The organism is Agromyces sp. Y182 (assembly GCF_059445385.1).
Map to the genome: position 1 here is coordinate 1,871,588 of NZ_JCAIUF010000001.1, position 224,483 is coordinate 2,096,070.

Consider the following 224,483-nt stretch of genomic DNA (forward strand, 5'->3'; position numbering starts at 1 on the left):
GCGCTCGCGGCATCCTTCAGCTGACGGCCTTCCGGACGAGTTCGGTGACCTTCTTCTCGACGGCCGGAGTCCAATTGCGGACCGCGAAGGCGGCGCCCCAGATATCACCGTCGTCGAGGTTGGCAGTGTCTTGGAACCCGATGGTCGCGTAGCGCGTCTTGAACTTCTTGGCCGCCTGGATGAAGACGACGATCTTGCCGTCCGCGTCCGCGAAACCGGGCATGCCGTAATAGGTCTTGGGTACGAGGTCTGGCGCGACCTCGGAGACGACGCGGTAGAGCCCTTCGGCGAGCACCTTGTCTTCAGGTTCCATTTCGGCGATGGCCTCCCGGACCGCCTTCTCGCCGGCCGCGCGGTTCTTGCCGGCCTTCTCCTGCTCGCGGAGTTCCTTCGCGCGCTGCTTGACCGCGTCGCGTTCGTCTTTGCTCAGTCCTCCGGACTCGTCGGTCTTGGCCATCGTGGTCTTCTCCTTCGGGGAATCTCGTCGGTGACGCCGCGCGGACCGCCGCATCGATCTCAGGTTAGGCGGCGAGGCTCGTCACGCGCTTCTCCGTTCCTGCCCGATTCATCACTCCCAGTCATCCCATTCACCGAAGTCCTGGTACGCCGACGGACCGACGTACCCGATGCCGACCCCGGGGTTCCACAACGCCGCGGTCAGGGCGGAGGCGGTGAGGGCGTCGATCATCATGGAGTCCATCCACGCGCGCATCCAGTGCTCTGATGCACCGGCACCGAGGATCCGTGCCAGTCGGCCCGGTTCGCGGGCCTCCACTCGCGCCGCAGATCGCGCCAAGCTCGCCGGCCGGGCATCTGCCGGTCGATCGTCCGCTGCCGCCTCCGCGGTGAACCGCTCGAACAGCAGGTCGAGCTGCGTCGGGGTGAGTCGCTCGAACGCCTCGACGTGTGCGCGTTCGATCGCGGCGGTCGGTGCGGTACGGAGCATCCGCTCGTAGCGCTCGACGGCCTGGCGGTCCTCGCGCGAAGCCGAAGCCGAAGCCGGAACCGGCACCGGCGCCGGCGACTCGGCCGCCGGCTCGGTCTCAGGGTCGAGTTCCACCTTGCGGCCGAGGATCCGGTCGATGAGGCTCATCGTTCACTCCTCTCTGTCGAAGCGCCGGTCGGCGCATCGCCGGTCGGCGCGATGCGGTACCCGGCCTCGGCGAGGGCCAGAGTCATGTGTTCCGCGTACCACTGCGGCCATTGCTCGTCGTACACGCCGCCGAGATCTTGCTCCTCGTGCACGCCGTGTGCCGTCGCGGCTCGCGTGAGCAGGTCGAGCAACAGCTCCGTCGTGGGATCGATTCCGGTCTTCATTTCTCTCTCCTCCGCTGTCTTCAGCGCCCGGGCAGGCGTTCGACGATCTGCTGGAGCACCCACTCGTTGCCGTCGGGGTCGGCGAACGAGGCGAACGATGCGTAGCTGTCGTAGAGCGGGTGGGGCCCGCTGACCCGATTCGCCGTCCCGGCCCAGTGGAAGACGGTGTCGCGGTCGTGCCACACCTCCGTGATGTCGAGCCCGCGGTCGGCGAGGGCGGCGCGCGCCTCCGCGACATCCGTCACGATCAGGTGGAGTCCGCGGGTGGAGCCGGGAGCCGCATCCGTCAGGCCGGTGCCGAAGATCACCGAGGCGGATGATCCGGGCGGGGTGACTTGCACGACGCGCAGCCCCCGCTCGGTCGAGGCGTCGGCGTCGATTCGGAAGCCCAGCCCCTCGTAGAAGGTCTTCGCTCGGTCCACATCGGAGACGGGGATCACGACGATCTCCAACTTCAGTTCGAGTGCCCGGCCGTCCTGGCTCCGTGGTTCCTGGCTTCGTGATTCGTCGCCCGTGTTCGTGTTCGTGTTCATGTCGTTCCTCCGTGATCGGTGATCGGGCACCTGTTCGGCGCCGTGTGATCATGTTCATCCGGGAGTCCCGGGCTTCACGCCCGGGTGATGCACGGGTCGGGCCCCCGGGTGCATGAACCGGGGACACCCGGGGGTGGTTCGCGGCTCGTGTAACCTCCGGACTGGAGGCTCACGTGACCAGGATCAGAGATTCGGACCTCCGCGGGAGGCAGCGCGAAAGCGGCGTGCTCGACCGCCTTCTGCGTGACGTGCGCGATGGCAGGAGTCAGGTGCTCGTGCTCCGGGGCGAGGCCGGCGTGGGCAAGACCGCGTTGCTCGAGTACATGGTCGCCCGCGCGTCCGGCATGCAGGTGATCCGGGCTTCGGGAGTCGAACTCGAGTCGGAGATCGCGTACTCGGGCCTGCAGCAGCTCTGCGCTCCGTTGATGAAGGGCATCGACACGCTGCCCGATCCGCAGCGCGATGCGCTCGCCACCGCATTCGGCCTGAGCGCCGGCCCGCCGCCGCAAGTGCTGATCGTCGGCCTCGCGGTGCTCGGGCTGATGTCGGAGGCGGCCTCGCACCATCCGGTGGTCTGCATCGTCGACGATCTGCAATGGGTGGATCGCATGACCGAGGTCGTGCTCGGGTTCGTCGCGCGGCGGCTCGACGCCGATTCTGTCGCACTCGTCTTCGGGGTGAGGACTCCAGACGAGGAGCGGCCCGTCGTCGATCAGCCACTCCTCGTGGACCTGCCGGAGCTCCGCATCGGCGGACTCCACGACGCCGACGCTCGGGCGCTGCTCGATTCCGTGCTGAGCGGCCCCACCGAACCGCAGGTGCGCGACCGCATCATCGCCGAGGCGCGCGGGAACCCGCTCGCCCTCATCGAACTGCCGCGCGAACTCAGCGCCGCCGAACTCGTCTTCGGGTTCGGCGGCGGGAGTACGGTGTCGCTCACGAACCGGCTCGAGCATGGATTCGCTCGGCGGATCGCCGAATTGCCGCCGGAGGCCAGGCAAGTGCTGTTGACCGCCGCCGTCGAGCCGGTCGGCGATGTGACCCTGCTCTGGGCCGCCCTCGACCGTCTGGCGATCGCACCGGCATCCGCGGAACCGGCGGTGGCCGCAGGGCTCATCGAGCTCGGCACGCGCGTTCGGTTCCGGCATCCGCTCGTGCGCTCGGCGGCGTGGCGCTCGGCGCGGCCCGACGACGTGCGAGCTGTGCACCGGGCTCTCGCCGAGGTGATCGACCCTGACGTCGACGGAGATCGCCGCGCCTGGCACCGCGCGCACGCGACGGCCGTGCCCGACGAGGATGTCGCGGCAGAGCTCGAACGCTCGGCGATGCGCGCGCTCGCGCGCGGCGGGCGGTCGGCCGCTGCTGCGTTCCTCGAACGCGCCGCCGAGCTCACCCCCGAGCCGGCGCTGCGGGGCGCTCGATTGCTCGCTGCAGCGCAGGCGCGACTGGATGCCGGTGCGCCCACGCTCGTTCCAGGGATGCTCGCCACCGCTGAACTGTCGCCGCTCGACGCGGGCCAGCGGGCCGACGCCGCACGGATGCGTGCGCAGGCCGCGTTCGAGATCGACCCCGGGCGCGAGGCCTGCTCGTTGCTGCTCGCCGCGGCCGTGAGGCTCGAAGAACTCGATCCCGAGGCGGCTCGTCGCACGTACCTGACCGCGGTGGGTGCCGCGGCCCACGCCGGACGTCTCGGCGGCGACGCCCTTCCGCGTGCTGCCGAAGCCGCGCGCGCGGTCGTTTCCGGCGACCGGCCGACGGACCTGCTGCTCGAAGGACTCGTGACGTGGGCGCTCGACGGGCCGGCGGATGCCGCGCCGAAGCTGCGTCGCGCGATCGACGTGCTCGCCGCCGAGCAGGAACCTGCACTGCTCTGGCTCGCCGCTCCGGCTGCGCATGAGGTGTGGGATGACGCCGCGTGGTTCGAGCTGTCGGATCGGGCGTTGTCGTTCGCGCGGGCAAGCGGTGCGCTCTCACTGTTGCCGACCGCGCTGGCCTTCTCCGCGGGAACCCTCTCGTTCGCGGGGAGGTTCGCCGAGGCGGAGGACGCCCTCGCCGAGGCCGCCGTGATCGAACGTGCACGTGGCCTCGCGCCGCGCCCGTCGGGATCGCTTGCGCTCGCCGCGTACCGCGGGCGCGAAACGGAGGCGCTCGAGCTCATCGACGCTGTCATGGCCGCTGCCGAGGTGCGGGGCGAGGGCCGTCTCGTCGGCAGCGCTCTATACGCGCGGGCGGTGCTCTGCAACGGGTTGGGGCACTACGCCGCGGCGTTCGAGGCGGCCCGCGAGGCCGTCGAGTATCCCGACCTCGGAGTGCTGAACTGGTCGCTCACCGAACTCGTCGAGGCCGCGGTTCATGCGGGCGAGCTCGAAGAGGCACGTGCAGCGCGAGATCGGCTCGCCGAGCGCACCGCAGTCGCGACGACCGACTGGGCCCGAGGTGCGCAGGCGCTCGCGGACGCGCTCGTCGGCACAGGGGAATCAGGAACGATCGACGCCCACTATCGCGAGGCGATCGAGCGGTTCTCTCGCACGGGACTCGCGGTGCAGCTCGCTCGCACACGGCTGCTCTACGGCGAATGGTTGCGGCGGTCGAACCAGCGCGCCGACGGGCGCACCCAATTGCGCCTCGCACACGAGGCGTTCACGACGATGGGGGCCGACGGGTTCGCCGGGCGCGCGGCCCGAGATCTCGTCGCCACCGGCGAGACGGTACGAAGGCATGCGGATGCCGCGGGGCCCGAGCTCACCGCGCAGGAGGCCCAGATTGCACGTCTGGCCGGGGCGGGCCAGACCAATCCCGAGATCGGATCGGTGCTCTACATCAGCCCGCGCACCGTCGAGTGGCATCTGAGCAAGGTGTTCACGAAACTCGGCGTCGGTTCCCGCCGCGAACTCGCGGCCGCGCTGCCGCCGAGGGAGACGCGCCCGGTCGCAGCGGTGCGCGACTAGAGTCCGAGACATGTCGAAGTTCACGGAGAAGATGAAGTCGCTCTTCCGTCGCCCTCGGCCGGTGACGAAGGAAGACGCCGCCGAGATCGCGGACTGGGTGAACGAAGGCGGCGCCATCGACCCTGATGGGCCGCCACCGATCATCGAAGGCGGCCCGAAGAAGGGCTGACCCCTCGAGCCTGGGTCGGCACGACGACGTTCGCCGAGCCCGCACATCGGCTTATGATGAGTGCGCGATATCAGAATGAGAAGTTCTATTATCGAACACCCACAGCGCAGTGAGGAGAAGCCGTGCAGTTCCACCACTACGGCTACGTGTCCGGTGACCCACGGGTGCAGCCCGCCGCCGGCGTCGGCATCGATCGCCCCGAGGAGCTTCCCGACGAGGTAGATGTGCTCATCGTCGGCTCGGGCCCGGCCGGTATCGTCGCCGCGGCGCAGCTCGCCCAGTTCCCCGACGTCGTGACACGCATCGTCGAACGCCGTCCCGGCCGTCTCGCGATCGGCCAGGCCGACGGCATCCAGGCGCGCAGCGTCGAGACCTTCCAGGCGTTCGGCTTCGCCGAACGCATCATCGCCGAGGCGTACCGCATCACCGAGATGGCGTTCTGGAAGCCCGACCCCGAGCACCCCCGGAACATCCACCGCGCCGCGGTCACCCCCGACGACCCGACCGGCATCAGCGAGTTCCCGCACCTCATCGTCAACCAGGCGCGCGTGCTCGACTACTTCGCCGAGTACGCGCACAACTCCCCTGGGCGCATCACGCCGGACTACGGGTGGGAGTTCGTCGGACTCGACTTCGCGCAGCCGAGCGCGCACGGAACCCTCCCCGACCACCCGGTGACGGTCACCCTCGAGCGGGTCTCGGGTGTCGGAAGCGGTGCCGGCGACGCGTCGCACGCCGCCCCGCTGGAGGGCACACGCACGGGCGAGCGCCGCACCTTGCGCACCAAGTACGTCGTCGGCGCTGACGGCGCACGCAGCCACGTGCGCGAATCGATCGGCGCCAAGCACATCGGCGCGCAGTCGTTCCACGCCTGGGGCGTGATGGACACGCTCGCCGTGACCGATTTCCCCGACATCCGCACGAAGTGCTCGATCCAGTCCGAAGTGGGGAACATTCTGCTCATCCCGCGTGAGGGCGGTCAGTTGTTCCGCATGTACGTCGATCTCGGAGAGGTCTCCGAAGGCGCCCGCGGCGCGGTGCGCCAGACGACGCTCGACGAGATCATCGCGAAGGCGAACGACATCCTGCACCCCTACCGGCTCGACGTGCGGAACGTGCCGTGGCACTCGGTCTACGAAGTCGGCCACCGCGTGACCGACCGCTTCGACGACGTGCCCCTCGACGAGCAGGGCACCCGCGCGCCGCGCGTGTTCATCACCGGCGACGCCTGCCACACGCACAGTGCGAAGGCGGGCCAGGGCATGAACGTCTCGATTCAAGACGGCTGGAACATCGGCTGGAAGCTCGGCCATGTGCTCGACGGCCGTGCCCACCCGGCGCTGCTCGAGACCTACCACGCCGAACGCCACGTCGTCGCGAAGAACCTGATCGAGTTCGATCGCGAGTGGTCGAAGCTGATGGCGACGAAGCCCGAGGACCTCGGCGACCCGGCAGAGCTCGAGGAGTTCTACGTGCGCACCTTCGAGTTCCCCGCGGGATTCATGACGCAGTACGAGGCCTCGATGATCGTCGGCGAGGCCGGCCACCAGGGCCTCGCAACCGGGTTCCCGATCGGCAAGCGCTTCAAGTCGGCGCCGGTCGAGCGGGTCTGCGACGGCAACCCCGTGCAGCTCGGGCATCATCACCGCGCCGACGGGCGCTGGCGCATCTATGCGTTCGCGGATGCCGCGGCGCCGGCCCTGCGCGGCACGGCACTCGCCGACTGGGCGAACTGGCTGGCCGAGGCATCCGACTCACCTGTTCGGGCGTTCACGCCCGGCGGCGCTGACATCGACAGCGTCTTCGATGTGAAGGTCGTCTACCAGCAGCCTCATACGGACGTCGATCTCGGGCGGGTGCCGCAGATCTTCCTGCCGCGTAGCGGCCCGTTCGAGTTGATCGACTACGAGAAGGTCTACGCCACCGACCCGCAGCACGACATCTTCGAGTTGCGCGGCATCGACCGGGGCGGTGCGGTCGTGGTCGTGAGGCCTGACCAGTACGTGGCGAACGTGCTGCCGCTGACCGCCGTCGACGAGTTGGCCGAGTTCTTCCGAGGCATCCTGCTCGCGCGCTGACGCGCCGGTCAGGCGCCGTACGCTCGGGCGACGGCCTCTGCGGCGAGCTGCAGGCGGCGAGCGATCTCGGCCTCAGGTTGCGAGAACGAGACGTGGATCACCGCGATCGATGCCGGCGGCTGGCCCGGCAACGCAAGCGGCACGGCGACCGACCTGAGCGACGGCACGACCTCGTCATGACTCAGCGCGTACCCGCGAACGCGGCTGGTGGCGATCTCCTCTCGAAGCCCGTCGGGCACGTCCGACGGCCACGCACTGTCGGGCAGGCCGAGCAGGATCGCCTTGCCGGGGCCGCCGCGGGTGACCGGATGCCGGTGGCCGGGCCGGTACGACACCACTGCAACGGACTGGCGGGGTGAGGCGCTCACTAGTGTCACCGCCTCCTCGGCGTCGACGAGCACCGCGAGCAGGCACGTCATGCCGAGCTCGTTGGCGACGGCGTTGAGCTCGGGCAGTGCGAGGTGCTGAAGGTCGCGGGCCACGCCCGAGGCGAGTGCCGCGAGTCCGGTGCCGAGGGCGAGTCGGCCGGCGGCGTCGCGCGTGACGAGCCCGTGATCCTCGAGGGTGCGCAGCAGCCGGTAGGCGACCGAGCGGTGCACGCCGAGTTCGCCGGCGAGCTCGTCGATCGTGAGGTTCCGGTCGGCGGCGGCGAGAATCTCGAGCACGCGGATGCCGCGGCTCAGGGTCTGCGAACCGGCTTGCGTTCCGGCGTCGGCTGCCATGTGGGAACGTCCCCTCGGTCGTGCGCGTCTGTCTCGTGCTCGTCCGATACTAGGACGGTTCGACCGGTAATCGAACGAATGTTCCGGCGGCGGCTACGCCGCATACTCGGGTTGTCAGGTCAGTCGAGCTTCGTCGTACGCGGTGTCGGTTATGCACGTTCCGCGTGTCCGTTACTGCGCTCGGGTCGAGGATCGTCCCCTGCTTGCCGCCACGTGCCGAGGCTCGTGATCGAGGCGTCGATGATGTCGTCGTGGACGGCTCTGTGCTCGATGGTGCTGCGGTAGTAGATCGGGCCTATGGCCTGAGCGGCTGCGGACAGCGGGTCCGAGGCGAGGATGATCTCGCCGCGGGTTTGTGCGTCCGTGAGAGCGGCGGCGAGGCGTTCGGCGAGCGTGTGTGCGAATCGGCTACGCCGGGCATCCATGCCGTCGTCCCAAAGAGCGGTGCTGGCGAGCGTGGTGGTGACGACGCGTACGTCGTCCTGTTCCAGCTGGCGGGCGATCGCGATGAGCTCGAGGCGAAGCCACTCCCGAGTGGGGGTCGCAGGAGTGTCGAAGAAGGGCATGGGAACGGTCGCCATGGCCTCCGCGAGCATCTCGACGCTGCGCGGCCAATGTCGGTAGACGGTCGCGCGTCCCATTCCGGTTTGCTCGGCGACCTGAGCGTGGGTCACCGCGGTCGGCCCCTTCGCCATTAGCAGTTCACGTGCTGCGTTCAGGATCGCCTCCTTGCTCCGCAGGAATCTGGGGTCCGCCTCAGTGCTCATGGCTCAAGTCTACGAGACAACTTGACTTATAGGTCAGGCTCAGCAATGCTCACCGTTATGAAACAGAATGTATCGCAGAGTTTGAAGGTAGCGGTCCTCGGAGCTACCGGCGCTACTGGACGGCACGTCGTCGCCACGGGACTCGAGCACGGTCACGAGGTGGTCGCGCTCGTTCGGAGAGCAGACTCGTTCGAGCCAGCTGCCGGATTGACGGAGGTGGTGTGGGCTGACCTGTCCGATCGCGGCCCACTGACTCAGGGACTCGTTGGCGTGGACGTGGTGATCAGCACCCTCGGTGGAGCCGATACCGGGCCGACCACGGTGTGCACGGACGCCATCAGCACGACGCGGCCGGCGATGAGCGAGGCGGGAGTGTCGCGTCTGATCGTAGTGAGCGCTCACGGGGTGCTCGAAACTCACGACCGGTCGCTGTATTCGATGGCGGTATGGGCAGGGGTGAGCGAGAAGATGAAAGACAAGGAATCGATGGAATCGCTCATCACGTCGTCCGAGCTGGAGTGGACGATCGTTCGTCCGCCGATGCTGAAGGACACCCCCGCGACAGGCAAGTACCGGGTGGGCGAGGAGCTTCCGATCCATCTTTGGCACACCATCGGCCGCGCCGACCTCGCGGCGTTCCTGGTTCGAGAAGCCGAAGAACCTCAGTTCGTCCGGGGATACCCGAGGATCCACCGATGAGCGGCCGGTACTCGTTCGAGGGGAAGGTCGCAGTGGTTACCGGTGCTACCGGCGGCATGGGGCAGGTCATCGCTCTGGAGCTAGCTCGAAAAGGCGCGCACGTGATTGCCATCGCCAGGGACCCACGTCGAGCAGACGCCCTCGATGCGCAGATTGCCGGGCAAGCAGGCCCTGGTCGTCTCGAGGTACTCGCTGGCAACTTGTCGCAGCGGGACGGAATCATCCACACCAGCCAAGCGATCCTCGCTCGGCACGAAGCATTACACGTCCTGGTCAACAACGCCGGTGCCCACTTCAGCGACCACCGCGTCTCCCCAGACGGAATCGAGATGCACATCGCTATCGACTATCTGGCTGCTTACGGATTGACCGCACTTCTTCACAACGCGCTGCGCCGGGGGCGGGCGCGCGTGGTCAACCTCGCTTCCGACACCCTCCGAGACACCCGACAAGTAAAACTGGTCGGCAGGCCTCGTCCAGCGACTCTGAACACTGGGGACCTCGACGACCTTACCCATCTCAACCCCGCAACGGGATTCATCCCCTTCCACGCATATGCGCGGGCGAAGCTACTGACAGTGATGGCCGGTTACCACCTCGCACGCACCCTCACTACAGACGGAATAACAGTGAACGCGGTGCACCCCGGGATCGTCGCAACCGAGATCATCGACGACCTCGTTCCCAAGGCCTTACGCCCATTCGGTGGTCTCATCCGGCGGTCGATGCTCACTCCAGAACAAGGCGCCGCAGCAACCCTTCGTCTGGCTACCGACCCCGCGCTCGACAATGTGACCGGCCGATACTTCGTCCGCGACACCGACACCCCCACGCCTTCTGTTTCATACGACACCGCCGCGCAAGCTCAACTGCGAAACACCACCGACCGCTTCCTCAACGCTGGACAACCTGCAACGGGTGTCTCGTAACCTCGGTGTCTCAAAACCCATGGGATTTACGCTGAGCGTTTTGCGTACGGCGATATCGGCGCCGGTCAAAGAACAGCACGGAGCACGGAGCACGGAGCGAACCGCGTCGGCGCCTCAGAAGCGGCGTTCCGTGAGGTGCACCTGCACCGTCGCGCCGGCCTCTTTGCCGATGGCGCGTCGCACGGCCGCGGTCACCGCCAGCTTGTGGCTGCCGTCGCCGAGTGCCATGAATGATCCGTCGAATGGGGCGCCGTCGACGGTGCCCGACACCTTCACGAGCCCATGGGTTCCGAAGAACTCGGCCGATGCCGGCCAGATCACGTAGGTCCAGCCGCCCTTGGCGGGGCTCCGCTCGAGCACGGCCTCGAAGGCGACGTCGAGTGGTCCGACGGCCGCGGGTGTGGGCGCTGCGCTGGTCATGGTGTTCATCATTCCTCCTCGATGCGGTGGGTACCAGTGGGTCGAGACCGGTGACGCGAATTCGACACGAATGACCGATCGCTTCCGCCCGACGGAACAACCGGCGAAGTTCGAGCGGGAAATCACCCCGGAATCATGGAGCGGATGCCTCGCGGCCACGTACGCTGAACGACACGTGCAGCAGCGCCGCGGGCACGGCGATCGACCCCTTCCCACGGCACCGCTGCACTCCCGTGTCAGAAGGAGGGTTCGTGCGAGTCGGTATCCCGAAAGAGCGGCGTGAGGGCGAGCGCAGGGTCTCGGCCACCCCCGAGACGGTGCGGCAACTCGCCGGGCTCGGGCTGACCCTCACCATCGAGCGCGGTGCCGGCGAGGCATCCGATCACGGCGATTCGCAGTATGCCGATGCGGGAGCCGAGCTCGTCGACCGGCTCGACCTCGGCGCGATCGACGTGCTGTTGCACGTGCGACCGCTCACCGTCGAAACCGTCGCCGCCCTCCGCAGCGGCACGATCACGGTGGGGCTGGGGTCACCGGCGAGCGAGCTCGACACGGTTCGGGCGTTGCGCGACGCGCGGGTGAAGTCCTTCGCCCTCGAGCTCGTGCCGCGCATCTCGCGGGCGCAGTCGATGGACGCGCTGACGAGCCAAGCGCTCGTGGCCGGGTACCGCTGCGTGCTCGAGGCCGCCATGCGCCTGCCCCGGTTCTTCCCGCTCTTTATGACGGCGGCCGGCACGATTCCGCCGGCGAAGGTCGTCGTGCTCGGCGCCGGCGTCGCCGGCCTGCAGGCGATCGGCACGGCGAAGCGGCTCGGCGCGCGGGTCTCGGCGAACGACGTGCGCGCGGCATCGGCCGACGAGGTCGCCTCGATGGGCGGCACGTTCATCAACCTCGATCTCGACACCGCCGCCGACGCGGCCGGCGGGTACGCGAAGGAGCTCGGCGAAGACCGGGCGGCGACGCAGCGGCGTCTGCTCGCCCCCCACATCGCCGAGGCCGACGTGCTCATCACGACCGCGGCGATTCCCGGGCGCCCCGCGCCGCTGCTCGTCACGACCGAGATGGTCGCGGCCATGCGGCCCGGTTCGGTGGTCGTCGACCTCGCGGCCGAGTCAGGCGGCAACGTCGAGGGTTCGGTTGCGGGCACGGATGTCGCGGTGCCGACCGCGAGCGGCGAAGGCACGGTCACGCTCGTCGGCATGAAGGATGCCGCATCGAGCATGCCGGCCGATGCGTCGCGGCTCTACGCGAAGAATGTCGCCAACCTCGTCGAGCTCATGACGCACGACGGCCGGGTGGAGCCCGACTTCGACGACGAGGTGGTCGCGGGAGCGTGCCTGACGTTCGCCGGCGAGGTGCGGCATGCGCCGACGGCCGAGTTGCTCTCGGGCGATCCCGTTGGTCGAGGAGGCGCGCCAGCGCCGTATCGAGACCCTGGTTCGGGTTCGGGTCTCGATACGCGGCCTCCTTCGTCGGGCGCTACTCGACCAACGGAGGAGCCTTCGTCGGGCGCTACTCGACCAACGGAAGCACCCGACCAGGAAGGACACCGCTGATGGACGGCATCGCCCTCCTCACGATCACCGTGCTCTCGGTGTTCGTGGGCTTCGAGGTGGTCTCGAAGGTCTCGAGCACCCTGCACACCCCGCTGATGTCGGGCGCGAACGCGATCCACGGCATCATCCTCGTCGGCGCGATCATCGTCGCCGGCCAGGCATCCGACGGCTGGACCCTCGCGCTCGCGCTCGTCGCCGTCGTGCTCGCCACCGCGAACCTCGTGGGCGGCTTCGTCGTCACCGACCGCATGCTCGAGATGTTCCGCGGCCGCAAGGGGGCGGGTCGATGAGCCTCCTCTCCCCCATCTGGACGGCGCTGCTCTACCTGGTCGCCGCGGTCTGCTTCATCCTCGCCCTCAAGGGCCTCAGCTCGCCGAAGACCGCCCGGCGCGGCAACCTCATCGGCGCCGCTGGTGCTCTCGTCGCCGTCGTCACGGTCTTCCTCTCGATGAAGCTCGACAACATCCCGTGGATCCTCGCGGCGATCGCGATCGGCTCGGCGATCGCCGCACCGATCGCCCGCCGGGTGCAGATGACGCAGATGCCCCAACTCGTCGCCCTCTTCAACGGAGTCGGCGGCGGCGCCGCGGCGCTCGTGGCACTGCTCGAACTGCCGCACACGGATGACCCGTGGGTGCGCCTCGCGATCGTCTTCACGATGCTCGTGGGTGCTGTCTCATTCGCCGGATCGCTCGTGACGTTTGCGAAGCTGCAGGAACTCATGACGACCAGGCCTATCGTCTTTCCCGGGCTGCCGATCATCATGAGCGCCTCGGTGCTCGTGGCCATCGCGGCATCCGTCGCCGTCATCATCACCGGCGCCGGCTGGCTCGCCGTGGTCCTGCTCGCCTTCGGCCTGCTCACCGGTGTGCTGCTCGTGCTGCCGGTGGGCGGCGCCGACGTGCCGATCGTCATCTCGTTGCTGAACGCGTTCACGGGCCTCGCGGTCGCAGCGTCGGGCTTCGTGCTCGGCAACGTGCTGCTCATCATCGCGGGCACGCTCGTCGGCGCCTCGGGCACGATCCTCACCCGGGCGATGGCCTCGGCGATGGGCCGCAGCGTCACGGGCATCATGTTCGGCGCGTTCAAGGGCGGGTCGACGGCCGGCTCGACCGTGGCATCCGATCGCCCGGTGCGCTCGTCGAGCGCGGAAGACGTCGCCGTGCTGCTCGCCTACGCGCAGAAGGTCATCATCGTGCCCGGCTACGGGCTCGCGGTCGCGCAGGGCCAGCACACGGTCGCCGAGCTGCAGACCGAGCTCGAGTCGCGGGGCATCGAGGTCGTCTTCGCGGTCCATCCGGTTGCCGGGCGCATGCCGGGGCACATGAACGTGCTGCTCGCCGAGGCGAACGTGCCCTACGAGTCGCTGAAGGAGATGAGCGAGGTCAACCCTGAATTCAAGACAGCGGATGTCGCGCTCGTCGTGGGCGCGAACGACGTCGTGAATCCGGCGGCGAAGACGTCACCGGGGTCGCCGATCTTCGGCATGCCGATCCTCGAGGTCGAGGAGGCGCGGCAGGTCGTGTTCCTGAAGCGCTCGATGCGGCCCGGGTTCGCCGGTATCGAGAACGAGCTGCTCTTCGAGCCGCAGACGACGCTGCTGTTCGGCGACGCGAAGGACTCGCTCGGCAAGGTGCTCGCGGCGGTGAAGGCGCTGTAGTGGAACGTTGGTCGAGTAGCGACGAAGGAGCGTATCGAGACCGGTACGGGGCCTCGATACGCGTCCTCCTTCGTCGGTCGCTACTCGACCAGCGTTGCCCCGGCGTCGGGGTCTCGATACTCGACCGGCGTTGCCCCGGCGTCGGGGTCTCGAAACTCGACCGGCGTTGCCCCGGGTTCGTTGGTCGAGTAGCGACGAAGGAGCGTATCGAGACCGGGTGCGGCTTCGACAGGCGCTACTCGACCGGCGCGGGCCGGCGAATGTGCGCGTCGGCCCAGTGCTGGTTGAACATGACCCCGAGGATGTTGCCGAACGGGTCGACCACGGATGCCGTGACGAATCCGGGTCCGTGCTCGGTCGGTTCCTGGTACGAGGTTCCGCCGAGGCCCAGCAGCCGCTCGTAGGCGCCCTGCAGGTCGTCGACGTGCCAGTGGATGACCTCGCCGGCGGGGCCTTCGGGCACGGGCGGGCGGTACCGGGCGTCGATGAGGCCGAGTTCGTCTTCGTCGTCGCCGACGCGGAACTCGATGTAGCCGGGAACCCGGTAGTAGGGATCGATGCCGAGCACTTCTGCGTACCAGGCGGCGGCCGCCTCGAGGTCGGCGGCGTAGTAGCTGACAGTGGCGAATCCCCTGAGCATGAGCGGTTCCTTTCGAGTGATGCATCCGTGCGGTGCAGCGGATGTTCGAGGTGATGAGTACAGTCTCGAGCGCAGAAGTGCTCATCTCTTGACTACTTTTTCGACGAGAATGGAAACATGCGCGCAGATCGCCTCGTGGCCGTCCTCCTCACCCTGCAGGCGCGGGGTCGGGTGACCGCCGCGCAGCTCGCCGAAGAGCTCGAGGTCTCGGTCGCCACCGCTCGACGCGACCTCGAGGCGCTCTCCACCGCGGGCATCCCGGTGTACCCGCAGGCCGGCCGCGGCGGCGGATGGCAGCTGCTCGGCGGTGCCCGTACCGACCTCAGCGGCCTGTCGGCGGGCGAGGCACGTGCGCTCTTCCTGCTGGTCGGGCCCGCGGCATCCGTCGACCCCGAAGCGAAGGCGGCCCTGCGCAAGCTCGTGCGCGCCCTGCCCGAGACGTTTCGCACGCACGCGCGGTCCGCCGCCGAGGCCGTCGTCATCGACTCGGGCGAATGGGGTCGGCCGCCCTCCGAACGCCCCGCCCTGCTTCCGGTGCTCGAAGCGGCGATCGTCGATCGGGTGCAACTGAACATCCGCTACGCCGCGTGGAATCGGGAGCCCGCCGACCGCACTGTCGACCCGTGGGGGCTCGTGCAGAAGCAGGACCACTGGTACCTGCTCGGCGGGGTCGACGGCGCTGAGCGCACCTATCGCGTCGACCGAATGCTCGAGGCGGTGCGCACCGAAGTACCGGCCGGCCGGCCCGAGGGCCTCGACCTCGCCGAGATCTGGGAGCGCGTCACCGCCGCGGTCGACCGGCAGCGCGCGAGCGCCGCCGCGACGATCGTGGTCGACTCCGGCATCGTGCCGCTGCTGCAGACGCAGTTCGGGCAGCGCGCCGTCGAGGAGTCGCAACTCGACCCCGGGCGGTCCCGGGTGCGGGTGACCGCACCCACTGCCGCGCTCCTCGCCCGCGGCCTCGCCGGCTGGGCCGAATTCCTTGAAGTCGTGGAGCCCGAGTCGCTGCGGCGCGAGCTGCACCGGCTCGGCGCCGCGCTCGTCAGCAGGAACCCGCCTCCCGCGTAGGATGGATCGGTACCCCAACAGATGTGAAAGAGGTCTCGTGCCCATCGCCGCCGCTCCCGAGCGCACTCGGTACTGGGTCGTCCCGGTCGTCCGCGGCATCCTCGCGCTGGTGCCCGCTGCCGTCATCACGTTCTCGCAGAACCACTCCCCCGAGTTCGGTCTGCTCGTCTTCGGCGCCTGGGCGATCGCGTCGGGGCTCATCGTGGGCGCCCTGTCGCTGCGGCTCACGATCGAGCGCGACATCCGCTCGCTCTTCGTGATCGCCGCCGTGGTCACCGTCGCCGCCGGCCTGCTCGCCCTGACCGTGCCGGGCGGCCTGCCGTTCCTGCTCTACCTCGTGAGCGTCTGGGCCGCGGTCACCGGCTTCGTCGAGCTGTTCGCCGGCCTGCGGGCACGCGGCCGCACGCTCGCCGCTCGCGACTGGATCGCCGCCGGCGCCTTCACCGCGATCCTCGCGATCGTCTTCCTCGTGTTCCCGCTCGACGCCGTCACCGCGGTCGGCCTGCTCGGCGGCTACTTCGTCATCCTCGGCGTGTACCTGCTGATCGGCGGGTTCTCGCTGAAATGGGCGACCAGCCCAGCGGATGTCGCGCCTGACGTGCCCGGAACGGAGCAGCCCTCGTGACCCAGAACCCCGATGAGTACAAGCCGAGTCGGCGCGACGTGCTGCGCCCCATGGAGTACGTGGGCGGGGCGGCGATCGCCGCGATCTTCACCGGTCTCGTCGTGCTCATCACCGCCCGTGAGCTGATCTTGGCGCTCATCGTCGCCGGCATCGCGTTCATCGTGGTGCTCGTGGTGCTCGCGCTGCTCTCGATGGCGATCAAGCCCAACGCCGAAGAGGCCGCCGAGATCGACGGCGAGGAGCCGCCGGCCGCGCCGCCCGGGCCCGACGCGCCCTCCGCACCCGGCCACTGAGTCCCGCCCGCCAGCCCGCTCGCCGGCCGGTCGAGCGCGCCGCGACTGTGCAGCGTGTCGTCGAGATCGTCGTGCAACTCGGCGATGACGGGCGCAGTCTCAGAGCCGGTCGACGAGTTCCGACGCGATGCCCGTATACGTCGCCGGCGTCAGCGCGAGCAACCGCTGCTTCGCGGCATCGCCGATCTCGAGACCGTTCACGAACTCCGCGAGTTCGGCGGCGCCGACCCGCTTGCCGCGGGTGAGCTCTTTCAGCAGCGCGTACGGGTCGGCGATCGTCGAACGACCGGCGACGACCTCGGCGCGGATCACGGTCTGGATCGCCTCACCGAGCACCTCCCAGTTGGAGTCGAGGTCGGCGGCGAGCATCGCGAGGTCGAGGTCGATCTCGCCGAGCCCACGCTGGATGTTGTCGAGCGCGAGCATCGAGTGGCCGAAGCCGACGCCGATGTTGCGCTGGGCGCTCGAGTCGGTGAGATCGCGCTGCATGCGCGAGGTCACGAGAGTTGCGGCGAGCGAATCCAGCAGGGCGGAGGAGAGTTCGAGGTTCGCCTCGGCGTTCTCGAAGCGGATCGGGTTGACCTTGTGCGGCATCGTCGACGAGCCGGTCGCGCCGGGGGCGGGGATCTGCCGGAAGACGCCGAGCGAGATGTAGGTCCAGATGTCGGTCGCGAGGTTGTGCAGCACGCGGTTCGCGTGCGAGATCTTGCCATAGAGCTCGGCCTGCCAGTCGTGCGACTCGATCTGGGTGGTGAGCGGGTTCCAGGTGAGGCCGAGCGACTCGACGAACTCGCGCGAGACCTCGGGCCACGAGACATCCGGAGCCGCGACGACGTGCGCCGAGAACGTGCCGGTCGCACCCGAGAACTTGCCGAGGTACTCGGTCGCCTCGATCTGCCGCTCGATGCGGCGCAGGCGGTAGGCGAAGACGGCGATCTCCTTGCCCATCGTCGACGGTGTCGCCGGCTGGCCGTGCGTGCGCGAGAGCATCGACGCGTCGCGGTGCTCGCGGGCGAGCGCCTCGAGAGTCTCGATCACGGCGCGGTACTTCGGCAGCCACACCTCGCGCACGGCGTCGCGCACGGTGATCGCATAGGAGAGGTTGTTGATGTCTTCACTCGTGCACGCGAAGTGCGTGAGCTCCGAGATCGCATCGAGCCCGAGGTCGCTGAGTCGGCGTCGCACGTAGTACTCCACGGCCTTGACGTCATGCCGGGTCGTGGCCTCGAGGCCCGCGAGCTCGTCGATGTCGGGCTGGCCGAAGTCGGTGACAACCGAGCGCAGCTGCAGTCGCTGTGCGTCGGTGAGCGGCGAGGAGCCGAAGAATCGTCGGTCGGTCTGGGCGATCAGCCACTCGACCTCGACGAGCACGCGCGCCCGGTTGAGGCCGGCCTCTGAGAGGTGTTCGCCGAGCTCGCCGACCGCCGAGCGGTACCGGCCGTCGAGGGGGCTGAGCGGCTGGGGAGGCAGCGAAGTCATCGAATTCCTTGTCTGAGTGCGGGTGCGAGTTGCCGGAAGAGGGCCGACGTCGACCGTTCAATCATCTCAAGTACTCGATCGAACATCACCGCGTCGGAGTAGTAGGGGTCGGGCACGTCATGCAGCGCCGTCGCCTCGGGCTCGAACTCGAGCAGCAGCCGCACCTTGTCCTGGTCCAAGGAGGTCTGCGCCCAGTTGCGGAGGATGCGCGACTGGCCGCGATCGAACGCGACGACGAGATCGAGCCGCGGGAAGTCCGCCGCGTCGAACTGACGGGCTCGGTGATGCGCGCCGTCGTAGCCCGCACGAGCGAGCGCGTCGATCGTGCGCTGGTCGGCGGGCTCGCCGACGTGCCAGTCTCCGGTGGCGGCCGACTCGATCGCGAGCCGGCCGGCGAGTCCGGCATGCTCGGCGTGCGCGCGCAACACGACCTCTGCCATCGGTGAACGGCAGATGTTGCCCGTGCACACGAAGGAAACTCGGAAGGGCTGCGCGGCGTCCCCCACGGGATCCGCTCGCGTCATGGGTTCCATTGTGGTCGAGATCGGGCCGATGCACACCAGCCAATTCGACAGCGATACGCTGGGCGGTCGAGCGATGCGCGCAGACAGAGGGGCGACGACGATGGCGGATGCCCCGGAGCCCGACATCCTCGTCGACGACACGCTCGCCGCGACGCTCGTGGCGGCGCAGCATCCCGACCTCTCAGGCCCCATCGTGCGCATCGCCAACGGCTGGGACAACGTGATGTTCCGTCTCGGCGATCGGTACGTCGTGCGACTGCCGCGCCGCGAGGTGGCGGCCGGGCTCGTGCTGCACGAGCAACGCTGGCTGCCCGAGATCGCCCGCCGAGTCACCGTGCCGGTGTCCGCCCCGGTGCGGGTCGGACGGCCCGCGCCCGAGCTCGGGTTCGATTTCTCATGGAGCATCCTGCCCTGGTTCGACGGCGCCAGCGCCGCCGACGTCGCGCCGGCGGAGCGCTCGGCGACGGCGCCGGGGCTCGCGGCATTCGTCGCCGAGCTCGGCGTGCCCGCGCCGACCGATGCCCCGGTGAACGAGTATCGCGGCGTGCCCCTCGCCGGTCGCGACGCGGCGATCCGCGACCGGTTCGAGCGAGGGCTCGGAGGGCCCGGAGGGCTCCGGGGCGGCGAGGAGCTGCGCGCAGTATGGGAACGCGCGCTCGCCGCGCCCGAATGGCCTGGTCCACCCGTGTGGCTGCACGGCGACCTGCACCCGGCGAACCTCGTGCTCGGGGCATCCGGCGATCTCGAAGCCGTCGTCGACTTCGGCGACGTGTGCGCCGGCGACCCCGCCACCGACCTCGCGACGGCGTGGCTCACGTTCGACGCCCCAGCGCGGGCGGTCTTCCGTGCCGAGGTCGACCGGCGTCGCGAGACGGATGCCGCGATGTGGGATCGTGCCCGAGGGTGGGCACTCGTGCTCGGCAGTGCGATCGTCGACACGATCGGTACCGGGGGTCGCCTCGGCCGCGTCGGCGTGCACACGCTCGAGCAGGTGCTGCTCGAAGGCTGACGCGCGACCGGTCCTCCACAGTCGTGCCGAGCCGTCGGCCGTACACAGGAGGGCGGTCTCGGCCGCCGAGGAACTTCTGCCCCGCAAGACTCCTTCCATGCTCGATTCCGATCCATACCCGCTTGCTGTGATGGGCAGCGCGCTCACCGCAGAGCGCATCGAAGATGCCAGGGCTCACTTGCGAATGCTCCGATCGCTGTTGGCCGAGGTGAACGAGTCCGTCCGTCGACTCGTGCCACCGTCGACCGGGGCCTGGCGATCTGCGGCGGCCGGCGGCTACGCCGATCGCCTCGAGTATTTGCGCGGGTGGGTCTTCGGTGCTCAAGAGGCTCTCGTCGTCGCCGAAGCGGGGCTCACCGACCGCATCCATCGCATGGAGGCGCAGCTCGAGGTGCAGCGCGCCTCGATTGGCGCACCGAGCACGCCGGTGACGAACACGGAGCCGTCGTGGACGACTCGCTGACCATCAGCGGCGGCGGTTCGACGGCCGTCGCCACCGATGAACTCTTCGCCGACGCTTCTCGCCTCGGGGGCGCCGAGGCGACGCTTGAAGACTGGTACGAGCGAGCCCGAGTGATCAGTATCGGACTCGGTGGGCTGGACCTCGGCGAACCTTCGGCGGGCGGCGATCCGAGCTCGCCAGCTGGGGGAACCGCACTGGCGAAGCACCGGCTGCGGGAGTCACGAGAGATCGCAGGCGACCTGAGGGAGTCACTCGTCGAGAGCGCCGAACGGTACGGCTCGACCGAACGCATGGTCGACGCCATGTGGCGCCTCGGCGGCGCACACGTGGCCTGGTTCGCGGGCGTCGCCGCGTACGCGATCGTTCCGGGTCTCGCCATCGCCGCCGGAGCAGAGTTCGGAGCGCGTGCACTGGGCTGGCGTACTCCGCTCCACGATTGGCTCGACGACCAGAAACAGGTCTTCTCCGACCCGTTGTTCGTGCGCGCCGTGCGCACCGCCTTCGACTCGGCAGACGAGTTCGTCGGCGGGTTCCTGCCGCTGCCGCCCGGGTTGTCCCTGCTCGGCGGCTCCGCGATCGGCGCACCCGAGAACGCCTCGGTGATACTCGGCGTTACGGGACTCGTCGGCCTCGGCACCGGGAGTCGAGTGCTCGTCGACCGGGCGGTTCGGGTGATGCGACCGCTCGCCGACGGCCGCGCCGACCAGAGCGTCGCGCCGCGCGACGCACGCAGCGCCGCCCATCCCCCCGAGGGCCCGGTGACCGCGCCGGGCGGCATCGGCGACTTGGTCGAACGTGTTCCCGCGACCGACTCAGGCGCGCAGATCCGTGTGGAGCGCTACGGCGAGGTCGATGACCCTCGGTGGGTCGTCTACATCGGCGGAACGGTCGACCTGACCATCACCGCGGGCGTCGAGACCCACGACATGACCAGCAACCTCCACGGCATCGCCGATGACACGCCCCTCGACGTGCTGCGGCCCACCGGCGCGGACTCGGGCGCGGCCGAACGCGCGGTGCGCCTCGCGCTCGAGGAGGCCGGGGCCAAACCCGGCGATCCGCTGTTGCCGGTCGGCTACTCGGGGGGCGGCGTCGTCGTCGCCGCGCTCGCCGGCGACCCCGAGCTGAACGTGGTCGCGGCGGTGACCGTCGGCAGCCCGGTCGCCTCGGCCGAGTTGCGTGACGGGGTGCCTCTGCTCTCGATCGAGCACGAAGAAGACCTCGTGCCGGCGACCGGCGGCTGGGGGCATCCGTCACCTGAGCGTCTCACCGTCTCCCGGAGCGTGTTCGAGGCCGGTGTCGAGTACGAAGACTCGGTGCCGGCGCACGATCCCTCGCGCTACCGGCGAACCGCCGAGCTCATCGACGCATCAGAAGAGGAGCGACTCGTGGCGTTCCGCGAACAGGTCGCCGACTTCACCGGCGGTCGTGGCGGCGAGATGACCCGATGGATCGGGATACGCGTCAGCTCTGCGCCGTCGGACGCACCACGAGACCGATGAGCCAGCTGATGAGCCCCAGCACGAGCGCGCCGAGCACGCCCCACCAGAAGCCCTCGACCGCGAGGCCGAAGCCCATGAGGCCGCTGATCCAGTCGACGAGCAGCAGCAGCAGCCCGTTGACGATGAACGAGATGAGGCCGAGCGTCAACACATAGAGGGGGAACGCGACGATTCTGATGAAGTTGCCGATGATCGCGTTCACCAGCCCGAAGATGAGCGCAACGAGGAGGTAGGTGAGCACGGTGGCGAGGGTGGTGTCTTCGTAGGGCACCACCTTGACGCCCGCGACGATGAGCGTCGTGAGCCAGAGGGCGAACGCGATGACGATGACCTTGACGATGAACCGCATGGGTCCACTCTGTCAGACGGGCCCCGGACGGGCGAAGGGGTACGGTGGAATTCGTGACCGCACCGGAGCCCACGGGGGCGCGCGTTCGCTTGCGCCCCGAGATCGCCGCCCTTCCCCCTTACCGTCAGGGGCGCCCGGCGCCGGCCGACGGGTTCAAGCTCTCGAGCAACGAGAACCCGTTCGATCCGCTGCCGTCGGTCGTCGACGTCGTCGCGACGTCGGCGCAGCAGATCAACCGGTATCCGGATGCCACGGCACTGGCCCTTCGGGAGCAGCTCGCCGAACGATTCGGCGTCACCGCCGACGAGGTGCTCGTCGGTGCAGGGTCCGTCGCGCTCCTCGCACAGTTCATCCTCGCGGCCGCGGCTCCCGGCGACGAAGTCGTCTACTCGTGGCGTTCGTTCGAGGCCTACCCCGGACTCGTCACCGTCGCCGGTGCCACGAGCGTGACCGTGCCCAATCGCGCCGACCACGGTCACGACCTCGACGCCATGGCCGAAGCGATCACCGAGCGCACCCGGGTCGTCATCATCTGCTCCCCCAACAACCCCACGGGCGTCATCGTGACCGCGACCGAGTTCGAGGCGTTCATGGCGAAGGTGCCGGCCGACCGGCTCGTGCTGCTCGACGAGGCCTACATCGAGTTCGTGCAGGCCCGCGCATCCGTCGACGGCCGTACCCTCATCGGCCGCTACCCCAACCTCGTCGTGCTGCGCACCTTCTCCAAGGCCTACGGGCTCGCCGGCCTCCGCGTCGGCTATGCCGTCGGGCCGGTGGAGCTGCTCGACGCGGCTCGTGCGACCGCGATCCCCCTCGGGGTCACGGCTGCCGCGGCATCCGCTGCCCTCGCCTCGCTCGAACCCGAAGCCGAGACCGAACTGCGGGGGCGCGTCGCCGCGATCGCCGAGCGGCGCAGCCGTGTGCGCACGGCGCTCGTGCAGCAGGGCTGGCCGGTGCCGCAGGCGCAGGGCAACTTCATCTGGCTCCCGACCGGTGATGCGACTGCAGCCGTCGCCGACCGTCTCTTCGAGGCCGGGCTCGTGGCGCGCGCGTTCGCAGCCGAGGGCATCCGAGTGTCGATCGGTGAAGAGGAGTCTGTCGATATCCTCCTCACGATTTGCGGCGAGCTTGTACCTGCTTCACAAGAAGGGCTTCCCGGGTAGCGGGTAGCGTGGAACGGTGGCAGCCCGCGAAAGAGAGTTCACCGCGCCGACGGTCCAGCTCCTGACCCCCGAAGGCGTACTCCGCCCCACCCCCGAAGCCGAGGCGTACCTGCCGCTCGTCGAGGCGTTGAGCGACGCCCAGCTCGAGCGCTTCTACCGCGATATGGCGGTCTCCCGCCGCATCGACGTCGCGGGTGCGAACCTGCAGCGGCAGGGCCAGCTCGCACTCTGGGCCCCGAGTCACGGGCAGGAGGCCGCGCAGGTCGGATCCGCGCATGCAGCGCGCCCGCAAGACCACCTCTTCCCGTCGTACCGCGAGCACATCGTCGGCATCATCCGCGGGCTCGACCCTGTGAGCATCCTCGCCCTCTTCCGCGGCGCGACCCTCGGCGGCTGGAACCCCGAGGAGAACGGCAACTTCCACCTCTACACGCTCGTGCTCGCCTCCCAGACGCTGCACGCGACCGGGTACGCGATGGGCCTCCAGTTCGACGGCGCCACAGCGACGGGCGACTCCGAGACGGATGCCGCGGTGCTCGTGTACTACGGCGACGGCGCCAGCTCGCAGGGCGACGCGAGCGAGGCACTGGTCTTCGCCTCGAGCTACCAGACGCCGCAGGTCTTCTTCATCCAGAACAATCAGTGGGCGATCTCGGTGCCGGTCTCGCGGCAATCGCGCAGCCCCCTGTCGCTGCGCGGTGGCGGGTTCGGCATGCCGGGCGTTCGCGTCGACGGCAACGACGTGCTCGCGAGCTACGCCGTGACCCGGCAGTCCCTCGAAGAGGCGCGCGCGGGCGTCGGCCCGAGTCTCATCGAAGCCCTGACATATCGCATGGGCGCGCACACCACCGCAGACGACCCTTCGAAGTACCGCAGTGACGACGAGGTGGCGTACTGGGAGGCGCGAGACCCGATCACGAGGTATCGCGCGTGGCTCGAGGGTCGCGGGGCATCCGCTGCCTTCTTCGACGACGTCGATGCCGAGGCCAATGACATCGCGACCGACTTGCGCCGCCGTGCGCTCGAGCTGCAGGCGCCGACCCGCGAGGTGATCTTCGAGCACGTCTACAGCGAGCCGCACCCGCTCATGGCCGAGCAGGCCGAATGGCTCGAGCGGTTCGAGACGTCGTTCGACACATCGTCAGACGGGAGCGCAGCATGAGCGCCCGCATCGAAGAGGAGACCCCCGTGACGGATGCCGCGACCGACGCTGCGCGGGCGACCGGGGCCGAGTCGACCGGGTCGACGGGCGAGACCGGGTCGACGGGCGGCGCCGGATCGCCCGACGGCGTGCGCGGCGTGCAGACCCTCTCGATGGCGAAGGCCATCACCGCCGGTCTCCGCGAGTCGATGCGCGCCGACGACAAGGTGCTGCTCATGGGCGAAGACATCGGGCCGCTCGGCGGCGTCTTCCGTGTGACCGAAGGGCTCTCCGCCGAGTTCGGCGACAAGCGCGTGCTCGACACCCCGCTCGCCGAATCCGCCATCGTCGGCACGGCGATCGGACTCGCGATGCGCGGCTACCGGCCGGTCATCGAGATTCAGTTCGACGGCTTCATCTTCCCCGCGTTCGACCAGATCACGACGCAGCTCGCGCGCCAGACCGTGCGGCACGGCGGCACCGTCTCGATGCCGATCGTGATCCGTGTGCCATACGGCGGGCACATCGGCTCGATCGAGCACCACCAAGAGAGCCCCGAGGCGTACTTCGCGCACACCCCGGGCCTGCGAGTGGTGAGCCCGTCGAACCCGCATGACGCGTACTGGATGATCCAGGAGGCCATCGAGTCCGACGATCCCGTGCTGTTCTTCGAGCCGAAGGCCCGTTACTGGCCGAAGGGTCCCGTCGACCTCGACCACGCCGGCCTGCCGCTGCACGCGAGCCGCGTGATGCGGCCCGGCACCGACGTCACCGTCGTCGGCCACGGCGCGATGGTGGCGACGCTGCTGCAGGCCGCCGACATCGCAGCCGCAGAGGGCCGCAGCCTCGAGGTCGTCGACCTGCGTTCCCTCTCCCCCATCGACTACGGCCCCCTGCTCGACTCGGTGCACCGCACCGGGCGGCTGGTCGTCGCCCAAGAGGCGTACGGCAACGTGTCGGTGGGTTCCGAGATCGCCGCGACCGTCGCCGAGCGGGCGTTCTACTCGCTCGAGGCGCCGGTGCTGCGTGTCTCGGGCTTCGACACGCCCTTCCCGCCCGCGGCGGTCGAGACCGAGTACCTGCCAAGCCCTGACCGCGTGCTCGAAGCCGTCGACCGCGCCCTGGCGTACTGATTCGGCACGCGCGGCGGCGTACTCACATGACGACGACGGCATAGATCGACTGCGAGGGTAAAGAGCATGAGCGAGATCCGATTCCCCCTCCCCGATGTCGGCGAGGGCCTCACCGAGGCCGAGATCGTGCAGTGGCGAGTCGCGCCCGGTGATCACATCGTGCTCGACCAGGTCTTCGTCGAGATCGAAACCGCGAAATCACTCGTCGAACTGCCGAGCGCCTTCGAGGGCGTCGTCTCCGAATTGCTCGTCGAAGAGGGCAACACTGTCGACGTCGGCACGCCGATCCTGGTCATCCAGACGGATGCCGCTGGGCAAGCGTCGGGCGGCGAATCCGGCCCTGCTGTGGGCGGTGTCGGCGATGCCGCCGTCGATTCGACTCCACCGGCCGTCGGCGCCGCCACGGCGGCCGCACCTGCCGCGGTCGCGCCGAACGCGTTCGCATCTGCCGCGGGAACGTCGCAGCAGTCACCCGCTGCCGAGGCCCAGGCCGAGGGCAGCGGTGCGGTGCTCGTGGGGCACGGCAGCTCGGGTCCGCTCGAGACCCGCCGTCGACGTCACCCCAACCCCGACGGTGCGCACGGGCACCTCGCCCCGCCGCTGCCCGCTCCCCCGGCCGCGCCCGCCGCGGCACGGCCCGCGGTCGCGGGAGACATGCCAGGCGCGACATCCGCTGCCGCTGCCGGTGCGCCTGCAGCGCAGGCGTCGCGCCAGGCTTCACGGGTCCCGGTGATCGCCAAGCCGCCGATTCGCAAGCTCGCGAAAGACCTCGGCGTCGATCTGTCACGGGTTGCGCCGACCGGTTCGATCGGTGACATCACTCGCGACGACGTCATTCGCGAAGCGAGCCAAGCGAGCGTGTTCCGAAACATCCAGACGCCCGAATGGCCCACCGGACGCGAAGAGCGCATCCCGGTCAAGGGCGTACGCAAGGCGATCGCCAACGCGATGGTGCAGAGCGCGTTCCAAGCGCCGCACGTCAGCCTCTTCGTCGACGTCGACGCCAGCCGCACGATGGAGTACCTCAAGCGGCTGAAGGCGTCACCCGACTACGCGGGCGTCAAGATCTCACCGCTGCTCATCATGGCGAAGGCCCTGATCTGGGCGGTGCGACGCAACCCCACCGTGAACGCGCAATGGACCGACTCCGAGATCGTCGTCAAGCACTACGTGAATCTCGGCATCGCAGCGGCGACCCCCCGCGGACTCATCGTGCCGAACGTCAAAGATGCCCAGGCGATGACGATGGTGGAGCTCGCCACCGCGCTCGAGCAACTCACGCTCACCGCCCGCGAGGGCAAGACGCAGCCCGCCGAGATGCAGGGCGGCACGATCACGATCACGAACATCGGAGTGTTCGGCATGGACACCGGCACGCCCATCTTGAATCCGGGCGAGGTCGGGATCGTCGCGCTCGGCACCATCAAGCAGAAGCCATGGGTCGTCGACGGCGAGGTGCGACCGCGCTTCGTCACGACCATCGGTGCGTCGTTCGATCATCGCGTGGTCGACGGCGACGTGGCGTCGCGGTTCCTCGCCGATGTCGCGTCGATCATCGAAGAGCCGGCGCTGCTGCTCGAGTAGCCTCATGAGCTCGCCTTCCGAGCCGTAGCATCCGATCGTGAACTCGATCTCGCGAAACATGCGATACCCGATGTGAGCACAGACCGTGACATCATCGCCCGCTCGCTCAACGGGGAGCGGATCGGGTATCGAGCGCCACCCCACGGCGCTTCCAGGCGGTCTAGCGAGCTGATCGAGGTGGTAGGAGGCTCACGCAGTCGCTTCGAAGCGGGGTGAGAATGGATTCCGCGAGGTCCTCCAGTTGGTCCAGCTGCCGGTTCTCGAGAAGCTCGAACACTCGTGTACGGACTTCCGCGACGTAACCGGGCTCCACCTCCTCCACAAGGCGCGCCCCCGCCCGCGTCAGCCTCGCGAGGGTTTTTCGCGCGTCCGTCGGTTCGGTGCTGCGGGTGAGGAGGTTTCGTTTCTCCAACCGGCCGACGATCCGCGACAGGTGCGACGGTGTCACGCTGGCGGTGGCAGCCAGGCGGCTCATGTGAACTTCGCGGTCCTCGCTGAGTGACAAACAGCGCAGTACCCCGAACTCCGCGTGGCTGAGATCCGCAGACCGCTCGAGGTAGGTATCCAGTTCCGCGGGCAGCCACATCATGACGCCCACCAGCAGCGACCAAGTTCGGTCCTCCTGCGGAGAGAGGTGATCTGTTGCAGACATGATCACACGTTACCGATACTTACCGCGGAAAGGAATTCGTGTAGGGTTACTTTCCGCAGCAAGCATTTGCTGCGTCGTGCCCACCGGAAAGTAGAACTCCTATGCGCGCTGCCCGTTTCCACTCGTACGGAGCCCCTGACGTTCTCGTCGTCGAGGACGCGCCGGAACCTCATGCCAGTGAGGGTTCGGTTCGGATCAAGGTGCACGCCACGAGCGTGAATCCGATCGACGTTCTCCTGCGCGCCGGCCATTTTGAGCCGTTCCTACCCCTGCCCCTGCCCGCCATCCCTGGCCGGGACGCTGTCGGTGTCGTCGACGAAATCGGTCAGGGTGTGACGGGCACACAGGTGGGTGACGTCGTGTTCGGCTTGGGCGGGGTCAGCGACACCACGGCCGAGTTTGCGGTCCTGACTGCATGGAGCACCGTCCCTGACGGCTGGTCGACGGCGCAGGCCGCCGCAGCAGGGCTCGCGTCCGCCGCAGCCGCGGGTGCTCTCGACGCCCTGGGTGACCTGAACGGTAAGACATTTCTCATCGACGGCGCTTCGGGTGCTGTCGGCAGCGCAGCCGCAGCGTTCGCCCTCGCCGCCGGCGCCACCGTCATTGGCACAGGGCGCGAGAGCAACCATCCGTACCTGGAGTCGCTCGGTGTTCTCCCGACGACGTACGGCCCGGGGCTGGCCGAACGCGTGGCGACCCTCGCGCCCGGCGGCGTGGACGCAGCTCTGCATTCGACCCCGTCCGACTCGCTGTCAGAACTGCTGAGCATCGTCGGGGACACCTCACAGGTCGTCACCGTCATCGACGACCAGGGGGCCGCGAGACTCGGCGTCAGGAAAATCGACGCCCGCAACGAATCAGCCTTCCTGCGGTACGCAGCCGCGCTCGGGCGGGACGGGCGCTACACGCCCCGTGTCGACCACGAGTTCTGCTTGGCCGACATCGTCGAGGCGCACACCCTGGCAGCCGAGAGCGGCAGGGGCAAGGTCGTGATCACTCAGCCCTGACCGGCCTGGATATGTCTGTCCGACCCGACGCGGCCGCTGCCGACAAACGGAAACTGCCGCAGCAGCCGCGTCGTAGCAGCCGCGTCGCCGCTGCCCCTCGCTCGTGTTCGAGACAACCGGGAACTCATCCCGGTCGCTGGCAGCGGGCCGAAGCGGTCGCCGCCCGCACCTCCGGCTCAATCCTTCTCGAATGGTGCGTTCACCCGTTGAGGCGGCCGTCGTTACAGGCGCAATTCGTACGTGATGGCGTCAGGCGTGCGTGACGCCTGAGTGAATCCGGCGCGCTCGAGCGCGTGCCGCGCCGGCAGGTTGGCGACCTCGGCCTCGGCTTGAAGTGCGGCGACACCCGCGCTGCGCGCCAAGTCGACTACGGCCGTGACCGTGTGCAGCGCAAGGCCCTGGCCGCGAACGGCCGGCACGAGACCGAATGCGAACTCGACGGCGCCGTCGGTGCCCGGCGGGCCGAAGAGGTTCACTCCCCCGATGGCCGCACCGTCGTCGCCGCGGCGCACGAGGTAGGGCCCGAACGGGGCGGGGTCGCCGTTCTCCTGCACTGCGCGAAGGTACTCGGCGAGGAGCTCGGGTTCGTCGGTGAAGGCGTACGCGCCTTCCCATCCGTCATGAGGGTCGACCTCGCCGGAGAGCACGCGCTCGGCATCTGCGACGGTGAACGGATGCAACGTGAGGGGGGTCGTCGTCGTATCCACGTGCTTCACTCTCCCATGTCGGTGCGACACTCGCCAGACCTCTCCACAGGATGACGGCGGGAATGATTCACCCGTCGACCGATGTTCACCGAGTATGCGCGGGGCCGTTCTCTGATGGTTTTGACAATCATTATCAATAAGCTTATTGTGAAGACATGACCGCCCGATCCAACGCCGTTCGACGCCGCCAGCTCGCCTCGTTCGCAGGCGGGGCGGCCCTTGCGGCGGCGACGCTCGTGCTCGCGGGATGTGCGGCCCCCGCGGCATCCGATGACGGCCCCGCCGGCCCGACGATCGTCGCGACGACGACCCAGGTCGGCGACTTCACCCGCGAGCTCGTCGGCGACACCGCCGCGGTCACCGGACTCCTCTCCTCTGGCCAGAGTGCACACAGCTTCGACCCCTCGGCAGCTCAGCTGCTCGCCCTCTCCGAGGCTGACGCACTCGTCGTGAACGGCGGCGGGCTCGAAAGCTGGCTCGACGACGCGGTGCAGGCGTCGGGCTTCGACGGTGCGCTCATCGACGCCAGCATCGGCGTCGAGCTCTACGGCACCGACGATCACGAGCGCCACGAAGCCGAGGCGGCCGACGAGGCCGACGAGGCCGGTGCCTCCCACGAGGCCGAAGACGCGCACGAGGGTCACGACCACGGCGCCGGCAACCCCCACATCTGGACCGACCCCGAGCTCGCCGAACAGATGGTCGAGAACATCGCGCACGGGCTCCTCGAGGTGCCGGGCGTCGATACGGCGACGATCGAGGCGAACGAGTCCGCATACCTCGAGCGGCTCGAGGCGCTCGATGCGTGGATCGAGGAGAACATCGCGGCGGTGCCGGCGAGCGAGCGGCTGCTGGTCACCAACCATGACGCATTCACCTACTTCGTCGATGCCTACGACATCACATTCGTCGGCAGCATCATCCCGAGCTTCGACGACAACGCGGAGCCGAGCGCGGCAGAGATCGACGCGCTCGTCGAGCAGATCGGAGCGACGGGCGTGAAAGCGGTCTTCTCCGAGGCATCCATCTCGCCCAAGGCCGCCCAGACGATCGCGGCCGAAGCGGGCGTGACCGTCTACTCGGGCCCCGACGCCCTGTACGGTGACTCGCTCGGCGTCGCCGGCAGCGACGGTGAGACCTACCTCGGCAGCCAGATACACAATGCACGGCTGATTCTCGAGTCGTGGGGAGTCGTGCCTTCCGCGGTCCCTGCGGCACTGCAAGGATGACTTCATGAGCGACTCCCCCGTGCTGCGCCTGCACGCCGCCGCCTTCACGCATCCGGGCGGCGCCGGCGTCAGCGGTCTTGAGCTCGCGATCATGCCCGGCGAAGCCGTCGCGCTGATCGGACCCAACGGGGCAGGCAAGTCGACCTTGCTCAATGGCATCCTCGGCCTCGTGCCGCGTACCGCTGGCACGATCGAGTTCGGTGAGACCGACCGCGGTACCGCGGCGCGCACCTCGCATTCCGAGAATGGAATGGTCTCGTTCCTCCCGCAGTCGGCGGAGCTCGACAGCGACTTCCCGATCAGCCTCGAGCAGGTCGTCATGCAGGGCCGCTACCGCGGACTCGGGCTGTTCCGGTGGCCGGGGCGCGCGGATCGCGCGGCGGTGCGGCGGTCGCTCGAGGCGGTGGGGCTCGAAGGGCTCGGCAAGCGGCCGTTCGGCGAACTGTCGGGCGGTCAGCGACAGCGGGGCCTCCTCGCCCGCGCACTCGCCTCGGATCCGGCGCTGCTGCTGCTCGATGAGCCATTCAACGGGCTCGACCAGGCGAATCGCGATGCCCTCGTCGACACGATCCGCACGCTGAAGACCCGCGGAGTCGCAGTGATCGTCTCGACCCACGACCTCGAACTGGCGCGTCTCGTGTGCGACACAGTGGTGCTCGTCAACGGCACGCAACTCGCGAGCGGCCCGGTCGACGAGGTGCTCACACTCGGCAACGTGCAGGAGTGCTTCGAGGGGCTCGAGGTCGAGCTCGACGAGCACACCCTCGTCGTGCCGGGCCACGAGGGGCACTGAATGCCCCGCGAGACATATACGGTGTCGAACGCAGTGAATGGCGACGGATGTCGCTGACCGATGCGCTCTTCGGGGCATTCGCCATCCCGTTCATGGCCCGCGCTCTGCTCGTCATGCTCGTGCTCGCCATCGTCGCGGGCGTCGTCGGCGTGCTCGTCAACCTGCGAAGGCTCGAGTTCATCAGTGATGGACTGACGCACGCGGTCTTCCCCGGACTCGCCATCGGACTCGCGGTCGGGGGAACGTCGGGGCTTCTGCCGGGTGCGGCGATCGCAGCACTCGGCGGCGCGCTCGCGCTCACCTGGCTCGATCGAGCGGGCATCACCTCCGACGCAGCGATCGCCATCGTGCTGACCGCGACCTTCAGCGTGGGCGTCATCGTGGTGTCGCGAAGCGACGACTACGCCGGCGAGCTCGAGGCGCTGCTCTTCGGGCGAGTGCTGACCATCCCCCCTGCCGAAGTGGCACCGCTCATCGTCGTGAGCCTCGTCGCGCTCGGCATGGTGGTGTTGACGATGAAGCAGCAGCTCTTCCGGGCGTTCGACCCGAAGGGGAGCCGTGCAGCGGGCAACTCGGCGCTCGTGCTCGATCTCGTGCTGAACTCGGCGATCGCACTCGTCGTCGTGGCGGCGGCGAGCACGATCGGCACGTTGCTCGTGCTGGCCCTGCTGATCGTGCCGGGTGCGGTCGCGCGGCTCGTGACGACACGGTTGTGGTGGTTGTTTCCCGTGGCGGTCGTCTTCGCGGCCGTCGCGGCGTGGCTCGGGCTGGCCGTCGGGTTCGCTGCGTCGGTCGGCGCGGGCGTCGACCTGCCGGCTGGCAGCACCGTGGTCGCGGTGTTCGTGGTCGGGTACGCGTTGGTGCTGCTCGTGAGCTCGGTGATCAGGCGTGGCCGAGCCGGTTCGCGGGTGGGTCTCGATACGCGGCCTCCTGCGTCGGGCGCTGCTCGACCGGCGGGTGCGGCGGGGTCGGGCGCTGCTCGACCGGCGGGTGCGGCGGGGGAGTCGCGCTGATGGGGTACTTCGAGCGGGCGCTCCTCGCAGCGATCGTGATCGGCGCCGGCGCCGGATTCGTCGGCGCCCTCGTCGTGGTGCGCCGGCGCACCTTCTTCGCGCAGGCGCTCACCCACGGCACGTACCCGGGCGCGGTCGCCGCGGCGGCGCTCGGGGTGAGCGTGCCGGCGGGCGCCGCCGTGGCATCCGTCGTTCTCGTCGCCGTGATGGCGGGCATCGCACGCGTGAGGCGGCAGGGCGCACAGGTCGCCGCAGGAATCGTGCTGACCGGTGGTTTCGCAGCCGGCGCCCTCCTCCAAAGCGTGATTCCCGGGCTGCCGGTGCGGGCCGAGTCGCTGCTCGTGGGCTCGATCCTGACGGTGAGCGACGGAGATATTCTGCTCGCGGCATCCGTTGCGGTGATCGCGGTCGTCTGCGTCGTGCTGTTCGGCAAAGAGATCGCGTTCTCGACGTTCGACCCGAACGGGTTCCGTGCCGCCGGATACCGAGAATGGCCGGTGGAACTGCTCGTGCTCGGCCTCACGGCGGCCTCGGTCGTGAGCTCGCTGCCGGCGGTTGGCGCGATTCTCGCGATCGCCCTGATCGCCGCACCTGCGGCGGCCGCTCGAGTGGTCGTGCGCTCGTTCCGCGGCATCCTCGTCGTCGCACCCGTCATCGGCGCAGCGGCGGGGGTGCTGGGAGTGATCGCCTCACGGGCGTTCGCGATTGCGGCCGGCCCAGCGATCGCGCTCACCGCCACCGCCTTCTTCCTGCTCGCACTGGGAATCTCCAAGCTGCGAGGACTACCGTTGAATCGAGTCGCCATACCGGTGGAGACCGCAGAGGACGCCCGCATCGCATGAAGCGCAACACCTGGCAACGAGAGGCCGTTCGCGAAGCCCTCGACGACACCGAGGGGTTCATCAGCGCGCAGGCGCTGCACTCGACGCTGCACGCCGGCGGCTCGCCCATCGGCCTGGCCACCGTGTACCGCGCGCTCGGCGATCTCGCCACCTCGGGTGAGGCCGATTCGCTGCAGTCGCCCGACGGCGAAGCGCTCTACCGAGCGTGCAGCACGACGGGCCACCATCACCACCTGATCTGCCGCAACTGCGGTCTCACGGTCGAGATCGCCGCTGATGAGGTCGAGACGTGGGCGAAGGCCGTTGCCGCCGAGCATGGATTCACGGGTGCGGCGCACGTCGTCGATGTGTTCGGGTTGTGCGCCAACTGCACGAAGCTGCAGGCCGTGGGGGCGTAGGGGCTGCCGTTCGGCTCGATTTGCAACGATAAAGCCCAGGTCAACCCGATATTCATACGATTCGATTTGGGTTGTGCGGAATACGTCGATACGGTGGACGAGGTCCTGCAAGACCCAATCGCCTAGTCCGCGCACGATTATGCCGAATTGGCATGGTGGAGCGTACGGTTCGGCGGCGGAGCACCGGCCCCGATGACCGAGTGCGACGAAGGTGTGATTCGCCCGCGACCACAGCACCGCGTCGCGAGCTCGAGTTCGGCCTTCCGACTCGCCGTCAACCCGGCCGTGACCCAAGAGTCAGCATCGCCCGAATGCTGATCGCGCACGTACGTCGTGTGCGGCATTCGGCGTGCGCTCCGGGAGCCCGTTCATGACCGATACGTCTGCACTCGCCGACACCACCGCACTCGAGGTGCACCGCCTCACCAAGTTCTTCGGCCGAAAGCCGCGCGAGGCGTTGGAGCGCCTGCGCGCCGGCGCGAGCCGCACCGAGCTCGCCCCGCTCGGCACCGCGGCCGTGATCGACGCCGAATTCACCGTGCAACGCGGTGAGATCTTCGTTGTGATGGGCCTCTCCGGCTCGGGCAAGTCGACCCTCATCCGCACGCTGAACGGACTGCTCGAACCGACCGGCGGGTCCGTCACGGTGATGGGGGAGACCATCACCGGAATGACGCCGAAGCGATTGCGGGAGGTTCGCCGCCGCCACGTGTCGATGGTCTTCCAGCACTTCGCGCTGCTGCCGCACCGCAACGTTCTGGAGAACGCGGCCTACGGCCTCGAGATCCAGGGGGTTCCGGCCGCCGAGCGGCGCGAGCGCGCCGAGCACATCCTCGAACGCGTCGGGCTCGGCGGATGGGGCGACAAGATGCCGGCCGAACTCTCGGGCGGCATGCAGCAGCGAGTCGGTCTCGCCCGCGCGCTGGCATCCGACACCGACATCCTCCTCATGGACGAAGCGTTCTCGGCCCTCGATCCGCTCATCCGCAAGGAGATGCAGGAGCAGCTCGTCGAACTGCAGCAGGAGCTCGGCAAGACGATCATCTTCATCACCCACGACCTCAACGAGGCGATGTTCCTCGGCGACCGCATCGCCATGATGCGCGACGGCCGGATCGTGCAGATCGGCACCGCCGAGGAGATCCTCACGGACCCCGCTGACGACTACGTCGCCCAGTTCGTGCAAGACGTCGACCGCTCCCGCGTGCTCACCGCTGGCAACGTGATGGAGGCGCCGCGCGCGGTCGTCACGGCATCCGCCGGCTCCCGGGCCGCCCTCCGATCGATGCGCGATCTGCAGACCTCCATGGTGTTCGTGGTCGGCAGCGGCCGGCGCCTCCTCGGCGTCGTGCACGACCGCGACGTGCTGCGGCTCGTGCAGCGCGGTGAGCGGTCACTCGAAGCCGCCATCAGCGACGACCACCCGGTGGTCAGCGCAGACGAGCACCTCTCCGAGCTCTTCGAGAGCGCCGTCGAGAGTCAGCTGCCGCTCGCGGTCGTCGACGAGCAGGGCCGTCTGCTCGGCGCCGTGCCCAGGGTGACCCTGCTCGCGGCGCTCGGCAACGTCTCGACGAACACCGCCGAGATGTCGATCATCGAGACGCCCGCCACCATCCCGGTCGACGTGATCACGGCGACGCTGCACCGCACAGCCCGGCCCGATACCGCCCTCGCCGACGCTGCCGACGAGTCCGCGGTCGCCGCGGCCGCGGCGGAGGCCGCCGACATCCGTGCCGAAGCGTCGACCCGCGATGCCGACGCGATGCGAGCCGATGTCGACGTGATGCGAGCGGATGCCGACGTGATGCGAGCGGATACCGCGGGGGAGAGGAGCCCGGCATGATCGACTTCCGTCTTCCGCTCGGCGAGTGGGCCGCTGCCTTCATCCACTTCATCACCGACGTGCTCGGCGGATTCTTCACCGTCGTGCGAGGGATCTTCGCCGGCTTCTACGATGTCATCGACTTCGTGCTGCAGGCACCGCCGTTCTGGATCGTCATCATCGTGCTCGCCGGCGTCGCTTGGCTCGCCAAGGGGTGGAAACTCGCTGTCGGCACCGTCGTCGGCCTGCTCGTGATCGTCGGCGTCGACCAGTGGGACAACGCCATGTCGACGCTCGCCCTCGTGCTCGTCGCCTCGCTCATCGCGGTCGTGGTATCCGTTCCGCTCGGCATCCTCGCCGCGCGCTCCGACGTCGCGTCGAAGATCATCCGCCCGATCCTCGACTTCATGCAGACGATGCCAGCGATGGTCTACCTGATCCCCGCCCTCATCCTCTTCCGCGTCGGGGTCGTGCCCGGCATCGTCGCGACCATCATCTTCGCGATGGCCCCGGGTGTGAGACTCACCGAGCTCGGCATCCGGGGTGTCGACAAGGAGGTCGTGGAGGCGGGCCAGGCATTCGGCTCATCGCCGTGGCGCATCCTCCGCCAGATCCAGCTGCCGCTCGCGATGCCGAGCATCATGGCCGGGGTCAACCAGGTCATCATGCTCTCGCTCTCGATGGTCGTCATCGCCGGCATGGTCGGCGCGGGCGGCCTCGGCGGCATGGTCGTGCAGTCCCTCACGCGCATCGACGTCGGGCTCGGCTTCGAGGCGGGCCTGTCGGTCGTGATCCTCGCGATCATCCTCGACCGGGTGACCGGCGCGCTCGGCACCAAGCGCAACCCGAACCGGCGCAGACAGTCGCAGGTGACGGATGTCGCTGAGCCGGCCGATGCCGAGCAGACCGATCTGGCGCAGGAGCGTGTGCCTGCGGCATCCGCGGCCCGCGCTCGCATTCCCGTCGCCTGACGTCCGCGCCTCACCCTCGCAGCAATTCAGGAGCGGAGGTGTGTCGCGGCCGGATTCCCACCGGAATCCGGGCGACACGCCGGCGCGAACCTGAATTGCGGACATCCCGAACCACATCCCGAAGTACATCCCGAAGTACATCCCGAAGTACATCCCCGAAGCTCGGGCGCGCGACATCCGCTCGCCCAAGAGGCCGCTCAGGCGGCCATCCCCAACACCCGTGCCACAGCACACGGGAGGAAAGGAACACATGAAGAAGCGCATGCTCACCGGAGCACTTGCACTCGGAGCGGTCGCCGCTCTCGCACTCAGCGGCTGCGCCGCCGACGCCGGAGCCGAGGCCCTCGAGAACGGTGACCAGAAGGACATCACGATCGCCGTATTCAACGGCTGGGATGAAGGAGTCGCGGCAAGCGAGCTCTGGAAGGCCGTGCTCACCGAGCAGGGCTACGACGTCACCCTCGAGTACGCCGACCCGGCCCCTGTCTACACCGGTCTCACGACCGACGACTACGACGTGACGCTCGACACCTGGCTGCCGATCACGCACGCCGACTACATCGAGCAGTACGGTGACGACCTCGTCGACCTCGGCTCGTGGAACGACGACGCCAAGCTCACCATCGCGGTGAACGAGGACGCCCCGATCGACTCGCTCGAGGAGCTCGCCGCGAACGCCGACCTCTTCGGCAACCAGCTCGTCGGCATCGAGCCGGGCTCGGGGCTGAACCGGGTCACGACCGACGAGGTCATCCCGACGTACGGGCTCGACAAGATGGAGTACGTGACGAGCTCGACGCCTGCGATGCTCGCCGAACTGACCGCGGCCACCGAGAACGGCGAGAACGTCGCCGTGACCCTCTGGCGCCCGCACTGGGCCTACGACGCGTTCCCGCTGAAGGACCTCGAGGACCCCGAGGGCACGCTCGGCGACGCCGAGGGCATCCACTCCTTCGGCGGCAAGAGCTTCGCGGCGAACTACCCCACGGCCGCGGGCTGGCTGAAGAACTTCGCGATGGACTCCGAGCTGCTCTTCTCGCTCGAGAACGCGATGTTCAACAGCGGCGCCGACTCCGACGACTACGCACCGGTCGTCGAGCAGTGGATCGCCGACAACCAGGAGTACGTCGACTCGCTCACCGAGTAGTCAGGCAATCGAGCGGCATCCCGCTCGGCAATCACGACAGGCGGCGGCTTCCACACGGGGCCGCCGCCTGTGCCATACCTCCCGCCGAACAGCGGCGGGCGGATCGACCCCGGACACGCCGGGGATCCCGCACGGCTGCGGGAGGAAGGAACACATGAAGTCCCGCACCATCGTCGGAGGAATCGCTCTCGGCGCGGCATCCATGCTCACCCTCACCGGCTGCGCAGCAGGCGAGGCCGAGACCGTCGAGAACGGAGACCGCGCCGACGTCACGATCGCCGTGTTCAACGGCTGGGACGAGGGCATCGCCGCGAGCGAACTCTGGAAGGCCGTGCTCACCGAGCAGGGCTACGAGGTCGAACTCGCCTACGCCGACCCCGCGCCCGTCTACGCGGGCATCGCGACCGGCGACTACGATCTGAACCTCGACTCGTGGCTGCCGGTCACCCACGAGGACTACGTCGAACAGTACGGCGACGACCTCGTCGACCTCGGCTCGTGGAACGACGGCGGGCGCAACATGATCGCTGTGAACGAGGATGCCCCGATCGACTCCCTCGACGAGCTGGCCGAGAACGCCGATCTGTTCGACAACCGCATCGTGGGCATCGAGCCCGGTGCAGGGCTCACCCGCCTCACGAAGGACGAGGTCATTCCCGCCTACGGGCTCGACGAGATGGACCTCATCGAGTCGTCGAGTCCGGCGATGTTCGCCGAACTCTCGGCGGCGACGGCGGCGGGGGAGAACATCGCGGTGACGCTGTGGAGTCCCCACTGGGCGTGGGAGGCGTTCCCGATCAAGGTGCTCGAGGACCCGCTCGGCGCATACGGCGCCGCCGAGGAGATCCACATCCAGGCGCGGTCCGACATCGAGGAGGAACTCCCGACGCTCGCCGGTTGGCTGCGCGGCTTCGAGATGGACTCCGATCTGCTGCACTCGCTCGAGAACGCGATGTTCAACGGTGACGATGCCGGTGCGGGCGACGGCGACTTCAACGCGGTCGTAGCCGAGTGGATCGCCGACAACCGGGAGTACGTCGACTCGCTCACGAAGTAGCGCGAGGCGAACAGGGCGGGTGACGGATGCCGCGGCATCCGTCACCCGCCTTCGTCATGCCGAGGGGTATCGGCCGCGAACGCGCTGGCGTAATGTTCGGCGAGATGGTGATCCGGCCCGGGGGGCCCGGCACTTCAGGTCGACTGCCCTCCGGCGGGCACGCGTGCGGCGTGGGCCCGGGCCCCGGGCTGACGGGAAGGACCGACCATGGCCCACGATCCGAGCGTGCTCGCTCCGACATTCGCGAGGACGGCAGTGCGATCCGTCGCCCCCAGGCTGACGATGCCCGATGGCGAGATGGACCCCACGACGGCCTATCAGATCGTGCACGACGAGACGATGCTCGATGGCAACGCACGCCTCAACCTCGCGACGTTCGTGGCGACCTGGATGGGCGACGAAGCCGACCGCTTGTACGCCGAGTCGTACGACAAGAACATGGTCGACAAAGACGAGTACCCGCGCACCGCCGCGATCGAGGAGAACTGCTGGCGCATGCTCGCGTCGCTCTGGAACGTGCCCGACGTCGCCGACTCGATCGGCACCTCGACGATCGGCTCCTCCGAGGCGTGCATGCTCGGCGGTCTCGCCTTCAAGCGTCGCTGGCAGATCGCCCGGCGTGCAGCCGGCAAGTCGACCGAGAAGCCCAACCTCGTGATGAGTTCGGCCGTGCAGGTCTGCTGGGAGAAGTTCTGCAACTACTTCGAGGTCGAGATGCGCCTCGTGCCCATCTCGGAAGAACACCCCACCCTCGACGGGGCCCAGATCGAGCAGTACGTCGACGAGAACACGATCGGCGTGGTCGCGATCATGGGCGTGACGTACACGGGCATGTACGAGCCGGTCAAGGAGATCGCCGAGGCCCTCGACGCCCTGCAGGAGAAGACGGGTCTCGATGTGCCGATCCATGTCGACGGGGCATCCGGCGCCATGATCGCTCCGTTCCTGCAGCCCGAGATCGAGTGGGACTTCCGCTTCGAGCGGGTGCACTCGATCAGCACTTCGGGGCACAAGTACGGGCTCGTCTACCCTGGCGTCGGCTGGGTCGTGTGGCGCACGCTCGATGCGCTGCCCGAAGAGCTCATCTTCCGGGTGAGCTACCTCGGCGGCGACATGCCGACCCTCGCCCTCAACTTCTCGCGGCCGGGCGCGCAGGTGCTGCTGCAGTACTACCAGTTCCTCCGCCTCGGGCACGAGGGATACACCGCCGTCCAGCAGGAATGCCAGGACGTCGCGAAGTACCTCGCGAAGGGCATCGCCGCGATCGGCGCGTTCGACCTGTGGAACGACGGGTCGGACATCCCAGTGTTCGCGTGGCGACTGAAGCCGGGCCACACCGACAAGTGGAACCTGTACCACCTCTCGGATCGCCTGCGGATGAAGGGCTGGCTCGTGCCCGCCTACCCGATGCCCGACAACATGAACGACCTCACGGTGCAGCGCATCGTCGTGCGCAACGGCCTCAGCCGCGACCTCGGCGACGAGCTGCTCGAGGACATCCGAGTCGAGACGGCGTGGCTCGACGCGCTCTCCTCGCCGATGCCGACCGAGGGGCAGAAGCCCGGGTTCCACCACTGAGCGCGCAACGCTTCTGAGCGGAACGAGACGCATGCGAGCGGATGCCTCGGCGGCGATCCCGCCCGCCGATCGCAAGGGTCGGCGGCGCCTCCGCCTGCGCCGAGAGGCGTGGGGGTTCGTGATCGGATCGCTGTGCTTCTTCGTGGGCGCGGTGCCGTTCTACGCGGAGTGGGCGGGCCCCATCGGCGTCGGGGTGACCTTTCTCGTCGGCTCGATCTTCTTCACGCTGGCGGCGTTCATCCAGCTGAGCCTCAGCGGCCGCCGCCCGCCGAGGAAGGGAACGAACGCGGCCGATCGCTGGGACTGGTGGGCGGCGGCGATCCAGTTCGTCGGCACGCTCCTCTTCAACATCAGCACGGCGGCCGCGCTCGCCGCGGCTATCGCCGACCCCACCCGGCTTGGCGCGGGCTGGCGACCTGACGCGTGGGGCTCGGCGGCGTTCCTCGTCTCGAGCGCGTTCGCCGTGGTCGCGACGAAGGACCGCGGACAGCTCTGGGACCGGGATGCCCGTTCATGGCACGGCACCTGGCTGAGCCTGCTCGGCTCGATCGCGTTCGGCGCCTCGGCGATCGGCGCGTACGTCGTGCCGCAGACCGATTCGCTCGTGAGCGCGTTCTGGGCGAACCTCGGTACGCTCGTCGGGGCGTTGTGCTTCCTCGTGGCGGCGCTGCTCTCGCGGCGCTCGATCGGCGTGGCCGGGCCCGCCGGGCCCGCCGAGCGGTGACGAGCGCCGCGGCATCCGCTCGGTTCGGCCGCCCCCGCCTTTCTGGTAAGCTGGCTCGTTGGCTGGGCACTTCCACTGCCCATGCCGCGACAATCCCCATCGACGACACGCGAGAAATCGCGGGCATTCGCGTGGGGAAGGTCAGCAGACAAGAGACCTTGGGAGGGGCATCCGCCCCTCGGTATTGGAGGAAACCAATGGCAGCAGTGTGCCAGGTGACCGGAGCCATTCCCGGCTTCGGACACAACATCTCGCACTCGCACCGTCGGACGAAGCGCCGCTTCGACCCGAACGTGCAGAAGAAGACCTATTTCGTGCCGTCGCTGCGGCGCAAGATCACCATCAACGTGTCCGCCAAGGGCATCAAGGTGATCGACGCTCGTGGCATTGAGGCAGTGGTCAAGGACATGCAGGCACGTGGGGTGAAGCTCTAATGGCGAAAGCACAAGACATCCGCCCGATCATCAAGCTTCGGTCGACCGCCGGCACCGGGTACACCTACGTGACCCGCAAGAACCGCCGCAACAACCCCGACCGTCTCGTGCTCAAGAAGTACGACCCCGTAGTGCGCAAGCACGTCGACTTCCGAGAGGAGCGCTAAGACATGGCGAAGAAGAGCAAGATCGCGCGCAACGAACAGCGCAAGGTGATCGTCGAGCGGTACGCCGCGAAGCGCCTCGAACTGAAGAAGGCGCTCGTCGACCCCAACGGCACCGACGAGAGCCGCGAGGCCGCTCGTCAGGGCCTGCAGAAGCTGCCCCGCAACGCATCGCCGATCCGCGTGCGTTCGCGTGACGCGATCGACGGCCGCCCCCGTGGCGTGCTCACGAAGTTCGGCGTCTCGCGCGTCCGCTTCCGTGACATGGCGCACCGCGGCGAGCTGCCCGGCATCACGAAGTCGTCCTGGTAACTCGACGACAGTAGGAGCAGCCGAGCACATCGACTCGCGCCCTGGCGCGAGCCGGTCAGCACCAGGCTTCACACGAACGGGACGTCCTTCGGGGCGTCCCGTTCGTCGTCTCCGGAGGAGACCGTTCGTCGCTGCATCACCGTCACGAACGCACGCCGAGAGCGAACGTCGCGCGACACGCCGAACCGAGTTGCCCAAAAGTACCGGAAATCCGCGGGATTCCGGGGGTCTCTGCTACATTCGAAGCGGCCTGATCGGCCATGGGGGCGGTTGAACGATCGTTCCCGAGAACTCACAAATGCTGTACCGAACAGCGAAGGTCCGAGGAGGACATTCAATGGCTGACAAGTCGCTCAACAAGACCGAGCTCGTCGCGAAGGTCGCAGCGTCGACCGGACAGAGCCAGGCCACCGTCGACGCCGTTCTCGGCGGTCTCTTCGAGGCGCTCGCCGAGTCCGTGGGCTCCGGCACCAAGGTCTCGATTCCCGGGTGGCTCGCCGTCGAGCGCACGCACCGTGCTGCACGTACGGGCCGCAACCCGCAGACGGGTGCCGAACTCCAGATTCCGGCCGGCTACTCGGTCAAGGTTTCGGCTGGTTCGAAGCTCAAGGCTGCTGCGAAGTAACTGCGACTTCCGGATGGGGCGTGCGGCGTGAGCCGCGCGCCCCATCGTTCGTTTCGGGCGCTCAGGCGCCGCCGTCTAGGCTGGTTCGGTGCCCCGCTCCGTTCGAGTGCTCGGTCCTGCCGCGCTCATCGCCGTCGCCCTCGCCGCGACGTTCGCCGGCCTCGCCTTCGGCGGGGGAGCGGCCGAGCAGCTGATCCAGGATCCCGGACCGATCGCCCGCTACGGCGTGCCGGTGGCCAAGCTGTTCGTGAATCTCGGCGCTGCGGGCATGATCGGTGCGCTCGTGCTCGCCGTGTGGGCACTCAGCCCGAAGCGACGCGAGTTCGATCTCGCGCTCGATGTGGCTGCGGCATCCGCTGCCGTCATGACCGTCGCGAGTGCCGCGACCGGCTTCTTCACCTTCCTGCTCGTGACGGCAGTGCCGTTCGACCTGAGTGATTCCTTCGGGCAGAAGCTCGGACAGTTCGTCACCACCATCCCGCTCGGGCAGGCGTTGCTCACCACGACGCTCGTCGCGGCGGCCGTCACCGTGCTGTGCTTCGCGGTGCGCAACCAGACCGCCCTCGTGTTCGTCACGGTGCTCGCGGTCACGTCGCTCGTGCCGCTCGCGCAGCAGGGGCACGCCGCCGGGGCGGCCGGGCATGCGGCGGCGATCACCGCGCTCGGCCTGCACCTCGTGTTCGCGTGCGTGTGGCTCGGCGGGCTCGTCACGATCGTGCTGCTGAAGGGCGAGCTCGGCGCGAAGCGGCTGCCCGTCGTGCTGGCCCGCTACTCGACGGTCGCGCTCATCTGCTTCATCGTGGTGGCGCTGTCGGGGTACGCGAGCGCGGCGCTGCGCATCGGCGAATGGGATCAGCTGCTCACGCCCTATGGCATGCTCGTCGTCGCGAAGGTCGTCGCGCTCATCGCGTTGGGACTGTTCGGTGCGGCCCAGCGGCGGTTCCTGATCGGGCGGATGTCGCGGGGTGCGGCATCCGTTGGTCGAGTAGCGAGCGCCAGCGAGCGTATCGAGACCGGTGATGCTGCGGCGGGTCTCGATACGCGTCCTCCTGCGTCGGGCGCTACTCGACCGGCGAAGGGTGCGGCGGGTCTCGATACGCGTCCTCCTGCGTCGGGCGCTACTCGACCGGCGAAGGGTGCGGTGGGTCTCGATGCGTCGGGCGCTACTCGACCGGCGAGCGGTGGGCGTGCATTCTGGTGGCTCGTCGTCGCCGAGCTCGCATTCATGGGGCTCGCGTCGGGTGTCGCAGCCGCGCTTGCGCGCACGGCGCCCCCGGTGCCCGAGAAGGTCACCGCCGGTGTCGCCGACTCTCCCGCTCAGTTCCTGACGGGCGAGCCGCTGCCGCCGTGGCCCGAGTGGACGCGGTTCTTCACCGAGTGGAACCCCGACCTCATCTGGCTGCTCGCCTGCGGCTTCGGCATCTTCTTCTACCTCGCGGGCGTGCGTCGCCTCCACAAGCGCGGCGACCGTTGGCCCGTCTATCGCACGGTGCTCTGGGTCGCGGGCCTGCTGCTGCTCGCCTACATCACCAACGGCGGCGTGAACGTCTACGAGCAGTACCTGTTCTCGGCGCACATGCTCGCGCACATGGTGCTCACGATGGCGGTGCCGGTGCTGCTCGTGCCGGGCGCCCCGGTGACACTCGCGGCGCGCGCCATCCGTGCCCGCAAAGACGGCAGTCGCGGCGGCCGCGAGTGGATCCTGCTCGCCGTGCACTCGAAGTTCGCCGGCATCATCGCCAACCCGATCGTGGCCGCGGTGCTCTTCGCCGGGTCGCTGTGGGTCTTCTACTACTCGCCGCTCTTCCGTTGGACCATGCTCGACCACATCGGGCACGAGTGGATGATCGTCCACTTCCTCATCACGGGCTACCTGTTCGTACAGTCGCTCATCGGCATCGATCCGGTGCCGTACCGCCTGCCGTATCCGTTCCGGCTGGTGCTGCTGCTCGGCACCATGGCGTTCCACGCGTTCTTCGGGCTCACGATCATGTCGAGCACGGGCCTGCTGCTCGCCGATTGGTACGGCGCGATGGGCTGGGGCACCGACGCGCTCATCGATCAGCAGCTCGGCGGCGGCATCGCCTGGTCGATCGGCGAGATCCCGACCGTGGCGCTCGCGATCACCGTCGCCGTGCAGTGGGCGCGCAGCGACGAGAAGGAGTCGAAACGCCGCGACCGGCACGCCGACCGTACGGGCGACGCCGAGCTCGAGGCGTACAACGCGCAGCTCGCGGCGATCGCCGAGCGCGACGGCCGCAGTTAGGCGGCGAGGCGGGCGGAGGCTACTTCAGCTGGATCGCGATGGTGTCGTCGGGCTGGATCGTCGCCGAGAGGGCGATCGTGTACGGGCGATCCTCTTCGAGCGTGAAGTGGTGGCCGTCGAAGAGCGACTGCACGTCGACCGAGATGTGCGCGACACCCTCGGTCGGCGGCATGTCGAACGATGACTCGCCGGGGGTGAGGGTGACCTGCGGCACGCTCACGATGCTCCACGCCGGCTCTCCGACGACGCGGTCGTCGATCTCGATGCCGAACGGGCACTCCGCCGGCTGCAGCACGGTCTGCGTGGCGCACTTCGCGAGGAAGTCGTCGACCCTGACCTGCACCCGCTCGACGAACGCAGCGGTCGGCTGCGCGTCGACCGTCACGGGCACACGCGCCGACGCATCCGCCTGCACCGACACCGGCACGGCTTCGAGCAGCACCGAGCTGTACGAGAACTCGTACACCGCCGGTGCGATCGCGAGGTACGGCGTGACCTGCGTGAACGCGGCGAGCTCGTCGCCGGATTTCGTCGCGCGAGAGTCGAGGGTGAGCGACCCCACGGTGAAGAGCGGGTTGTGCGCGGCGGTCACGTCGATCACGGCGAGCGGGCTGACCGCGAATTCCCAGCGGGTCAGCACGCCGTAGAGCGGTGCGATGGGTCGCACGTCGAAGGATGCCTCGACGATCGCGGTCTCGAGTCGGTAGGTGGCCGTCACCGTGTGCATGCCGTCGGCGTGCGCCACGTCGCTGACGATGCTGATGTCTTCGGGGCCGGACTCGACGACGCCGGTGCGGAGCATCGCCGTCGACACGTTCGCCGGCAGCCCGAGGGCTTCGAGCTCTTCGGCATCGAGCGCGACACCCGGGGTCGTCGAGGCGGTCGCGATGTCGTCGTTCGCGATGGCCGTGAGGTAGCGCTCGATGAAGTTCTGGGCACCGTAGACCGTCTGGTTGAGGGCACCGAGCGCGGCGAAGAAGGCGCCGATGACGAGCACCGCGAGCCCGGCCCAACCGGCGACGGACAGCGGCGACACCCGACTACCGCGCACTCCGGAGCTCCCCACCCGCCCAAGTCTAGGTGGGAGGCAGCGGCCGGGCCTGAGGATATCCCCAGCGCCGCGCAGGCCCCACGGCGAGACGGTTACAGTGGGAGCGAAACACCCGCCCCGCGGCATCCGCTCGCCGAATCGAAAGCGCCCCAGTGCAGAACGTGACCCTCAGCCGCGAGCAGGCGGCGGTGTTCCAGGCGATCGAAGGCACCCGTGAGCACGTCTTCGTCACGGGCCGCGCGGGCACCGGCAAGTCCACGTTGCTGAATCACCTGAACTGGCACACGCAAAAGCAGATCGTGATCTGCGCGCCGACGGGCGTGGCAGCCCTGAACGTCGGCGGCCAGACCATCCACTCGCTGTTCCGGCTGCCGATCGGGGTCATCGCCGACCACGTCATCGAGCAGAACGACACGGTGCGCAAGATTCTGAACGCCATGGACACGCTCGTCATCGACGAGGTGTCGATGGTGAACGCCGACCTGATGGATGCGCTGGATCGCTCGCTGCGACAGGCGAGGCAGCGGCCGCTCGAACCGTTCGGCGGCGCGCAGGTCGTGCTCTTCGGCGACCCCTATCAACTCGCGCCGGTGCCGGGCGACGCCGACGAGCGCGCCTACTTCGCCGACACCTACGACTCGATGTGGTTCTTCGACGCGAAGGTCTGGCGCGAGACCGATCTGCGCATCTTCGAGCTCGGCGAGATCCACCGCCAGCACGACGACGACTTCAAGCTCATGCTGAACGCGGTGCGGCACGGCCGGGTCACCGCTGAGATCGCCGGCGTGCTGAACAGTGTGGGTGCACGCCGCCCCCTGCCCGAGCAGGGTGCGATCACGCTCGCGACCCGCAACGACACGGTCAACCGCATCAACCGCACGCAGCTGCACCGACTGCCAGGGCACTCGCAGGGCAACGAGGCCGAGGTCAACGGCGACTTCGGCGGCCGCGCGTTTCCCGCCGATGAGAACCTCGAACTCAAGATCGGCGCGCAGGTGATGTTCCTGCGCAACGACACCGCGATCGGGCCGGAGGGCCAGCGCTGGGTGAACGGCACGATCGGCACGGTGACCTCGCTCGACCGGGCTGTGCGCGTCGAGATCGACGGCGAGGAGCACGAGATCGAGCAGGTCACCTGGGAGAAGTACAAGTACACCTGGGACTCGACGCGCAAGAAGCTCGAGAAGCAGATCGTGGCCGAGTTCACCCAGTTCCCGTTGAAACTGGCTTGGGCGGTTACCATCCACAAATCGCAGGGCGCGAGCTACGACACCGCGATCATCGACCTCGGCCAGCGCGTCTTCAGCCCGGGCCAGACCTACGTCGCGCTCAGCCGGCTCACCTCGCTCGACGGGCTCTACCTGGCCCGCCCGCTGCGACCGAGCGACATCATCGTCGACCGCAATGTCGAGCGGTTCATGTCGGGCGCCGATCGCGAGATCGCGTCGTCGCCGAGCTGACCGCGTCGCGTTTGCGCAACGTTGCGGCGGCGGAGACCCGGCTGCACGGGCGCTACCGTAACGGCAGGTTACAATTTCAGTGGGCACACGGCTGAGGGGAGCTTGGTGGCTGCAGGAGCTAGGGGCAAATGGCGGCGAGGGCTTCTCGCCGTGGCGATGGGTGGCGCGCTCACGCTGACGATCACGAGCTGCACCGGCGGCTCGGTCGATCCGATGGCCGATCTCGATCCCGTCGATGCCGCCTTCGGCGAGCAACTCGCCGGTGAGCTGCAGGCGGTGCTCGACGAGGCCGTCGCCCTCAGCGGATCGAGCGGAGGCATCGCCGGCGCGTGGTCGCCGTGGTCGGGGGAGTGGACGGGTGCCTCGGGCACCGTCGACTTCAGCGAGACGCCAGCGCCGGTCGAGGTCGACACCGGGTTCCACCTCGGCACGCTCACGACCGAAGTGACGTGCACGGTGCTGCTGCGGCTCGTCGACGAGGGACAGGTGCAGCTCGACGACGAGGTCGCGCAATACGTGGACTGGGTGCCGAGCCTCGACGGCATCACACTCAGGCAGCTGTGCCTGCACACTTCCGGCATCGCCGACTACTACCCGAGCCTGCGCACCCACTTCGTCGCGAACCCCGAACGCATCTGGCCGCCGAACGAGCTGCTCTCGAGCGGGCTCGCGCTGCCGCGCCCCGGGCCACCCGGTGAGCAGTGGGCGCAGTCGCGCACGGGCATCCTGCTCTTGGCGATGGCACTCGAGCGACGCACGGGGCTCAGCTGGAACGAGCTCGCCGAGCGCTACGTCTTCGACCCCCTCGATCTCGACGACACCTCGCTCCCGTCGCCGACCGTCACCGAGCTCGACGACAGCCTCGGCGCCTATTCCGCTGCGATCGCGCAAGACGGCGCGATCGACTGTGCGGTGCGTCGCGACGACACTTCGCAATCGAGTTCGATGGGCGGAGCGGCCGCCGGCGCCGTGTCGAGCCTCGAAGACGCGCGCCGGTTGAGCGCCGCGTTCGCGTCCGGCGCCTTGCTCGACGAGAGCACCGTTCGCACGCAGTGGACGTTGGTCCCGATGGGCGCCGACACCCCCGCATGGTACGGGTGGGGGCTCGGCGGGGCCGAGTACGGGCCGTTGCGTGGAACCGCGGGGGAGTCGACGGGGGCGCTCACCGCGGCGTTCACCGACCCGAAGAGCGGCCTCACCGTCGTCGTGGCGCTCAACAATTCGACGTCGGGTGCGGATTTCGTGCGTGAGACGGCGTTCGCGCTTGCTTCGCTCGCGTCCAAGGCGGGTGCGGCGGCCGGCCACGAGCTGCCACTGGTCGAGTTGCCGTGGTCGTTCGAGCAGGCCACCACGAAGATGCGCGAACTCGCGAAGTGCCCGATCGCCGCGGAACCGGCTGCACCTGCGGAACCGGCACCTGCCGGCTGACGAAACCCTGCGTGCCACGAACGGAGTCGAACAGGGCGAAAGCGGTGGGTCACTGCGAAGCAAAACGGTGAGGAATGCTCGTGACGGCGCTAGGCTGACCGCATCCCCTGTCGGTGCCGACGAAGGAGTTGAGTCGCATGTGTCGCTGGCTTGCATACTCGGGAGAACCGCTCCAACCCTCCCTTGTGGTCCTCGACGCGCAGCACTCGCTCGTCGCGCAGTCACTCGATTCGCCACTCGGCGCCGAAACGGTCAACGGCGACGGCTTCGGCGTCGGCTGGTATCCCGTCGGCTCGACGGCGGGGAGCCATCCGTCGACGTTCCACAGCGTCGAACCGGCCTGGAATGACGAGAATCTCCGCGAGATCACCGAGTCGATCGAAAGCCCGCTGTTCTTCAGCCACGTGCGTGCGGCCGGAGGTCCGCCGATCCAGCGCACCAACTGCCATCCGTTCCGCCACCACAACTGGCTCTTCATGCACAACGGAGTGATCCACGGCTTCCACGAGATCAAGCGCGACCTCACCTTCGCGGTCGATCCGTCGCTCTACCCCCACATCCTGGGTACGACCGACTCGGAGGTGCTCTTCCATCTCGCCTTGACGTTCGGGCTCCTCGACGACCCGATCGCAGGCATGACGAAGGCCGTGCGGTTCGTCGAGGAGACCGGCCACGAGCACGGCATCGGGTATCCGATGCAGGGCACGGTCGCCATCGCCGACGGAGCGACGATCTGGGCCTTCCGGTACTCGTCGGAGGGCGAGTCGCGCACGTTGTTCCACTCCGTGGACATTCCGACGCTGCAGGAGATGTACCCGGATTTCCCGCGCCTGCATCTCTTCGGCCAGAAAGCGCGCGTCGTCGTCTCCGAGCCGCTCAACGACCTGCCCGGCGCATTCGTCGAAGTGCCGGAGTCGACCGTCGCGATCCTCGACGCCGACGGCTACCGGTACGAGCCGTTCATGGAGGGCGTGCACGTCTGAGCCTTCGCCGGGTTATCCTCGCGACCGGACCACAACGTTTCGAGGCATCCGTTCGTTGTGGAGTATGAGAGCCGATCTCACTGCTCGGGAGGCACGGATGTCCTATCTTCGATCTGCCGCGGCGCGGCTGCTGGCCGTCGTCGCCGGTGCGGCGCTCCTGTCGGGGTGCGCCCAGAATCTCTTGGCCGCACCGCTGCCCGAGCCCCCTGCACCGCTGCCCTCCGTCGTCGTGGAGGAACCCGATGCCCCGGCCGTGAAGTACGACGCCGTCGACTGCCGCACGCTCGACGGGCTGCTCGCGCCGTCACCCGACGCACCGGCGACGGATCCGATTCCCGAACCCGGGCGGATGCCCGCCGGATTCGTCGTCGTCGCGGCGCTCGGTTGCGACTTCGAGATGCGAGACGCGGGCCGGAGCGACGGCGCGCTCGACGTCGTGGTGACGATGACCCGGTACGAGGGTGAATTCGGCCCGCTGCTCGGGGCGCTCGCGGCACCCGATGACGTCGCCCCGCCCGACACGGTGTGCGCAGCCTCGATGGAGATCGTGCCACCGCTCTGGCTCGAGGGCGCCGACGGCTCGCTCATCTCCGTGCGCTACCCCGTCGATGTCTGCGGCAAGACGAAGCCGGCCGTCTCCGAGGCACTCGCCGCGCTCGACGTGGTCTCGGCCGACGAGTGGACGCCGCTCGACTGACGCGACGCGGGAACGAGGCCGCGCACCCTCGATCAGCGGGGTGAGCGTGCACGTCTGAGCCGGCCGGCGAATGGAGGCCCGCCGGCCACGCTGCGTCCGGTGCCGATTCATCCCCCGCCGAGGTACGCGAGGACTGCGAGGACGCGGCGGTTGTACGTGGTGTCGGGTTGTATCTCGAGCTTGGTGAAGATCGTGTTGATGTGCTTCTCGATGCCGCTCTGGCTGAGGTAGAGCTGAGTGGCGATGGACGCGTTGCTATGGCCCAGGGCGATGAGCTCGAGGACCGATCGTTCGCGTGCGGTGAAGTCGGCAAGTCGGCTGTCCGGCGCGCTCTTGGCGGTGATGAGCTGGCGGATGACCTCGGGATCGAACGCGGTTCCGCCGGCGCGGACGCGGTTGAGGGCGTCGAGGAATCCGCCGATGTCCGAGATGCGGTCCTTGAGCAGATAGCCAACGCCGCCGCGGCCGTCGAGGAGCTCGCTCGCGTGGCGGCGCTCCACATATTGCGAGAGGACGATGACGGGGACATCGGGCCATTCGCGACGGAGATGGAGTGCTGCGTGAATGCCCTCGTCGACGAAGTCGGGGGGCATGCGCACATCGACGATCACCAACTCGGGCGGGTCTGATGCGACCGCCCTGAGGAGGTCGTCGGCGTTCCCGACCGAATGCGTGACGGTGTGGCCTTCGGCCGAGAGGAGCTGGGCGATGCCTTCTCGCAGCAGTGTGGAGTCTTCTGCGAGGGCTATCCGCATGGGATCACCGCGGTGACGATCGTCGGGCCTCCGGTGGGGCTTTCGACTCGAAGCCGTCCGCCGCGGGCTGCGACTCGGGAGCTGATGCCCGACAGCCCCGCGCCGGCGGGATCGGCTCCGCCCTTGCCGTCGTCTCGGACGGTGAGGACGAGGTCGGTTCCCTCGCGAATGACCTCGATATCGATCCGTGAAGCGTCTGCGTGCTTGATGGTGTTGGTCACGGCTTCGCTCGCGACGAAGTACGCGGCGGCTCCTGCAGCGCGATCCGTGAGGTCGGCGGCGTCGACGTGGAGACGGATCGGCATGATGGTGCGGTCGCGGAGGGCTTCGAGCGCGGCTGGGAGGCCGTCCCTCGCGAGCATGGCCGGATAGGTGTGCCAGGCGACACTTCTGAGCTCGTCGAGAATCTGTTGAGTTTGGGAGCGAGCCTCCTGGTGAAGCTCACGTCGTTCTGCTGCATCCGGTGCGCGCTCGGCCCGGGCCAGAAGGATGGACAGCGCCACGACACGCTGCTGAACGCCGTCATGGATGTCGCGCTCGATGCGGCGCCGCTCGGCATCCACGGCGGAGACCACATCGTCGAGTGTCGTGTGCAGACGCGAGACCTCGCGAGAGAGCTCTCCGAGGCTTGGCCGTGTCAAGGCCGCCCAGCTTCGACGGTCGAGCCATGCGATCCCAGCGAGTCCCGAAACAGCGAGGAACGCGAGCACGATCCCGGGAATCACGAAGTATGCGACCGTGACCCAGGTGACCGCTCCCGGCTCGGCGTCGAAGACGGCGACGGGTCGGCCGGTCGCGGCGCTGACCACCATGTCGACGACGATCACCAGTCCCGTCACAATCAACGCGAAGACGCATCCGGCAAGCAACCCGAGGATCGCCTCGACCCCCAACAGCCCGAGCAGGCGTCCGCCCATGGGGCGCCCATCTCGGTGCTTCCCGTCGGCCCAGTCCAGCCGTCGCGCCACCCACCGTGCAGCCGTTCGAGGGGGCGCCGTGGAGACGGGCGCTGCGATGATCGCGACCAGGAGCGCCGGCACCAGCAGGGCCCCCGCCACCGACGCCAGAAGCGCTCGGCCGGCACGGCGGAAGGCGAAGGTGGCGCCGTGGTCGCCGCCGACCGTGACGCCGCTCACGCTCATGAGGCCATCTTCCCACCTGCCCGCTGACGCAGCCTGAGCACCACGAACACGGCGACAGCACCTACGACCGCTGCGATCACGAGGAGCTGGAAGACGTCAGCGTACTGTTCCACGGATCCCCAGTTCTCACCGAGGAAGTACCCGGCGAGGACGAAGATCGTATTCCAGATAGCGCTGCCCGCCGTCGTCAACAGGATGAACCGTCCCAACGGCATCCGCTCGATCCCCGCAGGGATCGAGATCAGGCTGCGGAACAACGGGATCATTCGACCGAAGAACACCGCCTTGGTGCCGTGTCGCGAGAACCATTGCTCCGCCCGGTCGAAGTCGGAGACCTTCACCAGAGGAACGCGCGCCACGATACGCCGCAATCGTTCGCGGCCGAGCCACGCGCCGAGCCCGTAGAGGATCAGTGCGCCCACGACCGAGCCGAGCGTCGTCCACACCAGCACTTCGACGATGCCGAATGTGCCCCTGCTGGCCGTGAACCCAGCCAGCGGCAGGATGATCTCACTGGGCAGCGGCGGGAACAAATTCTCCGCAGCGATCGCCAGTCCGGCCCCGGGAGCGCCCAGAGACTCCATCAGGGAGATTGCCCATTGTGCGATCGTATTCAGGTTTTCGACCTCGTTTTCCATGTCATCGAACGTATGAGCTCGGCGGAGAGAAGTCAGTGGGGGCAGCCGTCGCGGCGGGTGTGGAAAACCACACAGTCCCCACACGGCAGGGTGACTCGTGGCGAGCGAACCTACGGTGGAGGGCATGAACGTTTGGAACAGAGCAGCCGAGGGAGTCATCAAGCTTCCGGACGGGCGCCTCGTGCGCGGTTGAACTCCGCCCCTTGCGGCCGCGACTGGAGGTGGAAACCGCCCGCCGCGAGGCATCCGCTGCCATACTGACCTCGGCTGCACCTTGCCACAGGTCGCCCGGGTCAGCCGGCCCGCCCGACCGCTCGTTCCACGTCGTTGTCGGAAGCGGGGTCACATGAACAAGTGGTCGGTCGTCGCGGTCCTCGGAGCCGCCCAGTTCGTCATGGTGCTCGACGGCACCGTCATGAACGTCTCCATCTCGACGGTGGTCGAAGACCTCGACACGAGTGTCACGGCGATGCAGACGGCGATCACCTTCTACACCCTCACGATGGCCTCGCTCATGCTGCTCGGCGCGAAGCTCGGCGACGTGTGGGGGCGGCGGCGGGCCTTCGTCATCGGGTCGTGCATCTACGCGGTCGGCTCGCTCATGACGGCACTGAGCCCGAACGTGCAGGTCCTCTTCCTCGGCTGGTCGATCATCGAGGGCGTCGGTGCGGTGCTCGTCATCCCGGCGGTCGCGGCACTCATCGCCGACAACTACGAGGGCCCCGACCGCATCACCGCGTACGCGATCATCGGGGCGGTCTCGGGCGCTGCAGTCGCGGCCGGCCCGCTCATCGGCGGCTTTCTCACGACCTATGCGAGCTGGCGGTACGTGTTCGTCGCCGAGGTCGTCATCATGATCGTGGTCGTGCTCTTCACCCGCGTGATCGCCGACCGCACCGCCCGTCAGACGGTGCGCATCGACGTGTGGAGCGTGCTGGCCTCGGCTGTCGGGCTCGTGTTCGTGGTGCTCGGCATGCTGCAGAGCAAGACGTGGGGCTGGATCGTTCCGCTCCAGTCGCCCGAGATCGGCGGCGTCGAGATCGCACCGCTCGGCATCTCGCTGTGTGCGTGGCTCATACTCGCCGGCGGCGCGCTGCTCGCACTGTTCATGCGCCGTCAGCGCCGGCTCTCGGCCGCGGGACGTGCGCCGCTCCTCGACGTGTCGCTGTTCTCGATCACCCGGCTCCGCAGCGGACTCGCGGTGCTCGGCGCGCAGTACACGATCACGGCCGGGCTCTTCTTCATGGTGCCGGTGTACCTGCAGATGACTCTCGGGCTCGACGCGCTCGAGACGGGGCTCAAGATCTTCCCGCTCTCGATCTCGCTCATCCTCTTCTCGATCATCGGCACCCGGCTGTCGCAGTTCTGGTCGCCGCGGCGCATCGTACGGTGGGGCCAGGTGGCGCTCGTGCTCGCCTCCGTGCTGCTGCTCGGGTCGGTCGACCTCGAACTGCAGAGCATCGCCTTCGGATGCGGCATGTTCGTCGCGGGTGCCGCCCTCGGCCTGCTCGCGTCTCAGCTCGGCAACGTCAACATGTCGAGCGTGACCGAGTCGCAGACGAGCGAGGTCGGGGGCCTGCAGGGCGTGTTCCAGAACCTCGGCTCCTCGCTCGGCACGGCGCTCATCGGCTCGGTGCTGATCGGGGCGCTCGCCACCTCGTTCGCCGCAGGGGTGGCGTCGAGCGAGCTGCCTGCTGACGTCCGATCGATCGTGACGGAGCGCACGGAGGCGGGAGTGGCGATCGTGCCGGCAGCCGATGTCGACGACATCGCGGAGCAGGCGGGGCTCTCATCGGCCGAGGGCGAAGAACTCACCCGCGTCTACAGCGAATCGCAGGTCTCGTCGCTGCGCACGGCATTCTTCGCGCTCATCGCGATCGCACTCGCGTCGTTGCTCTTCTCCCGCGGCATTCCCGCGGAGGTCCTCGGGCGACGGCCTGAGAATGCGGATGCCCCGCCGGTGACGTGAACTCGCCGGCGGCCACGAAGAACGGGGGAGCACCATGAACGCGCACCACGCGACATCCGACGCCATCTCGCCGCCCGAGGCCGAGGAGTCGCAACCCTCGCCGACCGACTTCGCGGGCCGCGCCCAATCGGGGCGCGCGGCCCGGCGCCGCTCACCGAGGGGCGCGCACGCCGACTGGCGCCCGGACGCCGACCGGCCCGACCCTGTGGCCCTGCTCGAGGAGCAGGCGACGAGCCGGGTCGCCGAGCTCATTCCGATCCGGCACGCCCGCATGATGGTCTCGCCGTTCACCTTCTACCGTGGCGCCGCCCTCATCATGGCGGCAGACCTGGCCGGCACCGCCGATTCGGGTATCACTGCGCAGATCTGCGGCGACGCCCACCTCTCGAACTTCGGCGTCTTCGGCACGCCCGAACGCAAGCTCGTCTTCGACATCAACGACTTCGACGAGACGCTGCCGGGCCCGTGGGAGTGGGACGTCAAGCGGCTCGCCGCGAGTTTCGAGGTCGCAGGCAGACAGCTCGGCTTCACCGAGGCCGAGCGACGAGCGATCACCGTCGAGTCGGTGCGCGGTTATCGCAAGCGGATGCGCCGGTCCGCCGCATCGCGCGTGCTCGACGCCTGGTACGACCGGCTCGACGCCGACCAGATCGCCGAATGGGTCCGCGACGAGCATCGGGCGGCCCGGGTGCTGAAGGAAGAGGTGAAACGCACCGAGGCGACATTCTCGAAGGCCCGAACCCGTGACGGCATGCGCGCCTTCTCGAAGCTCGTGAGCGTCGTCGACGGTGACCTGCGAATCACGGGCGACCCGCCGTTGATCGTGCCTCTCGAGGACTTACGGCCCGACGACCGTTCTCGCGACGACGATGAACAGCAGATGCGCGCGTTGCTGCGTGACTACGAGGCGACGCTGTCCCTCTCGAGGCATCCGTTGCGCGAGTACACCTTCGTGCACATGGCCCGGAAGGTCGTCGGCGTCGGGAGCGTCGGCACCAGGGCATGGATCGTGCTGCTGCGCGGTCGTGACAACGACGACCCGCTGCTGCTGCAGGCGAAACAGTCCCAGTCGTCGGTGCTCGAACGCTTCCTCGCTCCGAGCCGATACGAACATCACGGTGAACGCGTCGTCAGAGGGCAGCGCCTGATGCAGGCCGCGAGTGACCTGTTCCTCGGTTGGCAGCGGGTGACCGGCCATGATGGCGTGGAACGCGATTACTACCTGAGACAGTTGCACGACTGGAAGGGCGGCTTCGACGTCGAGCACGCGATGCCGACCGGGGCGAAGCTCTACGCGCGCATCTGCGGCGAGACGCTCGCGCGGGCCCACGCGCGTTCGGGTGACCGGGTGGCGATCGCCGCGTACCTCGGTGGCAGCGACCGGTTCGATGAGGCGGTCGCCGACTTCGCGGTCGGCTACGCCGACCAGAACCAACGCGACTACGACGCATTCGTCGCAGCCGTGGCATCCGGCCGGCTCGAGGCGGCGCCCGCGTCGACGCCGTGATCGGGCCGCTCCCCGTACCGCGGGGGCCGGTATCGCCCAGGCGGCGGCGTAGGCCGCTCGCCCGGGCGACCTCGAACTCAGCCCTGCGTCGCGATGGCGAACCGGGCGGTGCCGTCGTCGCCGATTTCCGCGTCGAGCACCTTGTCGTCGAGCGCGATGATGGCGTTCGTGCCGAGATAGACGCGCGCGCCGTCGCGTTCGACGATCGCATCGAAGTCTTCGGGCGCCTCGACGATGCGCACCGCGAACTCGGTGGCCTCCGGATCGTCGCTGTTGATGCGAAGGCCTCCCTCGGTCGACTCGATGCTCTGCGCGACGATGGCCTTCACGACCGTGGTTGCCGATTCGGTGAGTGTGAGCATGTTGCTCCCCTTCCTGTCTGGCGGCGAGTCAGCCACGATTCCGAGAGTGAGCGGATGCCGCAAGGGCTCGTCGCCGATTCTCCGGAGACTCCCAAGGAACGGGGGTGTCCCGGGTCCGTGCTTACGAACGGAGGCTCCTGAGGCCGGTACGGATTTCGCTGATCAGGATCTCGGGCTGTTCGAAGGCTGCGAAATGTCCGCCCTTGTCGGCCTCGCCGTAGTGAATCAGGTTGGTGTAGGTGTCTTCGATCCAGCTTCGCGGCAGGCGCGGGATGTCGCGCGGGAATACCGTCACCGCGACCGGCAACGTGAGCTTCGGGCCAGCCAGGCTGCCCGAACTGTTCTCCCAGTAGATGCGGCCGGACGACGCGGCACTGTTCGTGAACCAGTACAGCGAGATTGCGTCGAGCATGTCATCGGTGCTGAGCGCGTCCTCGGCGAGCCCCTGATTGTCGGTCTTGGATTGAAACTTCTCGTAGATCCAGGCTGCCTGGCCGGCCGGAGAGTCTGCCAGAGCGAATCCGACGGTCTCTGGTTTCGTGGCCTGAAGGTGGTTCGATCCGCCGAGGGAGCCGGTATAGAGGGCGAGGGTGTCGACGGCGTAGCGCTCTTCGGGTGACAGCGTTTCGGGGATCTGTGCGGGGAAAGCGTATTGGGTGTTCAAGTGAATCCCGAGAAGGCCGTCAGGCCGCATGGCCCCGAGGGCGGAGGTGACAACGGCACCCCAATCACCGCCTTGAGCGGCCCAGTTCTCGTAGCCGAGACGCGTCATGAGGGCCGCCCATGCGGTTGCGATACGTGAAACAGTCCACCCCGTCTCGGTCGGCTTCTGGGAGAACCCGAATCCGGGCAGCGACGGGACGACCACGTCGAAGGAGTCTTCGGCATTTCCTCCAAACGCCACCGGGTCGGTGAGCGGGCGGATCAGTTTCAGGAATTCGACGATCGAACCTGGCCATCCGTGCGTCAAGATGAGCGGCATCGCATTCGGATTCTTGGACTTGACATGGATGAAGTGAATATCGAGCCCATCGATCGTGGTCAGGAAATGTGGGAAACGATTGAGTTCCGACTCGAATCGCCGCCAGTCGTACTCTCGCTCCCAATAGTCGATGAGCGATTTGGCATTCTCCAGGCGCACACCTTGCGACCAGTCGGGGACGGTTTCCGGATTCGGCCATCGCGTTCTGGTCAGTCGCTGCCTCAAGTCTTCAATCTCTGAGTCGGAGATCGCGACGGTGAATGGGCGGACGAGGGTTGAGGGGGCGGGCGTCGATGCGGTCATTGACTTGTTCTCCTGAACTCGTGCTTCACAGCGCAGCGATCCACTGCATACCGATGTGCAATGCACACTGCTGTGCAATCTACTTCATTGCACACTGTCGTGCAATGATTGGATGGTGCAGAACGAATCCGCCCGAACGCGCTCCATGAACGACACACGGAATCGCATCCTCGACGTCGCACTCGAGGTCCTCGGGCAGAACCCGGACGCCGGCATGGGTGACATCGCCTCCGCTGCCGGTGTGGTGCGCCGCACCGTCTACGGCCACTTCCCCACCCGCACCGACCTCGTGCGGACCCTCGCGCAACGGGCAGTGGACGAGATCGCAGCCGTGCTCGACGAGGTCAACGCCTCCGACGGAGCAGCCGAAACGGTGTGGGTCGATTTCATCGCCCGCCTCTGGCCCTTGGCGCACCGTTACCGAGTGCTGTTGGCCCTCCGGCGCGGCGAGTACGGCGAGGAGATCCACGCCCTGTTGGGACCAGTCGACAAGATTCTCGCCGACCTCGTGCAACGAGGCCAGGACGGCGCAGTATTCGGACGACACCTGCCCGCGGACGTTCTCAGCCAGGTCGCCTATGCCGCTGTGTTCGCCATCGCGGACAACCACCTATCCAATGGGACCCCCGACGCCCGCGCGGCAACGATTACCAGCCTGCTCATCCTGGGAGTTCCCGAGCCGCGCGCACAAGCTCTCGTGGGCGGTCAGCCGTGACGCGCAGCATTCGACCTGATTATCGAGACGCCGACTTGCTGGGCGTCTCCGCGCTGAGCTCCGGTGACGACCGGGGTGAGGGTTGAGCGAGGTTTCCCAAGATGAGGCCCAGGGTGAAGTCGAAGCGCTCGTGCTCGGCCCCTGACGTGAGTTCGGTCGCATATGCGCGGGTGTTCGGAAAGCGCTCTGCGGGGAGTGCGGCGAATCGGGCGATCAAGTCTCTTCGATCCTGGGTGGCGAGTCGATGGTCACCCGTGTTCGATCCCGTATCGGCGACCGCGATGTCCATCGCGTATGCGCCGACGTAGAGGAATAGGGCGTCGATGGTCCAGGCGGCGACCTGCGGGTCGATGCCGCCGGCGATCAGCACGGCGAGCATCCCCTCGTTGACGCGCAGCACGTCGAGATCGGTGACATCGATCGCCAGGGCGGCCCGGGAGATCCCCGGATATTTCAGATACTGATCACGCAGTTGGATGCAGACATCGGTGATCTGCTCGCGCCAACGCGACGGAACGGGCGGTGGAAGCTCGAGCTGGCTGCACAGGCGGCCGATGAGGAGTTCGTCGAGGTCGGCCTTGTTGACGACGTGGGCGTACAGCGACGCGGGGCCGGTATCGAGCCGCGCTGCGACGCTGCGCATCGTCAGGGCGTCATAGCCCTCTGCGGCAATGATCTCGAGCGCGGCATCCGTGATCCGGTCGGCCGTGATCGGCGCCTTGCGAGAGGCTGGCGGCAGTTCGCTGGTTGCGTGGCGGGCTGCGCGACGCTGCTGGGGTGAGGCCATGACTCAACCATACCTTGACACGAACCATGTTCTGCATGTAGAACAGTGTTCGTGAATAACGAACTGCGTTCCACCCAAACCTTGAGAGGTTCGTGGATGGCCCTGGGCGGCCTGTCCGCCATCTTCCTCTTCGAGATGCTCGACAACTCGATCCTCAACGTCGCACTGCCCACGATCGGCCGCGACCTGCAGGCGTCAACGACCGCACTGCAGTGGGTGACCGGCAGCTACGCCGTCGTGTTCGGTGGTCTGATGCTGCTGTTCGGTGCGATCGCCGACCGGTTCGGACGCCGCCGAGTCATGCTCATCGGGCTCGTGCTGCTCGCCGTCGCGAGCGCAGCTACGGCCTTCGTCACCACGGCCGAACAGTTGATCGCCGTGCGGGTAGCGATGGGAATCGCGGCCGCGATGACCACTCCGGGTTCGATGGCGCTCGCCTTCAGGCTGTTCGATGAGGAGAGCCTGCGGGTGCGAGCGATCACGCTCATCTCGACGGTCGGCCTGGTCGGACTCGCCATCGGCCCGACAGTCGGCGGCCTCGTGCTGGCCATAGCGCCCTGGCAGGTTCTGCTGCTGATCAACGTACCGATCGCCGTGCTCGCGATCATCGGCATCCGCACAGGTATTGCCGCAGATGATCCGGCCGAGCTTCACCGCGACCCCCTCGACATCTCAGGAGCACTGCTCGCGACGGCGACCATCGTTCTCACCCTCCTCGCCCCCACGGCATTCGTCAACGAGGGCGCCGGCTCATGGATGCCATGGGCACTGGTCGTCGCGGCCGTCGTGGCAGCGGTGCTGTTCGTGATCCGGGAGCGCACGGCACGGCATCCACTTCTCGACCTCAGCCTCATCGCCCGCCCGCTCGTTTCCAGTGGTCTCGCCTTCAAGGCCGCGGCGGGCCTCGCGACTGCCGGCCTCAGCTACCTGGTGACCCTCCAGCTTCAGCTCGCCTGGGGGTGGCCTCCCGCGTTGGCGGCGCTCGGCATGCTGCCTCAGGTCGTCGTGTTGCTGGGCATCGGCCCGTTCGTGAACCGTTTCGTCGAGCGAGTCGGCATCAATCGCGCCGCGTGGATGAGCGCCGCCGCAGTGGTGGTCGGCCTTGCCGTCTACACGCTCTTCAATGGTCTCGGCTACGTCTTCGTCGCGATCGCTCTCGCTCTCGTCGCAGCAGGACTCCGCGTCGTCGGTGTCGTCGCGGCGATCAACGTGCTGAGCGGACTTCCGAAGAATCGCACCTCGATCGGCGCAGCACTGACCGACACCACCACCGAGGTGGCCAACGGGGTCGGCATCGCCGTTGCAGGAACGCTGCTCGCCGCCCTGTTCACCGGGAGCATCACCGCGTCCGACTGGACCGCACAGCAAGCGGCGCAATTCCAAGACGCCGCCACCCTCGGCGGACTCGTGCTCACCGGACTGGCCGCAGCGTTCGTCATCTTCGGCTTCGTGCGATCGCGTCGCACGATCGTCGTCGACGACGTGCCCACCGTCGATACCGTCGGCTAGCGCTCCGAGAGAACCCCGGCGCGACCGGCTACTCGAGCGGGTCGATCAGGGTCGGGTCGGTCGGATCGACGGCACGCGAGTTGTTGACCCGGCGATCGACCTCGTAGTTGGTGATCGTCGAGGCGACGCGTTCGGACTCGGCCGTGAGCAGCTCGACCATCTCGGCCTTGCCGTCGTCGTCGAGCTTCACCGGCGCCAGGTACTCCTGCCACGTGTCGCGCTCGAGGAAGACGGGCATGCGGTCATGCACCTCGCCCGATGCATCCCTGGCCTCGCGAGTGATGATCGACGTCGAGACCTCCCAATCGTCGCCGACCTTGCGTGCCGTGTAGATGCCGGCGGCAGCGAGCAGCCGCTGCTCGCCATGCAGGAAGAACGCCTGCTTGTCGCCCGGCTCGCCCCTCCACTCGTAGTAGCCGCGCATCGGCACGAGGCACCGGGACGAGGCGAATGCGCCCTTCCACAGCCCGTTGGTCGCGACCGTCTCGATGCGGGTGTTGAACTGCGGGCGCTTGGACTCTTTCATGAACGAGGGGTGGAAGTTCCACACGGCGGCATCGATCGAGCGGGTGATCTCACCGGTCTGCTTGTTCTGCCGCTCGCGCACGATCGGCACGAGCTGGGTCGGGGCGATCGAGTACTGGGGCTTCCAGTCGCGGTAGTCGTTGCCCTCTGCGACGAACTCCTGGATGAGCTCATCGAGCTTTGCGTCGTTCGCGAATCGTCCGCACATGCAGCCAGTCTGCACCCGACCACCGACAGCCGTACTGGGTGTTCGCCTGCGGCAACTCGGGTTCGCGAGCTGAACGTCAGTGCCCGGCGCCGAAGTTGCCAGCCAGCCGGTCGCGCATCGTGGCGCTCGCTTCGTTCAGTCCGACGATCACGGCCCGCTTGCCATGATGCTCGTACTTCGTCGTGATGGCGTCGAGGGCGGCGACGGTCGAAGCATCCCAGATGTGTGAATTCGACAGGTCGATGACGACTCGTTCGGGGTCGTCGGCGTACTCGAACTGCGTCGTGAGGTCGTTGCTCGAGGCGAAGAAGAGCTCGCCATCGACCGTGTAGCTGACGGTCGGCACGCTGGCGCCTTCGTCGACGGTGCGCACGACGGTGGCGAAGTGGGCGACCCTGCGGGCGAACGCGACCATGGCGACGATGACGCCCACGATGACGCCGATGGCGAGGTTGTGAGTGGCGACGACGACCGCGACGGTGGCGACCATGACCAGGGTCTCGCTCTTCGGCATGCGCTTGAGGGTGGTCCACCGGATGGAGTGCCAGTCGAAAGTCGCGACCGCGACCATGATCATGACTGCGACGAGCGCGGCCATCGGGATGATCGCGACGACGTCACCGAGCACGAGGATGAGCACGAGCAGGAACACGCCGGCGAGGAACGTCGAGATACGGGTGCGGGCGCCCGAGACCTTGACGTTGATCATGGTCTGGCCGATCATCGCGCAACCGCCCATGCCGCCGAACAGTCCGGAGAGGATGTTCGCGGCGCCCTGGCCGAGCGATTCGCGGGTCTTGCGCGAGTGCGTGTCGGTGATGTCGTCGACGAGCTTCGCCGTCATCAACGACTCGAGCAGGCCGACGAGGGCCAGCGCGAGCGCGAACGGGGCGATGGTGATGAACGTCTCCCAGGTGAGCGGGATGTTCGGAATGAAGAGCTCCGGCAGGCTCTCGGGCAGTTCGCCCTGGTCGCCGACCGTCGGCACATTGAGGCCCGTGGCGACGGTCGCGACCGTGATCAGCACGATCGCGACGAGCGGGGCCGGAACGACCCTGGTCAGCTTCGGCATGAACACCATGATGAGCAGCCCGGCAGCGACCAGCGGATACACCATCCACGCAACCCCGATCAGCTGCGGCAGCTGGGCGGTGAAGATCAGGATCGCGAGCGCGTTGACGAAGCCGACCATCACGCTTCGCGGGATGAAGCGCATGAGGCGCGCGACGCCGAGCACGCCCATGATCACCTGGAAGATTCCGCCGAGGATGACGGTGGCGATGAAGTAGTCCATCCCGTACTCGCGGGCGACCGGTGCGATGACGAGCGCGACGGCGCCGGTCGCTGCGGTGATCATGGCCGGGCGGCCGCCGAGGAAGGCGATGGACACCGCCATCACGAACGAGGAGAAGAGCCCGACGCGCGGGTCGACCCCCGCGATGATCGAGAAGGAGATCGCCTCGGGGATGAGCGCGAGGGCCACGACGAGACCGGCCAGCACCTCTTTCGTGAGGATGCGCGGGGTGCGCAGCGCCGTGAGCACCGACGGTTCGGGCTTGTATCTCTCGGACGTGTCTGTGCGCAGCGTGATCGCCAAGGTGGATCTCCGGTGGGGAAGCGGCTCTCGGGAACCGATGGAACGGGTCACAGGTCGAGCACCGCAGCTTGGACCGCGCGGCTTCTCGCTCGATGAAATGGCCCGCCTCAGAAGATCATCGCAGCACGATCGGCGAATGATGGATGTCCCGGGGGCCCTCTCCTGGTCGATCGTCGAGCCGGCCAGGAGAGGGCGCGCGCTGGGTGGGACCTGCCAGCGTCGCCTCGAGCAAAGGGGCCATCGTCGAGGTTCGGTCAGTCGGGTGCAGAACCCACCGTGATGATTGTGCCGCTGTCGGGCGAATTCCGGCACGCCCCAGTTCAGGGTACGAGTTTGGGGCCGCCGGGCCGATGAGGGGATCATCGGCCCGGCCATCGACAACCACGCGGGTAGGGTCGCGGTCCCGTCGATGGCGCACGCACGAGCGAGCGCGTCGTTCAAGGGCGAAGAGCGGTTGGCCCCCTCCTTCTCCTCGTCCGGCCATCACACCGAAGTACTGAGGAGGCTAGGAACCCGAATCGTAGCCGCCGCCGCGGGTGATGGTGGCTTGAGGCTATCACCCGCGGCGGCCGTGATGAAGGGGCAGCGAGGCGAGTTCGACGGTCGGAACAGTTTCGATAGGAGGTTTTGTAACCTGCTACCGTTATCCGCACGCGGCGCCGCTGACGGAGGAGAACGGTCGAATGAACTCGTTTGGTCCAGCTGACATTCGTCGCGCGAATGCGCTCTCCTGCATTCACGTGCTGCGGAGTGCGCCATCGCCGCTGACACTGAGCGACATCGCACAGAGAACCGGGCTGTCACGTCCGACAGTCGATGCCGTCATCGCCGCATTCGAGCAGCGAGGTGTCGTCGCGAGCTACGCGGCCGACGGTGCATCCAGTGGCGGGGGGCGGCCTGCACGCCGCTTCGTGTTGGAGGCGACGAGTTCGCTCGTCGCCGGCATCGACGCAGGACCGCGGAACGTTCGCGTGCTCATCGCAGATCTCAGGGGTCGAGTGATCGCCCGTGTCGAGCGCAGCTTCGAGGGATCCCCCGAGAGCGGGGAACGTCTGCGAATCGTCGGCGACACGGTCGTGCAGGCCCTGGAAGCGACCGGGCTTCCCGGCACGCGTCTGCGCGCGGCGTGCATCGCAGTGTCGGGAATCCTCGGCGATGACGGGCGACTCGCCCACAGCATCGCCGTGCCCGCATGGAACGGTCTCGCGATCGCCGACGAGCTCGGCGCCCGTCTCGCGTGCGCCGCGTTCCTCGAGAACGACATCAAGCTCGCCGCCTTCGCCGAACATCACATGGGTGCCGCGCAATCGGCGCCGAACATCCTCTACATCCAGACCGGCAACCGGGTCTCCCTGGCGCTGACCTTCGACGGCCAGATCTTCCAGGGCGCGCACAACAGCTCGGGTGAGGTCGGCAGCTTGCGCGGCATGCGGTGGGCCAGCAACTCGGTGAAGGGTCAACTCACGTGGAAGAGCGCCGACACCGCGGAAGGCGTCTTCGCGAAGGCGCTCGATGGTGACACGGCCGCGCTCGACGAGGTGCGCACGTTCACGAAGGAGATCGCTCCGCTCATCACGACGGTGAGCCTCGCCGTGGACCCTGCTCTCATCGTCGTCGGAGGCGGCCTCTCGCACTCCGCCGACCTGTTCGTCGACATGCTGAGCGCTGAGATCCACCACCTCAGCGTGCTCGCCGACAAGCCCCCCGTGGTGGCGTCCCCACTGGGGTCGATGGGAACAGCGCTCGGAGCGCTCGCACTCGCATTCCAGAAATCATCCACCCGGCTCTTCGGAATCTCAGGAGTCCCCGTGCCCGACATCACGACGCCGACCGAGGTGAATGAGACCGTATGAGCACCGCACTCCGAGTCGGACTCGTCGGCGTCGGCGCGAGAGCGAGCATCGGCCGGTGGGTGACGGGGCAGGGCACCGCCGCAGAGCTCACCGTCGTCGCCGACGTTCGCCCCGAGGCCGAAGCGCGCGCTCACTCGCTCTTCGGCGACGGCATCGCCTTCGTCACCGACTACCGGCAGTTCGCAGAGCACGACCTCGACGCCGCCGTCATCACGACGCCCGACGACGCCCACGCCGACGTCGCGGAGTTCCTGTTGCGCGCCGGAATCGCCGTCTACCTCGAGAAGCCGCTCGCGATCAGCCTCGCGGAATGCGATCGCATCCTCGCTGCAGCCCATGAGTCGGGAAGCAAGCTGTACGTCGGTCACAACATGCGTCACATGAGCGTCGTGCGCACCCTGCGCGACGTCGTGCAGAGCGGGGTCATCGGCGAGGTGAAGGCCATCTGGTGCCGGCACTTCGTCGGCAACGGCGGCGACTACTACTTCAAGGACTGGCACGCCGAGCGCAGCCGTGTCGGCAGCCTCCTGCTGCAGAAGGGCGCCCACGACATCGACGTGATCCATTGGCTCGCTGGCGCCTACACCGAGCTCGTCACGGGCATGGGCGACCTCATGATCTATGGTGACGTCACCTCACGCCGAGACAACGCCGACCGTCTCATGGGCGACTGGTTCAGCTACGACAACTGGCCTCCGCAGGAGCAGACCGATCTCAATCCCGTCATCGACGTCGAAGACATCTCGATGATCCAGATGCGGCTCGCCAATGGCGTGCTCGCCTCGTACCAGCAGTGTCATTTCACGCCCGATTACTGGCGCAACTACACGATCATCGGTACGCACGGGCGGGCCGAGAACTTCGGCGACTCATCAGGGGGCGTCGTGCGCGTGTGGAACGAGCGCCACGAATACCAGGAGCACGGCGACCTGGAGTTTCCGATCGACGGTGACGATGCAGGTCATGGTGACGCCGACCAGCTGACCATGGCCGAGTTCCTGCGGTTCGTGCGCGACGGCGGTGCGACCGAGACGTCGCCTGTCGCCGCCAGGCAGGCCGTCGCGACCGGGGTCACCGCCGCCGAGTCGCTGCGGGACGGATCGAAGCCGCGAGTCATCGCCCCGCTCCCCGTCGAAGTGCAGCAGTACTTCGACCGGCATCAGGTCCGAGGCTGATCGACCGGCACGCGGTCGACGGCGCGGTCGGGTGTTCCATCCCATGAACGAACGAAAGTGAGAAGCCTCATGCGGTTCCTGAAAATAGGCATCGGCGTCGCGGCGATCGCCGTGCTGCTGTCCGGTTGCGCGTCGGGCGCGGATTCCGGCTCCAGCGAGATCGACGTCAATGCCGACCCCGCCGATGTCACCGGCGACGTTTCCTATGGCATCTGGGATGTCAACCAGCAGCCGGCGATGGAGGCGCTCATCGCCGACTTCAACGAGACCTATTCGAACGTGGATGTCTCCATCGAGCTGACGGCGTACCCGCAGTACTTCACCAAACTGCAGACCCAGGGGGCATCCGGGACTCTGCCCGACGTCTTCTGGATGAATGGGCCGAACTTCCAGCTCTTCGCCTCCAACGGCCTGTTGGCCCCGCTCGAGCCGTTCGAAGAGGCGAAGGTGTTGGACCCGGCCGACTACCCCGAGGCGATGAACGACATCTACACGCTCGACGGCGTGCAGTACGGCGTGCCGAAGGACTTCGACACGATCGCCGTCTTCTACAACCGCGACATCCTTGCGCGCGCCGGCGTCGCCGAACCGACGTCCGACTGGACGTGGGACGAATACCATGCGGCCGCGAAGCAGATCAGCGACACGTTGGGCGGCGAGGGGATCATCGGCTCGGGTGACAACTTCGACACTCAGGCGATGGTCTACCCCTCCATTCTGAGCAACGGCGGAAGCATCATCTCCGACGGGGAGTCGGGCTACGACGACCCGAAGTCGATCGAAGCACTGCAGTTCTGGGCGGACATGGTCGCAGACGGGTCCATGCTCACTCCCGCGCAGAATGCCGACACCACGGGCCTGACGAGGTTCACGAACGGGCAGGCCGGCATGATGTGGAGCGGCAACTGGCAGGTCTCCGCGTTGCTGGATTCCGTCATCAAAGACGATGTGACCGCGATCGAACTGCCGCTCTCGCCCTCGGGTGATCGCCAAACGGTCATTCACGGCATCGGCAACGTGCTCAACGCGAAGTCCGCCGGCGACCCTGCAGCGCAGGCGTTCCTCACCTACCTCGGCTCGGAGCAGGCCGCCATCATCCAGGCCGAGCTCGGTGTGGCGAACCCTGCGTTCAACGGCACCCAGCAGGCCTTCGTCGACTCGGCTCCCGAGTACAACCTCCAGATCTTCGAGGATGCTGCGACGGACTATGCCCAGGCGTACCCGGTCTCGAAGAATACGAGCGCCTGGAACAAGCTCGAGACCGAGCTGCTGCCCGAGGCCTACTCGGGTGACCGCCCCGTCGACGAGGTCGCGCAGGACCTTGCGGAGCAGATGAACGAAGCCCTCGCCAAGGAGAAGTAGGAGCGATGGCCTCGACGAGGAATGGGGTGGGCGTCGCCACGGCGCCCGCCCCGGTGCCGGGAGCATCTCCCGTCGCACCCACGCCTGCGGGTGCATCCGTGCCGGCACCCGAGGCGCGCCCGCGCCGGTCGGTCGACGGGTACTGGCCGCTCCTGTTCGTACTCCCGCTGTTCGTCGGCGTCGCCGCGTTCTACCTCTGGCCGCTCCTGCAGTCCTTCTACTTCAGCTTCACCGAGTGGGGCGTGTTCGGCGGAACGACCTGGACGGGGCTGGACAACTACGTCCGCCTCTTCAGCGACCCCAAGGTGTTGCGCTCGATCCTGAATACCGTCATCTACACCGCGATCCTCCTGCTGGGCATTCCGATCGCAACCGTCTTCGCGAGCTTGCTGAACCGCCCCGGCCTGAAGTTCGCGATGGTGTACCGCACGTGCTTCTTCCTTCCCTACGTTGCGATGCCCACTGCCATCTCGATGGTGTGGAAGATCATCTACAACCAGGACTACGGCGTCATCAATTCAGCGCTGCGCGTCTTCGGAATCGAAGGCCCAGCGTGGATCGCCACGGAGTGGTTCGCACTGATCGCGGTCGCCGTGCTCGGACTCTGGATGTCCATCGGCTTCAACATGATCGTGCTCTCCGCCGGCCTCAAGGGCATCCCCGCTGAGCTCTACGAGGCATCGTCGATCGACGGAGCGACGCAGACCAAGCAGTTCTTCTCGATCACGGTGCCCCTCCTGACCCCGTCGATCTTCTTCCTGTCGGTGATGACGCTCATCTCCGGCTTCCAGCTGTTCGACCTGCTGTACGCGCTCCTCGGGCCGACCAACCCCGTCATGCCCAAGACGCAGTCGCTCGTCTTCATGTTCTACGACGCGGCATTCCTCACGAACGAGAAGGGGTACGCCTCCGCCATCGCCATGTTCGTGCTGGTGATCATCGCGGTGGTCACCTACCTGCAGTTCAAGCTTCAGCGGAAGTGGGTTCACTATGTCGACTGAGACCTTCGCCCTCTCGACCGGTCGTCGCGGAACCCGCGCGACGACCGGCCGGATCAATCACGGAAGCAACTGGCTCGCACACACGATCCTGATCATCGTCTCGCTGCTGATGCTGTTCCCCTTCATCTGGCAGATCAAGCTGTCGATCTCCACCGAGGCGGAGATCATGGCGATCCCGCCGAACTTCTGGCCATCGGGAGTCGAGTGGCAGAATTACGTCGAAGTCTTCCAGCGGCTTCCGTTCCTCAGCCAGTTCTGGGTCTCCCTCGCGGTCACCGCGCTGCGCACCGTGGCACAGGTCATCCTGTGCTCGATGGCGGGCTACGCCTTCGCGCGAATGCAGTTCAGGTTCAAGGGGCTCCTGCTGGGCCTGATCCTGTCGATCCTCATGGTTCCCGGACAGGTCTACCTGATCCCGCAGTACCAGATCGTGCAGAATCTCGGTCTGTTGGACACGATCTTCGGAATCGCACTGCCCGGTCTGTTCAGCGCGTTCGGGACGTTCCTGATGGTGCAGTACTTCAGGACGATGCCGCGGGAACTCGAACAGGCCGCACGCCTCGACGGATGCAACAGCTGGCAGATCTTCTGGCAGGTCATGCTCCCCTTGGCCAAGCCCGGAATGGTCTCGCTCGCGATCATCACGATCCTCGCCTCGTGGAACGATCTGCTCTGGCCGCTCGTCGTCGCCAGCACACCGGAATCCATGCCGCTCTCCGTCGGGCTGGCCACCCTCCAGGGGTATCGCGCCAGCGTGCACACCGGCGTCTTGATGGCGGCATCGCTGCTGGCGATGGCGCCCGTGCTCATCTCCTTCATCGTGCTCCAACGCCGCGTCGTCGAGGGCATCGCCTTCTCCGGCCTCAAATAGACCCCCTCCTGCTCGAACTCGAAAGGCACCACCCATGCAGTACGCGGAATCGTCGGCAGCCGAATCCCCCGCACTCGTCGTCGGTCTCATCGGCGCAGGCGGCATCTCCCGCGTGCACGCCCCCGCGTGGAAGGAGATGGGCGCGCACGTCCTGGTCCATTCGCAGCAAGGGGCTGAGGCGCTCGCCGAGCAGTTCGACCTGGAGGTCGTCGCGAGCTACGACGAAGCCCTTCGCCGTGCCTCGATCATCGACATCGTGACGCCGACGCCGTCCCATGAGGAGATCGCCCTGGCCGCGATCGCCGCGGGTAAGCACATCGTCTGCGAGAAGCCCCTCACGCTCACGGCGGAGTCGTCGCGCTCGGTGTACGAGGCGGCCGAACGCGCGGGTGTGCAGATCTACCCCGCGCACGTCGTGCGCTTCACCGCGCCGTACGCTGCCGCGCACCGCGCGGTGACATCCGGTGACATCGGACGGGTCGCCGTCGCGCGCTTCTTCAGGGAGGCATCCAGCCCCGCCATCGGCACCTGGTTCCAGGATCTGAAGGCCTCGGGCGGCATCATCATGGACCTCATGCTCCACGACCTCGACCAGGCCCGGTGGACCTGCGGAGAGGTGCTCACCGTCTTCGCGGTGCAGAACCCACCGACGGTCGACGATGTCGTGCCGTCGTTCGTGTCTGCACACGTCACACTCACGCATGCGGGCGGTGCGATCTCGCACATCCACGCGACGTGGGGTGCGACGGGCACGAAGTTCAAGACGGGCTTCTCGATTGCGGGGGAGGAGGGCGTGCTGCGCTACTCGTCGCTGGAGAACACGGGTCTGACGCCCGAGCTGCAAGGGGAATCCGATGGCGATCTCACCATTCCGACGACCAGCCTGCGGGAGAGCCCGTATCTCACCGAGATCCGCGAGTTCACTCTGGCGTTCCACGGCGGGCCCGCCCCGCGCGTGAACGCGGAAGACGGCGCCTTCGCCGTCTACCTCGCCGAGGCCGCACAGGAGTCGGTGTCGACAGGCGAGGTCGTGACCATGTCGGAATTCAGCACGAGGTCGGCACGACAGGAGAATGCAGCGTGACCACGACGAAGCCGAAGAAGCCCCTGAAGATCGCGATCGCGTCCTTCGCCCATGTGCACGCTGCCGGTTATGCGCAAGCGCTCCTGGCGCTCGACGTCGAGGTGATGGCCAGCGACCCGGATGGCGCGGCTGCACCCGATGCAGCACCGCGCGGCCCCGAACTCGCCGCGAAGATCGGCGTCCCGTACGCCGATGACTACGACGCGTTGTTCGCATGGGAGCCCGACGCCGTCGTCGTGACGAGCGAGAACGTGCACCACCGCGCACTCGTGGAGCGCGCGGCATCCGAGGGTGTTCACGTCTTGTGCGAGAAGCCGCTCGCGACGGAGGTGGCCGATGGGCAGGCGATGATCGACGCCTGCGAAGCCGCCGGCGTCATCCTGATGGTGGCCTACCCGGTGCGGTTCGCCCCGCAGTTCGCGGCGCTGCGTCATGCCGTCGATTCAGGTCGCCTCGGTGAGCCCTTCGCGATCGTCGGCACGAACAACGGGAAGATCCCGATCGATTCGCGGCAGTGGTTCACCGACCGGGGGCTGGCTGGCGGCGGCGCGCTCGTCGATCACGTCGTGCACTGCGCCGACCTGATCGACGCGCTCACCGGCGGTGTACGAGCCGAATCTGTGTACGCCGTGGCGAACAACATCCTGCATTCCGAGAAGAACGTGTCTGTGGAGACGGGCGGGCTGGTGACGATCACCTACGCCGGCGGACTCATCGCGACGATCGACTGCTCCTGGAGCCAGCCCGACACCGCTCAGAACTGGGGCGGAGTCTCGTTGAAGGTCACGGGCACGCGCGGCTCGGTCGAGATCGAGCCGTTCGCAGAGCACGTCGGCGGCATCGGTGTGCATGGCGGCATCCGTCTCGGCTATGCAACGGATCTCGACGCGCTCCTGCTGAAGGAATTCCTCGGCGCGGTGCGCAGCAGCGGCGAAGCCGTGCCGGGGCGCGCCCCGGTTGCGCAGCCCCAGCCCGACGGCGGTGCGGGACTGCGCACCCTCGAGATCGTCGATGCAGCGCGGCGTTCTGCGGCGGCGGGAGTGCCCGTCACAGCGCAGCGCCAAGAGGCGCTGCAGGTGTGAAGACCATCCTGGATGCGTCAGGTCAGGCCGCGCTCCAGGGCACCTCGACGTCGAGCACCCAGGTGACGCCGAAGCTGTCCTCGAGCATGCCGTAGAGCGGCGCCCACTGCGCCTCGGCGAGCGGCACGACGACCCTCGAGCCATCGACGAGCTTCGACCAGTACCCGGCGATCTGGGAAGCGTCCGCACCGCGGACCGAGACGAAGACCGGGATCACGCCCGGCTCGAAGTTGGTGTGCGACGGGACGTCGTACGCCATGACGCTGAACCCGGCATCGGAGACGACCTGCCCCCACATCACCTGATCGGCCTCGGCGGGCTCGGTCACGTTGTGAGCGTCGGCGTACGTGACGGCGGTCAGCCGGCCCCCGAAGACGCTCTGGTAGAAGTCCAGCGCCGCGCGAGCCTCGCCGCGGAAGTTGAGGTGCGTGGTGGTGTTGATGGTCATGTCTGCTCCTTGCTGACGTTGCGCCGAGGCGTTCTCCCGGACAACAGTCACTCTCGCAGGAGTAGAGGTCAGTTCATGTCCTCTACTTTGAATAGCATCAACGCATGGCCTCGACGACGTCGCGATTGCTCCTGCTGCTCTCGCTCCTGCAGACGCGAAGGGACTGGTCGGGTCACGACCTCGCCGAACGGCTGGAGATCAGTCCCAGGACGGTGCGACGCGACGTCGATCGACTCCGCGAGTTGGGGTACCGCATCCGGGCAGTCAAGGGACCCGACGGCGGGTACCGGCTCGATGCCGGAACCGAGCTCCCGCCGCTGCTGTTCGACGACGACCAGGCGATCGCGCTCGCCGTTGCCCTTCAGGCTGCCACCGTGACCGGAGCAGGCATCGAAGAAGCATCCGTGCGCGCTCTGACGACGGTGCGTCAGGTGATGCCATCTCGTCTCCGTCATCGTCTTGATGCCCTGCAGTTCACGGCCATTCCCGGTGCGGCGCACGACGCTGCCGCGTCAGTCTCACCCGAGGTGCTCGTCACCCTCTCCACAGCAATCCGCGCCCGCGAAGTCCTTCGCTTCGACTACGCCGGTCACGGCGCCCGCGTCGGCCACGTCGACCCATTGCCCTCTCGACGTGTGGAACCGCACCATGTCGTCACTTCCCACGGACGTTGGTACCTGGTCGCCTGGGACCTCGAGCACGACGACTGGCGCATCTTCCGCGCCGATCGGATCACTCCACGAACGCCGACGGGCCCCCGCTTCTCTCCGCGCGAGGTTCCTGGCGGCGACGTGAGCGCCTTCGTGTCGGCACGGTTCAAGGGATCCGACCAGGTGAACGCGTGGCCCTGCACGGGCAAGGTCATCATCAACCTGCCGGCGAGCGCTGTTCTTCCCTTCGCCGGCGAGGGAATCGTCGAGGACCTCGGGCCCGACCGATGCAGCCTCGAAGCTGGATCGTGGTCATGGGTATCGCTCGCCGCAGCATTCGGCCGCTTCGATGCCGACATCGAAGTGGTCACCCCGCCCGAGCTTTCGGCCGCGTTCGGCCAGCTTTCCAGCCGTTTCGCCGCGGCAGCGCTCGGTGCGACCGGGTGCGTGGCGGGTGGGCCGAGTGCGGGCCATGAGAGTGCGTTTCCGAGTGCCACGAGTGCCACGAGTGCGCAAATTTGAGGCACGAAAGGGTCTGAATTCGTGTGCTGAACTCCCGCGGAATTCCGGGGGAGCTCGACGGAGCGGATGACGGGAATCGAACCCGCGCTATCAGCTTGGGAAGCTGAAGTTCTACCATTGAACTACATCCGCACGCGGCATCCGCTGGCCGCACGAGGCGGTCGGCGTAGCAACGCATGCCATCCTAGCAAGCGTTGCTACGCTGTCACCGTGCTTCTCTCGGATCGCGACATCAGGGCCGAACTCGACCGCGAACGCATCCGTTTGGAGCCGTACGAACCGGGCATGATCCAGCCGGCGTCGATCGATGTGCGGCTCGACCGGTACTTCCGGCTGTTCGACAACCACAAGTACCCGTTCATCGACCCGGCCGAAGACCAGCCCGAGCTGACCCACCTCATCGAGGTGCGGCCCGACGAGGCGTTCATCCTGCACCCGGGGGAGTTCGTGCTCGCGTCGACGTACGAGGCGGTCACCCTGCCAGACGATGTCGCGGCGCGGCTCGAGGGCAAGAGCTCGCTCGGGCGTCTGGGCCTGCTCACCCACTCGACGGCCGGATTCATCGACCCCGGATTCACGGGGCACGTCACGCTCGAGCTCTCGAACGTCGCGACCCTGCCGATCAAGCTCTGGCCGGGCATGAAGATCGGCCAGATGTGCTTCTTCCGGCTGTCGTCGCCGAGTGAGCGGCCGTACGGCTCGGCCGAGTACAGCTCGCGCTACCAAGGTCAGCGGGGCCCGACGGCGTCGCGCTCGTTCCACAACTTCCACCGCACGGATGTCGGTGCCACCGACGCCGGCTCGCAGGGCAGCTGACGCTCGCCCGAAGAGATCCGCGATTCAGGCAAGAGTCACGCGCTCAGGCCGGAATCGGGAGAACTCGCCTGACCAGCGGCCTGTTGCCTGAATCGGCGTCGAAGTGGCATCGGCGGGAGTTCAGAGGAGCAGCGGGACGGCGGCGACGACCATCTCGGTCGCTGTGGGCGAGCCTGCACGGCCTGACGATGCTGCAACGTACCCGTCGCGTCCCAGGCGACGGCGAGGACCGCCTCGCGGTGCTGCTCGCCCTGATCGCAAGCTGAGCCGTGTCAGCCGGCCGCCGCCACTGAGTGCTCGCCGGGCTGAGCGAGCGTCGCGTCGGGTGCGCTGAGCTCCGCGGCGGCCGCGAGCATGAACGCCATGGTGGCGTCGAGAGTCGCATCGGCGCGCAGTATCCGGTTGTGGCCGAGGCCGTCGGTGGGCACGAGCCGCGCCGAGTCGCCGTTCGCCTGGAGCAGTCGCTCGGATTCCGAGAACGGCACCCGCCGGTCGCCCCGGTCATGCACGAGCAGCAAGGGGGTGGCGTCGGGCAGCGGATGCCGCACGGCCGAGTAGCGCTCGAACGGGCCGGGACGGCCGCGGAAGACGCGTGCGGCGAATCGCCGGGCGAGCGCATCGCGCGTGGGGTGGTCGAGGCCGACCATCTCGCCGAACAGGTCGACGAAGATGCGCGGATCGGCGGCCCCGGCGATCGAGACGACTCGGTTCGCCTCGATGCCGTCGTGCACGGCCATGAGCGCGGCGAGCGAGCCGAACGAGTGGCCGACGATCGCGTGCCAAGGCCCTTCGCGACGGGTGAGTTCGTCGATGATGTCGAGGTGGTCGACCAGGTACGTGCCGCGCCCGGGGGAGTCGCCGTTCGCCGGCGCGTCGAACGCGAGCACCCGGAAGCCTTCGCTGCGGAGTTCGCGGACGAGCAGCGCGAACACGCTGGCCCGCGACTGCCATCCGTGCGCGAGCAGCACGGTGCGCTCGCCCGCGCCCCACTCGTAGGTGACGATGTCGACGCCGGTGCCGCGAATGCCGGGAATGCGCACTGTGCCGCGCCGGGCGGCCCGATGCGTCGCGAGGTCGGCGGGGGCGACGGGGGTGCGCCGGCCGACCCGCATGAAGAGTGGGAGCGCGAGGGCGGCCCCGGCTTCGGGGGACACCGGCGCGACGGCGCGGATACCGGTGGCGATGACGGATGCAGCGGACATCGAATCTCCTCGAACGAGCATGAGCCCAACAGTACGAACGGTCGTACGTACACTATACGAACGATCGTGCGTACAATCAAGACATGATCGAGACCGACGGACGACGAGCTCGCGGAGACGAATCACGCCGCCTCGTGCTCGACCGCGCCGTCGACCTCGCATCCGTCGGAGGTCTCGACGGCCTCTCCATCGGCCGTCTCGCCGAAGCCGCGCACGTGAGCAAGAGCGGCGTCGCGACGCTCTTCGGCACGAAGGAGCGCCTGCAGCTCGCCGCCGTCGAAGCCGCCCGCTTGCGGTTCATCGCCACGGTCATCGAGCCGGCGCGGGTGCAGCCCAGAGGCATCCGTCGTATCGTCGCCCTACTCGACGGGTGGATCGCCTACTCACGTGGTCGCGTCTTCACCGGCGGATGCTTCTTCGCCGCCACCGCAGCGGAGTTCGACGCGAAGCCGGGTCCGGTGCGTGATGCACTCGCCGCGGCACTCGATGACTGGAGCGGTTACCTGACCGCCTCGTTCGCGTATGCGGTCGCGCAGGGTGAAGTCGACGACGCCGAAGAGCCCGAGCAGTTCGCGTTCGAGGCCACGGCACTGCTCGATGCGGCGAACACCCGTTCGGTGATGAGCGGCTCGAACGAGCCGTACGTGCTCGGCCGGCGGGCCCTCGTAGCCCGGCTGCGCAGCGCTGGTGCGGATGCCGCGGTGCTCGCGCTGCTCGCCGACGTCGACGACCTCGCCGCCTGACGGCTGCGCGGCCCGCGTGCCCGAGCACGCGAGCCGCGCTTGTCGATCAGCCGAGCTTCTTCCAGGCGCTCAACTTTCCGCCGGGGCGGTTCCCGCGGGTCAGATGCTTCGCCTCGTAGCGCTCACCCTCGTGGATCACGACGTCGCCGCGATGGAAGATGCGGGTCGCGGTCCACACGGCGGTGCCGTCCTCGGCGTTCACCATCTCCTGCCAGGCGCCGAGGATCCTCCTGCTGCCCGGTTCCTCGAGGGCCGTGGGCCGTGCGGCCTGCCAGATCGAGCCGTCGTGGAAGACCCGGTCCCCGGAGCGGTAGCGGTGCTTGCGCTCCCAATCGTTCGGGAGCACTGTGACGTCGATCGGCTCGGAGTAGATCCGGTAGGACAGCGGGCCGGCCTTGCGATCGATCGATACGTCAGCAGCGAGCACCACCTGCGCGACGCCTTCCTTCGTGGCGACGACGTCTCCGTTGCGCTCGCCGAGGGCGTCACCGTTGAGCAGCACGACGCTGCACTCCTGCTCGGCCGAACCCTTGACCGCCAGTGCGGTGCAGCTGGAGTCGAAGGAATCGCCGATCGCGAGCGAGCGCGCGGCCGGGCTCACGGCGTACTGGATGTCGGAGGCCCAGCGCGGGTCGTCGTCGAGGCTCGCCACCGCGCCGAAGCGGGTGATCATGAACTCGTCGAAGGCGGCCTCGTTGGACTTGGTCGACAACCACGACAGCAGCCCGCGGGCGGCGAGCTTGTAGTAGAAGCCCCAGTCCTGTGCCACGGGGTAGGAGTAGGGAAGCGGCTGGTAGTTGATCGGTGCCGTGATCTCGAGCAGGGTCCGCAGCGCGTCCTCCTCATCCGTCGTCGACAGCGGGTCCGAAGCCGATCCCAACGCGAACGACACGTGCGGGACCGTCGCCGGAGTGAAGTTGGTCGTCTGGCCGACGCTGGCGAACACGACGACCTGGTCGTACATGTCGTACTGCGCGAGCAGTTCGTTGATCCGTGCCGCCATCGCCGCCGTGGTGATGTTGATGTGCATCGTGAAGACGAAATCCTCGCCCTGGAACGCGGCCAATGCCTGCTCCAGAGTGGGGATCTTGTCGGAGTAGCCGCCCGCGACGACGTCCATCGCCGTCAGCTCTGCCGTCGTGTACGACGTGAGCGCGCCGGTCCGGCCGGGAACGGTCCGGTCGACGGTGGTGTCGTGCATCAACACGACCTCGCCGTCCTTCGACATGCGCAGGTCGACCTCGGCGATGTTCACGCCGGCTTCCTGCATCTTGCGGAAGCCGAGGACGGTGTTCTCGGGGTAGGCGGAGGTGCCGGCGAATCCACGGTGACCGATGGCGAGCGGCTTGCCGCTCACGGTGGGTGCGGTGATGCCTGCGTAGACGCCGGTCGCGAGGGCGGGCTCGGTCACGACGCCGTTGTAGCCGGCGGCGATGGCGCGGTGCACGCCGGCGGCGTCAGCGGCGTATGCCCAGACCGTGTTCATCCGGGCGTTGAAGTAGACGATGTCGTCGCTGTCGGTGCCCTCTGGCAGCAGCAGCACGTTGGCGAGGTGGTCGTCGGCCAGTCGCTTGGCCGCCTTGCGCTCCTCGTTGGTGGTGGTCGGGCCGTCGTACTCCAGCACGCCGCGGATCGAGGGCGCTTCCTCGCGGGCCTGCCGCACCAGTGCCGCGTCGTCGGAGACCACGAAGGCGTCGGCGATCGCGGCGCTGTCGAGGTAGGACGCCACGGTGCTCGCCTCGTCGCTGGAGTCCACACGGAAGGCCGGGATCACCCGGTCGTCGTGGGCCTGGAACCAGTCCTCGAGGTCCAGCCCCGGCTCGACCTCGAGCAACTGGACCGCGGGGGTGTCGTCGCCGGCCGCGGCGAGCATCGCGGCGTGGCCGGCGTCGCCGATGATCGTCGGCGGGTTCACGATCCCCGTCTCGGGCACGTTGATCTCGGCGACGCTGAAGGTGGCCTCCTCGGAATCGGTGAGCGGACGCACGACGATGTTGTCGAGCCAGACGTCCACGGCGGAACCGTTGTTCGTCATCAGGCCGATGGTGCCTGCGAGATGCTGGGCCGGGATGTTGCTGATCGTCAGGAGGCGCTGGAAGTCGCCGAGTTCGCCGTTTGCGTCGTACCAGGCGACCGAGTAGGTGGCGGCGTTGCCGCTGACGAGGACACGCATCCGGATCGGCTCGCCGGCGACGAGTCCACGCTCGACGGCGGTCCGGTTGACGCCGCTCACGTCGTTGACCCAGCCGCCGTCGTACCCGTTGAGCGCTGCGAGCTTGTCGATGCCGAGGCTGGCCTTCTGGAAGCTGGTGCCGCTCGTGACCCGGTAGAGAAGCCCGCCCCAGCCCGCGTCGGTGTTCTGACCGTAGTCGGCCTCGACGACGTAGTTCTGCCAGCCGGCGCCCGGTTCGTAGTGCAGGGTGTCGTAGCCGCTGCCGCTCAGGTGCAGTCGGCCGTCACGGATGGCTGCTGTGCTTGATGCCTTCTTCTGGGTGAAGACCCAGCCGCTCTCGGGGTTCGCGCCGGGCGCCAACTCGGTGTCGGGGCCGTCGAAGGTCTCGTCGAGCTCCGGCGTGGTGTCGATCTCGGGGAGATCGCGGACCTCGATGTTGTCCAGCCAGGCCTCGGTGACGGGGTAGTTGGTGCTGTTGACCATCAATCCGATCGAGCCGAGGGCATGGGTGCCTGGGATGTTGTTGATCGACATCAGCGTCGTGAACTCGCCGAGGCTGCCGTCGGCCCCGTACCGCGCGATCTCGAGCGTCGAGGTGCCCCCGCGCACGGTGACTCGCATCCGGAGCGGGACGTTCTGCTCGAGGGACTCCGAGGTGGAGACCCGGTTGACCCCGGCGACGTCGTTGACCCAGCCATTGCGGTAGCCGTTGAGCGAGGCGTTGCCGGTGTAGCCGAGGCCGGCCTTCTGGAAGCTGGTTCCGTCCGCGACGCGGTAGAGCAGGCCACCGAACCCGGTGGCGGTCGCCTGACCGAAGTCGGCCTCGAGGATGTAGTCCTGCCACTGCGAGCCACCGTTGTAGTTGACGGTGTCGTAGTGGTTGCCCTCGAGGTAGAGCCGACCGTCGCGGATCTCGGCGGTGCTGTCGGCCGCGTTCTTCGTGAACCGCCAGCCGATGTCGGCATTGTCTCCGGAGGCGAGCGCCTGGTCGGCGAACTCGAAGTCCTCGGTGTAGAGCACGGCGTCGCCTGGAGCGGCTGCGCCGGCTTCGACAGCCCCGACCGGTGCCGCGTCGGCAGCTGTCGGGGCTACCAGAAGCAAGCCCGTGGCCAGACTCAGGGTGGTGGCACTCGAGATGAGCACACGCTTGATGTTGTGCATGGGGCAGATGGCCCTTTCGGTGGCAGGAAGTCGGACGGCGAGCTCGGCGCCTTCGCCACCATCCATCGAGTCAGCACCGGGTGAACTGCGGTGCAACGGCTGCTGAACGTCGGGTCAGGTCACGACGACGAGCTTCCCTGCAGGGCTCACCGCGGCCGCGCGGGTATCCCATGCTCCGCGTCGCTCGTCGGGCGGGCGATCCATCGGCACGTGCAACGACGAGGGGCCCGCTTCGAAGCGGACCCCTCGTGAGGTGGAGCTGGGGCGGCTGACACGCCGCCTCATCGATCAGGCGCGGTCGGCACCGGGCGTCGAGTCGGTGGCAGGGCCGGAGGCCTCAGCGCTGCGCTCGTCGCCCCGGGATCCGCGCTCGGGGCGGCCGCGCCGCTCGCCGCGGTGACCGTGCTCTCCGCATTCGCGGCCGCGGTGGTGTCCGGGGTGCGCGCGCTCGCCGTCGGCCGCATCGCCGTGGTCGTGGCCGAAGCCGCCGCCGTGACGGTGGCCGAAGCCCTCGCCGAAGTGACGTCGGCCGAAGCCGCGGCCGTGGCGGCGCGGCATCCGCTCGTCTTCGCTCCAGCCGAGCTCGCGGGCGATCGCCTCGAGTGAGGCGAGTGTCGTCGCGAAGTCTTCGGGGCTGACGGCGCCGGCGACCTTCGCACGAAGCGATGAGACCCGCTCGTGCAGTGAGGCACGTGCGGCCTCGCCGGCCTCGGTGAGACGCCAGGCGCCGGGCTCGCCCTCGACCCAGCCGCGCTCGACGAGAGGCTCGACGCGCTCGGGGCGAGCTGCGAGCTTCTCGCTCATGCGGGGGTCGGTGACGGTGCCGGCCACGAGGTTCAGGCGACGCCAGTCGCGGCGGGTGATGCCCTCCGCGGCGAAGAGTTCGCGCATTCCGTCGTCGAGACGACGGTCGATGACCCGGAGCCAGAAGCCGAGGGGGCGCGGGCTCGTCGGGATGGACGTGTTGCTGGTGTTGCTGTCTGGAGTGATGTCGTCGTTGTTCGACATGGGTGTTCCTTTCGTGCGCGATGCGCATCGGTGTCGCGAGCGGCACTGGAGGCTCGCTCGCTGTGGCAGGTGCGCACGGGCGGCTCTCGCTCATGCCCGTGTCGGCACCCGGTCTATTGCATGCACTATTACATGTATATGTACAATGACATACATGAACGGATCGAGTCAAGGCCCTCCCGGCGAACATTCAGGGTCGGATGCCGCGGCCGCAGCGTCGGGCGACTCGATCACCCTGATCGAACAGGCGCTCGTCATGATGCGCCGCGACCAGGAACGGCGTCGCCTGCAGCGCCGCTCGGAGCGCTTCGGGCGAGGCGGGCACGAGCGTGGCGGGCACGAGCGTGGTGGGCACGGCGACCGCGGTGAGCGTGGTGAGCACGGCGACCGCGGCGAGCACGGCGAGCATGAGGACCACGGACATCGGCGGGGCGGCAGGGGTGGCTGGGGCGGCCCCGGTGGCCCCGGTGGCCCCGGCGGCCCGACGCGGCACGGGCTCGCGCATGCGGCGCGTTTCCGCTTGCTCGACGCGCTCGAGGGTGCAGAGCACCCGTCGTCGGTGAGCGAACTCGCCGACGCGATCGGCGTCGATCAACCGCGCGCGAGCCGGCTCGTGCAGGCTGCCGTCGAGGCCGGGCACGTGCGCCGCGAGGCGGATCCGTCGGACGCGCGGCGCAGCGCGCTCGTGCTCACGGGTGCCGGGCGCGCCCTGCTCGCGAACGCCCGCGACACGCGTCGCAGCGCAGTGGAGACCGCGCTCGCCGGATTCACCCCCGACGAGACCGCCGAGTTCGCGCGCCTGTTCTCGCGCTTCATCGAAGCGTGGCCCCGCGACTGAAGTTTCGACCGTTCGCCACCGGCGACTTAGTTTGCTAGCTTAAGAAAGCCCTTTCATCTGAGGTGAGGGTGATGGCAGATCTCTGGCGAGCGATCGTACTGCCCGCCCGAGCACTTGAGCGTGAGAACGGGAGACTCGACGATGAGCAATGGCGATCAGAAGAATCAGGGCGGCGACCGGCGGTTCCCCGAGAACTTCATGTTCGGTTCGGCGACCGCCTCGTATCAGATCGAGGGAGCCGTGCAGGAAGACGGCCGCGGCGAATCGATCTGGGACCGGTTCTCGCGGGTTCCCGGTGCCGTGCTCGACGGCGACACCGGTGACGTCGCCGACGACCACTACCACCGACTCGATGAAGACCTCGATCTCATCGCCTCCCTCGGGCTCGACGCGTACCGGTTCTCGATCGCGTGGCCCCGAGTGCAGCCGACGGGCCGCGGCGCGGTCAACGCCGCCGGCCTCGGATTCTACGAGCGCCTCGTCGACGGCCTGATCGAGCGCGGCGTCGAGCCCGTCGTCACCCTGTACCACTGGGATCTGCCGCAGCCGCTCGAAGACGATGGGGGCTGGACCAATCGCGCCACTGCCTTCGCGTTCGCGGAGTACGCGAAGCTCGTCGGCGAGGCGCTCGGCGATCGGGTGCGCATCTGGACGACCCTCAATGAGCCGTGGTGCTCGGCCTTCCTCGGCTACGGCTCGGGCGAGCACGCACCCGGGCGCCGCGACAACGCCGCCGCGCTCGCCGCGGCGCACCACCTGAACCTCGCGCACGGACTCGCCGTTCGCGAGTTGCGATCGGTGCTGCCGGCGACCGCCGAGATGTCGATCACCCTGAACTTGCACGTGGCCCGCGGCGATGCGGAATCAGTGCGCCGTCTCGACGCCGTCGGCAACCGCATCTTCACCGGTCCGCTACTGCGCGGCGCGTACCCCGACGACCTCATCGCCGACACTCGTGACATCACGGACTGGGCGTTCGTGCTGCCGGGCGACCTCGAGCTCATCGCCCAGCCGCTCGACGTGCTCGGCGTGAACTACTACAGCACCTCGCTCGTCGGGCCGGGCGCCGCGGTGCGCGACGCCGACGCGTCTGCGCAGCCGTCGGCGTTCCCCGGAACGAGCGACATCCCCCACCTCGACCGACCCGGCGCGGTCACCGCGATGGGCTGGTACATCGACCCCGCGGGAATGGTCGAGCTGCTCGAGTCGATCACCGAGGAGTTCCCCGGCCTGCCGCTCATGATCACCGAGAACGGTGCGGCGTTCGACGACGAGGTCACCGAGAACCCGGATGGGTCGCGATCCGTGCACGACGATGACCGGGTCGATTACCTGCGCCGGCACTTCGATGCTGCGCACCAGGCGATCGAGAAGGGGGTCGACCTGCGCGGCTACTTCGTCTGGTCGTTGCTCGACAACTTCGAATGGGCGTTCGGCTACTCCAAGCGATTCGGCATCGTTCGGGTCGACTACGAGACCCAGGAGCGCATTCTCAAAGACAGCGCGCTCTGGTATCGCCGACTCATCGCACTGCGACAGCTGCGGGAGGAAGACGCCGCATGACCGCCGCGCCCTCCGTGCTCCAGCTCAGGGCGAATGGTGTGAGCGTGGTGATCGACGCTCCGGCGTCGGCGCTGCCCGCCATCGTGCATTGGGGGGCCGATCTCGGCCGACTCTCCGACGACGACCTTCGCGCGCTCGCCTCGACGACGGCTCCGCTGCTCGAGAACGCGGTGGATGTACCGGTGCGGGTCAGCGTCGTGCCCGAGGGCAGTGCCGGGTGGATGGGCGCGCCCGGGTTGCAAGGGCACCGTGTGGTCGACGGCCGCGCCGGCGCCGACTGGTCGCCGAAGTTCGTCGACGTGCAGTACGAGCTGAACGCGGAGAACTCACTGACGGCACGGGCGACGGATGCCGCTGCCGGGCTGCTGCTCGAGCTGGAACTCGAACTCACCCCGTCGGGCGTGCTTCGCGCGCGAGCCGGCGCGACCAACACGGCCGATGGCGTGTACCTCGTCGAACGTCTCGTCGTCGCGCTCCCCGTGCCACCCGTCGTGACCGAATCGCTCGACCAGGCCGGGCGCTGGGCGAAGGAGCGGGTGCCGCAGCGCCGCGAGGTGACCGTCGGCACTTACTTGCGCGAATCCCGCCGCGGTCGAACCGGTGCGGATGCCGCGACCGTGCTGGTTGCGGGCGAGCGCGGGTTCGCCTTCCGCAGCGGCGAGGTGTGGGGCCTGCACGTCGGCTGGAGCGGCAATCACGTCTCGTATCTCGAGCGCATGACGAGCGGCAAGACCGTGCTCGCCGGCGGTGAGCTGCTGCTCCCCGGGGAGGTCGCATTGCCGCGCGGTGAGAGCTACCGCACCCCGTGGGTCTACGGCTCGTACGGTGTCGGTCTCGACGAGCAGGCGGCGCGCTTCCATCGCTATGTGCGTGATCGGCCGCAGCATCCGTCGAGCCTTCGCCCCGTCACCCTCAATGTGTGGGAGGCGGTGTACTTCGACCATCGGCTCGAGCCGCTGCTCGCGCTGGCCGACCGCGCCGCCGAGGTCGGCGTCGAGCGGTTCGTGCTCGACGACGGCTGGTTCCGCGGCCGTCGCAGCGACGACGCGGGGCTCGGCGACTGGTTCGTCGACGAGGAGGTCTGGCCCGATGGGCTCGATCCACTCGTGAATCGCGTGCGCGAACGCGGAATGCAGTTCGGGCTCTGGTTCGAGCCCGAGATGGTGAACCCCGACTCCGACCTTGCGCGGGCGCATCCCGAGTGGATCCTGCAGACCGGCGGGCGGATGCCCCTCGAAGCGCGGCAGCAGCAGGTGCTGAACCTCGCTATCCCGGCCGCCTACGATTACGTGCTCGAGCGCATCAGCGCGCTGGTTGACGAGTATGCGATCGACTACCTCAAGTGGGATCACAACCGCGACCTCGTCGACGCCGGTTCGACCGTGACGGGCGCTGCCGGCGTGCATGAGCAGACGGCCGCCGTCTACCGCCTCTTCGCCGAACTGAAGCAGCGGCATCCGTCGCTCGAGATCGAGTCGTGTTCATCGGGCGGTGCGCGTGTCGACCTCGGCGTGCTCGAGCACACCGACCGGGTGTGGGCGAGCGACTGCATCGATCCGCTCGAGCGGCAGCAGATCTTGCGCTGGACCGCGCAATTGCTGCCGCCGGAGCTGGTGGGCAGTCATGTCGGCAGCCCGCGCTCGCACACGACCGGGCGAACGCACGACCTGTCGTTCCGGGCGGTGACGGCGCTCTTCGGGCACTACGGCGTCGAATGGAACATCACGGATGCCACGGAGGCCGAGCGCGCTGAGCTGGCCGAGTGGATCGCCCTGCACAAGCGGTTCCGCGCGTTGATCCACTCGGGAGTCACCGTGCGGGTCGATCATCCCGTCGACGAGCTCCAGGTAAGCGGCATCGTCGCAGCGGATGCCTCGGAGGCGCTCTTCGAGTTCGCACTCCTCGCGCGCCCGTCGACGTGGCCTCCGGGTCTCGTGCGGATCCCGGGGCTCGACCCCGAACGCCGTTACCGGGTGCGGGCGATCGGGCCGAACCTGCCGTTGCAGGTGAACAACACCGCGCCGAGCTGGCAGGCACCCGACGGGGTCGTACTGAGCGGCCGCACGCTCGCCGCCGTCGGCATCCAGGCGCCCCCGTTGCATCCCGAGCACGCGGCGCTCGTGCACCTCGTCGCCGTCTGAGTGCTGATCGGCCCGCGATGCATGGGCGACTCGTGTGTCCGTGAATAACTTGACTTGCCTAATAAAGTGGCCTAAGAAAGTACCCGACGGTCACTTCGCTTGCACGACAGCCACGATCCAACCCCGGTGAAGCGCGCCGCATCACCGCCACAGCACCGTGGTGGACCACCGATGAAAGGTTCGACGATGTCCCTGAAATCACCCCTCGCACGGCGGATCGGCGTGGCCGCTGCCACGGTCGCCGCCGCCGCTCTCGCGCTTTCCGGTTGCTCCCCGGCAGCCGATGGCGACGACGGCGGAAGCTCCATCACGGTCTTCAATGGCGCCACCGGCACCATCACCGAGAACTTCAACCCGTTCTCGCCCACCGCCCTCCAGCCGACCCTCGGCGTCATCTTCGAGTCGCTCTACTGGTACAACGCGGCCTCCGACGAGGAGCCCGTCCCCGTGCTCGCCACCGGATTCGAGTGGAACGCCGACGGCACGCAGCTCACCATCACCACGCGCGAGGGGGTCGAGTGGTCCGACGGCGAACCGTTCACCGCGAATGACGTCGCCTTCACCTTCAATCTCGTGGCCGAAACGCCCGAGCTCAACACTTCCGGCTTCGCGGCCGTCGCAGAGGCGACCGACGACCACACCGTCGTGCTGACCTTCCAAGAGCAGTCGTTCATGCAGGAGCCGAGCGTGCTCGGCAACCGCGGCATCGTTCCCGAGCACATCTGGAAGGATGTCGCCGACCCGATCACCGAGATCAACAGCAGCCCGATCGGCACCGGCCCGTACGCCGTGAAGGACTTCAACGCGCAGAGTTACGTGCTCGAGAAGAACGAGCACTACTGGGAAGAGGGCAAGCCCGAGATCGACGAGGTTCGCTACATCTCGCTCGAGACCGCGGATGCCGCGAGCGCGGCCCTGCTCGCCGGGCAGGTCGACTGGATGAGCTCCTACCTTCCGGGTCTCGAGCAGATCCTCAAAGACCACGAGAACCTCAGTTACGTGAACACCCCGGCGATGACCGCCTCGATCTTCACCTGCTCCAACGCAGACCTCGGATGCACCGGGCCGCAGACCGACCCGGCGGTTCGCCAGGCCATCTACCACGCGATCGACCGCGAGCAGCTCAACACCCTCGCCGGTGGCGGGTTCGCCGAGGCGGCATCACCCGCGATGATCCCGCCGGCTCGCGACGCGAAGTGGATTCCGAACGCCGAGAACGTCGAGACGCCCGACACCGCCGACGACGACACCGCGAACGAGATCCTCGACGCCGCCGGTTGGGTCGAGGGCTCAGACGGAATCCGCGAGAAGGACGGCGAGAAGCTCAGCCTCACGATCCAGACCGTCTCGGGATGGAGCGACTTCATCTCCCTGAACGACGCCATGACGCAGCAGCTCGCCGAGGTCGGAATCGAACTGAAGCCGACGCAGCTCTCGTGGAACGAGTGGAACAACAACCAGACCATGGGAACGTTCCAGCTTTCGCTCGACTCGATCGGCCTGCAGCCGTCGAACAACCCGTACTTCACCTACAACAAGTGGTACGTGACCGACCAGACCGTCAAGGTCGGCGAGGCCGCAAGTGCCGGCAACACCGCCCGCTACAGCAACCCCGAGGTCGACGCCGCCGTCAGGGCGGCCGGCGCCACGATCGACGAGGCCGCACAGATCGAGCAGTACGGCATCGTGCAGGACATCATCGCGAAGGACCTGCCGTACATCCCGATCTACCTGAACTCGATGCTCACGGAGTTCAACACCGATCACGCGGTCGGCTGGCCGACGAACGATGACAAGTACGCCCTGCCCGTCTCGTGGAAGAGCTGGGACAACGGCATCGTGCTGAAGCACCTGACGCCCGTGGAGAAGTAGGGCCCGACGGCAAACGGTCGGGCCTGTCGCCCTCCAGTGACAGGCCCGACCTCCTTCAGACGATCCACCCCTCGATCCGCGAAAGAGGCGTCCCCGCATGCGGTACGTACTTCAGAAGGTCGGGTTCTACGTCGTTGCATTCTGGGCAGCGCTGACCCTCAACTTCTTCATTCCCCGATGGATGCCCGGCAACCCCGTCGACATCATGCTCTCGAAGCTGGCCCAGAAGGGGCCGGTCACTCCCGAGACCCGACACGCCATCGAGCTCCTGCTCGGCACGGATTCGCAGTTGCCGCTCTGGGATCAGTACTGGCAGTATCTCGGCCAGGTGCTCACCGGCAACCTCGGCGTCTCGGTCACCTTCTTCCCGACGCAGGTCTCCCAGGTGATCGGGCAGACCCTGCCGTGGACCATCGGCCTGATCGGAATCTCCACGGTCATCTCGTTCCTGCTCGGCGTCGGCCTCGGCCAGCTCGCCGGGTGGAAGCGTGGCTCGTGGCTCGACAACTTCATTCCGGTCACCACGATGTTCCAGTCGGTGCCCTACTTCTGGCTCGCGCTCATCCTGTTGTTCGCCTTCGGCAGCATCTGGCAGATCTTCCCCCTGAACGGCGGGTACAACGTCTACGAGACCTCGCCCGGCTGGACCTGGGAGTTCATCGGCAGCGTCATCTACTACGGCACGCTCCCGGCCCTCACGATCGTGATCTCCTCGATCGGCGGGTGGATGCTCGGCATGCGCAACATGATGGTCTCGACCCTCTCCGAGGACTACATCGTCACCGCCGAGGCGAAGGGCTTGCGTTCACGCCGCATCATGACGACGTACGCAGCCCGCAATGCGGTGCTGCCCTCGGTCGCGGGATTCGCGATCTCGCTCGGCTTCGTCGTCGCCGGGTCGATCGTGACCGAGGCCGTCTTCTCGTATCCGGGCATCGGTTCGGCGTTGCTGCAAGCCGTCGGCAGCAACGACTATGCGCTGATGCAGGGCATCTTCCTCGTGATCACCCTCTCGGTGCTCGGCGCGAACCTGCTCGTCGACCTGCTCTATTCGATCATCGACCCGCGCACCCGCGCGCGTGCTTAGGAGGCGAACCCCATGACGAGTGTTGCGCAAGACCCCGCTCTCGCGGCTCGCGCGGCGAAGGCCGTCAGCGTGAAGCGGTCGCTTCCACCCCTCACGCCGAAGCTGGTGGCCGGCCTCACGATCGGCGGCCTCATCATCGCCTTCGGACTGTTCGGGCCGATGTTCGTCGGCGACCCGTCGAAGGTCAACAACATCGGCCTCTCGGCGCCGTCGAGCGAGTTCATCCTCGGCACGACGCAGACCGGGCAAGACGTCTTCGCCCAACTGGCCTATGCCACCCGTGGCTCGCTCACGATCGGCCTGATCGTCGGCGTGCTGACCGTCGTGCTGTCGTCGTTCTTCGGCATCGTCGGTGCATACGCCGGTGGATGGCTCGACGAGTCGTTCTCCCTCTTCACCAACATCATGCTCGTGATCCCTGGCCTCCCGCTCGTGATCATCATCTCGAGCTACGTGCCCGACAAGAGCCTGCTGCTCATCGCGTTCGTGCTCGCGCTCACCAGCTGGGCGGGTTCGGCGCGAGTGCTGCGCGGCTTCACGTTGAGCGTGCGCAGCCGAGACTACGTCGCTGCAGCCCGCGTCTCGGGTGAGAAGCCGTGGCGCATCCTCGGGGTCGAGATCCTGCCGAACCTGATCCCCCTGATCACCTCGCAAGCGGTGTTCGCCGTGATCTTCGCGATCCTCGGAGAGGCCGGCCTCTCGTTCATCGGACTCGGCGCATCCGGCTCGTTCACCTGGGGCAGCATGCTCTTCTACGCCCAGAACGGCCTCGCCCTCCGTCTCGGAGCCTGGTGGTGGTTCGTGCCGCCCGGGCTGCTCATCGCCCTGTTCGGCGCAGCCCTCTCGCTCATCAACTTCTCGATCGACGAAGTGATCAACCCGAAACTGCGCAACCAGACGCGCTCCGCCCGCAAGAAGTGGAAGCTCTCGAAGAGCGAACTGAAGCAGATCGAAGCGGAGGACGTGCTGTGAGTGCAACCGAACCGGCCGTCGCAGCGCCGAAGGCCGCGACATCCGTTCCCGACACCAATCCGGTGCTGACCATCGAGAACCTCAGCATCGACTACCTCGGCGAGAAGACCGTGCACGCCGTCAAGAACGTGTCGCTCTCCCTCGGGCGCGGTGAGATCCTCGGCCTCGCCGGCGAGAGCGGATGCGGCAAGTCGACCCTCGCCTACGGGGTGAACCGGCTGCTGAAACCGCCGGCAGTCGTCACCTCGGGCAAGGCCGAGTTCCATTCACGCGAGGGGTACACGATCGACCTCGGGGCGCTGCGCGGCGAAGACCTTCGTGCGTTCCGCTGGGACAAGATCTCGATGGTGTTCCAGGGGGCGATGAACTCCCTGAACCCCGTGATCTCGATCCGGGCGCAGATGGAGGACATCTTCACCACGCACCGCCCCGAGCTGAAGAAGCGCGAGCGACGCGAGCGGTGCGCGCAGCTGCTCGAGCGCGTCGGCGTCGATCGGTCACGGCTGAACTCGTTCGCGCACGAGTTGTCGGGCGGCATGCGCCAGCGCGTCATGATCGCCATGGCGATGGCGCTCGACCCGCAGGTCATGATCATGGACGAACCCACGACGGCGCTCGATGTCGTCGTGCAGCGTGAGATCCTGCTCGAGATCACGCGCCTTCGCGCCGAACTCGGCTTCGCGGTGATCTTCATCACCCACGACCTGCCGCTGCTGCTCGAGATCAGCGACCGCATCGCGATCATGCGCGAGGGCGAGATCGTCGAACTCGGGGATGCCGTCGAGCTGTACACGAATCCACAGCACGAGTACACGCGGAAGCTGCTGGCATCGTTCCCCAAATTGACCGGTGAACGGGGCGACTTCGCTCGAGGAACGTACGTCGGAGGCACGGTATGAGCACACTCGAGGCCCGCGGGCTCGTCAAGGAGTACCGGCTGCGGGCGGGATTCCGTTCGAAGAAGCTGACCGCGGTCAATGCGGTCGACTTCACGATCGAGAGCGGAAAGACGACGGCACTCGTCGGGCAGTCGGGCAGCGGCAAGTCGACGATCGCGAAGCTCCTGATGCAGCTCGAACGACCGACGCGAGGGCAGCTCCTGCTCGACGGGAAGCCGATCGAGCGTCGCGGCGCCGGACTCGTCGACTACCGCAGCGACGTGCAGATGGTGTTCCAGGATCCGTTCGCCTCGCTGAACCCCTACCACTCGGTGCACCATCACCTCGCGCGTCCGCTCGAGTTGCACGGCAAGGCGAAGGGCAAGGCCGAGATCGACGAGCAGGTGCGAGTGCTGCTCGAACGCGTTCGCCTCGACCCCGACATGGCCTCCCGCCGGCCGCATGAGCTGTCGGGCGGCCAGCGCCAGCGCATCGCCATCGCCCGTGCGCTGGCGCCCGAGCCGAAGATCCTCGTCGCCGACGAACCCGTCTCGATGCTCGACGTCTCGATCCGCCTCGGCGTGCTGAACCTCCTCGCCGACCTGCAGCACGAGGAGAATCTCGGTGTGCTCTACATCACGCACGATCTCGCAACGGCACGGCACTTCTCCGACGAGATCCTCGTCATGTTCCGGGGCGACATCGTCGAACGCGGCCCTGCAGACGACGTGATCCTGAACCCGCAACACGAGTACACCCGCCTCCTCGCCGAAGCGGCACCCAATCCAGAGAAGAGAATCGCAGCGTGACTTTCCGTTCCCTCAACACCGCAGCCGGCGCAACCTGGACGCTCTCGGCCACCGCCGGGCCGATCGATGAATCCGTCGCCGGTCGCGAGATCGCGGCATCCGTTCCCGGTGAAGTGCAACTCGACCTGCTGGCCGCGGGCCTGATCGACGACCCGTTCGACGGTGCGAACGAGCAGGTACAGGCGTGGATCGGCTACACCGACTGGCGGTACCGCACGACCTTCACATGGACCCCGACCGGAGACGACCGGTACGACCTCGTGGCCGACGGCCTCGACACCGCCGCGACCATCACCCTGAACGGCACCGTCGTCGCGCAGACGCAGAACCAGCACCGCGGCTACCGCTTCGACATCGCCGGATTGCTCGTCGAGGGTGACAACGAGCTCGTCGTCGACTTCCGTTCGCCGATCGAGTTCGCGCGCGAGCAGCAGCAGGTGCTGGGCGAGCTGCCGGCGACCAACCACCACCCGTACAACGCCGTGCGCAAGATGGCGTGCAACTTCGGCTGGGACTGGGGCATCGACGTCTCGTCGTCGGGCATCTGGAAGTCGATCGGCATCGAATCGTGGTCGGGGGTGCGCATCGCGTCGGTACGGCCGCTCGTCGATGTCACGGGCATCGACGGGGCACAGGGGCGCGGCGCGCTGACCGCGCACGTCGCGCTCGAATGGGCCCAGCCGTCGGGGTCGGCCGGCCCCGCGGCATCCGCTGATCTCGAAGTCATCGTCGCCGGGGAGCGACGCACGGTCGCGGTCGACCCGTCGCAGGCCGAGGTCACAGCGACGATCGACGCCGGAACCGTCGACCTGTGGTGGCCGCGCGGCTACGGCGAGCAGGTGCTGTACGACGTCTCGGTCACCGTCGGCGCGGCCGCGTGGAACTCGCGCATCGGGTTCCGCACGGTCAGCCTCGACACCGCCGCCGACGAGCACGGAACGCCGTTCGAGATCTCGGTCAACGGGCAACTCGTCAACGTGCGGGGTGCGAACTGGATCCCTGCCGACACGTTCGTGACCCGTGTGACGCCCGAACGGTATCGTGCGGCCGTCATCGACGCGGTCGATGCCAACATGAATCTGCTGCGCGTCTGGGGCGGCGGCATCTACGAGCAGCGCGCCTTCTACGATGCGTGCGACGAACTGGGCGTCATGGTCTGGCAGGACTTCCTGTTCGCATGCGCGGCGTACGCCGAGGAGGACCCGCTTCGCAGTGAGGTCGAGGCTGAGGCGCGCGAAAACGTGACGCGCCTCTCGACGCACGCGAGCCTCGTGCTCTGGAACGGCGGCAACGAGAACATCTGGGGATATCTCGAGTGGGACTGGCGTCGAAAGATCGGCGACCGCACCTGGGGTGAGGGCTACTACTTCGACGTGCTTCCGTCGATCATCGCCGAACTCGACCCGACACGTCCCTACTCGCCGGGCAGCCCGTTCTCGTTCATGCGCTACGCGCACCCGAACGACGCCCGCAACGGCACGATGCACGTCTGGGATGTCTGGAACGAGCTCGACTACAGCGAGTACCGCACCAAGCAGCCGCGCTTCGCGTCGGAGTTCGGCTTCCAGGGCCCGCCGGCCTGGACCACGTTGACGGATGTCGTGCACGACGAGCCGCTCGACCCGTACGGGCCGCAGATGCTCGTGCACCAGAAGGCCGCCCAGGGCAATCTCAAGCTCGAGCGCGGGCTCGGCGCGCACCTGCCGAAATGGCGGTCGATCGAGGAGTGGCACTGGGCGACCCAGCTGAACCAGGCGCGCGCGCTTCGTTTCGGCATCGAGCACTTCCGCTCGCTCTTCCCACGCAACACGGGCTCCATCGTGTGGCAGCTCAACGACAGCTGGCCCGTGATCTCATGGGCCGCCGTCGACTTCAACGGCAACCGAAAGCCGTTGTGGTTCGGGCTTCGTCATGCGTACACCGATCGCCTGCTGACGATCCAGCCGCGTGCGGGCGTGCCGACGCTCTTCGCGCACAACGATTCGAGCGAGGAATGGGTCGAGTCGCTGCACGTTCGGCGCATGACGACCGACGGCGAGGTACGTGCCGAGCAGTGGATCGAGCTGCGCGTGCCGGCTCGCGGCATCGCACAGCTCGCGCTCGACGACGCGGTCGCAATGGCGACGGATGCCTCGCGCGAATTCGTCGTCGCCGAGTCGAGCCTCACGGGCAACGGGTTCTGGTACTTCGTCGAGGACCCCGATCTCGCACTCGCGGCTCCCGCGGATGCCCTGTCGACGGCAGTGGAGGTCGATGGCGACGTGCTTCGGCTCACCGTGACGGCCTCGTCGTTGGTCAAGGATCTCGTCGTGCAGGCCGATCGACTGGCCCGCGGCGCATCAGTCGACTCGGGGCTCGTGACGTTGTTGCCGGGCGAGAGTCACACCTTCGTCATCGATGGCATCGCGGGCGCCGAAGACATCGCGGCAAGCGCGGGAGGTGCCGATGGCGGCGTCGGCGCGTTCCCGGTGTTATGTTCAGTCAATGACCTGGTTGACAGGTAGTTCTTCGATGCCGTCGGTGGGTCTGTGCCTGCATCAACCCCGTCGGCGCGTGCCGATGGAACCCTTCTGGATGCAGTTCATCAAGGGTGTCGAAGACGTGCTCGCCGAGCGGCGCATGACGCTGCTCGTGCAGGTCGTCGCAAGCCCTGAGGAAGAGGCCGCGACGCACCGTCGCTGGCGTGACGACGGGCATGTCGTCGGCGTGATCGTCGCCGACCTCACACCCGACGACGTGCGTCTCGAGGGGCTCCGCGACGGCGGGCTGCCCGCGGTGGTCATGGCGCGCCCAGAGCACGCACCCGGCTTCGCGACCATCTCGACCGACAACGCGGCCACCATGGCCGAGGCCGTCGAATACCTCGTGGCGAAGGGGCATCGTCGTATCGGGCGGGTCTCTGGCCCCCCGACGTTCCTGCATTCGCGACTGCGCGGCGACGCGTTCACCGCTTCGGGCGAGGCGCACGGCGTCGAGACGATCATCGCTCAGGGCGACTACACCGCCGAGCGCGGAGCCGCAGCGACCCTCGAGCTGCTCGCGAGCAGCGAGGGGGCGCCGACCGCGATCGTCTACGACAACGACGTCATGGCACTCAGCGGTCTCGCGACGATCACGGGCCGCGGGCTTCGCGTGCCGGAGGATGTGGCGATCCTCGCGTGGGACGACTCGGTGCACTGCCAGCTCGCGACCCCGCCGGTGTCGGCGTTCGCGCACGACCTCGTGGCGTACGGCCGCGCGACGGCCCACGTGCTGCTCGATGTGCTCGACGGGGCGCCGGATGCCGGTGCGGAAGCACCGCCCCCGCGGCTCGTGGAGCGCGCATCGACGGCATTCGTGCGAGCGGCAGCGGCGACCTCAGCGGCAGCGGCGACTTCGCCGTCAGCGGCAACGGCGAGGTCGGAGTGAGCATCACCGCCGGCACCACCATCCTCTTCACGGGCGACAGCGTCACCGATTGCGGTCGGCGAGACGACTCGCAGCGCTCCCTCGGCTGGGGCTATGTGCGACTCATCGCCGACGCGCTCGCCGTCACCGGCGCGAGCGTCGTGAACACGGGTGTCGGCGGCGATCGCGCGGTCGACCTCGAGGCGCGGTGGGCCGACGATGTGCTCGCGCACAACGCCGACATCGTCTCGATCCTGGTCGGCATCAACGACACCTGGCGTCGGTTCGACCGGAACGACCCGACGTCGACCGATGCATTCGAGGCGACCTATCGCCGTCTGCTCACGTCGGTTGCGGCATCCGGTGCGCGCATCGTGTTGATCGAGCCGTTCGTGCTGGCGGTCACCGATGACCAGCTCGCCTGGCGCGCCGATCTCGACGCTCGCATCGGCGTCGTGCACCGGCTCGCCGAGGAGTTCGACGCGACGGTCGTCGAAGCGGATGCCGCATTGACCCGGCTCGCGACCGAGGTCGGCGCCCCGGCACTTGCGGCCGACGGCGTGCACCCCACTGAGCGGGGCCACGTCGAGCTCGCGCGACTCTGGCTCGCGTGCGTCGTGCCGGAATCTGCGGGGCTCGTCTCCCGCGACGCCTCCCATGACGTGACTTCGATTGGCCTAGACTGATCACGACGTGATCAGGGAGATCTTCTTTCTTCAACCGCTTTATTAAGCGAAGTAAGATAGTGTGGACTCGTGACCGACAAAGTGCGCCGCAGGGAGTCCTCCAAAGGGCGAGCCCTCGACCTCATTCGATCGACGGGCCCGGTCAGCCGCGTCGAACTCGCCGAACTCACCGGTCTCACGCAGGCGACGATCTCGACGGTCGTGCGCGAACTCCTGTCGGAGGGTCTCGTCTCCGAGACCGGCCGCGATGAATCCACCGGTGGCAAGCCGCGCACGCGGCTCGAGATCAATCCGGCCGCCCGGCTCGGCATCGGGCTGCACATCGGTCAGGACTACATCACCTACATCGTCGCCGACCTCGCGGGCACCGTCGTCGGCCGGCTTCGGGTCGACGGCCCGGGCGAGACGTCACCGCTCGCGATCGTCGGCAACATGGCGGCCGACATCGAAACACTCATCGCGGGTACCGGGCTGAACCGATCGGCGATCGTCGGTCTCGGCATCGCGGCGCCGGGCCCGATCGACCGTGAGAACGGCATGATCAAGGGGGCGCCGTCGCTCGCCGGCTGGACCGACTTCCCGCTCGAGCGCGCCCTTTCGACCGCGACCGGGCTTCCCACCAAGTTCGACAACGACGCCACGGCCGCCGCGATCGGCGAGTTCTGGCTCGGCGCCACCGCCGATTACACCAACTACGCCTCGGTCTACATGGGCACCGGCATCGGCGCCGGCATCGTCATGGACGGCACGATCTACCACGGCGTCATGTCGAACGTCGGCGAACTGGGCCACGTCTCGATCGACGCGCACGGCCTGGTCTGCCCGTGCGGCAACATCGGCTGCGTCGAGATGTACGCCGGACCGCAGGCAGTGATCGCCAAGGCTGCGGATGCCGCGGCTCGCGGCGAACTCGACATCTCGTTGTCCGGCACGACGATCACCGACTTCGCGGCGGTCGCCGATCTCGCGATGGCGGGCGACCCGATCGCACGCGCGCTCATCGAGGAATCGGCCGAGGCGCTCGCGAGCGCCGTCGTCAGCATGGTGAACCTCATCGACCTGCAACTCATCGTGCTCGCCGGGAGCGCGTTCTCGTCTGCCGGGTCGATCTACGTTCGCACCCTGTCGCGCATCATCTCGGAACGCAGTCTGGCGCGCAACATCCGCAAGATCGATGTGCGCACCTCGGTCAACGGCAACGACGCTGCGGCGCTCGGAGCCGCGACGATCGTGCTCCAAGACACGCTGTCGCCCCGGTCGATCCGTTCGGTCGCCCTCGCCTGACTTCGTCGCGCGACTCGAACGGTCGTGATGGTGGCCGGCGAGCCGATCAGCTCCCGTCCTCGCGCACGTCGCTCCGCGCGCCGAGATCCACCGCATCGCCGACCCGGTCGGCGATGAGCTCTGCGATCGCGAGTGAGGCGGTCGCAGCCGGACTCGGCGCGTTCAGCACGTGAACGCCCGAACCCGAGGCGGTGACGACGAAGTCGTCGACGAGCTGCCCCTCACGCCCGACGGCCTGCGCCCGCACACCGCTCGGACCGAAGGTGAGATCGTCGGAGGCGACCGCCGGCACATAGCGCTGGAGATCGCGCACGAACGCCGGCTTGACGACGTCACGCCACATCTCCTGTGCGCCCGTGCGCCACATCCGACCCGCCATCCTCGCGAAACCACGGGCGGTGACGGCGTGGAACAGGTCGGGGACGGAGAGATCCGAGCGCCGGTATCCCTCGCGTGAGAACGCGAGGACGGCGTTCGGCCCGGCCCACACCGCGCCGTCGAATCGCTTGGTGAAGTGCACGCCGAGGAACGGCAGCGCCGGGTCGGGCACCGGGTAGATCAGGCCACGGCAGAGGTGACGCGCCTCGGGCTTCAGCGTGTAGTAGTCCCCGCGGAACGGCACGATGCTCACCGGCGGCTTCGAGTTCATCGCGGCGACCCGGTCCGAGTGCAGCCCGGCGCAGCTGACGATGGAGCGGGCACGGAACTCCGCCTGGCGCGTGACCACGATCTCCTCTCCTGCGGCACTGCGCAGGCCGGTGACCTCGTGGCCGAAGAAGACGTCGACCGCCCGTCGGGTCACGTCGGCGAGCAGCGCCCGCACCACGCCTCCGAAGTCGATGATGCCGGTCTCGGGCGAGTGCAGCGCCCGGAGCCCTGCGGAGTACGGCTCGAGCTCGGCGATCTCGCCGGGCCCCACCTCCTGCAGCCCGGCAACGCCGTTCGCCTCTCCGCGCCGACGCAGCTCGTCGAGTCGCCCGAACTCGGTCTCGTCGGTCGCCACGATGAGCTTGCCGCACTGTTCGTGAGCGATGCCGTGCTCCTCGGCGAAGCGCAGCATCCGCTCTTTGCCCTCGACGCACAGCCGTGCCTTCAGCGACCCGGGGGCGTAGTAGACACCCGCGTGGAGAACTCCGCTGTTGTGACCGCTCTGGTGCAGGCCCGGTTGAACCTCCTTCTCGACCACGGCGATCTTCGCGTCGGGATGCCGCTGCGCGAGCGCCCGGGCGGTCGCCAGGCCGATGATCCCCGCTCCGATGACGATGACGTCGTAGGTTCCGCTCCGCACCGAACGTCCTTCCACCTCATCGCGGTCGATTGGTGGCGAGTCTATCCATCCTCCGGGGGCCGGAGCCGGAGAAGCGGTCGCCGCGGGGCATCCGCTCGACCGGCCTACGTGGTCGGCGCGGTCGCCTTCACGGGAATGAGCAGCGCGAGGCCGAGCGCGATCACGAGGATGATGCCGAGGATGCCGAAGTACGGCTCGCCGCCGATCGTGACGAAGAGCGCGAACGCCGTCGGTGCGAGGAAGCTCACCGCACGGCCCGTCGTCGCATAGAGGCCGAAGACCTCGCCCTCGCGGCCCGCCGGGATGAGCCGGGCGAGGAAGGTGCGGCTCGCCGACTGCGCGGGGCCGACGAAGAGGCAGAGCGCGAGACCGGCGGTCCAGAACACGATCTGACCGCCGTCGTGCAGGAAGAACACGAGCAGGCCGCTGACCACGAGCCCGATGAGTGCCGTCACGATCACGGGCTTGGCACCGAGCTTGTCGTCGAGGGCGCCGACCGCGATCGTCGAGATGCCGGCGACGACGTTCGCGGCGATCGCGAAGATGATGACCTCGCCCGCCGAGAACCCGAAGACGGATGCCGCGAGCACGCCGCCGAACGTGAACACTCCCGCGAGCCCGTCGCGGAAGACCGCGCTCGCCAGCAGGAACCACACCGTGTTGCGCTGCTCCTTCCAGAGCCGCTTGATGTCGCGGCCGAGGCGGGCGTACGAGGCGAAGAAGCCGACCTTCTCGCGGTCGACGGCGGCGGGGTTGCGGTATTCGGGCACCGCGAACAGCACCGGCAGGGCGAAAAGGCCGAACCAGACCGCCGAGACGAGCATCGTGACCCGCACGTCAAGGCCGTTCTCGCCGGTGACGCCGAAGAGGCCCACCTCGGGCTGGATGAAGCCGAAGTACACGATGAGCAGCAGCACGATGCCGCCGACGTAGCCCATGCCCCAGCCGAAGCCCGAGACCTTGCCGATCGAGCGCGGGGTCGAGACCTGCACGAGCATCGCGTTGTAGTTGACGCCCGCGAACTCGAAGAAGACGTTGCCGGCCGCAACCAGGAAGAGCCCGAGCAGCAGGTACTCGGGCGCCGGAAGTACGAAGAACATCGCAAGCGTCATCGCGACGACGATGTAGGTGTTCACCGCGAGCCAGAGCTTGCGGCGTCCGCTCGTATCGGATCTCTGCCCGGTGATCGGCGCGAGCAGGGCGATGAACAGGCCCGCGATGGCGAGTGCCCAACCGAGTTGCGCCTCGACCGTGCCCTGCGGCCCGAACGACTCGCTCGTGAGGTACACCGTGAACACGAACGTCGTGACGACCGCGTTGAAGGCCGCCGAACCCCAGTCCCAGAGGCCCCATGCGAGGATACGGCCCTTGCGGGCTCCGGCCTCGGTGACCGCCGCGACCTGTGCGGTCTCCACGCCGATCGTCGCGGCGGCTCCGTCGGGCGGCGTGAGACGCGACGGTGGGAAGTTGCGCGGCGTCTCGGGCGAATCCTGCGGAGGCGTCGGATCGGTCATGGCTGCAGTCTCGTTCTCTCAGGTGAACAGCGGGTGGCGGATGCTGCGGAGCCGCGGCATCCGGAGGTCTCCGCGCTCGCGCTGGTCCGCATCGACCCGTGGGCACTGTATCGCCTGCGCGGTGCCGCGTGAACGGCGGCGCGCGGCCGGGAAATGCGGCACGTCGGCGGAATACCTCGTCGGCGCCTCGCGCTGCACCTTGGCATGGGCCTCGACGCAGCACTGTTCATCCACCTCCGCGACACCGACACGGTGCATATCGAGACGACGACGCGCGACGGGCGCCGTCTCTCGACGCCGATCTGGTCGGTCGCTGTCAACGACGCGATCTACGTGCGCTCGGCGTACGGCCCGGAGTCCAAGTGGTACCTGCGCGCGACCCGCAATGCAGGCGTGGGCTTCCGCTCCCCGGTCGGGTCGCAGGCTGTTTCGCTCGAGGCGGTGCGCGACTCCGATCTCGAGTTGCGCATCGACGACGCGCTGCGCGTGAAATACTCGGCCGAACCGGCAGCCGTCGCCGAGATGCTCACGCCCGCGGCGCGCGACACGACGCAACGTGTCGTGCCGGTCGCCGACGCGACGGCCCGGGTGTAGCGCTCAGGATCCGCCGCACCGCCCAGTCACTGCAGTTCGAGCACCGATTCGAGCAGCGTGTTGTAGCTTGCGAAGTGCAGCACGCCGTCGCTGAGCTGCACCGACGGCTGGAAGTTCCCGTCGTAGTCGGCGGGTGCGAGGTAGGTGCCGTCGCCGCGGGCCGTGTCTTCGAGCCAGCCTTCGGTTCGGAGCTGGGTGAGCCAGGTCTCTGCGGTGTCGCCCACGTCGAGGCGCGCGTACCAGACGGACACGTCGCTGCTCGGCTTGCTCCAGACGCAGACGAGGGCGCCCTCGTCCGCCATGCGCTCCATGACGGACCCGAGCAGGTACGGGTCATCCTCGTCGAGCACATACCCCTCGTCTGCGAGGTGTGCGTTCTCGTCTGCCGTGAGCACGGCTTCGCAGCTCGCGGGCGACTGGGCGGGATCCGTCGCGGCCTCGCTCGGCTCGGTCGACTCGGACGCGACCGGCGTGGCCGTGCCGGTCGCGGTCGGGCCGGAATTCTCGAGCGGGGTCGCCCCGCATCCGCTCAGGAGGAGCGCGAGCGCACCCGCAGCGAGCACCGTCAGGGTTTCGGTTCGAATGTCCATACGGCGACGATAGGAAGATATCTTCCTATTCGCAACGGGTGAGACCCGATCGTGACCGAGGTTCAGGGATAACCCTGAGTCAACGCTCGCCCGCTCAGCCGACCGCTCGCCCGGCGGATCAGGGCCGTCCCTCGGGCACTCCGTCGTTCGGGAGCACCGACTCGGAGGATGCGTTCGTGCAGCGGTCCGATGAGCGAGCGGCATGGATGCGAGAGGCTGTACCGCATGCAGACCTCTCTGGGCGCGGCCCTCATCGAGCAGTGCGCCGCCCACGAAGACGACCTCCTCGCCGACATCGCCGCACTCGTGACGACCGAATCGCCGTCGCACGATCACGCGGCGGTGGCGCGCAGCGCCGCGGGCGTTGCGCACCTCATCGCCGAGCGGCTCAGGGTCGCGCCCGAAGTGCTGCGCATCGACGGCGTCGACCACGTGCGACTCCGCACGGGCACACCGCGCGTGCTGCTCGTCGCGCACCACGACACCGTCTGGCCCGCCGGCACGCTCGCGGAACTGCCGTTCGCGATCGCCGACGGCACGATCACAGGGCCTGGATGCTTCGACATGAAGGTCGGTGTCGCGCAGGCCATCCACGCGCTCGCCGTGTTGAGCGACGTGCACGGAGCATCCGTGCTCGATGACGTCGAGCTCCTCGTGACGGGTGACGAGGAGGTCGGCTCGACCACCTCGCGCGCCCTCATCGAGGGTGACGCGAACGGGTGCGATGCCGCGCTCGTGCTCGAGGCATCCGGTGACGGCGGCGCCCTCAAGATCGAGCGCAAGGGCGTGTCGATCTACCGGCTCGCCGTCGACGGCCGGGCCGCGCACGCGGGACTCGAACCCGAGCGCGGCGTGAACGCCGGTCTCGCACTGGCGCACCTCGTGGTCGCGATCTCCGCCCTCGGCGATGCGGAGGCCGGCACCACCGTCACCCCGACCGTGCTCGCCGCGGGCACGACGACGAACACGGTTCCCGCCGCGGCGAGGGTGGATGTGGATGTGCGCGTGCGGACCCTCGCGGAACAGGAGCGGCTGGATCGCGACATCCGTGCGCTTCGTTCCGTCGTGCCCGGAGCCGAGGTGACGGTGACGGGCGGCCCGAATCGCCCGCCGCTCGAACGGGCCATGGCCGAGGGCCTGTTCGCACGCGCGGGGCTCGTCGCGCGTGACCTGGGAATTGCAGAGTTGTCGGCCGTCGCCGTGGGCGGGGCCTCCGACGGCAACTTCACGGCCGGCGTCGGCGTTCCCACGCTCGACGGACTCGGCGCGGTGGGCGGCGGGGCGCACGCCCGTTCCGAGCACGCGCTCGTCGAGCACCTCGTGCCGCGCACCGCGCTGCTGGCCGGCCTGATCCGAGACCTGCTCGGTGCTGACGACGAGCTCAGGCGCGCGTGATGACGGCGATCTTCGCGCGCATCGCGCTCGCCGCCAGTTCGTAGAAGACGGTGATGAGCCCGAGCAACTCGCCGGCGCTCGCGACCGTGCACTCGACGGTTCGGTCCCCGGTGCGGCGGCAGCCGGGAATGCCGGTTGCGAGTTCGGCTGCGACCGGCGTCGGCATGTCGACGGCGACGGTGAACGATTCGGGAAGCGCCGGCACCGCGAGGCCGTCGGCCGCGCGCACCGCACGCACCGCACGCTCAGCGCCGTCGCGAACGAGCTCGCGTGCGCGAGTCGGCGAGAGGGAGTCGGTCGCCGAGAACCCGTGCGCGACCTTCACCTCGGTCGTGACGGCGCCGGGGAACACGGCGCCCGCGATGGCGCAGATGACGTCGTCACCGGTGACGAGCCCGACCGGCACGCCGAGCGACGTCGCGTACAACGCGTTCACCTCGGCCTCCGAGACGGCGACGCCGTTCACGCGGACCTCGGTGAAGTGGCTCGAGAAGGTGTGTGCGAGCACGCCGGGGGCTCCGGCCGGAGCGTGATAGCCCACGAAGAGGGCGACATCGCAGTCGGCCGTGAGGCCTTCGGCCATGCACTGCGCCTTCGGGCTTCCGAAGACGACGCGCGCCCGCTCGTCGAGCAGTTCGTGGATGAGATTGTCCATCGTGCCGTGCGAGTCGTTCACGATGACACTCGCCGCTCCGCCGTCGAAGGCGCCCGCGATCGCGGCGTTCGCCTCGAGGGTCATGAGCTCTTGGGCGCGCGGGTATCCGAAGCCGCCGCGGGCGACCTGGTCGATGGTCGCGATGCCGGCGATGCCCTCCATGTCGATGGAGATGTAGGCCTTCACGCTCATGCCGCCACCGCCGACTGGCTCGCTCGCAAGTAGTCGACGGCGATGCGCCCTACGGTGCCGATGACCCGGTCGGCGCCCGGGTTGCGCTGCTCGATCCCAGGCTCTTGCAGAAAGACGGCGACCGCGTAACGCTGACCGTCGGGATACTCGACGACGCCGACCTCGTTGCGCACGAAGAACAGCGTGCCGGTCTTGCCGCTCACTCGGATGCGGGAATCGGGGAAGCCCGAGGTCAGGCGATGCGGCCAGGCCTGCTGACCCAGGATGCGCCGGACCTCTGCCGCGGCCGCCGCGCCGATGACCTCATCACGCCACAGTGCGGAGAGCAGCGTGGTCGCTTCGCGCGGGGTCGTGCGGTCGGTCTGCTCGGGCGTGACGCAGCGCATGGCGCGCATCGCGTGCTCCAGCTCGGGCGAGACGTCGCCGGCGGCGAGGTGCGCCTCGAGTTCCTCGAGCCCGATGCCGAGATCTTCGGCGATCGTGTCGAAGAGCCCGGCGCAGTCGAGCTCGACGACCGTGCGCTCGAGGCCGAAGTCGCGCATGGTCGCGTTCACCGCGTCGAGCCCGACGAGCCCGGCGATCACGTCGGTCGCGCGGTTGTCGCTGATCGACATCATCATGAACGAGAGGTCGCGGAGCGACAGTTCGACATCGTCGAGCATCATCGACAGGCCCGTTCCGCCGTCGGTGCGCCACTCGTCGGCACCGATGCGCACTCGTTCGGTGGGGCTCCGGAGTCCGCTCGAGTACTGCCGGCAGAGCTCGACGAGCACGGGGATCTTGAAGACGCTCGCGGCGACGACGCTCTCGTCGGCATCGATGCCGACCTCGTGCCCGGTATCGATGTCGACGGCGTGCACGAGACCACGCACGCCGGCCTCGGCGAACGCGGCGACGATGGAGTCGCGGGCAGTGGAGAGATCGCGGATGTGGCTGGTCACGCCCTCAGTATCGCCGCCGGCGGTCGAGCATCGTTGGTGCGCGCGCACAATCACCATGGGGTCGGTCTGTACTGTTGCTCAGATGGCGCACCTGGCAACGTCGCTCATCTCCCCGCCGGCCCCGGCGGAGTCGTCGCTGGGCCGGCTGCTCGAGCGACTCGGTTCCACGCTGCTCACCCTCGAGGTGGGCCAGCCCGCCCGAGCGCGACCGGTCAACTCGGTCGTGCTGTACGACCCGTTCGATCCGCCGATGATCGGCGAAGGTGCACTCGTGCTGGGCGTCGGCATCGTCGGCGCCGACGACCTCACCGAGCGCATCCGCGAACTCGGCAAGGCGGGTGCAGCGGCCCTCGTCGTTCGAGAGCCCGTGCCGGTGACGCCCGAGGTCGCTGCGGCGGCGACCGAGATCGGCCTGCCGGTCTACGGCCTCATCCGCGGGGCATCCTGGATGCAGATCGCGACGATGCTCGCGAGCGCGCTGAATCTCGACTCGGCCGGAGACCTCGCCGTCGGGGCATCCGATGCCGGCGCCGACCTCTTCGAACTGGCCAATTCGCTCGCCGCCCTGCTGCAGGCGCCCGTCACGATCGAGAACCTCTCCTCCAGGGTGATCGCCTTCTCGGCCGACCAGGCCGGCACCGACGAACCTCGCCGGCTGACGATCCTGGGTCTGCAGGTACCGGAGGTCTACAGCGACCTGCAGCGCCAGCGTGGAGTGTTCCGGCAGGTGTACACCTCGGAGCGGCCGGTGTTCGTCGAGGAGGCCGAGCCGGGCAGCCTGCCGCGCATCGCGATGCGGGTCAAAGCAGGAGAGGAGGTGCTCGGCTCGATCTGGGCGGTCGTGCGCGAAGCGCTGACGCCGCAGCGCGAGCAGGGCATGGTCGAAGCCTCCCGGGTCGTCGCGCTCACGATGCTGCGGGCTCGTATCAGCGCCGATTCCTCGCAGCGACTTCGGGTGGGGCTCGTGTCGATGCTTCTCGAGGGCGGCACCCGGGCGCGCGAAGCGGCCCAGCAGCTCAACCTCGGTTCTTCACCGAGCTGTGTGATCGCGATCGGCGCGCGCGAGGGCGTCGTCGACGACCTGCGCACAGAGGCGGAGACGCAGCGGGCGGCGAGCGCACTCAACATGTACCTGCAGCCGATCTACCCGCGCGCGGTGGCCGCTCTGCTCGGCAGCGTGATCTACGCGGTCGTTCCGCTGCGGCACGCAGGCGCGAACGCCGAGGTGGAGGCTGCACGCATCGCGACGGAGTTCATCGGCCGTCTCGACACCGCGAGCGAGCTGTTCGCGGGCATCGGCAGCGTGCGCGGCGAGATCGCCGAGCTGCCGGCGTCCCGGCGCGATGCGGATGCCGCGCTGCGAGTGCTGCGCACCCGGAGCGTGGCCGGCACGCGGGTCTCGACGCTCGCCGATGTGCAGGTCGAATCGCTCGTGCTGCGCATTGCGGACTCGCTCGCGGCCGACCGAGTGGAGCTCGCCGGGCCGATCGCCGTGCTCGACGCCTACGACGAGCAGCACGGCACCGAACTCGTGCGCACCCTGCGCAGCTGGCTCGAGCACTTCGGCGACGTCACGGCGGCCGCTGCATCGATCCACGTGCACAAGAACACGTTCCGATACCGGCTCGCGCGCCTGACGGAGGTGGGCGGCATCGACCTCGGCGATCACGACGACCGGTTCGGGCTGATGCTGCAATTGCGCCTGCTCGCGCGCTGAGGTCGCTTGTGCGAACACACGAACACCGACCGCACACTTGTGCGTTCAGCCGATGATCGGGCGTCGCTGACAGCGGATCGTTGAACCACGGGTCGGTTCTGCGTGCGGCTCGTCTCCACGGCAGCCTCGACCCCAAGGCGGACAGCAATGAACACTCGTGCAGCATTCCTCCTGCCACTCGCGCTTCTCGTGCCCGTCGTCCTCGCCGGCTGCGGCGGGCAACCGTCGAGTGAGACGACGGGCGACTTCGCCACCGATGGCGACTTCGCGGTGGCGATCAACGGAGACCCCGGCGATCTGAACCCGCTCGTGACGAACCTCGTGGCGGCGCAGGTCGTCGGCGCGTACGCCTACGACACGCTCGTCTTCATCGACCCGGCCACGAACGAGGTGAAGCCCTACCTCGCCGAAGAGTGGACGGAGAGCGCCACCGAAGTGACCTTCACCCTGAAAGACGGCATCACCTGCGCCGACGGCACGCCCTTCACCGCGCAGACCGCCGCCGACAACTTCAACTGGATCGTCGACCCCGAGAACGGTTCACCCCTGCGCGACTCGATCGTGCCGTCGACCGCCCAGGCCACTGCCGACGGCAACGTCTTGACCGTCGCGACGCCCGAGCCGTCACCGTTCCTGCTCTACAACATCGGTCCGTCCCAGCTCGCATGCGAGGGCGCCCTCGCCGATCCGAAGAGCGTCTCGGCGGCGAGCAACGGTACCGGGCTCTTCGAGATCACCGAGGTCGTCGCGAACGACCACATCACGCTCACTCGCCGCGACGGCTACGCGTGGGGGCCCGACGGCGAGACCACCTCCGATACGGCCGGCGTGCCGAAGACGGTCACGGTGAAGATCGTGCCCGACCCGAGCACCGCCGCGAACCTGCTGCTCTCGAAGGGGCTGAACGCGGCCATCATCTCGGGTGCCGACGAAGATCGCGTCATCGCCGCGAACCTCGACTCGATAGCGTCGCCGAACCTCTCGGGCGAGATCATCTTCAATCACATCGCCGGCACGGCGACGGCGGATGCCGCGGTGCGCACCGCCCTCACCGAAGCGGCGGATCTCGACACCTTCACCGACATCATCACCGGGGGCAAAGGCGAGCGCGCCACGTCGCTCGTGACCGTCGAACCCAAGACCTGCGTGTACGACAGCGTCGAGGGCTCCCTGCCGGAGTTCGACGAGAAGGCTGCCGCCGCGACACTGGAAGACGCAGGCTGGGCGGCGGATGCCTCGGGCAAGCTCGTGAAAGACGGCGTGCCACTCGAGGTCGACCTGATCTACAACAACTCGACCGACGTGCGCAGTGCGGCGGCGGAGTACCTCGGCGCCCAGTGGGAGAAGCTCGGCGTGACCGTGAACCTGAATGGCGGCGACCAGAGCTTCCTGCTCGGCAACACCTTCACCGCCGAAGACCCGAGCGGCTGGAGCGTGAGCGTCGGTGTCGACCTGCAGACGAACACGCCGAGCATCTTCCCGCCGTACTTGTCAGGGCCGGCCATTCCCGAGGGCGCCAATTTCGCGTCGATCGACAACCCGGACTACGTGGAGCTCGCGGGCGAGGCGGCGCTCGTCTCGGGTGACGAGGCGTGCGAGCTCTGGAAGCAGGCCGAGCAGGCGCTCTTCGCCGAGGTCGACCTGATCCCGGTCTCGCAGACGCCGTTCAAGATGTACTTCAATGGCGCGACCTCGCTCTATCAGCCGGTCGTCGGCACGCTGCCCGGCGCGGCGATCCGCGTGCTCCAGTAGTCGAGACCACTGCGGATGTCACACCAGGTCACCACGCCCGAAGCTCCGGCCCCGGTCGCGCGCGAGCGCGGCAGGAGCGGGGGCGGCGGCTCATGGGGGAGCTTCCTCCTGCGGCGCATCGGGCGACTCCTCATCTCGATCGTCGTGCTCGTCACGGTCGCCTTCCTGATGATCCGGCTCATCCCGGGCGACCCGGTGCGCAACGCACTCGGCATCAACGCCTCACAGGCCGTCGTCGAGGTGAAGCGCGAGGCACTCGGCCTGAACCTGCCTCTCTGGGAGCAGTACCTCCGGTTCTGGCAGGGCCTCTTCACCGGGGAGCTCGGCGAGTCGTTCTCGCTCCAGATCCCGGTGACGACGGTCATCGCCCAGCGCCTTCCCGCGACGCTCGAACTCGCAGTGCTCGCCCTCATCGTGCTGCTGGTACTCGCCGTGCCGATCGGCATCGCGGCAGCGGCGCTGACCCGAGGTGGACGCCGTCGCGGCCTCGAGCTCGGCTACACGACGGTCAGCGGCCTCTTCGCGGTGATCCCCGAGTTCCTCGTGGGCGTCGGTCTGGTCTACTTCTTCGCCGTTCAGGCGCAGCTCCTCCCCGTCGCGGGGCGCGGAGGGCCCGAGACCTACGTGCTGCCGGTGCTCGCGCTCTCGATCGGCAGTGTCGCGGCGATGTCCCGCATCGTTCGGGCCGAAGCGCTCGTCGTGCTCGACCAGGACTACATCCGAACGGCACGGGCGAAGCGGATGCCGCGTTGGCGGCTGTACCTGCGTCACGCACTGCCGAACCTGCTGACCTCGGCACTGACGATCGGCGGGCTCGTGCTCGGCGCCCTGATCGCGGGCACCGTACTCGTCGAGACGATCTTCGCGTGGCCCGGGCTCGGATCGACGATCGTCGACTCGGTCCGCAACAAGGACTATCCGCTCGCCCAGGGCGTCGTCATCGTCTACGGCCTCATCGTGCTGCTCGTCACGCTGCTCGTCGACGTCGTGCTGGTGCTGCTCGACCCGCGCTCCGCGATCAAGGAGAACTGATGTCGATCGCCTCCGCCGTCCCCGTCGAGTCGGCCGATCCAGTTCCGGCAGGTCAGCGCGGTGTTCGGTTCCGCCGGGTCATCCGCTCGCCGCTCGGTATCGCCGCGATCGTCGGTCTCGTCGTGCTGGCGTTCTTCACCGCGTTCGGTCCGGCGATCTGGGGTGCACAGGCCTCGGTCGCGGACCTCACGCAGCTCTCGGCACCGCCGAGCGCTGAGCATCCGCTCGGCACCGACGCCGGCGGACGCGACGTGCTCGCCCGCGTGTTCAGCGCCACGCAGCTCTCGGTGCTGATGGCGCTGGCCGCGGCGGCGATCGGGGTCGTCGTCGGCGTCGTCGTCGGGTTCCTCCCGGCGGTGCTGCCGCGCCGCGGCGCCAGATTCGTCGTCGCGGCGACGGGAATCGCGCTGGCGTTTCCGGCGCTGCTGCTCATGATCGTGCTCTCGATCATCGTCGGCACGGGCGTGCTCGGCGCGATCCTCGCCATCGGCTTCGCCATGATCCCGTTCTACGGCCGTCTCGCCCAGACGCTCTCCGCGTCGGTCGCCGGGCGCGACTACGTCGCCGCCGCTCGCATTCTCGGGGTGAGCCGGGTGCGGATCCTCGGCCGCCACATCCTGCCGAATGTGCGGGACCCCCTCATCGTGAATGCGAGCATCGGCGCCGGCAGCGCCCTCGTCGCCTTCGCCGGGCTCTCGTTCCTCGGCCTCGGCGTGCAGGCGCCCGAGTACGACTGGGGGCGGCTCCTGAACGAGGGACTCGCGAAGATCTACGTCAACCCCGCGACCGCCCTCGCGCCGGGTATCGCGGTCGTCTTCGCGGGTGTCGTCTTCACCCTCGTCGGCGAGACCCTCGCCCGCGGATTCGGCATCGACCTGCTGCCCGGCAGACGGCCGAAGCGAGCGGTGCTCGCCGCCGTGGGCGACGATGCCCAGCGCGCCGACGATGGGGCCGTGCTGAGTGTGCGCGGTCTGCGGGTCGGCGTACCCGCGGGAGATGCGTGGGGCTACCCGGTGCACGGCGTGAGCTTCGACATCGCCCGGGGCGAGGTGGTCGGCATCGTCGGCGAGTCGGGTTCCGGCAAGTCGCTCACGTGCATGTCGGTCGCCGGTCTCATCGAGGAGCCGCTCGTGGTCTCGGCGACGAGCGTGGTCTTCGACGGCACCGAACTCGTGCACGACGGCGTCGTGCCCGCATCGGCCCCGTCGGCGGCGCTCGCCCGGCAGTTGGGCACCCGCATGGCCTTCGTCTTCCAAGACCCGTCGACCTCGCTCAATCCCGCCCTGCACGTCGGTGCGCAGGTCGCCGAGATCGGCACGCTGCACGAAGGCCTCAGCCGCGGCGACGCGCGGCGGCGGGCGATCGAACGACTGCGGTCCGTGCGGATCTCCGATCCCGAACGTCGCGCTCGCCAGTATCCCCACGAGTTCTCGGGAGGCATGCGCCAACGCGCGATGATCGCGATGGGGCTCATGGGCGACCCCGCGCTCATCATCGCCGACGAGCCGACGACCGCGCTCGACGTCACGGTGCAACGCGAAGTGCTCGGTCTCCTGCGTTCGGTCAACGTCGAGAAGGGAGCGGCGATCATGTTCGTCTCGCACGACATCGCTGTGGTGTCCGCGCTGTGCAGCCGAGTGCTCGTGATGTACCGCGGCACGATCGTGGAGGACATCACGGTCGACGAACTCGTGGCCGGCCGGGCCCGGCATCCGTACACTCGCGCGCTGCTCGAAGCGGTGCCCGATATGAACGGCCGACCTGGTGAACCGTTCGCCACGATCCCCGAAGGCGCCTCCTTTCCGACCGAGCCGGCGGAGCGGGTCGCATGAGCGCGCTCGAGTTCCGGCAGGTGACGGTGCGCTTCGGCTCCGGAGCATCCGCTCACGTGGCCGTCGGCGAGGTCGACCTCGAGGTGCCCGCCGGCACCGTGGTCGGCCTCGTCGGCGAGTCCGGTTCCGGCAAGTCGACGCTCGGCCGAGCGGCGGTCGGCCTGCACGAGCCGAGCGCCGGTGAAATCCTGCTCGACGGTGTCGACGTCGCGCACGCGCGAGGTCGTCGGGCGAGCCTTCGGCAGTCCATCCAGATGGTGTTCCAGGACCCCAACTCCTGTCTCGACCCGAGGATGACGATCGGCGCGTCGATCCAGGAAGCGCTCGACGTGGCGGATCGTCGAGCTGGGTCGGGGCGGCGTCGCACGCGGGCGGCGCGGCGCGATCGGGTCGCTGAGCTGCTGTCGCTCGTCAACCTCGATGCCGCGCGAATGGACGAGCTGCCGGCGAGACTCTCGGGCGGCCAGCGTCAGCGGGTCGCGCTCGCGCGGGCGCTCGCCGCCGAGCCTCGGGTGCTCCTCGCCGACGAGATCACCTCGGCCCTCGACGTGTCGGTGCAGGGCACCGTGCTGAACCTCCTGATGGACGTGCAGCGTCGCCTCGACCTGACCGTGCTCTTCATCAGCCACAACCTCGCCGTCGTGCGTCAGCTCTGCGACGAGGTCGCGGTGATGAAGGACGGCCGGATCGTGGAGCACGGCCCGACGCTCGACGTGATCGATCGTCCGAAGCATCCGTACACGGAAGATCTCATGAAGGCGGTGCCGCACCTCGGAGTGCCGCTCTTCGCAACCGAAGGGGCACCAGAATGACCACACGTCCGTTCGATCTCGACGACGCGCACCGCATCGCAGCGCCCACCGAGACCGCGATCTCACCCGACGGCGGGCTCGTCGTCTTCACCCGCTCGGAGATCGTGGACGGCGACGCCGTGACCTCGTTGTGGGCTGTCGCGAGCGGGGAGGCCGCACGGCGGCTCACCTCGGGCACCGCCGACCGGGCCCCGGTGTTCTCCCCTGACGGTCGTACGCTGCTGTTCCTCCGGGACGTCGGCGGCGTGCCGCAACTCCATGCACTGCCGATCGGCGGCGGCGAGGCGACCCCGATGACGGATGCCGCGGACCTCCCCCTCGGCGCCGGCGCTGCTGCGGTGAGTCCCGACGGACGGCGGGTCGCGTTCGCGGCCGAGGTCTCGCGCACGGGCGACGCCCGTGACCCCCTCGAGCCGATCGTCTCCGACACCCTCGCCGAGAAGGTCGACGGAGTCGGGTGGGTCGGCTCGGTGCGCAGCCACCTCTTCGTGGTCGATCTCGCCACCCGCGGCGTCCGACGGCTCACCGATGGCGATTGGAGCGCGAGCGAACCGAGCTGGTCGCCCGACGGGACCCTGCTCGCCTTCACCGCGGCGATCGAACCGGGTTCCGACGTTCGGCTCACTCATGAGGCGTTCGTGCTCGCCGTCGACGACGTGCGAGCAGCGCCGCGCAAGGTCGGCGATGCGTCGAGCGTCACGGGGCCCGTCACCTGGACGCCCGATGGCGCCGCCGTCGTGGTGGTCGGGTCCCCCGAGGCCCGGGTGGGAAATGCGAGCCTGCTCGTGCTCTCGGTGACCGGCGATGCCGCCGACCTCGACCTGACCGTCGGCCTCGATCGCAATGTCATGGCAGGGGCGCCCGGCTACCCCGGCGGTCGTCCGGCGATCACCGGCGATGGCGGCGAGATCGTCTTCTGCCTGCGCGAACGCGGCTGGACGCACCTGCACGCGGTCACGCCCGACGGCGCGTCGACCCGTGCCGTCGTCGACGGCGCGCACCGCGTGGTCTCAGCCCTCTCCGTGGCATCCGCTGCCCGGCGTGCCGCATTCGTGCTGACCACGCAGCAGAGCTTCGGCGAGGTGGCGGTCGTCGACCTCGACTCGCTCGAGGTGACGGTGCTGACCTCGCTGACCGGCGAGGCCCTCGACAGCGTCGAGCTCTTCGAACCCGAGGAGCGCGAGTTCGAGATCTCCGACGGGTCGAAGGTGCACGGCTGGATCCTGCAGAACCCGGCGACGACGGGAGCCGCGCCACTGCTCCTCGACATCCACGGGGGCCCGCACAATGCGTGGAGCGGGGTGGCCGACGGCATCCACCTCTACCAGCAGGTGCTCGCCGCGCGGGGCTGGCGCGTGCTCATGGTGAACCCGCGCGGCTCCGACGGCTACGGCGACGCGTTCATGCGCGGTGTCGACGGCGCATGGGGTACGGCCGATTCGATCGACTTCCTCGAGCCGCTCGACGCGCTCGTCGCCGAGGGGCTCGCCGACCCCGCCCGGCTCGCCGTGACGGGGTACAGCTACGGCGGGTTCGGCACCTGCCGGTTGACGGCGGACACCGATCGCTTCGCCGCGGCCGTCGCAGGCGGACTCATCTGCGACTTCGTGAGCATCGCGGGTGACAGCGAGCACAGCGCCTTCCTGGCCCAGATGGCCGTCGGCGTCGCGCCGGGCGGCGGGCACGGCGAGTTGCTCGCCGCGTCACCGCTCTCGAAGGTCGGGGCGGTCACCACGCCGACGCTGATCCTGCACGGCGTGGAGGACGACACCTGCCCGGTCGGCCAGGCGCGCGAGTGGTTTTCCGCATTGCGGCTGCAGGGGGTGCCGACGCGCATGGTCGTCTACCCCGGGGGCAGCCATCTGTTCATCCTGAACGGCCCGGTCGCCCACCGCATCGACTACCACCACCGCCTCGTCGAATGGGTGGAGCAGTACACACGGGCCACACCTCGCACCGACGCGCTCGCTCCTGCACCGCACGGCCGCGCCTTCTGGCAACGCCGGCTCGACGTGCTCCGCGAGCGCTACGGAGTGGCGGGCGCCCAGTTCGGCATTGTGCAGCTCGACGAACGCGGCATCCCGTTCGATCGCACGACCGTGAGCTCGGGCGTGCTCGATGCCGGCTCCCGTGTGCCGGTCACCGACGACGCGCTCTTCCAGATCGGCTCGATCACGAAGGTCTGGACCACGCAGCTCGTCATGCAGCTCCTCGATGAGGGACTCCTCGATCTCGACGCGCCGGTGCGCGACATCCTGCCCGACTTCGCCCTCGCCGACGACGCCGTCGCCGCGACGGTCACCGTGCGCGATCTGCTCGACCACACGAGCGGCATCGACGGCGACCTGTTCACCGATACCGGCCGCGGCGACGATTGCGTCGAGAAGTACGTCGCGACCCTCGCGACGGCCGAACAGGTGCATCCGCTGCGCGAACGCTTCTCGTACTGCAATTCGGGGTTCGTCGTGGCCGGTCGCATCGTCGAGGTGCTGCGCGGCATGAGCTGGGACGATGCGTTGCGCACGTACCTCGTGAACCCCCTCGGGCTCACCCGCACGATCACCCTCACCGAGGATGCGCCGCGGTTCTCGACCGCCACCGGGCACGGCGGCTTCGGCTCCGAGGCGGTGCCGGTGCCGGTCTGGTCGATCGCGCGGTCGATGGGCCCGGCGGGCCTCATCGCCTCGAGCGTCGGAGACATGCTGACCTTCGCAGAGACGGCTCTGCGTCACGGCGTCGCGCCGAATGGCAACAGAGTGCTGACGGATGCCTCGGTCGATGCGATGCTCGAAGAGCAGGTCGACCTGCGGCAGTCGACGTTGACGACCGCCGGGTGGGGTCTGGGCTGGTTCCTCGAGGATTGGAACGGCAGGTTCGTCTATGGCCACGATGGCGGCACGATCGGCCAGCGAGCGTACCTCCGCGTCTTCCCCGACGCGGGCTTCGCGATCGTGCTGCTCACCTCGGGCGGGCAGGCCGACGGGCTCTACCGCGAGTTGTTCGGCGATGCAGCGGGCGCGATGGGCGGCTACGTCCTGCCGCCGACGCTCGTGCCTGCGGCGGCTGCGGAAACGGCCGAAGCGATGAGCGACGCCGTCGTGGTCGACCTCGAGGCACTCCTCGGCTCCTATGTCTCGGGAGGGACGGAGCTCGCGGTCGCGCACGGCGACGAGGGTCTGACGCTCGCCGTCACGGAGCGCACCGACGTGCTCCGCCAGGGCACGGAGCCGGAGACGAGTACCCTGACCCTCGTGCCGTCCGAGATCGGCGGCGTCTACGCGTTCACCACGCCCGACCTCGCCGGATGGGCGCAGTTCCGACCGCTCGAGCACGGTGCCTACATGGGGTATCGGTATCTGCCGCGCGCGGTGGTCTCGTGAGCCTGACCGTGACCCGCGGAGCGGTGGTCGCGGCGGCCGAGGCACTGGCCGCGGAGCACGCGCGGGCCAGCGGCGTCACCGTTCGCGAGCTGCGCGACCCGGCCGACATGGCCGACGCGTCGGCGCTGCTCGCCGGGGTGTGGAAGATCGAGACCAATCGCGCTCACATCGATCCCGGGCTGCTCGTCGCCCTCGCCCACGCCGACAACTACGTCGCCGGGGCGTTCCACGGCGGCCGCCTCGTCGCCGTGTGCGTCGGGTTCTTCCACCCGCCGGCCGATCGCGCACTGCACTCGCACATCGCAGGCGTGGTCGACGACTTCGTCGGGGTCGGCATCGGCAAGGCGCTCAAGCACCACGAGCGCGTCTGGGCGTTGCACCACGGCGCCGACACGATGACCTGGACGTACGACCCGCTCGTGGCGCGCAACGCCTACTTCAACATCCATCGGCTGCACGGAAACGCGACGGAGTACCTGCCCGACTTCTACGGGGTCATGACCGACGGGCTCAACCAGGGTCAGCCGAGCGATCGGATGATGCTGGTGTGGAACCTCCTCGCCGAGGCATCCGTCGACCCGGTGTTGCCGCTCCCGGCCGCGGCGGCCTTGCGCGTCGTCGACGGCGCACCCGTGCTCGACCTCGGTTCGGTCGGCGCCGCCGCGACCTGCCGGGTGGAGATCCCGGAGGACATCGAATCGGTCCGTGTGACCGCCCCCGAGGTCGCAGCGGCGTGGCGCCTGGCGCTGCGAGACGCACTCGTCACCCTGCTCGCCACCGGCTGGCGGATCGTCGACTTCGACCGCCGCGGCTTCTACCGTCTCGAAAGGACCTCGTAATGCACATCGTCAGCGTCGACCTGATCACCGTTCGGCTGCCGCTGGTGAGTCCGTTCACGACGTCGTTCAGCACGCAGACCGACCGTTCGCCGTTGCTCGTGAAACTCACCGCCGAACACCGGGGACGGGTCGTCGTGGGCTGGGGGGAGTGCGTCGCCCTCACCGACCCGGTGTACTCGTCCGAGTACCTCGACGGCGCCCGAGAGGTGCTCGCGAAGTACCTCGTGCCGCGGCTGTTCGCCTGGCAGGAGGCCGGCAAGCCGGTGTCGGCCGAGGTGGTCGGCCAGGTGCTCGAGCACATCGTGGGCCATCGCATGGCCAAGGCGGCGCTCGAGATGGCCGTACTCGACGCGCAATTACGGGCGACGGATGCCTCGTTCGCCGACTACTTCGGCGTCACCGCCGACAGTGTTCCCTCGGGGGTGTCGGTCGGCATCCAGCGGTCGATCCCCGACCTTCTCTCGGCGGTCGGCGGGTACCTCGACGAGGGCTACGTGCGCATCAAGCTGAAGATCCAGCCCGGATGGGATGTCGAACCCGTGCGCGCCGTGCGCGAGCGATTCGGCGACATCCCGCTGCAGGTCGACGCGAACGCGGCCTACCGGCTCGTCGACGCGCCGGCGCTGCGCCGCCTCGACCCCTTCGACCTGTTGCTGATCGAGCAGCCGCTCGCCGAAGACGACCTGCGGCAGCACGCCGAGCTCGCCCGGCAGATGACGACGCCGATGTGCCTCGACGAGTCGATCGTCTCCGCGGCCGTCGCCGCCGACGCGATCGCGTGGGGCGCTGCGGCGATCATCAACATCAAGCCCGGCCGGGTCGGCGGCTATCTCGAGGCGCGGCGCATCCACGACCTCGCGGTCGCGAACGGCATCGCGGTCTGGTGCGGCGGGATGCTCGAGACCGGCATCGGGCGTGCCGCGAATGCCGCGCTCGCCGGAATGCCCGGGTTCAGCCTGCCCGGGGACATCTCAGCGTCGGATCGCTTCTACCGCCGCGACATCACCGAGCCGTTCGTGCTCGACGAGGGCCGGATCGCGATTCCGCGCGGCAGCGGCCTCGGCGTCGAACCGATCCCCGAGGTGCTCGCCGACGTCACCGAGCACACGCTGAGCCTCAGCCCGGCGTGACGATCGGTGTCACCGGTGCACGGGCGCCCATCGGCAGACGGCGCCCGCGGCCCGCTTCGGCGTGCACGCCCGAGGGGTCGAGCACGACCTCGCCTCGGCTGAGCACGAATCGCGGCCACCCCGTGACATCCCACCCCTCGTACACCGAGTAGTCGGTCGCGCTCTCGAGTTCGGCGGCGCGGATCGTGCGGCGCAGTTCGGGGTCGAGCACGACGAGGTCGGCATCGCTGCCGACGTCGAGGGCACCCTTCTGCGGGTGGATCCCGAGCAGCCGGGCGGGATTCGCGGCGGTGACGGCGACGAGGCGTTCGAGCGTGATCCGACCGGTGAGCACGCCTTCGGAGTAGAGCAGCGGCAGGAAGGTGTCGAGCTCGGCCATGCCCTTGCGGCTCGTCTCGACGGTGAGGTCGGAGTCGATCTTGTCGGCGAGCATCCACGGGGCGTGGTCGCTCGCGACCGTGTCGACGGTGCCGTCGGCCAGGCCCGCCCAGAGGGCCTCGACATCGGCCTCCGTGCGCAGCGGCGGCATCCCGATGTAGCGCCCTGGCTCCCCGCCGTCGTACGCGGCCTCCGTGAGGTACAGGTAGATCGGTCGCGTCTCGGCGAACACGGGCAGGCCGCGCGCCTTCGCCCGGCGAACGGCCTCGATGGACCGCGCCGATGCGAGGTGCACGAGGTAGACGGGGGCGCCGGTCGCCTCGCAGATGGCGATCGCACGCTCGACGGCGGCGACCTCCGAGACATCCGGCCGGCTGGCGGCATAGTGACGCAGATCGCCGCGCCCCGACCGCAGCAACTCCGTGGTCGCGTGCTCGATGATGGCGCCGTCTTCGCAATGGAGCATCGTCAGCATGCCATTGCAGCCCGCCGCTGCGACGGCACCGACGAAGTTGCGCATGTCGTCGTCGAGGGCGAGCGTGACGAGTTTCAGAGTGCCGTAGCCGGCAGCCGCGAGTTCGGGCAGCTCGGTGGCAACGAGATCGGACACGAGATAGGTGCCCGGGTGCAGCACGTAGTCGATCGCCGCTTGCGTGCGTGCGCGTTCGAGATCGTGATTCACGGCGGGCCAGAGGCTGTCGCCGTCGGCGAAGCTCATCTGCCCCACCGTGGTGACGCCGCCGTGTATCGCCGCTCGCGAACCCGTCGTCAGGTCGTCCACGAATCCGGGTTCGTCGCCGGGCGGCGGCCCGTCGAGGTGCACGTGCGCGTCGACCGCGCCGGGAAGGACGAACGCACCGCTCGCGTCGATCTCGCGGCGACCGCTGATCTCGTGCGCTGAGGCGCGCTCGACGAGGTGGGAGATCCGTCCGTCGATCACGCCGATATCGACGGTCCTTCGACCCCGCGGGGTGACGAGGGTGCCGTTCCGCACTGCGAGGTCGACGTCGATCATGAGTCCTCTTCTCCAGGTTTCTCCCGTTCGCGGGCGTGCGCGACATCCCTCTCGGATCGTATCGACCACCGGCGGTGCGGGCGCCGTGCGGTCGAACGGTTCTCGGGCATCGCGCTCGTCGAGTGGGCCAAGGCCGGCCCCGCACTGCACGTGCTCGGCCGGCCCTGGTCAGCTGTAGACCTCGGCGACCAGTTCACTGAAGAGCTGCTCGGCATCGCACTCGAGGCGCTGCCGGGTGAACCAGTCGCAGACGTTCTTGCAGTCGCGGTGCAGCAGGTCGAAGCCCTGCGGATTCGAGACCACGTCGACGACCTGCGGCAGGTCGATCGCGACGACTCGGCCCTCGTGCACGAGCAGGTTGTACGGCGAGAGGTCGCCGTGCGCGAGCCCCGAGTGCGCGAGTGTGCGCATGAACTCCACGATCTGATGGAACAGATCTCGCAGTTCATCGGGGGTTGCTCGCACCTGGGCGAGGCGCGGCGCCGCGACCCGGCCCTCGCCGATGAACTCCATGAGCACCTCGGTGCCGCCGACCTGCACCGGGTACGGTACGGATGCGCCGAGCTCGGTGAGTCGCTTCAGCGCCTCGAACTCGGCGTAGGCCCACTGCACGCGTGCGACCTCGCGGCCGAACGTCGAGCCCTTCGCGACGGCGCGTGCGTCACGGCTGCGGCGGGTGCCGCGGCCTTCGGTGTAGACCGTGGAGCGGTGGAAGTCGCTGTGCTCAGTGCCCCGATATCGCTTCGCCGCGAGCAGCACGCTCTTGCCTGGCGTTCCGGGTTCCGCGCCAGGCACGGCTCGTTCGATGAGGCTCAGGTCGGCCTCCTTGCCGGTCTTCACGACACCGAGCTCGGTGTCGATCGCCGCGGCATCCGTGACGAGCCATGCGGGCCGCGGCTCGGGGCCGCGCTCGGAGGGAGTGGTCGCCGGCCAGGTCGACCAGCGTTGGTCCTCGCCGGGTTCCGTGGTCTGGAACGCGAGGTCGCCCGCGTCGAAACGCGGGGTCGTGAGGTCGTGGGATGCCGCGTGCGAACGCAGCACGGCAGAAACGTCGAGTGACGAAGTGATGTGCAAGGTGGATCTCCGTGGATCGCGGAGGCCACCGGGCCGCTCTTAGCGGGAGGGGGCCTCGCAAGTGAAGGGAACGTGGAGGTTCACGACAACGACAGCCATGATCGACTCCTTCCCTCACCGGATTCACCGGACCTGATGCCGCGCGAAAGACGCAACTTCGGCAGTTTAGGGCGCTTTGCGCCGCCCGTCTAGTGGCCGACCCAGCTCGGGTCGTCGACCATCAGCTGAAGTTCGTTCATGAAGCGCGCCGCATGGAACCCGTCGGCCGCCGCGTGGTGAATCTGCAGCGCCAGCGGCATGAACGTCGCCCCGTCGCGTTCGACGAACCGCCCGATCGTGAAGATCGGCGCCAGGTGCCCGTCGCCGCCGGTGATGTCGAGTGTGAAGCCGGTGAAGCCGAGCCACGGGATGCTCGACACGTCGAACACGTTCGCCGGCGGCCCGCCCTGCGGGAACAGGCCCGGTGCCGTGCTGAACCGGTCGAGGTCGGCGGCGACCGCGTCGTGGAAGACCGCGAAGTCGGCGTCATAGGGCGTCCAGATGCATGAGAACGTCTCGAGCTCGGCGTTGAACACCGTGTACGCCGGATGCACCTCGCTCCACGTGCCCGGCGCGCCGCCGTCGGTCGTGGTCATGCGGAACTCGGCGAAGCGGTTCACGAGTGTCGCGAGCACGTAGATCTGGGCCGGATAGGTCTTGCGGCCTGCGGCTCGGAGCACGGTACGCAGGGCGGTCACATCGATCTCGGTCGTCACGCTGTAGGTGCACGGTACGGCGCGACGGTAGTGCTCGTAGTGCTCTCGTCGCGGCCAGCTGGCCAGATCGATCGGGTCGACGTGCGACATGTTCCTCCTGGTCGGTGATTGCCCGTCAAGCCTCTCACCATCGCAGCGGGGAGTAGGGTCGGCGCATGAGGGGCGACGTGCAGCACGAGGCATCCGAAGCTGTGCTGCTCGTCGAAGGCCACAGTGACCGGCTCGCGGTCGAAGCGCTCGCGGCGCGACTTGGGCACGACCTCGCCGGCGCCGGAGTCACGGTCGTCTCGATGGATGGCGTGACCAACCTCTGGCGCCATCTCGGAGCGCTCGCGGCGGCATCCGATCGACGTCGCGTCGTCGGACTCTTCGACGCGCCCGAGATCGAATACGTGCAGCGCGCGGTGGAGGATCAGGGCTTCGGACGAGCGGGCACCCGCAGCGAACTCGCCGCGCTCGGGTTCTACGCGTGCGAGCCCGACCTCGAGGGCGAACTGATCCATGCTCTCGGCATCGCGCGTATGGAGGCGCTGCTCGCCGAGCACGGCGAAATCGCCCGGTTCCGACGCTTTCAGCACCAACCGGCGCAGCGCGAACGGCCGACGGATGCGCAGTTGCGCCGCTTCCTCGGCACCCACAGCGGGCGCAAGGCTCGCTTCGCGCCGATCATGGTCGACGCCCTGGAGGAGTCGCGCATTCCCGCCGCGCTGCGCGCGCTGCTCGCGACCGCGATCGGCCTGGACTCGGCGACGCGTGGCTGAGGGGGCTCAGCGGCTGTGGTCGGCGAGGATCTGGTCGACGTCGATCTGCGCCAGGAGGTGCTGCCAGTCGAGCTCGCGGGCGACGTCGGCGACGTCGGCATCGGCGAACACCTTGCCGTTCCGATGCACGACGACGCCGGCCGGCACGAGTTCGTTCAGTCGAGCGAGGATGGCGTCGTCGACCGCCTCGGTGTCGAAGTCAGCGCCGATCCGCGCGTACGTGTCGGCGGAGAGCGTGTAAGAGACGAGACCCACTTCGATCGGTTCAGGCACAGTTTGTCCTCCTCGGTACAGGTGACGCAAGTCTCCTGCACATTCCGGCATTGCGCGACCCCGAGGCCGATCGCCGGGATCGAGAAGACGATCGCCGGGATCGAGAAGCCGATCGCCGGATTCGAGGAATCGATCGCCGCCGCCGAGGAATACTGGACGTCGACAGAGAGTTGAGCCAAGTACACTCAAGTTTCCCCACCCTCGACTTGACACGTTCCCGAGGGGCTGCGAAGCTTGAGTCGGCAGGGCTCAAGTCTTGTCACACGTACTTCGGTTGCGGGCCGGCAAGGGTCGAACCGGCATCCGGCCCGCGGGTCTCGATATGCGTGCGACGGCGTCGCACGCCACTCGGTCGGCGGGTGGAGAGAAGGAGAAACACATGTCACGTGCAGTAGGAATCGACCTCGGCACCACCAACTCGGTCGTCGCGGTCCTCGAGGGCGGCGAGCCCACAGTCATCGCCAACGCGGAAGGTCTTCGCACCACTCCGTCGGTCGTCGCATTCACGAAAGACGGCGAGGTGCTCGTCGGCGAGACCGCGAAGCGCCAGGCGGTCACCAACGTCGACCGCACCATCGCTTCGGTCAAGCGCCACATGGGCACCGACTGGAAGACCGACGAGATCGACGGCAAGCGGTACACGCCGCAAGAGATCTCGGCGCGCATCCTGCAGAAGCTGAAGCGCGACGCCGAGCAGTACCTCGGCGACACCGTCACCGACGCGGTCATCACCGTGCCCGCGTACTTCAACGACGCCGAGCGCCAGGCCACCAAAGAGGCCGGTGAGATCGCGGGCCTCAACGTGCTGCGCATCATCAACGAGCCCACCGCGGCCGCGCTCGCCTACGGCCTCGACAAGGGCAAGGAAGACGAGCTCATCCTGGTCTTCGACCTCGGTGGCGGCACGTTCGACGTCTCCCTGCTCGAGGTGGGCAAAGACGACGACTTCTCGACGATCCAGGTCAAGTCGACCGCGGGCGACAACCGCCTCGGCGGCGACGACTGGGACCAGCGCATCGTCGACTGGCTCATCAAGAAGTTCAAGGAGACCACCGGCGTCGACGTCTCGAACGACAAGATCGCCAAGCAGCGCCTGAAGGAGGCCGCAGAGCAGGCCAAGAAAGAGCTGTCTTCGAACATGAAGACCTCGATCCAGCTGCCCTACCTCTCGCTCACCGAGAACGGCCCCGCCAACCTCGACGAGACGCTCACGCGTGCCGAGTTCGAGAACATGACGAGTGACCTGCTCGACCGCACCAAGAAGCCGTTCGAAGACGTCATCCGCGAGGCCGGCGTCAAGCTCTCCGACATCGCGCACGTCGTGCTCGTCGGTGGTTCGACGCGCATGCCCGCGGTCAGCGAGCTCGTCAAGAAAGAGACCGGGCAGGAGCCCAACAAGGGCGTCAACCCCGATGAGGTCGTCGCCGTCGGCGCGGCACTCCAGGCGGGCGTCCTCAAGGGCGAGCGCAAAGACGTGCTGCTCATCGACGTCACCCCCCTCAGCCTCGGCATCGAGACCAAGGGCGGCATCATGACGAAGCTCATCGAGCGCAACACCGCCATTCCCACGAAGCGCAGCGAGACCTTCACGACCGCCGACGACAACCAGCCGTCGGTCGCGATCCAGGTCTTCCAGGGCGAGCGCGAGTTCACCCGCGACAACAAGCCGCTCGGCACCTTCGAGCTCACCGGCATCGCGCCGGCGCCGCGGGGCATCCCGCAGATCGAGGTCACGTTCGACATCGACGCCAACGGCATCGTGCACGTGTCTGCGAAAGACAAGGGCACCGGCAAAGAGCAGCGCATGACGATCTCGGGCGGCTCGAGCCTCCCGAAAGACGACATCGACCGCATGGTGCGCGAGGCTGAAGAGCACGCCGCCGAAGACAAGGCGCGTCGCGAGTCGGCCGAGACCCGCAACCAGGCCGAGCAGCTCGTCTACTCGATCGAGAAGCTCATCACAGACAACGACGACAAGCTCCCCGCCGACGTCAAGTCCGAGGTGCAGGGCGATGTCGATGCGTTGAAGTCGGCGCTCGCCGGCGACGACGACGGGGCCGTGAAGAGTGCGTTCGAGAAGCTCAACGCATCGCAGGGCAAGCTCGGTGAGGCGATCTACGCGCAGGGCCAGCAGGCCGACGCGAGCTCCGCTGCCGGTGAAGACTCGAACGCGTCGGGCGCCGAGAGCGACCAGTCCTCTGACGAAGACGTGGTCGACGCCGAAGTCATCGACGACGACGAAGAGAAGAAGTAGCCATGTCCGACCAGCACGAGAACGAGCCCGACGGTCTGGATGACGAGTTCATCCAGGCCGAGGGGCCCGACATCGAGACGACGGATGCCGCGGCATCCGCTGCAGGCGAAGACGAAGAGGTGCTCACGGTCGACGACATCCTGAACGCGGCGCAGGCCGAGGTTCAGGAGCCGAGCGACGAGCACCTCGCCGACCTCAAGCGCATCACGGCCGAGTACGCCAACTACCGCAAGCGCACCGAGGCGAACCGAGAGGTCGAGCGGGAGCGTGCGGTGGGCGCGGCGGTGGCCGTGCTGCTGCCCGTGCTCGACGACCTCGACCGTGCCGAGAAGCACGGTGACCTCGAGGGCGACGCTCCGTTCGCGACCATCGCGGCGAAGCTGCGCGGCTCGATCGAGAAGCTCGGCCTCACCGCGTTCGGCGAGGTCGGCGAGCCGTTCGACCCGCAGCGGCACGAGGCGATCTTCCAGCAGCCTTCCGACGAAGTCGAGAACGACACGGTCGCCGACGTCGTCGAAACGGGCTACACGCTCGGCGGCACGCTGCTTCGCGCGGCGAAGGTCGTCGTGAAGACGCCGCAGTAGCCCGTACCCGTTGGTCGAGTAGGCGACGAAGGAGCGCATCGAGACCTGGTCATCGGGTCTCGATACGGCCGCAGGCGGCCTACTCGACCAACGGATGGGCCGCAGGCGGCCTACTCGACCAACGGATGGGCCGCAAACGGCCGACACGACCGACACACACGACTAGATTTCAGAAGAGGGGGTGCCGATGGCCAGTCAGGATTGGTTCGACAAGGACTTCTACAAGGTGCTCGGCGTCTCCAAAGACGTGAGCGATGCAGAGCTGAAGAAGACGTACCGCAAGCTCGCACGCAAGTACCACCCCGACTCCAACGCGGGTGATGCCGCGGCCGAGGCGAAGTTCAAGGAGATCAGCGAAGCACACTCGGTGCTCTCCGATCCCGAGCAGCGCAAAGAGTACGACGCGGTTCGCGCGATGGGCTCGGGCGCTCGGTTCACCGCGCCCGGCAACGCCGGCGACGCGGGCGGCTTCGAAGACGTCTTCGGCGGCATGTTCGGCCAGGGCGGCGGGGGCCGCAGCCAGTCGTACACCTTCCAGCAGGGCGGCGACTACGACGACCTGCTCGGCGGGCTCTTCGGCGGTGGCCGGTTCGGCCAGCCGAGCGGCGGCTACCGCGGTCAGGGCGGCCCGTCGAGGGGTCGGGATGTCGCGGCGTCGACGACCCTCGATTTCGTCACCGCCACCAAGGGCGAGCAGATCACCCTGCAGACCTCCGACGGCAATCCGATCACCGTGCGAATCCCCGCCGGTGTCGCCGACGGCCAGAAGATCAAGCTCCGCGGCAAGGGCCATCCGTCGCCCGACGGTGGCGATCCCGGAGACCTCGTGCTCACCGTGAGTGTGCGCAAACATCCCGTGTTCGAGCGCGACGGCCTGAACCTTCGGGTCAACGTGCCGGTGACCTTCGCCGAGGCCGCGCTCGGCGCGACCATCCAAGTGCCCACCCTCGGGGGCGACCCCGTCAAGCTGCGTGTCGCACCCGGAACCCCGAGCGGGCGCGTGCTGCGCGTCAAGGGCCGCGGCGTGCAGACCGCCAAAGGCACAGGAGACCTGCTCGCGGTCGTGCAGATCGCGGTGCCCTCGCACCTCTCGAAAGACGCCGAGGAGAAACTCGCGGAGTTCGCCGCGCTGCTGCCCGACGAGAACCCTCGCGACGAGCTGCTCTCGAAGGCGAAGGCATAGTCGGTGGAGATGAACGAGACGAGCCCGCTGTTCGTCATCTCGGTCGCCGCTGAACTCGCGAGCATGCACCCCCAGACCCTGCGCCAGTACGACCGACTCGGTCTCGTTTCACCCACCCGCACCGCGGGCAAGTCGCGGCGCTACTCGATGCGCGATGTCGCGCAGTTGCGCGAGATCGCGCAACTCTCGAGCGAGGGTGTGAGCCTCGAGGGTATCCGCCGGGTGCTCGGCCTCGAAGACGAGGTGATCATGCTGCAGGCGCGCGTGCGCGAACTCGAAGGGGCGCTCGCCGACGAGATGCTGAACCGTCCGGGGCGCCGCGTCTTCGCCGCGGGGTCTGCCGGAGAAGTCGTCTCGCTTCGAGCCGGCACTCGCATGCGACGCGAGAACGCCGTCGTCGTGTGGCGGCCGCTGGAACGCGGATGACCGCCGCACTGGTTGCTCTAGACGCTCAGCGCCCCCACGCCGAGGCGGGCGCTTCGATGACCTCATAGGGCCGCGAGCTCCAGTGGGTGCCGTTGCCGTAGTGGCTCGACGCCCACGCCGAGGCCCAGATCGCCTGCGCGGTCGCGTCGGCCGAGTCGCCGCGACCGAGGGCGGCATCGACGTCGGGGTAGCGGCCCGACTGCAGGTTCTGCGCGGCGTAGAAGGCGGCCTCCATGAGGGTGGCGTAGCTGCCGAGTCCTGCGCCGCCGCCCGACCCCTGTCCGTTGTTCAGCGGGTTGTTGCGGTTCCACCAGTTGTCGGCGCCGTTCTCCTGACGCATCCAGCGCATCATGAACGTGATGTTCTCTTCGCTGACCGGCCACTCGCCTTCGATGAGCACGAGCTTGGCCCAGTCCACGTTCGTGCCACCCAGCACGAGTGTCTGCTCGCCCGTGGTCGCGACGTAGGACTCGTGCGAGATCGCCGGCCCCGTGACATCCGCTGCGACGTCGAGCGTTTGCACGTCGCCCAGTTGCGGCGCGTTCGCAGCGGCGAAGGGAAGCACGCCTCCGGGCTGCGACGAGGGGGCCAGGGCGAGGCCGGCGAGCAGCCCGATCACCGAGAGCACGGCGGCTGCGGCGAGCGAGCGACGCGGCGGGCGCGATGACGAGTGGGCGGTGCGCGGGGTGGGCGCGGTTGGCGGGGTACGCGTCACTGGCGTCGCGACTCCGTGTCGCGCCGCCCGTCGTCCCCGGGCTCGTGCGTCCTGCATGCGGCACCGAGAGTAGCAAACCCCGCCGACAACCGCACCCAGCAATGCCGTTCGTGACCGGGCGCGCGGGTTTCATGGACGCCCGCGTACCCTTGACGGATGCCCTTCGACTTCCGCGCACTGCGGCGCCACCCCGACGTCGAGGGCCCAGGGCTCGAGGCTTCGGATGCCGCGGACCGGCTGATCCTCGATGAAGCCGCGGAGTTCATCGGCCCGGCGGGGCCGGGGGAGATCGTCGTCGTCGACGACCTGTACGGGGCGCTCGCGCTCGCCGTGGCGGACGCGGGAGGCCGCGGCATCCGCGTGCATCAGGACCTCATCACGGGCGAGCGGGCACTCGCCGAGAACGCCCGTCGACTGCGGCTCGAGGGTGCGGCGCAGTCGATGCCGCTCGGCGCCGAGCTCTTCGAGGGCGCACGCCTCGTGGTGTTGCGATTGCCGCGCTCGCTCGACCGGCTCGACGAACTGGCGGAGCTCATCGCGGCGAATGCTCATCGCGACGTCGTGGTCGTCGCCGGCGGTCGCATCAAGCACATGTCGCTCGCGATGAACGAGGTGCTCACACGGCACTTCGAGCGGCTGGACGTGAGTCATGCACGCCAGAAGTCGCGGGTGCTCATCGCGCGCGAGCCACGTCGGTCGAGGAGCGTCGAAGGAGCGTATCGAAACCAGGTCGCGGGGTCTCGATACGGCGCTGGCGCGCCTACTCGACCGACGGGTGCCGATGGAGACCAGGTCGCGGGGTCTCGATACGGCGCTGGCGCGCCTACTCGACCGACGGGTGCCGATGGAGACCAGGTCGCGGGGTCTCGTCGACCAATGGATGCCGACTGGCCGCGACGCACGCGTCATGACGACGTCGGCCTCGTGGTCGTCGCGTACGGCGGGGTCTTCGCGGGCACCGGCATCGACATCGGCACGCGGTTCCTGCTCGAGCAACTGGGCGATGCGGTTCCGGATGCCGCGACCGCCGTCGATCTCGCGTGCGGCACGGGCGTGGTGGCGGCGTGGCTCGCGCGAGCGCGACCCGCGCTGCGGGTGACGGCGACCGATCGCTCGGCGGCGGCCGCGGCATCCGCTCGGCTGACCGCCGAGGCGAACGGGGTGGCCGATCGTGTGCGCGTCGAGCAGGCCGACGGCCTCGAATCCTTCGCCGATGCGAGCGAGCCGCTCATCGTGCTGAACCCGCCGTTCCACAGCGATGCGGCGATCTCGACCGGCATCGCCGCCCACCTCTTCGCCGACGCCGCGCGCGTGCTCGCCCCGGATGGCGAGCTCTGGTGCGTGTGGAATTCGCACCTGCGCTACCGGGCGCTCCTCGAACGTGTCGTCGGGCCGACCCGGCAGATCGCGCGCAACGCGAAGTTCACGGTCACCGCCTCGCGACGGCCGTGAGTCAGCGCGAGAAGCGCGAGGGATCGATGAAGTCGGTCTCCACCGGCTGATCCTCACCGAGCGCGGCGCGAGCGAGCAATTCGCCGAGCGCGGGTGCGTGCTTGAACGCGTGCCCGCTGTCGCCGCCGCCGACGACGATGCGCGGGTCGGTCGGCGAGACTCCGACGACGAACTGGTCGTCGGGCGAGAGCGTGATCATGCACGGGTCGACGCGCGCGGGCACGGGGTCGATGGCGGGCAGTGCGGCCTCGAGCAGACGGGCGACGTGCTGCCAGTCGGCGCGCGTGACGCCGCGATCCATGCGGTCGGGCTCGAGCCGCGGCGGTCGCTCCGTCCAGATGTCGCCGACTCCGGCCTTCACGAGGCCGCCGAGCACGTCGCCCGCGACATCGCCGACGGCGCCGTGGCCCCAGAGCACGTCGCTCGCCGAGAGCTGGCGCACGAAGACCGGGAAGTCGTCGAGGCCGTAGCCGGACTCGCTCGCCGAGCGGCCGTCGGCCGGCGTGAACCACGTCATCGGCGTGCGGATGGGATGCAGCGACAACTCCGGCACCGCCTCCGCGAGCCAGGCGCCCTCGGTGAGCACGACCCGATCGGCGAGCCACTCGCCCTCCTCGGTGCGCACCCGCACGCCGTCGGTCCCGGGCTCGACCGCGACGACATGCGTGCGCTCGAGCACCCGCGCACCGAGCGCCTGCGCCCGCGCAATGGCCGCGCGCACCGTCGGCTCGGGGAACGCGACCCCGGCGCCGGGGTCGAGCACGGCGACATCCGAAGGTCGAATGCCCGCCTGCTGCGGGAACCGGCGCGAGATCTCGGCCGCGTCGATGAGTTCGAGGGCGAGTGAATGAGCGGATGCCGCGGCGCGCGTGCCCGCCACGACATCCGATCGCTCGTCGCCGATCATGACCCCGCCGGTGATGCGCAGCAGCTCCTCGCCGGAGCGTCCCTCGAGCTCGCGGAACAACGATCGTGAGAGCTGGGCGATCGGGGTGAGTCCCGAGTGCTCGAGGCACGCCTCGCGGAAGAGTCGAGTGGCACCGTGCGTCGACCCGAGCGCGTGCGCCACGGGGAATCGTTCGAAGCCGACGACCTTCACCCCGCGTTCGGCGAGGCGCCAGAGCGCGGAGGATCCGAGGGCTCCGAGCCCGACGACGGCGATATCGATGCGTTCAGTCACCATTCGACGCTACCTGCGGGATGCGGGCATCGCCGCATCGTGTCAGGCTTGAGCAATGACGACCACCATCGAGCAACTCGACACCGATCGCGTCGTGCGTGCCACGGCCGAGGTGCCGTGGCGCACGATCGTGTGGGATGACCCCGTGAACCTCATGACGTACGTCAGCTACGTGTTCCGCAGCTACTTCGGGTTCCCCCGCGAGGAGGCCGAACGCCTCATGCTGCTCGTGCACACCGAGGGCAGGGCGATCGTGGCGACCGGCAACCGCGAGGCCATGGAGCGGCACGCGCAGGCGATGCACGGCTACGGTCTGCAGGCGACCGTCGCGAAAGACGAGCCGTGATCGTCGCGGGCCTCGGCGGCGGCGAGGGCGTTCGCATCGTGCTCGAGATCGAAGAGGCGATGCTCCTCTCCGAGCTCGCCGACCAGGTCGACTCGGTGCTGCTGCTCGGCGAAGCCGACGACCCGGCGCTCGGCCGGCTGCTGCCCGACGCCTACCCCGACGACGCGGCCGCGGCGCACGACTTCACCCGCTACACCCGAGACAACCTCGTCGACGGCAAGCGCCAGGCGGCCCAGCGCGTGCGCGACGCGACCGCCGTCGATGAACAGGGCGGGCTCGTGCAGATCGAGCTCGACCAGTCGGAGGCGTGGGGCTGGCTGACGTTCCTCACCGACCTGCGCCTCATCCTCGCCGAGCGGGTCGGCATCGTCGACGAAGACGAGGCGGAGTCCGACGAGACGCGCGACGACTACCTGCGCGCCGCATACGAGTGGGCCGGGTTCGTGCAGGGCTCGATGCTCGAGGTGCTCGACCCGATCAAGGGCTGACGCGCTCGCTGGTCGAGTAGGCGCGCCAGCGCCGCCCACCGCTGGTCGAGTAGGCGCGCAGCGCCGTATCGAGACCTGGTGACGGGTCTCGATACGCTCCTGCGTCGCTACTCGACCAACGAGGTGACGCTCCTGCGTCGCCCACCGCTGGTCGAGTAGGCGCGCCAGCGCCGCCCACCGCTGGTCGAGTAGGCGCGCCAGCGCCGTATCGAGACCTGGTGACGGGTCTCGATACGCTCCTGCGTCGCTACTCGACCAACGAGGTGACGCTCCTGCGTCGCTACTCGACCGGCGGTGGGCGTCGCTACTCGACCGGCGGGTGGATCATGGCAAGCTGAGCACGTGAGCCGAGACACCGCGAACATCACTCACGAACCGTCGTCGATCCCCCGTGTGCTGCGGCATCCGGCGGCCAATGCCGAATCGCTCGAGTCGATCGCCCTGCTCATCGGCGCCGCCACCTTCCTCGTCGGCGGTCTCGTCGCGTGGCTCGCCTTCCTCGGTCGCGACCTGGAGATCGCCGGCCGGGGATCTCTCGGCGAGTTCGTCGGCATCGGCGCCGCGATCGCCACGCTCGTCGCGTTCGTGCTCGGCCGTCTGGCCCTGCGCACGCGCAGCGCGGCGGGTCTTCCCGAGGCGAAGCTGCCCGGCCTGGACGCACCCGGGGCGCGCATCCACTGGTTCGATCTCACGGCGGTCGCTCTCGCCCATGCGTTCATCGCGCTCCTCGGCTGGGTCGGTCTCGCCGACCTGCTCGAACGCAGCTTCCAGGGCGCGGTCGTCTTCACGTTCCCCGGCGCGGTGCTCGCCGGGGTCGGCATGGCGGTCACCGCCTACGCGGTGTTCCTCTCCGCCGCCCACCTCACGCCGATGCTGCTGTCGTTCGTGCTCGCCCTGTTCCTCGTCGTCGGTGCGCTCGCGAGCATGCTCAGCTCGAGCAATCCACTGTGGTGGCAGCAGAACCTGAGCGCGCTCGGAATGACGAACGATGTCTCGGCGCTCGCATTCAACATGACGCTCATCATCGCGGGCGTGATCGTCACGACGATCGCCCGGTACGCGACGGCGGCCGTGCCGACGACGACGCCCGCAGAGGTGCGTGGTCGCAACATCGTGCGAGTCGGCATGATCCTCATGGGCATCTTCCTCGGATGCGTCGGAATCTTCCCGGTCGACCAGTTCTTCATTCTGCACAACACCGTCGCGACGGGCATGACGATCGCCTTCGCGGTGCTCGTGATCGGGTTGCGCTGGTTCATCCGGTCGATGCCGAAGGTGTTCATCCTGCTCGGATACGTCTACGTCGGCGTGATCGTCGTGCTCGCCGTGTTCTTCACGACCGGGTACTACAACCTCACCGCCGTCGAACTCGTCGCTGCGGTGCTGATCTTCAGCTGGATCATCGTCTTCCTCCGCAACTCGGCCGTCACTCACGGGCACGCGGTGACGGATGTCGCGGCGGTGCCGGTCTCGGAGGTGCTCGTTCCGGTGGTTTCGACAGGCTCAACCAGCAAGTGAGCTTCGGCGGGCTCTGCCGCGGCGGGCTCGACCACCGAAGACGGAGACGCGAAGAGGGTCGAATGCCGAAGCATCCGACCCTCTCAGCTGTCGTCTGAGATCAGGCGTTCTGCGTGGGGTGCGCGAGCGCCTTGGCCTTCAGCAGTTCGTACTCCTGCTGGGTGATGGTGCCCGAGTCGAGGAGGGCCTTGGCCTTCGCGATCTCATCTGCAGGGCTGTGGGCCCCGGCTGTCTGACGGATGTACTCCTGGGTCGCGGCTTCGGCCTGCCTGTAGTCCTTCTGCGCGCGCTCGGCCATGCCGTTGCCGCGGGCGATGAGGTAGACCAGCGCCGTGAGGAACGGTACGAAGACGAGGAAAATGATCCACAATGCCTTCCACCAGCCGTTCAGCTTCTGGTCGCGGAACAGGTCGGCGATGATCGCGAACAGCGCGTACAGGTAGGCGATGAACGCGAATACCCAGAGGAACCACCAGATCAGATCCCAGAAATTTGTCCACAGACTCATGTGCGCAGCCTTTCAAGGGGTGAGCGCCCCCCATGAGCGCCGCTGAGGTGAAACCTATCGCTTGATGGCTCGGCGCGTCCATACTTCGACCGACTACAGCGATACTCTGGCCGCGGGAGGCGTACCGATGACACTCGCCCTACCGCCGAAGGATCCGGATGCGTCGCCGCGGCGACTGCTTCTCCTCGCCGTGCCGGCGCTCGCCATCGGCATCGTGTCGGCGCTCGTGCTGTGGGCGCTCGATCGAGTGTCGGGTGCGCTGCAGAGCCTGATCTGGGAGGCGGCGCCCGACGCACTCGGCGTCGACCCCTCGGGGTGGTGGATCCTGCTCGTGCTCACCGTCACCGGACTCGCGGTCGGGCTCGCGCTGCGATTCGTGCCGGGGCACGGCGGGCCCGACTCGGCGACGACCGAGCTCGTCGGGCCGCCGCTGCCGGTCGCGACCCTGCCGGGGCTCGCACTCGTCACCGTGCTCGGGCTCGCGGGCGGCGTGAGCCTCGGCCCCGAGAACCCGATCATCGCCATCAACACGGCGATCCTCGTGGCGGTCGTCGCACGGCTCATGCCGCAGGCGCCCGCCCAGCTCACGACGCTGCTCGCCGCATCGGGCACGATCGGCGCCCTGTTCGGCACACCCGTGGCCGCCGCGCTCGTCTTCACGGGCATCGTGGCCGCGCTGAAGTCGGGCGGGTCGCTCTGGGACCGGCTCTTCCTGCCGGTCGCGGCGGCCGGTGCCGGTTCCATCACGATGCACCTCCTCGGCGCGCCGCCGCTCGCCTTCAGCTTGCCGCCCATCGGCCAAGTCGAACCCGGGGACCTCGCGACCGGCGCCCTCGTCGCGTGCGGTGCGACGGTCGTCGGGCTCGCGGCACTGTTCGCATTCCCCTGGATCTACCGTGCCATGCACGCACTGCGCCACCCGGTGCTGATTCCCACCGTCGGCGGCGTGCTGCTCGGCCTGCTCGGCATGCTCGGCGGTCCGATCACCATGTTCAAGGGGCTCACGCAGATGGGCGAGCTGCTGAACCAGGCCGATGAGCTGGACGGCGCCGAACTCGCGGCGATCGCGGGCATCAAGATCCTCGCGCTGCTCATCGCGGCGAGCGCGTTGTTCCGAGGCGGTCGTGTCTTCCCCGCGACGTTCATCGGCGTCGCACTCGGTCTCCTCGGCCACGTGCTCATCCCGTCGATGCCGATCGGCCTGGCTGTGGCGTGCGGCGTGCTCGGCATCGTGCTCGTCGTGACCAGGGACGGCTGGATCTCGCTGTTCCTCGCGGTCGCCGTCTGCGGCGATGTCGCCGTGCTCCCGATCCTGTGCGTGGTCGTGCTGCCGGCGTGGTTGCTCGTCACGTGGGCACCAGAGTTCCGCATCGAGCCCGATGTGCACGGCGCCGAGGCAGGTGCCGGCCGAGCGCCGCGAACCCGGTGATGCGCCGCGGGACATCCGCTCGCCAGGGTCGGGGCAGACGGAATGGGGCGTCCGGTGCAGAAACCGTTGGCCGTCTTCACGGAACGGTGCGCCTCCGCGGAATGGAGCATTCCGATTCAGGTACGGTCGAAGCGGAATGATTTATTCCGCTTGGCGATCTGAAGGAGTCTCCTTGTCTGACGTGAACACGCACCCGGCTTCGGCGTCCGAAGATGCGGTCAACGGCCACGCCGCGCCTTCGCGGCACATGAGAGTCCTCGTGTACGGTGCCGGCGTGCTCGGGAGCTTGTACTCCGCCCGCCTGCATGAAGCCGGGCACGACGTCTCGCTCCTCGCCCGAGGGGAGCGCCTGACCGCCTTGCGTGAGCATGGCGTCCTGCTCGCAGAGGGCGACAGCCCGGCCGTCAGGCAGGTCCCCGTCCCCGTGGTCGGCCGGCCGGCCGGTCGGTACGACCTGACCATCGTCTTGGTTCGCTCGCATCAGGTGGACGCTGTGCTCGAGTCGCTCGCCAGGCTCGACGGTGACGTGCTGTTCATGGTGAACTGGGCGGCCGGCCCGGACTCGTGGGCCGCGGCGATCGGCCGGGAGCGGGTGCTTCTCGGTTTCGCCAATCAGGGCGGCACCATGGATGCGGAGGTAGTCCGTTACCGGAGGACCACGCCGCTGACCCGTTTGGTCTCGATGCCGATCGGCGAACTCGACGGCCGGACCACTCCGCGATTGGAACGGATTGTGCAGACATTTCGCTCCGCGGGGTTCACCGCGAAGGCCGCGCCTCGGATGGACGCCTGGCTCAAGACGCACGCAGCGTTCGAAGTGCCGCTCGGGCAGGCGGTGCACACTGCGGGCGGCCTCGAGGCTCTGGCCGGCGACCCGAGCGCGATCCGCGACATGATCCGGCTCATGAGGCAGAACCTGAAGGCCCTGCCGACGCGGCCGGTCCCGTTCGGCTTCAGCGCGTTGCACACGGCGCCCGAGGGCGTGCTCGTGGCCATGTTCGGCCAGTTTCTGCGCAGCACGGCGGCAGCACCCCTCGGTACCGCCTCGCCCGCGGTGTCCGCCGAACTTGACCTGCTGGCCGAGCAGGTGCGCGCCTTTGCAAGAGCCGATGAGGCGACAGTCGTGGTGGCCGATCGGTGACGATACTGAGCCGATCGGTGACGATGACGACAATGAGACGATAATGAATTGATGCCCTCCGACGAACCCCGTGAGCGCGTCAGGCGCAGAGACGCGACCCTGAATAACGACCGCCTTGTGCAGGCGGCGCGTGAAGTGTTCGCTCGACGAGGTCTCTCTGCAACGCTGGAGGACATCGCCAAGCATGCGGGGGTCGGGGTCGGCACGATCTACCGGAATTTCGCCAGCAAGCGAGACATCATCGAGACCTTGTACGTCGCGGCAATCGATTCTGCATTGGCTGACGTGCAAACGGCGCTGGAGATCGACGACCCGTGGCTTGCGATCGTGACCTTCTTCGAGATCACTGCGGCGAATCAGGCGCAGGATCGGGGCTTGTGCGAGACATTCCTCGGACATGACGGCTTCGGCCCCAACGAGCAGACCGGTGAGAAACTCATCGCCGCACTGAGTCCTCTGTTCGAGCGGGCCAGTGGGGCAGGAGTCCTCCGCGAAGGAGTCACCGTCATGGACATCGTCCCGATCTTCGCGATGCTCAACAGTGTGTACCAAATGAGCGATGCACGTCCCGAGCTGTGGCGACGGTATCTGGCTCTCACGCTCGACGGCCTCCGTGCCACAGACCGGCCGGCTCTTCCTGTTGCTGCGTTGGATGTCGCCTTGTTCACGACTGCTCTCACGTCTGCTGGCTGACCGCGTTCCTTCAGACGGCCCGATGAAACGCGGGAGGACCCGGTGATGCGCCGCGGGACATCCGCTCGCTAGGGTCGGGGCAGACGGAATGGGGGATCCGGTGCAGAAACCGTTGGTTGGGCTCCGGGGCAGGAACGTGTTCCGCGAGCTCACCGCGGGCGTCACACTTCTCGCCATCGCGATTCCGCTCAACATCGGCTACGCCCAGATCGCGGGGTTACCCGCGACAGCGGGTCTCTATGCGCTGATCGTGCCGACGATCGTCTACGCACTGGTCGTCTCGTCGCGACAGCTCGTTGCTTCGCCCGATGCCGCTGCGGCCGCACTCGTCGCCTCGTCGCTCGGCGGTCTCGCCGTCGCGGGCAGCGCCGACTACGCGACGCTCGCACTCGCGCAGGCGATCCTCTGCGGCATCATGTTCCTGCTGCTGGCGGTGTTCAAGCTCGGGTTCCTCGCGAACTTCCTCTCGAAGCCGATCCTCGTGGGATTCGTCGGCGGGCTCGCCCTCGACATCCTGGTCAGCCAGATCGCGAAGATGCTCGGCGTGCAGATCGACTCGGGCGGCGAGTTCGTCGACAAGCTCGTCGGCCTCGTGACGGGACTCGGCAGCATCAACGGGTGGTCGGTGCTCATCGCGACGGTATCCGTCGCGGTGCTGCTCATCGGCAAGCGCTACGCGCGAATGGTGCCGTGGGCGCTCGTCGTCTTGGTGCTGGCCACCGTGGTGGTGGTCGCGGCGAATCTCGACGAGGCCGGCGTCGCCGTGCTCGGCGAAGTGCCCGCCGGACCGCCGGCCCTGACCTGGCCCGTCATCGATTGGTCGATGTGGCTCGTGCTCATCCCGTCGGCAATGGCGCTCACGCTCGTCTCGACCGCCGAGGGCCTGCTCGTCTCCCGTTCCTACGGCGAGAAGCACGGCTACCCGACGAATCCGAACCGCGATCTCTTCGCCTTCGGCCTCGGCAACATCGCGGCGGGCGCGAGCGGCGGCTTCGCCGTCGGATCCTCGACCTCCCGAACCGCGGCCATGGACCAGGCTGGTTCGCGCACACAGCTGCCTTCCCTCGTGCTCGCCGTCGGCACCCTGCTCCTGCTGCTCTTCGGCACGGCGCTGCTCGCCGACATCCCGTCGCCCGCGATCGGAGCCATCGTCGGGGTTGCGATCCTCCCGCTCCTCGGCATCAGGGAGTTCATCGCTCTCTGGAAGGCCGACCGTTTCGAGTTCGGCATCGGCGCGGTGTGCTTCCTCGTCACCCTCTTCGTCGGTTCGATCCCCGGCATCCTGGTGGCGTTCGTCCTGGCGCTCGTCAACCTCGCCAAGCGAGCCGCGAACCCCGCGATCGACGTACTCGCCGGCAGCGGCGAGCCGAGCGATTCGCTGCTCGTCGGTGCACCGAAGGGTGAGGTCACGGCACCCGGCGTCATGGTCGTGCGCCTCGCCGCACCGCTCTTCTTCGCCAACGGATCGGTGTTCGCCGATGCGGTCAAGCGAGCGATCACGGCCGCGCCCGAAGCATCCGTGCACCACCTCGTCGTCGACATGGAGGCGGTGACCGACGTCGACGTCACGGGCGCAGATGCCTTCACGAAGCTCGAGGCATGGTTGACCGCGCGCGACATCGAGCTCGCATTCAGCCGGGTGCGGCCGGATGCACGCGCCCGGTTGATGCACCTCGGCCTGCTCGGAGATCACCGCACCTTCGACACGAACCGTGCCGCCATCGCGGCGCTCGCGGGAGCATCGCAACAGCAGCAGTAACCGACGGTGGCTGTGGCCGCCAGACAGGGAGTACACACATGGGCGAGGTCATCGGAAGCATCCTGCCGCTCGCGCTCGGCATCGCGATCAGCCCGATCCCGATCATCGCGGCGATCCTCATGCTGCTCTCACCGAAGGCGAAGGGAACGAGCGTCGGCTTCCTGATCGGCTGGGTGCTCGGCATCGTCGTCGCGGTCGTCGTGTTCACGCTGCTCGCCTCGATCATCCCCGAGCAGGACTCCGACGCCTCGAAGCCGATCTCCGGTGTCATCAAACTGCTGCTCGGCGCCGGCCTGCTCTTGCTCGCCCTGCGGCAGTGGCGCGGGCGGCCGAAGCCGGGAGAGGAGGCGGCGCTGCCGAAGTGGATGTCGGCGATCGACTCGATGACGACGGTGCGCGGGGGTGTGCTCGGCTTCCTGCTCGCAGCCGTCAACCCGAAGAACCTGCTGATGGCGGCCAGCGCCGGCGTGCTGATCGGCACCGCCGGCCTGAGCGGCGGTGAGATCACGATCTCGGTCGTGATCTTCACGATCATCGCCGCGTGCACCGTCGCCGTGCCCGTGATCGCGTACCTCATCGCCGCCGACAAGATGGGCGGCCCGCTCGAATCGCTCCGCGCGTGGCTCGTGCACAACAACGCGACGGTCATGGCGGTGCTGCTCCTCGTCATCGGCGTCGTCGTGATCGGCAAGGGAATCGGGAGCTTCTGATGACGGATGCCACTGAGCCCGAGTCGCCGGCTGAGCCCGAGTCGCTCGCTCAGGGAGCGGGGCTCGCGCACGGGACGCGGATGCTGCTCACGATCGCCGCCGCGGCGATCGTCTTCGGCGGCATCTGGTTCGCCCGCGACATCCTGGCCCCCGCCGCGGTCGCCGCGGTCGTGGTGATCATCGCCCACCCGGTGCGCCGCCCGCTCGAGCGACGCGGCTGGCCGCGCTGGCTCGCGACGACCGCCGTGATCGTCGTCGCCTACCTGATCCTCGCCGTGCTCGGCGTACTGCTCGTCGTGGCATCCGTGCAGTTCATCGAGATGCTGCCCGACTACGCCGACGAGCTGACCGCGACCGTTCAGGCGATCTACGACTGGCTCACCTCGCTCGGAATCACGAGCGTGTCGGCCGCTTCGACGGCCGCCGCCGTCGACCCCGAGGTGCTGCTCACGTTCGCAGCGGGAGTCGCCGATGCCGTGTTCGGCGCCGCGACGGCCTTCTTCTTCGTGCTCGCCTACGTCATCTTCATGGCAGCGGATGCCTCGCGCTTCAGCCGCGGCGGCGGCCGCGTGTTCGGCACGGCGGCGGGCGACGTGATCGGCGCCCACTACTTCACGAGCGTGCGGCGGTACTACGTGGTCAACGCGACGTTCGGACTCATCGTCGCCGTGCTCGACGGCCTGCTGCTCTGGGCGCTCGGCGTGCCGATCCCGATCGTGTGGGCGATCCTCGCGTTCGTCACGAACTTCATCCCGAACATCGGCTTCGTGATCGGCGTCATCCCGCCCGCGGTGCTCGCGCTCGTCATCAGCGGCTGGCCGCTGGCGCTCGTCGTGGTCCTCGCGTACAGCCTGATCAACGTCGTGCTGCAAGTGCTCGTGCAGCCGAAGTTCGTGAGCGACGCCGTGGGCCTCACCCTCACGTTGACCTTCTTCTCGGTCGTGTTCTGGACTCTCGTGATCGGGCCGATCGGTGCGATCCTCTGCATCCCGCTCACGCTGCTCGTGCGGGCCCTGCTGCTCGAGCCCGACGAGAACACGCGGGCGCTCCGCCGGCTGTCGGGCGACCCGAACGTGTCGTGACCCGATGTTCGTCGTCCGCCGAGGATTCCGCTGGACTCTGGCGTCCCGGGGTGCTGCGCGCGTAGTCTGCAACCACGTGGATTGGGGAGATCATGGCGGATTTCGAATACGGTCCGGTGGACCTGTACCTCGTGGGGTTCGAGGGCGATCGCCCCGATGCAGGCAGCCTCGAGGCGATTCGTGAGCTCATCGAGGGCGGCGAGATCAGGTTGCTCGACTTCCTCGTGATCTCGCGGGCCGAAGACGGCACGGTGAAGATCACCGAGTTCGCAGACGTGAGCGACGAGTACGGCTTCGGCACGGTCGAGCTCGAGGCGATCGGCCTCGTCGCCGATGAAGATGCCGCCGAGCTCGCCGAGGGTATTCCGCCTGGCACCTCGGGTGCGCTGCTCGCGATCGAACTCGTCTGGGCGAAGCGTCTCGCCTCGAAGTTCGCCGCCGCGGGCGGCATCGTGCTGCAGACCGAACGCATTCCCGCGCCCGTCGTGAACGCCGCGCTCGCCGAAGCCGAAGAGGAGTAGGAAGATGCCGTTCAGAAGAATGGGACGCCCGGGGCTGATCGGCATGGCCGCTCGCACGGCAGTCGTCGCCGGAACCGCCACCGCGGTCAGCGGCGGCATGCAGCGTCGCCAACAGCAGAAGTCCCAAGACCAGTACGAGCAGCAGCAGTACGAGGCCCAGCAACAGCAGGCGCAGGTCGACGCAGCGGCCCAGGCCGCGGCGGCGCAGCAGCAGGCGGCGATGGGCGTCGGGGCGCAACAGGCCGCCGCTGCACCGGCCGCTTCGGCCGGCGGCACCGACATCGTCGGCGAGCTCTCGAAACTCGGCGCGCTGAAAGAGCAGGGCATCCTCACCGACGACGAGTTCGCCGCGGCCAAGGCGAAGCTGCTGGGGTGACCGTGCGAGCCTCGTCCGAGTCCTGTCGCGGCATCCGCTCGGCTGCATGCACAGCGGCATGACCGTCACCCTGAGGGGCGTCTCGACCGTCGTTCCACCGACTGTTCTCGTGCAGGCAGAGGTGCGCGATGTGTTCGCGGCCCAGCCTGGGCTGAACCGTCTCGGTCAGCGCATCGTCGCCACCTCGTTCAACGTGTCGGGCATCGAGACCCGCCACACGGTGCTCGACGAGCTCAGCTTCAACGCGCATCCCGAAGAGCCCGTCTTCTTCGACGTCGAATCGGGCGAGCTCCTCTTCCCGGGCACCAAGGTGCGCAACGAGATCTATGCCGAGCAGGCCACGCCGCTCTACGTCGAAGCGGGCCGCAGGGCCATCGAGGCGGTGCCGGGCATCGAGGCATCCGATATCACGCATGTCATCACCGTCTCGTGCACGGGCTTCTACGCCCCCGGACCCGACTTCATGATCGCCCGCGAGCTGGGGCTCGATCCCGGCGTCGAGCGTTATCACCTCGGCTTCATGGGGTGTTACGCGTCGATTCCGGCACTGCGCATCGCGTCGCAATTGGCGAAAGCGGATGCCTCGGCGGTCGTGCTCGTCGTCTCCGTCGAGCTCTGCACGCTGCATCTGCGCACTTCGAACGACCCCGACACGATCGTCGCGTCGTCGCTCTTCGCCGACGGGGCCGGCTCGGGAATCGTCACCGCGCGCCCGCTCGCGCCCGGCGAGCGGGCGTTCGAGCTCGACCGCTTCGCCACTCGCATCACGCCCGTCGGCGAAGGCGACATGGCGTGGAAGATCGGCGACCACGGCTTCGAGATGGTGCTCTCCAACGCGATCCCGGCGATCATCGACGACCACATCACGGGCGCTCTCGAGCCGCTCTTCGCGCACGACGAGGCGCTCACGTCGGCGCTCGCGACCGACGGGTCTTCGGAAGCCGTCGAACACTGGGCGATCCACCCGGGCGGGCGGTCGATCCTCGACAAGGTCGAGTCGCGGCTCGTGCTCACCGAGGCGCAACTCGTGCCGGCGCGCGCGACGCTGCGCGACTACGGCAACATGTCGAGCGCGACCGTGCTCTTCGTGCTGCGGAACATCCTCGACTCCGAGGCGGCCGCCGACGGCGATCGGGTGGCGGCGATGGCGTTCGGCCCGGGGATCACCGTCGAGTCGGCGCTCATGACCATTCGGGTGTGACCGTCGTGTTCCCAGGGTCGGCCGGCCTCGATGCGCGCGATGCCGAGGCGCGGGAGCTCATGGACGACCCCGCCGCCGACCCGGCGATGCTCACGAAGACCTACGAGCGGTTCCGTCTCGTCAACGCGGTGGTGTCGGGGGAGCGCGCGGTGTACCGGCGGTGGGTGCGGCCGCGGCTCTCGCCCGTCTGGGGCACGCGTCTCGTCGATATCGGCTCGGGCAGCGCCGACCTGCCGCGCCGCCTGCTGCGCTGGGCTGACGAAGACGGACTGCAGCTCGAGATCACGGCGATCGACCCCGACGCACGGGCGATGGAGTGGGCTTCGGCCCAACCGCCGACACCGGGGCTGACGCTCAGCCGTGCCGCGAGCGGTGAGCTCGTCGAGGCGGGCGAGCACTTCGATCTCGTGCTGTCGAACCACGTGCTGCATCACCTCGACGGCCGCGAGTTCGGAGCGCTGCTGCGCGACAGCGAGTTGCTGCTCGGCGCGGGCGGCATCGCCGTCCACGGTGACATCGAGCGCACGCGGCTCGGCTACGCGAGCTTCTGGCTCGGCACGCTGCCGTTCGCCGGCAACCTGCTCGCCGGCTCGTACATTCGCCCCGACGGGCTGACGTCGATCCGGCGCAGCCATACCGCTGCCGAGCTCGCGGCCGTGCTGCCCGAAGGGTGGGCCGTGCGGCGGGCGTTCCCATCGCGGCTCGAGGTCGTCTGGGGTACGGATGTCTGAGGCATCCGTCGACCAGATGCACGACGTGGTCATCGTGGGCGGCGGGCCCGTCGGGCTCCTCCTCGCGTGCCTGCTCGCGCAGCACCGCCGCGACGTGATCGTGCTCGAACGTCGTGCCCCGCGCGCGCACGCGAGGTCGTCGCGGGCGATCGGCATCCACCCGCCCGGGTTGCACGCCCTCGACGCGGTGGGCATCGGGGGTGCGGTGCGGGCCGCCGCCGTCGAGATCCGGGATGGCAGGGTGACGTGCGAGGGACGCACGCTCGGCGTGATGTCGTTCAGCCGCGCCGGCACGGTCTGGTCGCTGCCGCAGCTCGAGACCGAGGCGCTGCTCGAACGGCGGCTCGACGAGCTCGCCCCGAGCGCGCTCGAACAGGCGACGGAGGTGCGCGGCATCCGCGACCGGGGCACCCACGTCGAAGTCACGGCCGATCGCGGCGGTGAGGAGGTCACGGTGCGGGCGCGCTACGCGGTCGGAGCAGACGGGGTGCGCAGCGGCATTCGGAGCCTCGTCGACATCGGCTGGAACGCGTGGCCGGGCCGGGCGCACTACGTGATGGGCGACGCCCACGACGACACCGACGAGCCGGCGACAGCCCTGCTGCACTTCGAGCCCGCCGGAGTGGTCGAGTCCTTTCCGATGCCCGGGCGGCAGCGCCGCTGGGTCGCGTGGGTACGGCGGCCGCCGGCGCGGCTCGACGCCGGTGTGCTCGCGACGATCGTCGCCGGCCGCACGGGCGAGGCGCTCGATCAGGCGTCGGTCTCGCCACCGACCGCGTTCGAGGCGAGACAGCACCTGGCCGAGCGGATGTCGCATGGCCGTGTCGCCCTCGTCGGCGACGCGGCGCACGAGGTCAGCCCCATCGGCGGTCAGGGCATGAACCTCGGATGGCTCGACGCCCTCGCCCTCCAGCACGACCTGACCGCCGCGCTCGACGCGGGAGCGCCGTTCGAGGCCTTCACCCGTTATGCGCGCGTGCGGCGTTCGGCGGCGGCGCGCGCCATGCGCCAGGCCGCGTTCAATATGGCGATGGGTGCGCCCGCGGCGGGTGCGCGGCTCCGGCTGCGCAATGCGGCTGTGCGGGCGCTCGCCGTGCCGCCGCTGCGGGCGGTGCTTGCGCGGGCGTTCACGATGCGCTGGCTCTGACGCAGGCGGGCGCGGCCGCGCCCGCCTGAGCGCGTGTCGGCTGGCTCCGACGCGCCCGCCCGCTGCCGCGCCGCCCGCTGCCGATCAGATGCGCGTGAGCAGGAAGACGGGGATCTGGCGATCGGTCTTCGTCTGGTAGTCGGCATACGGGGGATACGCCTCGACGGCGCGCGCCCACCAGGTCTCGCGCTCGTCGCCCTCGAGCTCGCGCGCGACGTAGTCGTGCTTCTCGGAGCCGTCTTGCAGCTCGACGTGCGGGTGCTTCTTCACGTTCCAATACCAGACCGGATGCTTCGGCGCACCGCCGAGCGAAGCGACTACTGCGTATTCGCCGTCGTGCTCGACGCGCATGAGGGCGGTCTTGCGGAGCTTGCCGGACTTCGCCCCGACCGTGGTGAGCAGGATGATCGGCATCCCCTTCAAGGTGTTCGACTTCTCGCCGTTCGACGCCTCGAACGCTTCAGCCTGCTTGCGCGCCCAACTCGACGTGCTCGGTTCGTACTCGCCTTCCAGCGGCATGGATCCTCCTCGATGGTTCCTCGACGATACCCGGTCTCGGGGCGAAGCGTTCCGTTCAGGGATATCCGTGTCGTTCCCCAGCAGGGTGATGTCGAGCCAGCCCTCATCGCCTGACGCTCAGGCGTCGGGCGCCTCCTGCAGGGCGCGCACCTCGATGCGGAACGCCCTGGAACCGCAGCACGAACCCGCAGTGTTACTTCTCGGCCGTGCCGGGATTCGCGTTGATGGACTCCTGGTAAAGGTCCGCGTAGGTGCGCGAGTCCTTGACCAGGTCGTCGCAGAAGGCCGCGACGTCGGTGCCGATGAGTTCCAGGACTCCCTTCTCGGCCGCGACGCCCTCCTCGAAGAAGTCCAGGATTCCTGAGAGTAGGTTGCCGTCAGCCAGGTCGATCGGTCCGACCTTGAAGAAGTACTTCTGCATCTCTTTGTAGACGATCTGGTAGTCCGGCGGGAGCGCCTTGACCCGCGCCATGTGTGCCCGCCACTGCTTCTTGCCCTCGATGATGTCGTGAATGCCCATGTCAGCCTCCTAGCCGGCCCAATTTCCGCGCGACGTCTCTGTTCAACTGTTCGCGCCACCGATCGCGGTAGCTCCGGGCTCCTTCTCCGCCGGCCAGCGCCACGCAGAAGCCCTCGACGTCGTCCCCCAGCACTTCGTGAATGCTCTGCCCATCGGCCGCTGTTTCTTCGAGCAGCCCCAGCGCGCCGTCGAGAATCGGCATCAGGTTCCGACCGGTGAGGCCTCCGTAGGGAAAAAGATGAACGATGATCTGTGCCCACGCAGCGCGGTAGTCGGCCGGCAGTGCCTCGGCCCGGACTTCGAACGCCTTCCATTCCCTGGTGAGGTCGCTGCCTGTGATGGTCTCCCAGAAGTTCATCCCTCGCCCTCCTTGAGCTTGTCGATCCGTGATGTGATGTACGCCCATTTCGCCCAGAACGTCGCGAGTTCTTCCCGCCCCGCCTCATTGAGTGCGTAGAACTTGCGCGGCGGGCCCAGCCCCGACGGCCGTTTCGCCACCTGGACGAGCCCGTTCTTCTCCAGTCGCAGGAGGATGGTGTACACCGTCCCCTCGATGACGTCGGCGAATCCGAGTTCGTTCAGCCGCCGAGTGATGGCGTACCCGTAGGTCTCTTCGCTGCCGATGATTTCAAGGACGCAACCTTCGAGCGTGCCCTTCAGCATCTCCGTCAGATCGTCCACGTGTCCTCTTCAGCGCTCCTGGTACTCGGTGCCACCGAGTACCACTACAACGTACCACAGAGTAGCTCACGATGACGAACGCAGTACCTCTTCGATCTCGGTCGCGATGACCTCGGGTTCACTGAGCATGACAACGTGGCCGGAACGCTCGGCGATCACATGCCGCCCGTGTTCGGCGCGTTCCGCACGAGCACGATGCGCAGTGATGAGTTGGCGACGCCCTTCCGCTCCCACACCGGCACTCTTCCCTCCCGAGATGATGGTCAGCGGTATCGCCGGAAGATCGATGGGCGTCGACTGCAGTTCCCGAAGGTCATCCGACATCGATGTCGATTCGGCGATCTGGGTTGCGACCGCCCCTGGCGTGTACATCTCCCGCCGCACATCCGCCCGGATCTGCGGCGGGAGGGAGCCGGCCGTGAGCCCGTACGCCCATCTCAGCAGACCGATGCGGGCGAGCCCGGGAAACAGGGAGTTCTGAATCCGAGTGGCTCGTTCGGTGGCCGGCGAGTAGTAGAGCTCGCAGTCCTCATCTGCCGGATCGACCAGCACGAGAGCGCGGACTCGCTCGGGTCGAGCGGATGCGGCGAGGCGCACGATCGGGCCGCCCCAGCTGTGCCCGACGAGCACGAAGCCGGCATCGTTCTCGCCTTCTCCGTTCAGGTGATCGAGCAGGTCGTTGAGGTCGTCCGCGAGTACGGGAAGCCGGCGCGATCCCGCGGCCTGCGGACTCAGGCCCAGTCCGGCGCGGTCGTAGACGACCGACCGCGCCGCGCCTCCGATGGCCGGCTGAACCAGTCCCCAGATCGAACGAGTCGACGCGATGCCGGCCTCGAAGACGACGGTCGGCCCCGGGCCGTCGACAGCCTGGTGGAAGAGGCGTCTGCCATCCCTCGTCGGGGCCCAGCCGGGACTCCCCTGAGGATGCCCCGACCAAGTGCTGGTCTCTGCCTCGGTCGCAGCATCCCGGGGGAATTCCATGGAGTCGAGCGTAGCGTCAGCTGAATTTCGTGCTCCGCAAGCGGAATGACGATTCCGGGGAGCGATGCGGATCCGGTCTCCCCGCCATGGGTGCGATGAATCCCTGAGCCTCAGCCCCGCGCGAGCGCGAGCGAGAACTCGATGAAGCCGTCGGGCTCGACCGAGACGAAGCCGAGGTTCGGTGCCTCGACGCCGAAGTCGCCGAAGGTGATGGGGATGCTGCCCGCGACCTGACCATCGGCGCCGTTCAGCACGGCCTCGAGGTCGACGGTGACCGAGCGGGTGACTCCGGCGATCGTGAGGTCGCCCGTGGCGCTCAGGGTCTGCACTTCACCCGCGACCGGCGGTGCGGTCGCGGTGACCGGGCCGGTCAGGGTGAAGGTGGCCGTCGGGAATTCAGAGGTGCGCAGTGCGGTGTCGCGGAAGTACGCGTCACGGTTGCCCGAGTCGGTCGCGATGGAGTCGACGTCGACCGTGATCGCGCCGGCGGTGAGCGTGTCGCCCTCGACGGCGAGCGAACCGGTGACGTTCTCAGTGCGCCCGGTGACCGTGACATCCGTGCCGTTGAGCACCTCGTCGAGCCGGTAGCCGGCGAACGAGCCGTCGGTCACGGCCCAGGCTCCGCTGAGATCGGCCGCCTCCGCGCCCGTGTCGCTCGTCGCCGTCGGGGCCGCCGTGACCGACGGTGCGGCGTCGGCCTCGCCGACGATGAGGTCGCGGTAGACGATCGGGCCGGCGATGGCGGCGGTGGCGCCGAGCACGAGCACCCCCGCGACAATCGAGGCGGTGATGATCTTCGTGCGCTTCTGCATGTTGCTCCCCAGGGTCGGACTTCGAGCATTGCCGATGAACGTCTGAGAACGCATCGAACTCGCTGGGATCGTTTCGAGATGACGTCGGATGACGCAGAATGGCGTGCATGAGCGACCCTCGCCCGTTCGTACCCGGGCATGCCGGTGCGCTGCGAGGTGCCGACACCCGGTGAGGTGCAGCGCACGACGGTGAACGCCGTCGAGATGGTGGGCTGAAGAGCACGCGCTCCAGTTTCGCGGTGGCGGCTGCCGCGGCATCCGTCTACCGTGGCAAGCGGGGGAGATTCGGCGCAGATGCCGGAATACCAACCCTCTCGCCAAAGCTGAGTCTATTAGGCTCAACTTTGAAGAAGGGAGTGGCTGTGGCCAACATGCAAGGCGCGCCGAGCACGGAAGAAGAGCAGAAGTCGGCGCTCGAACAGTACGGTGTCAACCTCACCGAGATCGCGGAGGCGGGCAAGCTCGACCCGGTCATCGGCCGTGACGCGGAGATCCGCCGTGTCAGCCAGGTGCTCACCCGGCGCACGAAGAACAACCCCGTGCTCATCGGTGAACCGGGCGTCGGCAAGACCGCCGTCGTCGAAGGACTCGCCCAGCGCATCGTCGCGGGCGACGTCGCCGAGTCGCTGAAGGGCAAGCAACTCATCTCGCTCGACATCTCGGCGCTCGTCGCGGGTGCGATGTACCGAGGCCAGTTCGAGGAACGGCTGAAGTCCGTGCTGAAGGAGATCAACGACGCCGAGGGCGAGATCATCACTTTCGTCGATGAATTGCACCTGCTCATGGGTGCGGGCGGCGGTGAGGGATCCGTCGCGGCCTCGAACATGCTGAAGCCCATGCTCGCGCGCGGCGAGCTGCGCCTCATCGGTGCGACCACCCTCAACGAGTACCGCGAATACATCGAGAAGGATGCCGCGCTCGAACGCCGCTTCCAGCAGGTGTACGTCGGCGAACCGAGCGTCGAAGACACGGTTGCGATCCTTCGCGGGCTCAAGGGGCGCTACGAAGCGCACCACGGGGTCACGATCTCCGACGCAGCACTCGTCGCCGCGGCATCCCTGTCGAATCGCTACATCTCTGCCCGGCAGCTGCCCGACAAGGCGATCGACCTCGTCGACGAGGCCATGTCGCGCCTCAAGATGGAGATCGACTCGAGCCCCGTCGAGATCGACCAGCTGAAGCGCCAGGTCGACCGCTTGAGGCTCGAAGAGCTCGCTCTCAAGAAGGAGAAGGACGACGCCTCGAAGGAGCGGCTCGCGAAACTCCGCGAGACGCTCGTCGAACAGGAGCGCGAGCTCGCCGGGCTCGAAGCACGCTGGGCACGCGAACGGATGTCGCTCAATCGCGTCGGCGAGCTGAAGAAGCAGCTCGACGACGCCGTCACGCAGCGCGATCGCGCCATGCGCGAAGCCGACTACGCGAAGGCCTCCAAGCTCGAGTACGAGACGATCGCCCGACTGCAACGCGACCTCGCTGAGGCGGAACAGGCCGAAGAGGCACCCGACGAGCCGCGCATGGTCAACGAGCAGGTCACGGAAGAAGACATCGCGCAGGTCATCGCGGCGTGGACCGGTATCCCCGTCGGCCGTCTGCTGCAGGGCGAGACCGAGAAGCTGCTGCACTTGGAGCAGGAGCTCGGGAAACGCCTCATCGGCCAGAGGCGCGCGGTCGCGGCGGTCGCCGACTCGGTGCGGCGTTCGCGCGCCGGCATCAGCGACCCCAACCGGCCGACGGGCTCGTTCCTCTTTCTCGGCCCGACCGGCGTCGGCAAGACCGAGCTCGCGAAGTCGCTCGCCGACTTCCTCTTCGACGACGAGCACGCCATGGTGCGCATCGACATGTCGGAGTACGGCGAGAAGTTCTCGGTCTCGCGGCTCGTCGGCGCCCCTCCCGGCTACGTCGGCTACGACCAGGGCGGCCAGCTCACCGAGGCGGTGCGCCGGCGCCCGTATTCGGTGATCCTCTTCGACGAGGTCGAGAAGGCGCACCCCGAGATCTTCGACGTGCTGCTGCAGGTGCTCGATGACGGGCGCCTCACCGACGGTCAAGGTCGCACGGTCGACTTCCGCAACACCATCCTGATTCTCACGTCGAACCTCGGCTCGCAGTACCTGATCGACCCAGGTCTCAGTTGGGACGAGAAGGAGCAGGCCGTGCTGCAGACCGTGCGGCAGGCGTTCAAGCCCGAGTTCGTCAACCGGCTCGACGACATCGTCGTGTTCTCGGCCCTCAGCGAGCAGGAGCTCGCCGAGATCGTGAATCTCTACATCGACCGGCTTTCGGGTCGGCTGCACGAGCGGCGGCTCGAGCTCGGCGTCACCCCCGACGCTCGCGCCTGGCTCGCGGAGCGCGGCTACGACCCGCTGTACGGTGCCCGACCGCTGCGCAGGCTGATGCAGCACGAGATCGACGACCGGCTCGCGCGAGCCCTGCTCGCCGGCGAGTTGCGTGACGGCGACGCCGTCGTGGTCGCGCTCGCCGACGACGGCGACTCGCTCACGGTGACCCGTGCGGATGCGGCTGCACCGCACGACCGCGGCGACGCAGCCGGCTTCGGCGACGACGTGGTCGACGCCGAGATCGTCGACGACGGGCGGTAGCGGGCAGGTAGTTCGGGTCCGCCTCGTACCGCGGGTCAGTCCGTGGCGGGTGCGGGCTCGGTCGCTGTCGCGGTCGCGGGCACGCCGTTCGCGTTCGCCGGGATGCGCCGCTCGAGGGCGATGGCCAGTGCGCCGATGCCGAGGCAGCCGACGACCATGACACCGATGTACCACGCGTCGAGGTCGTGATCGAGCAGCAGGCCGGCGGCGATCGGCCCGGCGATCGCGCCGCCCTGGAACGCCGCCGAGTTGATGGCGTTGTACCGGCCCCGATTGTGATCGGAGGCGAGGTCGTTGTAGATCGCGGGCACGGTCGGTTGCAGCAACGTCTCGCCGAAGGCGAAGACGCCCATGAAGGCGAGCACTCCGATCGCCGCCGTCACGGAGTCGGGCAGGAGGCCGGCGGCGCCGAGGATCAGCCACGAGAGCGCCCACACCCCGGCCATCACCCACATCACGCGGGTGCGCCGCTTGCCGGTGATCTTCGCCAGCACGGTGAACTGCAGCAGCACGATGACCGCGGTGTTCACCGCGAACGAGAGGCCGATCACGCGCGTGGAGACCTCGGCCACCTGTCGTGCGTACGCCGGGAACCCCGCCTCCATCTGGCCGTAGCCGATGAACATGGCGATGAAGGTGAGCAGTGTCAGCCACAGCACCGCCGGCTTGCGCAGGATCTCGCGATAGCCGCCGGCCGCCGCCGACTCCTCGCTCGGCTCGACCTGGGTGCGCAGACGGCGCAGCGGCCCGAGCAGGAGGGCCATCGGGATCAGGGCGCTGGCCGCATCGACGAGGAAGATCACGGTGAAGGTCTCTGGCGAGTGGACGTCGATGTAGAACCCGCCGACGATGCCGCCGACCCCGATGCCGAGGTTCACGAGCGCGAAGTTGACGCCGAAGTACTGTTGCCGGAGCTCGCCGGAGACCACTGCGGCGATGAGCGCGTTGAACCCCGGCCACGAGACGCCGAAGTTCACGCCGATCAGCACGAGGGCGACGGCCGCGACCGCCGGGTGGGTCGCGAACGCGAGCAGGGTGCAGCCGGCGATCATCGAGACGAGCCCGGCGAGCAGCACGGTCTTGGCGCCGAAGCGGTCGATGAGGGTGCCGCCGGGGCCGGTCACGATGAGCCCGACCACCGCGATGAGGCTCATCAGCGCACCCGACAAGCCGAGGTCGAAGCCACGCACCTCGTGCAGGTAGATGATCGTGAACGGCAGGGTCAGCCCTCGGCCGAGCGTCTGGATCGCGACCGTCGACAGCAGCCACCTGCCCTCGGTGGGGAGTGCACTCCAGAACGACCGCGCGCTGATCACTTGAGCATTCTGGTCGACACGGCCGACATTGCACCACTCGGCGGTCGCGCCCGCGCGTCGGTAGCGGTCCGGCCCGCCCCGGGGCCTTCCGTCGGTCCGGCCCGCCCCGCTAGGGTGGCCGCAGCAGTGTGAACCTGGGGGAGGCGACATGTCTGCAGTGAATTCGGACGAGCCTCCCTGGTCGGGTGGCTTCCGTTCTGCGTCCTCCTCCGGCAGGAACATCGACAGGTTGCCAGCAGGGATGCCATTTTTTCGACTGGCACCCGTGAGGCTCTCCGCGCCGCCGGCGCACCCAGTGCGAGTATGTACCCATGGACCGCGTCGTGGCTGGGGTGTTGAAGCATCGCATCGCTATCGGCGTCATCCTCTTAGTGCTCGGGCTCGGAGCCTCAGTTTGGCTCGCGTTCGCTGCGTCCGCCGAGACACCAATCAATGCGGCGCAAAGCGCCCTCTTGGTCATCGTTGCAGGCCTGTTGAATCTCGGCGGCGCGTCGGCGGTGTCCCAACGCCCTAGTGCACCCAACCTCACCGCGTCGCGTATGGCGGTTCGCCATCTCGCCAACATTGCCGTGGGGGCTGGCGAGCTGGCAGAACTTGCAGAAGAAGCATTCGATCGCCGACCGGCCGGAAAGGCGCGAGAGGACATCGGCGAACTCAGCTGGAAACTCAGCGAAGTGAAGAGCCGACTGGTTACCAACCTCGAAGATTGGGCGAAAGCCTACCCAGAACTGACCGAAGACCAACCCGGCGATATGAAAGACGGGGAACCGGAGTAACTATGACAGACGGACTGATCTACGCCAAAGTGGCGCGCATCATCAACAACACCGACCTTGCCTTGAACAAGGGCGAGGACGACGGGGTTGAGGAAGGGATGAAGTTTGCCATCCTCAGCGATGCTGGCGAGGACATCCGAGACCCCGACACGAACGAGGTCCTGGATTCGATCCAGATTGCCAAGACTGTGGTCAAGATCATCCATGTCGCGCCGCGCTTGTCTGTCGGGCGCACCTTCCGCACGAACGACTCCATTGGAATCTTCAGCGCATTCGGGCAAGGGTCAACCCGCCAAGAGACACTCGCGAGCGACGAAAGCAGAGTCCAGCAGGAACTCGATCCGAAGAAGGCGAAAGTCAAGGTTGGCGACACTGCGGTTGAGTACACGGGCGAATACAGCGGCATCGTTTACGACTTCTAGCCTCGTGCGCACCATTGGAGCCGCTCTACCTTCTATGCGGGTAGCGATCCTACGTCCATCGGCGACCACTTTGTCTCGTCAGGTTGACCAGGCGAGGCGAGCCCATGCATCAGGATGTCGAGATAACGCCGAGTCTCCACGGTGAACTGCTGAAGCATCCCCATGACCTCATACGTTGAGCCTTGGTAGGTGAGTTCCACCCGCATGGTCGGGCGCAGGATCATCTGGCCGACTTCGCGGATCGGTGCTCCGGCGTGGAGCGTCCCGAGCACAACCCCATCACCGAACTTGACGTCGGGGCGCATCTCCAAGCGTGGAGTGGCCTTCGTGTCGTGATCCTCGTACTCGAAAGAACCACCGAGGTTGATTGAATGCGCGTCGGCCGTGACCGTCAGGATGTCCCGGTGCTTGTCTTGAATATCGAGGTTATGGAGCAAGGACAGCACCGTCACCTCTCCGGCTGCAAAGGTGAACGGTTGCATCAGCCTGATCCGCTTCTGGAACTCTGGGTGGATCTCACTGACCCAAGCTTTGACGGCCTTGTCCCACTGGTCCTCGTCCTCGCAAATCGGGAAGGAGACTTGTTTAGGACGTGTCGGTTTCGCATTGTTGAAGTGCGCCATGCCCCACGCCACCGCGTCAAATGCGCTTCGCAGGTTATGGAGGGCGTCACCGAGCCCGAGCGACCACTCGTACTTGGGTATTCCGCGTGGGACGCGGGCAACCAAGTCGATCCCCTCGCGGCCCGTACGCAACACGGTTTCGACTGAAACGGGCGCGCTCGCGTGCCACTCACCGAACTTCGCCTGCATCGCCGCGATGTGGGTGTTTGCTCGGCTCCATTTGAGCTCAGGCCAAGTCGTGAAGTTGACGCCCCCGACCAAGTCGATCGATGGCGAGAACGTGGGTTCGTTGTCTTCGGCGGGGGCAGTCGGCATGTCGCAAGCATGGCATTCGTCACCGACATGCGTGCTGGTTGACAAACTGGCCAACGAGCGCCCGCGCGCGACCTCCCGTGGGGTCTCCCTTGACCTCGGACCCCGACACACCCGGAGCGGGCTCTGGCGGCTCCAGTTCGCGGGAGGGGCGCGGAGCATCGGGTCGCGTGGGCGAACTCGTCACCGTCGCGAACACCCGAGGTGGACTCCGCCGCCAGAGACAACTTCACGAGCTCCCGCCCGTGCCGCCGACTCGGATCCCAATGAGCGCCGGGCACGCGTCCGACACCAGAACGCCGTCGACCACCATTAATAACGTGTTTTGGGTCTGCACCCCGCTGTCCTTCGCGTTGTGTGCGGGGAACGTGAGCAGACCGTCCTCGTGGAGTTGGGCGCGGAGCTGCTTGGCAGCAGGGGTCCACGAACGCCCACTCCGGGGGCATCCGCCTCATCCGGCTCGCCGGCGTCGTGGGCGGCATCGTGTCGATCAGGGTGTCGACGCAGCTCCGCGCGGAAGATATCACAATCTCCGACGACGCACCGTTCTTCGCCGGCAACGTCATCGATGGCTCGTCGCCGTCGTGCCGTTCAGCGTCGCCCTCTTCGCCGCCGGGGTTGGAGTGGTGTTCATCCTCTTCGGGTGGGCGCTCCGGATCCTTGCGCCATCTCCCTCGCGTAGTGTGCCGTCTCGTGCCTCAGAAGGGTTGACACACACTCCGGCAGGAGTGCTTCTGAGCTCCCATTCGGGTTATTGCTGGATTCCGTCGCTGACGGAGAGGTAGAATTTCCCGAACAGAAGGGGTGGAATGGACAGTGAAGTACCCGTCAATGAGACGGAAATTCTTGAGCGCGTCGGTCGGCAGCTGCTCGATCGCCTTCCACCGGGCTGGACGGCAGACGCAGACCCGCTCAGCCGACGCGTCGGAGCGGATGCTCAAGTCACGCTCCGCGCGCCCGACGGCACGACCGCACACTTGCTGATAACAGTGAAACGCATCGTGGAAGGACGCGATGTGCCCGCCATCCGAGAACGCTTCACAAGGTTGGCGCCCGAAGAGCCATCCAATGCGATCGTGATGTCACGCTATCTCTCCAAGCCGGTGCGAGAGCGTCTCACCGAGGCGGGGATGTCATGGGCCGATGCCACCGGCAACATACGAGTGAACATCTCTCGACCAGCGATATTCATTGCCGACCGTGGCGCGGATGCTGACCCGTGGAGAGGTCCAGGTCGACCAACGGGCACACTCAAGGGCGCTCCTGCCGCGCAGGTAGTCCGCGCGCTCGTCGACTTCGGCGGGTCATGGACGATGCGGCAGCTGATCGACGCCTCCGGTGCGTCGACCGGCGCCGCGTACCGTGTGGTGGAGTTTCTCGAAACAGAGGGTCTCGTCGAGCGCGATGCGAAAGGCATCATCCTTCGGGACTGGGTAGCCTTGCTTCGTCGCTGGAGTGCCGACTACGGCTTCGTGCGAAGCAATGCCGTGAGCCGATGGATTGCACCCCGAGGGCTTGGCGCCTTCACAGAACGTATGAAGTCAACACCCGATCTTGAGTACGCCCTCACCGGAACGCTCGCTGCCGCACACTGGGCCGCCTACGCACCCGCGCGATCAGCCATGGTCTACGTTCGGGACGCGCCACAGGCTGCAGCGCGATGGGACCTGCGTGCCACTGATGCGGGCATAAACGTGCTGCTCGCCGAGCCGATGGCCGAAGCCGTCTTCGCACGCACGACAAGGGTTGGCGGTGTGCCCAATGCGGCGCCGGCTCAGATCGCTGTCGATCTCATGACCGGGCCCGGCCGAAACCCCTCCGAGGCAGAAGAACTGATCGATTGGATGATGGCGCATGAACGCGTCTGGCGACAGCAACGATCTTGATCCGGGCGATCTTCTGGTTCTCGCGCGAGCTGCCCTTCTCGATGTGCTCGAAGCGCTCGGGCGACACCATGCTTCCGTTGTCGTCATCGGTGCCCAAGCCATCTATCTCCGAACCCGTCAAGCGCCAGTCGCTCTCGCAGAGGCAACGAAGGACAGCGACCTCGCCATTGATCCTCGGTATTTGCCTGACGATCCGCGCATCGAGTCGGCGATGAGGCAAGCCGGATTCTTGCCGCATACGAACGGCCAACCGGGTGCCTGGATCAATCCCAGTGGTGTCCCAGTCGACCTCATGATCGCGGAGGCACTCGCCGGAGTAGGCGGACGCCGCAGCGTCCGCATCCCGCCACACGATGACAAAGCGGCCCGGCGGGCTCGAGGGCTCGAAGCTGCGATGATTGACCACTCCGAGCTCGATGTGTCGGCGCTCGACCCGACGGACTCTCGAACGATCCGTGTCAACGTCGCTGGCCCGGCGGCACTCCTCGTGGCGAAACTTCACAAGATCGCTGAGCGTGAAAGCGAGACGAAGCGGCTTCAGGACAAGGACGCCCACGATCTCTATCGAATACTGATTGACATCGATACCGTGGAACTTGCTGTTGCGATCGTGGGACTCCTCGACGATGAGCTCAGCGACACAGTGACACACGAGGCCCTCGAGCACCTACGCCGGCTCTTCGCTGCGGGTCCCGATTCCCTCGGGTCGAGAATGGCAGGGCGGGCGGAGGAAGGTATAGGGGACCCGGAAGCAGTCGCGGTCTCTGTTTCGCTTCTCTCGGCAGATCTGCTGACCATGGTTGAGTCGCGAGCGATAGCCTGATCGCTGACACACACCCCCAATCCGTTCACTCGACCGGCGTAGGCTCCCGCCCATGCTGCTGGGGGGTGGAGTGCGCGCCGACGGAACGTTCGCCGAGACGGAGACCGGCACCGTGCGCGGCGAGCGTCGTGCTGGAGTGCTGAGTTGGCGGGGCATCCCGTACGCCGCGACGACGGCCGGTGAGTTCCGCTTCCGTGCGCCGAGGCGAGTCACCGGCTGGGACGGCGTGCGCGACGCGCGGGAGTTCGGACCGGTCGCACCCCAGAAACGGCGGGGGCAGTTCGTCGGCGCCGCCCCGCACCTCGTGCGCAGCGAGGACTGCTTGAGTCTCAACGTGATCGCGCCCGACGAGCCCGAGGCATCCGTGGCATCCGTGACGCCCGGCACGGCGGCAGGGGCGGCGGCGGGCAGCGGCCGCCCGGTCATGGTCTTCATCCACGGCGGCGCCTACAGCGTCGGCTCGTCGGGGGAGTACCCGCACCAGGGGGAGCGCCTCGTGCGGCGGCACGGCATCGTCTACGTGAGCCTGAACTACCGGCTCGGGGCGCTCGGATGGCTGGACTTCCGGGCCTACTCCCGGCCCGATCGACCGATCGAGGCGAACCTCGGGCTCCGCGACCAGGTCGCAGCGCTCGAATGGGTGCGCCGCAACATCCGTGCCTTCGGCGGCGACCCCGACCGGGTCACCCTCTTCGGCGAGTCCGCCGGCGCCAATTCGGTGACCACCCTGCTCACCGTGCCCACCGCCGAGGGACTCTTCGCGCGAGCGATCGCGCAGAGTTCGCCGGCGAACGCCGTCTACCTGCCCGAGACCGCCGGTCGGTGGGCCGCCGAGTACGTGCAGTTGCTCAGCCGGGTGGTCGACGACGACGACCTCGAGAGCGAGTCGGTCGAGGATGCCGCGGTGATGCTCACGACCGCCGACCCCATGCTGCTCGCCGAAGCGACGACGGCGCTCACGATCCGCACCCCCGACGAGAACCCCGGCACGATCAGCCTCGCCCCCGTCATCGACGGCGAGTTCCTGCCGCACCGGCCGCTCGATGCGTTCCGCGACGGGCTCGCGCATCGGGTGCCGCTCATCATCGGTACGAACGACCGCGAGGGCTCGCTCTTCGAAGGTCGCATCGACATCCTGCCCACGACGAAACCCCGAATCCGCGCGATCTTCGCGAACACGAAGAAGAAGGCGCGCAAGGCCATCAAGCGGCAGTACCCAGGGCTGCCGGAGCGACGCCCCGCTGCAGACTTCGCCGGCGACTTCACCTTCTGGTTCCCGAGCGTGAAGGTCGCCGAACGCCACTCCCGGTACACCCCGGTGTACGCCTACCGCTTCGATGCGGCACCTCGGATGCCTCGACTACTCGGTCTCGACGCGACGCACGGTCTCGAACTCTTCGCGCTCTTCGAGAAGTTCGACACCCCGGTCGGCATCGGACTCACGCTGCTCGGCGGGCGACGGATGTTCCGGGCCGTCGGGCGACGGATGCAAGCGCACTGGGTGTCGTTCGCGGCATCCGGTGCGCCAGACGCTGAGTGGCCGCCCTACGTGGAGCCGGCCCGTCGCACGCTCATCTTCGACCGGCGCGACCGGGTGGAGCTCGACCCTCGGCGCGAGAAGCGGCTCGCCTGGCAGGAGTTCGTGCCGCACGTGTGAATCGCGGCGCCGAGCATCCGCCGTGCGGCTGCCGGCCGACGATCGATGGCCCCCGCATTGGGGAGTTCTGCCCCTGCCGTCGGCGGTGCGGACTGGTCTACGATCCTCACAGACCCGAAGAACTCCACGATCGGCGCTCTCGACCCGAACCGAGACGATGCCCGTTCCGGAGCACCGCCCTGACGTCCCGAACGAGGGAGATGAGCCTGTGCACGACGACTCCGCAGCATTCACGAGCCCGCAACAGGAGCTCGCACGTCGCCTCAACCTCGTGCTCGATCTCGTGGTCGCGGAGGGCGACAAGCCGATCACCTTCCGCACGATCGCCGATGCCCTGCAGCACGAGGGCATCTCGCTCTCGCGCGCGCGGTGGGCGTACATGGTGAGCGGCAACGGTCCCCTCGTGACCGATGGGCACCTGCTGTCGGCGATCGCCGGCGTGCTCGACGTCGACCCGGCGTACCTGCTGGGCGACGCCGAAGTGCCTCACCGCGTCGGAGCGCGCCTCGATCACCTGCGCGCGTTGCGCACTCGCCGCGTGCGGGAGTTCGCGACCCGGAGCCTCATCGACGTGGCCCCCGACACGCTCCGTTCGATCACCCGACTGCTCGACGACGACCTCCGGCGTCAGGCTGCCGACGCCCACTGAACCGCCGGCCGGTCAGGCGCTGCGCTGGTCCCAGCCCGGAAGGTTCGCGTCGAGCCAGCGGAGCTGATCGTCGTGAAGACGCTCGCGTCCGCGCGACGCGAGCCGGCCGAGCCACTCGTCGAGTGTCGCCTCGGCGGACGTGACGCCTCGTCGCTCAAGCGGGCGCGGCCCATCGGCGAGCACGCCCGCGGTTCGTTCGGCCGGCCGTTCACCGACCGTCTCGGCCGAGACCCACCCAGGCAGGTGACGGTCGAGCCATTCGACCCGGCGGGCGTCGAGGCCGCCCGTTCGCCGGGCCGAGCGCTGCGTCTCGAGCCAGGATCCGAGTCGACGTGCGAGCGCATCGCTCGCGCGACCGTGCGGGAGGTACTCCGTCGCCCGGTGGTACTCGACGACGGCGAAGGCCCGTACGGCCCATGCCGCGAAGCGGGGGTCGTCCCATCCCGCGAGCTGCTCGTCGAGCCACCGCGCGCGTTCGGGAGCGAGCCGCTCGGACCGTGCGGCCGTGCGCTGATTGTTCAGCCAGACGCCGAGCTCGCGCTCGAGTGGCCGGGCCGAGTTGCGGCGTGTCGGCAAGCGCCCGTGCTCGCCGCGGAATCGCGCAACGCGCTCGGCCGTCATGAGCCACGAGCTGAAGTGATGAGTGCGCCATCCCGGCACATGCAGGCGAAGCCATCGCTCACGATCGGCAGGCAGGGCGCCCGTGCTCGCCGCGGTGCGCTGCCGGCCCAACCAGACGGCCAGGCGGCGCGCCTCGGCTTCGGGCTCGGCCAGGCCGGGCAGTCGCCCATGCGTCGCCTGGAATCGTGCGAGGGCCTCGGCGCCGGTGCTCCAGCCGTTGCCTCGAACACTCGTCCATCCCGGCAGCACGGCATCGAGCTGCCGCCGGCGGTCGGCCGAGAGGCGATCGCGACGGCTCGTCGCGCGTTGATTGCCGAGCCAGATCGCCAGAGCGCGCTCCTGCGCCGCGGCCGTCGCCGAGCGCGCCGGCAGCCGGCCGTTGGCGGCGGCGAACGCGACGGTTGCCTCGAGGTGGCTCGACCACTGGTCCGACACGCGCTCCCGCCAGCCCGGCAGATGCTCATCGAGCCATCGGGCGCACTGCTCGGGAAGCCGTCCGGCAGCGTGCTGCGATCGCTGACGGGCGAGCCAGCCGCCGAGTCGGCGTTCCGCCGGGTCGGTCGTCGCTCGTGCTCGCGGCAGCCGTCGTTCCGACTCTCCGAATGCGAGCAGTTCCCGGGCGGTGGTGAACCAGGCCGCCTCGTTCGGCCGGTCCCAGCCCGGGATCGCCTCGTCGAGCCAACGGCGGCGTTCGTCGGAAAGGCGGTCGATCCGTGCCGCGGCGCGCTGGCTCCGCAGCCAGGGCGCGAGCCGCCGCTCCTCGGCGGCGTCGGCGTTGCCTGACGGGAATCGGCCCTCGTCGGCGACGAGCAGGGCGCAGGTCTCGGCGTTCGCGTACCAGGCCTCGGTCGTCGGGTCGTCCCAGCCGGGCAGGTTGAGGTCGAGCCACACGCCTCGCAGCGACTCCAGCCCTCCCGCCCGGCGCAAGCGGCGCTGCGCATGCAGCCAGTTGCCGAGGCGCCGGGCGTCGCCGTCGGACGCGTTCATCGACGGGAGTCGCCCGTGCTCGACGCGATAGCTCGCGACGCCGACCGCTCGCGCTCGCCAGCGACCGTCCAGCGGTCGCTGCCATCCGGGCAGGTGCAGGTCGAGCCACTCGGCGCGCCACCGCCGAAGCATGCTCGCACGCGCGAGCTCCCGTTGGTGCCGCAGCCACCGGGCGTGACGTCGCTCCTCAGCGCCGGCTCCGGCGTGCGAAGAGGGAAGGCGCCCCGCGCTCGCCGAAGAATCGGCGACGACGATCGCCGTCTGCTCCCAGTCCAGGTCGTCGGCGTATGCCGACGGTGCAGGCGGAGCGAACGTCTCGCGCAAGCCCGGTGCTTGCGGCGCGGCTCGAACCTGCGAGTCGGCGACGGTCGCTCCTGGCTGGCGCGTGAGCGTCAGTCGGCGATTCCTCGGCGCGTCGAGCGGCCGGTGGGCGCGGACGGAGTCCCGCCGCTGCTGCCAGCCCTCCGCCATCGTGTTCCCCGTCTGCTTGCACGCCCGTCGTCGAACGTGACTGAGTTGCGCGGCGCGTTGAAGCGCACCGCGTGTCGCGTGTTCTTGCGGAGATCCGCCCCCCGACGGATCTCCGCTCCACCGCGCTCTCCCCCCGGAGAGTGGCCGTTCCCCATATCGCTCGGTGGTACGTCGTGATTCTCACACGCAGGAGTTGGACATGTACAACGCTGGTTTCGAGCGGGAAACCGATTTCGCCATGGTGTTCTGTTGCCTTGCAGGCCTGCATCCCGCATCAAACGGGCGCAGCGTTCATGCAACGAGCTCATTGAAACGATCGAATTTCCCCCCGAAAGGGGGGTCAGGGTTTCGGGGGGTACGACCGGAGGAGCGGGGTCGACGCGGACCTCAGCGGTCGAGTCCGTGCGGCGCGAGCATCCCCGTCGCCCACGCGAGCGGGAAGGCGATCGACAGCTCCCAGCTGCACTCCTCGTCTGGAGCGCTCGCGACGAATGCCGCGATCCGAGCGAACTGCGCGGCATCGAGCGGATGCGGCAGCGGGTCGGCGCCGGCGTCGAACCGGGCGATCGCGAGCGCCTTCGCATCGTTCAGGAGCACGGCCGGCGATTCGACGGGCGCGCCGTGCTCGAACCAGCCGGAGCGGTGCGCGCTCCCCGCGTCCTCGACGGCAGGGCCGCCGACGCGGTGCAGGCGCCAGCCCTCGCCGTCGCGCTCGTAGTGGCGCCGCTCGCCCGTGCAGAGCTCTCTCGTCAGGTGCTGACCGTGCCGCCAGTGCCGCTCGGGCTCACCGTGCCGGTCGAGGAATCGCGTCTCCTCGACGCCGGCGGCGGTGCGGCAGGAGACGACGCGCACGGTGCCGTCTTCGGCGACCCACCGGAGCTGGCCCGAGCGCGACTGTCCCGCGAACGACAGCGGGCTCGCCGGTGCGTGGTCGGGCGTCTCGAGCCGGTGACCGAACAGCCAGGCCTGTTTGGCGTCGTGCCGGTCGACGGCCCAGCCGACGGCCCGGTGACGTTCGCCGCGGCGCCAGTAGGAGAGGCCGTCGGCATGGTCGCGACGTTCGTCCCATCCCTCGGTCGGATGCGGACGGACTCGTGAGGTGATGGTCATGTCGGGTTCCAAATCGGGTGGGTCCAAAACGACCGATGCGCCGCCCCGAAGGGCGGTCTGGGCGGGCACCTGCAGCGGCGTCACGATGCGCGAGCGGGTGCCCGCCCGGTATCGGGCGATGTGGCGGGGGGAATCGGGCTCTCCATCTCATGCGCGGCAACCGGCGATCCACCGGCGCGGCACAGGAAACACGCGGCATCCGCCTTACCGCTCGCGGGCCGTTGCCGATAGTCGTCGTCGGAGTCGTTCCGCCCGGTGCGGCTCGAGACGGAGGAGGCGCGCCCATGGGCATGCATGAGCTCTCCGCCGTGCTCTGGCGGGAGCGCGAACTGCTTGAGGTGCTCCACTACAAGCTCGACGTCGAGCGGCTCCTGCTGGCGACGGGCCAGCACCGCTGGCTGGGTCGGGCCGTGCAGGAGATCGACTACGTCACGGCGCGTCTCAGGGAGGTGGGCCTGGCACGCGCCGTCGAGTCCGCGGAGGTCTCCGAGGAACTCGAGCTCGACGGCATGGCGAGCCTGCGCGAGATCGTCGCGGCCCTCGACGACGTCGTCTGGAGCGACATCCTGGAGTCGCACCTGGCCGCGCTCGTGCGCGTGACCACCGCGATCGGCGGGCTGCGCGATTCCAACGAGCGGATGCTCCGCGAAGCCAACCGGGTCGCGCACGACGCGATGGCCGGCGTCGGCGGTGCGAGCGGCACGTACGACGCCCGCGGGCTCGCCCACGATGCATCCGGCGCCCGACTCGTCGACGAGGAGATCTGATGAGCACATTCGGCGGACTCAATACGAGCTTCACCGCACTGAACGCCGCCCGCACCGCGATCGAGGTCGCCGGGCAGAACATCGCGAACGTGAAGACCCCCGGCTACACCCGGCAGCGGGCCGAACTCATCGCGAACGGGGCACTCGGCGGTGTCGGGCTGCTGACACCGCCCCGGCCCGGCATCGGTCAGGGCGTCACCGTCAGCGACATCGCGAGACTCGCCGACGAGATGCTGAACGCGCAAGTGCGCGGCACCTCGGCGACCGCCGGCTACCACGCCGCGCGTGCGATCACCCTCGCCATGCTCGAGGGCGGCCTCAACGAGCCGGGTTCCGACGGCATCGCCGCGCAGTTGCAGAAATTCTGGTCGTCATGGCAGGGGCTCTCGAACGCGGCCGGCGACGGCGCGGCCTCGGCCGTGGTACTCGAGGAGGCGACGACGATGGTCTCGCGCATCGCGCAGGGCTACCGCGACGTCACCTCGCAGTGGAAGACGCTGCGGGCAGAGGCCGGCACGATGGTCTCGACGATCAACGGCGCCGCCGAGCGCATCGCCGAGCTCAACGACACCATCCGGCGGGTCGGGCTCGCGGGCGGCAACACCAACGAGCTCGCCGACCAGCGCGATCGATTCGCCGCCGAACTCGCGAGCACCGCCGGCGGCGTCGTGCAGGCGCACAGCGACGGCACGATCGACGTGCTGATCGGCGGCAACCCGATCGTGAGCGGCACCAGCTGGAACCGGGTCGCCCTGGCCGGCCCGACGACACCCGACGGCGGCGGCGGCGCGGTGACGCTCGAGTGGGAGCGCCGCCCGGGAAGCCCGGTCGCCCTCGACGGGGGCGAACTCGCCGGCGCCCTGTCGATGCTCGCCCCGGCGACAGGTGCGGGCACCGGGGGCCAGCTCGCCGAGGCGCTCGCCTCGTACAACGGACTCGCCACGGCGCTCGCCTCGCAAGTGAATGCGCTGCACCGCACCGGCAGCACCACCACGGGCGAGACCGACCTCGACTTCTTCTCGGTCGATGCGGCGCGACCCGCGGCGCTCGCGCTCGGCGTGATCCCGACGAACGCTTCGGGCATCGCGACCGGTGCGGTCGGCGCCGGCGCGCTCGACGGCTCGATCGCCGACGCCATCGCCCAGCTCCGCCTCGCGGCCGACGCACCCGACGTGCACTGGGCGACGTTCGTCGCGAGGGTCGGCGTCGCAGCGGGGGGCGAGCACGATCGTGCCACCGTCGCAGAACTCGCGATGAACAGCGCGATCGGACGGCAGCAGTCGGCGGCATCCGTCGATCTCGACGAGGAGAACCTGAACCTCGTACTCGCGCAGACCGCCTACCAGGGCGCCGCACGCGTCTTCACCGCCATCGACGAGATGCTCGACGTGCTCATCAACCACACCGGCATCGTGGGAAGGTAGCGCCATGATCACCAGGGTCACGACGATGACGATGATGCAGTCCTCGGCCAGGAACATGCAGCTCGCGGCATCCCAGCTCGCACGCAGCCAGGAGCGGGCATCGGGATTCCGCGCCATCACGAGACCGTCGGATGACCCGGCCGCGACCGTGAGCGCGATGAACGTGCGTGGTGCGCAGGGGGCGACCGAGCAGTACGGTCGCAACATCCAGGACGGCAACGGGTGGCTCTCCGTGGTCGACGGGGCGCTCTCGGCGACGACGACCCTGCTGCAACGCGCACGCGATCTCACGCTGCGAGGGGCCAACGACGGAGCGATGTCGCCGACGCAGAAGGAGGCGATCGCCGCCGAGCTCGAGTCCATTCGCGAGCTCTTGCTCACGGAGGCGAACACGAGCTACCTCGGCCGCAACGTCTTCGCCGGCAATTCGGATGCCGGCCACGCGTTCGCCGACGACTACTCGTTCACGGGCGGGCAGGGAAGCGTTGAGCGACGGATCGGCGACGGGGCCACCGTGCGGGTCGACGTCGACGGCGCGGCGGCGTTCGGCCAAGGAGCGACCTCGGTCTTCGCGACCATCGACGCGATCGTCACCGACCTGCGCAACGGCACCAACGTCGGCGGGCGCGTCGAGGCGATCGACGCGCATCGCGAGGACGTCGCGCGGGCCCACGCCGAGGCCGGAGCTCGTCACGGCACCATCATCGAGGCGGGATCGGCGAACCTCGCCGCGAAAGTGCAGCTCGAGGCGACTCGCAGCGGCATCGAGGACCTCGACATCGGCGAGGCCGCGATCGAACTGAAGATGCAGGAGGTCGCCTATCAGGCCGCCCTTGCCGCCACTGCGCGCGCCGTGCGCCCGACCCTCATGGACTTCCTCAGATGACCCTGTTGACCTTCATCGCGCCCCCGTACGGGCTCGGACCGCAGACCCGGTTCGAGCTCAGCCCCGTCGACGGCGCCCCGGGGCTCTGCACCCTGGTCGGCGTCGACGGCGAGGCCCGCGTGTTCCTGCTCGACGCGGGTGCGCACCTCGCCGAGTACCGCCCGATCATCCCGAGCTTCGACCTCGCCGACCTGGGCGCGGCGGCCGATGCCGTGCGGGTCTTCGTCGTGGTCAACCCCTCGGCCGAGGGAACCACCGTGAACCTCGCGGCTCCCGTGCTCATCGCACCCGACGGACGGGCACGACAGGTGATCCTCGACGGTTCGACCTGGCCACTGCGATCGCCTTTGGCCGAGTTGCTCGCGAGAGACTGAACGACGTCAGGATCCGCCGAGCATCCGCTTGAGCTCGAGCTCGGCGGCCTGCGGCGCCCGCGCGGCATGCCGGTTGGCGAGGGTGACGTCGACGACGATCTCCTCGCGCTGGATGCGCCGGTCGCGCGGCGCGTCGATGCCGATGCGCACCGAGCTGTCACCTCGCACTTCGAGGATGGTGATGATGACGTCGTCGCCGATCATCACCCGTTCGTTCGACTTCCGTGTCAGTACCAGCATGGCGCTGCCTCTCTCGGCCGCAGACTCCCCGACGGCTCACCACTGTCATGCGCGGCGCGGCGCCGCCTCGTCGCTCGTCCACCCGATCGGGATCCCGAGACGACGTGCGCCGTCAGGGTCGCGGGTGAGCGAGGTGCCGATCACGGCCAGGGCGTGCACCCCGACGGATGCCGCGAGCCGCGACACCCACTCGGCCGTGTCCGCCGGGGTGCGGCTGGCGTCGACGACCGCCCAGACCTCGTCGGCCCGAAGGCGCGCGAGCGGCTCGAACGCGTCGTCGAGCGTCGCGCCGTGGGCGACGAAGACGGCTCGGCCGTGTTCGATGGAGGCCGCACGCTGCACGAGCGCATCGCGGCGGTCGGCGAGGGCCGCGGCGCCGGCGCCGCGACCCGAGGTGCGATGGTCGATCCCGACCACCGCACCGCTCGCGGTGGGCACGCCGGGTGCCGCGACCGCCGCGACCGCCGTGATCGCCGCGGCCACGGTCGCGGCGTCGCCGGCGAGGCCGACGAACAGCACGAGGTCGCCGGGAGATGGGGCGAGGGCGAGCCGTTCGGAGGCGGTCGGTACCGCGTGCACGGGGCCGCGTCCCGCCGTGAGTTCGCGGAGGGGCGCCGGGGCATCCGTCGGGCTCGATCGTTCGACCCCGACCTGGGCCCCGCCTTCGGACCCGAACCCGACCCCGCCTTCGACCCCGAGCCCGCGCTCGACCGAGGCGAGCAGGGATGCGAACGCGGGAGAGGCGGTCGACAACGTGGTCGACGCGGTCGACGAGGCCGAGCCCTCGACGCGATCGGCGTCGGCCAAGAGGGCCGCGATGCCGGCGCGGTCGATCCGACCGCTCGGGAACGACCCCATCGACCCCGCCGACCCCGCCGCTTCGACCGGGTCGGGCACCTCGATCGTGGCCTCGATCTCCTCCTCGGCGAAGAAGCGGCCGAGTCCCTTCCGGGTGATCCTCGTCGCATCGACGATGCGCGCGTCGGGGCCGAAGGCGTCCAGCACCTCCTCGCGAAGCTCGTCGAGGCTCTTGGCCCTACGCCGGAAGCTCTGCATCGCTCCGGATCACCCCCACGGTCTCGATGGTGAAGCCACCCGCGGTCGCCTGCTGGTACGAGAGCACCGGAACGCCCGCGAGCTGCGCCGCGACCAGGCGGTGGATCGCCGGTCGCAGGGCCGGTGCGCAGACGAGCACCGGGCGCGCCCCGCTCGAGTCGGCGAGGGCGAGCTCGTGACGGATGCCGCCGAGCACCTGTTCGATCGCATCGGGGGGCAGGAGGATCTGCGAGCCGTGCTCGCCGGGCCGCAGCCCCTCGAGCATGCGTTGCTCGAGCAACGGGTCGATCATCACGACCCGCAGTACGCCGGCCTCGGTGTGCGCGGCGGGCAGCACCGCACCGAGTGCGTCGCGGGCCGCCTCGATGAGCGCCTCGGCCTCGGTCGTCGTCTTCGCCTTGAGCGAGACGGCCTCGTAGATGCGCGGCAGGTCGTTGATCGGCACCCGCTCGGCGAGCAGCCCCTGCAGCACGCGCTGCACCTCGGCGATGGACAGCGGGTTCGGGGTGAGCTCGTCGACCGCCGCAGGGCTCTCGGCCCGCACCCCGTCGGTGAGCATGCGCACATCCTCCCGGGAGAGCAGACGGGCGGCGTTGTCGCTCACGACGCTCGAGAGGTGGGTGACGATGACGGACACCCGATCGATGACCGTCGCGCCCGCCAGTTCGGCGCTGCGACGGGACTCGGCGGGGATCCACTTGCCGGCGAGGCCCCACACCGGTTCGACGGTGGTCTCGCCCGGCAGGGCGTCGAGGCCTGCGCCGAGTGCGAGCACCCGGCCGGGCGGCGCGATGCCCCGCCCTGCCTCGACTCCCGCCAAGCGGATCGAGTAGCTCGACGGCGGCAGTTCGACGCTGTCGCGTGTGCGCACGGGCGGGATCACGAAGCCCATCTCGAGTGCGATCTTCTTGCGCAGCGCCTTCACCCGGGCGAGGAGGTCGTCGGAGGAGCCGTTCACGACGTCGACGAGATCCGGTGCGAGCCCGATCTCGAGCGCGTGCACCCGGGCCTGGCCGATGAGGTCCTCGGGGGTCTCCGCTTTCGGCGCCGCCGACTCGATCTCGGCGAGCCTGACGTCGTTCGCGGCCGTCGCCTCCCTCGCCCGCACCCGCTGCGCGAGCACGAGCAGCACGATCGCCGCGATGAAGAAGGGGATGATCGGCATCCCCGGAATCAGGCCCATGAGCGCCGCCGCGCCTGCCGCGATGAGCAGGGCCGTGCGCGACTGCAGCAGCTGGGTCGACGCGTTCTGCCCCATGTCGGCGTCGGCGTTCGCGCGAGTGACGATCATGCCGGTCGAGACCGCCATGAGCAATGCGGGGATCTGGGTCACGAGTCCGTCGCCGATCGTGAGCAGCGTGTACGTGTCGAGCGCATCGACGAGATCGAGGCCGCGCTGCACCATGCCGATCGTGATGCCGCCGACGATGTTGATCAGGATGATCACGATGCCTGCGATCGCGTCGCCCTTCACGAACTTCGACGCGCCGTCCATCGCGCCGTAGAAGTCGGCCTCAGCGGCGACCTCCGCCCGGCGCCGCCTCGCCTCGGACTCCGACAGCAGTCCGGCGTTCAGGTCGGCGTCGATCGCCATCTGCTTGCCGGGCATGGCGTCGAGCGTGAACCGCGCGCCGACCTCGGCGACACGTTCGGCGCCCTTCGTGACGACGACGAACTGGATCACGACGAGGATGAGGAAGACCACGGCGCCGATGATGATCGACCCGCCGACCGCGACGTGGCCGAACGCCTGGATGACCTGCCCGGCGTAGCCCTCACCGAGCACGAGCCTCGTCGACGCGACGTTGAGCCCCAGCCGGAAGAGCGTCGCCACGAGGAGCAGCGACGGGAACACCGAGAAGTCGAGCGGCTTCTTCACGAACATCGTCGTGAGCAGGATCACCAGCGCGAACAGGATGTTGATCACGATGAGCCCGTCGAGCAGCCACGACGGCACGGGCACGATGAGCAGGAGCAGGATCCCGACGACGCCGATCGGCACCGCGATCATCGACAGATTCCGGTTCATCACTGACCTCCTGTTGTTGGCATGGTCTGCAGCTGGTGGATGCCGCTTGCCGCCCCGCGGCGTTTCAATGCGGCGGTGAAAGTGAGCACGATCGCCACCGCGTTGTAGAAGTCGACCGGGATCTCCTGGCCGATCGCGCACGCCGCGTGCAGCGCACGGGCGAGCGGTACGTCGCGCACGAGAGGCACCGCGTTCCGCTCGGCCTCCTCGCGGATGCGCGCGGCCACGAGGCCCTTGCCCTTGGCCACGAGGCGCGGCGCGCTCCGCCCCGGTTCGTAGCGCAGCGCGACGGCGACGTGCGTCGGGTTCACGATCACGACGTCGGCGTTCGCGACCGACGCGATCATGCGATTGCGGCTGACCGCGAGCTGGCGTGATCGGCGTTGCGACTTCAGCATCGGATCGCCGTCGGAGTTCTTCGTCTCGTCGCGAAGCTCCTTCTTCGTCATCATCGTGTGCTTTCGGTTGCGGCGCATGACGATGACGACGTCGGCGGCCGCGAGCAGCAGGCCCGAGACGATCGCCGCGACGAGGAGCGCGATGACGCCGTCGGCCGCGGCGCGCACGACGGCGCTGAGCTGCAGCCCCCCGGAGCCGAGCAGCAGGGGCATGAGGCCCTGTACGACGACGAAGAGCACGATGCCCACCACGAGCGTTTTCAGCAGCGCCTTCGCCCCCTGCCACAGGGCCTGCATGCCGAACACGCGCTTGATCCCGGCGGCGAGGTTGAACTGCTCGAACTTGGCGAGCTGCTTCTTCAGGTGCACGCCGCCCTGGAGGGCCGCACCGCCGAGCACGACCGCGGCGACGAGCACCAGGAGCCAGCCGATGCTCGGAAGGATCGAGACGAGCCCCGCTTCGAGCGCTTCGACGGCGACGATCGGATCCGCGGCGCTCGCGGCATCCGTCACCCGGAAGAGCTGCGCGACCGAGGCATCCGTCGAGTTCGCCATGGTTGCCGGCAGTGCGACCGCGGCCGCCCCGATGCCGAGCCACGCCGTCAGGTCCTGCGATTTCTGCAGGCGGCCCTTCTCACGCACCTCGCGCATGCGCTTGTCGGTCGCCTGCTCGGTACGCTCCTCTGCATCGGACATGCTTAGTCCGCCGTTCTCATGGCCGACAGCGCGTCGCCGGTGAGCGCCTCGACCACGGCGGGCAGGGCGACGAAGACGGTGCCCGCGAGGGCGAGCGTCAGCAGGATCTTGAGCGGGAAGCCGAGCGCGAACGCGTTGAGCGCCGGTGCCACCCTGGTGAGGAGGCCGAGGCCGGCGTCGGCGAGGAAGAGCACGACGACGAGCGGCCCCGCGATCTGAGCGGCAGCGACGAGCAGACCCGTCACAGCGCCGATGAGGGTCTCAGCGGATGCCGCGACGTCGATGCCCGACCCGATCGGCACCGCCTCGAACGACTGGAACATGCCGGTGAAGAGCACGAGGTACGCGCCCGACGAGACCAGGAGCGCGAGGGTCGCGAGGTGGAAGAGCCGGGCGAACTGGGCGCCCTGCACCATCGACTGCGGGTCGAATCCGAGGGCGAGCTGGAAGCCGCCGAACACGTCGACGAGGTTTCCCGCCGACTGCACGGCCGCGAACACCACGTAGACGAGGAAGCCCAGCGTCACCCCGGTCATGAGTTCCGCGACGAGCGCGCCGAAGAATGCGGCATCCGCCATGGATTCGTAGCCGGCCGTCACCCGAGGTGCGACCGCGACACCGAGCCCGAGCGCGACCATCGCCTTCACCCGCCCGGGGATCGCCCGGTACGAGAAGGGCGGCGCGATCACGACGAAGCCCGCCATGCGCACACTCGCGAGCATGACCGCCTCGATCCAGGCGAAGTCGAGCGGGATCTGCATCAGCCGCCTCCGACGAGTGCGGGGATCCGCGCGAAGAGCTCATGGGTGAAGCTCACGATCTCGCTGATCATCCAGTGCCCGCACACGAGCAGTGCCACCGCGACGGCGAACGCCTTCGGCACGAACGAGAGCGTCACCTCCTGGATCTGGGTGATCGACTGGATGAGCGAGATCACGAAGCCGACGACGAGCGCGGTCAGGAGGATCGGCGCGCCGAGCTTCGCGGCCACGAGGAGTCCCTGCAGGCCGATGTCGAGTACCGCGTTGGCGTCCACTCAGCCTCCCCGGTAGCTCGAGATGAGCGTCGTGGTGAGCAGTCCCCACCCGTCGACGAGGATGAACAGCAGGACCTTGAACGGCAGCGAGATCATGACGGGCGGCAGCATCATCATGCCCATCGACATGAGCGCCGCGGCCACGACGAGGTCGATCACGAGGAACGGCACGAACACGACGAAGCCGATGATGAACGCCGCGCGCAGCTCGGAGATGAGGAATGCCGGGATGAGCGTGATGAGGTCGACGTCGGCGGGGGAGTCGGGGTTCGGGAGGCCCGCCGCACGGGTCATCAGGGCGAGGTCCTCTTCGCGCGTGAACGAGAGCATCCAGGCGCGCAGCGGTGCGCTGCCCGCTTCGAGTGCCTGCCCGAAGTCGAGCGTGCCGGCGAGATAGGGCTGCACGCCCGCGTCGTTCACCTCGGCGAGGACCGGCTGCATGATGAAGAACGACAGGAACAGGGCGAGCCCGGCGAGCACCTGGTTCGGCGGGATCGCCGGCAGCGAGACGGCGTTGCGCGCCATCGCGAGCACGACGAAGATCTTCGTGAACGACGTCATCATGATGAGCAGCGACGGGGCGATCGACAGCAGCGTGATGCCGATGAGGGTGACGATCGCCGACGACGGGGTGCCGTCGGGGCCGTTGATCTCGATGCCGAAGCCGCCGCCGCCCGGCGCGGTCGGGTCGCCAGGCACGGTCGGGTCGACCGGCGGTGCCGGGTCGACCGGTTCGGCGAAGCTCGGAGCTGCGGAGAGCGCCACGATGACGATCGCGACGACGATGGAAGCGGCCGCGAGTGCGGCGATCCGCATGAGCTTCCCCGACCGGTTCGATCCGGTCGAGGGACGCGTCATATGCCGAGACCCTCCTTCACCTCGGCGAGCGAGCGCTTCCATGTCTCGGCCGAGAGGATCGACCCGCGGCGCAGTCCGTGCGTTGCGGGCAGGATCGGGGTGGTTTTGGAGGTCGTCTTGGAGGTGGTCTTCGCGATCGTCGCGATCGGGGCGATGGATGCCGCGGCGAGCGCGTCGTCGAACGCGGGCGCGGTGACCGGCTCGGGTGCCGGCCGGTCGCTCAGCACCGAGACGCCGTGCTCGGTGACGCCGAGCATCAGCCGTCGCCCGTCGGCGTCGACGACGACCATCGAGGCCTTGGGTGCGAGCGACTGGCGGGCCACGACGGAGACGAGTTCGGGCTTCCTCGAGCGTGCGCGGCCCGCGCTGATTCGCCGGTGGGCGAACCAGATGACCGCGAGCACGACGCCGAGCGAGACGGCGACGCGCAAGACGAGGAAGAAGGTCTCCACTACTGGACGCTGTCCTGGGTGTCGAGGATTCGGGTGACCCGCACGGCGTAGTCCTGGTCGACGACGACGACCTCGCCGTGGGCGATGATGCGTCCGTTCAGCAGGATGTCGGCCGGTGCTCCGGCCGAGCGGTCGAGTTCGACCACCGCGCCGGGTTCGAGGTTCAGGATGTCGCGGACGGTCATCCTCGTACGGCCGATCTCGACCGCGAGTGACATCTCGACGCCGTTGATGCGGCCGAGCCGCTCGGCCCCGCTGCTCGCGACGGACGCGCCGTCGGGGCTGCGGCGTTCCCGCACGGCGAACCAGCCGACGAGCGACTCGCCGTCGAGGAGGGTGAAGACGGCCGATGCCGGGTCCTCGAAGAGCGGCGAACGCTCGGTGCGGCGCACATCGCCGAGCACCCCGCTGCCGTAGCGGCGTCCGGCCGCTTGCATCGCCGGGTGCAGGAGGTTCTCCGGCGCGATGCCGTCGCCGGCGTCGAGCGCGTCCGCTTCGAGGAAAGCGATGGCGAAGTCGACGGAGGTCGCGCCGATGTGGCTCGCCTCGAAGCACTCGGCGGACTCGACGGCGAACGGTTCGTCGGGCGCTGCCGTGAGGGCGCGCCCGCTCGGCAGTGTGCGCACGAGTTCGGCGGCGGCGGCCGCGGCGGCGACGGCGGTAGCGGTGGCGGTAGCGGCGGCGGCCGCGGCGTTGGCGGTCTGCGCGGGCGTGGTCATGATGCGGTCTCCAGAGTGTCGGTGATGGTGCACGCGAGACGTCCGCCGGCACGCCCGATTGCTGCACGACCGAGCAGCTGGCCGTCGACGGTGACCTGGAAGGGCGCGTGAGCGGCGTGGGCGAGCGGGATCACGTCGCCGACCGCAAGGGCGAGGATGTCGCGGGGCTTCACCGCGATCGCCGGCAATTGCACCGCGAACGGCAGCGGGGTGAGTTCGAGCTGCCCCGAGATCATCGTGCGTGCGTGTTCGGTTGCGACGACGGGATTCGCATCGCCGAGGCCGCTCAGCAGCAGCTCGGCCGGCAGGGCGAGCGTGGCGGGCGCCGACTGCTCGCCGCACTCCACGAGGAACGACGCCACGATCATGAGTTCGGAGGTCGCGGCCGCCTGTGCGATTTGCGAGTTGTGATGCACCGTGTCGTACACGAGCTCGCCGGGGAGCAGCCGCCCGAGCGAGTAGCGGAGGTCGTCGACGAGGTCGTCGATGAGCGCTCGCAGCAGCCCCTGCTCGATCTCGGTGAGGGTGCGTTCCGGTTCATCGTGCTCGCCCGTGCCGCCGAGCATGTGGCCGAGCCAGGTGAGGGCCGCGACGGCCGGGAACTGGATGACCGCCTTGTCGGAGTCGGTTCCCACTCGGCACAGCACCATCGTGGTCGACGACGGCAGCGATGCGGCGTACTCGTCGTAGGTGAGCATCGTCACCTGGTCGAAGTCGACGTGCGAACGCGCCCGCACATTGGCGGTGAGCTGGGTGCCCCATTGCCGGGCGAACGTCTCGAAGGCCAGTTCGAGCGCGCGCGAGTGTTCACGCGCGAGCGTCGTCGGCCGCCGGAAGTCGTAGGCGTCGATCGGCCGCGTCATCGCGCGGGCGTCGATCTCTGCGGTTGTACGGGGCACGTGCGCCACTATCGGCAGTCCGCCGGTATCGGTTAGCCGCCGGCCGGCGCCGGTGCGCCGTTCGCCGTGCGTGCGACGCCCGCGTCGGCCAATCGGGCCGCGAGTTCCGGCAACAGCGCCCTGATCGTCTCGGGTTCGTCGGAGACGATGACGACGTCGACCCGGCGGTTGAGCGCCATCGCCGCGTCATCCGCAGCGCTCGTCACCGGGCGTGCCGAACCGTAACCGATCGCCGCCGCGCGTTCGGGAGCGACGCCCGTGCGCTCGACGAAGTACCGCACGACCTGTGTGGCGCGTCCGCTCGAGAGTTCCCAGTCGGTCGGAAACGGCCCGGATGACCCGTGCGGGTCGGCGTGGCCCTCGACGCTGACCTCGTGGTGGATGGTCGACAGCACGCCGCCGACGACGCCCAAGACGGTCGTCGCCTTCTCGTTGAGGTCGACGCTGTTGCCGAGGAAGTAGGTCTCGGCGCCGACGAGGCGCACCGTGAGGCCGCGTTCGTCGATCTCGTACGACACCGCGTGCTCGACGCCCCGGGCCGCCAGCCCCGTGTCGATGCGATCGCGGATCGCGATGAGCGACTCGAGCTCATCTTGGGCGAGTTCGACGTCGATGCCCGCGTCGTGCTCGCCCTCGAGCTCGGCGGGAACGACGACGCCCTCCGCGGTGTCGGCGAAGGTCGTCGGGTCCTGCCCGAAGCCGGTGGCGAGGGAATCGCGAAGCGCCTCGAACTTGTCGGCGTCGACCGATGACATCGCGAACAGCACGATGAACATGCACATGAGTACCGTGACCATGTCCATGTACGACGCCATCCAGCGCTCGTCGTTGTGGACTTCGGCGCTTCGCGGGCGGCGCCGGCCGGGGCGGGTACTCATGCGGCCTCGAGCTGCTCCATGCCGGGCACGATGGCGCGCAGACGCTCGCCCAGCAGGCGCGGCTGGCTGCCCGCCTGCACCGCGAGCGCTCCCTCCATGACGAGCGTCATGTTCTCGGCCTCGAGGGTGGTGAGCCGCTGGAGGCGATCGCCGAGCGGCAGCCAGATGAAGTTCGCCGAGAGCAGCCCCCAGAGGGTTGCGACGAAGGCGGTCGCGATCGAGGGACCGAGCGTGTCGGGGGAGTCGAGCATCTCGAGCACGTGGGTCAGCGAGACGACCGTGCCGATGATGCCGATCGTCGGGGCGTACCCGCCGAGCGACTTGAAGAACTTCGCGGCCTGCGTGCCGAGCTGCTCTTTCGAGTTGATCTCCTCCTCGAGGAGCTCGCGCAATTCATCGCCGTCGATGCCGTCGGCGATGTTCTGCAGGGCGTTCCGCAGAAAGGGGTCGTCGGTCTCCGCGGAATCCTGCTCGAGCGAGAGCAGCCCGTCGCGGCGGGCCTTCTCGGCGAGTTCGACGAGGCGTTCGATCGTCGCCTCGGGTTTCGCGGTCTTGCCGCGGAACGCGCGGGGCACAGCCTTGCACGCACGCCACGCATCCTTGAGGGTGGTGCCGGCGAGCCCGACCGCGATGGTCGCGCCGAAGACGAGCGCCATCGGGGCAGGAAGGAGCAATGCCTCGACGTGCGCGCCTTCGAGCGTGATCATCGCGAAGAGCGATCCGAAGGCGAGGACGAGGCCGATGATGAGAGCGGGGTCCATGACTACCTTGCCTTCGGTGGACGTGCCAGGGGGACGACGCCACGAGGGCGCGGTTGTTCGGCCGTGAGCTCTTCGGTGCGCGCGAGCACCCGTGCGCGGAAGTCGACCACCGAGCTGATGACCTCGTCGATCGACTCGGTGACGATGTAGTTGGTGCCGTCGACCATGAGCAGGGTCGTGTCGGGGTTGGCGTGGATGCGTTCGATGAGATCGGTGTTGAGCGCGAACCGCGTGCCGTTCAGCCGGGTGAGCACGATCATGGTGATCCTTCGCGGTCGCGCGACTCGCACCGAGCCGTCGCCCTCCACTCTCGGCAGCGGGCGGCCTCCCGTTAGGAAGACCGCCCGCGGCGTGCGCCGGCGCCGCTCAGCGCTTCAGGTTCGTGAGCTCCTGGAGTACCTCGTCCGAGGTCGTGATGATGCGGGCGTTCGCCTGGAATCCGCGCTGGGCGATGATGAGGTTCGTGAACTCCTGCGAGAGGTCGACGTTCGACATCTCGAGGTAGCCGCTCGCGAGGGCGCCGAACCCGGCGTCGCCGGCCGCACCGACCTCGGCGCCGCCCGTGTTCGCGGTCGCCCGGTAGGCGGAGTTTCCGGCCTTCTCGAGCCCGCCGGGGTTCACGAAGTTCGCGAGCGCGATGCGCCCGACGGCCTCGGTGGCCCCGTTCGAGAAGTTGCCCGTGACGGTCCCGTCGGGGCCGATCGAGTAGGCGTCGAGCGTGCCGGCCGCCCGGCCGTCCTGGCCGGCGACCTTCGCCGTGGTGAGGTCGGCGAAGCCGGTGAGGGCGGAGACGTCGACGGTCACGCCGCCGACCGCGATCGTCGCGGGTCCGGTGGGCTGCCCGTCGACGAAGGTGAGCGTGTCGAGCACCGTCGCACCGTCGGCGACTTCCCAGCCGGCAGCGTTCTTGGTGAAGGTGAGGCTCACGGTGGTCGCCGCGCCGCTGGCGTCGTAGACGTCGATGTCGCGCACGATCTCGGTGCCGTCCGCGGCATCCTGGGGCAGGTTGCCCGAGAACTGCACGGCCGTCGTCGCGACCGCCGCCGAGACCGCGCCGCGGGGGAGCGTGACGTTCGCGAGCGCCCCGCCCTGGTTGACCTGTCCGCCGGCGGCATTCCATCCCATGACGAGCGCGCCGTCTTGGGTGACGAGGCGCCCCTGCGCGTCGAACTCGAACGAGCCGGCGCGCGTGTAGAGGGTCTCGCCGCCCGACTGCACGACGAAGAACCCGTCGCCCGAGATCATGAGGTCGCTCGCGCGCGAGGTCGCCTGTGCGGAGCCCTGCGAGAAGTTCGTGCTGATGCCGGCCAGTTGCACGCCGAGGCCGACCTGCGCGGGGTTCGTGCCGCCGATGGCGGCGCCGGGTGCCCCGCCGCCCTGGATGAGCTGCGAGAGCGTGTCCTGGAACTGGGTCGCCGAGGCCTTGAAGCCTGCGGTGTTCACGTTGGCGATGTTGTTGCCGGTGACGTCGAGCATCATCTGGTGGGAGCGGAGGCCGGAGATCCCGGAGAAGAGCGAGCGGAGCATGGTGGTCCTTTCGGTGGGCGCTAGGAGCGCACGGCGGAGATGGAGTCGAGTGCGACGGCCTTGCCGTCGATGTTGACGAGGGGTACCGGCCCCGAGAACGAGACGGAGGTCGCGACGCCCTTCACCGTCGCGCCGGTGGCGTCGAGGTAGTCGACCTCCTTGCCGATGAGGGCGGATGCCGCGGTGCGCATCTGCAGCGAGAACGACTCCTGCACTTGCGTGGCGAGTGCCGTGAGGCGTTCCATCGTGGCGAGCTCGGTGGTCTGGCTGATCATGGCGTTGGTGTCCATCGGGCTCGATGGATCCTGGTGGCTGAGTTGGGTGACGAGCAGCTTCAGGAAGAGGTCGCCGTCCATCTCCTGTTTGGGTGCGCGCGTGGTGGTGCTCCCGGTGTAGAGACTCGAGGTCCCTCCCGAGCCTGCCGTTGCGGTGAGTGCGTCGACGGTCATGGTTGCTCCTCTAGGCGATCACGTCGAGGGCGGATGCCGGTTCCCAGCGTTGCGGCTGGCGTGTCGGCTCCTCCCTCGGCTCTCGGGGTGCCGGCGAGTCCGGCTCGGGCCGCTCATCACGGGCGGGCGAGTGTTCGGGCGAGCCGGTGCCGGCGTCGCGCGGTGAGAGGTCGACGGTTGCCGTGAGTCCCGCGGCGACGACGTCGCGGCGGAGGTCGCCGAGCACCTGGCGCAGCGCCTCCCGACCGGAGTCGCCCGGCGCGAGCAGTTCGATGCGTACGCCGTCGGGCGAGACGATCGCGCGCACCGACACCGGCCCGAGGTGCTCGGGGGTGACGTTGACCGTCACGTGCTGGGTTCCCGATGCGCCGTGGGCGAGGGCGAGCACGGGTCTGCTCAGCTGCGCGGCGAACGGTTCGGCGACGCGCTGCCGGGCGGCGGCGGCCGGATCGGCGGCGTGCGCACGCTCGACGGTGTCGATGGCGGGCGCCTGGGCCCGGGCGGCATCGCTCACGACCGGCTGCTCTGCCGTCGCGGAGGCCGGTCGGCTCGCTCCGCCGGCTGCGCTCTCGAATAACGGTGGGGATGCCGCCGCGACTGGCTGCGGCGACGATGATCCGGGCGTCGTGGCCGAAGGGGCCGAGATCGACGGGTCTGCCGCCGGGTGGCGAGGCGGATCGCCCGCGCTCGCCGTGTGCTGCGAGCTCGCGCCGGGGTGCGCGGGTCGGACGCGGGAGGCATCGCCCCCGTGGACGGGAAGGGCCGACACGGGGTGCGCGTCATCCGGCACCGGGGCGGCCTCCACCACCGGGGCGGCCTCGCTCGCCGAGACGGCATCGGCCCGCGCGCCGTCGGGTGCTGCGGTCGTCCCGGGCGGCGGCGCGGTACCGGCAGGAAGGCCGGCGTCCCCGCGGGCGCCGGCGACGACGGCGCCGCCTGGCGTGCTCGACGGTGGTGCTGCCGGCGATTCGCCGCTGTCCGTCGTCGCCGGGCCGGGCCCGATCGAGTCTCCGGGAGCGCCCTCGACGATGGCGGGTGCACTCGGTTCGCCGAGGCCGCGAGGGGTGGACGGCAGGGCAGGCAGCACGGCCGACGGCGTCCCCCCGCTCGCCGCGCCGAGACCGGGCTCGGTGGTCGCGGTCGTCTCGGCGGTCTCGCTGGTCTCGCTGGTCTCGCTGGCGTCGGCGGTCGGCGCCGGGTCGCTGCCGGGGTGCACGACATCGACCTCCGACGGCTCCGCCGCCCCGAGCAGCACGGCCGCGAACGCGGACGCCGTCGCCGTCTCGCCACTCGCCTCGCGCGGTGCCGGACGAGGGCCGGCGGCCGCCGTCACGACGCCGGCCGCGTTCACGACGTGCTCCGGTTGAGCGAGAGCAACTGGGCGGCGAGCACGAGGTCGACGAGGGTGCCGACATCGGTGCCGGGCAGGAGGCCGGCGAGCGAGCCGAGCCCGCTCGAACTGCCGATCGATCCGATCGATCCGATCGATCCGAGCGTTCCGAACGAGCTCAGTGAGCCGAGTGAGCCGAGCGACGCGACACCGGCGGACGACGCCCCCGACGCGGCATCCGTCATCGGCGGCGTGCCGGCCGTCGAAGCCGTCGGCACGACGCGCCTGATCGTCTGGATGTCGGCGTCGGTCAGGTAGTTGGGCTGAAACGAGACCGTGCGGCCCTCGTAGGGCGCGTGCACGATCATGCCGTCGCCGGCATAGATGACGATGTGGTCGGCGTTGTGCGTGACGATGAGGTCGCCGGGTTGCGCCTCGGCGAGCGAGCCGACCTCCTCGCCGATCGACTCCTGCTGCGAGACCCGGCGGGGCGCATCGATGCCGAGCTCGCCGAGCACGCGCTGCACGAGCCCCGAGCAGTCGATGCCCGAGCGGTCGGTACCGCCGAGCACATAGGGCACGCCGAGGTACTCCTTCGCCTGGTCGACGATCGCCTGCCCCGTGACGCCGCCGGCCGCCGCCGAGGTCGTCGCCGCCGATGCGGACGTCGCGGGTTGCGCCGCGAGCGTCGTCTCGAATCGGGCAGCGGATGCCGCGTTGCGGCGATTCTCGAGCGTGGTGACCATGGCCGTGATCTCATCGATCCGGCCGATCGCGTCGACGATGGGCATTGCTAGCGTCCTTCCGTGGCCATGGAACGGGCTGCGGCGAGCTCGTCGAGTCGCGACTGCTCCGCTCGCAGATCGTCTGCGGCGAGTTGCGCCTCGTGCGCGGTCTCGAGTCGTTCGAGGCCGCGAGTGCGCGCGTGCGCCTCGGCGTGCTCGTGCCGGGCATCGGCCGCGCTGCGTTCGAGCGCGTCGTGCCGGGTCGCCCATTCGCCGAGCATCGCCGCACTCGCGGCGCGCGCCGCCGCGACGGCCCGGAGCGTCTCGAGCGAGGTGCCGGGTTCGCCGAACGCCCCGAGATGACGGATGGCGCGCTCGCGCAGCGCCTCGCTGTCGCGGAGCCGCCCGTTGCGTGCCGCGAGCACGCCCTGCGCCTGGTCCTCCTGGATCCGGCGCACGCGGAGCAGCCCGCTGAGGCTGAACGTACGCGTCATCCTGCACCCCCGATCGTCCGGTCGGCCTCGGCGCGGCCCTGTGCCGCCGCGCCCCCGATCGCGCGGGCGAGCTCGGCGAGGCCCCGTGCCGCCTCGCCCGGCCCGGTCTGCTCGTCCATGCGCTGTCGCAGGAACGCGTCGATGCCGAGTTCGTTGGCGATCGCCGCGTCGACCTGCGGGTTGGCTCCCGCCTGGTAGGCGCCCACGTCGATGAGGTCCTGCGCTTGTCGGCGGGCGGCCATCGCCCGTCGCACCGTGACGGCATCGGCCATGGTGCTCGGCGCGATCACCTTCGGCGCGACCCGCGAGACGGAATCGAGCACGTCGACGGAGGGGAAGTGCCCGGCCACGGCGAGGCGCCGATCGAGTACGACGTGCCCGTCGAGGATCGACCGCGCGGTGTCGGCGATCGGCTCGTTGTGGTCGTCGCCTTCGACGAGCACGGTGTACACACCCGTGATCGATCCGGCGCCGGCGGTGCCGGCCCGCTCGAGCAGTCGCGCCAGCAGAGAGAAGGTCGAGGGCGGGTAGCCCCGCGTGGCCGGAGGTTCGCCCGCCGAGAGTCCGATCTCGCGCTGGGCCATCGCGACCCGGGTCAGCGAGTCCATCATCAACACGACGTGCTCGCCCCGCTCGCGTGCCGCCTCCGCGATCCGGGTGGCGAGGTGCGCGGCGCGACGTCGCATCGGTGCCGGCTCGTCGGCGGTCGCGACGACCACGACCGATCGTGCCAGCCCCGCCTCGCCGAGATCGTCATCGAGGAACTCGCGCACCTCGCGGCCGCGCTCGCCGACGAGGGCGATCACCGACATCGCGGCATCCGTGCCCCTCGCGACCATCGACAGCAGGCTCGACTTGCCGACGCCCGACCCGGCGAACAGGCCGAGCCGCTGGCCGCGGCCGAGCGGCACGAGCCCGTCGAGCACGCGAACGCCCGTGTGCAGTTGCGTGTCGATGCGGGCGCGGCTCATCGGCGCCGGGATCGAGCCCGCCAGCTCGACGTGTTCGACGCCGGAGATCGGACCCTTGCCGTCGATCGGCCGGCCGAGACCATCGACGACCCGGCCGAGCAGACCTCGGCCGACGGGGGCGGATGCCGCGTGCTCGAGTCGTCGCACCGGCGCGCCCGGTGGGGGTGCGGCGAACGACTCGAGCGCCATGCACGACGCGAGGCCGGGGCGGCACGCGGTGACCTCCGCGAGCGTGCCACCGGCGAGGTCACCGCTCCGACCGAGCTCGACGAGGTCGCCGATCGCGAGGTCGAGACCCTCGACGTCGATGCCGAGGCCGACCGTGCTGCGCACCCGACCGATGCGCTCGGGACCGGCCGCGCGCAAGGCGGCGACGAAACGCGGCGTGTCGACGGCGTTCACGATGCGCCCTCGAGCAGTACGCCGCGGGCTCGGTCGAGCGCCTCGGCCACGCGGGCGTCGACGAGGCCGTCGGGCAGGTCGGCGATCGCGTCCCCGGGGCCGAGGGCCGGGTCGGCGACGAGGGTGACCGGTGCCTCGACTCCTGCCGCTGCGAGGGCGGCGATCGCGTCGGGGGCCATCCGAACCACGACGGCGGTCGGGCCCGATGGGTGGCCGAGCACCCTGGCGAGTGCGGTGCGAGCGGCGACCTCGGTGTTCGCGAGCTCGGTGCCGAGCACGGCTTCGGCGAGCGCGATCGAGGCCTCGAGGATCGCCGACTCCGAGTCGGCGAGCACCGGTGCGACGCGTCGATCGAGGGCGGTGCGGGCATCGTCCAGACGCTGGAGGGCGGTGACGAGGCGTGCGTCCGCGAGCTGGCGTCGCGCCTGCGCATCCGAGTCGAGTTCGGCGAGGAGCTCATCGCGTTCGATCTCGGCGCGCCGACGACCCCGGGCGAGGCCCTTCGCATAGCCCCGCTGCACGGCTTCGCGCACGACGGCGTCGGCCTCGGGCGCCTGGAGGTCGGGAAAGTCGAGCGGGGCGAACAGTTCAGTCGACAAACTCGTCTCCATCTCCTCGGTGCACGGTGATCTGGCCCTCTTCGGCGAGTTCCCGGATCGCACGGACCAGGTCGGCTCTCGCCTCCTCGACCTGCGACACGCGCAGCTGGCCCATCACCGACGCCTCGTCGTCGAGCAGCTCGCGGTTGCGTTCGGAGAGGTTCTCGCGGATCTTCTGCTCGACGGCAGCCGGGGAGCCGCGGAGCGCGCGGGCAAGCACGGCGACGTCGACGCCGCGCACCACGCGTTGCACGTCGCGGTCATCGAAGCGCACGACGTCGTTGAAGGTGAGCAGGCGGCTGCGCACCTCGTCGGCGAGCTCCGGGTTGCGTGCGTCGAGTGCTTCGAGCACGGCACGCTCGGTGGCGACGGGTGCGCGATTGATGATGTCGACGAGGGGCTGCACTCCGCCGACCACCTCGGCGGCGGTGCGCGGGGAGATCATCGAGGCGGCACGCGCCTTGAGCGTCGCCGAGACGATCGCGATCGCCGCCGGGGTTGCGCTCGTCATCTGCGCGATGCATTCGGCGACGTCCGCACGTCGCTCGTCGGGCAGCCCGGCGAGGATGTTCGAGGCCTGCGCCGGGCGCAGGTGCGTGAGCACGAGCGCCACGGTCTGGGGCATCTCGGACTCGAGCAGCGAGGCCACCTGGGCGGGTTCGGCGGCGTCGAGGAACTCGAACGACTTGCCGGCGAGCGAGGATGCCACCCGGTTCATCACCCCCGCGGCCTTCTCCGCGCCGAACGAGGATTCCAGGAGGCCGGCGGCGATCTCGCGACCCCCTCTGGCGGCCACGCGCCCGCGCACGGCGAGGTCGTGGAACTCCGCGATCGCCAGATCGGTCGCGTCGGCGTCGACCCGTTGCAGCCGGATGATCTCGGCGGTGATCTCTTCGGCCTCCGGCTCGCTGAACTCCTTGAGCAGTTTCGCCGCCTGCTCGCGCTCGAGGTTCATGAGCACGACCGCGACCTTCTGCACGCCGGTCAGCGTCGTCGCTTCGCTCATGCCGGCGCCTGTTCATCGAGCATCGCGCGCAGCAACTGCGCGGTCTTCTCCGGATCCTGTTCGGCCATGCGGGCGATGTCCGCGCGGCGCGCTTCGCCGTCATGCGGACCCGCGTGCTCGAGTTCGAGCGCGAGCGCCAGGGGTGCTTCCGGCGTCAGGTCGAGCACATCGAAGTGCTGGTGGGACTCCTCGAGCTCGAGCGGCTCGCGACGTGGCCGCAGGCGCCGGGTGATGAAGATCCCGGCGATCAGGAGCGGCAGGAGTATGGCGGCGGCGACGATGCCGGCCCGGATCAGCTCGGCGAGCCGGCCTTCCTCGGCCTGACGTTCCGCTTCGCGAAGCGCCTCACCGGCCTGAGCGGCGTCGGCGGTGCTGAAGTCGACGAGCTGCACGCTCAGGTCGTCGCCGCGGTCGGCGTCGATGCCGGCCGCGCTCGCGACGAGGTCGCGCACATCGGCGAGCCGGAGGTCGCCGGCGGCCACCCGGTCGATCGCGACGGACACGGTCTGGCGGGCGACGGCCCCGGCGGGAACCGTGCGCGTCTCGGTGATCTTGTCGACGGCGTTGTTCCGCACCGTCTGCTCGGAGGTGTAGGTGCCGTCGCCGCCCGCTCCGCCGGGCACGGCGATGTTGTCGGGCCCGAGCACGCCGGCGTCGGCGCCGTCGATGCCCGCATAGTTCTCGGTGTTCACCGACTCGTTGAGGGCGGGCGTCTCGGCCGCGGCCTCGAATCGCTCGCTCGTGACTTCGGCGCTCTCAGAGCTGACCGTGGCGGCGACCGCGACCGTCGCGTTGCCCGAGCCGACGATGCGATCGAGCATCACCTGCACGGCCGACGACACGCGCTGCTCGTAGTCGCCCGTCTGGGACTCCGTCGTACCCGAGGTGCCGACGCCGACCGCGGAGAGCACCGTGCCGTCGGCGTCGATCACCGCGACGCCGTCGGCGTCCATTCCCTCGATCGCGGCGCTCGTGAGATGCGTGATCGCGTTGACCTGCGCGGTCGAGAGGGTCGTGCCCGAGGCGGTCTCGACGAAGACCGATGCGGTGGGTTCCTGCTCCTCGGAGACGAAGACGGTCTCCTCCGGCAGTGCGAGCTGCACGGATGCCGCGGACACACCCTTCATCGAGCCGATCGTCTTCGCCAGCTCGCCTTCGATGGCGCGCTTGTACGTCACCGACTGCTGGAACGCCGAGGTCGTCACGCCCATGCTGTCGAGCAGGGCGTAACCTCCCGTCGAGGATGCCGGCAGGCCTGCGGAGGCCGCCTTGATGCGCTCCTCGTACACGACCTCTTCGGGCACGAGCACGGTCGACCCGCCGTCGGCCAGCTGATAGGGCACGTTGGACCCGCGCAACTGTTCGACGACGGCGCTCGCGTCGGCGCCGGAGAGGCCCGAGAACAACGGCGAGTACGCGGGCTTCGAGAGCCAGGCGCTGACCGTCACGATGCCGAGCACCAGCACGGCGATGCCGAGCAGCGCCAGTACGCGCTGCGCGATGCTGAAGCCGCCGATGACCGCCCCCAGCCGGGCGAGTCCTGCTCTGACCGGTGCGGGCATCAGGCCTGCATCCGCATGATCTCGTTGAACGCCTCGACGCCCTTGTTGCGCACCGCGGCGACGAGCTCGAGCGTCACTGCGGCCCGCGTGGAGGCGAGCGTGGCGTCGTGGATGTCGGTGAGGTCGCCCGTGACGGCCTGCACGGCGAGGGTCTTCGATTCGCCCTGGAGCGCCTGGGCGCCGTCGACGGCCGAGGCGAGCACCTGGCCGAACGCGTCGCCCGACGGGGATGTCGCGGCCGCGGCATCCGTCTCGGCGAGGTAGCCCGTCTGCCGTACTGCCTGCACGGCTCCGATGGTCTCGATCATCAGTTGCGTCCGATCTGGAGTGCCGCGAGGTAGGTCTCGCGCGCCCGGTCCACCACGGCCGCGTTGGCCTGATAGCCGCGCTGCGCCATGATGAGCGAACCCATCTGCGCCGAGAGGTCGATATCGGGATAGCGCACGTAGCCGTCGGCGTCGGCGAGCGGATGGTCGGGTTGGTAGGCGAGGCGGCCCTCTGCGTCGCCGAACGCCGCGCCCTGCACGTAGACGCCGCTCGTGCCCTGCCCGGCCGCCGCGATCACGTAGCGCGCCTGGAAGGCGTCGCCATCCGTCGAGGTGACCGTGTTCACGTTCGCGAGGTTGTCGGAGACGGCGTCGAGCCACTTGCGGTGCACGGTCAATGCGGTGCCGGCGATGCCGATCGCGTCGAAGGTCATGAGGAGTTCCTCCGGGTCATCAATTGGTGCGCATCGCAGCGCGGAGTGACGTGAACTGGCCGTTCGCCGCCTGGGTGGCGAACTGGTAGCGGAGCACGGTGTCGATGTTCGACAGCGTCTCGGTGTCGAGGTTGACGTTGTTGCCGTTCAGCTGCGTGGGCTCGAGGGAGTCGGCGGTGCGCGCTCGCACCCGCCCGTCGCCGGCCTCGACCGACGCCGCGAGGGCGTCCTCGAAGCTCACGCGCTGGGCCCGGTAGCCGGGCGTGTTCACGTTCGCGATGTTGTTCGCGATCGCGCGTTGCCGCTCGGCGAGCCCGTCGAGGGCGCTCGACAGCGCGAGGGCGGTCACGGAATCCAGCACGGCGTCCCCTCCGGTAGGTCGGGTGGCCGATCCCTGGCCTGACTCGTCGAGCGATCCGTGCTCGAAGTTCGCTATCGGCAGTCGCGAGCGATCCGTTAGCCGCGGGTGCTCAGCCGACGGCGTCGAGGTAGACCGGGCGCCGCTCCACCGGCGTGCGGGGCGACCTGGCGAGCTGCTCCAGCTCACGGGCCACGAGGTCTCGCTCCCGCGCGATCTCGCCGAGCCGGCCGCGCAGCGTCTGCAGCGCCCTGCCCACGGCGGTCGCGAGCTCGGGCGGGAGGGGCGGCAGTCCGGGGTCGACGGGCACCGCGAGCGGGCCCACGAGGTGGCCCTGCGACATCCGCTCGACGTCGATCGGTGCGCTGACCTCGGCGAGGTGCGCGAGCCAGCGCTCGTAGGCGGAGTCGGCGACCGAGTCGTCAGCCGACACGGAACCCTCCCGCGGCACTCGGAGCGACGGCGGCCTCGTGCCACGCCTGGCGAAGCGGCTCGAGGCGGCGGGCGCACTCGCGCGTGAGCTCGACGTCGCGCGAGATGTTGGCGCTCACGAGCGCCTCGAAGACGTAGTCGTAGATCGCCATGAGTCGTCCAGCGCCGTCCCACACGTCGAGATCGAGCGAGCGCTGCAGTTCGACGACGATGTCCTGTGCGTGCACGAGCTGCGCCGTGGCGGTCGCCCAGTCGCCCGCGAGTTGCGCCGCTTCGGCGCGATGCAGGTCGAGCAGCACGCGGTCGTAGAGCATCGTGAGCAACTGCGCGGGCGTCGCGCTCATGATCGCGTTGCGTTGATATTCGTCGAGACGGTCGGTCACATCTGACTCCTCACTCGTGACGGGCGGCTGCATCGCCGCCTGCTCAACTGGACTTCGTGTTCCACGACGGGAGGCCGGCGAGCTGGGACTCGAGGTAGCTCGACTGGGCGTTCATCGTGCTCATCGCGACCTCGAGGGCTGCGTAGGTGCGTTTCAGCGTCCCCTCCCGCTGCTCGAGACGTCGCGTCCAGCCCTCGATCTGCTTGTCCATGCCGTCGATGAGCGACTGCTTGCCCTCGATCTGCTTGGAGAGCCGGCCCTCGTACTTGTCGGAGTAGCGCTCGCCGACCTCGCCGAGCCGCGTCGCGATAGTCGCGAACGCCGCCTCCACCCGTGCCGGGTCCTCCGCGAGCACCGCCGCGAACTTCTCGGCGTCGAACTCCAGCTCCCCGGTCTTCGAGAAACTGATGCCGAGGGGCGCGAGCGACTGCCCGCCGATGGGTGACTGGATCGCGGAGACGAGGGCGTCGCGGATGCCGCGGACGTTCGAGTCGCTCGTGAAGCTGCCGACGTTCGTGACGGTCGCGCCGTCGGCATCCGTCGTCTTCGAGGTCGCCGACTTCTGCGCGATGAACGTCAGGATGCTCCGCACCTCGTCGAGGAATGCGGCTGCGGCATCGGTGGAGCTCTTCACGTCGCGGGCGACGGTGAGGGCGACGGGCGAGGCGGTGGCCTTCGAGACCGTCACGTCGATGCCCGGAAGGAGGTCGGCGAAGGTGTTCGTCGCCGAGGAGATCGACTGCTCGGCGGCCGTGCCCGCCCAGAGCGTGACGGCGGCGTCCTGGCCCTGCCGAACGATCGAAGCGCCGGCATCGGTGGCGACATCGACCGCGGTGCCGGCGACGACCTCGGCCTCCGTGCCGCGGAAGACCTGGAACGACGAGGCCGTTCCGGTCTGCGTCGAGGCGAACTGCAATCGGTAGAGAGGGGTGCCCGAGGCATCCGTGCCGGATTGCACGCGGGTCGCCGTGATGCCGAGCTCGGCGTTGTTGACCGCGCGCGCGACGTCGGCGAGGGAGTCGGAGGTGGCCGTCACTTGCGTGCGACTGCCGTCGGGGCGAACGATGGTCAGCACCGGGGGAGACCCGGGCCACGTCGGGGTCGCCGCCGAGACGATGACGTGCGGACTGGCGACGCGGGTCACCGTCAGGTCGAGGCCGCCGGCCACTGCGCCGGGCTTCGCCGTCACGGCGACGGATGCATCGGACGAGCTCGCCGTGAACTGCTGCAGGCCCGTGGGTGCCGCAGCGGCCGTGGCCTTCTCGAGCAGGGCCGCGAGCCGGGAGTTCAGCGACTGGAAGTCGGTGAGTGCGAGGCCGGCTCTCGCAGCGGTCGCCTTCAGGAGCACCTGGGGTCGTGCCTCGAGCTGCATGAGCGAGGCGATGAGGGCCGTCGTGTCGAGGCCGCTCGCGAGTCCATCGAGCGAGATTCCCATGCGAGTTCCAATCGATTCGCGTGAAACGGATGAAGCCCGGCCGTGTCGGGCGACGGCGTTGGCCAAGCGCCGTCCACCGCCAGGCTTCACCCCTGGTGGCTATCCGGCTCAGCCGAGGAGCTTCAGCACGCCCTGGTTGGCCTGGTTGGCCTGGGCGAGCATCGCGGTACCGGCCTGGGAGAGGATGCTGGCGCGGGTGTAGTTGACCATCTCGGCCGCCATGTCGGTGTCGCGGATGCGCGACTCGGCCGCCGAGAGGTTCTCGGCCGACACGTTCAAGCTGCGGATCGTCGACTCGAAGCGGTTCTGGTTCGCACCGAGCTCCGCACGAGCCGTCGAGATCGCGGTGATCTGCGTGTCGAGTGCCGTGATCGACGTCGCCGCGTTGGCCGCGCTGTCGAACGTCAGGCCGGTGACCGCGGTCGCGACGGTGGTGACGTTCGTCAGGTTCACGGCGATCTGGTCCTCCGCAGCGACGCCACCGGCGCCGATGTGGAAGGTCAGCGACGCGTTGGTTCCGTCGAGCAGCTTGATCCCGTTGAAGTTCGCCGAGGCGGCGACACGGGTGAGCTCGGCGGCGAGGTCGGTGACCTCCGTCTGGATTGCGGCGCGCGAGTCGGCGTTGTTCGAGTCGTTACCGGCCTGCACGGCGAGGTCGCGCACACGCTGGAGGATCGAGTGCACCTCGGTCAGGGCGCCTTCAGCGGTCTGGATGACGCTGATGCCGTCCTGCGCGTTGCGAGCGGCGACTTTGGTTCCGGAGATCTGCGAGCGCAGACCCTCCGAGATCGCGAGGCCGGCCGCGTCGTCGGCAGCCCGGTTGATCCGCAGACCGCTCGAGAGCTTCTCGAGGGACTTCGACAACTCGTTCTGCGTGTTGGTCAGGTTACGGTGCGCATTGAACGCCGCAACGTTCGTGTTGATCTGCATTCCCATGGGATGTTCTTCCTTGATCGTTGGGTCGCCGGCCCATCCGTGGACCGGTATGCAGCACTGTCGGTCGTCGTGGGCGAGGCCGTTAGGCGAAGCGGGTCGAGTCCGAGCGCACCGTGAGGCGGTCGCCGAGCTCGGCGAGGTATCCGCGTGCCCGTGCACCCGTTGGCGCCTCCAGCGGCAGATCCTGCTCTTCCCGGAAGTACCCGACCGCACCGAGGCGCATGAGCCGCAGCGCCTCCGCGCGCTGCTGGGAGACGGCGGAGTGGGTCACCCCGAGCTCCGCGGCGAGCTCCGTCACGCTTCGATCGTGGAAGTAGACGGCTTCGACGATGTACCGCATGCGCTCGGGGAGCGTGTGCACGGCCTTCCGCACGAACTCGACGCGTTCCTTGACGATCGCTTCGGTCTCGGGCAGCTGGATCTCCGAGCTCTCATTGCCCGCGAAGGTCTCGTCGAACGGGCCGATCCGGCGATTGGCGAGACCGGCGTGCTCTGCCGCCGTCGCCTCGTCGACCCCGAGAGCGCCCGCGAGCTCGGACACCGTCGGCCCGCGCCCGAGTGCCGCCGTCAGCTGCTCCTGCACGGCGAGCGTGGCCTTGATGGTCTGCCTGGTGGAGCGCTTGGCCCAGTCCACCGCGCGCATCTCGTCGCGGATCGCTCCGATGATCCGTTCGCGGGCATAGGCGCCGAACGGCACGCCGCGTGCCGGGTCGTACGCGTCGACGGCTTGGACGAGCGCGAGCGCGCCGGCCTGCGCCAGGTCATCGCGCGACAGGTGCGTCGCCCCCGCCATGACCTTGGACACCAGGAATCCGACGAGCGGCAAGTGCTCGACGATCATTCGATCTCGTGGAGTGGTGCTCACCGGGGTTCCCCTCAGATCTCGGTGCGCGGTCTCCGGTCGACGGCGTGTGCGCCGCCGATCGCAACCGACGCTGAGTACATGCGCGGCATCGCGCTTGCCGCGCACGAGTACTGCATGAGCCCTTCCACGGCGGCGTCCCGACACCGCATGGCACGGGGACCGATTCATCCATCGCCGGTCTCCGTGCTCTCCCCACCCGACCCCCTCTGTCCCGAGTCGCACCGGCCGGGCGCGCACCTGCCGACGTCGCGATCGCGAGTCGAGTCGTGGGATCGCGCGATCGCGCTGGTCGACTCGTGCGTCGAGCGTGCCGAGTCGCGCGTCGCCGCCCTGCCTCGCGGTCGCGAGTCGGCGACCCCGCTCGCACCCCTGCTGAGCGGAGTCGCGACCGCGGTCGTCGCGGCGCTCGCGCTCGTCGTGATGAAGCCGCTCAGTGCGCCGCCGGTCGCGTGGCTCGCGATCTTGACGGTCGTGCTCGTCGTCGTGCCGTTCGCGAGCTCGTTCGCGTTCGTGCGACTGTCGGGTTCGGCGGTCGCCGCGCCGGCGGACGAGCCGCTCCGCGGACTGCTCGAGGAGCATCGGGCGATGCGGGCGAGCCTCCTCGCCGGGCGAGCGGAGCTGCTTCGCGGATACGACCCGGAGCCGGAGCCGGAGCCAGCGCCGTTGTCGCTGCGCGGGGGGCGGAATTAGGGGTTACACCCCCCGCGCAGCGATTTCGCGGTTCGATCGGACCGTTCAGCGGAGCCGGTTCAGGGGCCGGGTTCCGCTGACTGCGACGCTACCCATCCGGCTCACCGAGCCGCCAGTGCGAAGGCCATCGCCTCGACGGGGATGTGAATTATCCGAACGCGTCGGTGCATCGCGCGACATGGCCGCACGCGACATCCGACAGTCGCGACCGGTGTCGCGCGCGGTGCGACTCACGCTCCCGCACCATGCATCGCGGATGTCGCGGCGCGTGCACCCCGGCAATGGAGCCGCCGCACACGTGAAGGGTATGACGATCATCATCGACCCGCCCGCTCAGGGCACCGAACCGGCGGAGCCGACGACCCCGCGCGACTTCGGTGCGGAACTCGCGGGCACCGCCGATACCGAGGTGCAACGCAGGGCCGCCGTGGCGCTGGTCGCCGAGGTCACCCGGGCGGTCCGCGGTCTGCGGCGACGAGTGGGGCTCTCCCATGCCGACGTGCAGGACGCGATCGGCGAGACCCTGCTCGAACTCGTCAAGCGCGTCGACCAGGGGCATCCGGTTCCCGGCGCGGTCGTGCAGCGGATCGCGACCACGGTCTGCTCGCGATTCGTGAACGGCCCGGTGCGGCACGAGACCGCGAAAGCGCTCAAGATCCTGAAGGAGCGCGTCGCGGAGGCGGAGGCGCGAGCCGGGCGGTCGCTCTCCCGTTCGGCGGTTGCGGCGCTCGCCGAGGAAGTGCGCCTCGGGCCGGACTTCAGCCCGCGTCACCGCCCGGTCGAGCAGTTCCACCTCGTCGAGGGGTTCACGAAGCCGACCTCCATCGATGAGCACTACGCCGACTTCGTCGACGCCGTCGCGCTGCGGTCGGGGGCGATGCTGGAGCGCGGCTACGCGGGCGCCGCCGGTGCCTGCGACCGACTGCTCGACGAACTCGACCTCGGCTTGTCGTCGAAGGCCGCGCTGCGCGTTGAGCTCTGGTCGGCGGTCGCCGCCGACGAAGACCTGCCGCGCGCGATCCCCGGGCGCATCGATCGACGGGTCGCCGCGGATCTGCGCGCGTACGTCGCCTGTCTGCCCGACGGCATCCTCGTGGCGTGCCGCGACCACCTGAGTGGTCGGCGATCACGCGCGACGGTCGCGCTCTTCGCGCCATTCGACGAGCCCGGTGAGCACGGTGAGGATGCGATCGCCCGATACCTCGTCACTCGCACGACCTTCGCGACCCGACTCTGGAATTCGGCGCTCGTGCAGGCCACCGGTCGCGCGACTGGGCCGATGTTCGACCCCGCAGCCGCGCCGGTGGGCGACCTCGCAGTCGATCAGCCGCACGCGCTCATCTGTGCCCGCTCACCCGAACGGTGAGGCGACGCCGAACTCGGTATCGCCGATGAGCGTCGCGATCGTGCGGCATCCGTCTCGCAATCGACTCGCCTCGGGAAGGCTCAGCGCGAGGGTCTCCGCGATCTCCGCGTCGGTGCGCACCACGGGCGGGTCCGCGAGGGCGTCGCCGATCCAGAGCCGCGCGACCTCGCCCAGGGTCGGGGACACCGCTCGACAGACCTCGAGGATGCGCGAGATGAGACGCTCGGCATCGAGGCGGTCGAGCCGATCGCCGGCATCGGCGTCGGCATTCCACGGCCCGCGGGCGCCCTCGGCGAGCAGCTCGAGTGAGACGAACGAGGTCGGCGAGACATCGGCGAACGTGACGAGTGCACCCTGCTTGGCGGGGTCGCTGCGAGTGAGCTGCGCCCTGCGGTTCACTTCGGCCACGACCTCGGCGTCGGACGGCGGTCGGCCCAGGGCGATGGCGAGTTCCCCCCGCACCGCGTGGATCGTCGACGAGCGTCGTGCAGCCCCGCTGCCGCCGCGCAGCCCGGTGTAGGCGGACGAGTGGAAGTACGCATACGCCGCGCGTGAGGCGATGCGCCGGAACAGGGCGTTGAAGTCGTCGACCGGCGACGGCTCGGCGGTGCTGAGATGCGCACGGATCTTCAGCGCGATCTCCATGCGGATGACGTTGTGCACGTCGTCGACATGCGAGCCGGTGCGGTCGGAGTTGGCGGCGCAGAGCGATCGTGCCCACCGGCGCGTGCGTTCGTCGAGCTCCCCGAGCAGGGCCGAGATCTCGCGATCCAGTCGCGTCGCATCGAGCCCGCGGAGCGTGTCGATCCGCTCGCGAAGCCGTCGTGCCGCCTCGGTTTCCACCGTCACTCCCCCACGACCGGCCGTCTCCCGTACCGGTGCGTCGGCCGCGAGCCTACGATACCGCCGCGGTCGACGTCGAGCGTCGAGCCCGCGTGCCGCTCACTCCGCCGGGTGCGAGGCGTCCGTCGGGTTCGCCGCGTCTGCCGGGTTGGCCGCGTCTGCCGGGGTCGCCGACCAATCCTCGAGCTGCCGGTGCAGTGCGGCATGCGCGACGGCCGCTGCGATGAACCGGCCGCGCAACCGGCGAACGGCGGGGCGATCCTCGATGGCTGCCTGCGCCGTCTCGAGTCGTCGCCGGGTGGGACCGATGCGTGCGGCGAGACGGCGGAGGCCGATGGGGGCCTTCGGAACCGTGGCCGCGGCGGCGAGCTCGACGGGCACCAGGAGGGCGCCGTGCTCGACGGTCTCGAGGATGCCCCACGACTCCATGCCCTCGACCTCGAACGTCGCGGCCGAACGCACGGTCAGCTCGCGGAGGAAGACGTCGTTCCGTTCGCCCTGGCCGACGACGCCGATCGGGCGCCGGAACCGCAGGTAGGCGGACGTCGCACGGCGTTGGGAGGGATCGAGCGACTCGGGGTCGTACCATCCCAGCCCGTGGTCAGCAGTCACGGTCGATGCGGGCTCGGAGCGTGCGCGTCGGTCGTGCGGGGGCAGGTGATCGACACGGCATGCGGGGGGACATCCCCCCACTGAAACACAGTCCTCCGCTCGTCGGAAGTCGAGCGGCGCGTTCGGTCGTGATCTCGCGAGCGGCATTCGGCCGGTCGTATGCTCGGAGCATGCTTGCCACCGTCATCCACGCGGCCCGCGACATCCGGGTCGAAACCGTGCCCGACCCGGTACTCTCCACTGGCGACGACGCGATCGTGAAGGTCGTCGCGGCGTGCGTCTGCGGCTCCGACCTGTGGCCGTACCGCGGCATCACGCCGACGCGGGCGCCGCATCGCATCGGCCACGAATTCATCGGCGTGGTCGAGGCAGTGGGGGTGGATGTCTCGTTGGTCGCCGTCGGCGACTTCGTGATCGCCCCCTTCTACGTGTGCGACAACACGTGCGTGAACTGCCGCAACGGCGTCTCGACCTCGTGCCTGAACGGCGGATGGTGGGGCGGCGACGACCGTCACGGCGCATTCGCCGACGGCGGGCAGGGCGAGCGCGTGCGAGTGCCGCTCGCCGACGGCACCCTCGTCGTCGTGCCCGGCCCGGTCGCCGATGCCGAGGTGCCCGGACTGCTCGCGCTCTCCGATGTCATGGGCACGGGGCATCACGCCGCGGTGTCGGCGGGGGTCGCGCCGGGCGATTCGGTCGCCGTCGTCGGCGACGGCGCGGTCGGTCTCTGCGCGATCATCGCGGCGAAGCGGCTCGGCGCCACGACGATCATCGCGATGTCGCGGCATCCCGATCGCCAGGAGCTCGCCCGCGACTTCGGGGCGACGCACGTGGTCGCCGAGCGCGGTGACGAGGGCGTCGCCCGCGTGCGAGAGCTCACCGATGGCATCGGCGCCGATCGCGTGCTCGAGTGCGTCGGCACCAAGGAGTCGATGGACCAGGCGATTCGATCGAGCCGCCCGGGCGGCATGGTCGGCTACGTCGGCGTGCCGAACGGCGGTCCAGAGCTGCCGGTGCGCCCCCTCTTCAACCGCAACGTCGGCGTGAACGGCGGCGTCGCGCCCGTGCGCGGCTACATCGAGGAGCTGCTGCCCGACGTGCGCTCGGGCGCGATCCAGCCCGGCCGGGTCTTCGATCTCGAGCTGCCGCTCGCCGAGGCTGCCGAGGCGTACGCCGCGATGGACGAGCGGCGCGCGATCAAGGTGCTGCTGCGCCCGTGAGCTGAACCGGCGAGCGGATGCCCCGGGCTCACGCCCTGAACGGTCTCCACGGCGGCCGCGGTCGTCGCCGATTCCGCAGCATCTGCGATTCCGCATGACCCTCTTCCGGGGGCGCCCTCCGTATGCCAGCATGGCGGACAATCCGCCACAGAAGGAGGGTATTCATGCCACGGATCAAATCGATCGCAGCGGGCGCTGTACTCGCACTCGCCGTCACCGTACTCGCGGCCGCACCTGCCGGTGCTGCCACATCGGAGTCGACGGGCGAACAAGAGTTCGTCGTGCTCTTCGCCGAGGGAACCTCGAGCGAGCAGGCGCGAGTCGCAGTTGAAGCCGCAGGAGGCACCATCGTCGGTGAGAACACCGACGTCGGCGTTGCAACCGTCGTCACCAGCGAGGCCGGCTTCGCCGCAGCAGCCGCCGCGCAGGGGGCCATCGAGGGCACCGCCAAGAACCGCGTCATCGCCGGCGTGTCCGACGGGCACGCTTCCGACGCGAAATCTCGCAAGACCGATGCCGTCGAGACCGAAGGGCGCGCCGAAGCCGCCGCAGCCACGGCGCCGACCTCCGACCGGCACGGCACGGGCCGGCCCGGAGAGCCGCTCGCCGACCTGCAGTGGGACATGCAGCAGATCGGCGCGACGATGGACGGCTCCTACAAGTGGGAGAAGGGATCGAAGAAGGTGCTCGTGGGCATCCTCGACACCGGTGTCGACGGATCTCACCCCGACATCGCACCGAACTTCGACGCCGCCCTCAGCCGCAACTTCACGGTCGACGTTCCGTTCGATGCGAACGGCGTCGAGGTCGACGGGGCGTGCGAAGACGACCCCGACCAGTCCTGTGAAGACCCGGCGGATGTCGATGAGAACGGGCACGGCACGCACGTCGCCTCCACGATCGCCTCGCCGATCAACGGTCTGGGCATCGCGGGTGTCGCACCGAACGTGACGCTCGTGAACCTGCGCGCGGGTCAGGACTCGGGCTACTTCTTCCTGCAGTCATCCGTCGACGCGCTCACCTACGCCGGCAAGAACGGCATCGACGTGATCAACATGAGCTACTACGTCGACCCGTGGCTGTTCAACTGCACGAGCCACCCGGCCGACTCGCCCGAAGACCAGCAGGAGCAGCAGACCGTGATCACGGCCATGCAGCGCGCGCTCGACTTCGCACGCGCCAAGGGCGTGACGCTCGTCTCCGCGGCGGGCAACGGGGCGACCGACTACACGAAGGCGATGAGCGACGCGTCGAGCCCCGACTTCGCCGATGTGCCGGGAGAGGTCGCGTACACCCGCGACCTGCTCGACCCGGCGACGTGCACCTCGATGCCGTCAGAGGGTGATGGCGTCATCTCGGTGTCGAGCACGGGCATCTCCGAGCGCAAGGCGTACTACTCCGACTACGGCAACGGCTACATCGACGTGGCCGCGCCGGGCGGAGACGTGTACGACACGGCCGACAACACCCGCGACGTCACGAAGGGCGCGCTCGCCGCGTACCCGAAGTCGCTGGCCGAGGCGAACGGCGAGATCGACGAGAACGGCGAGCCGACCGTCGACTACGTCGTGAAGAGCTGTGATGCGAGTGGTACGACGTGCGGGTACTACCAGTACCTGCAGGGCACATCGATGGCATCCCCGCACGCAGCGGGTGTCGCCGCGCTGATCGTCAGCAAGTACGGGCTGCCCGACCTTCGTAGGGGGCTCCACGGCAAGTGGCTGGCACCCGGCATCGTCGAGTGGCGCCTCGCGCAGAGTGCGGTCGACACGGCCTGCCCGGTGCCCGCGGAGTTCACCTACACGCGGCACACGCCGGCGGGCGCCACACTCACGGCGACGCACACCTGCGAGGGCGCCGGTTCGCCGAACGGGTTCTACGGCAAGGGAATCGTGAACGCGATCGCAGCCATCGGTCGCTGAACGGTCCTACTGAAGAAGGGGCGGATGTCGCGGCGACGCGGCATCCGCCCCTTTCGTGCGTCGACGGGCTCGTGAGCGTGTTCGCTGCGCTCGCGGAAGCAACGCGCGGACGCTGCGCGGCAGCTACTCGCCGACGAGCACGAGCTCCCCGAGGGGCTTGCGCAGTCGCGGCGCGCCCTCGCGCTCGCGGAGGGGTTCCGGGAGGGCGTCGACATCGCCGAGTACGCCGATCGCGGTGATCGAGACGACCTCGAGGCCCTCGGCCAGACCGAACGACTCGCGGATCTTCTCGCCCTCGAAGCCGCCCATCTGGTGGGTGTGCAGGCCCTCGTGCTGCGCCTGCACCGTGAGGTGCGCGACCGCCTGGCCGAGGTCGTAGCGCGCCCACGGGCGCGGACGGCCCTCGGCGTCGACGGTCTCGGCGATGTTCGCGATGAGCAGTGCGGCCGAGTCGGCCCACGCCTGGTTGAAGCCGAGCATCGCAGCGTGCAGCTTCGCGAAGGCGTCGGTGCCGCGGCGGGCCACGATGAAGCGCCATGGCTGCACGTTGTTCGCGGACGGCGCCCAGCGTGCGGCCTCGAGGATCGTGCGGATCAACGCGGGATCGATCACGGCCGCCGGGTCGTAGGCGCGAGGGCTGAATCGCTCGACGAGCGGCGCGATGAGGGGAGCGTCGGTCTCGGCGCGACGGGAGGTGATGTCGGTGATGAGCGTCATGTTCGCGCAGCTTTCATGGGAGGAACGGATGCCGGGGCATCGTCGTCCCATGAAACGCAACGCGCTGCGGCATCCACTATTCCATGTCTTTGCATGTTCACGGCGCGGGCGCAGCCCCGCCGTGGCTCCGCGTGCGTGCGCTTGCTCCCGTCAGGGGCGGGTGAGCTCCTCGCGGATGCCCGCGACGAACGCGTCGATGTCGGCCTCGCTCGTGTCGAACGAGCACATCCAGCGCACCTCGCCGCGCGCGGCATCCCAGTCGTAGAAGCGGAACCGCTCGCGGAGCCGGTCGGCGACGCCCGCGGGCAGTGTCGCGAAGACGCCGTTCGACTGGGTCTGCTGCGTGAAGCCGAGGCCCGGCAGCTCGCCCGCGGCGATGCCGGCGTCGAGCGCGTCGCGCAGGCGCCGGGCCATCGCGTTCGCGTGCGAGGCGCTCTCGAGCCAGAGCTCGCCCTCGAGCAACGCGATGAGCTGCGCCGAGACGAAGCGCATCTTCGACGCGAGCTGCATGTTGAGTTTGCGCAGGTACTTCAGGCCCTCGGATGCGTCGGGGTTCAGCACCACGATGGCCTCGGCGCCGAGCGCACCGTTCTTGGTGCCGCCGAAGCTCAGCACGTCGACCCCGGCGTCGCGCGTGAATGCTCGGAGCGGAAGGCCGAGGGTGGCGGCCGCGTTCGAGAGGCGCGCGCCGTCCATGTGCAGCTTCATGCCGTGCGCGTGCGCGTGGTCGGCGATCGTGCGCACCTCGTCGGCCGTGTACGCGGTGCCGAGCTCGGTGGTCTGCGTGATCGAGACGACGAGGGGTTGTGCGCGGTGCTCGTCGCCCCAGCCCCACGCCTCGCGGTCGATGAGCTCGGGGGTGAGCTTGCCGTCGGGCGCGGGTACGGTGAGCAGCTTGATGCCGCCGACGCGCTCGGGCGCGCCGCCCTCGTCGGAGTTGATGTGTGCGGTGCTGGCCGAGATCACCGCACCCCAGCGGGGGAGCATCGACTGCAGCCCCGTGACGTTCGCGCCCGTGCCGTTGAACACGGGGAACGCTTCGATGCCCGCGCCGAAGTGCCGGGCGAACACCTGCTGCAGGCGTTCGGTGTAGACGTCTTCGCCGTAGGCGACCTGGTGGCCGTCGTTGGCGGCGGCGATGGCCGTGAGCACCGCGGGGTGCACGCCCGAGTAGTTGTCGGAGGCGAAGCCGCGGAGGGAGGTGTCGTGGAGCTGTTCAGTCACCGAACCATCCTCCCACCTGCGCCGAGAGTGCAGTTGATGTCGCTATTCGCAGCGGAACCCGACATCAACTGCACTCTCGATGACCGCGGAAGGCGCGATGACCGCGGACGGCGCGTGAGGTGCGGCGTGGGCGAAGGGAGCCCCGGCTCAGCCGCGCAGCGCCTCGGCGAACGGCACCCGCGCACCCGTCTTGAGCAGCGAGCTGCGGTAGATGCGCTCGCCGATCACGACGGCGAGCGCCGTGGTCGCGATGAGCAGCACGAGCGAGACGATCGGCTCCCACCACTCGGCCTGGCCGAGGAAGATCCGCATCGGCATGCCGACGGGCGCAGAGAACGGGACGTAGCTCATGATCGCGAGCACGACCGGGTTGTCGTTGAAGAAGATCACGAGGAAGTACGGGACCATCACGAGCATCGTCACCGGCGTCGTCACCGAGCCGATGTCTTCGGCGCGCGACACGAGGGCGGCGCTCGCGGCGAAGAGCGCGGCGAGCATGACGAATCCGATCGCGAAGAACACCACGAACCAGATGACGGATGCCCCGAGCACGCCGAGCAGCACCTGCTGGCCGGTGAGCATCAGCCCGAGGATCGCGAGCACCGCGATCGCGAGGATCTGGGCGAACGCGAGCACGCTGTTGCCGATCACCTTGCCCGTGAGCAGCGCGCGCGCCGACACCGTCGACAGCAGGATCTCGACGACGCGGGTCTGCTTCTCCTCGACGACCGATTGCGAGATCGTCGAGCCGAACGTGATCGCCGACATGAAGAAGACGATGCCGAAGCCGAACGCGACGAGGTAGGCGAGCGTCGGGTCGACCGCCGCCGGGTCGAGGAGTTCGACCGTCGGGTTCACCGAGAGCGCCGAGACGACCGAGTTCGGCGCGGAGTCGAGGCCGATCACGACGACGCCGAGCGGTTCGGATGCCGCGGGGGCGACGATCGCCTCGACGTCGCCGGCGCGCAGCATCTGCTCCGCCGCGTCTCGATCGGCCGCGGGCACGGCCTCGAGCGACTCGTTGCCCGCGACGACGTCGGTCGCTCCGGCCACCACGGCGACCTTCGGCGACTGCGACTGCCCGCCGAAGATGCTGCCGAGCACGACCGAGGCGAGCACGGCGAGCATGAGGATACCCGTCGAGATGAGGAACGCCTTGCTGCGCAGGCGCATGGTGACCTCGCGCCCCGCGACGAGGCTGACGGTGTCGACGAAACTCGGGGCGCGGCGCTCGTCGCCCCCTGTCGGTCGAGTAGGCGCGCCAGCACCGTATCGAGACCTGGTGCCGGGTCTCGATACGCTCGCTTCGCTCGCGATCTCGATAGGGCGCTGCGCGCCTCCTCGATCCGAGCCTCGACCAGCGGTGTTGTCCGGTCCGGTGCTCACAGCACGACCTCCTTGAAGATCTGGGCGAGCGTGGTCTGCTCGCGCGAGAAACTGACGACCTCGCCGCGGCTGACGGCTTCGGCGAGCGCGGCCTGCCGAGCGGCATCCGTCTCGGCCTCGAAGACAGCCCAGCCGCCGTCGAAGGCGACGACCCGGATTCCCGGCTGCTGCCTGAGCCAGCCGACGTCGCCCGCCACGAGCAGCTCCCAGCGTTCCGAGCCGTGCTCGGCGCGCAAGGCGTCGCTGGTGCCGGCGGCGGCGATGCGTCCCCCGGCGATGATGACGAGGTCGTCGCAGAGGCGTTCGACGATGTCGAGCTGGTGCGAGGAGAAGAGCACGGGGGCGCCGGATGCCGCGCTGTCGGCCAGCACGCCCTGCACCGTTTCGACGGCCATCGGGTCGAGGCCCGAGAAGGGTTCGTCGAGCACGAGCACTTCGGGGCGGTGCACGAGCGCGGCCGCGATCTGCGCGCGCTGCTGGTTGCCGAGGGAGAGCGACTCGATGGTGTCGTTCGTGCGCTCGCCGAGGCCGAGGCGCTCGAGCAGCTCGAGGGCGTTGCGGTGGGCGGCGGCGGCGCTCCAGCCGTGCAGGCGTGCGAGGTACACCGTCTGCTCGAGCACGCGCATCTTGGGGTACAGGCCGCGTTCCTCGGGCATGTAGCCGAAGCGACGCCGGTCTGCGGTGGTCAGGGTCTCGCCGCCGAGCGTGACGGTGCCTCCGTCGGAGGCGAGCACGCCGAGGATGATGCGCATCGTCGTGGTCTTGCCGGCGCCGTTGCCGCCGACGAACCCGGTGAGGCGGCCGTCTCCGACGGTGAAGCTCACGTGGTCGAGGGCGAGGCGCTCGCCGTAGCGTTTGGTCACGTCGTTGAGTTCGAGCATGGCTTCACGCTACGGATGCCGCGTGGCCGGGGCATCCGTCGTGCGACGGGTCTTGCTCGCGCCCGCATGGCGGCGGCTCCGTCGCGAGGGGGAGACGGTCGCGGTCGGGCGCGCCGGGCGCGCCCGTTCAGGCGAGGGTCGAGGGCGGGCGCCCCTCGAAGATCGTGCGCAGTGCGATTGTCGCGCGCACCTGCACGGAGTGGGTGGAGCGGATGCGCACGAGCAGCTCGTCGAGCTCGGCCGCCGTGCCGACCTTGGCGATGGCGAGATGGCTCGCGTCGCCCGAGATCGCGTAGCACGACTCGATCTCGGGGTGCTCGCCGAGAAGCTCGCCGAGATCACCGGCGGGCGCCGGTCCGGTGAGCGTGATCTCGAGGAATGCGGTGAGGGGGACGCCGACGGCCTGCGGGTCGACGACGGCGCGGTAACCGGTGATGACGCCCCGCTGCTCGAGCCGTTGCACGCGGGACTGCACTGCGGAGGTCGACAGGCCGGTGGCTGCGGCCAGCGTCGCGAGCGTCGCGTGGCCGTCGGCGGCGAGTGCCGCGACGATGCGCAGATCGATGTCGTTGTCGAGTTGTGGTGTCGCGCGCAGCTCGGCCATGCGCTCCACCATAGTGCGCGCCCCGCACCCGGGGTTCGGATCTCGCAATCGATGAGATAGGGTTCAGATGTTCAGCCTGGAGCAACGGAGCCCGGCTCGACCGACACGAGGTTCGAGTGTCTCCCTCCGTCGAATGCGGCAGATTGCGGTCAGGTTCGATTGCGTTGCCCGATTCCGGCAAAATTCCGAGCATGATTCATCTGATACGGATGTTCGCCCGAGTCATTTGCCCCACGCCGGAATGTTGCCGACCTGTAAATTCCGATACGAATCGCATCTTCGCGGTTGACACGCCGTCTCCCCATCATGTTCCCTTGCTACAGATCCGAGTTCTGCGAACATGTCCGACCCCATCAGCGAAGGAATATGAAACGTATGCGCGCTACCCCAACCCCCCGAAACGGAAGGTCGCGACGTGGTCTCTCCACCGTTGCGGCCGTCTCCCTCGCGGCGTGTCTGGCCGTCGGCCCCGCGGCGACCTCGTTCGCCGCGCCGATCGCGAGCGACGCGAGCCCTGCTGCATCCGCGAACGCCGACGCGAAGACGCTCCGCATCGCGACAGCCGGCTTCGTCGACACGTTCAACCCGTTCATCTCGATCTACCTCACGCCGACGAACATCATCCGCTACGTCTACGAGAGCCTCGTGCAGAACGATGCCGAAGACGGCTCGCCCACCGAGGGTCTCGCCGAAGAGTGGGAGGCCAGCCCCGACGGCATGACGTGGACCTTCACGCTGCACGAGGGCATGAAGTGGTCCGACGACGAGCCGATCACCTCGGAGGACGTCAAGTTCACCTACGAGTCGATGATGAACGACCCGATGCTCGGCACCGCGAACGGCAACCTCGTGTCGAACTTCGACAGCGTCGAGGCGCCCGACGACCTCACCGTCGTCATCAACCTCAAGACGCCGCAGGCGCCCAACCCCGGCGCCGAGATCCCCGTGCTCCCCGTGCACATCTGGTCCGAGGTCGACGACCCCACGACCTTCGAGAACGACGCCGATGTCGTGGGCTCGGGGCCGTACACGCTCGAGAGCTACTCGGCGAACCAGTCGATCACCCTGAAGGCGAACCCGAACTTCTGGCGGGGCGGCCCCAAGATCGACGGCATCCAGTACGTCTATTACACCAACTCCGACGCGCAGATCCAGGCCCTTCGGGCCGGTGAGGTCGACCTCGTCACCGGGCTCACCGACACCCAGATGTCCGCGCTCGAGGGCGAAGAGGGCGTCACGACCCAGGCGGGCACCGGTCGTCGCTTCACCTCGCTCAGCGTGAACGCCGGAGCCGAGACGCCCGACGGCGTCGCCTACGGCACCGGCAGCCCCGCGCTCAAGGAGCTCGCGGTGCGCGAGGCGATCCGGCTCGGCATCGACCAGGAGTCGCTGCTGAAGAACGTGCTCGGCGGCTACGGCGCTCCCGCGACGAGCTTCATCCCGAGCGCGTTCGAGAAGTGGCACCTGCCCGACGATGACGAGGCCATCGTCTCGTTCGACCCCGATGCGGCGATCGCCAAGCTCGAGGGTGCCGGCTGGGTCGCCGGTGCCGACGGCATCCGTGAGAAGGACGGCAACCGGCTCTCGATCCGACTGCTCGCCGACGCCGAAGACATCATCGACATGACAACGGCCGAGTACCTCGTGCCGTGGATGGCCGACATCGGCGTCGAGCTGAAGCTCGAGACGACCGACAGCGACACCATCTCCGACCGCACCTCCGTCAGCGACTACGACCTGTACTTCTCGGGTTGGAGCGTCAACCCCGATCCCGATTACCAGCTCGGCCTCAACCTGTGCGCATCGCGACCCGACGCCGAGGGCAACGGCGCGACGAGTCAAGACGGCTACTGCAACCCCGAGTTCGACGCCCTCTACGCCGAACAGCACTCGGAGCTCGACGAGGACAAGCGCGCCGAACTCGTGCACGACATGCTGCGCATGCACTACGAGGATGTCGCGCAGATCACCCTCTGGTACGGCCAGGCACTCGAGGCCTACCGCTCCGACCGCTTCACGGGCTACACGACGCAGCCTAAAGAGAACGGCATCATCGCGAACCAGGCCGGGTACTGGGGCTACCTCACGGTCGAGCCGGTCTCCGATGAGGCCTCTTCGTCGACCGGCGACTCCGGCCCGGCGATCGGTCTCTGGATCGGCCTCGGCGTGCTCGTCGTGGCTGCCGGTGTCGTCGCGATCGTGATCGTGCGACGTCGCAAGACCGCGGGCGATCGCGAATAGCGTTCTCGCATCGCCCGACCGGATGTCGCCACTGGCGGCATCCGGCCGGGCGAGCGGTGTCGGGCGCAAGAGAAATCGGGCGCAAGGGAAGAGAGAAGGAGGACGGAGCGCGAATGACAGACACGATCACCCCCGTGAACGCCGCGGTGCACGACGAGAAGCTCGCAGAGGAAGCGCCGGCACGCTCGTCGTTCCTCAGCTACCTCGGCTCCAAGCTGGGCGGGGCGCTCATCAGCCTCGTCATGGTCGTGTTGCTCGGCTTCTTCGCCTTCCGGGTACTGCCGGGCGATCCCGTGCGGCGCATCGCGCAGGAACGCCCGATGAGTCCCGAGCAGATCGCCGAGCTCCGGCGGCAGTACGGCCTCGACAAGCCCGTCACTCAGCAGTTCATCGACTACCTCGTCAACATCGTCACCGGCAATCTGGGTCAGAGCTACGTCTACCGCACCTCGGTGAGTGAGCTCATCGGGCAGTACCTCGGCCCGACGCTGCTGCTCACCGGCACCGCCGCGATCATCGCGATCACTCTGGGACTGTGGCTCGGCCAGCGTGCGGCCTGGCGCAACGGCTCGCTCTTCGACAAGGTCGCCACCGGCACCTCGCTCACCCTGTGGTCGGTGCCCACGTTCTGGCTCGCGCTGATCCTGCTCATGATCTTCGGTGGCACGCTCCGGTGGTTCCCGACGGGTGGCATGTCCACCCCGGGCCTCGAGCCGGGCTCTTTCGCCTACGTCGTCGACGTCGCCCGGCACATGGTGCTTCCTGTGGTCACGATGGTCGCGGTGGTCTTCGCGCAGTACCTCATGGTCATGCGCGCATCGCTGCTCGAGGAGAAGTCCTCCGACTACCTGACGACGGCGCGTGCGAAGGGGCTGCGCGACGATCTCGTGCGTCGTCGGCATGCCGTGCCGAACGCCCTGCTGCCCACAGTGACCCTCGTCTTCATGCACATCGGCGGGCTCATCGCCGGCGCCGTGACCGTCGAGACGGTCTTCTCGTGGCCCGGTCTCGGAAAACTCACGTACGAGGCCATCAGCGGCCCTGACATGCCCTTGCTGCAGGGAACCTTCGTGGTCTTCTCGACCATCATCATCGTCATGAACCTCATCGCCGACCTCATCTATCGGCAGCTCGACCCGAGAGTGAGGCGCGCATGAGCACCGCCGAACAGACGCGGCCCGCCGCCCAGCTCACGACCCGGCAGGTGGCCGGTCGACGACGCCGTGCTTCCGCCGCCAAGCTCTGGCGCGAGTTCCGCGCGAGCGCGTCGGGCATGTCGGGGCTCATCTTCCTCGGCGTCGTCATCCTCCTCGCGATCCTCGCCCCCGTCATCGCCGACCGCTCGCTGCTCGACGTCACGCAGCTCACCGACCAGCCGAGGTTCGCCCCGCCGTCGTGGGAGCATCCGATGGGCACCGACCATCAGGGTCGCGAGCTCTGGGTGCGCATGATCTGGGGTGCGCGCACCTCGCTGCTCGTCGGCGTCGCCGCGACGGCGATGTCGATGGTCATCGGCACTCTCGTCGGCATGGCCGCCGGCCACTTCACCGGCGTCACCGGCGGCATCATCATGCGCTTCGTCGACTTCTTCCTCGTGCTGCCCTCGCTCGTGCTGGCCATCGTGCTGTCGTCGGTGCTCTCTCGCGGCGTGCTCACGATCGTGATCGCCATCGGCGTGACTTCGTGGGCGAGTACCGCCCGCCTCGTGAGAGCCCAGACGCTCGCTGTGGAGGCCCGCCCGTACGTCGAGCGCTCCCAAGTGCTCGGCGCGGGGCACTGGCACATCATCGGCAAGCACCTCTTCCCGGCGGTGCTGCCGCTCGTGCTCGCCAACACGACCCTCACGGTCGGTTCGGCGATCATCGCCGAGTCGACGCTCGCCTTCCTCGGCCTCGGCGACCCGACCCAGCAATCGTGGGGCACGATCCTGAAGGACTCGATGGATGTCTCGGCCGCGACGAGCGGCTACTGGTGGTACGTCGTCATCCCGGGTCTCGCGATCGTGCTCGTGGTTCTGGCGTTCACCCTCGTCGGTCGTGCGTTCGAATCCATCGTGAACCCGACCCTCAGGAGCCGTTGATCATGCCCGATCTCGTTTTCGACGACGTCTCGATCACCTATCGCACCGCCGCGTCGCGGGGTCGCGGCGACATCGCCGCCGTGCGCAACGTGAGCCTCTCGCTGCCCGCGGGCGGCACCCTCGGCATCGCCGGCGAATCGGGTTCCGGCAAGTCGACGCTCGCGATGAGCGTGCTGCGGCTGCTGCCCGACAATGCGGTGATCGACGGCCAGGTGCGCGTCGGCGATCAGAGCGTCTCCGATCTGAGTTTCGGCCAGTTGCGCGCGTTGCGCTGGTCGGAGGTCGCGATCGTCTTCCAGGGGGCGATGCACTCGCTGAATCCCGTGCGAACCGTCGGCCAGCAGATCATCGAGGCCCTCGAGCTGCACGTGAAAGACGCGTGGCGCAGTCCAGACGCGCGAAAGGCCCGTCTGGCAGAGCTGCTGGGCCAGGTCGACCTGCCGCTCGCGAAGGCGGCCTCGTATCCGCACGAGCTCTCGGGCGGGCAGAAGCAGCGTGTCATGATCGCGATGGCGCTCGCGTGCGAGCCCGACATCATCATCGCCGATGAGCCGACCACGGCGCTCGACGTGATCGTGCAGGGGCAGATCCTCGAGGTCGTGAAAGACCTCGTGACTCGGCGCGGCATCTCGCTCCTCATGATCAGCCACGATCTGTCGGTGCTCGCGACCGCGTGCGAGCGCATCGCCGTCATGCGTGACGGCGTGCTCGTCGAGGTCGGGGAGTCGCAGCAGATCTGCACCGACCCGCACGAGGCGTACACGAAGCAGCTCGCCGATGCCTTCCCGACGATCGGCGACCCCGCGTCGCGGCTGAAGCCCGTCACCCGCCGCGGCGAGACGGCGACGGGCGCGATCGCGGTACCGGTCACCGCCGCGGTCACGCCGGCGATCAGTGCAGCGGATGCCGCGGAGCGGGCGAGCGAACCCGTGGCGGAAGATGAGGCAGAGAACGCGGTGCTGCTCGAAGCCCGCAACCTCAGCGTCACCTTCCGTTCGCGCGGCAAGACCGTGCGGGCGGTGCGCGGCGTCGACCTCGCCTGTCGTCGCGGCGAGATCGTCGCACTCGTCGGCCAGTCCGGCTCGGGCAAGACGACGCTCGCGAGAACCCTGCTCGGGCTCGAGCCGCCCGACCGGGGCGGACAGGTGCTCTTCCGCGGCGAACCGCTCGGCCGCTCGACGAAGCGCCTGCGCGAGTTCCGTCGGCAGGTGCAGCTCATCCTGCAGGACCCGTCGGCGGCGTTGAACCCGAAGCTCAGCGTGTACGAAGCCGTCGCAGAGGGGCTCCGCATCCAGCGCTACCCGGGCGACGAGCGCGATCAGGTCGCCGCGAGCCTCGAGAACGCCGAGCTGATGCCGGCGGAGCACTTCTTCGAGGCGATCCCGCACGAGTTGTCGGGCGGTCAGCGTCAACGCGTCGTGATCGCCGGGGCTCTCGCGATGAATCCGCAGATGCTCATCGCTGACGAGCCGGTCGCCTCGCTCGATGCCTCCGCCCGGGGCGAGATCCTCGCGCTGCTCCTACGGCTGCGCGACGAGCTCGGCCTCTCGGCCCTCGTCATCACGCACGACCTCGGTCTCGCCTGGAACATCGCCGACACGGTCGCCGTGATGTACCACGGAGAGATCGTGGAGCGCGGCACGACCGAGTCGGTGCTGCTCGACCCGCAGCACGAGTACACGAAGAAGCTGCTCGCCGCGGCCCCGAAGATCGTGGGCCGCGAGGGCGTGCTCGCGACGGCTTCGTGACCCGAGCATGACCGTTCACGCGAACCCGCCGGTGTCCGGCCTGCCCTGGGTCGTCGTCACGGGCGATCGCGACACGGTCTTCCGCGAGCTCGGCTCGCACTTCGCCGAGCGCATCCGCGACATTCGGGCGCGTTCCGATTCGCAGTGGTCGAAGCTCATGGCCCGCGTCGAGCGCGAGGCCCTGAGCGACCGGATGCGCCGCATCGAGGCGTCGACGCGCCGGCTCTGCCCCGTCGAGTCGCACGAGCTCGACCTGCTCGCCGAGGGCGCTGGGTTGCCCCCGTTCGAGCTGTGGGTCTACAACCTGCGCGGCGACCTCGGCCGAGACGGCACCGGATGCAGCGACGTCTCGCTCGCGACATCCGCTGCGCTCGTGATCGGTCACAACGAAGACGGCGACGGCGCCTCGGCCGATGACGTCTGCCTCGTGACCCTCGCGATCGAGGGCGACCCGACGGTCACGGTCGTCTGGTACCCGGGATTCCTGCCCGCGAATTCCTTCGTCGTGAGCGACGCGGGCACCGTCTGGGGGCTCGATCACCTGCCGGTCGTCGAGCCCGACACGGATGGCGCGGGGCGGCACTTCGTCGCCCGCCACGCGCAGCGGAGTCACTCGGGTGCTGAGGCGATCGAACGGGTGATGTCGGTGCCGTGCGCCGGTGGATTCTCGTTCAACATCGCCGACCGGCAGTCCGGCCGGGCCGTCATGATCGAGAACGCCGCCGGGGTCGTGGTGTCTCGTTCGGCCTCGGAGGCCGAGTCGTGCCTCTGGCACACGAACCACTTGCGGTTCGTCGAGCGTCCGGCGCCGGGCATGCAGCCGAGCGACGAGTCGCTCATCGAGAGCCGCACGCGCGGCGCGCGGCTGCGCGGGCAACTCGAGGCGCGACCCGACCAACGACACGGCGGCGCCCGCGACGCGGAATCGGTGTTCGCCGCCCTGCGTTCCGACGGGGTGCTGAACCGATCCGCCGAGCTCTTCACGTTCACGACGACGGTCGCCGATCTCGCGAACGACCGCATCATCGTGCAGGGCCCTGGCGCAGTGCCGGGCCGACCGGGCCGACCGGGCGGACTGAGCCACGAGATCCCCAGCGGCTCCACTACTGATGCGCGAGACGCGTCAACACCTGAGTCAGCGAGCAGCACACCGTGGACGGGTGGCCTCGCCGCGTTCGCACGCGGGCGAGCGCTCGAGATCGAAGCGACGGTGTGACGGCGTTCGGGCGGGCGGTATGAAGGCGGATGGCATGAAGGCGGGCGGTATGAAGGCGAATGGCATGAAGGCATGCGGCATGGGGGAGGCGAACATGCAGTTCGGAACGGAATCCGGCATCACCTGGTCGGCGAAGGCGGTCGACGTCGACACCGGCGCGGTGCTCTTCGCGCACGAAGATCACCTCCCGCTCGACACGGCGAGCATCGGCAAGGTGTTCCTGCTGCACTCGGTGCTCGAGCTCGAGCAGCGCGGCGAGCTGAGCCTCGACGAGCCCGTGACGAGACGGCCGAACGAGGCGATGGACAACTCCGGCCTGTGGTACCTGTTGCAGGCCGACACGCTGAGCGTCTACGACCTCTGCGCCCTCATCGGCGCCGTGAGCGACAACGCGGCGACCAACACGATGTGCCGTCGGGTCGGCCTCGACACCGTGCACCGTTCGACGGCGGCCCTCGGGTACACCGAATCCTCGCTCGACGACATCGTGCGCTGGCCGATTCCGCCTGGTTTCCCGCCGAACCTCTCGACGGGCAGCGCCCGCGAGCTCACCGACTTCGTCGCGCGCGTCGCGAAGAACGAGCTGCTCACCGAGGCGGGCTGCGACGCACTGCGGCGGTGGCTCGGCGCCGGCATGGACTGCTCGATGGTGGCCTCGGCGTGGGGCCTCGACCCGCTCGCCCACTACTTCTACGACCGCGACATCTGGATGTGGAACAAGACCGGCACGACGAGTCGCGTTCGCGGCGACATCGGCGTCGCGATGTCGCCGAATCGGCGAGTGGCGTACTCGGTGCTCGCGAACTGGACGCGTGGCACCGATCACCGCGACGAGGCGCTCGCGACGATGCGCGAGGCCGGGGACGCGATCCGCCAGTACCTCCTGCACGGCTGAACGGGGATCGGATGCCACGGCACGTGCAGTACCGCGAGGTGCGCTCCTCAGCGGGAGTCGCCCGCGGGGCGGGGTCGTCGGCGCGGTGGACCTCCGAGCCGGTCGAGGTTCCGTTCCCGGCGACCGAAGCGATCCTCTCCTGGAATGCGGTCACCCCGCCCGGAACGTGGATCGAGGTGGAGCTCGCCATCCGGCGCGCCGACGACTCGTGGACCGCCTGGTATGTGATGGCTCGATGGGCGGAGCATGATGGCGTCGCTCCCGCCCTCGCTCTCGGCGCCATCCCGCGCACGACCGTCTCCGGTCAGCGTGATGCCGATGCATCCGTGCACGCCGACACCTTCGTCTCCGCTGCGGGCCGCGCGCTCACGGCGTATCGGATCCGCGTGACGTTCGCTCGCAACGAGGGCGTCGACACCGTCGCGTCGCTCGCCATGGTCGGGGCGATGGTCTCGGCGATCGATGAGGTGACCGCGCTCGACGACGCCACTCCGAGTGACGGCGCGGCTCGCGGCATCGTGCTCGAGGTGCCGCCCTTCTCGCAGCAGGTGCACCGCGGCACGCACCTCGAACTCGGCGGCGGCGGTGAGTCCTGGTGCTCGCCGACCTCGACCGCGATGGTGCTCGGCTTCTGGGGGCGACTGCCGTCGGCGCAGCTGCTCGCCGGCATCGACGCGCCGAACGGCGACCCGCAGGTCGTGTGGGCGGCCCGAGGCTGCTACGACCACGACTACGGCGGCACGGGCAACTGGTCGTTCAACGCCGCGTTCGCCGCCCGCCAGGGGCTCGAGGCCTTCGTCACCCGTCTGCGCTCGCTCGACGAGGCCGAGCGGTTCATCGCGGCGGGCATCCCACTCATCGCCTCGGTGTCGTTCACTCGCGACGAACTGCCAGAGGCGGGGTACGTCACCGAGGGCCATCTGCTGGTGATCGCCGGGTTCGACGAGAGCGGCGACGTCGTCGTGAACGACCCGGCGGCGCCCGGCGCCGCGGCCGTGCGCCGGAGCTACCCCCGCGCGGCGTTCGAGCGCGCGTGGCTTCGCAGCGCCGGCGGGAGCGGCGGCGTGGTCTACGTCATGCGCCCCGCCGACGTGGCGCTGCCCGCCGCGCCCGGCGAGGAACGCAACTGGTGAGCCGGGCTCAGCGCGCGAGCACGGCGGTGAGCAGCTCGATGCGCTCTCGCAGCGACGAGAGCAGGAGGTGCTCGCTCACGGCGTGGGCGCCGCCGCCTCGCGGCCCGAAGCCGTCGATCGTCGGGATGCCGAGCGAGCCGACGAGGTTCGTGTCGCCGGCGCCGGCGGCCGGCCGGCCGCTCGCCGACTGCCCGAGAACGGATGCCGCGCGCCCGACCTCGTCGAGGAGCAACTGGTCGGCCGCACCGGCCTGCCACGCCGGGCGACTCGTCAAGATGGTCGCACGCACGGACGCGCCCGTGCGGATCGGTGCGAGTCGTGCAAGCGCATCGAGCACGTGCCGCTCCGATTCGTCGTCGACGAAACGCAGTCCGATCTCGGCGGAGGCTGCGTCGGGCACGACGTTCACCCTCGCACCGCCGCTCACGGTGCCCACGTTGCAGAGCACCGGCGAGTTCGCGGATGCCTCGGCGATGAGTTCGCGCACGACGAGCAGTTGGTCGACGAGCTCGTCGATGGCCGAGACGCCGCTCGAAGGATCGAGTGCCGCGTGGGCGGCCCGCCCCTCGATGTCGAGCCGAATCCGCGTGCTGCCGGCGCGGCCGACCTTGAACGCGCCGTCGGGGTGGGGCGATTCGAAGCCGATGACGCCGGCGACGCCGTCGAGCGTGCTTCGCACGAGCTCGTGCGAGGTGGGGGAGCCGACCTCCTCGTCGCAATTGATGAGGATGCGAACCGGTCGCCTCGGGCGATCGCGCAGGATCTCGAGGGCGGTCAGCATGATCACGAGCCCGCTCTTCATGTCGAATGCGCCCGGGCCCCGCACGACGTCGCCGTCGATCGACCAGGGCACCTCGCCCGTCAGGGTTCCGTGGTCCCACACGGTGTCGGAGTGGCCGAGCAGCAGGAGCGGCGCCTCGTCGCTCGTGCCGGAAACCTCGATGACGAGATGCGTTCCGGCGTCGGTGACGACGCGGCGGATCTCGCTCGCAAGCGGTGCGAACCATTCGCCGAGCAGCCGTGTGACGCGTGCGCTCGCGGCCGCATCCATCGAAGGGGTCTCGATCTCGACGAGCTGCCGAAGCCGATCGGGCACCGCCCCCCACGCAGCATCCACCGCCGCACTGGTCTCTGCTGATGTCATGATTCCCCTTGGTGAAGATACGCTACATATTCTAGCTGCAGCCTCGCAGAGGCATCGAGTAGAGACTGGCAAGCAAAGGCACGTCGCGGTTGCCATTCACAATCATATGATTCGTATACTGGATCATGTGACCGATGCGCAGGCTCGAGACCGGAGCGACGACAAGCAGCTCACCGCCGACGAGTTGTCGACGTTCGAAGACTTCCAGCAGGCGAGCGCGCTCTATCGGCGGGTGTTCGGCTACGGTTCCGACGAGTTCGCATTGAACAGCAACCTGCTGAGTGCGCTCGTGCGAAGCGGCGGGTCGGCCGTCGGGGTGCGGGGCGCCGCAGGTGAGCTCATCGGCTTCGCCTACGGATTCCTCGGATCCGACGCCAGCGGCCTCTTCCACTACTCGCAGGCCGCGGTCGTCGAGGCGGGGTACCAGAGCCGCGGCGTGGGCCGCATGCTCAAGGTGCGCCAGCGCGAGGTCGCGCTCGCCTCGGGCGTCATGACGATGCGATGGGCGTTCGACCCGAGTCTCGCTCGCAACGCGCACTTCAACCTCAACTCCCTCGGCGCGCACAGCTGCGCGTTCGTGCGCGAGTACTACGGGCGACCGGGCACCGATCGGGTACTCGTCGAATGGCCGCTCGTCGACGGCGCCGACCCGTACGCATCGGCTCGCGAACTCCAGCCCCCGGCTGCGCTCGCGGATGCCGCGGCGGGCGTGCCGATCGCCCACTCCGGCGGGCACTGGGTGCCGATGCCGGCGCAAGCCGGCGATGGCGTCGGCGGTGGCGTGTCGCGCCTCCACACCACGCTGCACGAACTGCACGAGCAGGGGTCCGTGCTGGTGAGCTGCCGGCGGGTCGATGCCCGCACCTCGGCGTACTTCGCCGTGCCGGCGGCCGGGGGAAGTACCCGATGACGATGCTGGAACGCCGCGACGACCAGTTGGAGCCCCGCGACGACGAACTCGAGCGCGAACTCAACCGCACCCTGCGTTCGCCCGAGGCCCGGTTCGGGGTGCGCATGCGCAAGAACCTCTCCGCCGAGGGCCTGCAAGACCGGGTGATGGAGACCGAAGCGGCATCGCTCGCCAACACCTTCGCCCACCTCCGGGCCAGCGCCGCCGTGCCGCAAGCCGCCGCCATCATTCTGGGGGCGCGTCGCAAGTTCATCGCGGGAGCGGGCAAGTCGGCGGCCTATGCGGCGCTCCTCAACGCCGACCTCGCCGCCACCGTGCCGAACGTCTACCTGATCGACGGTCATGCGCTGAACCCGCTCGACGTGCTCAGCGACGTTCGCTCGACCGACGTGCTCATCCTCTTCTCGCTGCGGCGGTACCGACGTGAGACGGTCACGCTCGGCCGCCTCTTCAGCGAGGCCGGCGGGCAGCTCGTCGTCTTCACCGATTCCGAGGATGCACCGCTCGCCGCCCATGCGACGTCGCTCATCGTGCTGCAGACCGGATCGGCCTCCTACGCCGATTCGCCGACCTCGGTCGCGGCCGTATGCCACCTGCTGAGCACGCTCACGACCGCGAGCGCGAAGGGTGCTCGACGCCGGTTGTCGACCCGTGACGAGCTCAACCGGGAGATGGACCTGTACTACGACCACGCGAACGACGAGGAAGCACCATGAGAGTCACACGCATCGAGCTCTTCGAGGTGAGCCTGCCCCTCGTGCACGGGTTCCAGACGAGCTCGCATCGCAAGACGGGCCTCGACCACATCCTCGTGCGCTTCGACGACGAACTGGGCAATACGGGCTGGGGTGAGATCGCTTCGCCGACCGATCCGTTCTTCACCTCCGAGAACACCGACACGGCTTGGTCGATCGCGACGAGCTATCTCGTGCCGCGGGTGCTCGACGCCGAGTGGTCGCACCCGGCCGAGGTCGACGAACTCTGGGCGAAGATCCGTGGGCACGAGTTCACGAAGGCCGGATTCGCGGGAGCCGCGTGGGACCTCTGGTCCACGTCGCGTGGCATCCCCCTCGCGGCGGCGCTCGGCGGCACCCGCACCGAGGTGGCGGCCGGCGTCTCGCTCGGCATCGAGCCCACCATCGAAGAGTTGCTGGCGCAAGTCGGGACGCAGCTCGAGGCCGGCTACGGCCGGGTGAAGCTGAAGATCGCCCCGGGATGGGATCTCGAGCCGGTGCGCGAGGTGCGCCGCGTGTTCCCCGATCTCGAGCTGCACGTCGATGCGAACGGCGCCTACCGCAGCGACGACGAGACGCTCGCCCGCCTTGCGGAGTTCGACGGCGACGGCCTCAGCATGATCGAACAGCCCTTCGCGCCCGGCGATTTCGTGGGTCACGCCCGGCTGCAGCAGCGCATCGAGACGCCGGTCTGCCTCGACGAGTCGATCGTGCGGCTCGACGACCTGCGCACCATGATCGCGCTCGGCGCCGGGCGGGTGCTGAACATCAAGGTCTCCCGCATGGGCGGGCTGACCGTCGCGAAGGCGGCCCACGACCTCGCCGGTGCCGAGGGCATCCCGGTGTGGTGCGGCGGCATGCACGAGTTCGGCATCGGTCGCGCCGCGAACCTCGCGATCTCCTCGCTCGAGCACTTCAGCTACCCATCGGATGTCTCGGGGTCCGACAAGTACTATGCGCGCGACGTGATCGCGCCGCCGGTGATCGCGCGCGACGGCATCGTGAGCGTGCCGACCGGCCCCGGCATCGGGTTCGACGTCGACCTCGATTGGATCGAGCAGAACACGCTGCGGCGCTTCGACTCGCGGGTGCCGGCTGCGGCGGCTGATGCGTCCGAATCGATCGAATCGGATGCCGCGCCGCGCCCGCCGGCCGCCCCGCACCCGTCATCGTCCGCGACGCCGGCCGGGGCATCCGCTGCCGTGCTCTTCTTCGTCGACGACCTCGCCGAGGGCATCGACGAACCCGAGACGCCGTTCCATGCCGAAGACCCGGATGCGCCGCAACTGAATGTGCGCGACCTCAGTGCGACGCGAGGCGACGGCGTGTTCGAGGCGCTCGGCGTGCACCACGGCCGACCGCAAGCGCTCGAGGCCCACTTGCGGCGGTTCGCCCACTCGGCGGCGCTGCTCGACCTGCCCGCCCCGAAGCTCGACGTCTGGGCGGCGTGCATCGAAGCGGCGATCGCGGCGCACTGCGGGGCGAGAGACGGATTCGCCAAGTTCGTCATGACGCGCGGCGTCGAGGGCACCGGCGTGCCCGTCGGGTGGGTCTACGTCGCCGATGCCGCAGACTTCACCGTCGTCCGCGAGCAGGGCGTCGCGGTCGTCACGCTCGATCGCGGCTACCGGCACGACGTCGCGCACACCTCGCCGTGGCTCCTGCAGGGTGCCAAGTCGCTCTCGTACGCGGTCAACAAGTCGGTGCTGCGAGAGGCGGCACGCCGCGGTGCCGACGATGTCATCTTCACGAGCTCCGACGGGTTCGTGCTCGAGGGGCCGTCGTCGACGGTGCTCCTGCGGTTCGGCGATCGGTTCGTCTCGCCGCCGAGCGATCAGGGCATCCTCGCGGGAACGACCCTCGCGAGCGCGATCGAGTGCCTCGCCGCCCTCGGCCACGAGACTCAACGCGAGCCCGTGCCCGCCGACCGTCTCGCGCAGGCCGACGACATCTGGCTGCTCTCGAGCACCCGATCGGCGGTGCCCGTCGCGCTCCTCGACGGCGAACCGCGCACCTTCGACCGGGCCCTGACCGCCCGGCTCCAGGCCCACCTGACGACCCGCGAACGCTAGGACGGACACGACGATGACGACGACGACGACCACAGCGGCGACCACGCCGACGAACGCGGCCACTGCCGAGCGGCGCGAGATTCCGGTCTTCGACGGTCACAACGACCTGCCGTGGACGGCGCGCAAGCACCGCGGGTACTCGGTCGAAGGCATCGACGCGACCGCGCTGACCCATCACACCGACATCCCCAAGTTGCGCGAGGGCGGGGTCGCGGGGCAGTTCTGGTCGGCGTGGGTGGACTCGGAGATCGAGGGCCCCGATGCCGTGAAGGCCACGCTCGAGCAGATCGACTTCGTGCACCGCATGGCGGCTCGGTACCCCGAGACGTTCCAGCTCGCGACGACTGCCGACGCGGCACGGCGCGCGATGGCCGCAGGGCGGATCGCCTCGATGATCGGAGTCGAGGGCGGCGGTCAGATCGACAACTCGCTCGCGGTGCTGCGCGGGTACGCCCGGCTCGGAGCGCGCTACCTGACGCTGACCTGGACGTCGACGAGCGACTGGGCCGACTCGGCGACCGACGAGGCGAGACACGGCGGGCTCACCGAATTCGGCCGCGAAGTCGTCGCCGAGATGAACCGCATCGGCATGCTCGTGGACCTCGCGCACGTGTCGGTGGCGACCGCCGACGCTGCGCTCGAGACCGCGATCCGGCCCACGATCGTCAGCCACTCGAGCGCATGGGCGCTGAACCCGCACCCGCGAAACCTTCCCGACCGCGTCATCCGTCGTGTCGCCGATGGCGGCGGCGTCTACATGGTCACCTTCGTGCCGTCCTTCCTCACCACGGAACGGCGTGCCTGGGTCAACGGCGGCGAGACCGGACCGAAGCCGAGGGTGACCGTCGCGGATGCCGCCGACCACGTCGAACACGTGCGAAACATCGCGGGCATCGACGGTGTCGGCCTCGGGGGCGACTACGACGGCACCGATGACATGCCCGATGGGCTCGAGGATGTCGCGGGCTATCCGCGGCTCTTCGCCGAACTCGCCCATCGCGGCTGGACGGAGCCCGAGCTGCGCAAGCTCGGAACCGAGAACGTGCTACGCGTGGTCGCGGCATCCGATGACGACTACCTGGACTTCATGGGCGCCGGCGCAGACCGAGCGGGCGAAGCGTGAGCGAGAGCGAGAGCGAGAGCGTGCAGATGCCGACATCGAACGGGGCGCCGAGGGTGCTCGTGGTCGTGAACTCCCGGGCGAGTCAGCTGCGACGCATGCAGCCGTGGCTCGAGTCGGCGGGGCTCGACCTCGTGGTCGCCTACGGCGACGACGCGTTGCCCGACGAACTGGAACCGTTCGACGGGCTGATCATGCTCGGCGGCGGGTTGATGCCCGACGACTACTCGCGCGCACCATGGTTGCGCCGAGAGCGCGAGCTGGCGGCCGAAGCGATCGCGGGCGACATCCCGACGCTCGGCATCTGTCTCGGTGGGCAGATCCTCGCCGACGTCGCGGGCGGCGAGGTGCGTGCCGAGTACGGCACGCCCGAGCGCGGCGCGACCGAGGTGTTCGTGACGCACGCCGGCGCCGACGACCCCGTGATCTCGGCGCTCAGCCCGGCCGCCTACGTCATCGAGAACCACCAGGACGTGATCACCCGGCTGCCGCCCGGCGCGGTGCTGCTCGCCTCGAGCACCGCTTGCGTCAACCAGGCGTTCCGACTGGGGCGCCATGTGCGCGGGGTGCAGTTCCATCCCGAGTCGGGTGCGCAGAACCTCCGGAACTGGGATGACGCGGCCCTCGCCGCTGTGGGCGTCGACAAGCAGAGGCTCGTCGACGAGGCGCTCGTGCACGACGCCGATTCGGTGGCGCGCTGCGAGCGCTTGGCGACGGCGTTCGCCGCGGAGGTCGTCGGCAACCGAGTCGCCCGCGTCGGCTGAGGGGTTTCGGATGTCGCGGGTGCTGGTTACGCTCGCAGGGTGACCGACGGGATCGACGGATCCGAGGTGGGCGAAGCGCCGGCGGGGGTGTCGCCCGCGGTACCTCCTGCGCCGACTCCCCCGCCGGGTTCCGAGCCCGTCGTGCCGCCACCGGGCGGCATGCGCACCTTCGTGCAAGTGCTCGCGAACACGATGGTCGCGAACATCACGACGAGCTTCCTCTGGTTCGCGCTCACGTTCTGGGTGTATCTCGAAACGCGTTCTGTGCTCGCGACGGGCATCATCGGCGGCGCCTACATGCTGCTCATCGCCCTCTTCTCGATCCTCTTCGGCACCATCGTCGACCGGTATCGCAAGCACCTCGTCATGGTGGCCTCAAGCGTGGTCACCCTGATCTCGTTCGTCGCCGCGGGCCTGCTCTACCTGGCGCTGCCCGAGTCGGCGCTCCTCGACCTCGGCGGTCCGTGGTTCTGGCTGTTCTCGGGCATCATCCTCTTCGGGTCGGTCATCGAGAACATGCGCAACATCGCGCTCTCGACGACGGTGACCCTGCTCGTGCCCGAAGAGCGGCACGCGAACGCCAACGGCATGGTGGGCACCGTGCAGGGGCTGGCGTTCCTCGTCACGAGCGTGTTCAGCGGGCTCGCGATCGGCATGGCAGGCATGGGATGGACGCTCGCGATCGCGATCGCCGCGACCATGATCGCGCTCGTGCACCTGCTCTTCGTGCGCATTCCAGAAGCTCGCCCGGTCGTCGACCGGGATCGCTCACCCGCGATCGACCTCCGCGGCAGTATCTCCGCGATCCGGGGCGCACCAGGGCTCTTCGCCCTCATCCTGTTCTCCACGTTCAACAACCTCATCGGGGGCGTCTACATGGCGCTGATGGACCCGTACGGACTGACGCTCTTCCCGGTCGAGGTGTGGGGCATCGTGCTCGGAGTCTCCTCCTCCGGGTTCATCATCGGCGGCATCGTGATCGCGAAGTGGGGCCTCGGTCGTAACCCCATCCGCACGATGCTGCTCGTCGTCGCAGGCATGGGGTTGCTCGGGGCGCTGTTCACGATCCGCGAGTGGTGGCTGCTGTTCGGAATCGGCATCCTGGCCTACATGACGCTCATCCCCGCGGTGGAGGCGGCCGAACAGACGGTCATCCAGAAGGTCGTGCCGTTCCGCCGCCAGGGCCGCGTATTCGGGTTCGCGCAAGCGTTCGAGGCGGCGGCGGCGCCGATCACCGCGTTTCTCATCGCCCCGATCGCGGAGTTCTGGATCATCCCCTACATGGAGTCCGACGGCGGGCAGGCGACGTGGGGCTGGCTGCTCGGCGACGGTGATGCCAGGGGCATCGCGCTCGTCTTCCTGTTCAGCGGGCTCGTGATGGTGGTGCTCGCGCTCGTCGCCTTCCGCACCCGTTCCTACCGGCTGCTGTCTTCGGAGTACCAGCGTGGTGCCGGGCCGAGAGGAGCCCCGGCCGAGTCGGACGCCCCGACCGAGGCATCCGACTCCGCGACCGCTCAGCGCACGACGTAGCGAAGGCTGACGACGCCGCCGGGCCGCGCCGCGAGGTTGTCGAGCTCGATCCGGCGGTCGCCGACGTCTGCCGGAGTGAACGAACGCCCTTCGCCCAAGAGCACCGGCACGACGCGCAGGTGCAGTTCGTCGACGACCCCGGCACGAAACAGTGCGTCGGTGAGCGTCAGGCTTCCCCATACGAGGACGGTGTCGAAGCGTTGCTTCAGGGCCGTGGTCGCCTCCGTGCCGTCGCCGCTCAGGATCTCGATCTGGCCGTCGCCCCAAGGCGCCGTGGTCAGCGTGTTCGAGACGACGAACTTGGGGAGGCGGTTGATGAGCTCAGCGACCTGCTCGACCTCGGGGTCGACGGCCGGCCAGTAGTCGGTGAACATGCGATACGTGGTGGCACCGAAGAGAATCGCATCGGCCTGCGAGACGTACGCGAGCTGCTCGGCGTCGTTGAGGTCGACCTCGCCGTTCTCGCCCGGTTGGATGAGCGACTCGAAGAAGTCGATGCCGCCGTCGAGTTCGGCGGCGTAGCCATCGACGGTGACGACCTGTTCGACGATGAGGCGGCCCATCAGTGCAGCCTCGCCTCATCGAGGTGTTCGACGAGCACGTCGAACGCCGAGTCCCAGCCGTCGTAGACGTTCTCGTCGCCGGGTACGCCGTCGATCCCGAGCACATGGAACGTCATGCGCGTCTGCTCGCCGCGCTCGCCGTGTTCGGCGAGATCGATCGTGAGCACGGGCGCGGTGTCGTCGGGGTCTCCCGGCGAACCCCACGTCATGACGAGCCGCTCGGGTGGCGTGATCTCGCGATAGACGCCGGCCGTCGGATACTCCGTGCCGTCTGGCGCGATCATCGTGTAACGGTAGCGCCCGCCGGGTCGGGGGTCGAGCTCGACGGTCTCGCGGGGCGTGATGATGCCGCGGGGGTGCCACCAGATGGCGGCTTCGTCAGGGTCGGTCCACGCGCGCCAGACGAGCTCGCGTGGTGCGTCGAAGACGCGCGTGATCGTGAACTGCTTCGTTGCGGAGGCGGTCTGCTCAGGCATCCGTCTGTCCTTTCAGTTCGCGGAGTCGTTCGTCGAGGAGGTCGAAGCGCTCGTTCCACTCGCCGCGGTGGCGATCGACCCAGGCGGATGCCTCGTCGAGCGGCTCGGTGCGGAGGGTGCAGGTGCGCCACTGGGCCGTCGCGGTGCGTTCGATGAGCCCGGCGCGTTCGAGCACCTTGAGGTGCTGCGAGATCGCGGGCCGGCTCATCGCGAAGGGCTCGGCCAGTTCGCCGACGGTCGTCGGTCCGCCGCGGAGGCGCGAGAGGATCTCGCGTCGCGTCGGATCGGCGAGCGCCTGGAACACGAGGCTGAGCTCGTCGGGCTCCTCCGGCATGTAAGCAACTCCTTAATTAATGATTTGCTTACATTACGACGAGGTTCGTCTGACGTCAAGCGTCAAGAGGAGAATGACGGAATGGCCGACAACGTGCGCAACCTCCAGACCGCCCTCGACTCCTTCGCAGAGCACTGGCAGCCCCACCGCCTCGCAAGCGTGAACGACTACGAGGTGAAGGTCTTCAAGGCGCAGGGCGAGTTCACCTGGCACTCGCATCCCGACACCGACGAGTTCTTCATGGTGATCGCCGGGCGGCTCACGATCCAGTTGCGAGACGGCGACGTCGAGCTCGGGGCCGGCGACGTCTACGTCGTGCCGCGCGGTGTCGAGCACTGCCCCCGTGCCGACGGCGAGGTCTCCGCGATGCTCATCGAGCCGAGCGGCACCTCGAACACCGGGGACACGCCGAGTGCACGCACGACGCAGCTGCGCGAGCTCGACTGACGTTCATCTCCACCACGTCCGTGCTGCGATTCGGATGAAGCTCGTTTCGAGCGCCGACATGATGCGTTGGCGAAAGTACATCGGGTGCCACGCCGGGTACCCGTCGTCGCCGGGGAGTTTGACGTCGGTCTCCGACCACTCCTCGCCGTCCCACCAACGCAGGAAACCCGGCGAGTGCGGGTCTGGATACCAGCCTTCATTCGCCTGACCATCATCGGTGACGGGTGGGGACAACGGCGCGGACATTCGGTGAGTATGGCACCTCGATGCTCCGGGAGGCGAGCCCGCGCCCGCCCGTAGGCTGGAACGCGTGTTGCGCACCATGCTGAAGTCCAAGATCCACCGTGCCACGGTCACGCACGCCGACCTCCACTACGTGGGATCGGTCACGATCGACCGGGATCTCATGGATGCCGCCGACCTCCTGCCCGGCGAGCAGGTCTCGATCGTCGACGTGACGAACGGCGCGCGACTCGAGACCTACGTGATCGAGGGGGAGCGCGGTTCGGGCGTGCTCGGCATCAACGGTGCGGCGGCCCATCTCGTGCACGAGGGTGATCTCGTCATCGTCATCTCGTATGCGCAGCTCGACGACGCCGTCTCCCGCACCTTCCGGCCGCACATCGTGCACGTCGACGCTGCGAACGCCATGGTCGCGCTCGGCGATGACGCAGCGGAGCCCGGCACGAACGGTCTGCGGCGACCGCCGCACGCAGCGGCCTGACGACGAGGTCGGGTGGGCCCGCTTCAGCTGCGGGGTCGCGCGTCAGCGGCGGGGTCGCACGACGCCGTGCTCGTACGCGTAGACGACGGCGTGCACGCGGTCCCGCAGGCCGAGTTTCATGAGCACCTTCGAGACGTGCGTCTTCACGGTCGCCTCGCCGACCCAGAGCCGCTCGGCGATCGCGGCGTTGGAGATGCCCTCGGCGAGGTGCTCGAGCACCTCGCGCTCGCGATCGGTGAGCGAGTTGAGCTCGGCGGGGGTCTCGATACCCTCGCCGGTGCTCGCTCCTCGACCAGCGGTGGGATCGCCGGCCCTCGGCACTCGACCGGCGGATGCTCCCGAAACCGCCTCGATCACGTGCCGCGTGACATCGGGCGACAGCAGCGCGTCACCCCGCGCGACCACCTGCACCGCCTCGATGAGCTGCTCGGGGCTCGAGTTCTTCAGCAGGAACCCGCTCGCGCCCGCCTCGAGCGCGGCGAAGAGGTAGTCCTCACGATTGAAGGTCGTGAGCACGAGCACCGCCGCACTGGATGCCTCGTCGGCGGTGATGCGCCGAGTGGCCTCGAGTCCGTCCATGCCGGGCATCTGCACGTCCATGCAGACGACGTCGGGCGAGAGCGCGGCGACCGCCGCGATCGCCTCCTCGCCGTTCGCGGCCTCGCCCACCACTTCGATGCCGTCCTCCGAGTCGAGGATCGTGCGGAACCCGCCTCGCACGAGACTCTGGTCGTCGACGACGAGCACGCGGATGCTCACGAGCGCACCCCCTGGGCGCGCCGGAGCGGGAACTGCGCACGCACGAGGTAGCCGCCGCGCGCACGTGGTCCGAGTTCGAGGTTTCCGCCGGCCGCGGCGACCCGCTCCTGCATGCCCAATTGGCCGAGGCCGCGGCTCGAGGCATCCGTCGCCGAATCGGAGTGCGGTCGCCGCACTGCACCCGTGTTCGTCACCTCGACCTCGACCGACCCCTCGCTCCAACGCACCCGCACCTCGGCAGTCGCGGCGGCGCCCGCGTGCTTGCGCACGTTCGTGAGCGCCTCCTGTGCGACGCGGTAGGCGCTGAGATCGACGACGGCCGAGACCGGCACCGGCTCGCCCACGATCGCGAGCGTGGTGGGCACGCCGTTCGCCGCGCACTCCGCCACGAGCTCGTCGATGCGCTCGATGCCGCGGGTCGACGTGCTCGTCGTCGCGGCTTCCGAGGCCTCCGTGGTTCGGCCCGAGGCCTCGACGAAGACCGGGCCGAGGGCCTCATCGAGCGCAGCGGATGCCCCGGTCTCGGCGTCGCCGCGCAGCGTGCCGAGCAGCCCGTGCAACTCGTCGACGGCGTCGCGGGCACTCGACTCGATCGACGAGAGCGCGGCCGTGGCGGCATCCGGATCCTTCGCGAGCACTCGCCGCGCGGCGCCCGCCTGCACGCCGATCACCGAGACGTGGTGGGCGACGACGTCGTGCAGCTCCCGTGCGATGCGGAGCCGCTCGATCGCGACGGCGTGGGCGCGGCTGCGCTCACGTTCGGCGGCGAGCTCGGTGGTGCGCTGCTCGAGCTCGGCTCGGGCCCGCGCCGAGCGGTACGCGGCATCGCCGAAGTACCAGGCGCCGCCGAAGTAGAGCAGGTTCGTGAGCACGTTGATGAGGCCGTAGGCGAGGTAGGGCGAGAGCAATCCCTCGCGGGAGAAGTCGGGCAGGTAGTCCTGCACGCCTGAGAGCACGATGAGGTTCCAGAACAGCCACGCGAACATGCCGACGACGATGGCGCCCCGCACGATCGTCGCCCAGCGGCGGCTGCGACCCCATGCGCCGACCGTGTAAATGGCGACGAACAGGCCGATGTTGCTGAAGAGCGCTTCGCCGACTTCGGCGACCGCCCCGACGACGAAGGCGACGGATGCCGCGAGCGCCACGAGCTCGGGCCATCGCCGTCGGGCCGCGAGCGGGAGGGTCATCGCGGCGACCCAGATCACGCTGCCCCACCATGGGGCGTCTTCGCCCCATCCGGTCGCGCGATACAGCACGACGCTCGCGCCGGTAGCGACGGCGAGCACGAGGGCGAGGATCACATCGTTGCGGATGCCGATGCGTCCCGGCTGTGGGCGCACCCACTCGACCCCGTCGACGACGGGCGGCGGAGCTGTCTCGGTCATGCCGTCAACGCTATCGAGGGGGCGCGCCGCTCGGATCCGTCGCGGGACGGAGTTCGTTGCGGCATCCGCGTGATCGGAACTGATCGGAACAGTTCGCTCGGCGATCGATTCCGAACAGTTCGTTGACCGATTCGATCACCGTTCCTAGCCTGAGCCGAGAGGCCCTCGTTCGTGGGTCGTCGCGAACGTCGAAGGAGACCTCGTGCCCCGCTTGACCCATCGCCGGCGAACCGTTGCCGCGGCCGTCGTTGCCGGAACCTTGATCGGAGGCGGTCTCGTGGCCGTCCCGGCCGCACCCGCATTCGCCGAGGTGCCAACCGGGGAGGTGTACGTCTCCGACCTGCCGTGGCTGAACGAATCGAACGGCTGGGGCCCGATCGAGCGCGACGCATCGAACGGCGAGTCCGCCGCCGGAGACGGCAGGCCGATCACGATCGGCGGCACCGTCTCCGAGAAGGGCATCGGGATGCACGCGACGGGCGCGCTGTCGGTCGAGCTCGGCGAGAACTGCGCGGCCTTCAGCGCGATGGTCGGCCTCGACGACGAGGTCACCTCGGGCATCGGAACGGTGAGGTTCCAGGTCTTCGGCGACGGCGTGCTGCTCGCAGAAACTGGTGTGGTCACCGGAAACGACGCGGCGGTGGCGTTGGCTGCGGATGTCGCGGGCGTCGAGTCGTTGCGTCTCGTCGCTGACGAGGCAACCAACGGGAAGAACTTCGATCACGCCGACTGGGGCGGCGCGAAGCTCACGTGCGCCGATGAAGCCCCCGAGGAGCCGGTCGTCGTCGAGCAGTGGGGTATCGACGGACCTCGGCGTTCGGCGGTGGACGGCGTGCTGAAGCTCGACTCCGCCGGGCGCCTCGCACTCGACGTCGTCGCCGGCGAGACCACGGTCGTGCGGGCGACGCGTCTCGGGCTCACGGGAAGCGACGGCGACTTCCGTGACGGCCTCACGTTCGTCGGCCGCACCGACAGGGTCGTCGCCGACGACTACACGATGACCACCGGCAAGGAGGAGGAACGCTCGTATACGGCGGCGGAGTCGGTCTTCGAGTTCGCGAACGCCGACGGCGCGCACATCTCCATCGCGGTGCGTATCTCCGACGACGGCGCCGCGTACCGCTACCTCGTCGCAGGTGAGGGCGAGCACCGCGTCGACGACGAGTCGGGCGCGTGGGAGCTCTCGGTCGACGGCACCGCATGGATGCAGCGGTCCTACGCCGTGAACTACGAGGCCGAGTGGATGCAGACCACCGCGACCGCCTCGAACGGCACCGGCTCGGTCGGTTACCCCGCGCTCTTCCAGCAGGACGAGCAGTACGTGCTTCTCACCGAGGCGGACCTGCACGGCGACTACTCCGGATCGCACCTCGCGCACGCCGGAGGCACCCTGCGATACGGCGTTGATCTCTTCCAGGGTCAGCCGGTCACGACGACAGGTGACCTCTCCACGCCGTGGCGCGTCGCGATCGTCGGCGGTCTCGACACGGTGGTCGAGTCCACGCTCGTCGACGACCTCGCCACGCCGAACCAACTCGCACACGCCGATACGGCATGGATCAAACCAGGGGTCTCGAGCTGGAGCTGGCTCACCGACTGGAACAGCCCCAAGGACGAGGCTCGCCAGCGCGACTTCGTCGACCTCTCCGCCCGCAACGGCTGGGAGTACGTGCTCCTCGACGAGGGATGGGACGCGAGCTGGGTGCCGCGTACGGTGCGATACGCCGAGACCAAGGGCGTCGACGTCATCATCTGGTTCCACAGCCGTGACCTGCGCACGCAGGAGCAACGCGACGAGTGGCTGCCCCGGCTGGCCTCGTGGGGCGTGAAGGGCATCAAAGTCGACTTCATGGACACCGACAGCCAGGCGATCCACCAGTGGTACGACCAGATCGCCGCCGACACTGCCGCCAACCACCTCATGATCAACTTCCACGGTGCGTCGCTGCCGACCGGAATGCAGCGCACGTGGCCGCACATCATGAGCTACGAAGCCGTGCGCGGAGCGGAGAACGGCATCAGCCCCGCCCGGAGCCTGATGGTTCCGTTCACCCGCAACGTCGTCGGCTCCATGGACTGGACCCCCGGCACCTTCTCGCGTGGCAATGACAACTCGTCGAAGGCGCACGAGGTCGCGATGAGCATCGTCTACGAGTCAGGCTGGCAGCACCTCTCCGACAAGCCCGAGGCGTACGCCGCCGAGCCGAGCGCCGAGCGCCTCCTGCAGAATCTTCCGGCGCACTGGGACGAGACGAAGCTCGTCAGCGGCACGCCCGGGAGCGACATCGTGCTCGCGCGCCGGTCGGGCGACCGTTGGTACATCGGCGGCATGCGAGCCGGATCCGGTGACCCTTTGCAGCTGCCGCTCGAGCAGTTCGGCGGCAAGCACCTCATCGTCGACCTGTTGACAGATGACGGTGCGAACGGCTCCGCGACCGTGCTCACCACCGAGCACACCACCAAGGACCGAACTCTCGAGATCCCGACCGCGAGCAACGGCGGGTTCGCTGCGGTCGTCTGCCTCGACAAGCCGCGACGTGAGACGTGCCTCGACCCCGCCGACCCGTGGGCCGCCGTTGATCTCACCGTCGAGCCGTCCTCCGCCGAGGTCGCCCCGGGGTCGACGGTCGAGGTCGACGCCTCGTTCGCGGTCGACGCCGATGCGAAGAAGGTCGCCATCACGCCGATGGTTCCCGAGGGGTGGACGCTCGAGGGCGGGCCCGTGACAGCGAAGCGCCTCGCCGCGGGCGAGACGCTCGAGGCATCATGGACCCTCACCGCGCCCGAGGACGGCGCGAGCGGCATCGTCGAAGTTCCGATCGAGGTCACGTATCGCGTCGGCAGGGAGGTACGCACGGCCGCGAGCCAGTCGACACTGTGGGTGACCCCGAGGCCGCTCGACGGAGTGAACTTCATCTCCGACCTCGATTGGGTCGAGCAGTCCAACGGCTACGGTCCGGTCGAGCGTGACCAGTCCAACGGACAGGCCGCCGCGAACGACGGCCGCACCATCGAAATCGACGACGTCACCTACGCGAAGGGAGTCGGGATGCATGCGACCGGCGAGCTCACGACGTGGCTCGGCGGCACTTGCTCGGCATTCGACGCGATCGTCGGCATCGACGACGAAGTGCTCGAGACGCCCGGCGAGAGTGGCATCGGCTCGGTGAAGTTCCTCATCTACGGCGACGGAGTGCTGCTCGCAGAAACGCCCGTGCTCACGAACGACGACACGGCGCTGGCAGTCACCGTCGACGTGAGCGGAGTGCAGCAGCTGCGACTCGTCGCCGATGAGGCGACGAACACCAAGAACTTCGACCACGCCGACTGGGCCGACGCGAAGGTCACCTGCGGCGCTGGATGATCGATGTCGGGGCACCCGGGAGGCCAGATGTTCACCGATGAACGACGCCAGGTCATCATGTCGGCGCTCTCAGTGCACGGATCGACCTCGGTCGCCGACCTCGCGCGCATGGTGCGCTCGTCGGAGATCACGATCCGCCGCGACCTGAAAGCGCTCGACGAGGCTGGGCTCGTCGTGCGACATCGCGGCGGGGCATCCGTCGGCCGCTCCAGCATGGACGAGCCGAGCTACCGTGAGAAGGCGGTCGTGGCGGCGGAGGAGAAGCTGGCGATGGCGAGCCTCGCCGCCGAACTCGTCGACGACGGCGACGTGATCATGCTCTGCGCGGGCACGACCACACAGGCGCTCGCACAGCGTCTCACCCGCCGGAGGCTCATGGTCGCGACGACGTCCGTGCTCGTCGCGAACGCGCTCTTCGACGCCCGTGACGTGGAGGTGCTGCTCATCGGCGGCATCCTGCGTGGCAGCATCCGCGGCGTCATCGGGGGTGACGCAGAGAAGGCAGTGTCACGGCTGCGCTTCCACAAGGTGTTCCTCTCGGGCAACGGCCTCACCTTTGCGAACGGGCTCAGCACACCCAACATGCACGTCGCGAGCATCGACCGCGCGGCCGTCGAGTCCGCGAAGCGGGTGATGGTGCTTGCCGATCACACCAAGATCGGCGTCGATTCCATGGTGCAGACCGTGCCGACCGAACGCATCGACACGCTCGTGACCGATGCCGGTGCTGACCGCGACGAACTCGAGCGACTGGCCGTCGCGGGTGTGCAACTGCGAGTCGCCGACCCCACCGCCGGCCCTG

Annotated in this window: 220 protein-coding genes and 1 tRNA gene (1 of these 221 cut by a window edge); 127 read left to right on the forward strand and 94 right to left on the reverse strand. The window is 68.7% G+C overall.

Annotated elements, in window-relative coordinates; genetic code table 11:
* Positions 1 to 16: 16 nt before the first annotated feature.
* From AC1C2R_RS08585 to AC1C2R_RS08600, 4 genes are all read right to left on the reverse strand, one after another.
* Entirely contained in the window at positions 17 to 457 is a 441-nt protein-coding gene (locus AC1C2R_RS08585; protein ID WP_495352059.1) for an iron chaperone, read from the reverse strand.
* A 111-nt stretch (positions 458 to 568) separates the two neighbouring features.
* The gene (locus tag AC1C2R_RS08590; RefSeq protein ID WP_495379649.1) at positions 569 to 1,093 is read right to left on the reverse strand and encodes a hypothetical protein; all 525 of its coding nucleotides are present in this window, start codon (positions 1,091 to 1,093) and stop codon (positions 569 to 571) included.
* Entirely contained in the window at positions 1,090 to 1,317 is a 228-nt protein-coding gene (locus AC1C2R_RS08595; RefSeq protein WP_495379650.1) for a hypothetical protein, read from the reverse strand. The genes AC1C2R_RS08590 and AC1C2R_RS08595 overlap by 4 nt, the downstream gene beginning before the upstream one ends.
* 20 nt (positions 1,318 to 1,337) lie before the next feature.
* Positions 1,338 to 1,850, reverse strand: coding sequence for a VOC family protein (locus AC1C2R_RS08600; RefSeq protein WP_495379651.1), 513 nt, complete (start codon positions 1,848 to 1,850; stop codon positions 1,338 to 1,340).
* A gap of 173 nt (positions 1,851 to 2,023) precedes the next feature.
* Here AC1C2R_RS08600 and AC1C2R_RS08605 point away from each other — a divergent pair, with 173 nt between their 5' ends.
* The 3 genes from AC1C2R_RS08605 (at position 2,024) to AC1C2R_RS08615 (ending at position 7,045) form a co-directional block, all read left to right on the forward strand.
* Entirely contained in the window at positions 2,024 to 4,798 is a 2,775-nt protein-coding gene (locus tag AC1C2R_RS08605; RefSeq protein WP_495379652.1) for an AAA family ATPase, read from the forward strand.
* A 10-nt stretch (positions 4,799 to 4,808) separates the two neighbouring features.
* A complete protein-coding gene (locus AC1C2R_RS08610) occupies positions 4,809 to 4,967 on the forward strand; it encodes a hypothetical protein (protein WP_495352064.1) in 159 nt (52 codons plus the stop codon).
* A gap of 122 nt (positions 4,968 to 5,089) precedes the next feature.
* Complete coding sequence (locus AC1C2R_RS08615) at positions 5,090 to 7,045, forward strand: FAD-binding monooxygenase (RefSeq protein ID WP_495379653.1); 1,956 nt, start codon at positions 5,090 to 5,092, stop codon at positions 7,043 to 7,045.
* Positions 7,046 to 7,053: 8 nt separating this feature from the next.
* Here the strand turns inward: AC1C2R_RS08615 and AC1C2R_RS08620 are convergent, their stop codons facing one another.
* Both AC1C2R_RS08620 and AC1C2R_RS08625 read right to left on the reverse strand, forming a co-directional pair.
* The gene (locus tag AC1C2R_RS08620; protein WP_495379654.1) at positions 7,054 to 7,767 is read right to left on the reverse strand and encodes an IclR family transcriptional regulator; all 714 of its coding nucleotides are present in this window, start codon (positions 7,765 to 7,767) and stop codon (positions 7,054 to 7,056) included.
* A gap of 149 nt (positions 7,768 to 7,916) precedes the next feature.
* Positions 7,917 to 8,534 carry a TetR/AcrR family transcriptional regulator gene (locus AC1C2R_RS08625; RefSeq protein ID WP_495352067.1) on the reverse strand — a complete coding sequence of 206 codons (618 nt, stop codon included), beginning with the start codon at positions 8,532 to 8,534 and terminating at the stop codon, positions 7,917 to 7,919.
* A 57-nt stretch (positions 8,535 to 8,591) separates the two neighbouring features.
* On the opposite strand from AC1C2R_RS08625, the gene AC1C2R_RS08630 reads away from it, so the two are divergent.
* Both AC1C2R_RS08630 and AC1C2R_RS08635 read left to right on the forward strand, forming a co-directional pair.
* Positions 8,592 to 9,233 carry an NAD(P)-dependent oxidoreductase gene (locus tag AC1C2R_RS08630; protein ID WP_495379655.1) on the forward strand — a complete coding sequence of 214 codons (642 nt, stop codon included), beginning with the start codon at positions 8,592 to 8,594 and terminating at the stop codon, positions 9,231 to 9,233.
* On the forward strand, positions 9,230 to 10,162 hold the full coding sequence (locus AC1C2R_RS08635; protein ID WP_495379656.1) for an SDR family NAD(P)-dependent oxidoreductase: 933 nt from the start codon (positions 9,230 to 9,232) through the stop codon (positions 10,160 to 10,162). Before AC1C2R_RS08630 ends, AC1C2R_RS08635 begins: the two co-directional genes overlap by 4 nt.
* Before the next feature lie 114 nt (positions 10,163 to 10,276).
* On the opposite strand, the gene AC1C2R_RS08640 is transcribed toward AC1C2R_RS08635, so the two are convergent.
* Positions 10,277 to 10,591, reverse strand: coding sequence for a DUF1905 domain-containing protein (locus tag AC1C2R_RS08640; RefSeq protein ID WP_495352069.1), 315 nt, complete (start codon positions 10,589 to 10,591; stop codon positions 10,277 to 10,279).
* A 242-nt stretch (positions 10,592 to 10,833) separates the two neighbouring features.
* Here AC1C2R_RS08640 and AC1C2R_RS08645 point away from each other — a divergent pair, with 242 nt between their 5' ends.
* From AC1C2R_RS08645 to AC1C2R_RS08655, 3 genes are read left to right on the forward strand one after another with little or no spacing between them, the layout of a single operon-like run.
* On the forward strand, positions 10,834 to 12,138 hold the full coding sequence (locus tag AC1C2R_RS08645) for a Re/Si-specific NAD(P)(+) transhydrogenase subunit alpha (RefSeq protein ID WP_495379657.1): 1,305 nt from the start codon (positions 10,834 to 10,836) through the stop codon (positions 12,136 to 12,138).
* Positions 12,138 to 12,428, forward strand: a complete 291-nt coding sequence (locus AC1C2R_RS08650) for an NAD(P) transhydrogenase subunit alpha part 2 (RefSeq protein WP_495379658.1) — start codon at positions 12,138 to 12,140, stop codon at positions 12,426 to 12,428. The genes AC1C2R_RS08645 and AC1C2R_RS08650 overlap by 1 nt, the downstream gene beginning before the upstream one ends.
* Positions 12,425 to 13,798, forward strand: a complete 1,374-nt coding sequence (locus AC1C2R_RS08655) for an NAD(P)(+) transhydrogenase (Re/Si-specific) subunit beta (RefSeq protein ID WP_495379659.1) — start codon at positions 12,425 to 12,427, stop codon at positions 13,796 to 13,798. Before AC1C2R_RS08650 ends, AC1C2R_RS08655 begins: the two co-directional genes overlap by 4 nt.
* A 235-nt stretch (positions 13,799 to 14,033) precedes the next feature.
* On the opposite strand, the gene AC1C2R_RS08660 is transcribed toward AC1C2R_RS08655, so the two are convergent.
* Complete coding sequence (locus AC1C2R_RS08660; RefSeq protein WP_495352073.1) at positions 14,034 to 14,438, reverse strand: VOC family protein; 405 nt, start codon at positions 14,436 to 14,438, stop codon at positions 14,034 to 14,036.
* A gap of 117 nt (positions 14,439 to 14,555) precedes the next feature.
* Here AC1C2R_RS08660 and AC1C2R_RS08665 point away from each other — a divergent pair, with 117 nt between their 5' ends.
* The 3 genes from AC1C2R_RS08665 to AC1C2R_RS08675 are packed head-to-tail and all read left to right on the forward strand — an operon-like array spanning position 14,556 to position 16,424.
* A complete protein-coding gene (locus tag AC1C2R_RS08665; protein WP_495379660.1) occupies positions 14,556 to 15,506 on the forward strand; it encodes a helix-turn-helix transcriptional regulator in 951 nt (316 codons plus the stop codon).
* 37 nt (positions 15,507 to 15,543) lie between these two features.
* A complete protein-coding gene (locus tag AC1C2R_RS08670; protein ID WP_495379661.1) occupies positions 15,544 to 16,131 on the forward strand; it encodes a DUF308 domain-containing protein in 588 nt (195 codons plus the stop codon).
* Positions 16,128 to 16,424 carry a hypothetical protein gene (locus tag AC1C2R_RS08675; protein ID WP_495352076.1) on the forward strand — a complete coding sequence of 99 codons (297 nt, stop codon included), beginning with the start codon at positions 16,128 to 16,130 and terminating at the stop codon, positions 16,422 to 16,424. Before AC1C2R_RS08670 ends, AC1C2R_RS08675 begins: the two co-directional genes overlap by 4 nt.
* Before the next feature lie 99 nt (positions 16,425 to 16,523).
* On the opposite strand, the gene purB is transcribed toward AC1C2R_RS08675, so the two are convergent.
* Positions 16,524 to 17,903 (reverse strand): adenylosuccinate lyase, encoded by a 1,380-nt coding sequence (gene purB, locus AC1C2R_RS08680; RefSeq protein ID WP_495352077.1) that lies wholly within the window; start codon positions 17,901 to 17,903, stop codon positions 16,524 to 16,526.
* Positions 17,900 to 18,427 carry a low molecular weight protein-tyrosine-phosphatase gene (locus AC1C2R_RS08685; protein WP_495352078.1) on the reverse strand — a complete coding sequence of 176 codons (528 nt, stop codon included), beginning with the start codon at positions 18,425 to 18,427 and terminating at the stop codon, positions 17,900 to 17,902. Before AC1C2R_RS08685 ends, purB begins: the two co-directional genes overlap by 4 nt.
* Here AC1C2R_RS08685 and AC1C2R_RS08690 point away from each other — a divergent pair.
* The 3 genes from AC1C2R_RS08690 (at position 18,426) to AC1C2R_RS08700 (ending at position 21,401) form a co-directional block, all read left to right on the forward strand.
* On the forward strand, positions 18,426 to 19,436 hold the full coding sequence (locus AC1C2R_RS08690; protein WP_495379662.1) for an aminoglycoside phosphotransferase family protein: 1,011 nt from the start codon (positions 18,426 to 18,428) through the stop codon (positions 19,434 to 19,436). The two genes, AC1C2R_RS08685 and AC1C2R_RS08690, sit on opposite strands and share 2 nt — an antisense overlap.
* 97 nt (positions 19,437 to 19,533) lie before the next feature.
* On the forward strand, positions 19,534 to 19,899 hold the full coding sequence (locus AC1C2R_RS08695) for a hypothetical protein (protein WP_495379663.1): 366 nt from the start codon (positions 19,534 to 19,536) through the stop codon (positions 19,897 to 19,899).
* On the forward strand, positions 19,884 to 21,401 hold the full coding sequence (locus tag AC1C2R_RS08700) for a hypothetical protein (RefSeq protein WP_495379664.1): 1,518 nt from the start codon (positions 19,884 to 19,886) through the stop codon (positions 21,399 to 21,401). Before AC1C2R_RS08695 ends, AC1C2R_RS08700 begins: the two co-directional genes overlap by 16 nt.
* Here the strand turns inward: AC1C2R_RS08700 and AC1C2R_RS08705 are convergent.
* Positions 21,364 to 21,750 (reverse strand): phage holin family protein, encoded by a 387-nt coding sequence (locus tag AC1C2R_RS08705; protein WP_495352081.1) that lies wholly within the window; start codon positions 21,748 to 21,750, stop codon positions 21,364 to 21,366. The genes AC1C2R_RS08700 and AC1C2R_RS08705 overlap by 38 nt on opposite strands.
* 53 nt (positions 21,751 to 21,803) lie before the next feature.
* Here AC1C2R_RS08705 and AC1C2R_RS08710 point away from each other — a divergent pair, with 53 nt between their 5' ends.
* From AC1C2R_RS08710 to AC1C2R_RS08725, 4 genes are all read left to right on the forward strand, one after another.
* Positions 21,804 to 22,913 (forward strand): histidinol-phosphate transaminase, encoded by a 1,110-nt coding sequence (locus AC1C2R_RS08710; RefSeq protein WP_495379665.1) that lies wholly within the window; start codon positions 21,804 to 21,806, stop codon positions 22,911 to 22,913.
* Positions 22,914 to 22,929: 16 nt separating this feature from the next.
* A complete protein-coding gene (locus tag AC1C2R_RS08715; RefSeq protein ID WP_495379666.1) occupies positions 22,930 to 24,075 on the forward strand; it encodes a thiamine pyrophosphate-dependent dehydrogenase E1 component subunit alpha in 1,146 nt (381 codons plus the stop codon).
* A gap of 152 nt (positions 24,076 to 24,227) precedes the next feature.
* Positions 24,228 to 25,187 (forward strand): alpha-ketoacid dehydrogenase subunit beta, encoded by a 960-nt coding sequence (locus AC1C2R_RS08720; protein ID WP_495353222.1) that lies wholly within the window; start codon positions 24,228 to 24,230, stop codon positions 25,185 to 25,187.
* A gap of 66 nt (positions 25,188 to 25,253) precedes the next feature.
* A complete protein-coding gene (locus tag AC1C2R_RS08725; protein ID WP_495379667.1) occupies positions 25,254 to 26,771 on the forward strand; it encodes a dihydrolipoamide acetyltransferase family protein in 1,518 nt (505 codons plus the stop codon).
* Between the two features lie 160 nt (positions 26,772 to 26,931).
* Here the strand turns inward: AC1C2R_RS08725 and AC1C2R_RS08730 are convergent, their stop codons facing one another.
* Positions 26,932 to 27,423 (reverse strand): MarR family winged helix-turn-helix transcriptional regulator, encoded by a 492-nt coding sequence (locus tag AC1C2R_RS08730; protein ID WP_495379668.1) that lies wholly within the window; start codon positions 27,421 to 27,423, stop codon positions 26,932 to 26,934.
* Positions 27,424 to 27,524: 101 nt separating this feature from the next.
* Here AC1C2R_RS08730 and AC1C2R_RS08735 point away from each other — a divergent pair, with 101 nt between their 5' ends.
* A complete protein-coding gene (locus AC1C2R_RS08735; RefSeq protein WP_495379669.1) occupies positions 27,525 to 28,430 on the forward strand; it encodes an alcohol dehydrogenase catalytic domain-containing protein in 906 nt (301 codons plus the stop codon).
* 221 nt (positions 28,431 to 28,651) lie between these two features.
* Here the strand turns inward: AC1C2R_RS08735 and AC1C2R_RS08740 are convergent, their stop codons facing one another.
* Positions 28,652 to 29,137 (reverse strand): GNAT family N-acetyltransferase, encoded by a 486-nt coding sequence (locus AC1C2R_RS08740; RefSeq protein WP_495352087.1) that lies wholly within the window; start codon positions 29,135 to 29,137, stop codon positions 28,652 to 28,654.
* 155 nt (positions 29,138 to 29,292) lie between these two features.
* Here AC1C2R_RS08740 and AC1C2R_RS08745 point away from each other — a divergent pair, with 155 nt between their 5' ends.
* From AC1C2R_RS08745 to AC1C2R_RS08820, 16 genes are all read left to right on the forward strand, one after another.
* Positions 29,293 to 30,366, forward strand: a complete 1,074-nt coding sequence (locus tag AC1C2R_RS08745) for a metal ABC transporter substrate-binding protein (protein ID WP_495379670.1) — start codon at positions 29,293 to 29,295, stop codon at positions 30,364 to 30,366.
* Positions 30,367 to 30,370: 4 nt separating this feature from the next.
* Positions 30,371 to 31,159 carry a metal ABC transporter ATP-binding protein gene (locus tag AC1C2R_RS08750; protein ID WP_495379671.1) on the forward strand — a complete coding sequence of 263 codons (789 nt, stop codon included), beginning with the start codon at positions 30,371 to 30,373 and terminating at the stop codon, positions 31,157 to 31,159.
* 47 nt (positions 31,160 to 31,206) lie between these two features.
* Positions 31,207 to 32,172, forward strand: coding sequence for a metal ABC transporter permease (locus AC1C2R_RS08755; protein ID WP_495379672.1), 966 nt, complete (start codon positions 31,207 to 31,209; stop codon positions 32,170 to 32,172).
* Positions 32,172 to 33,014 (forward strand): metal ABC transporter permease, encoded by an 843-nt coding sequence (locus tag AC1C2R_RS08760; RefSeq protein WP_495352091.1) that lies wholly within the window; start codon positions 32,172 to 32,174, stop codon positions 33,012 to 33,014. The genes AC1C2R_RS08755 and AC1C2R_RS08760 overlap by 1 nt, the downstream gene beginning before the upstream one ends.
* Complete coding sequence (locus AC1C2R_RS08765) at positions 33,011 to 33,412, forward strand: Fur family transcriptional regulator (protein ID WP_495352092.1); 402 nt, start codon at positions 33,011 to 33,013, stop codon at positions 33,410 to 33,412. The genes AC1C2R_RS08760 and AC1C2R_RS08765 overlap by 4 nt, the downstream gene beginning before the upstream one ends.
* Positions 33,413 to 33,782: 370 nt before the next feature.
* Positions 33,783 to 35,255 (forward strand): quaternary amine ABC transporter ATP-binding protein, encoded by a 1,473-nt coding sequence (locus AC1C2R_RS08770; protein WP_495379673.1) that lies wholly within the window; start codon positions 33,783 to 33,785, stop codon positions 35,253 to 35,255.
* Positions 35,252 to 36,205: an ABC transporter permease gene (locus AC1C2R_RS08775; RefSeq protein ID WP_495379674.1), complete on the forward strand. Its 954-nt coding sequence runs from the start codon at positions 35,252 to 35,254 to the stop codon at positions 36,203 to 36,205. Before AC1C2R_RS08770 ends, AC1C2R_RS08775 begins: the two co-directional genes overlap by 4 nt.
* 250 nt (positions 36,206 to 36,455) lie before the next feature.
* Positions 36,456 to 37,352, forward strand: a complete 897-nt coding sequence (locus tag AC1C2R_RS08780; protein ID WP_495352095.1) for a glycine betaine ABC transporter substrate-binding protein — start codon at positions 36,456 to 36,458, stop codon at positions 37,350 to 37,352.
* Positions 37,353 to 37,506: 154 nt separating this feature from the next.
* Entirely contained in the window at positions 37,507 to 38,409 is a 903-nt protein-coding gene (locus AC1C2R_RS08785; RefSeq protein ID WP_495352096.1) for a glycine betaine ABC transporter substrate-binding protein, read from the forward strand.
* Between the two features lie 207 nt (positions 38,410 to 38,616).
* On the forward strand, positions 38,617 to 39,987 hold the full coding sequence (gad, locus tag AC1C2R_RS08790) for a glutamate decarboxylase (RefSeq protein WP_495379675.1): 1,371 nt from the start codon (positions 38,617 to 38,619) through the stop codon (positions 39,985 to 39,987).
* Positions 39,988 to 40,018: 31 nt separating this feature from the next.
* A complete protein-coding gene (locus AC1C2R_RS08795; protein ID WP_495379676.1) occupies positions 40,019 to 40,711 on the forward strand; it encodes a YrhK family protein in 693 nt (230 codons plus the stop codon).
* 197 nt (positions 40,712 to 40,908) lie between these two features.
* Complete coding sequence (rpmB, locus tag AC1C2R_RS08800) at positions 40,909 to 41,145, forward strand: 50S ribosomal protein L28 (protein WP_495352099.1); 237 nt, start codon at positions 40,909 to 40,911, stop codon at positions 41,143 to 41,145.
* Positions 41,145 to 41,312 carry a 50S ribosomal protein L33 gene (rpmG, locus tag AC1C2R_RS08805; protein WP_022892462.1) on the forward strand — a complete coding sequence of 56 codons (168 nt, stop codon included), beginning with the start codon at positions 41,145 to 41,147 and terminating at the stop codon, positions 41,310 to 41,312. Before rpmB ends, rpmG begins: the two co-directional genes overlap by 1 nt.
* A 3-nt stretch (positions 41,313 to 41,315) precedes the next feature.
* On the forward strand, positions 41,316 to 41,621 hold the full coding sequence (gene rpsN / locus AC1C2R_RS08810; RefSeq protein WP_495352100.1) for a 30S ribosomal protein S14: 306 nt from the start codon (positions 41,316 to 41,318) through the stop codon (positions 41,619 to 41,621).
* Positions 41,622 to 41,958: 337 nt separating this feature from the next.
* Positions 41,959 to 42,246: an HU family DNA-binding protein gene (locus AC1C2R_RS08815; RefSeq protein ID WP_139415757.1), complete on the forward strand. Its 288-nt coding sequence runs from the start codon at positions 41,959 to 41,961 to the stop codon at positions 42,244 to 42,246.
* Between the two features lie 88 nt (positions 42,247 to 42,334).
* Positions 42,335 to 44,512, forward strand: coding sequence for a bifunctional copper resistance protein CopD/cytochrome c oxidase assembly protein (locus tag AC1C2R_RS08820; RefSeq protein WP_495379677.1), 2,178 nt, complete (start codon positions 42,335 to 42,337; stop codon positions 44,510 to 44,512).
* Between the two features lie 19 nt (positions 44,513 to 44,531).
* Here AC1C2R_RS08820 and AC1C2R_RS08825 read toward each other — a convergent pair whose 3' ends face one another.
* The gene (locus AC1C2R_RS08825; RefSeq protein WP_495352102.1) at positions 44,532 to 45,578 is read right to left on the reverse strand and encodes a hypothetical protein; all 1,047 of its coding nucleotides are present in this window, start codon (positions 45,576 to 45,578) and stop codon (positions 44,532 to 44,534) included.
* A gap of 137 nt (positions 45,579 to 45,715) precedes the next feature.
* On the opposite strand from AC1C2R_RS08825, the gene AC1C2R_RS08830 reads away from it, so the two are divergent.
* From AC1C2R_RS08830 to AC1C2R_RS08845, 4 genes are all read left to right on the forward strand, one after another.
* The gene (locus AC1C2R_RS08830; protein ID WP_495352103.1) at positions 45,716 to 47,023 is read left to right on the forward strand and encodes an ATP-dependent DNA helicase; all 1,308 of its coding nucleotides are present in this window, start codon (positions 45,716 to 45,718) and stop codon (positions 47,021 to 47,023) included.
* 105 nt (positions 47,024 to 47,128) lie between these two features.
* The gene (locus tag AC1C2R_RS08835; protein ID WP_495352104.1) at positions 47,129 to 48,451 is read left to right on the forward strand and encodes a serine hydrolase domain-containing protein; all 1,323 of its coding nucleotides are present in this window, start codon (positions 47,129 to 47,131) and stop codon (positions 48,449 to 48,451) included.
* A gap of 137 nt (positions 48,452 to 48,588) precedes the next feature.
* Complete coding sequence (locus AC1C2R_RS08840; protein WP_495352105.1) at positions 48,589 to 49,434, forward strand: class II glutamine amidotransferase; 846 nt, start codon at positions 48,589 to 48,591, stop codon at positions 49,432 to 49,434.
* Positions 49,435 to 49,531: 97 nt separating this feature from the next.
* Complete coding sequence (locus AC1C2R_RS08845) at positions 49,532 to 50,131, forward strand: hypothetical protein (protein WP_495352106.1); 600 nt, start codon at positions 49,532 to 49,534, stop codon at positions 50,129 to 50,131.
* A gap of 107 nt (positions 50,132 to 50,238) precedes the next feature.
* Here AC1C2R_RS08845 and AC1C2R_RS08850 read toward each other — a convergent pair whose 3' ends face one another.
* From AC1C2R_RS08850 to AC1C2R_RS08860, 3 genes are read right to left on the reverse strand one after another with little or no spacing between them, the layout of a single operon-like run.
* Positions 50,239 to 50,886 carry a response regulator transcription factor gene (locus AC1C2R_RS08850; RefSeq protein WP_495352107.1) on the reverse strand — a complete coding sequence of 216 codons (648 nt, stop codon included), beginning with the start codon at positions 50,884 to 50,886 and terminating at the stop codon, positions 50,239 to 50,241.
* Positions 50,877 to 52,028, reverse strand: coding sequence for a sensor histidine kinase (locus tag AC1C2R_RS08855; RefSeq protein ID WP_495379678.1), 1,152 nt, complete (start codon positions 52,026 to 52,028; stop codon positions 50,877 to 50,879). The genes AC1C2R_RS08850 and AC1C2R_RS08855 overlap by 10 nt, the downstream gene beginning before the upstream one ends.
* Positions 52,025 to 52,666 carry a DedA family protein gene (locus AC1C2R_RS08860; RefSeq protein ID WP_495352109.1) on the reverse strand — a complete coding sequence of 214 codons (642 nt, stop codon included), beginning with the start codon at positions 52,664 to 52,666 and terminating at the stop codon, positions 52,025 to 52,027. Before AC1C2R_RS08860 ends, AC1C2R_RS08855 begins: the two co-directional genes overlap by 4 nt.
* A gap of 346 nt (positions 52,667 to 53,012) precedes the next feature.
* On the opposite strand from AC1C2R_RS08860, the gene AC1C2R_RS08865 reads away from it, so the two are divergent.
* Together AC1C2R_RS08865 and AC1C2R_RS08870 are read left to right on the forward strand one after the other, a co-directional pair.
* Positions 53,013 to 54,635, forward strand: a complete 1,623-nt coding sequence (locus AC1C2R_RS08865; protein WP_495379679.1) for an MFS transporter — start codon at positions 53,013 to 53,015, stop codon at positions 54,633 to 54,635.
* Positions 54,636 to 54,669: 34 nt separating this feature from the next.
* The gene (locus AC1C2R_RS08870; protein ID WP_495379680.1) at positions 54,670 to 56,142 is read left to right on the forward strand and encodes a DUF2252 domain-containing protein; all 1,473 of its coding nucleotides are present in this window, start codon (positions 54,670 to 54,672) and stop codon (positions 56,140 to 56,142) included.
* Positions 56,143 to 56,219: 77 nt separating this feature from the next.
* On the opposite strand, the gene AC1C2R_RS08875 is transcribed toward AC1C2R_RS08870, so the two are convergent.
* Both AC1C2R_RS08875 and AC1C2R_RS08880 read right to left on the reverse strand, forming a co-directional pair.
* The gene (locus AC1C2R_RS08875; protein ID WP_495379681.1) at positions 56,220 to 56,504 is read right to left on the reverse strand and encodes an iron-sulfur cluster assembly accessory protein; all 285 of its coding nucleotides are present in this window, start codon (positions 56,502 to 56,504) and stop codon (positions 56,220 to 56,222) included.
* A gap of 121 nt (positions 56,505 to 56,625) precedes the next feature.
* Positions 56,626 to 57,789, reverse strand: a complete 1,164-nt coding sequence (locus tag AC1C2R_RS08880) for an epoxide hydrolase family protein (RefSeq protein WP_495379682.1) — start codon at positions 57,787 to 57,789, stop codon at positions 56,626 to 56,628.
* 145 nt (positions 57,790 to 57,934) lie between these two features.
* Between AC1C2R_RS08880 and AC1C2R_RS08885 the strand changes: the two genes are divergently transcribed.
* Positions 57,935 to 58,504 (forward strand): TetR/AcrR family transcriptional regulator, encoded by a 570-nt coding sequence (locus AC1C2R_RS08885; protein WP_495379683.1) that lies wholly within the window; start codon positions 57,935 to 57,937, stop codon positions 58,502 to 58,504.
* Between the two features lie 19 nt (positions 58,505 to 58,523).
* On the opposite strand, the gene AC1C2R_RS08890 is transcribed toward AC1C2R_RS08885, so the two are convergent.
* The gene (locus AC1C2R_RS08890; protein WP_495379684.1) at positions 58,524 to 59,291 is read right to left on the reverse strand and encodes a TetR/AcrR family transcriptional regulator; all 768 of its coding nucleotides are present in this window, start codon (positions 59,289 to 59,291) and stop codon (positions 58,524 to 58,526) included.
* A gap of 96 nt (positions 59,292 to 59,387) precedes the next feature.
* On the opposite strand from AC1C2R_RS08890, the gene AC1C2R_RS08895 reads away from it, so the two are divergent.
* The gene (locus AC1C2R_RS08895; RefSeq protein ID WP_495379685.1) at positions 59,388 to 60,800 is read left to right on the forward strand and encodes an MFS transporter; all 1,413 of its coding nucleotides are present in this window, start codon (positions 59,388 to 59,390) and stop codon (positions 60,798 to 60,800) included.
* A gap of 28 nt (positions 60,801 to 60,828) precedes the next feature.
* Here the strand turns inward: AC1C2R_RS08895 and AC1C2R_RS08900 are convergent, their stop codons facing one another.
* On the reverse strand, positions 60,829 to 61,533 hold the full coding sequence (locus tag AC1C2R_RS08900) for an SOS response-associated peptidase (protein ID WP_495379686.1): 705 nt from the start codon (positions 61,531 to 61,533) through the stop codon (positions 60,829 to 60,831).
* Between the two features lie 76 nt (positions 61,534 to 61,609).
* Positions 61,610 to 63,124 carry a SulP family inorganic anion transporter gene (locus AC1C2R_RS08905; RefSeq protein ID WP_495380390.1) on the reverse strand — a complete coding sequence of 505 codons (1,515 nt, stop codon included), beginning with the start codon at positions 63,122 to 63,124 and terminating at the stop codon, positions 61,610 to 61,612.
* Positions 63,125 to 63,813: 689 nt separating this feature from the next.
* Here AC1C2R_RS08905 and AC1C2R_RS08910 point away from each other — a divergent pair.
* The 7 genes from AC1C2R_RS08910 to AC1C2R_RS08940 are packed head-to-tail and all read left to right on the forward strand — an operon-like array spanning position 63,814 to position 71,558.
* Positions 63,814 to 64,983 carry an ROK family transcriptional regulator gene (locus tag AC1C2R_RS08910; protein WP_495379687.1) on the forward strand — a complete coding sequence of 390 codons (1,170 nt, stop codon included), beginning with the start codon at positions 63,814 to 63,816 and terminating at the stop codon, positions 64,981 to 64,983.
* Positions 64,980 to 66,158 (forward strand): Gfo/Idh/MocA family protein, encoded by a 1,179-nt coding sequence (locus tag AC1C2R_RS08915; protein ID WP_495379688.1) that lies wholly within the window; start codon positions 64,980 to 64,982, stop codon positions 66,156 to 66,158. Before AC1C2R_RS08910 ends, AC1C2R_RS08915 begins: the two co-directional genes overlap by 4 nt.
* Positions 66,159 to 66,215: 57 nt before the next feature.
* The gene (locus AC1C2R_RS08920) at positions 66,216 to 67,520 is read left to right on the forward strand and encodes an ABC transporter substrate-binding protein (protein ID WP_495379689.1); all 1,305 of its coding nucleotides are present in this window, start codon (positions 66,216 to 66,218) and stop codon (positions 67,518 to 67,520) included.
* Between the two features lie 5 nt (positions 67,521 to 67,525).
* A complete protein-coding gene (locus tag AC1C2R_RS08925) occupies positions 67,526 to 68,521 on the forward strand; it encodes a carbohydrate ABC transporter permease (RefSeq protein WP_495352121.1) in 996 nt (331 codons plus the stop codon).
* Positions 68,511 to 69,392, forward strand: a complete 882-nt coding sequence (locus tag AC1C2R_RS08930; protein ID WP_495352122.1) for a carbohydrate ABC transporter permease — start codon at positions 68,511 to 68,513, stop codon at positions 69,390 to 69,392. The genes AC1C2R_RS08925 and AC1C2R_RS08930 overlap by 11 nt, the downstream gene beginning before the upstream one ends.
* A 34-nt stretch (positions 69,393 to 69,426) precedes the next feature.
* The gene (locus AC1C2R_RS08935; RefSeq protein WP_495379690.1) at positions 69,427 to 70,476 is read left to right on the forward strand and encodes a Gfo/Idh/MocA family protein; all 1,050 of its coding nucleotides are present in this window, start codon (positions 69,427 to 69,429) and stop codon (positions 70,474 to 70,476) included.
* On the forward strand, positions 70,473 to 71,558 hold the full coding sequence (locus tag AC1C2R_RS08940) for a Gfo/Idh/MocA family protein (RefSeq protein WP_495379691.1): 1,086 nt from the start codon (positions 70,473 to 70,475) through the stop codon (positions 71,556 to 71,558). Before AC1C2R_RS08935 ends, AC1C2R_RS08940 begins: the two co-directional genes overlap by 4 nt.
* 22 nt (positions 71,559 to 71,580) lie before the next feature.
* On the opposite strand, the gene AC1C2R_RS08945 is transcribed toward AC1C2R_RS08940, so the two are convergent.
* Positions 71,581 to 72,006 (reverse strand): VOC family protein, encoded by a 426-nt coding sequence (locus AC1C2R_RS08945; protein WP_495379692.1) that lies wholly within the window; start codon positions 72,004 to 72,006, stop codon positions 71,581 to 71,583.
* Between the two features lie 104 nt (positions 72,007 to 72,110).
* Here AC1C2R_RS08945 and AC1C2R_RS08950 point away from each other — a divergent pair, with 104 nt between their 5' ends.
* Entirely contained in the window at positions 72,111 to 73,178 is a 1,068-nt protein-coding gene (locus AC1C2R_RS08950) for a helix-turn-helix transcriptional regulator (protein WP_495379693.1), read from the forward strand.
* 61 nt (positions 73,179 to 73,239) lie between these two features.
* On the opposite strand, the gene AC1C2R_RS08955 is transcribed toward AC1C2R_RS08950, so the two are convergent.
* A tRNA-Gly gene (locus AC1C2R_RS08955) sits at positions 73,240 to 73,310 on the reverse strand.
* A gap of 78 nt (positions 73,311 to 73,388) precedes the next feature.
* Here AC1C2R_RS08955 and dcd point away from each other — a divergent pair.
* On the forward strand, positions 73,389 to 73,994 hold the full coding sequence (gene dcd / locus AC1C2R_RS08960; protein WP_495352127.1) for a dCTP deaminase: 606 nt from the start codon (positions 73,389 to 73,391) through the stop codon (positions 73,992 to 73,994).
* Between the two features lie 272 nt (positions 73,995 to 74,266).
* Here dcd and AC1C2R_RS08965 read toward each other — a convergent pair whose 3' ends face one another.
* A complete protein-coding gene (locus AC1C2R_RS08965) occupies positions 74,267 to 75,196 on the reverse strand; it encodes an alpha/beta hydrolase family protein (protein ID WP_495379694.1) in 930 nt (309 codons plus the stop codon).
* Between the two features lie 83 nt (positions 75,197 to 75,279).
* Between AC1C2R_RS08965 and AC1C2R_RS08970 the strand changes: the two genes are divergently transcribed.
* Positions 75,280 to 75,939: a TetR/AcrR family transcriptional regulator gene (locus tag AC1C2R_RS08970; protein WP_495379695.1), complete on the forward strand. Its 660-nt coding sequence runs from the start codon at positions 75,280 to 75,282 to the stop codon at positions 75,937 to 75,939.
* Between the two features lie 46 nt (positions 75,940 to 75,985).
* On the opposite strand, the gene AC1C2R_RS08975 is transcribed toward AC1C2R_RS08970, so the two are convergent.
* The 3 genes from AC1C2R_RS08975 to AC1C2R_RS08985 form a co-directional block, all read right to left on the reverse strand.
* The gene (locus AC1C2R_RS08975; protein ID WP_495379696.1) at positions 75,986 to 79,273 is read right to left on the reverse strand and encodes a glycerophosphodiester phosphodiesterase family protein; all 3,288 of its coding nucleotides are present in this window, start codon (positions 79,271 to 79,273) and stop codon (positions 75,986 to 75,988) included.
* A 288-nt stretch (positions 79,274 to 79,561) separates the two neighbouring features.
* Entirely contained in the window at positions 79,562 to 80,281 is a 720-nt protein-coding gene (locus AC1C2R_RS08980; protein ID WP_495379697.1) for a MarR family winged helix-turn-helix transcriptional regulator, read from the reverse strand.
* 190 nt (positions 80,282 to 80,471) lie between these two features.
* Complete coding sequence (locus AC1C2R_RS08985; protein WP_495379698.1) at positions 80,472 to 80,786, reverse strand: hypothetical protein; 315 nt, start codon at positions 80,784 to 80,786, stop codon at positions 80,472 to 80,474.
* Positions 80,787 to 80,801: 15 nt separating this feature from the next.
* Between AC1C2R_RS08985 and AC1C2R_RS08990 the strand changes: the two genes are divergently transcribed.
* The 12 genes from AC1C2R_RS08990 to AC1C2R_RS09045 all read left to right on the forward strand — a co-directional run bounded on the left by AC1C2R_RS08990 (position 80,802) and on the right by AC1C2R_RS09045 (position 95,798).
* Positions 80,802 to 81,119, forward strand: coding sequence for a MarR family winged helix-turn-helix transcriptional regulator (locus AC1C2R_RS08990; RefSeq protein WP_495352133.1), 318 nt, complete (start codon positions 80,802 to 80,804; stop codon positions 81,117 to 81,119).
* A 141-nt stretch (positions 81,120 to 81,260) separates the two neighbouring features.
* Complete coding sequence (locus AC1C2R_RS08995; protein ID WP_495379699.1) at positions 81,261 to 82,682, forward strand: GH1 family beta-glucosidase; 1,422 nt, start codon at positions 81,261 to 81,263, stop codon at positions 82,680 to 82,682.
* On the forward strand, positions 82,679 to 84,823 hold the full coding sequence (locus AC1C2R_RS09000) for an alpha-galactosidase (RefSeq protein ID WP_495379700.1): 2,145 nt from the start codon (positions 82,679 to 82,681) through the stop codon (positions 84,821 to 84,823). The genes AC1C2R_RS08995 and AC1C2R_RS09000 overlap by 4 nt, the downstream gene beginning before the upstream one ends.
* Positions 84,824 to 85,009: 186 nt before the next feature.
* Positions 85,010 to 86,695, forward strand: coding sequence for an ABC transporter substrate-binding protein (locus AC1C2R_RS09005; RefSeq protein WP_495379701.1), 1,686 nt, complete (start codon positions 85,010 to 85,012; stop codon positions 86,693 to 86,695).
* Between the two features lie 97 nt (positions 86,696 to 86,792).
* The gene (locus AC1C2R_RS09010) at positions 86,793 to 87,782 is read left to right on the forward strand and encodes an ABC transporter permease (protein ID WP_495352137.1); all 990 of its coding nucleotides are present in this window, start codon (positions 86,793 to 86,795) and stop codon (positions 87,780 to 87,782) included.
* Between the two features lie 12 nt (positions 87,783 to 87,794).
* Positions 87,795 to 88,754, forward strand: coding sequence for an ABC transporter permease (locus tag AC1C2R_RS09015; RefSeq protein WP_495379702.1), 960 nt, complete (start codon positions 87,795 to 87,797; stop codon positions 88,752 to 88,754).
* The gene (locus tag AC1C2R_RS09020; protein ID WP_495379703.1) at positions 88,751 to 89,653 is read left to right on the forward strand and encodes an ABC transporter ATP-binding protein; all 903 of its coding nucleotides are present in this window, start codon (positions 88,751 to 88,753) and stop codon (positions 89,651 to 89,653) included. The genes AC1C2R_RS09015 and AC1C2R_RS09020 overlap by 4 nt, the downstream gene beginning before the upstream one ends.
* Complete coding sequence (locus tag AC1C2R_RS09025) at positions 89,650 to 90,441, forward strand: ABC transporter ATP-binding protein (RefSeq protein ID WP_495352140.1); 792 nt, start codon at positions 89,650 to 89,652, stop codon at positions 90,439 to 90,441. Before AC1C2R_RS09020 ends, AC1C2R_RS09025 begins: the two co-directional genes overlap by 4 nt.
* Positions 90,438 to 92,945 carry a glycoside hydrolase family 2 protein gene (locus AC1C2R_RS09030; protein ID WP_495379704.1) on the forward strand — a complete coding sequence of 836 codons (2,508 nt, stop codon included), beginning with the start codon at positions 90,438 to 90,440 and terminating at the stop codon, positions 92,943 to 92,945. Before AC1C2R_RS09025 ends, AC1C2R_RS09030 begins: the two co-directional genes overlap by 4 nt.
* Positions 92,946 to 92,952: 7 nt before the next feature.
* Positions 92,953 to 93,849, forward strand: a complete 897-nt coding sequence (locus AC1C2R_RS09035; protein WP_495353224.1) for a LacI family DNA-binding transcriptional regulator — start codon at positions 92,953 to 92,955, stop codon at positions 93,847 to 93,849.
* Positions 93,846 to 94,514, forward strand: coding sequence for an SGNH/GDSL hydrolase family protein (locus AC1C2R_RS09040; protein ID WP_495352142.1), 669 nt, complete (start codon positions 93,846 to 93,848; stop codon positions 94,512 to 94,514). The genes AC1C2R_RS09035 and AC1C2R_RS09040 overlap by 4 nt, the downstream gene beginning before the upstream one ends.
* Positions 94,515 to 94,583: 69 nt before the next feature.
* Entirely contained in the window at positions 94,584 to 95,798 is a 1,215-nt protein-coding gene (locus AC1C2R_RS09045) for an ROK family transcriptional regulator (RefSeq protein ID WP_495379705.1), read from the forward strand.
* Between the two features lie 46 nt (positions 95,799 to 95,844).
* Here the strand turns inward: AC1C2R_RS09045 and lhgO are convergent, their stop codons facing one another.
* A complete protein-coding gene (lhgO, locus tag AC1C2R_RS09050) occupies positions 95,845 to 97,086 on the reverse strand; it encodes an L-2-hydroxyglutarate oxidase (RefSeq protein WP_495352144.1) in 1,242 nt (413 codons plus the stop codon).
* 104 nt (positions 97,087 to 97,190) lie between these two features.
* A complete protein-coding gene (locus AC1C2R_RS09055; RefSeq protein WP_495379706.1) occupies positions 97,191 to 98,600 on the reverse strand; it encodes an MFS transporter in 1,410 nt (469 codons plus the stop codon).
* Positions 98,601 to 98,804: 204 nt separating this feature from the next.
* Here AC1C2R_RS09055 and AC1C2R_RS09060 point away from each other — a divergent pair, with 204 nt between their 5' ends.
* On the forward strand, positions 98,805 to 99,194 hold the full coding sequence (locus tag AC1C2R_RS09060; RefSeq protein ID WP_495352146.1) for a DUF2255 family protein: 390 nt from the start codon (positions 98,805 to 98,807) through the stop codon (positions 99,192 to 99,194).
* A gap of 26 nt (positions 99,195 to 99,220) precedes the next feature.
* On the opposite strand, the gene AC1C2R_RS09065 is transcribed toward AC1C2R_RS09060, so the two are convergent.
* A complete protein-coding gene (locus AC1C2R_RS09065; RefSeq protein ID WP_495352147.1) occupies positions 99,221 to 99,784 on the reverse strand; it encodes a hypothetical protein in 564 nt (187 codons plus the stop codon).
* Between the two features lie 225 nt (positions 99,785 to 100,009).
* Between AC1C2R_RS09065 and AC1C2R_RS09070 the strand changes: the two genes are divergently transcribed.
* Complete coding sequence (locus AC1C2R_RS09070; RefSeq protein WP_495379707.1) at positions 100,010 to 101,179, forward strand: M20 family metallopeptidase; 1,170 nt, start codon at positions 100,010 to 100,012, stop codon at positions 101,177 to 101,179.
* On the opposite strand, the gene AC1C2R_RS09075 is transcribed toward AC1C2R_RS09070, so the two are convergent.
* Together AC1C2R_RS09075 and AC1C2R_RS09080 are read right to left on the reverse strand one after the other, a co-directional pair.
* The gene (locus AC1C2R_RS09075) at positions 101,166 to 102,026 is read right to left on the reverse strand and encodes a M55 family metallopeptidase (RefSeq protein ID WP_495352149.1); all 861 of its coding nucleotides are present in this window, start codon (positions 102,024 to 102,026) and stop codon (positions 101,166 to 101,168) included. The two genes, AC1C2R_RS09070 and AC1C2R_RS09075, sit on opposite strands and share 14 nt — an antisense overlap.
* Complete coding sequence (locus AC1C2R_RS09080) at positions 102,023 to 102,967, reverse strand: serine hydrolase (protein WP_495352150.1); 945 nt, start codon at positions 102,965 to 102,967, stop codon at positions 102,023 to 102,025. The genes AC1C2R_RS09075 and AC1C2R_RS09080 overlap by 4 nt, the downstream gene beginning before the upstream one ends.
* Positions 102,968 to 103,049: 82 nt before the next feature.
* Between AC1C2R_RS09080 and AC1C2R_RS09085 the strand changes: the two genes are divergently transcribed.
* The 8 genes from AC1C2R_RS09085 to menC (AC1C2R_RS09120) all read left to right on the forward strand — a co-directional run bounded on the left by AC1C2R_RS09085 (position 103,050) and on the right by menC (AC1C2R_RS09120) (position 115,461).
* Positions 103,050 to 104,684: a helix-turn-helix domain-containing protein gene (locus AC1C2R_RS09085; RefSeq protein ID WP_495379708.1), complete on the forward strand. Its 1,635-nt coding sequence runs from the start codon at positions 103,050 to 103,052 to the stop codon at positions 104,682 to 104,684.
* A gap of 147 nt (positions 104,685 to 104,831) precedes the next feature.
* On the forward strand, positions 104,832 to 106,436 hold the full coding sequence (locus AC1C2R_RS09090) for an ABC transporter substrate-binding protein (RefSeq protein WP_495379709.1): 1,605 nt from the start codon (positions 104,832 to 104,834) through the stop codon (positions 106,434 to 106,436).
* Positions 106,437 to 106,451: 15 nt separating this feature from the next.
* A complete protein-coding gene (locus AC1C2R_RS09095) occupies positions 106,452 to 107,468 on the forward strand; it encodes an ABC transporter permease (protein WP_495352153.1) in 1,017 nt (338 codons plus the stop codon).
* Positions 107,468 to 109,300: a dipeptide/oligopeptide/nickel ABC transporter permease/ATP-binding protein gene (locus tag AC1C2R_RS09100; protein WP_495379710.1), complete on the forward strand. Its 1,833-nt coding sequence runs from the start codon at positions 107,468 to 107,470 to the stop codon at positions 109,298 to 109,300. The genes AC1C2R_RS09095 and AC1C2R_RS09100 overlap by 1 nt, the downstream gene beginning before the upstream one ends.
* Positions 109,297 to 110,112, forward strand: coding sequence for an ABC transporter ATP-binding protein (locus AC1C2R_RS09105; protein ID WP_495379711.1), 816 nt, complete (start codon positions 109,297 to 109,299; stop codon positions 110,110 to 110,112). Before AC1C2R_RS09100 ends, AC1C2R_RS09105 begins: the two co-directional genes overlap by 4 nt.
* Positions 110,109 to 113,492: a serine hydrolase gene (locus tag AC1C2R_RS09110; protein WP_495379712.1), complete on the forward strand. Its 3,384-nt coding sequence runs from the start codon at positions 110,109 to 110,111 to the stop codon at positions 113,490 to 113,492. Before AC1C2R_RS09105 ends, AC1C2R_RS09110 begins: the two co-directional genes overlap by 4 nt.
* On the forward strand, positions 113,489 to 114,331 hold the full coding sequence (locus tag AC1C2R_RS09115) for a hypothetical protein (protein WP_495379713.1): 843 nt from the start codon (positions 113,489 to 113,491) through the stop codon (positions 114,329 to 114,331). Before AC1C2R_RS09110 ends, AC1C2R_RS09115 begins: the two co-directional genes overlap by 4 nt.
* Entirely contained in the window at positions 114,331 to 115,461 is a 1,131-nt protein-coding gene (gene menC / locus AC1C2R_RS09120) for an o-succinylbenzoate synthase (RefSeq protein WP_495352158.1), read from the forward strand. Before AC1C2R_RS09115 ends, menC (AC1C2R_RS09120) begins: the two co-directional genes overlap by 1 nt.
* On the opposite strand, the gene AC1C2R_RS09125 is transcribed toward menC (AC1C2R_RS09120), so the two are convergent.
* The 3 genes from AC1C2R_RS09125 to catA all read right to left on the reverse strand — a co-directional run bounded on the left by AC1C2R_RS09125 (position 115,448) and on the right by catA (position 118,773).
* Positions 115,448 to 116,854 (reverse strand): dihydroorotase, encoded by a 1,407-nt coding sequence (locus tag AC1C2R_RS09125; protein WP_495379714.1) that lies wholly within the window; start codon positions 116,852 to 116,854, stop codon positions 115,448 to 115,450. The genes menC (AC1C2R_RS09120) and AC1C2R_RS09125 overlap by 14 nt on opposite strands.
* Before the next feature lie 168 nt (positions 116,855 to 117,022).
* Entirely contained in the window at positions 117,023 to 117,895 is an 873-nt protein-coding gene (locus tag AC1C2R_RS09130) for a serine protein kinase RIO (RefSeq protein ID WP_495379715.1), read from the reverse strand.
* A gap of 221 nt (positions 117,896 to 118,116) precedes the next feature.
* Positions 118,117 to 118,773, reverse strand: coding sequence for a type A chloramphenicol O-acetyltransferase (gene catA / locus AC1C2R_RS09135; RefSeq protein ID WP_495379716.1), 657 nt, complete (start codon positions 118,771 to 118,773; stop codon positions 118,117 to 118,119).
* A gap of 65 nt (positions 118,774 to 118,838) precedes the next feature.
* Between catA and AC1C2R_RS09140 the strand changes: the two genes are divergently transcribed.
* Positions 118,839 to 119,444, forward strand: coding sequence for a TOPRIM nucleotidyl transferase/hydrolase domain-containing protein (locus tag AC1C2R_RS09140; RefSeq protein WP_495379717.1), 606 nt, complete (start codon positions 118,839 to 118,841; stop codon positions 119,442 to 119,444).
* A gap of 6 nt (positions 119,445 to 119,450) precedes the next feature.
* On the opposite strand, the gene AC1C2R_RS09145 is transcribed toward AC1C2R_RS09140, so the two are convergent.
* Complete coding sequence (locus tag AC1C2R_RS09145; protein ID WP_495352163.1) at positions 119,451 to 119,717, reverse strand: hypothetical protein; 267 nt, start codon at positions 119,715 to 119,717, stop codon at positions 119,451 to 119,453.
* Between the two features lie 379 nt (positions 119,718 to 120,096).
* Here AC1C2R_RS09145 and dnaK point away from each other — a divergent pair, with 379 nt between their 5' ends.
* From dnaK to AC1C2R_RS09165, 4 genes are all read left to right on the forward strand, one after another.
* On the forward strand, positions 120,097 to 121,971 hold the full coding sequence (gene dnaK / locus AC1C2R_RS09150; RefSeq protein ID WP_495352164.1) for a molecular chaperone DnaK: 1,875 nt from the start codon (positions 120,097 to 120,099) through the stop codon (positions 121,969 to 121,971).
* A gap of 2 nt (positions 121,972 to 121,973) precedes the next feature.
* Complete coding sequence (locus tag AC1C2R_RS09155; RefSeq protein WP_495379718.1) at positions 121,974 to 122,555, forward strand: nucleotide exchange factor GrpE; 582 nt, start codon at positions 121,974 to 121,976, stop codon at positions 122,553 to 122,555.
* Positions 122,556 to 122,742: 187 nt separating this feature from the next.
* On the forward strand, positions 122,743 to 123,738 hold the full coding sequence (locus tag AC1C2R_RS09160; protein WP_495352166.1) for a DnaJ C-terminal domain-containing protein: 996 nt from the start codon (positions 122,743 to 122,745) through the stop codon (positions 123,736 to 123,738).
* 9 nt (positions 123,739 to 123,747) lie between these two features.
* Complete coding sequence (locus AC1C2R_RS09165; protein ID WP_495352167.1) at positions 123,748 to 124,164, forward strand: heat shock protein transcriptional repressor HspR; 417 nt, start codon at positions 123,748 to 123,750, stop codon at positions 124,162 to 124,164.
* Positions 124,165 to 124,189: 25 nt separating this feature from the next.
* On the opposite strand, the gene AC1C2R_RS09170 is transcribed toward AC1C2R_RS09165, so the two are convergent.
* Positions 124,190 to 124,879: a hypothetical protein gene (locus AC1C2R_RS09170; RefSeq protein ID WP_495352168.1), complete on the reverse strand. Its 690-nt coding sequence runs from the start codon at positions 124,877 to 124,879 to the stop codon at positions 124,190 to 124,192.
* Positions 124,880 to 125,035: 156 nt separating this feature from the next.
* Between AC1C2R_RS09170 and AC1C2R_RS09175 the strand changes: the two genes are divergently transcribed.
* Positions 125,036 to 126,331 (forward strand): class I SAM-dependent methyltransferase, encoded by a 1,296-nt coding sequence (locus AC1C2R_RS09175; protein ID WP_495379719.1) that lies wholly within the window; start codon positions 125,036 to 125,038, stop codon positions 126,329 to 126,331.
* A 1-nt stretch (position 126,332) separates the two neighbouring features.
* On the opposite strand, the gene solA is transcribed toward AC1C2R_RS09175, so the two are convergent.
* On the reverse strand, positions 126,333 to 127,511 hold the full coding sequence (solA, locus tag AC1C2R_RS09180; RefSeq protein ID WP_495379720.1) for an N-methyl-L-tryptophan oxidase: 1,179 nt from the start codon (positions 127,509 to 127,511) through the stop codon (positions 126,333 to 126,335).
* A gap of 55 nt (positions 127,512 to 127,566) precedes the next feature.
* On the opposite strand from solA, the gene clpS reads away from it, so the two are divergent.
* The 3 genes from clpS (at position 127,567) to AC1C2R_RS09195 (ending at position 129,863) form a co-directional block, all read left to right on the forward strand.
* Positions 127,567 to 127,857, forward strand: coding sequence for an ATP-dependent Clp protease adapter ClpS (clpS, locus tag AC1C2R_RS09185; protein ID WP_495352171.1), 291 nt, complete (start codon positions 127,567 to 127,569; stop codon positions 127,855 to 127,857).
* Entirely contained in the window at positions 127,854 to 128,345 is a 492-nt protein-coding gene (locus AC1C2R_RS09190) for a DUF2017 family protein (protein WP_495352172.1), read from the forward strand. Before clpS ends, AC1C2R_RS09190 begins: the two co-directional genes overlap by 4 nt.
* A gap of 342 nt (positions 128,346 to 128,687) precedes the next feature.
* Positions 128,688 to 129,863: a DUF998 domain-containing protein gene (locus AC1C2R_RS09195; protein ID WP_495379721.1), complete on the forward strand. Its 1,176-nt coding sequence runs from the start codon at positions 128,688 to 128,690 to the stop codon at positions 129,861 to 129,863.
* Positions 129,864 to 129,963: 100 nt separating this feature from the next.
* On the opposite strand, the gene AC1C2R_RS09200 is transcribed toward AC1C2R_RS09195, so the two are convergent.
* Positions 129,964 to 130,371 carry an SHOCT domain-containing protein gene (locus AC1C2R_RS09200; protein ID WP_495352174.1) on the reverse strand — a complete coding sequence of 136 codons (408 nt, stop codon included), beginning with the start codon at positions 130,369 to 130,371 and terminating at the stop codon, positions 129,964 to 129,966.
* Positions 130,372 to 130,498: 127 nt separating this feature from the next.
* Between AC1C2R_RS09200 and AC1C2R_RS09205 the strand changes: the two genes are divergently transcribed.
* From AC1C2R_RS09205 to AC1C2R_RS09255, 11 genes are all read left to right on the forward strand, one after another.
* Positions 130,499 to 131,800 (forward strand): ion channel protein, encoded by a 1,302-nt coding sequence (locus AC1C2R_RS09205; RefSeq protein ID WP_495379722.1) that lies wholly within the window; start codon positions 130,499 to 130,501, stop codon positions 131,798 to 131,800.
* 181 nt (positions 131,801 to 131,981) lie between these two features.
* On the forward strand, positions 131,982 to 132,941 hold the full coding sequence (locus AC1C2R_RS09210; RefSeq protein ID WP_495379723.1) for a ketopantoate reductase family protein: 960 nt from the start codon (positions 131,982 to 131,984) through the stop codon (positions 132,939 to 132,941).
* 51 nt (positions 132,942 to 132,992) lie between these two features.
* Positions 132,993 to 133,634 (forward strand): TetR/AcrR family transcriptional regulator, encoded by a 642-nt coding sequence (locus tag AC1C2R_RS09215; RefSeq protein WP_495379724.1) that lies wholly within the window; start codon positions 132,993 to 132,995, stop codon positions 133,632 to 133,634.
* Positions 133,635 to 133,734: 100 nt separating this feature from the next.
* Positions 133,735 to 135,393: a SulP family inorganic anion transporter gene (locus AC1C2R_RS09220; RefSeq protein WP_495379725.1), complete on the forward strand. Its 1,659-nt coding sequence runs from the start codon at positions 133,735 to 133,737 to the stop codon at positions 135,391 to 135,393.
* Positions 135,394 to 135,431: 38 nt separating this feature from the next.
* Positions 135,432 to 136,103, forward strand: a complete 672-nt coding sequence (locus tag AC1C2R_RS09225) for a GAP family protein (protein WP_495379726.1) — start codon at positions 135,432 to 135,434, stop codon at positions 136,101 to 136,103.
* A complete protein-coding gene (locus AC1C2R_RS09230; protein WP_495379727.1) occupies positions 136,103 to 137,185 on the forward strand; it encodes an AI-2E family transporter in 1,083 nt (360 codons plus the stop codon). Before AC1C2R_RS09225 ends, AC1C2R_RS09230 begins: the two co-directional genes overlap by 1 nt.
* Positions 137,186 to 137,277: 92 nt before the next feature.
* Positions 137,278 to 137,706 carry a DUF6325 family protein gene (locus AC1C2R_RS09235; RefSeq protein ID WP_495352181.1) on the forward strand — a complete coding sequence of 143 codons (429 nt, stop codon included), beginning with the start codon at positions 137,278 to 137,280 and terminating at the stop codon, positions 137,704 to 137,706.
* Between the two features lie 4 nt (positions 137,707 to 137,710).
* Entirely contained in the window at positions 137,711 to 138,082 is a 372-nt protein-coding gene (locus tag AC1C2R_RS09240) for an SHOCT domain-containing protein (protein ID WP_495352182.1), read from the forward strand.
* Between the two features lie 58 nt (positions 138,083 to 138,140).
* The gene (locus AC1C2R_RS09245) at positions 138,141 to 139,283 is read left to right on the forward strand and encodes a type III polyketide synthase (RefSeq protein WP_495379728.1); all 1,143 of its coding nucleotides are present in this window, start codon (positions 138,141 to 138,143) and stop codon (positions 139,281 to 139,283) included.
* Complete coding sequence (locus AC1C2R_RS09250; RefSeq protein WP_495352184.1) at positions 139,280 to 140,014, forward strand: methyltransferase domain-containing protein; 735 nt, start codon at positions 139,280 to 139,282, stop codon at positions 140,012 to 140,014. The genes AC1C2R_RS09245 and AC1C2R_RS09250 overlap by 4 nt, the downstream gene beginning before the upstream one ends.
* Positions 140,007 to 141,161: an FAD-dependent oxidoreductase gene (locus tag AC1C2R_RS09255; protein ID WP_495379729.1), complete on the forward strand. Its 1,155-nt coding sequence runs from the start codon at positions 140,007 to 140,009 to the stop codon at positions 141,159 to 141,161. The genes AC1C2R_RS09250 and AC1C2R_RS09255 overlap by 8 nt, the downstream gene beginning before the upstream one ends.
* 84 nt (positions 141,162 to 141,245) lie before the next feature.
* Here AC1C2R_RS09255 and AC1C2R_RS09260 read toward each other — a convergent pair whose 3' ends face one another.
* The 6 genes from AC1C2R_RS09260 to AC1C2R_RS09285 all read right to left on the reverse strand — a co-directional run bounded on the left by AC1C2R_RS09260 (position 141,246) and on the right by AC1C2R_RS09285 (position 144,674).
* On the reverse strand, positions 141,246 to 141,680 hold the full coding sequence (locus tag AC1C2R_RS09260; protein ID WP_495352186.1) for a nitroreductase family deazaflavin-dependent oxidoreductase: 435 nt from the start codon (positions 141,678 to 141,680) through the stop codon (positions 141,246 to 141,248).
* Positions 141,681 to 141,873: 193 nt separating this feature from the next.
* Positions 141,874 to 142,200 (reverse strand): DUF1048 domain-containing protein, encoded by a 327-nt coding sequence (locus AC1C2R_RS09265; RefSeq protein ID WP_495352187.1) that lies wholly within the window; start codon positions 142,198 to 142,200, stop codon positions 141,874 to 141,876.
* 1 nt (position 142,201) lies between these two features.
* Entirely contained in the window at positions 142,202 to 142,558 is a 357-nt protein-coding gene (locus tag AC1C2R_RS09270) for a DUF1048 domain-containing protein (protein WP_495352188.1), read from the reverse strand.
* Entirely contained in the window at positions 142,555 to 142,881 is a 327-nt protein-coding gene (locus AC1C2R_RS09275) for a PadR family transcriptional regulator (RefSeq protein ID WP_495352189.1), read from the reverse strand. The genes AC1C2R_RS09270 and AC1C2R_RS09275 overlap by 4 nt, the downstream gene beginning before the upstream one ends.
* Before the next feature lie 66 nt (positions 142,882 to 142,947).
* Positions 142,948 to 143,862, reverse strand: coding sequence for an alpha/beta fold hydrolase (locus tag AC1C2R_RS09280; RefSeq protein ID WP_495379730.1), 915 nt, complete (start codon positions 143,860 to 143,862; stop codon positions 142,948 to 142,950).
* 110 nt (positions 143,863 to 143,972) lie between these two features.
* Entirely contained in the window at positions 143,973 to 144,674 is a 702-nt protein-coding gene (locus AC1C2R_RS09285; protein WP_495352191.1) for a YceI family protein, read from the reverse strand.
* Positions 144,675 to 145,036: 362 nt separating this feature from the next.
* Between AC1C2R_RS09285 and AC1C2R_RS09290 the strand changes: the two genes are divergently transcribed.
* The gene (locus AC1C2R_RS09290) at positions 145,037 to 147,274 is read left to right on the forward strand and encodes an ATP-dependent Clp protease ATP-binding subunit (RefSeq protein ID WP_495352192.1); all 2,238 of its coding nucleotides are present in this window, start codon (positions 145,037 to 145,039) and stop codon (positions 147,272 to 147,274) included.
* A 35-nt stretch (positions 147,275 to 147,309) separates the two neighbouring features.
* Here AC1C2R_RS09290 and AC1C2R_RS09295 read toward each other — a convergent pair whose 3' ends face one another.
* On the reverse strand, positions 147,310 to 148,590 hold the full coding sequence (locus AC1C2R_RS09295; RefSeq protein ID WP_495379731.1) for an MFS transporter: 1,281 nt from the start codon (positions 148,588 to 148,590) through the stop codon (positions 147,310 to 147,312).
* Positions 148,591 to 148,901: 311 nt separating this feature from the next.
* On the opposite strand from AC1C2R_RS09295, the gene AC1C2R_RS09300 reads away from it, so the two are divergent.
* On the forward strand, positions 148,902 to 149,366 hold the full coding sequence (locus AC1C2R_RS09300) for a hypothetical protein (protein ID WP_495379732.1): 465 nt from the start codon (positions 148,902 to 148,904) through the stop codon (positions 149,364 to 149,366).
* Positions 149,367 to 149,368: 2 nt separating this feature from the next.
* A complete protein-coding gene (locus tag AC1C2R_RS09305; protein WP_495379733.1) occupies positions 149,369 to 149,788 on the forward strand; it encodes a hypothetical protein in 420 nt (139 codons plus the stop codon).
* A 32-nt stretch (positions 149,789 to 149,820) separates the two neighbouring features.
* Here AC1C2R_RS09305 and AC1C2R_RS09310 read toward each other — a convergent pair whose 3' ends face one another.
* The gene (locus AC1C2R_RS09310; RefSeq protein ID WP_495379734.1) at positions 149,821 to 150,726 is read right to left on the reverse strand and encodes a hypothetical protein; all 906 of its coding nucleotides are present in this window, start codon (positions 150,724 to 150,726) and stop codon (positions 149,821 to 149,823) included.
* 806 nt (positions 150,727 to 151,532) lie between these two features.
* Here AC1C2R_RS09310 and AC1C2R_RS09315 point away from each other — a divergent pair.
* The 4 genes from AC1C2R_RS09315 to AC1C2R_RS09330 all read left to right on the forward strand — a co-directional run bounded on the left by AC1C2R_RS09315 (position 151,533) and on the right by AC1C2R_RS09330 (position 155,738).
* On the forward strand, positions 151,533 to 152,609 hold the full coding sequence (locus tag AC1C2R_RS09315; protein WP_495379735.1) for a hypothetical protein: 1,077 nt from the start codon (positions 151,533 to 151,535) through the stop codon (positions 152,607 to 152,609).
* Positions 152,578 to 153,432 (forward strand): GSU2403 family nucleotidyltransferase fold protein, encoded by an 855-nt coding sequence (locus tag AC1C2R_RS09320; protein WP_495379736.1) that lies wholly within the window; start codon positions 152,578 to 152,580, stop codon positions 153,430 to 153,432. The genes AC1C2R_RS09315 and AC1C2R_RS09320 overlap by 32 nt, the downstream gene beginning before the upstream one ends.
* Positions 153,433 to 153,484: 52 nt before the next feature.
* Positions 153,485 to 155,089 carry a carboxylesterase/lipase family protein gene (locus AC1C2R_RS09325; protein ID WP_495379737.1) on the forward strand — a complete coding sequence of 535 codons (1,605 nt, stop codon included), beginning with the start codon at positions 153,485 to 153,487 and terminating at the stop codon, positions 155,087 to 155,089.
* Positions 155,090 to 155,297: 208 nt separating this feature from the next.
* A complete protein-coding gene (locus tag AC1C2R_RS09330) occupies positions 155,298 to 155,738 on the forward strand; it encodes a hypothetical protein (RefSeq protein ID WP_495352196.1) in 441 nt (146 codons plus the stop codon).
* A 12-nt stretch (positions 155,739 to 155,750) separates the two neighbouring features.
* Here the strand turns inward: AC1C2R_RS09330 and AC1C2R_RS09335 are convergent, their stop codons facing one another.
* Positions 155,751 to 157,817 (reverse strand): Helicase associated domain protein, encoded by a 2,067-nt coding sequence (locus AC1C2R_RS09335; protein ID WP_495379738.1) that lies wholly within the window; start codon positions 157,815 to 157,817, stop codon positions 155,751 to 155,753.
* Between the two features lie 387 nt (positions 157,818 to 158,204).
* On the reverse strand, positions 158,205 to 158,927 hold the full coding sequence (locus AC1C2R_RS09340) for a hypothetical protein (protein ID WP_495352198.1): 723 nt from the start codon (positions 158,925 to 158,927) through the stop codon (positions 158,205 to 158,207).
* Between the two features lie 284 nt (positions 158,928 to 159,211).
* Between AC1C2R_RS09340 and flgN the strand changes: the two genes are divergently transcribed.
* Genes flgN through fliW form a run of 4 tightly spaced genes read left to right on the forward strand, consistent with a single transcriptional unit; the run spans position 159,212 to position 162,378 of the window.
* On the forward strand, positions 159,212 to 159,694 hold the full coding sequence (gene flgN, locus AC1C2R_RS09345) for a flagellar export chaperone FlgN (protein ID WP_495352199.1): 483 nt from the start codon (positions 159,212 to 159,214) through the stop codon (positions 159,692 to 159,694).
* Entirely contained in the window at positions 159,694 to 161,118 is a 1,425-nt protein-coding gene (flgK, locus tag AC1C2R_RS09350; protein WP_495352200.1) for a flagellar hook-associated protein FlgK, read from the forward strand. Before flgN ends, flgK begins: the two co-directional genes overlap by 1 nt.
* Before the next feature lie 4 nt (positions 161,119 to 161,122).
* Positions 161,123 to 162,004 carry a flagellar hook-associated protein FlgL gene (gene flgL / locus AC1C2R_RS09355; RefSeq protein WP_495352201.1) on the forward strand — a complete coding sequence of 294 codons (882 nt, stop codon included), beginning with the start codon at positions 161,123 to 161,125 and terminating at the stop codon, positions 162,002 to 162,004.
* Positions 162,001 to 162,378, forward strand: a complete 378-nt coding sequence (gene fliW / locus AC1C2R_RS09360; protein ID WP_495352202.1) for a flagellar assembly protein FliW — start codon at positions 162,001 to 162,003, stop codon at positions 162,376 to 162,378. Before flgL ends, fliW begins: the two co-directional genes overlap by 4 nt.
* A gap of 6 nt (positions 162,379 to 162,384) precedes the next feature.
* On the opposite strand, the gene AC1C2R_RS09365 is transcribed toward fliW, so the two are convergent.
* The 30 genes from AC1C2R_RS09365 to AC1C2R_RS09510 form a co-directional block, all read right to left on the reverse strand.
* A complete protein-coding gene (locus tag AC1C2R_RS09365) occupies positions 162,385 to 162,618 on the reverse strand; it encodes a carbon storage regulator (RefSeq protein WP_495352203.1) in 234 nt (77 codons plus the stop codon).
* Between the two features lie 45 nt (positions 162,619 to 162,663).
* Positions 162,664 to 163,674: a hypothetical protein gene (locus tag AC1C2R_RS09370; RefSeq protein WP_495379739.1), complete on the reverse strand. Its 1,011-nt coding sequence runs from the start codon at positions 163,672 to 163,674 to the stop codon at positions 162,664 to 162,666.
* Complete coding sequence (locus AC1C2R_RS09375) at positions 163,655 to 165,703, reverse strand: flagellar biosynthesis protein FlhA (RefSeq protein WP_495379740.1); 2,049 nt, start codon at positions 165,701 to 165,703, stop codon at positions 163,655 to 163,657. Before AC1C2R_RS09375 ends, AC1C2R_RS09370 begins: the two co-directional genes overlap by 20 nt.
* A complete protein-coding gene (locus AC1C2R_RS09380) occupies positions 165,703 to 166,797 on the reverse strand; it encodes an EscU/YscU/HrcU family type III secretion system export apparatus switch protein (protein WP_495352206.1) in 1,095 nt (364 codons plus the stop codon). Before AC1C2R_RS09380 ends, AC1C2R_RS09375 begins: the two co-directional genes overlap by 1 nt.
* A 2-nt stretch (positions 166,798 to 166,799) precedes the next feature.
* Positions 166,800 to 167,558 (reverse strand): flagellar biosynthetic protein FliR, encoded by a 759-nt coding sequence (locus AC1C2R_RS09385; protein ID WP_495379741.1) that lies wholly within the window; start codon positions 167,556 to 167,558, stop codon positions 166,800 to 166,802.
* Positions 167,558 to 167,833, reverse strand: a complete 276-nt coding sequence (fliQ, locus tag AC1C2R_RS09390) for a flagellar biosynthesis protein FliQ (protein ID WP_495352208.1) — start codon at positions 167,831 to 167,833, stop codon at positions 167,558 to 167,560. Before fliQ ends, AC1C2R_RS09385 begins: the two co-directional genes overlap by 1 nt.
* Positions 167,834 to 168,649, reverse strand: coding sequence for a flagellar type III secretion system pore protein FliP (fliP, locus tag AC1C2R_RS09395; RefSeq protein WP_495379742.1), 816 nt, complete (start codon positions 168,647 to 168,649; stop codon positions 167,834 to 167,836).
* A 38-nt stretch (positions 168,650 to 168,687) separates the two neighbouring features.
* On the reverse strand, positions 168,688 to 169,143 hold the full coding sequence (locus tag AC1C2R_RS09400) for a FliO/MopB family protein (RefSeq protein WP_495379743.1): 456 nt from the start codon (positions 169,141 to 169,143) through the stop codon (positions 168,688 to 168,690).
* Positions 169,143 to 169,862 (reverse strand): flagellar motor switch protein FliN, encoded by a 720-nt coding sequence (gene fliN, locus AC1C2R_RS09405; RefSeq protein ID WP_495379744.1) that lies wholly within the window; start codon positions 169,860 to 169,862, stop codon positions 169,143 to 169,145. Before fliN ends, AC1C2R_RS09400 begins: the two co-directional genes overlap by 1 nt.
* A complete protein-coding gene (locus AC1C2R_RS09410; RefSeq protein ID WP_495352212.1) occupies positions 169,859 to 170,761 on the reverse strand; it encodes a flagellar motor switch protein FliM in 903 nt (300 codons plus the stop codon). Before AC1C2R_RS09410 ends, fliN begins: the two co-directional genes overlap by 4 nt.
* A gap of 32 nt (positions 170,762 to 170,793) precedes the next feature.
* A complete protein-coding gene (locus tag AC1C2R_RS09415) occupies positions 170,794 to 171,639 on the reverse strand; it encodes a flagellar motor protein MotB (RefSeq protein ID WP_495379745.1) in 846 nt (281 codons plus the stop codon).
* Entirely contained in the window at positions 171,636 to 172,400 is a 765-nt protein-coding gene (locus AC1C2R_RS09420; protein WP_495352214.1) for a motility protein A, read from the reverse strand. The genes AC1C2R_RS09415 and AC1C2R_RS09420 overlap by 4 nt, the downstream gene beginning before the upstream one ends.
* 2 nt (positions 172,401 to 172,402) lie before the next feature.
* Positions 172,403 to 172,660, reverse strand: a complete 258-nt coding sequence (locus AC1C2R_RS09425; RefSeq protein WP_495352215.1) for a flagellar FlbD family protein — start codon at positions 172,658 to 172,660, stop codon at positions 172,403 to 172,405.
* Positions 172,661 to 172,766: 106 nt separating this feature from the next.
* The gene (gene flgF / locus AC1C2R_RS09430; RefSeq protein ID WP_495352216.1) at positions 172,767 to 173,927 is read right to left on the reverse strand and encodes a flagellar basal-body rod protein FlgF; all 1,161 of its coding nucleotides are present in this window, start codon (positions 173,925 to 173,927) and stop codon (positions 172,767 to 172,769) included.
* Positions 173,928 to 173,947: 20 nt separating this feature from the next.
* The gene (locus AC1C2R_RS09435) at positions 173,948 to 174,376 is read right to left on the reverse strand and encodes a flagellar hook capping FlgD N-terminal domain-containing protein (RefSeq protein WP_495352217.1); all 429 of its coding nucleotides are present in this window, start codon (positions 174,374 to 174,376) and stop codon (positions 173,948 to 173,950) included.
* 10 nt (positions 174,377 to 174,386) lie between these two features.
* Positions 174,387 to 175,727 (reverse strand): flagellar hook-length control protein FliK, encoded by a 1,341-nt coding sequence (locus AC1C2R_RS09440; protein WP_495379746.1) that lies wholly within the window; start codon positions 175,725 to 175,727, stop codon positions 174,387 to 174,389.
* Positions 175,724 to 176,497 (reverse strand): C40 family peptidase, encoded by a 774-nt coding sequence (locus AC1C2R_RS09445; RefSeq protein WP_495379747.1) that lies wholly within the window; start codon positions 176,495 to 176,497, stop codon positions 175,724 to 175,726. Before AC1C2R_RS09445 ends, AC1C2R_RS09440 begins: the two co-directional genes overlap by 4 nt.
* 2 nt (positions 176,498 to 176,499) lie before the next feature.
* The gene (locus AC1C2R_RS09450) at positions 176,500 to 176,925 is read right to left on the reverse strand and encodes a flagellar FliJ family protein (protein ID WP_495379748.1); all 426 of its coding nucleotides are present in this window, start codon (positions 176,923 to 176,925) and stop codon (positions 176,500 to 176,502) included.
* Positions 176,922 to 178,298 carry a FliI/YscN family ATPase gene (locus AC1C2R_RS09455; RefSeq protein WP_495379749.1) on the reverse strand — a complete coding sequence of 459 codons (1,377 nt, stop codon included), beginning with the start codon at positions 178,296 to 178,298 and terminating at the stop codon, positions 176,922 to 176,924. Before AC1C2R_RS09455 ends, AC1C2R_RS09450 begins: the two co-directional genes overlap by 4 nt.
* Complete coding sequence (locus AC1C2R_RS09460) at positions 178,295 to 178,897, reverse strand: FliH/SctL family protein (protein ID WP_495379750.1); 603 nt, start codon at positions 178,895 to 178,897, stop codon at positions 178,295 to 178,297. The genes AC1C2R_RS09455 and AC1C2R_RS09460 overlap by 4 nt, the downstream gene beginning before the upstream one ends.
* A complete protein-coding gene (gene fliG / locus AC1C2R_RS09465) occupies positions 178,887 to 179,903 on the reverse strand; it encodes a flagellar motor switch protein FliG (RefSeq protein ID WP_495352223.1) in 1,017 nt (338 codons plus the stop codon). Before fliG ends, AC1C2R_RS09460 begins: the two co-directional genes overlap by 11 nt.
* Positions 179,900 to 181,465 carry a flagellar basal-body MS-ring/collar protein FliF gene (gene fliF / locus AC1C2R_RS09470; RefSeq protein ID WP_495379751.1) on the reverse strand — a complete coding sequence of 522 codons (1,566 nt, stop codon included), beginning with the start codon at positions 181,463 to 181,465 and terminating at the stop codon, positions 179,900 to 179,902. Before fliF ends, fliG begins: the two co-directional genes overlap by 4 nt.
* Complete coding sequence (gene fliE / locus AC1C2R_RS09475) at positions 181,465 to 181,776, reverse strand: flagellar hook-basal body complex protein FliE (protein WP_495353225.1); 312 nt, start codon at positions 181,774 to 181,776, stop codon at positions 181,465 to 181,467. Before fliE ends, fliF begins: the two co-directional genes overlap by 1 nt.
* The gene (locus tag AC1C2R_RS09480) at positions 181,773 to 182,165 is read right to left on the reverse strand and encodes a flagellar basal body rod protein FlgC (protein WP_495352225.1); all 393 of its coding nucleotides are present in this window, start codon (positions 182,163 to 182,165) and stop codon (positions 181,773 to 181,775) included. Before AC1C2R_RS09480 ends, fliE begins: the two co-directional genes overlap by 4 nt.
* Positions 182,166 to 182,184: 19 nt before the next feature.
* Positions 182,185 to 182,526: a flagellar basal body rod protein FlgB gene (locus AC1C2R_RS09485; protein WP_495352226.1), complete on the reverse strand. Its 342-nt coding sequence runs from the start codon at positions 182,524 to 182,526 to the stop codon at positions 182,185 to 182,187.
* A gap of 109 nt (positions 182,527 to 182,635) precedes the next feature.
* The gene (locus tag AC1C2R_RS09490) at positions 182,636 to 182,956 is read right to left on the reverse strand and encodes a hypothetical protein (RefSeq protein WP_495379752.1); all 321 of its coding nucleotides are present in this window, start codon (positions 182,954 to 182,956) and stop codon (positions 182,636 to 182,638) included.
* Complete coding sequence (gene fliS / locus AC1C2R_RS09495; RefSeq protein WP_495379753.1) at positions 182,946 to 183,338, reverse strand: flagellar export chaperone FliS; 393 nt, start codon at positions 183,336 to 183,338, stop codon at positions 182,946 to 182,948. The genes AC1C2R_RS09490 and fliS overlap by 11 nt, the downstream gene beginning before the upstream one ends.
* A gap of 43 nt (positions 183,339 to 183,381) precedes the next feature.
* Positions 183,382 to 184,773 carry a flagellar filament capping protein FliD gene (gene fliD / locus AC1C2R_RS09500; protein WP_495379754.1) on the reverse strand — a complete coding sequence of 464 codons (1,392 nt, stop codon included), beginning with the start codon at positions 184,771 to 184,773 and terminating at the stop codon, positions 183,382 to 183,384.
* A gap of 108 nt (positions 184,774 to 184,881) precedes the next feature.
* Entirely contained in the window at positions 184,882 to 185,709 is an 828-nt protein-coding gene (locus tag AC1C2R_RS09505) for a flagellin N-terminal helical domain-containing protein (protein ID WP_495352230.1), read from the reverse strand.
* A gap of 82 nt (positions 185,710 to 185,791) precedes the next feature.
* Positions 185,792 to 186,574: a sigma-70 family RNA polymerase sigma factor gene (locus AC1C2R_RS09510; protein WP_495352231.1), complete on the reverse strand. Its 783-nt coding sequence runs from the start codon at positions 186,572 to 186,574 to the stop codon at positions 185,792 to 185,794.
* Positions 186,575 to 186,757: 183 nt separating this feature from the next.
* Between AC1C2R_RS09510 and AC1C2R_RS09515 the strand changes: the two genes are divergently transcribed.
* A complete protein-coding gene (locus AC1C2R_RS09515) occupies positions 186,758 to 187,264 on the forward strand; it encodes a hypothetical protein (RefSeq protein WP_495379755.1) in 507 nt (168 codons plus the stop codon).
* 307 nt (positions 187,265 to 187,571) lie between these two features.
* Positions 187,572 to 188,630 (forward strand): hypothetical protein, encoded by a 1,059-nt coding sequence (locus tag AC1C2R_RS09520; protein WP_495379756.1) that lies wholly within the window; start codon positions 187,572 to 187,574, stop codon positions 188,628 to 188,630.
* Here AC1C2R_RS09520 and AC1C2R_RS09525 read toward each other — a convergent pair.
* Together AC1C2R_RS09525 and AC1C2R_RS09530 are read right to left on the reverse strand one after the other, a co-directional pair.
* The gene (locus AC1C2R_RS09525) at positions 188,616 to 189,473 is read right to left on the reverse strand and encodes a hypothetical protein (protein ID WP_495379757.1); all 858 of its coding nucleotides are present in this window, start codon (positions 189,471 to 189,473) and stop codon (positions 188,616 to 188,618) included. The genes AC1C2R_RS09520 and AC1C2R_RS09525 overlap by 15 nt on opposite strands.
* A 99-nt stretch (positions 189,474 to 189,572) precedes the next feature.
* The gene (locus AC1C2R_RS09530) at positions 189,573 to 190,085 is read right to left on the reverse strand and encodes a hypothetical protein (protein ID WP_495352235.1); all 513 of its coding nucleotides are present in this window, start codon (positions 190,083 to 190,085) and stop codon (positions 189,573 to 189,575) included.
* A gap of 170 nt (positions 190,086 to 190,255) precedes the next feature.
* Between AC1C2R_RS09530 and AC1C2R_RS09535 the strand changes: the two genes are divergently transcribed.
* Positions 190,256 to 191,305, forward strand: a complete 1,050-nt coding sequence (locus AC1C2R_RS09535; RefSeq protein WP_495379758.1) for a zinc-dependent alcohol dehydrogenase family protein — start codon at positions 190,256 to 190,258, stop codon at positions 191,303 to 191,305.
* Between the two features lie 164 nt (positions 191,306 to 191,469).
* Positions 191,470 to 193,227, forward strand: a complete 1,758-nt coding sequence (locus tag AC1C2R_RS09540; protein ID WP_495379759.1) for a S8 family serine peptidase — start codon at positions 191,470 to 191,472, stop codon at positions 193,225 to 193,227.
* A gap of 123 nt (positions 193,228 to 193,350) precedes the next feature.
* Here AC1C2R_RS09540 and AC1C2R_RS09545 read toward each other — a convergent pair whose 3' ends face one another.
* The 5 genes from AC1C2R_RS09545 to AC1C2R_RS09565 form a co-directional block, all read right to left on the reverse strand.
* Positions 193,351 to 193,944: a nitroreductase family protein gene (locus AC1C2R_RS09545; RefSeq protein ID WP_495352238.1), complete on the reverse strand. Its 594-nt coding sequence runs from the start codon at positions 193,942 to 193,944 to the stop codon at positions 193,351 to 193,353.
* 150 nt (positions 193,945 to 194,094) lie between these two features.
* Entirely contained in the window at positions 194,095 to 195,168 is a 1,074-nt protein-coding gene (locus tag AC1C2R_RS09550; protein WP_495379760.1) for a threonine aldolase family protein, read from the reverse strand.
* Between the two features lie 147 nt (positions 195,169 to 195,315).
* The gene (locus AC1C2R_RS09555) at positions 195,316 to 196,554 is read right to left on the reverse strand and encodes an ABC transporter permease (RefSeq protein ID WP_495352240.1); all 1,239 of its coding nucleotides are present in this window, start codon (positions 196,552 to 196,554) and stop codon (positions 195,316 to 195,318) included.
* Positions 196,551 to 197,435, reverse strand: a complete 885-nt coding sequence (locus tag AC1C2R_RS09560; RefSeq protein WP_495352241.1) for an ABC transporter ATP-binding protein — start codon at positions 197,433 to 197,435, stop codon at positions 196,551 to 196,553. Before AC1C2R_RS09560 ends, AC1C2R_RS09555 begins: the two co-directional genes overlap by 4 nt.
* Before the next feature lie 127 nt (positions 197,436 to 197,562).
* On the reverse strand, positions 197,563 to 198,039 hold the full coding sequence (locus AC1C2R_RS09565; RefSeq protein ID WP_495379761.1) for an Lrp/AsnC family transcriptional regulator: 477 nt from the start codon (positions 198,037 to 198,039) through the stop codon (positions 197,563 to 197,565).
* Positions 198,040 to 198,414: 375 nt separating this feature from the next.
* Here AC1C2R_RS09565 and AC1C2R_RS09570 point away from each other — a divergent pair, with 375 nt between their 5' ends.
* The 7 genes from AC1C2R_RS09570 (at position 198,415) to AC1C2R_RS09600 (ending at position 207,352) form a co-directional block, all read left to right on the forward strand.
* Positions 198,415 to 200,280, forward strand: a complete 1,866-nt coding sequence (locus AC1C2R_RS09570) for an ABC transporter substrate-binding protein (RefSeq protein WP_495379762.1) — start codon at positions 198,415 to 198,417, stop codon at positions 200,278 to 200,280.
* A 113-nt stretch (positions 200,281 to 200,393) separates the two neighbouring features.
* Complete coding sequence (locus tag AC1C2R_RS09575; RefSeq protein WP_495352244.1) at positions 200,394 to 201,437, forward strand: ABC transporter permease; 1,044 nt, start codon at positions 200,394 to 200,396, stop codon at positions 201,435 to 201,437.
* A complete protein-coding gene (locus AC1C2R_RS09580) occupies positions 201,434 to 202,360 on the forward strand; it encodes an ABC transporter permease (protein WP_495352245.1) in 927 nt (308 codons plus the stop codon). Before AC1C2R_RS09575 ends, AC1C2R_RS09580 begins: the two co-directional genes overlap by 4 nt.
* 2 nt (positions 202,361 to 202,362) lie before the next feature.
* Positions 202,363 to 204,108 carry an ATP-binding cassette domain-containing protein gene (locus tag AC1C2R_RS09585; RefSeq protein WP_495379763.1) on the forward strand — a complete coding sequence of 582 codons (1,746 nt, stop codon included), beginning with the start codon at positions 202,363 to 202,365 and terminating at the stop codon, positions 204,106 to 204,108.
* A gap of 7 nt (positions 204,109 to 204,115) precedes the next feature.
* The gene (locus tag AC1C2R_RS09590) at positions 204,116 to 205,324 is read left to right on the forward strand and encodes a C45 family autoproteolytic acyltransferase/hydrolase (RefSeq protein ID WP_495379764.1); all 1,209 of its coding nucleotides are present in this window, start codon (positions 204,116 to 204,118) and stop codon (positions 205,322 to 205,324) included.
* 34 nt (positions 205,325 to 205,358) lie between these two features.
* Positions 205,359 to 206,219 (forward strand): serine hydrolase, encoded by an 861-nt coding sequence (locus tag AC1C2R_RS09595; protein WP_495379765.1) that lies wholly within the window; start codon positions 205,359 to 205,361, stop codon positions 206,217 to 206,219.
* Between the two features lie 11 nt (positions 206,220 to 206,230).
* Positions 206,231 to 207,352 (forward strand): C39 family peptidase, encoded by a 1,122-nt coding sequence (locus tag AC1C2R_RS09600; protein WP_495379766.1) that lies wholly within the window; start codon positions 206,231 to 206,233, stop codon positions 207,350 to 207,352.
* Between the two features lie 7 nt (positions 207,353 to 207,359).
* Here AC1C2R_RS09600 and AC1C2R_RS09605 read toward each other — a convergent pair whose 3' ends face one another.
* Entirely contained in the window at positions 207,360 to 208,496 is a 1,137-nt protein-coding gene (locus AC1C2R_RS09605; RefSeq protein WP_495379767.1) for a M20/M25/M40 family metallo-hydrolase, read from the reverse strand.
* Positions 208,497 to 208,623: 127 nt separating this feature from the next.
* Here AC1C2R_RS09605 and AC1C2R_RS09610 point away from each other — a divergent pair, with 127 nt between their 5' ends.
* The 6 genes from AC1C2R_RS09610 (at position 208,624) to AC1C2R_RS09635 (ending at position 215,626) form a co-directional block, all read left to right on the forward strand.
* On the forward strand, positions 208,624 to 209,406 hold the full coding sequence (locus tag AC1C2R_RS09610) for a hypothetical protein (RefSeq protein ID WP_495379768.1): 783 nt from the start codon (positions 208,624 to 208,626) through the stop codon (positions 209,404 to 209,406).
* Positions 209,403 to 210,122 carry a MurR/RpiR family transcriptional regulator gene (locus AC1C2R_RS09615; RefSeq protein ID WP_495352252.1) on the forward strand — a complete coding sequence of 240 codons (720 nt, stop codon included), beginning with the start codon at positions 209,403 to 209,405 and terminating at the stop codon, positions 210,120 to 210,122. Before AC1C2R_RS09610 ends, AC1C2R_RS09615 begins: the two co-directional genes overlap by 4 nt.
* A complete protein-coding gene (gene menC / locus AC1C2R_RS09620) occupies positions 210,119 to 212,212 on the forward strand; it encodes an o-succinylbenzoate synthase (protein ID WP_495379769.1) in 2,094 nt (697 codons plus the stop codon). Before AC1C2R_RS09615 ends, menC (AC1C2R_RS09620) begins: the two co-directional genes overlap by 4 nt.
* Before the next feature lie 13 nt (positions 212,213 to 212,225).
* Positions 212,226 to 213,335: a dipeptidase gene (locus AC1C2R_RS09625; protein ID WP_495379770.1), complete on the forward strand. Its 1,110-nt coding sequence runs from the start codon at positions 212,226 to 212,228 to the stop codon at positions 213,333 to 213,335.
* Entirely contained in the window at positions 213,332 to 214,096 is a 765-nt protein-coding gene (locus tag AC1C2R_RS09630; RefSeq protein ID WP_495379771.1) for a type 1 glutamine amidotransferase, read from the forward strand. The genes AC1C2R_RS09625 and AC1C2R_RS09630 overlap by 4 nt, the downstream gene beginning before the upstream one ends.
* Positions 214,097 to 214,255: 159 nt before the next feature.
* Positions 214,256 to 215,626, forward strand: coding sequence for an MFS transporter (locus AC1C2R_RS09635; RefSeq protein ID WP_495380391.1), 1,371 nt, complete (start codon positions 214,256 to 214,258; stop codon positions 215,624 to 215,626).
* On the opposite strand, the gene AC1C2R_RS09640 is transcribed toward AC1C2R_RS09635, so the two are convergent.
* From AC1C2R_RS09640 to AC1C2R_RS09650, 3 genes are read right to left on the reverse strand one after another with little or no spacing between them, the layout of a single operon-like run.
* Complete coding sequence (locus AC1C2R_RS09640) at positions 215,611 to 216,189, reverse strand: dihydrofolate reductase family protein (RefSeq protein WP_495379772.1); 579 nt, start codon at positions 216,187 to 216,189, stop codon at positions 215,611 to 215,613. The genes AC1C2R_RS09635 and AC1C2R_RS09640 overlap by 16 nt on opposite strands.
* Positions 216,189 to 216,665, reverse strand: coding sequence for an SRPBCC family protein (locus AC1C2R_RS09645; protein WP_495379773.1), 477 nt, complete (start codon positions 216,663 to 216,665; stop codon positions 216,189 to 216,191). Before AC1C2R_RS09645 ends, AC1C2R_RS09640 begins: the two co-directional genes overlap by 1 nt.
* Entirely contained in the window at positions 216,658 to 216,999 is a 342-nt protein-coding gene (locus tag AC1C2R_RS09650; protein WP_495352258.1) for an ArsR/SmtB family transcription factor, read from the reverse strand. The genes AC1C2R_RS09645 and AC1C2R_RS09650 overlap by 8 nt, the downstream gene beginning before the upstream one ends.
* A gap of 81 nt (positions 217,000 to 217,080) precedes the next feature.
* Here AC1C2R_RS09650 and AC1C2R_RS09655 point away from each other — a divergent pair, with 81 nt between their 5' ends.
* On the forward strand, positions 217,081 to 217,446 hold the full coding sequence (locus tag AC1C2R_RS09655; protein ID WP_495379774.1) for a cupin domain-containing protein: 366 nt from the start codon (positions 217,081 to 217,083) through the stop codon (positions 217,444 to 217,446).
* A gap of 3 nt (positions 217,447 to 217,449) precedes the next feature.
* On the opposite strand, the gene AC1C2R_RS09660 is transcribed toward AC1C2R_RS09655, so the two are convergent.
* Positions 217,450 to 217,692 (reverse strand): DUF2510 domain-containing protein, encoded by a 243-nt coding sequence (locus AC1C2R_RS09660; RefSeq protein ID WP_495379775.1) that lies wholly within the window; start codon positions 217,690 to 217,692, stop codon positions 217,450 to 217,452.
* A gap of 64 nt (positions 217,693 to 217,756) precedes the next feature.
* On the opposite strand from AC1C2R_RS09660, the gene panD reads away from it, so the two are divergent.
* On the forward strand, positions 217,757 to 218,170 hold the full coding sequence (gene panD, locus AC1C2R_RS09665) for an aspartate 1-decarboxylase (protein WP_495352261.1): 414 nt from the start codon (positions 217,757 to 217,759) through the stop codon (positions 218,168 to 218,170).
* Between the two features lie 42 nt (positions 218,171 to 218,212).
* On the opposite strand, the gene AC1C2R_RS09670 is transcribed toward panD, so the two are convergent.
* Together AC1C2R_RS09670 and AC1C2R_RS09675 are read right to left on the reverse strand one after the other, a co-directional pair.
* The gene (locus AC1C2R_RS09670) at positions 218,213 to 218,929 is read right to left on the reverse strand and encodes a response regulator (protein ID WP_495379776.1); all 717 of its coding nucleotides are present in this window, start codon (positions 218,927 to 218,929) and stop codon (positions 218,213 to 218,215) included.
* A complete protein-coding gene (locus AC1C2R_RS09675) occupies positions 218,926 to 220,317 on the reverse strand; it encodes a sensor histidine kinase (RefSeq protein ID WP_495379777.1) in 1,392 nt (463 codons plus the stop codon). The genes AC1C2R_RS09670 and AC1C2R_RS09675 overlap by 4 nt, the downstream gene beginning before the upstream one ends.
* 202 nt (positions 220,318 to 220,519) lie before the next feature.
* On the opposite strand from AC1C2R_RS09675, the gene AC1C2R_RS09680 reads away from it, so the two are divergent.
* Entirely contained in the window at positions 220,520 to 223,681 is a 3,162-nt protein-coding gene (locus tag AC1C2R_RS09680; protein ID WP_495379778.1) for an NPCBM/NEW2 domain-containing protein, read from the forward strand.
* 3 nt (positions 223,682 to 223,684) lie between these two features.
* Positions 223,685 to 224,483, forward strand: partial view of a DeoR/GlpR family DNA-binding transcription regulator gene (locus AC1C2R_RS09685; protein ID WP_495379779.1) — the 5' portion only. Its footprint extends 29 nt past the window's final position; 799 of the gene's 828 nt are visible here — the first part of the coding sequence; its start codon is at positions 223,685 to 223,687; its stop codon lies off the right edge, out of view.

Bases quoted from the DNA above. Each gene is read 5' to 3' on its own strand.
- AC1C2R_RS09010 (WP_495352137.1), top strand. From the start codon at position 86,793: ATGCGGTACGTACTTCAGAAGGTCGGGTTCTACGTCGTTGCATTCTGG.
- AC1C2R_RS09225 (WP_495379726.1), top strand. From the start codon at position 135,432: ATGGGCGAGGTCATCGGAAGCATCCTGCCGCTCGCGCTCGGCATCGCG.
- gad (WP_495379675.1), top strand. From the start codon at position 38,617: ATGGCCCACGATCCGAGCGTGCTCGCTCCGACATTCGCGAGGACGGCA.
- AC1C2R_RS09165 (WP_495352167.1), top strand. From the start codon at position 123,748: ATGAACGAGACGAGCCCGCTGTTCGTCATCTCGGTCGCCGCTGAACTC.
- AC1C2R_RS08925 (WP_495352121.1), top strand. From the start codon at position 67,526: ATGGCCTCGACGAGGAATGGGGTGGGCGTCGCCACGGCGCCCGCCCCG.
- AC1C2R_RS09435 (WP_495352217.1), bottom strand. From the start codon at position 174,376: ATGACCGTCGACGCACTCACCGCAACGGCAGGCTCGGGAGGGACCTCG.
- AC1C2R_RS09385 (WP_495379741.1), bottom strand. From the start codon at position 167,558: ATGCAGATCCCGCTCGACTTCGCCTGGATCGAGGCGGTCATGCTCGCG.
- AC1C2R_RS08880 (WP_495379682.1), bottom strand. From the start codon at position 57,789: ATGACCGCATCGACGCCCGCCCCCTCAACCCTCGTCCGCCCATTCACC.
- AC1C2R_RS09285 (WP_495352191.1), bottom strand. From the start codon at position 144,674: ATGCAGAAGCGCACGAAGATCATCACCGCCTCGATTGTCGCGGGGGTG.
- AC1C2R_RS09445 (WP_495379747.1), bottom strand. From the start codon at position 176,497: ATGCCCATCGTCGACGCGATCGGCCGGATCGATGAGATCACGGCCATG.
- rpmB (WP_495352099.1), top strand. From the start codon at position 40,909: ATGGCAGCAGTGTGCCAGGTGACCGGAGCCATTCCCGGCTTCGGACAC.
- fliW (WP_495352202.1), top strand. From the start codon at position 162,001: ATGACCCTGTTGACCTTCATCGCGCCCCCGTACGGGCTCGGACCGCAG.
- AC1C2R_RS08950 (WP_495379693.1), top strand. From the start codon at position 72,111: ATGGCCTCGACGACGTCGCGATTGCTCCTGCTGCTCTCGCTCCTGCAG.
- AC1C2R_RS08635 (WP_495379656.1), top strand. From the start codon at position 9,230: ATGAGCGGCCGGTACTCGTTCGAGGGGAAGGTCGCAGTGGTTACCGGT.
- rpmG (WP_022892462.1), top strand. From the start codon at position 41,145: ATGGCGAAAGCACAAGACATCCGCCCGATCATCAAGCTTCGGTCGACC.
- AC1C2R_RS08975 (WP_495379696.1), bottom strand. From the start codon at position 79,273: ATGCACAACATCAAGCGTGTGCTCATCTCGAGTGCCACCACCCTGAGT.
- fliD (WP_495379754.1), bottom strand. From the start codon at position 184,773: ATGGGAATCTCGCTCGATGGACTCGCGAGCGGCCTCGACACGACGGCC.
- AC1C2R_RS09560 (WP_495352241.1), bottom strand. From the start codon at position 197,435: ATGCTCGAACTCAACGACGTGACCAAACGCTACGGCGAGCGCCTCGCC.
- fliG (WP_495352223.1), bottom strand. From the start codon at position 179,903: ATGAGCGAAGCGACGACGCTGACCGGCGTGCAGAAGGTCGCGGTCGTG.
- AC1C2R_RS08690 (WP_495379662.1), top strand. From the start codon at position 18,426: ATGGGTTCCATTGTGGTCGAGATCGGGCCGATGCACACCAGCCAATTC.
- AC1C2R_RS09615 (WP_495352252.1), top strand. From the start codon at position 209,403: ATGACGATGCTGGAACGCCGCGACGACCAGTTGGAGCCCCGCGACGAC.
- AC1C2R_RS08855 (WP_495379678.1), bottom strand. From the start codon at position 52,028: ATGAGCGTGAGCGGCGTCACGGTCGGCGGCGACCACGGCGCCACCTTC.
- AC1C2R_RS08630 (WP_495379655.1), top strand. From the start codon at position 8,592: ATGAAACAGAATGTATCGCAGAGTTTGAAGGTAGCGGTCCTCGGAGCT.
- AC1C2R_RS08865 (WP_495379679.1), top strand. From the start codon at position 53,013: ATGAACAAGTGGTCGGTCGTCGCGGTCCTCGGAGCCGCCCAGTTCGTC.
- AC1C2R_RS09055 (WP_495379706.1), bottom strand. From the start codon at position 98,600: ATGACCGATCCGACGCCTCCGCAGGATTCGCCCGAGACGCCGCGCAAC.
- AC1C2R_RS08885 (WP_495379683.1), top strand. From the start codon at position 57,935: ATGAACGACACACGGAATCGCATCCTCGACGTCGCACTCGAGGTCCTC.
- AC1C2R_RS09315 (WP_495379735.1), top strand. From the start codon at position 151,533: ATGGACAGTGAAGTACCCGTCAATGAGACGGAAATTCTTGAGCGCGTC.
- AC1C2R_RS09600 (WP_495379766.1), top strand. From the start codon at position 206,231: ATGCCACGGCACGTGCAGTACCGCGAGGTGCGCTCCTCAGCGGGAGTC.
- AC1C2R_RS08965 (WP_495379694.1), bottom strand. From the start codon at position 75,196: ATGTCCGCTGCATCCGTCATCGCCACCGGTATCCGCGCCGTCGCGCCG.
- AC1C2R_RS09340 (WP_495352198.1), bottom strand. From the start codon at position 158,927: ATGACCATCACCTCACGAGTCCGTCCGCATCCGACCGAGGGATGGGAC.
- AC1C2R_RS08910 (WP_495379687.1), top strand. From the start codon at position 63,814: ATGAACTCGTTTGGTCCAGCTGACATTCGTCGCGCGAATGCGCTCTCC.
- flgK (WP_495352200.1), top strand. From the start codon at position 159,694: ATGAGCACATTCGGCGGACTCAATACGAGCTTCACCGCACTGAACGCC.
- AC1C2R_RS09205 (WP_495379722.1), top strand. From the start codon at position 130,499: ATGACACTCGCCCTACCGCCGAAGGATCCGGATGCGTCGCCGCGGCGA.
- AC1C2R_RS08600 (WP_495379651.1), bottom strand. From the start codon at position 1,850: ATGAACACGAACACGAACACGGGCGACGAATCACGAAGCCAGGAACCA.
- AC1C2R_RS09035 (WP_495353224.1), top strand. From the start codon at position 92,953: ATGCCGTCGGTGGGTCTGTGCCTGCATCAACCCCGTCGGCGCGTGCCG.
- AC1C2R_RS08655 (WP_495379659.1), top strand. From the start codon at position 12,425: ATGAGCCTCCTCTCCCCCATCTGGACGGCGCTGCTCTACCTGGTCGCC.
- AC1C2R_RS09605 (WP_495379767.1), bottom strand. From the start codon at position 208,496: ATGACATCAGCAGAGACCAGTGCGGCGGTGGATGCTGCGTGGGGGGCG.
- AC1C2R_RS09095 (WP_495352153.1), top strand. From the start codon at position 106,452: ATGTCACACCAGGTCACCACGCCCGAAGCTCCGGCCCCGGTCGCGCGC.
- clpS (WP_495352171.1), top strand. From the start codon at position 127,567: ATGACGACCACCATCGAGCAACTCGACACCGATCGCGTCGTGCGTGCC.
- AC1C2R_RS09100 (WP_495379710.1), top strand. From the start codon at position 107,468: ATGTCGATCGCCTCCGCCGTCCCCGTCGAGTCGGCCGATCCAGTTCCG.
- AC1C2R_RS09270 (WP_495352188.1), bottom strand. From the start codon at position 142,558: ATGAACTTCTGGGAGACCATCACAGGCAGCGACCTCACCAGGGAATGG.
- AC1C2R_RS09305 (WP_495379733.1), top strand. From the start codon at position 149,369: ATGACAGACGGACTGATCTACGCCAAAGTGGCGCGCATCATCAACAAC.
- AC1C2R_RS09175 (WP_495379719.1), top strand. From the start codon at position 125,036: ATGCCCTTCGACTTCCGCGCACTGCGGCGCCACCCCGACGTCGAGGGC.
- AC1C2R_RS09140 (WP_495379717.1), top strand. From the start codon at position 118,839: ATGAGGGGCGACGTGCAGCACGAGGCATCCGAAGCTGTGCTGCTCGTC.
- AC1C2R_RS09255 (WP_495379729.1), top strand. From the start codon at position 140,007: ATGTCTGAGGCATCCGTCGACCAGATGCACGACGTGGTCATCGTGGGC.
- flgL (WP_495352201.1), top strand. From the start codon at position 161,123: ATGATCACCAGGGTCACGACGATGACGATGATGCAGTCCTCGGCCAGG.
- AC1C2R_RS08980 (WP_495379697.1), bottom strand. From the start codon at position 80,281: ATGTCGAACAACGACGACATCACTCCAGACAGCAACACCAGCAACACG.
- AC1C2R_RS08860 (WP_495352109.1), bottom strand. From the start codon at position 52,666: ATGGAAAACGAGGTCGAAAACCTGAATACGATCGCACAATGGGCAATC.
- AC1C2R_RS09110 (WP_495379712.1), top strand. From the start codon at position 110,109: ATGACCACACGTCCGTTCGATCTCGACGACGCGCACCGCATCGCAGCG.
- AC1C2R_RS09590 (WP_495379764.1), top strand. From the start codon at position 204,116: ATGACCGTTCACGCGAACCCGCCGGTGTCCGGCCTGCCCTGGGTCGTC.
- AC1C2R_RS08915 (WP_495379688.1), top strand. From the start codon at position 64,980: ATGAGCACCGCACTCCGAGTCGGACTCGTCGGCGTCGGCGCGAGAGCG.
- AC1C2R_RS09535 (WP_495379758.1), top strand. From the start codon at position 190,256: ATGCTTGCCACCGTCATCCACGCGGCCCGCGACATCCGGGTCGAAACC.
- AC1C2R_RS09595 (WP_495379765.1), top strand. From the start codon at position 205,359: ATGAAGGCGGGCGGTATGAAGGCGAATGGCATGAAGGCATGCGGCATG.
- AC1C2R_RS09570 (WP_495379762.1), top strand. From the start codon at position 198,415: ATGCGCGCTACCCCAACCCCCCGAAACGGAAGGTCGCGACGTGGTCTC.
- AC1C2R_RS08705 (WP_495352081.1), bottom strand. From the start codon at position 21,750: ATGCGGTTCATCGTCAAGGTCATCGTCATCGCGTTCGCCCTCTGGCTC.
- AC1C2R_RS08640 (WP_495352069.1), bottom strand. From the start codon at position 10,591: ATGAACACCATGACCAGCGCAGCGCCCACACCCGCGGCCGTCGGACCA.
- AC1C2R_RS09480 (WP_495352225.1), bottom strand. From the start codon at position 182,165: ATGACCTTCGACGCGATCGGCATCGCCGGCACCGCATTGACCGTGCAC.
- AC1C2R_RS09655 (WP_495379774.1), top strand. From the start codon at position 217,081: ATGGCCGACAACGTGCGCAACCTCCAGACCGCCCTCGACTCCTTCGCA.
- AC1C2R_RS08760 (WP_495352091.1), top strand. From the start codon at position 32,172: ATGGGGTACTTCGAGCGGGCGCTCCTCGCAGCGATCGTGATCGGCGCC.
- AC1C2R_RS08620 (WP_495379654.1), bottom strand. From the start codon at position 7,767: ATGGCAGCCGACGCCGGAACGCAAGCCGGTTCGCAGACCCTGAGCCGC.
- AC1C2R_RS09640 (WP_495379772.1), bottom strand. From the start codon at position 216,189: ATGGGCCGCCTCATCGTCGAACAGGTCGTCACCGTCGATGGCTACGCC.
- AC1C2R_RS09200 (WP_495352174.1), bottom strand. From the start codon at position 130,371: ATGAGTCTGTGGACAAATTTCTGGGATCTGATCTGGTGGTTCCTCTGG.
- AC1C2R_RS09065 (WP_495352147.1), bottom strand. From the start codon at position 99,784: ATGGACATTCGAACCGAAACCCTGACGGTGCTCGCTGCGGGTGCGCTC.
- AC1C2R_RS09085 (WP_495379708.1), top strand. From the start codon at position 103,050: ATGGCGCACCTGGCAACGTCGCTCATCTCCCCGCCGGCCCCGGCGGAG.
- AC1C2R_RS09675 (WP_495379777.1), bottom strand. From the start codon at position 220,317: ATGACCGAGACAGCTCCGCCGCCCGTCGTCGACGGGGTCGAGTGGGTG.
- AC1C2R_RS09660 (WP_495379775.1), bottom strand. From the start codon at position 217,692: ATGTCCGCGCCGTTGTCCCCACCCGTCACCGATGATGGTCAGGCGAAT.
- fliP (WP_495379742.1), bottom strand. From the start codon at position 168,649: ATGCGGATCGCCGCACTCGCGGCCGCTTCCATCGTCGTCGCGATCGTC.
- AC1C2R_RS09415 (WP_495379745.1), bottom strand. From the start codon at position 171,639: ATGAGTACCCGCCCCGGCCGGCGCCGCCCGCGAAGCGCCGAAGTCCAC.
- AC1C2R_RS09155 (WP_495379718.1), top strand. From the start codon at position 121,974: ATGTCCGACCAGCACGAGAACGAGCCCGACGGTCTGGATGACGAGTTC.
- AC1C2R_RS08595 (WP_495379650.1), bottom strand. From the start codon at position 1,317: ATGAAGACCGGAATCGATCCCACGACGGAGCTGTTGCTCGACCTGCTC.
- AC1C2R_RS09235 (WP_495352181.1), top strand. From the start codon at position 137,278: ATGGCGGATTTCGAATACGGTCCGGTGGACCTGTACCTCGTGGGGTTC.
- AC1C2R_RS09580 (WP_495352245.1), top strand. From the start codon at position 201,434: ATGAGCACCGCCGAACAGACGCGGCCCGCCGCCCAGCTCACGACCCGG.
- AC1C2R_RS09425 (WP_495352215.1), bottom strand. From the start codon at position 172,660: ATGATCGTGCTCACCCGGCTGAACGGCACGCGGTTCGCGCTCAACACC.
- AC1C2R_RS08735 (WP_495379669.1), top strand. From the start codon at position 27,525: ATGCGCGCTGCCCGTTTCCACTCGTACGGAGCCCCTGACGTTCTCGTC.
- AC1C2R_RS09565 (WP_495379761.1), bottom strand. From the start codon at position 198,039: ATGGCCGAGCTGCGCGCGACACCACAACTCGACAACGACATCGATCTG.
- AC1C2R_RS08795 (WP_495379676.1), top strand. From the start codon at position 40,019: ATGCGAGCGGATGCCTCGGCGGCGATCCCGCCCGCCGATCGCAAGGGT.
- AC1C2R_RS09105 (WP_495379711.1), top strand. From the start codon at position 109,297: ATGAGCGCGCTCGAGTTCCGGCAGGTGACGGTGCGCTTCGGCTCCGGA.
- AC1C2R_RS09650 (WP_495352258.1), bottom strand. From the start codon at position 216,999: ATGCCGGAGGAGCCCGACGAGCTCAGCCTCGTGTTCCAGGCGCTCGCC.
- AC1C2R_RS09215 (WP_495379724.1), top strand. From the start codon at position 132,993: ATGCCCTCCGACGAACCCCGTGAGCGCGTCAGGCGCAGAGACGCGACC.
- AC1C2R_RS08970 (WP_495379695.1), top strand. From the start codon at position 75,280: ATGATCGAGACCGACGGACGACGAGCTCGCGGAGACGAATCACGCCGC.
- AC1C2R_RS09075 (WP_495352149.1), bottom strand. From the start codon at position 102,026: ATGAGCGTGAAGGCCTACATCTCCATCGACATGGAGGGCATCGCCGGC.
- AC1C2R_RS09310 (WP_495379734.1), bottom strand. From the start codon at position 150,726: ATGCCGACTGCCCCCGCCGAAGACAACGAACCCACGTTCTCGCCATCG.
- AC1C2R_RS08625 (WP_495352067.1), bottom strand. From the start codon at position 8,534: ATGAGCACTGAGGCGGACCCCAGATTCCTGCGGAGCAAGGAGGCGATC.
- AC1C2R_RS08900 (WP_495379686.1), bottom strand. From the start codon at position 61,533: ATGTGCGGACGATTCGCGAACGACGCAAAGCTCGATGAGCTCATCCAG.
- AC1C2R_RS08590 (WP_495379649.1), bottom strand. From the start codon at position 1,093: ATGAGCCTCATCGACCGGATCCTCGGCCGCAAGGTGGAACTCGACCCT.
- AC1C2R_RS09240 (WP_495352182.1), top strand. From the start codon at position 137,711: ATGCCGTTCAGAAGAATGGGACGCCCGGGGCTGATCGGCATGGCCGCT.
- AC1C2R_RS09260 (WP_495352186.1), bottom strand. From the start codon at position 141,680: ATGCCGCTGGAAGGCGAGTACGAACCGAGCACGTCGAGTTGGGCGCGC.
- AC1C2R_RS08725 (WP_495379667.1), top strand. From the start codon at position 25,254: ATGAGCGAGATCCGATTCCCCCTCCCCGATGTCGGCGAGGGCCTCACC.
- purB (WP_495352077.1), bottom strand. From the start codon at position 17,903: ATGACTTCGCTGCCTCCCCAGCCGCTCAGCCCCCTCGACGGCCGGTAC.
- AC1C2R_RS08665 (WP_495379660.1), top strand. From the start codon at position 14,556: ATGCGCGCAGATCGCCTCGTGGCCGTCCTCCTCACCCTGCAGGCGCGG.
- AC1C2R_RS09645 (WP_495379773.1), bottom strand. From the start codon at position 216,665: ATGCCTGAGCAGACCGCCTCCGCAACGAAGCAGTTCACGATCACGCGC.
- AC1C2R_RS09545 (WP_495352238.1), bottom strand. From the start codon at position 193,944: ATGACGCTCATCACCGACATCACCTCCCGTCGCGCCGAGACCGACGCT.
- AC1C2R_RS08660 (WP_495352073.1), bottom strand. From the start codon at position 14,438: ATGCTCAGGGGATTCGCCACTGTCAGCTACTACGCCGCCGACCTCGAG.
- AC1C2R_RS08890 (WP_495379684.1), bottom strand. From the start codon at position 59,291: ATGGCCTCACCCCAGCAGCGTCGCGCAGCCCGCCACGCAACCAGCGAA.
- AC1C2R_RS09300 (WP_495379732.1), top strand. From the start codon at position 148,902: ATGGACCGCGTCGTGGCTGGGGTGTTGAAGCATCGCATCGCTATCGGC.
- AC1C2R_RS09090 (WP_495379709.1), top strand. From the start codon at position 104,832: ATGAACACTCGTGCAGCATTCCTCCTGCCACTCGCGCTTCTCGTGCCC.
- menC (WP_495379769.1), top strand. From the start codon at position 210,119: ATGAGAGTCACACGCATCGAGCTCTTCGAGGTGAGCCTGCCCCTCGTG.
- AC1C2R_RS09505 (WP_495352230.1), bottom strand. From the start codon at position 185,709: ATGGGAATGCAGATCAACACGAACGTTGCGGCGTTCAATGCGCACCGT.
- AC1C2R_RS08785 (WP_495352096.1), top strand. From the start codon at position 37,507: ATGAAGTCCCGCACCATCGTCGGAGGAATCGCTCTCGGCGCGGCATCC.
- AC1C2R_RS09635 (WP_495380391.1), top strand. From the start codon at position 214,256: ATGCGCACCTTCGTGCAAGTGCTCGCGAACACGATGGTCGCGAACATC.
- AC1C2R_RS09585 (WP_495379763.1), top strand. From the start codon at position 202,363: ATGCCCGATCTCGTTTTCGACGACGTCTCGATCACCTATCGCACCGCC.
- AC1C2R_RS08935 (WP_495379690.1), top strand. From the start codon at position 69,427: ATGCAGTACGCGGAATCGTCGGCAGCCGAATCCCCCGCACTCGTCGTC.
- rpsN (WP_495352100.1), top strand. From the start codon at position 41,316: ATGGCGAAGAAGAGCAAGATCGCGCGCAACGAACAGCGCAAGGTGATC.
- AC1C2R_RS08745 (WP_495379670.1), top strand. From the start codon at position 29,293: ATGACCGCCCGATCCAACGCCGTTCGACGCCGCCAGCTCGCCTCGTTC.
- catA (WP_495379716.1), bottom strand. From the start codon at position 118,773: ATGTCGCACGTCGACCCGATCGATCTGGCCAGCTGGCCGCGACGAGAG.
- AC1C2R_RS09520 (WP_495379756.1), top strand. From the start codon at position 187,572: ATGACGATCATCATCGACCCGCCCGCTCAGGGCACCGAACCGGCGGAG.
- AC1C2R_RS09325 (WP_495379737.1), top strand. From the start codon at position 153,485: ATGCTGCTGGGGGGTGGAGTGCGCGCCGACGGAACGTTCGCCGAGACG.
- AC1C2R_RS09420 (WP_495352214.1), bottom strand. From the start codon at position 172,400: ATGGACCCCGCTCTCATCATCGGCCTCGTCCTCGCCTTCGGATCGCTC.
- AC1C2R_RS09230 (WP_495379727.1), top strand. From the start codon at position 136,103: ATGACGGATGCCACTGAGCCCGAGTCGCCGGCTGAGCCCGAGTCGCTC.
- fliN (WP_495379744.1), bottom strand. From the start codon at position 169,862: ATGACCACGCCCGCGCAGACCGCCAACGCCGCGGCCGCCGCCGCTACC.
- AC1C2R_RS09025 (WP_495352140.1), top strand. From the start codon at position 89,650: ATGAGCACACTCGAGGCCCGCGGGCTCGTCAAGGAGTACCGGCTGCGG.
- AC1C2R_RS09005 (WP_495379701.1), top strand. From the start codon at position 85,010: ATGTCCCTGAAATCACCCCTCGCACGGCGGATCGGCGTGGCCGCTGCC.
- AC1C2R_RS09540 (WP_495379759.1), top strand. From the start codon at position 191,470: ATGCCACGGATCAAATCGATCGCAGCGGGCGCTGTACTCGCACTCGCC.
- AC1C2R_RS08930 (WP_495352122.1), top strand. From the start codon at position 68,511: ATGTCGACTGAGACCTTCGCCCTCTCGACCGGTCGTCGCGGAACCCGC.
- AC1C2R_RS08870 (WP_495379680.1), top strand. From the start codon at position 54,670: ATGAACGCGCACCACGCGACATCCGACGCCATCTCGCCGCCCGAGGCC.
- AC1C2R_RS09160 (WP_495352166.1), top strand. From the start codon at position 122,743: ATGGCCAGTCAGGATTGGTTCGACAAGGACTTCTACAAGGTGCTCGGC.
- AC1C2R_RS08585 (WP_495352059.1), bottom strand. From the start codon at position 457: ATGGCCAAGACCGACGAGTCCGGAGGACTGAGCAAAGACGAACGCGAC.
- AC1C2R_RS09015 (WP_495379702.1), top strand. From the start codon at position 87,795: ATGACGAGTGTTGCGCAAGACCCCGCTCTCGCGGCTCGCGCGGCGAAG.
- AC1C2R_RS08770 (WP_495379673.1), top strand. From the start codon at position 33,783: ATGACCGATACGTCTGCACTCGCCGACACCACCGCACTCGAGGTGCAC.
- AC1C2R_RS09375 (WP_495379740.1), bottom strand. From the start codon at position 165,703: ATGAACCGGAATCTGTCGATGATCGCGGTGCCGATCGGCGTCGTCGGG.
- AC1C2R_RS09320 (WP_495379736.1), top strand. From the start codon at position 152,578: ATGAACGCGTCTGGCGACAGCAACGATCTTGATCCGGGCGATCTTCTG.
- dnaK (WP_495352164.1), top strand. From the start codon at position 120,097: ATGTCACGTGCAGTAGGAATCGACCTCGGCACCACCAACTCGGTCGTC.
- flgN (WP_495352199.1), top strand. From the start codon at position 159,212: ATGGGCATGCATGAGCTCTCCGCCGTGCTCTGGCGGGAGCGCGAACTG.
- AC1C2R_RS08895 (WP_495379685.1), top strand. From the start codon at position 59,388: ATGGCCCTGGGCGGCCTGTCCGCCATCTTCCTCTTCGAGATGCTCGAC.
- menC (WP_495352158.1), top strand. From the start codon at position 114,331: ATGCACATCGTCAGCGTCGACCTGATCACCGTTCGGCTGCCGCTGGTG.
- AC1C2R_RS09365 (WP_495352203.1), bottom strand. From the start codon at position 162,618: ATGCTGGTACTGACACGGAAGTCGAACGAACGGGTGATGATCGGCGAC.
- AC1C2R_RS08850 (WP_495352107.1), bottom strand. From the start codon at position 50,886: ATGCGGATAGCCCTCGCAGAAGACTCCACACTGCTGCGAGAAGGCATC.
- AC1C2R_RS09000 (WP_495379700.1), top strand. From the start codon at position 82,679: ATGACCGCCGCGCCCTCCGTGCTCCAGCTCAGGGCGAATGGTGTGAGC.
- AC1C2R_RS09265 (WP_495352187.1), bottom strand. From the start codon at position 142,200: ATGGGCATTCACGACATCATCGAGGGCAAGAAGCAGTGGCGGGCACAC.
- AC1C2R_RS09370 (WP_495379739.1), bottom strand. From the start codon at position 163,674: ATGCAGAGCTTCCGGCGTAGGGCCAAGAGCCTCGACGAGCTTCGCGAG.
- AC1C2R_RS09450 (WP_495379748.1), bottom strand. From the start codon at position 176,925: ATGACGCGTACGTTCAGCCTCAGCGGGCTGCTCCGCGTGCGCCGGATC.
- AC1C2R_RS09335 (WP_495379738.1), bottom strand. From the start codon at position 157,817: ATGGCGGAGGGCTGGCAGCAGCGGCGGGACTCCGTCCGCGCCCACCGG.
- AC1C2R_RS08765 (WP_495352092.1), top strand. From the start codon at position 33,011: ATGAAGCGCAACACCTGGCAACGAGAGGCCGTTCGCGAAGCCCTCGAC.
- AC1C2R_RS08695 (WP_495379663.1), top strand. From the start codon at position 19,534: ATGCTCGATTCCGATCCATACCCGCTTGCTGTGATGGGCAGCGCGCTC.
- AC1C2R_RS09280 (WP_495379730.1), bottom strand. From the start codon at position 143,862: ATGGAATTCCCCCGGGATGCTGCGACCGAGGCAGAGACCAGCACTTGG.
- AC1C2R_RS08845 (WP_495352106.1), top strand. From the start codon at position 49,532: ATGTCCTATCTTCGATCTGCCGCGGCGCGGCTGCTGGCCGTCGTCGCC.
- flgF (WP_495352216.1), bottom strand. From the start codon at position 173,927: ATGCTCCGCTCGCTCTTCTCCGGGATCTCCGGCCTCCGCTCCCACCAG.
- AC1C2R_RS09625 (WP_495379770.1), top strand. From the start codon at position 212,226: ATGACGACGACGACGACCACAGCGGCGACCACGCCGACGAACGCGGCC.
- AC1C2R_RS08985 (WP_495379698.1), bottom strand. From the start codon at position 80,786: ATGCGCGAGCCCGTGCCGCGTCGGGCCGCCGGGGCCACCGGGGCCACC.
- fliF (WP_495379751.1), bottom strand. From the start codon at position 181,465: ATGCCCGCACCGGTCAGAGCAGGACTCGCCCGGCTGGGGGCGGTCATC.
- AC1C2R_RS08720 (WP_495353222.1), top strand. From the start codon at position 24,228: ATGGCGAAGGCCATCACCGCCGGTCTCCGCGAGTCGATGCGCGCCGAC.
- AC1C2R_RS08755 (WP_495379672.1), top strand. From the start codon at position 31,207: ATGTCGCTGACCGATGCGCTCTTCGGGGCATTCGCCATCCCGTTCATG.
- AC1C2R_RS09125 (WP_495379714.1), bottom strand. From the start codon at position 116,854: ATGATCGACGTCGACCTCGCAGTGCGGAACGGCACCCTCGTCACCCCG.
- AC1C2R_RS08650 (WP_495379658.1), top strand. From the start codon at position 12,138: ATGGACGGCATCGCCCTCCTCACGATCACCGTGCTCTCGGTGTTCGTG.
- AC1C2R_RS08775 (WP_495379674.1), top strand. From the start codon at position 35,252: ATGATCGACTTCCGTCTTCCGCTCGGCGAGTGGGCCGCTGCCTTCATC.
- AC1C2R_RS08995 (WP_495379699.1), top strand. From the start codon at position 81,261: ATGAGCAATGGCGATCAGAAGAATCAGGGCGGCGACCGGCGGTTCCCC.
- AC1C2R_RS08750 (WP_495379671.1), top strand. From the start codon at position 30,371: ATGAGCGACTCCCCCGTGCTGCGCCTGCACGCCGCCGCCTTCACGCAT.
- AC1C2R_RS08875 (WP_495379681.1), bottom strand. From the start codon at position 56,504: ATGCTCACACTCACCGAATCGGCAACCACGGTCGTGAAGGCCATCGTC.
- AC1C2R_RS08685 (WP_495352078.1), bottom strand. From the start codon at position 18,427: ATGACGCGAGCGGATCCCGTGGGGGACGCCGCGCAGCCCTTCCGAGTT.
- AC1C2R_RS09070 (WP_495379707.1), top strand. From the start codon at position 100,010: ATGCAGACCTCTCTGGGCGCGGCCCTCATCGAGCAGTGCGCCGCCCAC.
- AC1C2R_RS09380 (WP_495352206.1), bottom strand. From the start codon at position 166,797: ATGTCCGATGCAGAGGAGCGTACCGAGCAGGCGACCGACAAGCGCATG.
- AC1C2R_RS08840 (WP_495352105.1), top strand. From the start codon at position 48,589: ATGTGTCGCTGGCTTGCATACTCGGGAGAACCGCTCCAACCCTCCCTT.
- AC1C2R_RS08945 (WP_495379692.1), bottom strand. From the start codon at position 72,006: ATGACCATCAACACCACCACGCACCTCAACTTCCGCGGCGAGGCTCGC.
- AC1C2R_RS09245 (WP_495379728.1), top strand. From the start codon at position 138,141: ATGACCGTCACCCTGAGGGGCGTCTCGACCGTCGTTCCACCGACTGTT.
- AC1C2R_RS08610 (WP_495352064.1), top strand. From the start codon at position 4,809: ATGTCGAAGTTCACGGAGAAGATGAAGTCGCTCTTCCGTCGCCCTCGG.
- AC1C2R_RS08780 (WP_495352095.1), top strand. From the start codon at position 36,456: ATGAAGAAGCGCATGCTCACCGGAGCACTTGCACTCGGAGCGGTCGCC.
- AC1C2R_RS09060 (WP_495352146.1), top strand. From the start codon at position 98,805: ATGGGCCTCGACGCAGCACTGTTCATCCACCTCCGCGACACCGACACG.
- AC1C2R_RS09575 (WP_495352244.1), top strand. From the start codon at position 200,394: ATGACAGACACGATCACCCCCGTGAACGCCGCGGTGCACGACGAGAAG.
- AC1C2R_RS08815 (WP_139415757.1), top strand. From the start codon at position 41,959: ATGGCTGACAAGTCGCTCAACAAGACCGAGCTCGTCGCGAAGGTCGCA.
- AC1C2R_RS08730 (WP_495379668.1), bottom strand. From the start codon at position 27,423: ATGTCTGCAACAGATCACCTCTCTCCGCAGGAGGACCGAACTTGGTCG.